Source organism: Gordonia soli NBRC 108243 (assembly GCF_000334455.1).
In the GTDB taxonomy this organism is placed as follows: Bacteria; Actinomycetota; Actinomycetes; order Mycobacteriales; family Mycobacteriaceae; genus Gordonia; species Gordonia soli.
Genome location: NZ_BANX01000008.1, coordinates 1 through 230686, shown reverse-complemented (window position 1 = coordinate 230686; position 230686 = coordinate 1). Strand labels below are relative to the sequence as shown.

Below are 230686 nucleotides of genomic sequence, written 5' to 3'. Positions count from 1 at the left end.
CGCCCGCCGGATGAACCGCACGCTGCAGGTCGCCTTTCCGCACGTCTACTGCGAGCTCGACTTCACCACCCCTCTCGAGTTGTCGGTCGCCACGATCCTGTCCGCGCAATGCACCGACGTCCGGGTCAACCAGACCACCCCCGCGCTCTTCGCGCGCTATCGTTCGGCGCGCGACTACGCCGAGGCCGATCGCACCGAACTCGAGGAGATGATCCGGTCGACCGGCTTCTACCGGAACAAGGCCAACTCGATCATCGGACTCGGTCAGGCCCTGCTGGAACGCTTCGACGGTGAGGTCCCCTCGACCCTGCGTGAACTCGTCACGCTGCCCGGCTTCGGCCGCAAGACCGCCAACGTCGTCCTCGGGAACGCCTTCGGTGTCCCGGGGATAACCGTCGACACCCACTTCGGGCGGCTCGTCCGTCGGTGGGAGTGGACCGCCGAGACCGACCCGGTGAAGGTCGAACACGCGGTGGGCGAACTGATCGAGCGCAAGGAGTGGACCGACCTGTCGCACCGGGTGATCTTCCACGGTCGTCGGGTCTGCCACGCGCGTAAGCCGGCCTGCGGGATCTGCATCCTCGCCAAGGACTGTCCGTCGGTCGGTGAGGGGCCGATGGACAAGGCGGCTGCGGCAGCACTGGTCAAGGGGCCCGAGACCGATCATCTGCTCGAACTCGCAGGACTTCCGGCGTAGTGGGCGCCACCGAGGTGAGCACCACGCCCTCGTCGTCGCCGCCGCCAGGGCCGCGGCGCGGTTCACGCTTCCCGGCATCTGCTCGCTGGACGCTCGTCTTCGTCGTCGTGATGATCGCGCTCGTGGTGGCGATCTGGCCGCGCGGTGGTGGTGACGACTACGGGTCCGCGACATCGGCCCGACCATCGGGGCCGGCGGCCACCGACGCCCAGGTCGGCGACGCCGAGTTGGCGGCCGCGCGGCGTGATGCGGCGCTGGCCGACTGCCCGACCGGCGTCGCGCCCCAGGGCCCCGACGCGGCGCTCGCGGGCATCACCGTGCAGTGCCTCGGTACCGGTGCACCGACGGACGTCGGCACCGCGACCGCGGGTAAACCCCTGCTGATCAACATGTGGGCGGTGTGGTGCCTACCGTGCCGTCGGGAACTGCCGGAGTTGGCGGCCTATGCGCAGCGGGCGGGCGACAAGGTCGACGTGCTGACCGTGCACGCGCAGGAGGGCGCCCAGAACCCGTACCTGGTGCTGAAGTTCCTCACCGAGGTCGGCGTCCGCCTGCCGACTGTCCTCGACACCCGTGCTCAGATCGCGGCCGCGCTGCGGGTCCCCAAGGTCTTCCCGTCGACGGTTCTGGTCCGTCCGGACGGCACCGTCGCGAAGGTGCTGCCGCAGGTGTTCGAGAACCCGGACGAGATCGCGTCTGCGGTCCGCGAACACCTGGGCGTGACCACGTGACCGACTCGTCGTTCGCCGGTCCGTTCGTGGAGACCGATGCCATCCCGCCATGGCTCCGTACGCTCACCGGCAATGTGGACGCGGTCAGTGAGGCCGTGCTCAACCGTGGTGGCGACCGCACCCGATGGGCGGCGAAGTTCTCCCGGAATCGTCGGGCGGCCGCGGTGCTGGTGCTGTTCGGCGGCAGCTGGCAGTCCGATCCCGACCACCCCGGCGGTCTCCCCGCCGACGCCGACGTACTGCTCACCGAGCGGGCGTCGACGCTGCGGCAACACAGTGGACAGATCGCCTTCCCCGGCGGTGCGCGCGATCCCGGCGACGACTACCCGGTCGGCACCGCGTTGCGTGAGGCAGAGGAGGAGACCGGTCTCGTGCCGGACGGCGTGGAAGTCGTCGCGACACTGCCGACCTTCCCGGTGCCGCCGTCGGGATTCGACGTGAACCCCGTGGTGGCGCACTGGCGTGAGCCCGGTCCGGTCCGCGTCGTGGACGTGGCCGAGACCGCGCGGGTCGCCCGAGTGAACGTCCGCGAGATGCTGGCGCCGGAGAACCGCTTCCAGGTCCAGAGGTCGGTGATGGGTGGCCGGTTGTACCGCGGGCCCGCCTTCTTCGTCGACGGCATGTTGGTGTGGGGATTCACCGGCGGCCTCATCGCCGCGATCAGCGAGGCCTCCGGCTGGGACGTCCCCTGGGACACCGACGACATCCGTCCACTCGACGAGATGATCGCGCTGGCCGGTAGCTCTCAGGTCACCGGTTTCCCGCCGAACCCGGCAGACACCGCAGGAACGGTCTCGACCGAAGCCGAGACCGTCGCCGCGGACCCCGCTGTCGGCGATGTCGATTCCCCGGGGTCGGGGGATCGCGGATGAGCGGATCGACCTGGGTCGACCTGATCGTGCTCGTCATCGCGGTCCTGGCCGCGGCCAGTGGGTTCCGGCAGGGAGCCGTCGCCTCGACGTTCGCCTTCGTCGGCGTCATCCTCGGTGCCGTCGCGGGCGTGCTGTTGGCGCCGCATGTGATCTCCCACTTCGAGGACCGCGAGATCCGGCTGGTCGTCGGGCTCATGCTGCTGCTCGTCCTGGTGATCATCGGCGAGGTGTCCGGCATGATCCTGGGTCGGGCCGCCCGCAGCGTCATCCGTTCCCGTGCCCTGCGTCGCGTCGACAGCGTGATCGGCTCTGTTGTCCAGGTGATCGCGGTGCTGGTCGCGGCGTGGCTGCTGGCGATCCCCATCAGCAGTTCGGCTGCGACACAGGTGGCGTCGGCCGTCCGCGAGTCCCGCGTACTGGGCGGTGTCGATGCGGTGGCGCCCGAGTGGTTACGCGACCTGCCGAAGGATTTCAGCGCGCTGCTGGACAATTCGGGCATCCCGGAGGTGCTGCCGCCGTTCGGTCGGGCACCGGTCACCAACGTCGGACCGCCCGACGCCGCGCTGACCCAGCTGCCGGTCGTCTCGCAGGTGCGGCCCAGTGTCGTCAAGATCGAGGGGGTCGCACCGAGTTGTCGGCAGGCCCTGGAGGGCAGCGGGTTCGTCATCTCGCCCGAGCGCGTGATGACCAACGCACACGTGGTCGCGGGGACCCGACGCCTGGAGGTCGAGACCTCGCGCGGCGACCGGCTCCCGGCCCGCGTCGTGCTGTTCGATCCGCGCACCGACCTCGCCGTCCTCGACGTCCCGGGGCTCGACGCACCGGCGCTGCGGTTCGCCGAACAGCAGGCGCGCACCAACGACGACGCCATCGCGCTCGGGTTCCCGGAAGCGGGGCCGTACACGGCATCGCCGGTCCGCATCCGCGACGTGATCAACCTGTCGGGGCCGGACATCTACCGCAGTGGCAAGGTCCTGCGTGAGGTCTACACCGTCCGCGGATCCATCCGACAGGGCAATTCCGGTGGCCCGCTGGTCAATTCACGGGGCGAGGTGTTGGGAGTGGTGTTCGGCGCGGCCGAGGACGCGACCGACCAGACCGGTTTCGTGCTGACCGCCGATCAGGTACAACCCGACTTCCAGCAGTCCGAACGTGCATCGGCACGGGTCGACACGCAGTCCTGCGTGCATCCCTGATGTGGCGTCGAGGTGACTCGCGTGTGAGCGGTGCACCCATCGACCAGGAGGTTCTTTCATGACAGATCGCGTCCGACTCGATGTCCGTGACGGCGTCGCGCAGGTGACGCTCGCGCGGCCGGACAAGCTCAACGCGATCGACTTCGCGATGCTCGACGCGTTGAGTCGGCTCCCGTCGGACATCGCCGGGGACAAGGAGATCCGCGCGGTCGTCCTGCGAGGCGACGGCGATGCGTTCTGCACCGGCCTCGACTTCGCGAGCGTCGGCAAGGAGCCCCGCCGCGCGGTGACGGGACTGGCGAAGCTGCCCATCCAGACCACGAATCTCTTCCAGAAGGCGTGCTGGGCGTGGCGGGAACTACCGGTTCCCGTGCTCGCGGTGCTGCACGGTCACTGCTATGGCGGCGGCCTGCAACTGGCATTGGCCGCAGACTTCCGGGTGGCGACCCCGGACTGCCAGATGTCGATCATGGAAGGCAAGTTCGGGCTCATACCCGACATGACCGGGTCCGTCACCCTGCGTGAGCTGATCCCGATGGATCTCGCCAAGTACCTCACCATGACGGCAGAGGTGTTCGACGGCAGCCGTGCCCTGGAGTACGGCCTGGTCACGGACATCGCCGACGATCCGTTCGCGGCCGCGGAGACGATGGTGGCGAAGCTCGTCGACCGGTCGCCGGATTCGCTCGCTGCGACCAAGAAGCTGTTCCACGAGACCTGGACGGCGTCGCCGCGTAGCGCGTTCTGGACCGAGACGGTCCTGCAGGCCCGTCTGGTCACCGGCAAGAACCACAAGATCGCGCGCACGGGTGGCGGTCGATCTGGACTCAGCTGGGTGCCGCGCTCCCTGGGCTGACCTGCGACGACGATCTGATGTGACCCGTATGCCATCGGTCGCTCGTCGGGTCAGCAGGCTTCTCAGCTGCGCAGCAGGTCGATCAGGTGAGCGGTGACGGCGTCGGGGTCTTCTTGATGGAGGAAGTGTCCACTGCCGCGTACCTCACGACTGTCGAGATCGGGCGCGTAGGGACGACTGGCACCCATGAGTCCCGGCAGGATGAACGGGTCGTCGCTCCCGCGCAGCCCCAGTACGGGGATCGACAGGGGGCGACGCATCAGCCCCATGAACTTCGCACCGTCGGGACGGAACTGCGAGCGAAACGCCCAGCGCTGGTATTCCAGGCTGCAGAACGCGACGCCGGGGATGCGGATCGCCTCGCGGTTACGCGTGATGGTGTCGGCGAAGTCGTCGGTGCCCTGCCAGCGCGCCGACGACCGCTCCCGGAAGTAGTCCTCGATGTAGGCGCCGTCCCGACGGGTCAGGGTCCGCTCGCCCACCCGCGGTATCTGGTTGCGCAGGAACCCTCCGAGGAATGCCGACCGCTGGTCCCGACGGGTGAGCACCGCCGACCGAAGGGCTCGCGGATGCGGTGAGGACACCACGGCGATGGACTTCACCAATCGTGGGTGCAGGATGGCGGTCGCCCAGCAGACCAGTCCGCCGTCGGCGTGTCCGACGAGGGTGGCCTCAGTGTGTCCGAGCGAGCGGATCAGTCCGTCGGTGTCACCGGCGAGGGTCCACCCGTCGTAGCCGCGTGGCGGCTTGTCGGAGTCGCCGTAGCCGCGGAGGTCGATGGCGACCGCCCGGTAGCCGGCCTCGGTGAGCGCGACGAGCTGATGCCGCCAACTCCACCAGAACTCACCGAAACCGTGCAGCAGCAGGACCAGCGGTCGGTCCGCACGCCAGTCGCCGTCGCACTCGACGGCGTGGAAACGAACCCCGTTCGCGCGGACGTCGAAGTGCTGCCACGCACCCGGGGTCCGGACGATCGAGGGGTCGGGAGGGCCGACCAAGGATCACCCTCGCGAGAGGTCGCGGGCCGGCGGGATGCCGGGGTGCTCCGAGACTGCGGACGGGTTGTGTCCGGGGAGGACAGTCGGCACCTCGCGTACCGACTCGATGGTCTTCTTCGGTCCGCGTACCCGTTTGAACAGGATGTAGCCGACGAATGCGGCGGCGACGGTGATCAGCACCAGGAGCAGGAAGACGATCAGGAAGGCCAACCAGCGCGGGATCCACTCGTCGAGCAGCTCCGCGAGGAAGAAGAAGAAGAAAAAGCTCGAATAGAGGGCCATAACGCCCGCGACGACCAGCAGTCCGGTGCCTGCGCCGGCCTTCTTCGCCTCACCGACCAGTTCGGCCTTTGCCAGCGCCACCTCGGACCGGAACAGCGTCGACACGTTGGCCGTGGCGTCCTTGACCAGGTTCCCGATGCTGGGTTCGCCGTTGCGGCCGAGACTCGCGTCGTTCAGCGGGATCGATGGGACCGATCCCGGCGCCTGACTCCCGTGTCCGGGCCGGTCGTGATCGTTGCGGCTCACAGAATCCTCCGTAGCTCGGGTGTGAGCCATATGTTGCCATGCGGACGGGGGTCGGCGTCCACGTGCACCCGCCGCCCCGACCGACCTGCTCACTCCGAGGGAAGTGGTGGGCCGATCGGGACGCCGGACGTCGTGGCGGTCGTGCAGGTCAGGCGGTCGCGCGCACGTGCGGCGGATCGCCTCGAGCGCTCAGGCCCTACGAGAGCGGATCGCCTCGAAGACGGACGGGTCGACGAGGGTCGAGGTGTCGCCGAGTTCGCGACCCTCGGCGACGTCCTTGAGCAGGCGGCGCATGATCTTGCCCGAGCGGGTCTTGGGCAGTTCGGGCACGACGTTGATCTCGCGGGGTTTGGCGATCGGAGAGATCTCGACCGCGACCTGATCGCGCAGTTCCTTGATCAGGACGTCACCGGTGTCCTCGATGCCCTCGCGCAGGATGACGAAGGCGACGATGCCCTGGCCGGTGGTCTCGTCGGCGGCACCGATGACGGCGGCCTCGGCGACGCCGGAGTGCCCGACGAGCGCGGACTCCACCTCGGCCGTGGAGATGCGGTGGCCGGAGACGTTCATGACGTCGTCGACACGACCGAGTACCCACAGGGCGTGGTCGTCGTCGAAGCGGGCGCCGTCACCGGCGAAGTACCAGCCCTGGTCGGCAAAGCGTGACCAGTAGGTCTCGCGGAACCGCTCGTCGTCGCCCCAGATCCCCCGCAGCATCGACGGCCACGGCTGGTCGAGCACGAGGTAGCCCTGCTCGCCCGCGGCGACCGGCTGCGCGTTGTCGTCGACGATCTGTGCGCTGATCCCCGGCAGCGGCTTCATCGCCGACCCCGGCTTGGTGACGGTGGTGCCGGGCAGCGGCGAGATCATGATCGCGCCGGTCTCGGTCTGCCACCAGGTGTCGACGATGGGTGCCTTGTCGCCACCGATGACCTCGCGATACCACTTCCACGCCTCGGGGTTGATCGGCTCGCCGACCGAGCCGAGCAGGCGTACCGAGCTCAGGTCGTGGGCGTCGGGGATCGCGCGGCCCCACTTCATGAAGGTGCGGATCAGCGTCGGCGCGATGTAGTAGATGGTGACGCCGTAGCGCTCGATGATCTCGAAGTGACGGTGTTCGTTGGGGGAGTTGGGTGTTCCCTCGTAGACGACCTCGGTCGCACCGTTGGACAGCGGTCCGTAGACGAGGTACGAGTGCCCGGTCACCCAGCCGATGTCGGCGCCGCACCAGAAGACGTCACGACCCTCCTTGTGGTCGAAGACGTAGTGGAAGGTGTAGCTGGCCTGGGTGAGGTAGCCCCCCGAGGAGTGCACGATGCCCTTGGGCTTGCCGGTGGTGCCCGAGGTGTAGAGCAGGAACAGCGGATGCTCGGAATCGAACGCCTCGGGGGTGTGGTTCGGCGACTGCTCGTCGACGGTGTCCTCCCACCACACGTCACGACCTTCCACCCAGTTCAGGTCGGGGTCGTGGTTGGTGCGGCGGACCACGAGGACCTTCTCGACCGACTTCGCGGCGTCGTCACCGGTGCCCAGTGCTTCGTCGACGGCGGCCTTCAGCGGCGCCGGCTGGCCGCGGCGGAACTGCCCGTCGGTGGTGATGACCAGCTTGGCCTCGGCATCGTCGACGCGCGAACGCAGTGCGCCCGAGGAGAATCCGGCGAACACCACCGAATGGGTCAGTCCGAGGCGGGCGCTGGCGAGCATCGAGATGATGGCCTCGGGAACCATCGGCATGTAGATGGCGACGCGGTCGCCTGCCGCCAGTCCGATCGAGGAGAAGTAGTTGGCGGCCTTGGAAACCTCGTCCTGCAACTGGGCGTAGGTGAGGTCGCGGGAGTCGCCGGGCTCACCGACCCAGTGGATCGCGACTCGGTCGCCCTTGCCCGCAGCGACGTGGCGGTCGACGCAGTTGTAGGCGACGTTGAGCTTGCCGCCGATGAACCATTTGGCGAAGGGGGCGTCCGACCAGTCCAGGGTGTCGGTGAAGTCGGTGTCCCAATCCAGGCGACGAGCCTGCTCGGCCCAGAACTCCAGACGGTCGGCGTCGGCCCGGTCGTACAGTTCGGCCCCGGCATTGGCCTGCGCCGCGAACTCCTCCGACGGCGGGTACCCCGGTGCGGTGGGCTGGGTGGCTGAAGACATGGGTGACGTGGCCTTTCACTCTCTTGACGACGGGTGGCGGTGACTCACGGTCGCGCCGGGAACTCATTGTGAGGGTAGTCACGTTGGATCGTCGTTGCAGTCACCCGTCGGGTCGGACGTCGTCGGTGCGCGACGAGTGGCGGCGTCGGCGCGACGAGCGGCGACCATTATCGTGGACAGTCGTGAGCAGCACTCCCGGCGCCGACCCGTTGGCGCCGCTGACGGCATTACCCGGCGTCGCCGATGCCGCCGACCGCGCGCGCGACGCGTTGTCGGCCGTCCACCGGCACCCCGCGAACCTGCGTGGTTGGGACAAGACGGCCACCGAGGCCTCCTGGCGGGCCGGCCGGTCGTCGGCCGCAATCGACGGCGGAAGCGTCGAACTGCGCCGCGACGGCGACTACGACGACCCGATCCTGGCCGGTGCGATGCGGGTCGCACAGGCCCTCGACGGCGAGAACGCCGACCAGTTGACCGCGGTCTTCCGGCGTGCTCCCGCGCAGGCGTTCGCCCGGCTGCACGTCCTCGCGGCCGCCGACCTCGTCGACGATCCCGATCAACTGGGTCGGCCCCGCCCCGATGCGCTCGTGGCATCGCGTCTGGATCTCTTGTCGCAGTTGCTGACCGGCGCGACGTCGGTGCCGGCGCCGGTGCTGGCGGCGGTGGTCCACGGCGAGTTGCTCTCGATCGCGCCGTTCGACTCCGCCAACGGTGTGGTCGCGCGCGCCGCCGCGCGCCTCGTGAGTACGTCGAGTGGTCTCGACCCACACGGTCTCGGCGTGCCGGAGGTCACCTGGTTCAAGCGTGTGGGCGAGTATCGGGATCGCGCAGCGGCATTCGCCACCGGCGACGCCGCCGCGCTGGGTGCCTGGATCACCTTCTGCTGCGAGGCGCTCGAGGGGGGAGCCGCGGAGGCGCGGTCCATCGCCGACGCCGCGCGGTCGGCGTGACGCCGCGTCGTCGGATCGCATCCGACAGCATTCCGGTGCGCGGCGATGAGGTCGAATCCCGCTCTGCCCGATGACGAACGGGAGATCTCGATGCTGGTGGTGCAGACAGCACTGCGGGCGGCTCCCGGACCTCTCGGTCGGGTTGCCGCCCGCGTAGCACGGACCCAAGTTACCAAGCGTGCTGGGTGGGTTGTGGTGACCGCCTCGGCGAGTGACCGTACGACTGGATGAATCCGACTCAGGTGTGGCTATTACGGTTCCATCCGACCGATGACGATGTCGCAGGCGCACAACGCTTCTGCCATATGCGGCGCGCTCCGCGTGGGTGCTTGCCGCCCGTGCTGGGAAGTGCTCGATCGGGGGTCCGTATCTTCTCTTCCGATTCGGACTTTGCCGCTCGTCATTTCCGTAACACAGTTCTACACCGTGACCGCGGTCACATCAAGCCCTCGACGCGCCATCGTTCGGTGACGTGATGGCGCCTCCATCGCATGGTGTGCCGAGCACTGGGTGGCAGGCCCCGGCGCTGGGCCGGCGGGCTGCGGGCGACGTCCCGATCAGTGCCGTGAACCGCGGAGTGCGCGGTAGCCCAGCATGCCGAGCGCCGCGGCGCCGGCCCCGGCCGCGACTGCGCCGGCGACCCGGGATGACGTGTGCGGCAGTCGATCACGTGCCGACACCGGACGATTGAAGCTGAGTACCGGCCAGCCGTGATCGCCCGCGTGGCGTCGCAACTGCCGATCCGGGTTCACCGCCACCGGATGCCCGACAGCCGACAGCATCGGGAGGTCGGTGATGGAGTCGGAGTACGCGAAGGAAGCGGGCAGGTCGTAACCGAGCTGTTGCGCCATGTCCGCCATGGCGATGGCCTTCTCGGGGCCGTAGCAGTAGAAGTCCAGTTCGCCGGTGTAGTGACCGTCGGCGATCCGCATGTGACTGGCACGAACGTGGTCGACGCCGAGCATCTCACCGATCGGCTCGACCATCTCGCGACCGGAGGCGGAGATCAGGACGACGTCGTGCCCCTGCCGCTGGTGATGCTCGATCAATTCGGCCGCCTCGGCGAAGACCAGCGGATGGACGACGTCGTGCAGGGTCTCGTGGACGATCGTGCGGACCTGTTCGGCGTCCCAGCCGGCGCACATCGCGGTGACGTGGCGTCGCAGTTGCTCCACCTGGTCGTGATCGGCGGCCGTCACCAGGAACAGGAACTGCGCGTAACTGGACTTCAGTACAGATCGGCGGTTGATGAGACCTTCATCAAAAAATGGACGCGAGAAGGCCAGGGTGCTGGATTTCGCGATGACCGTCTTGTCGAGGTCGAAGAATGCTGCGATTTTGCGATCCGTTGATTTCACAACGCGCGTTGCAATATCCGAGGCGGGTGAATAGTCGCTTTCGCGCAGTGAACCCGGGGAGGCCGACGACGCGCCAGACGCCGCCGACGCCGCTGTTGGAGACACTTCTGCAGGTGACGGGGGGTTCTGTGATGAGCCGGTCGAGGTCGTCTCGGTCACCGTGTCAGCCTACGTCGCGCAGGGCCTCCCGAACAGGGGTAGTCACGTGTCATCAAGTATCGTTAACAACGTCGATCGTTATATAGAAACGTGACCGAGACCTCTGAATCCGGATGCTTGCGCCCTTTCCTTGGGCATGTGTATAGTCGGCTTTACCCGGTTGATACCGGTGCCTTTCAGCCCGACCCCCCGGGGCTGAAACGCGATGACCCCGGCCTCCTCCCCCCCTGGCCGGGGTCGTCCTCTGTTTGAGGGTGGTTTCGCCGCCGACGCGGCCCCTTCTTCTTCCGCTCGCCCGAGTCGGGCCGACGATCTGACCATTCGCATCCGCGAGGCCGCGGTCCGTGATTAGTTTCGATCCGCAGGTGTCGATGCGGACCTCGGAGGTCGTCATGGCGATGAACAACAGAATCCGTCGCGGGCTCGGCGTGGTCGCCGTCGGCGTCGCGCTGGCCGTGGGGTCGATCACCGGATTCGGAGCCGCCCACGCGGCGCCCGGAACCGACCGTCCGCTACCCGAGACCTTCGGCTTCTTCTCCGGCATCCCGGCCGAACTCACCCACCCCGGCGGCTCACTGCCGGGGTCCAACGACTTCAGCTGTCGACCGAGCGCCGAGCATCCGCGACCGGTGATCCTCCTGCACGGGACCGGCGGATCGCAGCAGACCAACTGGGGCGCGTACGTCGGGATGCTGTCCAACCGCGGCTACTGCGTCTTCGCCCCGACCTACGGTGCGATCCCCGGCGCGCCCTGGCCGGTGTCCGCGATCGGTGGGATGACCCGCATGCAGGTGTCGGGGGCTCAGCTCGCCCGATACGTCGACCGGGTGCTCGCGGCGACCGGCGCCACCTCGGTCGACATCGTCGGTCATTCACAGGGCACCTATCTGCCGACGTACTACATCAAGTATCTGGGCGGAGCCTCGAAGGTCTCGAACTACGTGTCCCTCGCCCCGCTGTGGCGCGGCTCGTTCGCCGACAGTCCGATCTCCGGTCTCACCCAACCCCTGTTGCGCGGCGCGGACCTGCCCATCTGCGGTGCGTGCGGTCAGATGATGGCCGGGTCGGCGATGAACAAGGCGATCTGGAGCGGCGGATCGCCGTATGTGAGCGGTATCCGCTACACCAACATCTCCACCCGCTACGACGAGATCGTCGTGCCCTACACCAGCGGGCAGGTGGCCGGACGGCCCGGACAGCAGGTCCGCAACATCGTCGTGCAGGACACGTGCGCGCAGGACTACAGCGATCACCTGGCCATCGCCGGGTCTCGCCGGACGGCGTACATGGTTCTCAACGCGCTCGACCCGGCACATCCGGTCCGGGTGCCCTGTGAGGTCGTGCTCCCGCTGCACGGGGCGTAGTCGGGTCCGGGCCGGAATTCGAGCTAGCCTCGGGTCGGCGGGCGCCACTCCGGTTCCGGTTCATCCCCAACCCGAGATCAATCCACAGATCCCGATCACCGAACCCGCGGGCCTGCTCGACGGCAGCAGAATCGCTCCATGCCCGACGACGTCCTGGCCCTGGTCGGCCCCGCGGTCCGCGACGAGGTGGCGCGCTGCGCCGCGGCGGCCGGCTATCGGATGCTCACCGCGGATCCCCGAGCGTGTCGCCGCGAGTGGGTGCGGTCGCGGGCGGTGATGGTCGATGCGGAGTCGGTGCCGGTCCTGTCGGCGCAACGGATGCCCCGACGATCCGGCGTGGTGGTCGTCGGCGATGTCGATGCGCCGGCCGTGATCTGGCGGATGGCCGTCGAGCTCGGCGCCGACAGCGGTGCCGTTCTCCCCGCCGACGAGTCCGCGCTCGTGCACACGCTGAGCGGGTTGCGGGCGCCACGCGGATCACCGGGTGGCGCGGTCGCGGTGATCGGAGGTCACGGGGGAGCGGGCGCGAGCACACTCGCGGCAGCCACCGCCATGATCACCGCGGATGCCGGCCACGGTGTCCTGTTGCTGGACACCGATGAGCTCGGACCGGGTCTCGACCTGATGCTCGGGGTCGAGGACCGCACCGGGTTGCGTTGGCAGGACCTGACTCTCGAGGGCGGCACCGTCAGTGGGTCCGCGCTGCACAGCGCGGTCATCGGACTCGACGACCGGTTGTCCGTGCTCGCGCCACGCCGGGGTGATGCGCGCGCGATCGGACCCGATGCCGTCCTCTCGGTGATCGATGCCGGTCGGGCGCAGGGCGATCGCGTGGTCGTCGACCTGCCACGGTCGGACGGCCCGCTGGTCCGTGCGGTCGCCGAGTCGGTCGACCTGCTGATCGTGGTGTCCGCACCGACGGTCGCCGGCTGTGCATCGACCCGCTCCCTGGTTGCCCGGACCATCCCGGATCACCTCGAGGCGCGGCTCGCGATCCGTGGGCCGTCACCCGGTGGTCTGCGAGCGTCGCAGGTCGCCGATGCCGTGGGCCTCGATCTGCTCGCCGCGTACCGGCCCGACCCGGGGATGGCTGGCCGGCTGGATGCGGGACGTCTACGGGTGACAGCTCGAAGCCCGCTCGGGCGCGCGGCGACGGCGGTGCATCGGGCGGCCGAAGCCCGTCGCCGTGAGATGGCCGACCGATGACCGGGACGCGGACCCCGGCGCCGGGCACGGTGGACACGACGCTGCTCGATCGCGTGCGAGATCGGCTGGCCGTCGATGCCGCCGAACCGACCGCAGAGGTGATCGCAGCAGCGATCCGGGCCGAGGCGGCCGGAGTGCTCGGCGACACCGATCTGCTTGCCGCGCTGCGCTTTCTGCAGACCGAGCTGATCGGGGCCGGGCGGCTCGAGCACCTGTTGGCCGAGCCCGACGTCGCCGACATCCTGGTGGTCGGTCCCGACCGGGTCTGGATCGACCGTGGTCGGGGCCTGGAACTCAGCGACGTCACCTTCGACGACGAGGCGGCCGTCCGCCGACTCGCCGGTCGGCTGGCGCTGGGGGCGGGCAGGCGCCTCGACGATGCGCAGCCATGGGTCGACGGCCAACTCTCGGAGGTCGGGCGACGCGGCTACACGGTGCGCCTGCATGCGGTGATCCCGCCCATCGCGACGGACGGCACCTGCATCTCGTTGCGGGTGCTGCGGCCGGCGGGTAAGACGCTGCAGAACTTGATCGCATCCGGATCGATTCCCGCCGAGACGGTCCCGGTGCTCCGGGCGATCCTCGACGCGCGACTGGCCTTCCTGATCATCGGCGGTACCGGGTCGGGTAAGACGACCATGCTCAACAGCCTGATCGGGGCGATGAGTGTGCACGAACGAATCCTGTGCGTGGAGGACGCGCTGGAACTCGCGCCTGAACATCCGCACGTGGTCCGGATGGTCGCCCGGACGTCCAACGTCGAAGGTGCGGGCGAGGTCCCGGTGCGCACGCTGGTCCGTCAGGCGCTGCGGATGCGTCCCGATCGCATAGTGGTGGGTGAGGTGCGTGGCGCCGAGGTCATCGACCTGTTGTCGGCGCTCAACACCGGCCACGACGGTTGCGCCGGGACGCTCCACGCGAACTCGACGGCCGAGGTCCCCGCTCGGATGGAAGCACTCGCGGCACTCGGCGGCATGTCTCGTGCCGCGCTGCACAGCCAGTTGTCGGCGGCGGTACGAATCGTGCTGGGGGTGGCCCGTACCGCTGACGGGAGTCGGGGACTGACGGAGATCGCCGTGGTCGAGCGTGGACCGGACGGCATGGTGTCCACTGTCCCGGTCTGGTTGCGGTCGAGCGGGTTCCGTGACCGGCGACGCTTGGACGATGTGGTGAACCGACGAGTCCGGACATGATCGCCCTGCTCATGGCAGCAGCCCTCGCCTGCCTGCTGTGGCCGAGGACCCGGGCCCAGCACCGTCTCGACGATCTGTCGGGACGGACGACTCGGGTCGTCGACGTCCCGGCCGGGCCGTTGCTCGCGGTCGGTGTGCCGACTGTGGTCGTCGTCCTCGCCGGCCCGGCCGCAGGCATCGCCGCCACGATCACCACCGCGGCGGTGGTCTCGCGGCTCCGGCGTCGACGACGTGACCGCGACGAAGCGCGAGCAGCCGACGATCTCGCGACCGCGCTGGGGGTGATGATCGCCGAGCTCTCGGTCGGCGCACCCCCGGCTCGCGCGTGTTCGGCGGCGGCCGACGATCTGCGATCTCGTGGCGTCAGTGCGGACCGGGAGGTGGTGGACGGGCTGACCCGACTCGCCGGACGTGCCGAGCTCGGCGGAGACGTCGCGGACGATCTCGCGGTCGTCCGTCCCGGCGCCCGACCGTCGTGGGAGCGGATCGCCGTCGCCTGGACCACCGCTGATCGCTACGGGTTGCCGATGGTCGAGATGATCGGCTCGGTCAGAGCCGATCTCAGCGCTCGCCGCCGCTTCGCCGACCGGACCCGTGCCGGGCTCGCCGGTCCGCGGGCGACCGCGACGGTGCTCGCCGGACTCCCGGTGCTCGGTGTCGTGCTCGGCCAGGCGATCGGGGCCGACCCGATCGGTGTGCTCCTCGGCGGTGGTCTCGGCGGCATCCTGCTGGTGGTCGGGACGACGCTGGCGGTGGCAGGACTCGCCTGGTCCGACCGGATCATCGCCCGGGTGACCGCGCGGTGACCGGTGTGGTGTGTGCAGGCGTGATGGTCGCTGCCGCGCTGTGGATCTGGCCGTCGCCTGCGTGGTGGTTGCGTCGGATCGACGTCGCTGGCGTACCGCCTGTCGCGGAGCAGGATCCGGAGCGAACGGGACCCGACGATCCGTTTGCGATCGCCGCGGCCTTCGACCTGTTCGCGGTGTGTCTGCGCGCGGGGCTACCGACCGGCACCGCTGCGGAGATCGTCGCCCGGGTCGCGCCCGCCCGGTTGGCCGTGCCACTCGCGCGGACCGCGGAACTGTTACACCTCGGTGCAGACCCCGATCGTGCTTGGGCCGCAGCCAATTCGGACGACGCCCCGGCCATGGTGGACGAGCACTTCGACGCGATGGCGGTGATGGCCAGACGATCGGCGAGGGCGGGCTCGTCGATGGCGTCCGGCCTCGCCGAACTCGCCGACACCACGCGGGACGGGGCCCACGACGCAGCCCTCGCCGCCGCCGAACGCGCCGGCGTCGCGATCAGCGGCCCACTCGGACTCTGCTTCCTACCGGCCTTCGTCTGTCTGGGCATCGTGCCGGTGGTGATCGGCCTCGCGGGTTCGGTGCTGGGCGGCGTGTGAGGACGGGTGTGTGACGAACGGCAGGGGATCGGTGTCCGCGGCATGGGAGCCGGACGCGCCTCCGGTGCGTCCGAGAGAGTACGACCGCACACCTGGTCCGATCCCGATCATCGAGGAGAATCCATGTCGCACAACATCACCGCGGAGACCGCGCCACCGAGCGTCCAGCCGGTACCCGCGCAACCCGCAAACGCCGAACCCGCAAACGCCGAGCGCGCAGCGGCCGAGCCGCCGGGCGATCAGGCCGCGGCCGACCAGCCGCAGCCGAAGAGGTCACCCCGTCCGCGATGGCGCCGCGTCCTCAGCTGCGCCATGCTCCGACTCGCCGCGGACGAGGCCGGGATGAGCACCGCCGAGTATGCGATCGGCACCATCGCCGCCGCCGCCTTCGGGGCCATCTTGTACACGGTCGTGACCGGCGACAACATCGTGAACGTGTTGACCGGCATCATCGGCAAGGCCCTGAACACCGCGGTGGGATGAGCCGCCGCGTCGCGCGGTGCGTCCCGCTCGCGCGCCTCGCCCGTGACGATCGGGGGATGGTCACGGTGGAGGCGGCGTTCGCCATCGCGGCGATCGTGTCGGTGATCGTGCTGGCGGTCGGTGTCCTGGGGGCGGTGACCAGTCAGATCCGCTGCACGGACGCGGCACGGGAGGTCGCCCGGTTGTCGGCGTCCGGCGATGCGGGAGCCGAGTCCGCGGGGCGACGGATGGTCGGCGACCACGCGTCGATCTCGGTGCAGCGCAGCGATGATCGGGTGACGGTCGAGGTCTCCGTCGACGTCCCGCTGGTGCCGATGATGGAGGTGTCGGCGCGGGCGGTCGCCGCGGTCGAACCCGATGGTGAAGGTCAGGTTCGTTTCGCCCCTGGGGTGCGGCCATCCGGCTGAGAACGGTCGTCCACTCGAAGAGTGTGATGGCCGACGAACGGGGCTTCGCGACGGTGACGGCCGCGCTGGTCATCGCCGGGCTGATGACGCTCATCGTGCTCATGGTCTACGTCGGGGCGGCCGTGCTCGCCCGACACCGGGCGCAGTCGGCGGCGGATCTGGCGGCGCTGGCCGCGGCGATCGAACACGTTGTCGCCGAGCGTGGCCCGTGCGAGGCGGCGCAGTCGATCGCCGACGAGCAACGAGCGGACGCGCGGGTGGTGCGGTGCGCGGCGTCGGGGGAGGACATGGTGGTGCGGGTCGAGATCCCCGTGCGGCTCGGGCGCCTGGGGCTGCGATCGGCCACCGCGGACGCACGCGCGGGCCCGGTGGGCTGACCCGTCGCGGGAGTGAGCTCGGCGGTGCCGCCGGGCTCAGCCGGTGCTCTCCTCGTCGACGACGATCCGCTTCGGGTACACACGCCGCGAGTGCATCGGCGAGAACCAGAGCTGATGGAAGTAGACCGTCGCGTCGCCACGGTAGGCGAGCCCGAAGGCGTCGGTGGCCGGAGCAACCGGAATGAAGGCTTTGACAGCGTGAACGAAAGGAGCCCAGTGGATCAGCTCGCCCTCGGTGAGGAATCCGCCTGCGACCGCCCACGAATCGCCGGTCGTGCCGTCCTGGACCGCGAGATAGACCTCGCCGAGCGCCGGGGGAATCCGCGGCCCGACCATCGCGCTCTGCAGGTACCACTGCGCGGTGGTGACCACCGAGTCGTATCCGCCGGTCCGGACGGCGCACCATGCGTAGTGCAGGTCCAGGGCGTCGATCGCTTCTTCCTCGGAGTAGAAGACGTCCTTCTCCCCGATGGTCGCGGGCAACTGGTCGGTGTCCTCGGTCGGACGCGCGAGCAAGAAGAACGCACGGCGCGGAGCCGTGATGGCGCGTGACATTCCGCTGTCCTCCCCCCGAGGATCGTCATGCATCGATCAAGTATTGCCGAGACAGCAGGCTCAGCACCTTCACCGCGCCGTCTTTGTCGAGCGGATCGTTACCGTTGCCACACTTCGGCGACTGTACGCAGGACGGGCAGCCGGTCTCGCATCGGCAGTCCGCGACGGCATCCCGCGTCGCCGCCACCCACGTACCGAAGGCCTCGTAACCGCGGTCGGCGAACCCGGCGCCGCCCATGTAACCGTCGTAGACGAAGACCGTCGGCAAGCCGGTGTCGGGATGCAGGTTCGTCGACAATCCGCCGATGTCCCAGCGGTCGCAGGTCGCCACGAGCGGCATCATGCCGATGGCCGCGTGCTCGGCCGCGTGCAGCGCGCCCGGGAACCGACCGACCGTCACACCGACACCCTCGAGAGCCTCCGGCGTCAGCGTGTACATCACCGCCCGGGTGCTCAGTGTTTGCGGCGGCATGTCGAGCTCGACGGCGTCCAGCACCTCGCCGGAGATGAGCGTCCGCAGGTACCCGACCACCTGATGGGTCACGTCGACCTCCACCAGGGCAGTCGTGAGCGGGCCGTGGCGCTGCTCGTCCAGGATTCGTGTGATGGTGACGTCGGTGGTCTCCCGTGCCGACGTCGTCCAGTCCGGTTCCTCCGGATGCGCGAGTGCGAGACCGTCGACGAGGTCGAGTTCGTCGACGACGTACGACTCGCCCTGGTGGATGTGCAGTGCACCCTGGTGCACGGTCGACATGGCGCGTCCGGCGTCCACGGTGCCGAGCAACCGCGACGTGGTCTGGTCGACGATCAACACCTGTCCGCCGATGCCGCCCCGGATGTCGATGTCGCCGTGCGGTTCCACTCCCGCGGCCACGTACCAGCCGGCCTTGCGCCGTTTGAGCAAGCCCTCCGCGACGAGATCGTCCACGGCACCGGCCGCATCCCAGCGCTCGACCTCGGCCGGGGTGAGCGGCAACTCCGACGCGGCGCAGAGCAGATGTGGGGCCAGAATGTACGGGTTGGCCGGGTCCGTGACGGTGGCCTCGACCGGGGTGTCGAGCAGCGCCGCCGGATGGTGCACCAGATAGGTGTCGAGCGGGTCGTCCCTGGCGACCAACACGACCAGCGAGTCACCGGAATCACGCTGCCGCCCTGCACGTCCGGCCTGCTGCCAGAACGATGCCACCGTGCCGGGGTACCCGCCGACGATCACCGCGTCCAGGCCGCTGATGTCCACACCGAGTTCGAGCGCATTGGTGGTGGCGACCCCCACCAGTTCTCCGTCGGCGATCGCACGTTCGAGGCGTCGGCGATCGTCGGCGAGGTAGCCGGCGCGATATGCGGCAACACGATCCATCAGTTCCGGCGCGGTGCCGGCCAGCAGGGCGCGAGCGTTCCGCGCGGTGATCTCGACCCCGCGACGGCTCCGCAGGAAGCAGAGCGTCCGCGCACCCTCGATCACGAAATCCGCCAGCAGACGCGCGGATTCGGCCCCAGCGGAGCGCCGGACGGGGGCACCGTTCTCGCCGACCACCGACGGCAGGAAGTCCGGTTCCCACAGTGCGACCGTGCGTTCGCCGCGTGGCGAGGTGTCCTCGGTGACCGCGACGGCGGGCTCACCGATCAGACGGGTGAGCGCGCCGGCCGGATCGGCGGCCGTCGCGCTCGCTGCGATGACCGTCGGATTTCCGCCTGCCGACCGCGAGATCCGCAGTAGACGGCGGAGAACCATGGCGGTATGCGAACCGAAGACACCCCGATAGTGATGACTTTCGTCGATCACGATGTAGCGGAGATGTCGGAAGAAGTGACGCCACCTCGCGTGCGACGACAGGATCCCGATGTGCAGCATGTCGGGGTTGGTGAAAATCCATCGCGAATGCGCGCGCGCCCATTGGCGGATCTCCGGTTCGGTGTCGCCGTCGTAAGCGCACGGCTGCAGATGGTTGAATGCACGCCGGCCGGCGATGGTGGTCGCCACCGCACGGATCTGATCGGCGCCCAATGCCTTTGTGGGCGAGAGATACAACGCCGTCGAATTCGGATCGTTGATCAGCGCCGTGAGGATCGGCAGCTGGTACGCGAGCGATTTGCCGGACGCGGTGCCCGTCGAGAGCGCGACGTGCTGCCCGGAAGTGGCGAGATCCGCCGCCTCGACCTGGTGACGCCACGGACGGTCGATGCCGTTGTCTGCCAGCGCCATGCGGACCTCATCGGCGACCCAGTCCGGCCACTCTGCGAAAGTTGCTGAGCGCGATGGGATCACGGACACGTGCGTTAACGGACCGGGGTTCTGTTTTGTGCCGGCAAGGGTTCGGTGCAGCAACTCGGTGCCGAATGTTGAGTTCTGCATTTCCTGTCAGGTCCGTGGGTCTGGCGTTCGTTATTGCTGATCACCGATGATACTTCTGCATGTCGGTCCGCTGAAATCTGCCAGGTTTACACGCAGTTTGGTTGTGGTGACTATCGCCCCGGGGGTGAACATGATTGACTGGTCTGGGTCGCAGCTTTCGTGGACCATCGGACTCCGATGACCAGCGAGATCGTGTTGCGTTCGTGGTACTGAAGTAGGTGTTGGCGGGGACTCCGCGGGGCTTCCTTGAAGTATGGCGGTCGGGACCGACCACGGCACGAGACCATCGTGTCGCGTCTGTTGGAATGTATGTAAAGGATTGCAGTAATGGCACAGGGAACTGTGAAGTGGTTCAACGCGGAGAAGGGCTTCGGCTTCATCGCGCCTGACGAGGGTGCGGACGACGTGTTTGTCCACTACTCCGAGATCCAGGGCAACGGATTCCGTACCCTCGAGGAGAACCAGCGCGTCGAGTTCGAGGTCGGACAGGGCACCAAGGGGCCGCAGGCCACCGGCGTGCGCGCCGTCTAGGATCGGCTTTCGCACCTGCGGAAGACACACCGCACAACTGCTCCCGATCTCGCACTGCGAGGTCGGGAGCAGTCTTGTGTCAGGGGTCTGTCTCCCGGACCGTCGCGCACGATCCCGCTGGGCGGGACGATGATCGGGTGATCTGACCGCGCGGACGGGGCGCCGTGGACACCGCGGGACAGTAATGTCGTCTCGATGGGGCAACTGTCGTTCTTCTCGGCCGAGACCGACGAGCCCGTGTTCGACGACCTCGCCGGTCTGCTGGCCGCTCATGGCCAGTCGGTCCGATCCGCCGCCGGAACCCGGGTCTCGGTCGTCGTCACCGAGTCGTGGCGTGCCGAGGCGCTCGTGGCCGAGATGCGTGCGACCGGACTCGACGCGGAGACGGCGATCTCGGACGAAGGGAATCCGATCGCGCGGACCGTGCCGGATCATCGCCTCGACGCGATGCACTCCCGATGGACGACGGGCGCGGTGAAGGCGATGCCGGCCGGCTGGGTGCCGTCACCACGTGCGTTGCGCATCTGGGTCATCGCCGCCGGGCGTCCCGATGCCGAGCGCTACCTGCTCGGCCTGGATCCGCACGATCCCGAGTCGCACGCACCACTCGCGACTGCCCTGATGCGAGCCGGGATCGCACCGACCCTGGTGGGCACCCGCGGCCACAGCCCGGCCCTGCGGGTGGCCGGCAGGCGCCGACTGACCCGCCTCGTCGAGAACGTCGGATCGCCGCCGGAACTCTCGGGAGCGAGTGCGCAGTGGCCGAGTGTCGGTGACTTCTGACACGATCGTGACAGCGCCCTGACCTGCAATTACGGGCAGGAATTCGGAAGTGGAACGATGTGCCACGCCGAAATCGGGAATCCACGTGTGCAAATAGCGCTGTATATAAGGTACAAACCACTCCAGTAGCGAGAAACAAACGAAGGACATTCGGTGGCCGACACCAGCACCACCTCTCCCGCCCGTGGGAGCGCGATCCGACGACTCGTCATCGTCGAGTCCCCGACCAAGGCCCGCAAGATCGCGGGCTACCTCGGGGCCAACTACGTGGTGGAGTCGTCTCGTGGCCACATCCGCGACCTCCCGCGCGGCGCGGCGGACGTCCCGGCCAAGTACAAGGGGCAGCCGTGGGCACGCCTCGGGGTGAACGTCGACGACGACTTCGAGCCGCTCTACGTGGTGTCGGCGGACAAGAAGTCCACCGTGACCGAGCTGAAGTCGCTGCTCAAGGATGTCGATGAGCTCTACCTCGCCACCGACGGTGACCGCGAGGGTGAGGCCATCGCCTGGCACCTTCTCGAGACGCTGAAGCCCAAGGTCCCGGTCAAGCGGATGGTCTTCCACGAGATCACCGAGCCCGCGATCCGTGCCGCGGCGGAGAACCCGCGCGACCTCGACATCGACCTCGTCGATGCCCAGGAGACCCGCCGCATCCTCGACCGCCTCTACGGCTACGAGGTGTCCCCGGTGCTCTGGAAGAAGGTCATGCCGAAGCTGTCGGCCGGCCGCGTCCAGTCGGTGGCCACCCGCATCATCGTCGAGCGTGAACGCGAGCGCATGGCGTTCCGGTCGGCCGACTACTGGGACATCTCCGCCGAGCTGGAGACGGGGGCCGACACCGAGGCCGCCAACTCGCCGAAGTCCTTCGGTGCCCGCCTCGTGTCAGTCGACGACCAGCGGGTCGCGGCCGGTCGTGACTTCGACTCCACCGGCTCGGTGAAAAAGCCCGATGGCGTCGTCGTCCTCGACGAGAGCCGCGCCACCGCCCTGGCGACCGCGCTGCGCGGTGCCGCGATGTCGGTGACCTCGGTGGAGGAGAAGCCGTACACCCGACGCCCGTACGCGCCGTTCATGACCTCGACGCTGCAGCAGGAGGCGGGCCGCAAACTCCGCTTCGGGTCGGACCGCACGATGCGGATCGCGCAGCGGCTGTACGAGAACGGCTACATCACCTACATGCGTACCGACTCGACCACCCTGAGCGAGTCGGCGATCAATGCCGCTCGGGCCCAGGCGCGCGAGCTGTACGGCGACAAGTTCGTGAATCCGACTCCGCGGCAGTACAACCGCAAGGTCAAGAACGCGCAGGAGGCACACGAGGCGATCCGTCCCGCGGGTGAGACGTTCCGTACCCCCGGCCAGGTCGCCAGCAGTCTGGAGACCGACGAATTCCGCCTGTACGAACTGATCTGGCAGCGCACCGTCGCATCGCAGATGGCCGATGCCCGCGGAACCACGATGAGCCTGCGGATCTCGGGCACGGCGTCGTCGGGCGAGCAGTGCACCTTCGCGGCATCGGGCCGTACCATCACCTTCCCCGGCTTCCTGTCGGCGTATGTCGAGACCGTCGACGACCAGACCGGTGGGCAGGCCGACGACGCCGAGAACCGGCTGCCTCAGCTCACCGAGGGCCAGGCCCTGACCGCGACCGACCTGACGGCAGAAGGCCATTCGACCAACCCGCCCGCGCGCTTCACAGAGGCGTCGCTGGTGAAGGTGTTGGAGGAGTTGGGCATCGGCCGTCCCTCGACCTACGCCTCGATCATCGGCACCATCCAGGACCGCGGTTACGTGGTGAAGAAGGGCAATGCCCTGGTGCCGTCGTGGATCGCCTTCGCGGTGGTCGGGTTGCTGGAGGCCTACTTCCAGAGTCTCGTGGATTACGACTTCACCGCGACCCTCGAGGACGACCTCGACCAGATCGCCAGCGGGCAGGCCGATCGCACCCGGTGGTTGTCGGAGTTCTACTTCGGCGGCGACGGCAGTGCGGCCGAAAGTCTTGCGCCGACGCCCGACTCGCCGGCTGACGACGACAGCGCACGATCGGGGATCGCCCGCGAGGGTGGCCTCAAGAAGCTGGTGGGCGTCAACCTGGAGGAGATCGACGCCCGCGAGGTCAACTCGATCCGGCTCTTCGACGACGAGGAGGGCCGACCGGTGTACGTCCGGGTCGGCCGCTACGGGCCGTACCTGGAGCGCAACGTCGCCGGCCCGGACGCCGAGCCCGACCTCAAGCGCGCCAACCTCCCCGCTGACATCACCCCGGACGAGCTGACCCTCGAGGTGGCCGAGAAGCTCTTCGCCACACCGCAGGAGGGGCGGACGCTCGGTACCGACCCGGCCACCGGACACGAGATCGTCGCCAAGGAAGGCCGATTCGGCCCGTATGTGACGGAGATCCTCCCGTCGGACGATGACGAGGACGGCGGCGGCGGCGGCAAGGCGCCCGCCACCGTGCCGGCCGGTCCGACCCCGCGCGACGGCGGCGAGAGCGGCGTGGTGCCGCTCGACGAGCCCTCGGGCGGCGGTGGCGCCGCGACCACCACGGCCAAGAAGACCGCCACCAAGACGGCGAAGAAGGCTGCGAAGAAGGCCGGCCCGAAGCCGCGCACCGGATCGTTGTTCCGCTCCATGGACATCCAGACGGTGACCCTCGAGGACGCCCTCAAGCTGTTGTCGCTGCCTCGGGTGGTCGGCGTCGACCCGGAGTCCAACGACGAGATCACCGCGCAGAACGGTCGCTACGGCCCGTATCTGAAGAAGGGCACCGACTCCCGCTCGCTGACGAGCGAGGAGCAGCTGTTCGAGATCACCCTCGAGGAAGCGCTCAAGATCTACGCCGAACCCAAGCGTCGGGGACGGCAGGCCGCCGCACCGCCGCTACGGGAGCTCGGCAACGACTCCGTGAGCGAGAAGCCGATGGTCATCAAGGACGGTCGCTTCGGCCCCTACGTGACCGACGGCGAGACCAACGCCAGCCTGCGCAAGGGCGACGAGGTCGCCAGCATCACGCCCGAGCGGGCGATGGAGCTGCTGGCCGATCGTCGGGCACGCGGTCCGGTGAAGAAGGCGACGAAGAAGGCCGCCAAGAAGAGCCCGGCCAAGAAGACGGCTGCCAAGAAGACGGCTGCCAAGAAGACCGCGGCCAAGAAGACCGCGGCCAAGAAGACCACCGCGAAGAAGACGGCGGCGAAGAAGACCACCGCCAAGAAGACAGCCGCCACGAAGGCGGCGACCGAGACGACGGACTGATCGAGCACTGCTCCGAGGCCGACCTCGGGCGTGATCCGGTCAGCTGGAGATGGGCTCGAGATGCGGTCGCGCGAGCAGGGTCTCGATACCGCGCCCACGTAGCTCGACGCCCTCGCCGATGTCCCAGTTGGCGGCTTCCTCGGCGGACGCGAGGAAGACCGCCCGGGCGGATCCGAGGACTCGGGTCGGTTCGTCCTTGGCGAGTTCGGTGAGCCGGGCCGCCTCGTTGACCGGATCGCCGATGACGGTGTATTCGAGTCGCTGCTCGGCGCCGATGTGTCCGGCGATCGCCTTTCCGGCGGAGACCCCGATCCCGATGTCGGTGTCACCCAGCGTCTCGTGCAGTTCGGTGCGCAGCTCGCGGGCCGCGGTCAGCGCTCGGCCGGCGAAGTCCTCGAGGTCGAGCGGTGCACCGAAGATCGCGAGTGCGGCATCGCCCTGGAACTTGTTGACGAAGCCGCCGTGGCGTCCGACGACGGTCACCACGACGCGGAAGAACTCGTTGAGCAGTTCCACGATCTCGCGCGGCGGTCGGTTCACCGCGAGGCGCGTCGACCCGACGATGTCGACGAACAACACCCCCACGTAGCGTTCCTCGCCGCCGAGTTCGGTACCCGTCTCGATCGCCTTGCGGGCGACGTCCTCGCCCACGTACCGGCCGAACAGGTTGCGCAGCTGCTGGCGCTCGCGGAGGTCGGCGACCATGTCGTTGAAGCCGGCCTGTAGGAGGCCGAGATCGCTGCCGTCGTAGATCTTCACGGCGACGTTCAGGTTGCCCGCGCTGACCTCGCTCTGAGCCTTCCGGAGCTGTTTGATCGGGTCGTTGATGGCCCCGACCACGCGGAAGATCGCGATCATGCTGAACGCCAGCGCCGACGCCGCCATCCAGAGAATCGGCCGCTGCAGGCCCTCGGCGTCGGTGTCGATGAAGTCGAAACGCTGCATGGTGATGAGACCGATGATGACCACCAGCGGTGCCAGCACGCTGACCACCCAGAAGATGGCGATCCGGCTGGTGACGCCGGGGGCGACGGCGACGTCGGGGTCGTTGGCCATGGCGGCGACGCTGATCGGACGCAGGACCTTCTCGGCCTGCATGAAGCTCAACACGCAGGTGACCAGTGCGCCGATGGCGCTGGCTATGGCCACGATGAAGGCGTTCTTGCCCGACGCGGGCAGGTTGACGACGGTGAAGATCACGCCGCCGATCAACCAGAGCGTCGCGTTGACGATGGTCAGGAGTCGCGGGAGTTTGAGCGCACGCCGGCGGGCCGACTCGTTGTCGAGGCGGGAGCGTCGGCGATGCCAGATCAGCACCGGCAGCGAGAGCTGGATGCTGAGGATGCCGCCGATGATCATCGCGACGAACAGGTAGACCGCGAAGATGATCTGGTTCAGGCCGGTGATCTCGTCGAGTGAGATGGCATCCGACAACGGCATCCCGAAGCGCAGGAAAGCAAAGGTGAAGAGCGCGCCGACCACATTGGCTCGCAGCATGTCCAGCGCCAGGATCGGCCAAGGGGTATGCGCCAGCCATCGGGCCAGGTGAAGGCCCTTTGACCACCGCGACCGTTGTTGGACCACGTTCCCTAAAATAGCTGGCTGCTTGCAATTGTTAAACACGGCTCGGCCGACGAGGACCGTCCGAACTGCACATTAGGCTGATCATGTGACAAATGTCTTCGATCGGCTGATCGGGCAGACCGCGGTGGCTGCCGACCTGGTCACGGCCGCGCGCGCCGCCCGGGGAGTGGCGAACCGACTCGACGAGGCCGATGCCGGTGCGATGTCGATGTTCGCCGACGACGATTCGCCGACCACGGCGGACGAGCTGGAGGTCGGATCACGCGCGGCCATGACCCACGCCTGGCTGTTCACCGGGCCGCCGGGGAGTGGGCGGTCGGTGGCGGCGACGTGCTTCGCCGCGGCACTGCAGTGCCAGTCCGAGGAGATCGGATGCGGCGAGTGTCGGGCGTGTGTGACCGCCATGGCCCACACCCATGCCGACATCCGGCACATCGTCCCCGAGGGACTGAGCGTGTCGGTGAAGGAGGCGCGCGAGGTCGTCCAGGCAGCGGCACGACGGCCCGGGACAGGCCGATGGCAGGTCGTGATCGTCGAGGACGCCGACCGTCTCACCGAGCAGGCCGCCAATGCGCTCCTCAAGGCCGTCGAAGAGCCGCCGTCGCGCACGGTGTTCCTGCTGTGCGCCCCGTCGGTGGACCCCGAGGACATCGCGGTGACCCTGCGGTCGCGATGCCGGCACGTGGCGCTCACGACGCCGCCTGCGGACGCGATCGCCCGGGTGCTGGTGGAGCGCGACGGCATCGACCCGGACAAGGCGACCTGGGCGGCCTCGGTCTGCGGTGGACACGTCGGACGCGCCAAGAGGCTCGCGACCGATCCCGATGCGGCCGCACAGCGCGAGAAGGCGCTGGGGATCGCCCGGAATGCCACCCGCGAGGCGACCGCCTACAAGGCGGCCGAGGACCTCGTACGGTCGGCGGACGAGGCGGCCAAGGCCATCGCCGCCGAGCTGGACGAGGCCGAGACCGAGGAGATGAAGACCGCCCTCGGCGCCGGCGGTACCGGCAAGGGCACCGCGCGGCCACCCCGCGGGACCGCGGGCGCCCTGAAGGATCTGGAGAAGCGCCAGAAGTCGAGGGCCACGCGCGTCGGTCGCGATGTGCTCGACCGCGCGCTCGTCGACCTGGCCGCGCTGTTCCGCGATGCACTCGTCGTGTCCGTCGGTGCGCAGGTGACCGCGATGCATCCCGACAAGGACGAGATGGTGGCCGGGATGGCCGACTACGCGTCGCCGGAGCAGCTGCTGACCTGCGTCGAGGCCGTCCTGCACTGTCGGGAGGTGCTCGACTTCAACGTGAAACCCAAGTTCGCCGTGGACGCCATGGTCGCGACGATCGGGTTGGCGATGAGCAAGGGTTCGCGAGTGTAGGTCTCGGGCTGGTTGGCGGGTCTGGTGTGGGCTGGGCTCGGCTCGGGCTGGCCTGGGCTCAGCTGGCGAAAATCTGCTGTGGCCGGCCCGGCCGAAATCTGCTGTGGAGGGCCCGGCCGGCCTGGCCAAAATCTGCTGTGGAGCGCGGTGGCGTGTGGATATTGCACGCGCCTGCCGGCTGGGCGGCAGATTTTGGCCGAGAGCGTGGGCCGGTCAGGCTGGTGAGGCGCGGGTGCGTGCAGAGGTCTGCCCGGGAGTGCCCGAGAGCTGGGTGCGTCGACCGTATTGGCAGGCGCGGCTCGGGTCGGGTGGTTTTGGCGGGAGCTCGGGTGGTTGTCGGGGCCGGTGACTCGTCTCTGCCTGATCACAATCTGCTGTGGAGCGGGGTGTCGTGTGGATATTGCACGTGGCTCCGCGCTGGGGAGCAGATTTTGGTCGGGGAGCCGGGGCTGGTCTGGCTGGGTATCAGCGCCGGTCGGCTCATGCTGGCCTGGCGAAAATCTGCCGCGGAGCGACCCGCCACGTGGATATTGCACGCGCCTCCCCGCTGGGGAGAGCAGTTTTTGGTCGGGGAGCCGGGGCTGGTCTGGCTGGTTACCAGCGCCGGTCGGCTCATGTCCGCTGACGAAAATCTGCCGTGGAGCGACCCGCCACGTGGATATTGCACGCGCCTCCCGGCTGGGCGGCAGATTTTGGTCAGAAGCGCCGGGGGAGGGGCCGCGCGCACTCAGCGCGGACCAACCCAGCCCCAGACCCGAACCAGTCAGTCCAGCGGGCCGGTCGGCAGCAGCCGACGGACGAGTTTGCCGGTGGGGTTACGGGGGAGATCCTCGACGAAGACGACGTCGCGGGGGACCTTGTAGCGGGCCAGGTGCGACCGGACGTGGTGTTTGATCTCGTCGACCTGCGGCTCGGCATCGGGTGCTCGGACGATGAAAGCCCTTAGCCGCGTTCCGAATTCGTCGTCCTCGACCCCGACCACCGCCACGTCGGCGACCTCGGGATGCTCGGCCAGCAGGTTCTCGACCTCGAGCGGGTACACGTTCTCGCCACCGGAGACGATCATGTCGTCGTCCCGACCCTCGATGAACATCAGTCCGTGCTCGTCGAACCGTGCCATGTCGCCGGTCGACATGTAGCCGTCGATGACCTGCTTGGTCCGTCCGTCGGTGTACCCCTCGAACGGCGCGCCGTTGCGGACGAACAATCGGCCCCGAACGTTGGAACCCGATATGGGACGGTCGTTCTCGTCGTACAGGCGGAGATGACTCGACACCGGTGCCCGCCCGACGGTGCCGGGTGCGAGGCGTAGTTCGTGCGGTTGCGCGACGGATGCGACGGCGACCTCGGTGGAACCGTAGAGGTTGTAGAGGACGTCGCCGAAGGCATCCTGGACCGCCTCCGACAGGGTCGGCGACAACGCCGACCCGGCGATGACGATGACCTTCAGTGCCGAGAGGTCGTACTTGGCAAAGACTTCGGGTCCCAGCGCGATCATCCGGTGCAGCATCGTCGGTACTGCGACGAGCATCTCCGCGCGATGCTCGGACAGGGCCGCGAGTGTCTTCTCGGCATCGAAGCGTCGCATCACCACGGTGTGGTTGCCGAGCGCGGTCCCGACTCCCCAGAGTGCAAAGCCGGTCGAGTGGAAGATCGGCGAGACGATGACCATCGTCCCCTGCTGGGGGAACGGGATCCGGTCGAGCAGCAGAGCGGTCGTGAACGGTGAGACCTTGCCGCGCCGAGCGCCTTTGGGGAGGCCGGTGGTGCCACTGGTGAGGATGACCAGCCCTGCCCACTGCTTGGGGTCCGGCGGCGACGAACTGTTTCCGTCGGCGACGATCGCCTGCAGGGTCTTCACCCCTTCGGGAACCGCACGATCGCCGTCGACCCAGGTGAGGTACCGCGGCAGCTCGGCTGGGAGGGTGTCGATGAGATCGGTGAACTCCTCGTCGTAGAGGACCGCGGCGATGTTCTCGCGCTCGACCACCTCGCCGAGTTGTGTTGCGCCGAACCCGGTGTTGAGCATCGCCAGACGCAGACCGGCGCGCCCGGCGGCGCTCAGGACGGTGACGAGGCCGCGATGGTCGCGAGCCAGGATGCCCACTACATCGCCGGTCGAGAGACCGGCCGCGATCAGCTCGTTGGCCACCGCGTTGCTGTTGCGGTCGAGTTCGGCGAACGAGATGGTGCCGTGTTCGTCGGTGATGGCCGGCGCGTCGGGATGCTTCTCGGCGCCGTGCCGCACGATCGCCGCCGGTGCGCCGATGGTCGCGTTGCGCTTCACGGCGGCCGCGACCTCGCGTGGACGACGGAAGTCCAAAGCGCCCGAACTCTGGAGGACGCGCAGTGCGCCCACGGTGTCCGACAGCGTGACGAGATGGTCGCGAATCGATGGCATCGGTGACGAGCCTCCCCCGGTCGAGATGGTCGATGCGTGGCGAGCGTGTCCACGCACTCGGCATCACTCTAGGCGAAACTGATACACCCCGTGTTCAGATTCTGCTCCGTCGCGGGTGGACCGCGGTCATGTGTGCGGGAGTTGCCGACTCGCCATGGCGATGTCCAGCAGGTCGCGGGCCGGGCCCCGCAAGGTGATCCGCGGTGACCAGACCGCCCGGAGCGCGCGCGGCATGCGCAGTCCCTCGACCTCGATGCGGGCGAGTCGGCCGGCGGTGATGTCGTCGTCGACCGACAGGCGGGACAGCACCGTCGCCGATGGGGATGCAAGGACCGCCGCGCGGATCGCGGTCACCGACCGCAACTCGATCGACGGCTCGGCCGCCTGCCGACCGGCCGCGGCCAGGGCGTCCTCGACCGTCACCCGGGTTCCCGACCCCGGCTCGCGCTGGATGAGCGGGGTGGCTGCCAGTTCGTCGACGGTGATCGACGTGCGTCGTGCCCACGGGTGATCGGGGGCCGCCACCACCACCAGTTCGTCACGGGCCACCACGGCGCTCTCGAGATCTGCTGCGGGACCAGGACTCTCGATGAATCCGATCGCCGCCTCGCCGCCGCCGACCATCGCGACCACCTCGGTGGAGTTCATCGGCCGGACCGAGATCCGGGCATCGACTCGATGTGAGAGCGTCGTGATCCAGGCGGGGACCAGGTATTCGGCGACTGTCTTCGATGCTGCGACGACGAGCGTCGCCTGTCGTTCCGCGACGAGGGTCTCGACGCTGGTCATGAATTCCGAGGCGCGTTCGACGACCCCGTTGGCCCACTCGAGGACGACCATCCCGTTGGTCGTGACGTCGATGCCGGTGGTCGAGCGCGCGAAGATCTCGACTCCCAACTCGTGTTCGACGGCGCGGACGCGGGCGCTGACCGCCTGCTGGCTGATGCCGAGTTCGCGCGCGGCCGCGCCCATGCTGCCGTGGCGGGCGGCGGTGACCACCACATCGAGGGCGGCCAGGTCAGGGAGTCGGCGCTGTACCACCTCTCGACCGTATCCAGCTCACGGTTGTGGCCACAAGCGATTCTTGTGACCTGACAATCTCAAGCCCTCTACCAGCAGATCCACGCGCAGCAGACCATCGATACATGACGATCTCGGCCCGCGACCTCCACGCCGATCCCAGTGCGCCCGGCAACGGTGGCGCGCGTGGCCGGACGGCGGACGGCTTGTTCGCGCACGTCACGCCGAACTGGTTCGCCGCGGTGATGGGCACCGGGATCGTGGCCACGGCCACGATGTCGGTGGCCGGGGAGCGGCTACGTACCGAGGCCACGATGATGTGGCTGCTCGCCACGGTGCTCCTCGTCGCGGTGTCGATCGCCTTCGGAACGCACTGGCTCGTCCACCGTGAGCGTGCCCGCGGATATGCCGACCATCCGGTGGTCGCGCTCTTCTACGGCGCGCTACCGATGGCGATCCTGACCGTCGGTTGTGGAGCCGTGTCGCTCGGCGGTCCGGTTCTCGGCGTGACGATCTCAGTGTGGGTGGGCGTCGGCCTCTGGGTTCTCGGCACGCTCGTGGGTCTGCTCACGTGTTCGGTGATCCCGCTGCGGATGCTCACCGGTTCACTCCCGACCACGCTCCCGGTGCCTGCCTGGCTGATGCCGGTGGTCCCGCCGATGGTCTCGGCATCGACCGGCGCGGTGCTGCTCCCGCATCTGCACGGTGTCGCTCGCGAAGTGCTGCTGTGGAGTTGCTACGGCCTGTTCGTCATCTCGCTGATCGCCGGGGCGGTCGTCCTGCGCATGGTGGCGCGCCGGCTGATGTTCGACGGTTGGTCCGAGGTACAGGCCACGCCGACGGTGTGGATCAGCCTGGGCATCCTGGGGCAGTCGATCACTGCCGCCAACCTGCTCGGCGACCGTTCGGCACTCGTCCTGACCGGCGATCGGTCCGGTCTGGCCGCGATGCTCGACGACTTCGGCATCGTCTTCGGATCGATCATGGTGCTGGTGGTCGCCGCCGTGTTCGCCGGGGCGACTGCGATGACGGTCCGGGCCGCTCGCCGGGGGTTGCGCTACTCGCTCTCCTGGTGGAGCTTCACGTTCCCGGTCGGCACCTGTGTGACGGGGACGGCCGCACTGGCCCATGCCGCGGGCCTGCCGTTGCTGCACATCGTCTCGGCGGTGTTGCTGCTGCTCCTGGTCGCCGCGTGGACGATCGTCGCCGTCCTGACCGTTCGTCACGCCCCTCGCTGGATCGCCGGGCCGTGATGTCGCGGCCGTGATCGCGATGGAGCCGGGATGTCACTTGTCGGAGGGTTCCTCCGCGGGGGCCACTCCACCCTCGGTGTCGTCCGACGCGAACTCGACCCCGCCCTTGGATTCCTCCGTCGACTCGGCGTTCTCGTCCTCGGCCAGCGGGTCGTAGCCGCCGGCCCCCTCGAGCACGGTCAGCTCGTTGTCGATCGCTGCCGAAACCGCCTTGGCCTCTTCTTTGACCTTGTCGATGAAATCGGACATGACGCTCTCCTCGCTGTGGGCGGGTCTCGGATTCCACTATAGGTACGCCGCCGACACGTATCGGTCGGGGCGAGGCGGTAGTGTCTCGTACACACGTACGGGAGGGGTTGAATGATGTCGTCGCTTCGTCGATGCGTGGTCGTGGTCGTCGCGGGGCTGGTCGCGATGGTCGGCGTGGCGGTGGCTGCCGCGCCTGCCGAGGCGGCGGGTCCGACGGTTCGGGTGTGCGCGAAGTGGGATGGCGGCCGACCGTACGTCGGGCCGGTGACGGTGACGACGCGCCAGTACTGGCTGGGTCCGCAGCAGACGTTGAACACCGCACCCAACGGCTGCATGATCTTCAAGCGCGTTGTCCCGCATCGTGATTATCAAGCGGTGGTGAGTCAGGAGAACGGCTTCTGTCGCACCGATCCGACCACCGGATTGAAACAGGGTTCCACCACCAAGATCAGCGGGACCTCGCGATGGAAGCGCACGGCGAGTCAGGGACAGACCTCCCTGGGCACGTTCTTCGTCCACCGGTCACACTCGTTCTGTTGACCCCTGACGGCTGATCACCTGCTGCTCAACGGTTCTGGGCAGTCATCGGGGGCGCGACGCCGCGATCGGTCCAGACGAACCGGGGTATGCCGACGGCGATTATCCGCATCGCATCGAAGATCTCGGTGATCTGTTCGGGCCGGTTGCCGACGGTCGACACCGCGACCAGCAGGTCGTCGGCGATCTCGAACTTGGTCAGCATCACGCTCCCCGCCGTCCGGCTGAGTTCCACCAGAGCGTCGATGGTCCGCGGCGTCAGCACCGCGTGGGCGAAGGCGGGATCGGTCGAGTGGACGGTGAACCTGTCGTCGAAGTCGGCCGACTCGAAGCGGACGGTGTCGCCTGTCGAGGTGTCGAGTGTGACGCCGACGGTCAGTCGGGGCAATGCCGCCGGTAGTCGGAGCGTGAAGACGTTGCGGTAGTGCGAACTCGCGAACAGCCGCCGGTTGTTCCACCAGGTGTAGTGGAAGAAGGTCGCGGGGTACGGGCCGATGCGGCCGGTCATTCCGTCTCGCAAGCGGATTCGTCGGGCACGGGTACCGGAGAACGGTGGGAAGTCCCATGCGGGCGGTGCCCCGCCGAGGCGTGCTCGGTACTCGAAGCCGTTGCGTAGCGCCCACGATCGCGTCGACGCACGACGGGACAGTTTCACCACGATGCCGGCGGGGACGAACGCGATGAGCGGGGTCGTCAGCAGCAGCATCCACGACCACGGTCGGCCGTGTCCGCTCCACCACCACGCGTGGAACGTCACCAGGCCGACGAAGGTGATCGCCGACAGGGTGTTCAAGAACCAGGTGCGCGTCCAGAACGGACCCAGGGGGTCGATCCTCGACTCCGCTGCGGTATGCGGCTGATCCACACGCTCACCGTAGCCGCCGACGCCGTGTCAGCTCAGCTGTCGGTCGGTCGGGTGAATGAGTTCCAGCGACGGCTACTTGTGTGCCTCGGAACGGATCTCGGCGATGGAGATCACCAGCGTGAGCTTGTCGTCCTCGTCGGGTTCGGAGTCGTCGTGCTCGACGATCGTCACCTGCGCGATGTTCGCCAGATTCACGATGATGCCGAGGTTCTCCTCGCCGGTGAGGATGCCCAGTGGTTCACGCTGCCGGACCACCTCCTGGAGGTACAGGAGGACGTCCTGGACCGGGTCGGAGAACAGCAGGTTGATGTCGAGTTCGTCGGACGTGACCAGAGTCGCCATGTCAACGACGATCCCAGCATCGGGGTCGGCGCACAGCGGAACCGACGAAGCCGACCGGATGGTCCTGCCGAGGGACGGTGGTGGTCAGCGACGCGTGTCGCCACGACCGAAGAGCGTGGTCACGTCGACGACCGATCGCACCTCGGGGCCGGTGATCTCGAAGTAGTCGGCTCGTGCCACCGAGTGGATCGACGCGATCGCGTTCGCCGGCACCGACTCGATCCTGGTGTTCAACGCCCGCACGTTCGCGTTGTAGAGACGACGCGAGGCCGCGATGCGATCCTCGGTGTCGGTCAGTTCACGCTGCAGCGCTTCGTAATTGCGGATCGACTGGAGTTGTGGGTAGGCCTCCGCGAGTGCGGTGAGACGTCCGAGCGCCGCCGAGAGCGAGTTCTCTGCTGCGGCGACCTGAGCGACATCGGTGACGTCTCGGCGGGCGCGGGTCGCGTGGGTGCGTGCGTCGGTCACCGCATCGAGGGTCGTCCGCTCGAAGTCGGCCGCCTGCGCGACCGTCGACACCAGGTTGGGCACCAGATCGTGCCGCCGCTGCAGTTCGACGTCGACCTGCTGCCAGGACTCGGCGACGAGGTTCCGCAGCCGGACGAAGCCGTTGTATGCGGAGAAGTACCAACCGACTGCGACCACGACCACGGCCAGGACGATCAACGTCACGATCCAGGGACTCACGCGATCACCGTATCCGCAGGTCGTGACGCCGCGTAGATGTCGGTCGGTCGGGTGAATGGGTGGTGTGCCCAGGGCAGACGCCCAGGACTCCGTGGAGCCGCCCAGGGCAGACGCCCAGGACTCTGTGGAGCCGCCCAGGGGAATCGAACCCCTGACCTATTCATTACGAGTGAATTGCTCTACCGACTGAGCTAGGGCGGCGTGCCGTCCGCAGACAGCGGTCACGAGTCTAGCGACCATCCCGCGCGGCACCAAAACCGGATCTGCTGAGATCGACCCCCTGACGGGCCGCCGAGGGCACATTCCCCTCGGCGGGTGCTCACGGGGACGATCTCAGCAGGCGAGCGCCTCAGTCGTCGGCGGTGCGGAGCCGGCCCAGCAGTTCCCGACCGCGGGGCGCGAGCTCGTACCCGACCTCGAGGCTGTGGGTCAGCCCCAACGTCTTCAACTTGCGCACGTCGAGTTTGAACGGCTGTGTCTCCCGACCGAATTCGGCGGCGAGATCGGCCGCGCGGATGGCGGGCCGACGATCGATCATCTCCAGGACCGCACGCGTCCACGGGCCGTGGGTGGAGCGGGTGTCGAGGCGCTCCAGACGGCGCGTCAGGTCGGCGACGTCGTCGTCGGAGAGGTCGGCGTCGTTGCGCAGTGCGATCCTCGGATCCTCGGCCGCCCATCGCAGCCCGACGCGGTAGACCGGATCGTCGTTCTTCCGTAACGCGCCGACAGCCTTCGCGACCGTCGGGAACCCGGCTCGACGGGCCTCATCCACGGTGATGGCGCCGACATCGGTCGGCTCGACGGACGTGACCTCGACGATCCCGGCCGACGTGGTGAACCGCGATCCGACCTTCACCCTGGGCGTCGACCAGCGGCGGAACGCGAGGTCGACGTCACCGGCGGCGATGGCCTCGGCGACGCGGGCAGGGAGCAGCACTCCCGCAGCGTATCCCGACAAGCGGGCTCGGTCGGCCCCCGACGATCCGTAGGCTCGGGGCATGACCGGTTCCACAGGCACACCAGTCACCTCCGCTGCCGCGACCGAGGCGGTGTCCGACCCCTGGCGCGTGCTGTCGAACGTGCTGCACGCGACCTACCGCACCGGCTCGATGGCCGCCGGCGGTGAGTTCGTCACCGCGGTCATCGGGGCCGCCGAAGAGGCGGGGCACCATCCCGATATCGACATCCGCTACCCGACGGTGCATCTCGCGCTGTCGACGCACAGTGCTCACCGGCTCACCGAGGCCGATGTCGCGCTGGCCAACCGGATCGCCGAGATCGCCGTCGAGCACGGGCTGACGCCGCACGAGAAGCATCCGCCCGCGGTCTTCGAACTCGCGATCGACGCTCTCGACATCGCCCGGATCGCGCCGTTCTGGCGGGCCGTTCTCGGCTACGACGAAGAGCCCGAGCACACCTCGGTCGACCTGTCCGATCCCGAGGGTCGCCTACCCGGCATCTACTTCCAGCAGATGGACGAGCCTCGACCGCAACGCAGCCGGATGCACGTCGACCTCTGGGTGCCGCACGACGTGGTGCACCAGCGACTTCAGGCAGCCCTCGCGGCCGACGGCCAACTCCTCACCGACGAGTTCGCGCCGGAATGGTGGGTGCTCGCCGACCCGGAGGGCAACGAGGTCTGTCTCTGCACCTGGCAACAGCGGGAGGACTGACCTCCGACCTGTCGGACAGCCGGGTCAGCAGATGCCTTCGGCGCGGGCGGTGTCGGCGACTGCGGCGGCGACTGCGGGTGCGACGCGTTTGTCGAGTGGGCTGGGCACGATGCGGTCGGCGGCGAGGTCGGGTGCGACGACGGAGTAGATGGCTTCGGCAGCGGCGATTTTCATGCCTTCGGTGATGCGGCGGGCGCCGGCGTCGAGGGCTCCGGCGAACACGCCGGGGAAGGCGAGGACGTTGTTGATCTGGTTGGGGAAGTCGCTGCGTCCGGTGGCCACGATCGCGGCGTGTTTCGCGGCGAGATCGGGGTGGATCTCCGGGTCCGGGTTGGACAGGGCGAACACGATCGATTGATCGCTCATCGATGCGATGAGGGTTTCGTCGACGGTGCCCGCGGACACGCCGAGGAACACGTCGGCGCCGGCGAGGGCGTCGGCGGGGCCGCCGGTCAGCGCGCGCGGGTTGGTGCGGGCGGCCAGGTCGGCCTTGACGTGGTTGAGGTCGGTGCGGTCGGCGGAGACGATGCCTTTGGAGTCGAGGACGACGATGTCGGAGATCCCGGCGGCGAGCAGGATGTTCGCGCACGCGACGCCGGCGGCTCCGGCTCCGGAGATGACGACTTTCAGGTCGGTGATGGGGCGGTCGAGGACGGTGACCGCGCCTTTGAGGGCGGCGAGCACGACGATGGCGGTGCCGTGCTGGTCGTCGTGCATGACCGGGCAGTCGAGGGCTTCGATGACGCGGCGTTCGATCTCGAAGCAGCGTGGTGCGGAGATGTCTTCGAGGTTGACCGCGCCGAAGCTGGGGCGCAGGCGGATCAGGGTCTCGACGATCTCGTCGGGGTCTTTGGTGTCGAGGACGATGGGGATGGAGTTGAGGCCGGCGAAGGTGCGGAACAGTGCCGATTTGCCTTCCATGACCGGTAGCGAGGCGCGGGGGCCGATGTCGCCGAGCCCGAGGACTGCCGAGCCGTCGCTGACGACGGCGACGAGGCGGTCGGTCCAGGTGTACTTGTTGACCAGGTCGGCGTCGGCGTCGATGGCGCGCGAGACCTGGGCGACGCCGGGGGTGTAGGCGATGGAGAGGTCGCGTTGGGTGTCGATGGGGCCGCGTAGTTCGACGGAGAGTTTGCCGCCGACGTGGGCGAGGAACACCTCGTCGTCGGTGATGGGGCGTTCGGTCACATCCGCGGATCCGATCGGGTCGTGCAGATCGGTGCTCGGGTAATCATCTGCCGTGCTGGTCACGGTCTCTCCTTCGTACACGGCATCGCCGTCGCCGCGGACCTCGATGTCTCGCGCTGACCGGCGTCGTAGCCGTCGGTGGTTCGGATGTGGGTCCCTCGAGACGGTCGGAGGGGTGATCGCGATGGATCCGACTCGACGCTCCGCTGCTCGCGCAGGTCGACGGTCGGTCGGCCGCGGCGTCGGGCGGAGGTGCTCCACTGGCGGACCACGGCTGCGCATTGGTGATGCGCACACATGGAACCCAGTCAGTCTGCCACCCGGTACGAGGCGAAAGCAATTGAGCATCGGCGCTGGTAAAGCTCACAATCGCTGCACCGAGCGTGTGCTTTCGCCCGCCGACCGAGCAGACGCTCGGTCCCACCTGCGGCGTCGTCGCTGTGACACCCGTGACACAGGGGTCGAAATCCGCTGGACGGCGAATCTAAGATACAAGTTGTGTCTAAGGAATCGTCGGCCGCTGAGCGGGTCTACCAGGAGGTCAAGGATCTGATCTTGACCAGCCGACTGCCCGGTGGTGAGTTGGTGAGCGAGGGTGAGATCGCGACCCGCTGCTCGGTCAGCCGCACCCCGGTGCGTGAGGCCTTCCTGCGCCTCGAGACCGAAGGGTGGATGAGGCTGTATCCCAAGCGGGGTGCGCTGGTGGTGCCGATCGCCGATCGCGAGGCGCGCGACGTCCTCGACGCGCGGTTGCTGCTGGAGATCCACGCGGTCGAACGCGTGGTCGTCGACCATCTGTCGGTCGCCACCCTGGGAACTGCCCTGCGCGCGAACCTCGCCGCTCATCGTGCTGCCGATCGCGCCGACTTGGGCGAGTTCACCCGGCTCGACCTGGAGTTCCACCAGTTGATCGTCGCGGCCGCCGACAACCCGTTGCTGTCGGATTTCTATCAGGGCCTCGGGGAGCGTCACCGTCGGATGGTGACCGCGAGTGTGCGACGCGACGACCAGGTCACCGACCGCATCCTGGCCGACCACACCGAACTCGCCGAGCTCATCGAGGATCTCGACGCGCGGAGGTTCGGCACGAGACTGGCGCGGCACATGACCGAGGTGCATGCGGTCCCGGGGACCTCCGGTGACCGCCGATCGGCAGGGGAGGACGCATGACCCCGTCGAAGATCCAGGCCTCGAAGATCCAAGGATCGGGAACAGCGGTGTCGCACACAGCGGTGTCGGGTGTTCAGGCGCCGACGTCCGTCGGGCGAACCGGTCGCTGGGTGCCGGTGTCGTTGGCGATGTTCGCCTCGGCCTGGGGCGGCAACGAGTTCACCCCATTGCTGGTGATGTACCGGGAGGGCGGTTCGCTCTCGGGTATCGCGGTCGACGGGCTCCTCTTCGCCTACGTGCTCGGCATCATCCCGGCACTGCTCATCGGCGGGCCGTTGTCGGACCGACTCGGTCGCCGCGCGCTGATGCTGCCCGCGCCGGTGTTCGCAGCCGTCGGCTCCGCACTCATCGCGGCCGGCCCGCACTCCCTGGCGTTACTCGGTGTGGGCCGGGTCTTCAGCGGTGTCGCGTTGGGGTTGTCGATGGCGGTGGGAGGCACTTGGCTGACCGAGATCACCCGCACCGAGGGCCGCCCGGCTGCAGTCGGCGCGCGTCGTGCGGCCATGAGTCTCACCGCGGGGTTCGGGATCGGGGCCGGCCTCGCGGGCGCCCTCGCGCAGTGGGGGCCGTGGCCGCACGTGTTGCCTTACCTGGTCAACATCGGTATCGCCGTGGTGGCCGTCGCCTGGGTGGTGAGGACGCCGGAGACCCGACAGCGGGCCGAGCAACCGGGCCGGCTGATCGACGACCTGAAGATCCGCGGGCTGACACACCGTCGGTTCCTGCTGGTGGTGCTCCCGCTGGCACCGTGGGTCTTCGGGGCCTGCGGTGTGGGCTACGCGGTCATCCCCGCTCTCTTCACAGAGGCGACGTCGGCGGCACCGATCGCCTTTGCCGCGTTGTGCTGTGTCGTCGGGCTGACGGCCGGGCTGGGCATCCAGATCGCGGGTCGTCGGATCGACCGACCCGACGGTGTGCGCGGCGTCGCGGTGGCCTTCGGCCTGCTCGCCGTCGGGATGGCCCTCGCCGCAGGGGCGGCCGCTTCCGGTGCGATCTGGCTGGCGCTGGTCGCCTCGACCATGCTGGGCGGTGGATACGGCATGGCGATGATCGCGGGCCTGCTGGAGGTCCAGCGGTTGGCACCGCCGAGCCGGCTGGCCGGCATGACCGCGGTGTTCTACAGCTGCACCTACCTGGGCTTCGCGATGCCCATGATCCTGGCGTGGATCGCCGAGCAGTGGTCGGTCGGCTATCCCGCGATGTTCGGCTTCGGGGTCGCCGCTGCCCTCGCCGGACTGATTCTGGTCGCGGCGGTGCATCGAATGCTGCGACGGCCGACTCGGACCTGAGGCGGCTCGCCACCCGGAGCGGCCCGAGTCTGTCGCCGGAACCCGCCCGGTAACCTCCAACTACAGTTCTCGGCGGCTGACGGGAACACGATGGACACGGGAGGTGGGCCGGTCGTGATGCTGGGTGCATGGGTGACCCTGCTGACGGCCCTGATCCTGGTGGTCCCGGGAGCGGTGGTCGCACGGCGCGCGGGCCTACCGTGGCCGGTCGCGGTCGCCGCCGGCCCGCCGGTCACCTTCACCATCGTCAGCCTGGCCACCGTCCTGTACGGAGTGATCGGCTTCGAGTGGAATCTGGTGACCGCCGCGTTGGCCCTGATCGCCGCGCTGGTCCTGGCGTGGGGCCACGACCGACTGTTCCGTACCCGACCGGGTCGGCGCCTCACCGCGATGGTCGGTGCGCCCGACATCGACGGCGATGCGGGCGCAGCCGACGGGGCTGCGGACCCGCGGATCGGACGCCGAGGCGTGCTCGCGCTGGTGGCGGGTGTCGCAATCGGAGCCGTGATCATCGCGATCACCTGTATTCGCCCGCTGGTCAAGACGGCACCCGGTGGGCTGGAGAACATCTCGCAGGTCTGGGACTCGCTCTGGCACGCCAGCTCGCTGCGTTTCATCCATGAATCCGGTGTCGGTTCGGCGCTGCGCATGGGCGAGCTGATGAACTACGACACGCACGGGTTCAACTACTACCCGAACACGTGGCATGCAGTGGGCGCGTTGCTCTTCCCGATCACCGACGCCGACCCGGTCGAGCTCTACAACACCTATTCGCCTGCGGTGCTGGCCATCACGATCCCCTTCGGGGTGGCCGCCCTGGCCTACTGGCTTGCCCGCCATCGCTTCTCGGCCGACCGCTCCGCGTTCCTGGCCGGGGTGGCCGCCGCGATGTCGGCGCTGTTCAGCTCGCTCCCGTACGTCGAGATCCAGCTGACGTCGGTGCCGAATGCGGTCGGTGTGTCACTGGCGCCGATCGCCGCGGTCTTGACCATCGGCGCGGTCCGGGACGCGCGACGCATCGTGCCCGCCGCGGTGGCACTCGCCGGGGTCACCGCCACGCACCCGTCCGGACTCGTGTTCGCCGCGGTGCTGGTCGGACTGTGGTGGCTGTTCGAGGCGCTCTGGCGACCGGCCCGCACCCGACTCGTCGACTTCGCGTCGCTGGTCACGATCGGCGTGGGCGCGCTAGTGCTCAGCCTTCCGGTCATCCTGGGCACCATCCGTATCGCCGACAACAACGAGCTCGCCGGCTTCGACTTCCGCGACGAGAGCGCCGGGATGGTCGATGCGCTCGCGCAGGGTGCGTTCAACGGCACCATCCCGCTCGAGCGGACCTACCCGATCTGGGAGCTGGTCCTCGCCGCGGCCATCGGCTTCGTCGTGCTGATCTGGGCGCGCTGCTGGGCGGGTCTCGCTGCGTGGCTGGTGTTCGTGCTGGTGACGGCCAACTCGGTGGTCGCGCTCGGGCCGCTATCGTATCCGCTGGGCACCGTAGGCGGCTACTTCTACAACTCGGGTCACCGGCTCACGTTCGTCACCGCGATCTTCTCCGCCGCGGCCGCAGGTGTCGGCATCGGCGCGCTGGTGCTGGCTGCGGCCGCAGGCGTGTCCCGACTGATCCGCACTCGCCGCGACGCGTCCACCTGGGTCACCCCGGTCGCCGCGGTACTGCTCTTCGCCCTGATCGCGGTCGGCGGGGTGTTGCGCTACCCCGACAACGCGATCATCGCGAGCAAGGAGCGGGACGGTCGGTTCGTCGGTGCCGACGACATCGCCGCATACGAGTGGCTGGCCGCCCAGCCGGACATCCGCGGCACCGTGGTGCTCAACAACCTCGACCAGGGCACCGGCTGGCTCTACCCGGTGACCGGACTGACCCCGCTCTTCCCGTTCTATCGGGCCAACAGTTTCTCGCAGCGGCAGCGCGACCTGTTCTGGGGCGTCGCGCAGATCGGTGCCGATCCCGAGATCGATCGCATCGCGCGAGATCTCAACGTGCACTACGTGATCGACAGCCCGCCGAGCTACTGGGAGTTCCAGCGCGGCGTCCCCGATCCCGAGAACGGTCACCAGGGCGACCCGTTCCTGGAGTTGCGGCAGAAGGGTGCACCCGGACTGACGCCGGTGTTCACCCGCGGTGAGGCGACGGTGTACCGGGTCGACGACTCGGTCTTCGCCACCGGCTGACCGGTTCGACCGATCCCCTCCGAGGGCAGATCAGGCGTCGGGGTAGCCGTTCGGGTTCTCCGACTGCCAGCGCCAGGTGTCGACGCACATGTCGTCGATCGTCTTGTGCGCGAACCAGTTCAACTCGGCGTTGGCGCGCGTCGGATCGGCGTACGACGCGGCGATGTCCCCGGGGCGGCGGGCGGCGACCTCGTAGGGGATCTCCCGCCCGCTGGCCCGGGAGAATGCGCGGACCACCTCCAGCACCGAGACGCCCTGTCCGGTACCGAGATTCCAGATCGAGATCGGGTCGGTGCCGGCGCTGATGCGGTCCAGTGCGGCGACGTGGCCGGCCGCCAAGTCGTCGACGTGGATGTAGTCGCGCACGCCGGTGCCGTCCGGGGTGTCGTAGTCGTCGCCGAACACCGACAACTTGTCGCGCCTGCCCACGGCCACTTGAGCCACGAACGGCATCAGGTTGTTCGGGATGCCGCTGGGGTCCTCGCCGATCTGGCCGCTCGGATGCGCGCCGACCGGGTTGAAGTAGCGCAGTGCGGCGATCCGCCACCGGTCGTCACTCGCGGCGACGTCGCGGAGCACCTGCTCGATCATGACCTTCGTCCAGCCGTACGGATTCGTCGCCGACGTCGGCAGGTCCTCGGTCATCGGCAGGGCCGGCTCGGCGCCGTAGACGGTCGCCGACGACGAGAACACCAATCGGTGCACTCCGTGCCGTTCCATCGCGCGCACCAGCGAGAACGTGGAGTCGAGGTTGTTCTGGTAGTAGTCCAGCGGCTTCGCGACGGACTCGCCGACTGCCTTGTATCCCGCGAAATGGATCACCGCGTCGATCTGCTCGTGCGCGAAGAGGTGGGCGGTCTTGTCGACGTCGGTGAGGTCTATCGCGTGGACCGGGATCGAGGCGCCGGTCAGGCTCTCGAGTCGGTTGACGACCGTGGGTTTGGCGTTGCTGAAGTCGTCGACCACGACGACCTCGTGACCCGCCTCCACCAGGCGGACGACTGTATGGGACCCGATGTATCCGGCACCGCCGCTGACGAGAACACGCATGGGCACCACGGTAGATGCCGACGCTGTGGCGATGCATCCGAGGAGCTGAACGGATCATGTGGGCGGCCGGGCCGCTGATCGAGACCCCGGTTCTCCACACGTGCTGATTCCGCGCTGTGTTCAACGCCACTGCCAATTGGTACGTTGACCGTTGTCGAGAGTCCGGTGTCGAAGGGGGAGACATGAGTGAGCGCAGTGACGTCGAGTTCGATTCGTCGGGGACGACGTGTCGGGCCTGGTTGTACCGACCGACGGATGGTGTGGACGTCCCGATCATCGTGATGGGCCACGGGCTCGGAGCGGTGCGACGGATGCGCCTGGACGTGTTCGCGGAACGATTCACCGCCGCCGGCTACGCCTGCCTGGTCTTCGACTACCGACACTTCGGCGACAGCGATGGACAGCCGCGGCAACTGCTGTCGATCAGCCGACAGCTCGACGACTGGGCCGCCGCCATCGCGTATGCGCGATCGGTCCCCGGGGTCGACCCGACCAAGGTCGTCTTGTGGGGCACGTCGTTCGGTGGCGGACACGTGATGATCGCGGGACGTCGCGACGGCCGCGTCGCGGCGGTGGTCGCGCAGTGTCCGTTCACCGACGGCATCGCCTCGACGCTCGCGCTCGGTCCGGTCTCCGGTGCCAAGGTGACCGCCCGCGCCATCGCCGACCTCGCCGGTTCGGTGTTCGGCCGCGCCCCGGTGACCGTCGCGCTCGCCGGCCCACCGGGGTCCGCCGCCCTGATGTCGGCACCCGACGCCGTCCCCGGCTACCTACCGCTGGTCCCCGACGAACTGGACTTCGCCAACGAGGTCGCCGCCCGGGTCGGATTGGCCGTGCCACTGCACTTCCCGGGACGCGCACTGCGGCACGTGTCCGCGCCGACACTGGTGTGCGTCTGCGACCGGGACACGGTCGCCCCTCCGCGTACCACGGTGCGGTACGTCGACAGATCACTCAACGCCCGGATGATCCGGTACCCGGTCGGACACTTCGACATCTACCCCGACGCCGACGGTGGCGGCGAAGCGTTCGAGAAGGTCGTCGCCGACCAGCTGGGGTTCCTGCGGGCGATTGTTCCGGCCGGCTGACGGCGGGTCGTTCGCCGTCGGAATGTCCCGGCAGCGCGATGACCAGCGGTCGAGGAGGTCAGCCGATGACCTTCTCGGTGGCCGCGTAGCCCTGCTCGACCCCGACCTTGGTCTGCTGCCACCACTCGGTGTTGTCGCGATACCAGTCGACGGTCGCCGACAGTCCGGCGCGGAAGTCGAGATACGACGGCTGCCAGCCGAGTTCGGTGCGCAGGCGGGTCGAGTCGATCGCGTATCGGCGATCGTGGCCGGGGCGGTCGGTGACGAAGTCGAAGGCGTCGGCCGGCTGTCCGAGCACCTCGAGGATGGTCTCGACGACGGTCCGGTTGTCGACCTCGCCGTCCGCGCCGATGAGGTAGGTCTCGCCGATCTCGCCGCGGTCGATGATCGCCCACACGGCATCGTTGTGGTCGTCGACGTGGATCCAGTCGCGGACATTGCGGCCGTCGCCGTAGAGGCGAGGACGGATCCCGTTGAGCACGTTGGTGATCTGGCGGGGGATGAACTTCTCGACGTGCTGGTACGGCCCGTAGTTGTTGGAGCAGTTGGAGATCGTCGCGCGCAATCCGAAGGACCGCACCCAGGCTCGGACCAGGAGGTCGGAGCCGGCCTTGGTGGAACTGTAGGGGCTGGACGGGTTGTACGGCGTCGCCTCGGTGAACCGCCCCGGATCGTCGAGCTCGAGATCGCCGTAGACCTCGTCGGTGCTGATGTGGTGGTAGCGCACGCCGTGGGCGCGGACAGCCTCGAGCAGCGTGTACGTCCCCACCAGGTTGGTGTGCACGAACTGCGACGGATCGGCGAGCGAGTTGTCGTTGTGCGACTCCGCGGCGAAGTGCACGACGAGGTCGTGGTCGGCGACCAGGCGATCGACGATCACCGCATCGGCGACGTCACCCTCTACCAGCGAGATACGTTCGCCGAGCGTCGCCAGGGTCGACGGATTGGCCGCATAGGTGAGTTTGTCGAGGACGGTGATCTCGACGTCGGGCCGCTGCTCCAGGGTCCGCAGCACGAAGTTGGCACCGATGAAACCGGCGCCGCCGGTCACCAGGACGCGCATCGCCGAACCTCTCTTCCTCGCTCGTGACCGCCGCGGTCGGACGATCGTGGCGGTCCGCAGCCGCGATCGCCACCGGTCAGCCTACCGAGCCGGGTACATCCCGACGAACGGCCGTGAGATGCGTACGCTGAGCGCATGCGGGGCATCATTCTGGCCGGTGGGACAGGGTCACGGCTGCATCCGATCACGCAGGGCGTGAGCAAGCAGCTGGTCCCGGTCTACGACAAGCCGATGATCTACTACCCGCTCTCGACGCTGATGCTGGCCGGGATCCGCGACATCCTCGTCATCACCACGCCGCACGACCAGGCGGCCTTCGCCGAACTCCTGGGCACCGGTGACCGCTTCGGCGTGAACATCACCTACAAGGTGCAGGAGTCGCCGGACGGCCTGGCACAGGCATTCGTGCTGGGAGCCGACCACATCGGCGACGAGTCGGTCGCGCTGGTGCTGGGCGACAACATCTTCTACGGACCCGGGCTGGGCAGCAAGTTGGCCGGCTTCGAGAACGTGGACGGCGGTGCGATCTTCGCCTACTGGGTGGCCGACCCGACCGCCTACGGTGTGGTCGATTTCGACGAGTCCGGGACCGCGGTCTCGTTGGAGGAGAAGCCGACTGCGCCGCGATCGAACTATGCCGTGCCCGGCCTGTACTTCTACGACAACGACGTGATCGAGATCGCCCGCGACCTGAAGCCCAGCGCGCGAGGCGAATACGAGATCACCGACATCAACCAGCACTACCTGCGCGAGGGGCGGCTCGCGGTGACCGTCCTGCCTCGTGGCACGGCCTGGCTCGACACCGGCACCTTCGATTCCCTGCTCGACGCGGGCAACTTCGTCCGGACCGTCGAACAGCGTCAGGGGCTCAAGATCGCGGTGCCGGAGGAGATCGCCTGGCGCCGTGGGTTCATCGACGACGCCGAGCTGGCGGCGCGCGCGGAGAAACTGCGCAAATCCGGGTACGGCGACTACCTGCTCGGACTCATCGAACGCGGCAAGGGCCACTGACATGCAGATCCGACCCCTGACCATCGACGGCGCGTGGGAGATCACCCCCGTGCAGCACGGCGACGCCCGCGGGCTGTTCACCGAGGCGTTCAAGTCGTCGGTGCTGAGCGAAGCCATCGGCCACCCTTTCGAGCTGGCCCAGATGAACCTGTCGGTGTCGGCTGCGGGCGTGTTGCGCGGCGTGCACTTCGCCGACGTCCCACCGGGGCAGGCCAAGTACGTGACCTGTCCGTCCGGTGCGGTGCTGGACGTGATCGTCGACATCCGGGTCGGCTCGCCGACCTTCGGCATGCACGACACCGTCCTGCTCGACGACGTCGACCGGCGGGCGGTCTATCTCTCCGAGGGCCTCGGGCACGCGTTCCTCTCGCTGGCCGACGGCTCGACGGTCACCTACCTGTGCTCGACGGGTTACAACCCGTCCGGAGAACACGGCATCGATCCCACCGATCCCGCTCTCGGGATCGACTGGCCGACCACTGGTCGCGATGGCGTCCCACTGGAGTACGAACTGTCGGCGAAGGACACCGCAGCGCCGAGCCTGGCGGCGGCCGAGGCGTCGGGATTGCTGCCCGATCATCGCGAGGTCACCGGCTACCTGCGATCCCTGGCCGAACGCGACTGACCGCACCCGGGCGCCGGGAGCGCAGCGAGCGGGCCCAATTTCCGCCGGGCGCCGGGAGCGGAGCGAGCGGGCCCAATTTCCGCCGGGTGCCGGGAGCGGAGCGAGCGGGCCCAATTTCCGCCGGGCGCCGGGAGCGGAGCGAGCGGGCCGATGTGACCGAGCGCAGCGAGCGGGCCCAATCGACAGGTCGCTGCGAGGACGCGGGTTCAGCGCAGCAACTCCACCGCGGCCGCGCCCGCCTCGGCAAACGGGTCGGCGATGGTGCCGAAACCAGCGCTCACCTGTGCTCCCTCGTGTAGGAGCATGATCCGATCGGCCACCAGCGACGGGTCGTCGACGCCGGCATCGGCTGCCAGTCCCCGGAACAGGTCGAGCATCCAGCGTTTCTGCTCGATGATCACGTCGTAGGCGGGGTGCTCGGGTGAGGTGATCTCGGCGCGCGCGTTGATCGTCGCGCAGCCCCGGGGAGCCCGGGTGCGCGACCACTCGGACGCCGCCGTGAAGACTGCCGCCACCTGGGCCGACGGCGACGCAGCGGCCGCGGTCCGATGGTCTGCGAGGAACCCGCGCCATAGCCGGTCGCGTTCGTTCAGATAGGCGACCACCAGCCTGTCCTTGGAACCGAAGCGGTCGTAGAGGGTCTTTTTGGTGACCCCCGCGTGTTCGCTGATGGTGTCGACGCCCACGGCATGGATGCCGTTCTCGTAGAACAGTTCCGATGCGGCATCGAGGATGGCTCGAGCCTTCGGGGTCAGCGCAGGTGGCTCCGGCGGTAGCGGATCGAACATGGCGCCATCCTACCCGTGAAGTAAACCGATCTGTATAGTCGACCAGGTGAGTAAACAGATCGGTATACCTTCGGCTCGTGTGATCGGTTTGCCGAGGCGCGAGCAGGTCGTGATCGGGCTGCTCGCCGTCACCTTCGTCATCTGCTGGTCGTCGGGTTTCATCGGTGCCAAGCTCGGCGCCGCGGATGCGCCCGTACCGACTGTGCTGATGTGGCGGTTCCTGCCCCTGGCCGCGATCGCGGTGCCGGTGATCCTCGTCTGGTGTCGGCGACGTGTCCGACCGATGTCCCGATCCGAGTGGGGAAGGCAGGTACTGATCGGACTGCTCTCGCAGGCGGCCTATGTGGTGACCGTCTACTGGGCGATCGGGATGGGGGTGAGCACCGGCACCACGGCGCTGGTCGACGGTGTGCAACCGCTCGTCGCGGCGGCATTGGTGGGTCCGTTGCTCGGCGCGGTCGTCACCAGGGGACAGTGGGTCGGGCTCGCGCTGGGACTCTTCGGGGTGGCCGTGGTCAGCTGGACCGACGCCACCTCGGCGGCGGGTCGGACGCCGCTGTGGGCGTACGTCATCCCGCTGGCGGGGATGGCCGCGCTGCTCGCGTCGACCTTCATCGAACGCCGTGCACCGAGGTCGGTGCCCGCCTCGGTGGCCGTGTCGATCCACTGTTGTGTGTCGGCGGTCGTCTTCACCGGACTGGCACTCGCGACCGGCACCGCATCTCCCCCGGCATCCGGTCGGTTCTGGATCGCGATGGTGTGGCTGATCGTGTTCGCCACCCTCGGCGGCTACGGGCTGTACTGGTTCTTGCTCGCGCGGATCGGCGTGACGCCGGTGAACAGTCTGATGTTCGCGATCGCCCCGGTCACCGCGGTGTGGGGAGCGGTCATGTTCGACGAGCCACTGACCGCGACGACGGTCGTCGGGCTGGGGCTGGCGATCGCCGCCGCGCTGATCGCCGGGCGCCGGGAGCGCAGCGAGCGGGCCCGATTGGTAAGGCGCCGGCGCCGGGAGCGCCGCGAGCGGGCCGATGTGACCGGGCGCCGGGAGCGCCGCGAGCGAGCCGATGTGACCGGGCGCCGGGAGCGCAGCGAGCGGGCCGAAGTGACCGAGCGCGACCCGCCCGCTGCCGGAGGTCAGGCGTCCGGGTCCGGCCCGTCCGACGGGCGTGGGGTCGTCGGCGTCTCGTCCGGAGCCGCGTCCGGCCGACCGAACTGACCCGGTTGTGCCGACTGCTCACGCTGGCGGACCTCGGCCAACGCGACCGCGCGGGCCAGGCGCGTGTACCGGATCTCCAGCTCTCGGAATCGCAGATACGTCGCGACCGTGGTGAAGGCGAATGCGATGACCAGGCAGTAGAGCACGAGGTCGGTGCCGCGGCCGACACCGACCCAACTGGCGACGGTGGTCAGGTCGTCCGGCCGCAGCATCGCGTAGATGCCGAAGACGACGAACACGACGAAGAGGATCTTGACCCCGGCCGACGCCCGTGCGTTGCCGCGATTGGTGACGAAGAACCACACCAGGCCGAGGGCGGCGAGCAGCAGCAGGATCTGGATGGCGATCATCGGCTCATCTCCGCATCCGGCCGTGTAACAGCCCGTCGGCGACGATGTTGACCCCGTTGATCAGCGACTGCCCCTTCGCCCGTGAGTACTCGGTGTAGAGGATGGTCACCGGTTGCTCGGCGACACGCCAGCTGTGGTGGTCGATGAGCGCGACGAACTCGGATGCGTGGCTCATGCCGGCCATGATGATGTCGAGTTGATCGGCGACGGTCCGGTTGAACACCCGCAGACCGTTGTGGGCGTCGGTCAGGCCGAGGCGCCGCGTTCGCGGGCTGAGGAAGACGATGGTGCGCAGCGCGATCCGGCGCACGATGGGCACCGACTCGCTGCGGCCGTCGGCGAATCGGGTGCCGACGATGATGTCGACGGGTTCGGCGCGTAGTCGGTCGATCATCGCCACGACGTCGGAAACCCGGTGCTGACCGTCGGCGTCGAAGGTGACGAAGTACTTGGAGCCCGGCTGGGCCCGCGCGTACTCGACGCCGGTCTGGATCGCGGCGCCCTGCCCCAGATTCACCGGGTGCTGCACGAGGTGGACTCCGGCGGCGAGGATCTCGGCTGCCGAGTCGTCGGTGCTGCCGTCGTCGACGCAGACGATGTTGGGGAAGGTCTGAGCCGCCTGGCGCGCGACGTCGGCGATCACAGACGCCTCGTTGTACACCGGGACGACGAGCCAGACGTCGGAGTTGTCCACCGATGCACGGTCCCCGGATCGGGGGTCGGTGGAGCCCTCTGCCATGCCGGTAACCATAACGGCCGGTGGTCCCGACCGAGCCGTTGGCTAGGCTGATCCGCGTGCCGATCGACGTGTTGATGCCGTTCTATGGCGACATCGCACAGTTCCGGACCGCGGTGACGAGTGTGCTCGACCAGCGTGACACCGATCTGCGGCTCGTGGTCGTCGACGATTGCTACCCCGACCCGGAGCCGCGCGAGTGGCTCCTGTCGTTGGGCGATCCGCGGGTCAGCTATCTGCGCAACGAGACCAATCTGGGCGTCAACGGCAACTTCCGGCGGTGCGTCGAGCTGGTCGAGTCGGACCACTTCGTGGTGATGGGCTGCGACGACGAGATGCTGCCCGACTATCTGGGGACGGTGCGTCGGGCCGCCGCGGAGCATCCCGATGCCGCGGTGGTCGCTCCCGGAGTGGAGGTGATCGACTCCGCCGGCCGACCGATCCGCCCCGTCGGTGACCGGATCAAGTCGATCCTGGCGCCGTCGGGTGCGGTCGTGTTGTCGGGGGAGGAACTGGCCGCCGGGCTCTATCGGGGTAACTGGACCTACTTCCCGTCGCTGCTCTGGCGGACCGCGGCGGTCCGAGAGGTCGGTTTCCGCACCGGGCTCGAGGTGGTCCTCGACCTCGCCCTGCTCGTCGACCTCGCGGCGCGGGGCGATGCGCTCGTCCACGATCCGACGGTCGTCTTCCGCTACCGGCGGCATCAGGCGTCGGTGTCGTCGGTGCAGGCCGTCGACGGTCGGCGCTTCGACGAGGAGACCGCCTTCTTCGCCGGCGAGGCGCGTCGGTGTACCGAACGTGGCTGGCCCAGGGCGGCGCGCGCCGCCCGCTGGCACCTGACGTCGCGTCTGCATCGCACGCTGGCCCGAACCGCGGGACTGCTCGGCCGCTGATCGGGTGTCGCCGACCGCCACCCTGTCGGCTCCGTGGCGCTGGATCGGCCGTCAAGTCTCCGGAATTTCTGTACGTGGCAGGCCGGTCGTCGACATAGTGTCGATGGGTCCGTTCCCTGGTACAGATTTTCTGCTGGATCGGGCGTAGGCGCCCGCGCTGCCGGATGCGGGCACTGTCGGATCAAGCCGGTGCGCTGGATCGTCGACGCTAAGCTGTGGCGATGTCATCGGCGTCGATCCGGCTTCTCGTCGCCGGCGTCCTGGTCGCGATCGCAGGCCTCTGCTACTCCTCGTGGGTGCTCGAGTTCGCCTGGCCGGACCGACTCGACCCGCTCAACAGCTTCCTCAGCGAACTCGATGCCGCGCAACGGCCCCATCGCGAGGTCTATGTGGTCGGCGACGTCGTCACCGGTGTCTGCACGATGATCGCGGCGGCCGTGCTCCTGCTTCCTCGACGTATCGTGCTCGGCCGACTCGCGACCACCGCGGTCCTCGCCGTCGGTGTGTTCGGTGCGGCGACCGTGGCCGACGCCCTGCTCCCCATCGAGTGCATCCCGGGCATCGACGCGGGCTGCCCGTACGAACCGAGTGGGCTCCTCCCGCAGCTGCATCACGTCCACGCTCTCACCAGCACCATCGCGGTGTTCGCGATCTTCGCCACGATGATCGCGGCGACCCTGGCGAGCCTCCGGTCCGGTCGGTGGCCGCTGCTGCGGGTGGTCGGCGCGGTCGTCTTCGCCGTGGTCGCGCTGACGACGGTCTGGATGATGATTGCCGACAACTTGTCGGGTGACTACCGCCTGGGACTCGCACAACGCATCCAGGTCGGCGGGATGACGACGTGGTTGGTGCTGTGGGGCTGGTCGGTCGGCCGGACAGACCGCGTCAGACCGGATGACCCGACGAGGTGACGCGGCGTCGGCCGAGGACGGCCACGAGATGGACCGTCATCCCGATGACCGGTCCGCCGATCAGGGCTACCGACACCGCGGTGGTGAGCGCGACCGGCAGCGCCAGGAGCGCGATGGATGCGCCGGTGGCGAGCCACCATCCTGTCGCGTACCACCGGTGTGCACCGACCGCGATCGTCGCGGCACCGGTCACGGTGAGTGCGGCCAGCGTCGTGGCGCCGACGGTGAGTGCGCCGACAGTCAGTCCGCCGAGGTCGAATCCGGACCCGAACACGCTGCGCAGCAACCACGGACCGATCGCCCATGCGGCGACCGCGCCGACCAGACCGATCGCGGTGACCGCGGCGAGCGGGATGCGCAGCGCACGAAGTGGCGTCGCACGCTGGTCGACGAAGCGGGCGATGAGGACGCCCTGGAAGCTGTTGAGCGGCACCAGCAGCGGCGCGCGCGTCAACGTCACGGCGAGGACGACCGCACCGAGGATCGCGGCATCGGCGGACGTTGGCCGGGCCACCAGGTCGATGAGAACCGGGAAGCCCATCACCAGGATCGCGCTGGCGGCGGCTGCGGCCATCGCGGTGAGCGTGTTGGCCGCGAGACGACGCGGACCGACGTCGGCGTGGAGGCCGATCACCCGACGTGCCGACGGGACGGCAAGCACCACCACGATCCAGGACACCGAGCCGACGACCGTGATGACCAGGAAGGCGGTGAGGCCCGCACCGAGGGCCACCGCCAGGACGGCGCCCACCAACCGGATCATCGCGTCGACCGACAGCAGGATCGCAAAGGCGTTCCAGGACATCGCTCCCGAGCACGCTCCGGCCAGGTGCGCGTAGACCGCGAAGCTCGCGACACCGACGGCGAGGAGTCCCACCGACAGTGCGCGGTCGTCGTCGACCAGGCGACCGGACCACAGCGGCGCGGTGGCCAGTACGAGCAGGGCGAGTCCGAGGCCGATGACCGTGTTGATCACCAGAGGGCGCGCGGTGACCGGCGCATCGACGGTCACGGTGCCCGGCTCCGCGGAACTGCCGGCGCGGACGGACCGGGTGGTCTCCTGGAGTTGTCCGTTCTGCGCGCCGGTGACCATGCCGTACGCGGCCCAGAAGACGGCGAAGGCGCCGTAGCCAGCTGCGCCCAGATGTCGTGCGGCCAGCAACAGGACCAGGTACCCCGACACCGCAGCGACTGCCGTCGCGATGGTGACCCGACCGATGGCACCGCCGGTGACCCCGGACGCCGCCGGGACGTCGGCGTCCGGGGTCACCGGTCCGGATCCCAGGGGTCCGGTCATCTCGGGGTGGGCGACGGCTCCGGAAAGGCCGGCAGCTCGGGTGTGAACAGCCACCGGTCCCACAGCGGTCCCAGCGGTGTGGACGCGAAATTGGCTGCCAGCGAGATGAAGTCCTCGGTGGTCACCGACCCGTAGCGATACTTGTCGGTCCAGCGATGCAGCAGTGCGAAGAAATTGCCGTCGCCGATGGCCAGTCGGAGAGCGTGCAGGGTGATGGCGCCCCGCTTGTAGACCCAGTCGTCGAACATGTTCCGCGGCCCGGGATCGGCCAGCGACTCCTCGACGGTGTCCTGGGCGAGCTGATCGTGGTGGTACCGGGCGAGCTCGTCGGCGCTCGGACCGCCGGAGTGTTGACTCCACAGCCACTCCGCATAGCAGGCGAACCCCTCGTGCAGCCAGATGTCCCGCCAGCGTTCGAGCGTCACCGAGTTCCCGAACCACTGGTGTGCGAGCTCGTGGGCGACCAGTCGCTCCGAATCCTGAGTGCCGTCACAATGGTTGGCCCCGAAGGTGGAGAACGACTGCGCCTCGATCGGGATGTCGAGCTCGTCGTCGGTGACCACCACGGTGTAGCGCGGGAAGGGGTAGGGGCCGAACATCTCGACGAAGGCCTCGATCATCTGGACCTGCCGGCCGAAGTCGACGTCGAACTCCCGGGTCAATCGGGCCGGGAGGAGGGCGTCCACCGGAATGGGCTTGGTGGCCAACGACTTCGTCCGATAGTCGCCGATCTGGATCGATGCCAGGTAGGTGGGCATCGGCTCGTCCTGGTGGTAGTCCCAGGTCGTCTGGCTCGCCCGCGTGCGCTTGGACTTGAGGACGCCGTTGGCGAGGGCGTGGTAGGGGCTGTCGGTGGTGATGGAGATCCGATACGGCGCCTTCGCGCTCGGGTGGTCGTCGCAGGGGAACCACGAGGCGGCACCGTTGGGCTGGTTCGCGCACAGCGATCCCTCGGTCAGCTCCTCCCAGCCGACCTCACCCCACGGACCGCGGATCGGTCGGGGCGAGCCGGAATAGCGGACCTCGATGGTCATCGCACCGCCGGGCGGGATGGGATCGGCGGGTGTCACCGACAACTTCGCGCCCCGATGGGAATGGCGGGCGCGGCTGCCGTTCACGAGGACCCGGGCCACCTTCATCGTCGATGCGAGGTCGAGGGTGAAGCGCCGCAGCTCGTTGTAGGACGTCGCGGTCAGCGTGGCGTCGCCGGCGAGTCGGTTGCTCGACACCTTGTACTCGAGTTCCAGGTCGTAGCGCGAGATGCGGTAGCCCAGGTTGCCGTTCTTCGGCAGGTAGGGGTCGATGCCGTCGGCGGGTGCACCGAGTAGAGGCTGGCCGAGCGGACGCCTGCCCGACTTTCCCGGCACGTGTTCTCCCTCGCTCGCAGGTGGATGATGTTCGATGTCGCTGGTGGCGCCGTCGGCTCGACGCTCCCCGCCACCCGAGGTCGTCGGCGGGACACCGATGCGAATCGCGCGGATGGAATCGCCACGCAGACGACCGGTGTCGCGGACACTTAGGTTACCTGCCGGAGTCGGGGAGCACCTCGCGGTGAGGCCCGAGGCTGGTGCGGTTGTTAACCGGACCAAGGTCCGCTTACACTGACGCGGTTGACCAAACGGAAGGAACTGACATGTTCGGCATCCGGAGTGTGGCGCTCTTCGCGGCACGGCTCATCCTCGGGATCATCTTCATCGCACACGGTTGGCAGAAACTGCACACCAACGGGATCAGCAACGTCGAGAAGGGTTTCGACGCGATGGGCATCCCGGCCCCCGGTCTCGCGGCGCAGTACGCGACGTGGGTGGAGTTCATCGGTGGCATCCTGCTCATCCTCGGCCTCCTGCTGCCACTGGTCTCCCTGCTGCTCATCCTCGACATGATCGGCGCGATCATCTACGCGCACTGGGACGCCGGGTTCTGGAACGCCGACGGTGGCTACGAGTTGCCGCTCGCCCTGATCGCGGGTCTGCTGGCGGTGGGTATCGCCCAGGCCGGTGGTGCCGCGGCCGACCATTATGTGTTCCGCAGGCGGAACCGGAACGCCGTCGTCGACTGACACACGCATCACGCACGCATCGGCCGGCCATCCCAGTCAGGGGTGGCCGGCCGAGTGCTCTCGTCCATCCGGTTCCGCACCACCCGGACCCCGTGGTGCCGGGCGACTCCCGGAGTCGTTGCGCACCGGGAAGATCGGGGATCAGCGACGCCAGGGCGCGATGGGGTTGCCCTGCCACCGCGTGTGGGCGGGGACCACGTCGCCGCGCATGACCAGCGATGCCGGCCCGACGGTCGCGCTGTCGCCCAGCCCCGATGCGGGCAGCGCGACGCAATGCGGGCCGAGTGTCGCGCCGGCGCCGAGGACCACCCGATCCATCGCCATCACACGATCGTGGAACAGATGTGTCTGGACGACGCAGCCGCGTTGGACGGTCGCGCCGTCGCCGAGCTCGACCAGATCGGCCTCCGGCAGCCAGTACGTCTCGCACCAGACGCCCCGTCCGATGCGGGCACCGAGCATTCGCAGCCAGACGTTGAGGATCGGTGTCCCGGTGGCCGCATTGGCGAACCAGGGCGCCGCCACGGTCTCGACGAAGGCATCCGACAACTCGTTGCGCCAGACGAACGAACTCCACAGCGGATGTTCCGACACGTCGATGCGGCCGACCACGATCCACTTCGCCGCGGCCGCGATGCAGCAGGCCGCGGCCCCGGCCACCAGCAGCAACAGTCCGCTGACCAGCGCAGCCACCCAGTAGTTCGCCTGGGTGGCGATGTACTGCAGGCCGAGCAGCATGAACACGCCCAGGCCGAACGACACGATCACCGGCACGATCCGCAGTGTCTCGACGATCGCGCGGGCCACCTTGAGCCGCACCGGCGGATCGAAGGTCCGCGAGGTGTCGGCCTCGGACGCTGTGCGCCGCAGTCGAACCGGTGGGCTACCGAGCCAGCTCGATCCCGACTTGGCGCGTTCCGGAGTCGCCGACAGCACCGCGACCAGGCTGTTCTTGGGAACCTTTCGGCCCGGACCGGTCATCCCCGAGTTGCCGAGGAACGATCGCTTGCCGATCTTGGCGTCGTCGATGTGCAGCCAGCCGCCACCGAGCTCGTAGGACGCGACCATGGTGTCGTCGGCCAGGAACGCCCCGTCGCCGATGGTGGTGAACTTCGGCAGGACCAACGCGGTCGAGATCTCGGTCCCCACACCGACCTTGGCGCCGAGGATGCGGAACCACCAGGGGGTCAGCAGGCTCGCGTACAGCGGGAACAGGTAGGTGCGCGCCGCGTCGAGCAGCCGTTCGGTCATCCAGACCTGCCAGCCCACCCGCGAGCGCACCGGGTAGTAGCCGGTGCGCAGGCCGATGGCCAGCAGTCGGACGAGGATCGCGGTGACGGCGGCGAACACGACCAGGCTGGTCACGGTGGCAGCCGGCAGCAGGATCAGCGCCCGGATGCCGACGTCGCGCAGTCGGTCGGCGTGCAGCGCCCACGATCCGATGACCGCGAGGCCGGCGGCCAGCGACAGCAGCGGGATCGCGGCCAGCGCCAGCGACGAGAGTCCGAAGATCGGGACCCAGACCGTACGCCGAGGCGGACGCGTCTGCGGCCACGGACGCTCGGCCTTGCCGATCTTGGCGGCCGGTGAACCGGCCCACCGCTGACCGGCCTTCACCCGACCGAAGACTGCGGAACCGGGGTCGACCTCTGCGTCGCGACCGACCACCGACCCGGGCGCCAACGTCGAGCGGGCACCGATCGAGGCATTGCGTTTGATGACGATCTCGCCGACGCGGACGACGTCCCCGTCGATCCACCAGCCCGCAATATCCACTTCGGGCTCCACCGATGCGCCGTCGCCGATGGTGATGAGGCCGGTGACGGGCGGGATGGTGTGCAGGTCGACGCCACGGCCGATGGTCGCCCCGAGTGCCCGGGCGAGGTAGATCATCCACGGCGCGCCCGAGAGATTGGCCGCGCCACTGGCATCCAGCAGGCGTTCGGCCACCCAGAGTCGCAGGTGGACACTGCCGCCGCGCGGATGGTCGCCTGGTTGGAGCCGCCCGAGGAGCAGTCGGGTCCCGGCCGCCGCGATCAGCATCCGGCCGGGCGGCGTGATGAATACGAGGAAGGCCGCGATCAGCACCCACCAGTCCACGTGGACCAGCCACGGGACGGAGTGTCCGCTGGTGTTGACGATCGCGATGCCGATGTTGTTGGCGATGCCGAGCCAGGTGGCCCACTGCAGACCGGTGAGCGTGGTGAGCGGGACGGACAACGCGAGTTGGGTGAGTCCCGCGCGGCGCGGTGTCGGTCGGACGTCGCGCGCCTCGATGTCGGTCGGACGTGTCCGCTCGGACAGCAACTCGGCGAGCGAGCCCAACCGCGGATGGTCGTACAGGTCGGCGACGGTCACCTCGGGGTGACGTTCACGGACCGCGGTGACCAGCTGGGCGGCGGCCAGCGAACCGCCGCCCTCGGCGAAGAAGTCGGTGTCGGGATCGGTGACCCGGACGCCGAGGACCTCGGTCCAGCGCTCGGCGAGCCAGGCCTCCTCTTCGGTCAGGTCGTGGTCGTCGTCATCGCCACCCGAACTCGGCAGCGGCCACGGCAACGCGTTGCGGTCGACCTTTCCTGACGTGCGGGTGGGGAGCTCGTCGACGAGCACCAGGCGCGGGACCATCGGCGCGGGAAGGCGTTCGGTGAGCGCGGCGTGCGCGGCGGCGACGTCGAACTCCGGATCCGCGGACACCACGTAGCCCACGAGCACCGAGTTGCCCGCCGCGGACTTGCGGACCGCCGCGGCGGCCCCGCGCACCCCGGGCAGTTGCTGGAGTGCGTTGTCGATCTCGCCGAGTTCGATGCGTCGGCCGCCGACCTTCACCTGGTCGTCGGCGCGGCCCATGAACACGAGGCCGGCGGGATCGTTGCGCACCAGATCGCCGCTGCGATAGGCGCGTTCCCAGCCGAGTGTGGGCATCGGCGCGTACTTCTCGGCGTCCTTCGCGGGGTCGAGGTAGCGCGCGAGCCCGACACCGCCGATGACCAACTCGCCGACCTCGTCGTCGGCGACCGGCTGACCGTCGGGGCCGACCACCGCCAGATCCCAGCCGAGCAGCGGCAATCCGATCCGGACCGGTCCTCCGCCGCCGAGGGGAGCGGCACACGCGACAACGGTCGCCTCGGTGGGACCGTAGGTGTTCCACACCTCCCGCTCGCCGGTGGCGAGCCGGTCGGCGAGTTCGGGCGGGCAGGCCTCGCCACCGAAGATCAACAGCCGCACCGCCTCCAGCGCCTCCGACGGCCACAGGGATGCGAGCGTCGGCACGGTGGAGACGACGGTGATGTCGCGCTGCACCAGCCAGGGTCCGAGATCCATGCCGCTGCGCACGAGTGCGCGCGGCGCGGGGACCAGGCAGCCGCCGTTGCGCCATGCGAGCCACATCTCCTCGCACGACGCGTCGAAGGCCACCGAGAGTCCGGCGAGGACGCGGTCGCTGGGCCCGATCGGGTCGGCCTGCAGGAATAGTCGGGCCTCGGCGTCGACGAAGGCGGCCGCGTTGCGGTGGGTGACCGCGACGCCCTTGGGGGTGCCGGTCGAGCCCGAGGTGAAGATGATCCAGGCGTCGTCGTCGACGGTGGGTCGCTGCAGTTCTCTCGCGTCGCGCTCGACGACGACCGAGGTACCCGACGCGTCGATGATCGCGTCCACGCCTGCCTCGCCGAAGACCAGCTCGGCGCGCTCGTCGGGGTCGTCGGCATCCACCGGGACATACGCGGCACCTGCGTAGATCGCCGACAAGATGGCGAGATAGAGGTGTCGGGTCCCCGACGGCATCCGGATGCCGACCCGGCTGCCACGCCCGACCCCGGCATCGGCCAGCCACTGTGCGCCACGTCGCACGAGGGCGAGGAGCTCCGAGTACGTGAGAGCCTGATCACCATCGTCGATCGCCGGTGCATCCGGGCTGAGTCGAGCCGACTCGTCGAGGACGTCGCACAACGTCCGCGGGTCGCTGGCCTGCGATGACAGCAGGAATTCAGCAGGTATGGGCACGCGACACCGACATCCTTTCCTCGACACGAGTAAATCTAGCCAAATCGGGATAGCAGTATCTGGGACGCATGTGAACAATCAGTGTCGTGGGTCTCCGCCCTCTCCGACCGGTGAGCTGTCCCGCGAAACCTGGCCGATAGTGCGGATTCCGTGGTCCGGGCGGTGTAGCTTCGCACCAGATACGCCTTCCGAACCGGTAGGGCGCGACGGTCGGGAGAGGAGCGAGAGATGCCGATAGTCCATCACCGCAGGCCCAGCCTGGTGTCGTACCCGATGTGGCTCGGCGCTCGCCTGATCCTCAAGCCCACGCTCGCGCTGTGGCCGATCAACCGCGCAGGTCTGGCGGGACTGTTCCTCATCGACCGATTCTTCGCCGTGGGACCCAGCCCCAAGGGTGTGGTCCGTGAGCAGATGACCCTCGGTGGTCGTCCCGTCGAGCTGGCCATGCCGACCGGGCCGTCGCGCCGCGACAGCGACACGGCCGTCCTCTACCTGCACGGTGGCGCGTTCGTCGTGTGCGGTCTCGGCACCCACCGATCCATCGCGGCCCGACTCTCCAAGTCGCTCGAGCTGCCCGTGTTCTCGCTGGAGTACCGCCAGCTGCCCAGTGCAGGAGTCGGCACCTCGGTCGTCGATGCCGTCGATGCCTATCGCGAGCTGATCCATGATCGCGGCTACCGTCACGTCGTGGTCGCCGGCGACTCGGCAGGCGGATACCTGGCCGCCAAGATCGTCGAGGCCGCAGCCGAACAGGGTCTGCCGCGCCCGACCGCCTTCGTCGGTTTCTCGCCGCTCCTCGACCTCGACCTGGGCACCAACCCGGACCGATCCAGCAAGTCCGACGCCTACCTGCCCAAGGGAAAGATGGCCCGCCTGGCGCCGCAGTTCGACAAGGGGCCGATACCGCTGTCGGGCCGACGCCGCGTGCAAGAGATCGATCCCGCGAAGTTCCCGCCCACCATCATCATCACGGCCGAGGGTGAGATGCTGGAACCCGACGTCATCGAACTCGTCGAGCTCCTGGACGATGCCGGTGTCGAGGCGGTCGCCCACAGCTACTCGTGGCAGGTGCACGCGTTCCCGGTGCTGGGAGCGCGGCACCCGGAGACGCTCAACGCCATCCAGGCGACCGCTGCCTTCGCCACCCGCGCGATCCGAGAGGCCAAGGACGCTGACCACCGGAAGGACCAGCGGGCCGGCTGAGTCCCCTGGGGACGGGCCCGCCGATCAGATCCAGACGACCGACGCGCCGGCGCACGAAGCGGTGCGTCGCCATCCCGTGGATGCCCGCTTCACCCTGGCCGCCGAACGAACCGTGCTCGCCTGGATCCGCACCGCGCTCGGGTTCATGGCCGGAGGGGTCGGGATCGTCTTCATCGCGCCGCAGGAACTCCACCCAGCACTCGAGCTGGGTGCCGGTCTGCTGATGGTCGTCGTCGGCGCCGGGATCGCGCTTCTCGGTGCGTATCGCTGGCGCCGGACGGCCGCTGCCCTGGAGACCGACGGCGAGTTACCCGGACCGCTGCCCGTGCTGGGCGTCATCGCTGCGATAGTGGTGGTGGCAGTATTGATCGCCGTCGTGATCATCGTCGGTGGCTGACGTCGGGACACCACCGGCGTCGGCGCGGCGCCATCGGTGGTGACGAGACCGGAGCAAATAAGACACACAGTGTCGGAGTCGTGGAGGACGCAGTGAGCACATCCCAGTCCGTGAACGAGTTGTTCGGGCTCGACGACCTGATCGACGACGACGAGCGTGCCATCGCCGATACCGTCCGTGAGCTGGGCCGCAAGCGTCTGCGCCCGCATGTGGCGGAGTGGTTCGAGTCCGGCGAGTTGCCGGTCCGCGAGGTCGCCGCCGAACTCGGTGAGATCGGCGTGTTCGGCATGCACCTCGACGGCTACGGATGTGCCGGGACGTCGGCGACGAGCTACGGCCTCGCCTGCTTGGAGCTCGAGGCTGTCGACAGCGGTCTGCGGAGCTTCGTGTCGGTGCAGGGATCGCTGTCGATGTTCGCGATCCGTGCGTTCGGTAGCGAGGAGCAGCGCGAGGAGTGGTTGCCGCGGATGGCGCGCGGCGAGGCGCTGGGCTGCTTCGGACTCACCGAACCCGACTTCGGCTCCAATCCGGCGGGCATGCGCACGTCCGCCAAGCGGGATGGCGACGACTGGGTGCTCAACGGCTCCAAGATGTGGATCACCAACGGCAGCGTCGCCGACGTCGCCGTGGTGTGGGCGCGCACCGATCTCGAGGAGGGATCGCGCGGCGTGCGCGGATTCGTTGTGCCGACGAACACCCCGGGCTTCAGTGCATCGGAGATCACCAAGAAGCTGTCGCTGCGTGCGTCGGTGACGGCCGAACTGGTGTTGGAGGATGTCCGGCTGCCGGCATCGGCGATGCTGCCCGGAGTCGAGGGACTCAAGGGACCGCTGAGTTGTCTGAACGAGGCCCGCTTCGGCATCGTCTTCGGCGCGGTGGGCGCCGCGCGCGACTGCCTGGAGACCGCGTTGTCCTACGCCGACGATCGCGAGGTCTTCGACAAGTCGCTGTCGGGATATCAGCTTACCCAGGCGAAGCTGGCGGACATGGCGGTCGAGCTGGGCAAGGCTCATCTGCTGGCGCTGCACCTGGGACGCCGCAAAGATGCGGGCACGCTCCGTCCCGAACAGATCAGCCTCGGCAAGCTCAACAACGTCCGCGAGGCGATCGCCATCGCGCGCGAGTGCCGAACCATTCTGGGCGCCAACGGGATCACTCTGGAGTACCCGGTCATCCGGCACGCCAACAACCTGGAGTCGGTGCTGACCTACGAGGGCACCAGCGAGATGCACCAGCTGATGATCGGCAAGGCGCTCACCGGTAAGGATGCCTTCCGGTGAGTCTGGACGGTTCACGCCGCGCGGCGCAGGCATTCTCGCGGGGCCTGACGATCCTCGGCTCGGTCATCCTGATCGCCTGTGTCACAGTGCTGATCGTCTCGTGGTGGCAGGACAGCCGGTGGGTCTGGGTGGGCATCGGCATCGCGGTGATCGTCGTCAACGTCGTGCTGGTGGTGTTGCAGATCCGCAAGCGCCCGGCACCGGTGTCGGGGGACTCCCCGGAGTAGCCAGTAGCCATCGGGAGTCCGCGTTCGTCCGACGTTCGTGGCGTGCGGGGACCGTCACGCCGTCACTGTGGCGTCTCCAGTCTGGCTGCCCCAGCCGCAACCAGCGATGCGCTTCCTGGCCAGCTACTCACCGTGCTGTTGGACCTCGAACCCACCGTCACCTGGCACCAGATTGACGATGCCCTTTCAGCTGAAGTCGCAGCAAATCTCACCCCAGCGGAGCGAGACACCTTACTCAAGCAGGCGCGAAACCAACTGCCGAACAAGATCACTAGGCGACACGACCACTAGAGTCACGCCAGGCGGTGGAAGTCCCGCGGCCGCCTGATCATGCATCACTGACTGCCGGACTGGGGTGTCGCGTGCGTGGTGGCGAGTAGGTGGCTGCGACGATGGGCTGATGTCCCGGCATGCGGTGAAGTCGCCGGCGGTCGCATCCAGACGAGGGATCGTCTTTGGTGTGGCTGTCGGTGCCGTGGTGGGCCTTCTGGCTCCGCTGCCGTTGGCGCTGCTCTTGCGCCACGTGTTAGATCTCCCGGAGGTCGAGGCCACTCCGATCTCGAGACCTCTCACGGCAACCTACTGGTTGCCATGGACACTGAGCTGGTTGACGGTGAACCTCCCGGGAGTCGCGCTGCTGTTCTCTGCGCGGACTCGCCATTTCGGCCGCTGGTTTCTGATCGCGTCCCTACTGATCAGCACCGTGGTGGTCTGGTTCTACTTCGTGCTTGAGTACAAGGGCTTTTCGCCGGACTGAACCGGGTGGTTCTCGGCTCAGCCGCTAGCGCGGTCGACAGGTATGAGTGGTGTCGCCTCAGTGCTCGCGGTGCCCCGCCACGGGTACAGGACCGGCGTGAGTGTGGTGAGGGCGTGGAGTGGGACATCATGGGTCGATGCGTGTGGGTGTCTACATCGATGGGTTCAACCTTTACTACGGCAGCAAGTTCCAGTGCGACGGGACGCCGGCGGGGTGGCGGTGGTTGGACCTGCGTGCGTTGTCCGCGGCGGTCATTGCGGCGCAGTCGGGGTGGGGTGTCCCGGTGGTGGAGCGGGTGGTCTACTGCACAGCCCGAATCAGCGGTCGTGACAATGCGGTCGGAGCCCAGGAGCAGGAGATCTATCTGCGGGCGCTGGCCGCCTCGGGAGCGGTGAATGTGATCGAGCACGGAAACTACGTCTCACGTACCGCGGTGGCACCGTTGGCGACCAAGGACAGGAAGGGCCGGCCGGTGGTGGCTCGTCCGGGGTGGCCGGTGATGATCAAGAACGGTCAGGGCGGCGATGAGCCGGATGCGCAGTTCTTCGTCTCGGTGGCCCGTAGGGAGGAGAAGGGTTCGGATGTCAACGTGGCGTCGCACCTGCTCGTCGATGTGATGAGCCATGCGGTCGATGCGGCGGTGGTGATCAGCAACGATAGCGACCTGAAGTTCCCGATCGCCCATGTCCGCGGTCTGGTTCCGGTTGGTCTGATCAACCCGACGAAGAACTACACCGCTGGCGGTTTGAGCGGAGCGCCGACAGACGGCGTGGGAAATCACTGGTGGTACCAGCTCCAGCCGGCCGATCTTTTCGCCGCCCAGCTACCCGATCCTGTTGGCAATATCCGCAAACCTGCACCATGGTGAGACCCGCTGGATGCAATATTCGCTTCGAAGCGTCTCGCACGCAAATTTGCGCACTTGATCGAGTCTGAGGAACAATATCTGCATACCGCCCGTCCCCTCTGGGGGCGGGTTTACTTTTTCCCGGGCCCGGCATCGCAGGGGCTTCATATTCTGCTCGTCCACCGACAGAGGCTCGTACTGCCCGGGAGTAGCACCGGGAGTCCGACGTTCGTGGGGTGCCGGGACCTTCCGCCGTCACGCCGACAGCCCGACCTCCGGCTGGTCGTCACCGTCGGCGAACTGGGTTCGGTAGAGCTGCGCGTAGCGACCGTTGCGCGCCAGCAGCGTCAGGTGGTTGCCACGCTCGACGACCCGACCGTCCTCGAGCACCAGGATCTCGTCGGCGGCGCGGATCGTCGACAGCCGGTGTGCGATGACGATCGCGGTCCGCCCCTCCAGCGCTTCGCCCAGGGCGTCCTGCACCGCGGCCTCCGACGTGGAGTCGAGGTGAGCGGTGGCCTCGTCGAGGATCACCACCGACGGATGTGCGAGCAGCAGTCGGGCGATCGTGATCCGTTGGCGCTCTCCGCCGGACAACCGGTAGCCGCGCTCGCCGACCACGGTGTCGAGACCATCGGGCAGCGAGTCGATGACTTCGGTGAGCCGCGCCCGGCGCAGCGCGGTGGCGATGTCCTCGTCGCTCGCATCGGGGTCGGCCAGCAGCAGGTTCGCGCGGACGGTGTCGTGGAAGAGGTGACCGTCCTGGGTCACCAGGCCGACACCCCGATGCAGCGATTCGGCCGTGACGTCGCGGATGTCGGTGCCGTTCAACCGGATCGCACCCGAGTCGACATCGTAGAGACGAGTCGCGAGTTGCGCGATGGTCGACTTGCCCGCCCCCGAACTGCCGACGAGTGCCACCATCCGCCCGGGCTCGACGTCGAAGGAGACGTCGTGGATGACCTGCCGTCCGCCTCGCGTGTCGAGGCCGGCGACCTCCTCGAGCGAGGCCAGCGACACCCGGTCGGCGCTCGGGTAGCCGAAGTCGACGTTCTCGAAGCGCACCGACACCGGTCCGGGCGAGAGTTCGCCGGCGTCGGGTCGATCCGAGATGAGCGGCTCGAGGTCGAGCACCTCGAAGACGCGCTCGAAACTCACCAGCGCACTCATGATCTCGACGCGCGCGTTGGCCAGAGCCGTCAACGGGGCGTACATCCGGGTCAGCAACAACGCCAGCGACACCACCGCACCGGCGTCGAGATGCTGTCCGACCGCGAGGACCCCGCCGACCCCGTAGACCAGCGCCAGCGCCAACGCCGACACCAACATCAGTGCGGTGTAGAAGATCGCCTGGACCATCGCGCGGTCGACGCCGATGGAACGGACGCGGTCGGCACGGTCGGCGAACTCGGTCGACTCGCGATCGGGACGGCCGAACAGCTTGACGAGTGTGGCGCCCGGGGCGGAGAACCGCTCGGTCATCTGCGTCGACATCATCGCGTTGTACTCGGCGGCCTGCCGGGACAGGTTCGCCATCCGGGCACCCATCCGACGTGCCGGGATGACGAAGACCGGGAGCAGGACGAGCGCGAGCAGGGTGATCTGCCAGCTGATCACCAGCATCACCGTCAACGTCAGGGCCAGTGTGACCGCATTGGAGACCACGCCCGACAAGGTGTCGCTGAAGGCGCGCTGCGCTCCGATGACGTCGTTGTTGAGCCGACTCACCAACGCACCCGTCCGGGTGCGGGTGAAGAAGGCGACCGGCATCTTCTGCACGTGGTCGAAGACCGCTCGGCGGAGATCGTAGATCAGTCCTTCGCCGATGTTTGCCGACAGCCAGCGCACCACGAGCCCGACGCCCGCCTCGGCGAGGGCGATGACAGCGATCACCACCGCCATGACGACGATCGCGTTCGACGTGGACAGCCCGAACCGCTCGGTGGCCGGGGCGTCGGCGCCTGCGGTGATCAGGTTGACGACCTGCCCGGCCAGGATCGGCGTGACGACGGTGAGAACGGCCGCCACCACGCTGAGCCCGACGAACACCAGGAGTCGGGTGCGGTGAGGCGCGGCGAACCGGATGATCCGTCGTAGCGTCGATCGTCGGTCGCCGCGCAGACGCTTCCGCGACGGGGCGTTCGTCGACTTGTACATGGTGTCCCAGGCCACCGATTCCATGCTCATGGCGACGACGTTAGAACTTCAACTTCACTTGAAGTCAATGATTCGTTGTGTCTCGATGTTTAGGTCCAGGTTGATTAGCGCTCAAGACCATTGTTGTCGTTTGAACGAACGAAGCTTCTGTCACGTAAATCACAAACGGCCGATTTGTCGTTGCGAATTTTGAAGGCTCATGGTGATCTGCTTGCGATTCACTATCGCAAAGATCGAGTGTTAGGTGTCGGATGGCTGGGTGTAGGTTTCCTCGCCGCGCGTATCGTCGCGTGGCGGTCTCGGGGGCGGTCGTGGCGGCGCTGAGTAGTTCGGGTCTGGCTGCGGCAGAGCCGAGTTCGTTTGCTGATCGCACCGCGTCGCAGGTAACCGCCGATGGGTGGCGCGTGAGCGCGATCAAAGCCCAGGAGCGGGTGAGTAGTGTCGCGCCGCTGAATCGGTCGCCGTGGACGCGTGAAGGATTCCTGTCTCTGCGAGGTGAGGCGCGGATCTCCGGCGCCGGTCGCGCGGCGGTAACTGCGGGCACGTGCGTCCGACCACCGATGATTTCGATGAGCAGGCACAGCTGCAGGCCCGAGTCGCCGACATGTACAGCGCGGTTTTTCATGGCGACTACGCCAGCGCCTATCAGTTCCGATCGTCCAAGTGCAAAGACGGCTTCCCGCAGGCCCGCTATGTCGCCTCGATGCGCGATCTGCTCGGCGACAAACCATATCCACACGCGTCGGTAGATGTGACGATCACAGCGCAGTCGGACTCGTCGGCGCAAGTTCGCGTTGCTCAACCTGGCCCGGGTTTTCCAGGCGGACAACGCACCTGGGTCCAAACCGATGGCGTTTGGTACTTCGACAACTGCCAAGCCCGCAACAGTGGGTCCACACCGTGATCGCTAACATCGGCGCGGCGGTAATCGCCGCCGTAATTTACCCGTTCCTGCTTATCGCCAGACTCATCACCTGGCTGGCCGCCAAGCTACGGATCGAGCCGTTCTACCTTCTGACCGCACTGCTCGTACTACCGCTGTGGGCTGGATCGTTACTGGTGTCCATCAGCGAGATATCCAAGGGCCGCTACCCCATCGGTGAGATCCTCATCGCAGTCCTCGGCGCCGTTTACCTGCTATATGTCCTCGTCATGATCGTCCTCGAGTTTCTGACTCGAGATGTCACCGACCGATCGGAAGACACCGATGACCACACCACCACCTAGCCGCCGGCGCAGGGGACGCACCATCGCTCTGGTCGCCGCGATCCTCATCCTGGTGGCAGCCGTTATCACCCTGCTGATCACCCACTTCGTCCGCGCCGACAACTCCAACACCGCCGAACGCGATCTTGAGTCCGCTGTTCAACAGGCCGTGCAACAACTACACGACAACAACCGAGACGCCCTGTTGGCCAGCACATGCGGCCAACCACGACTTCTGGTCGAGAACAACACATTCGACCCCCTTAACACCACACCTGGCTACACCCAGAATCTGTGGCGAGGTGCCGTCACCGCGGCGACCGACTTCGGATATCACACCATCCTCGATGACACCGCAGTCGTCTACGGACACCTCGAGTACACCGACCGCGCGGATGAGTCAATGCCTTGGCCAGTCGTCAGATTCTCACTACAACGCAACTCCGCCACCGAACCCTGGCAACTCTGCGGAGCGCAAACCACCCTTTAAACCGCCACACAGACAGGGCGATTCGATGTCAGCAATGTAGCCGGTCAGCAATGTGCGGCTGTCGAGCCTCAGCTCGCGAGTATCTCCCGGAACACAAACACCGAGCGGCACAGATCGGCTTTCTCAACGAGTACAACAACAACCGGCCGAACGCTCGGCTGGGCTACGCTTCCCCGTCAAGCCGAGTCCCGCGCCGCATGTACCGTCTCACCGCCAGCGACATCGTGGCCCCCGCGGCGATCTAGCACCCTCGACAGGGCGCATCGAACAGGCGGTTGTCCAGCCACATCGAATCGGTGAGGAACGCCGCGATCACTCCGGCTTTGCCATTCGGGATGCCGGTCAAAGGCTCACCTACGGGAGCGTCCTCGCCCCTTGCAGCACTAACTCCATACGAGCGGGGCGGCGCTATGGGCGTTCATCGATGAAGTCGGTCGTGACGGGACTGTACGACCACCCGCTCCCACAGCCGCCCATCGATCAGTGGCACGGCTGGTAGCTGCCTGCGCGGTAGGCGTGATCGTGACGATGAACTTTTGACCACCTCGTCGTGGCGGCACTCGGGAGGTGGGCATCGAGCTCGTCGTCGTCGCCACGGATCGCAGCGTCCGAGACGCCGTCGCAGGTGACCCGACGACGCGACGCCCGTTCTCGTGCCGAGCGAGCGATCGGGGTAGAACAGAGGAGACGGCGCGGTCGTCGCGCAGCGAGGAGAGTCCGGTCCGCCGGACACGATGAGGAGGCTCGGTGTCCCAGGAACTCAAGCTCGGTCTGAAGGCTTCGGCGGAACAGTTCGACCCGCGGGAACTGGTGGAACTGGCGGTGTCGGCCGAGGAGCACGGACTCGACTCGGTGACCGTCAGCGACCACTTCCAGCCGTGGCGACACAACGGTGGCCACGCACCGTTCTCGCTCGCGTGGATGGCGGCGGTCGGCGAGCGGACCGAGCGGGTGCAACTGGGCACCTCGGTCCTCACCCCGACCTTCCGGTACAACCCGGCCGTCATCGCACAGGCCTTCGCCACGATGGGCGTCCTCTACCCCGACCGCGTCTTCCTCGGCGTCGGGACCGGTGAGGCGCTGAACGAGTACGCGACCGGCTTCCAGGGAGAGTGGCCGGAGTTCAAGGAGCGCTTCGCGCGGTTGCGCGAGTCGATCCGCCTCATCCGCGAACTCTGGACCGGTGACGAGGTCAACTTCGACGGCGAGTACTACCACACCCAGGGTGCCTACATGTACGACATCCCGGCGAAGCCGGTGCCGGTCTACGTCGCCGCCGGCGGTCCGGTCGTCGCGCGATACGCCGGACGTGCGGGCGACGGGTTCATCTGCACCTCTGGCAAGGGGATGGATCTCTACACCGAGAAGCTGATCCCGGCGGTCAAGGAGGGCGCAGAGAAGGCCGAGCGTGACTACGAGTCCATCGACCGGATGATCGAGATCAAGATCTCCTACGATCCGGATCCGGAACTGGCAAAGGAGAACACGCGGTTCTGGGCGCCGCTGTCGTTGACCGCCGAGCAGAAGCACAGCGTCAACAGCTCGACCGAGATGGAGCGTCTCGCCGACGAACTCCCGATCGATCAGGTGACCAAGCGGTGGATCGTGGCCTCCGACCCGGACGAGGCCGTGGCGAAGGTGAAGGACTACACCGACGCCGGTCTCAACCACCTGGTCTTCCATGCGCCGGGACATGATCAGCAGCGGTTCCTGGACAACTTCCAGAAGGATCTGGCGCCGCGGCTGCGCAAGCTGTCGGTCTGATCCCCGGTCCGACAACTACTCCGAGTGCTCGGGCCGGGGTGGGGGCCATCCTTCGAGAGGATTACCCATTCCGGCTCAGCCGGCGAGTGCCGTGTCGTCGGCCAGGCGGGCGTGGTCGTCGAGCAACTCGACGATGCGTCGCACCGCCGGATTGTCCCGTACATGCCGACGGACCCGGACGCCGATCGTGCGGGTCGGCGTCGGGTCGACGATGGGCACCACGACGACACCGTCGGGGAGATCGGTCACCGCCAGGCGTGGCACGACGGTCAGCCCGATGCCGGCGGCGACGAAGCGGATCGCGGTCGGGTAGTCCTGGGTCTCGACGCCGAAGTCGGGAGTGAATCCTGCTGCGGCGCATGCCTCCAACACCGCCTGCCGGCACGGCCCTCGCGCGATGTCGTTGTCCACCCACGGCTCCGCGGACAGTTGACGCAGCGTGACGCGGGCGTGGTCGGCCCACGCCGACCCGCTCGGCACGAGGGCGACGAAGGGCTCGACGACCAGCTGACGACAGTCGTAGCCGTCGACGCCTCCGCTCGGATCGCCTTCGACATAGATCTCGACGTCGGGCGCTCGATGCGCCTCGTCCATCAGCTCGATCAGTCGGAGATCCATGCGTACATCCGGGAACTCTCGCGCGATGGTCGCCACGATCGGCGGGATCCATGCGGCCCCGGCGGACGCGAAGTAGCTGACGCTCAGACGCCCCGCTCGTCCGGCGCGGAGGTCGGCGACCAACGACTCGACGCGCGCGAGGTGGTCGAAGACCGGCGCCGCCTCCGCAGCGACCAGGCGGCCCGCCTCGGTCGGCGCGATCCCGCGGCCGTCGCGCTCGAGCAGCACGAGTCCCGTCTCCCGTGCCAGCGCGGAAAGGTGCTGACTCACGGCTGACGACGTATAGCCCAGTGCGGTGGCCGCCTTGGTGATCGAACCCTCGGCGACCACCGAACGCAGAACACGGAGACGATGCGGATCGATCATGGGATGAATGTACAGCGACACTGAAGTGTCATCAAGAAATAGTCGCTTGTGCTTAACATCTGCGCCAGGTGATGCTGGCTCCCATGAGAAGCCGCACCCCCGACCTCGCGATGCTCGCCGCCGGTGCCACCGTCGTCCTGTGGGCGACCTCGTTCGTCGTCATCCGCGATGTCGGCGACACCTTTTCGCCGGGGTCGATGGCGTTCATCAGGCTGTTCTTCGCCATCATCGCGCTCGCCATCATCGCAATGGTCTCGGCCCGACGTCACGACAAGCGTGGTCGGGACGAACGTGGTGGGCAGGCGCAGGCCGGGGGATCTCGCGGAACCGCACGGCTCCCGCGCGGACGGGCCCTCCTGCTGGTCCTCCTGTACGGCGCGGCGTGGTTCGGCGGCTACACGGTGATCCTCAACTGGGCCGAGCAGCACCTCGACGCGGGCACGGCCTCGCTCCTGGTGAACTTCGCGCCGGTGCTCGTCGCGGTGTTCGCCGGACTCTTCCTCGGTGAGGGATTCTCGCGGTCGTTGCTGATCGGCATCAGCCTGGCCTTCGCAGGCGTCGTGGTCATCTCACTCGGTGGCGGCGACCTCAGCGCCGACTGGCTCGGCATCGTGCTCGGCCTCGTCGCGGCATTCCTCTACGCGCTCGGGGTCCTGCTGCAGAAGGTCGCCCTGCGCACCGTCGACGCCGTGACCGCGACCTGGCTCGGCGCATCCGCCGGGTTCGTGGTGACCCTGCCGTTCGCGCCGACCGCGGTGCACGAACTCGCCACAGCGAGTGCCGGGCAGATCGCCGCGGTCGCCTACCTGGGCATCGGGCCGACCGCCATCGCTTTCACCACCTGGGCGTATGCCTTGGCGCGCACCGACGCCGGGACACTGGCCGCCACCTCGCTGATCGTCCCGGCCATCGTCATCGTGATGTCGTGGCTCGTCCTCGGTGAGATCCCGACACCGATCCGCATCGCCGGTGGAGTGCTCTGCCTCTTCGGGGTCGCGGTGACGCGCGGGCTGATCCGCCGACCGCGTCGTGGCGACACGGGCCAGACGTCGGCATCGGGAGCCGGTGGTGCCGGGCCGACCCGTGCCGAGCCGGTCGTCGATGCCGGGACCGGCGAGGCGCATCCCGTTCGGTGACGAGCCCTCACCTGCGTAGATGGGAGACGTCGAGGGGGTGTGCTCGTCCGCGCACCGGGCTACCCTTGTCCCGACACGGACCGGTGGATCTCGCGAGGTGAAGCGATGCGCAGGAGCATTCTGGCAGCGGCGGCGGCAGCTGTCGTGACGATCGCGGGGGCGGCGACGATCGCGGTCGTCGGGCAGACGCCGAGCCAGGCCGCGCCCACCCCGGTCGCATCCGGCTCGTGCGGCAAGTTCGAGGGGTCGGGGCCGGTACCCGACTGCTCGTACCAGCAGTCGGATCGGTCGGTGCGGGTGCTCGTCCGCAACAACGGCCGCTTCTTCATCCCGGTGACCTGTTCGCTGTTCCAGGCAGGCAATTCCGCGCCCAGCGCGCGGGCCTTCCTGAAGCCGGACGAGCGCGGCACCCTTCGGGTCGGCAATCTGCGGCCGGGTTCGCAGACGCTGATCGTCGACTGCCAGAGCGACGTCGGTGTCGGCCGCGAGGTCTCGCGCCGTGCGTCCTTCACCGTGCGCGTCGATCGGCCGGAGCGGACCTCGCGTCCGTCGTTGCGTCGCGTGGAACCCGCGCCGCGCCAGCGACAGTCGCCGAGCGTGACGCGCACCGCGGTGCCGACGACCAAGCCGTCACTGCCGACCCGCACCCGACCAGGCACCCCTTCGACGTCTGATCGCGAGACGACGTCGGAGCGCCCGTCGACCATCACCACCACGACGACGCCCGCGGCCTGATCGCCCGGGGACTGTTCCCTGCGAGCGTTCGGCGGCAGTCGGCTAGCGTGTGCTGATGGATCGCGATCGGATGGTCGACGTCGGGGTCGCGGCGGTCTCGCGATTCGGCGCCAAAGCATTGAGCCTCACCGCCGTCGCGCGACAGGCGGGTGTCGCCCGCGCGACCGCCTACCGGATGTTCGGCGGCCGGGAGGCCCTGGTGGCCGCGATCGTCGAGCGAGAGGTCGCCGCGCTTCGCGTACGCCTGCGGGAATGGTCGGAGAGCGAGCCGGACGCCGCAGGCAAGATCCGGGCCCAGGTCCGCCACGTGCTGCCCTACATCCGCGAGCACGAGGCGCTGCAGTACATGCTCCGCAACGAGCCCGAGGAGATCGTCCGTGCGCTCGTCACCACCAAGGGGGCGTCGGGGCCGACGCTGATCCAGCAGATCGTGACCGAGACGCTGCCGGACCTCGAACCGCAGATCGGCGAGCAGCTCTACCCGAATCCCGCTGCAGCAGCGGAGTTCCTGATCCGGACGATCTACTCGTTCATGTTGATCCCCGATGGCGCCCTCGGCGACGACGAGATTGCCGACCTGGTCGTGCGCGCCATCGTGCGCTGATCGCGCGGGGTGTCCACCGTGCGGTGACCGACGGGCGACTCCGTCAGGAGTGTTCGGGCGTGGGGACCTCGGCATCGACCAGGTTGGCGGCGACCGAGACCAGTGGGGTGTTCGACTCCTGGGAGAGTCGGCGAAGGAGTTCGAATGCGGCGACTGAGTCGATGGAGAATCGCTCCATGATCATGCCCTTGGCCTGACCGATGATGTCGCGGCTGGCCAGTGCGCTGCGGAAGTTCTGCTGCTGTCGGGCGGCGCGGAGTGCGAGGGCGGCGTGGGTTGCGAAGAGCAGGCCGATCTCCTCCGAGTTCTCGTCGAAGACATTCGGCTCGTCGGCGAAGATGTTGAGCGCGCCCATCGTGCCCTGATGGGTGAAGAGTTGGAACGAGAGTCCCGACCGCAGCGTCGTCTCGGCGATCGTCCGCGCGGAGAACGCCGGGAAGCGGAGATCGTGTTCCATGTCGCTGACCAGGATCATCGAGTGTTCCCACGCCGCTTCCAGGCACGGCCCCTCGTCGGTGTCCTTCTGGATCTGGTCTGCTTCGACCACCACCGGATGGGTGGGGGCGAGCGTCTCGAAGTTCTTCTTCTTGTCGACCAGCAGGACGCCCGCGTACTGCGCGCCGGGTACGAAGTTCACCGCACCCTCGGTGATGGAGGCGAGTACGGCGGACTCGTTCTCGGGTGATTCCGGTACCGCATGCATCGTCCGGACGAGGTCGGCGATCGCCTGATGAACGTTATCGACCACGGTGGCATACCGTCTTTCTCCTACGCGCCCTCCGAGCATGTGAAGGAGGAGGGCGACTCTACTTCACGCTCGTTCGATCCTAGCGGCCTCCCGATCGCCGATGACCAGGTCATCGGGGGTTCGGGCGCAGATGCTGATCGAGGAGATGGCGGAGCTCGTCGTCGAGCGATGCGAGGTCGTCGGTGAGGACCGGACCGGTGAGCACCGACGACCAGGCGGACAGAACCACGGTGCGTGCCAGCGCGGCCACGTCGGCGTCGCGGACCGAGCCGTCGGCGATGCCGATGCGCAGGCCCTCCTCGATCGCGGCGAGTTGGTGATCGACGGTCCGGCCCCGACGTCGGAGCAGGTAGGGCAGGAGGAACTCGGGATCCTGATCGACGATGGTGCGGACCAGCGGGTGCGTGCGGCTGGTCCGCGCGATCGCCACCACGGCGTCGACGATGCGGGTCCGCGCGTCGTCTCCCGGCTCGTCGCCGGCGAGTGCGTCGGACGCCATCCGGCCGAACTCGGCGTCCGCCGCGAGTCGGTCCCATTCGCGCGTGAGGACGGTCGCGATCGCCTCGCCGACGTTGCGCCAGCGACGGTAGAGGGTGGCGCGGGAGACCTGGGCCCCGCGGGCGATGTCGGCCATCGTCATCCGGCGCGGACCGAGGGTCAGCAGCAGCTCGTACACCGCGTCGAGGATGGCGGCGTCGTCGATCGCGTTCGCCGGGACCGGTCCTCGGGTGGCCGCCTGCCCGACGGCCGGAGGCGCATACGCACTCGGCTCGGCCGACCGCGCCGGGACCGGGGGCGGCGGCGAGCTGGTCTCGGTGACCTCGGGGGCATTGCGACGCTGCGACATCAGATGTCACAGTGTATCAGCGGCCTCTGCGGCCGCCCGGCACATCGACCACCGAGGAGTGACCCGCACCGTGGCATCCAATCCGACGACCGAGCCGCTCGAACCGACAGGCGCCCCGGCCGCCGGGACGGCTTCCGTCCCGACCTCGGGACCGGTGGGCGAGACCGCATTGCCGCAGGTGGAGATGGTCCGGCCGCGCTGGGGCGATCCGTCTCACGCTGCCGAGCTGCCCGATGCTGCCCGCGCGCTCGCCCCGGAAGCGGGCGGTCCCGGCAGCGGCGTGACACCCGACGAGGTGTCCGTCCCGACGCCGACCGTGTCGGACGAGATGCGGCGCGCGGTGGCCGACATCGTCGGTGCCGAGCACGTCGATGACTCGCACCGCGACCGCGTCCAGCACACCCGCGGCTACTCGACGCCGGATCTGCTGCGGTTGCGCGCCGGCGACGGGGCCGACGCACCCGATCTGGTCGTCTACCCGGGTGACCACGACGAGGTGGTCCGGGTCCTGCGGATCTGCGCCGAGCACCGGGTCGCGGTCGTCCCGTTCACCGGCGGCACATCGGTGGTGGGAGGCCTCACCCCCGACCGCCGGCAGGTGACCGGTGTCATCACGGTCGACGTCCGACGACTCGACCGGGTCGAGTCCGTCGACGAGGTCTCCCGCGTGGCCACGCTGCAGGCCGGCCTGCGCGGAGTCCGCGCCGAGGAGTTGCTGGCTGAGCGCGGGTTCACGATCGGTCACTTCCCACAGTCGTACGAGGGCGCCGGGATCGGCGGATACGCCGCCACCCGCTCGGCAGGTCAGTCGTCGGCAGGGTACGGACGATTCGACGAGATGGTCGAGGGGCTGGTCCTCGCGACGCCCAAGGGCACCATCGAACTCGGCACCGCCCCACGGTCGGCGGCGGGACCCGATCTACGACAGCTGATCCTGGGTTCGGAAGGTGTTCTCGGCATCATCACCGCCGTCACCGTACGGATATCGCCGCTGCCGCGCCGCCGACTGTTCGACGGATGGCGGTTCCCCGACTTCGCGAGCGGCCTGGACGCGATCCGCGCGCTGGCCCAGGACGGTCCGCGCCCCACCGTGGTGCGGCTCTCCGACGAGCTGGAGACCGCACTGAACCTCGCCGATCCGGATCAGCTCGGCGCCGAGTCGCCCGGCTGTCTGATGGTGGTCGGGGTGGAGGGCGCCGACGAGGCCGAGGTCGGGCGCCGTCACGACGCGGTCGCCCAGGCGTTGACCGCTGCCGGTGGCAGTGGGCCCGATCTCGACGCCGGGGAGGCGTGGCGCGCAGGTCGATTCCGTGCGCCGTACCTCCGGGACCCGCTGCTGGACGCGGGCGTACTCGTCGAGACGCTGGAGACCGTGACGTACTGGTCGCGGATCGAGCAGCTCAAGGCCGCCGTGACCGGCGCGCTCACCGACGCCCTGACCGCGCAGGGCACTCCACCGCTGGTGCTCTGCCATGTGAGCCACGTTTATGCGGCAGGCGCATCGCTCTACTTCACCGTCGTCGCACCGCAGACCGAGGACCCGGTCGCGCAGTGGACGGCCGCCAAACAGGCCGCCAACGAGGCGATCCGGGCATCGGGCGCGAGCATCACGCATCATCACGCCGTCGGTCGCGATCATCGCGCGGTCTACCACGCGGAGATCGGCGAGCTGGCCCTCGAGGTCCTGCGAGCGGTCAAGAGCACGCTGGATCCACATGGGGTATGCAACCCCGGCGTGCTGGTCTGACGAGCGTCACTGCCACCGGAGGCCGTCGCATCATAGGGTGAACCCATGGGTGCAGATGAGGCGACGGCGGCGGGCAGTATCTATCTCGCCTCCGGCGAGGGGGACACCGGGAAATCGACGGTCGCACTCGGGATGCTGGCGTTGTTGTCGGCGACCGGTGGCCGGGTCGGGGTCTTCCGGCCGATCTCGCGGGCGGCGGCAGGTGAACGGGACTACATCCTCGACCTGCTGATCGAGCACGACTCGGTCGACATCCCCTACGAGGACTGCATGGGCGTCACCTACGAGCAGGTGCACGCCGACCCCGACGGTGCGATCGGCGAGATCGTCGCTCGGTTCCACGCGGTCGCCGACCGCTGCGACACGGTCCTGGTCATCGGCTCCGACTACACCGACGTCGGCAATCCGTCGGAGCTCAGTTACAACGCACGGATCGCAGCGAACCTGTCGGCGCCGATCATCTTGGCGCTCAAGGCCGTGGACCGTTCGCCCGCCGAGATCCGCGGTCTCGCCGACCTGATGCTCGGCGAGATCTCGGCCGCCCATGCGTCGACCGTCGCCCTGGTCGCCAACCGATGCGACCCCGAACAGCTGAAGGCCATCGGTGCCGAGCTGGCGAAGACCGGCGTCCCCAGCTGGACCCTGCCCGAGGAGCCGGTGCTGGAGGCGCCGACTATCGGCGAGCTGAAGAACTCACTCGGGGCGCAGCTCTACAGCGGTGACCCGGAACTGCTCGACCGCGAGGCGTTGAAGGTGATGGTCGGCGGCATGACCGTCGAGCACATCCTCGAGCGACTCACCGACGGGACCGTGGTCATCACGCCCGCCGACCGCTCCGACGTGCTGCTCGCGCTGGTGAACGCGAACACCGCACAGGGCTTCCCGCGCCTGTCGGGGCTCATCCTCAACGGCGGCCTGCGCCCACATCCGATGATCGAGGCGCTGGTGGAAGGGCTCCGTCCGACCCTGCCGATCATCACCTGCCCGCAGGGAACCTACGAGACCGCTCGTACCGCGGCGCACACGCGCGGCCGGGTCGGGGTGGGGTCCACCCGAAAGATCGACGCCGCCCTGTCGTTGATGGAGGAGCACGTCGATCTGGCCACCCTGCTGGACGACCTGAAACTCCATGTGCCCGACGTGGTCACACCACAGATGTTCGAGTACGGGCTGGTTGCCCGGGCGCGGGCCGATCGCAAGCACATCGTGCTGCCCGAGGGATCCGACGACCGCATCCTGCGCGCCGCCGGACGCTTGCTGCGGCGCGGGGTGGTGACGCTCACCATCCTGGGTGATCCGTCGGCGGTCGGCCAGCGGGCCGAGGAGCTCGGTATCGATCTCACAGGTGCCGATCTGGTCGATCCGGCGACGTCCGATCTGCTCGACGAGTTCGCCGATGAGTACGCCGAGCTACGCAAGCACAAGGGTGTGAGTCGTGAACGCGCACAGGAGGTCATGCGTGACGTCTCGTACTTCGGCACGATGATGGTGCACACCGGCCGGGCCGACGGGATGGTCTCCGGCGCGGCCCACACCACCGCGCACACCATCCGCCCGGCGTTCGAGATCATCAAGACGAGCCCCGGGGTGTCGACGGTGTCGAGCGTCTTCTTCATGTGTCTCGCCGACAAGGTGCTCGCCTACGGTGACTGCGCGATCGTGCCCGATCCGACGGCCGAGCAACTCGCCGACATCGCCATCTCGTCGTCGGAGACGGCCGCCCAGTTCGACATCGACCCCCGGGTGGCACTGCTCTCGTACTCGACTGGATCGTCGGGCAGCGGCGCGGATGTCGACAAGGTCCGCACCGCAACCGAACTCGTACGCGAGCGGGCGCCGGAGGTGATGGTGGAGGGGCCGATCCAGTACGACGCCGCGGTGGAGCCGTCGGTCGCCGAGACCAAGATGCCCGACTCGCAGGTCGCGGGACGTGCGACCGTGCTGATCTTCCCGGACCTCAACACCGGCAACAACACCTACAAGGCGGTACAGCGCAGCGCGGGAGCGATAGCGATCGGCCCGGTGCTGCAGGGGCTCAACAAGCCGATCAACGATCTGAGTCGAGGCGCTCTGGTGTCCGACATCGTGAACACGGTGGCGATCACCGCGATCCAGGCGCAGAACGCGGCCGGCGCGGCGGCGACAACCGAGAAGGCAGGGGAGAAGTAGTGAGTGCGCAGGGAGCCGTCCTGGTGCTGAACGCCGGCTCGTCGTCGCTGAAATATCAGCTCGTGCATCCGGATTCCGGCGAGGTGGTGGCCGATGGGATCGCCGAGCGCATCGGTGACCGCGCGTCGTCGATCACGCATGAGCAGGACGGTCGCACCGAGACCGACGAGGTGTCGTTGCCCGATCACCGCGCGGCCATCGAGCGGGCGCTCGAGTTCTTCCGCGCGCACGGCACCGAACTCGCGGACGCCGGCCTGGCCGCGGTCGGGCACCGTGTGGTCCACGGTGGCCGCAGCTTCTACGAGCCGACCGTGATCACCCCCGAGGTGATCGCCGAGATCGAGCGCATCTCACCGCTTGCGCCGCTACACAATCCGGCGAACCTGGTCGGTATCTCCGCGGCGCGCGAACTGCTCCCGGACGTGCCGTCGGTCGCGGTCTTCGACACCGCCTTCTTCCACGGCCTACCCGATGCCGCGGCCACCTACGCGATCGATCGTGCGGTCGCCGAGGAGCACGCGTTGCGACGGTACGGATTCCACGGAACCAGTCACGACTATGTGTCTGGCCAGGTGGCGCGGTTCCTGGATTGCCCGATCGGCGAGATCAACCAGATCGTGCTGCACCTCGGTAACGGCGCGTCGGCGTCGGCGATCGCGGGCGGCGCACCGATCGACACGTCGATGGGCATGACCCCGCTCGAGGGACTGGTGATGGGCACCCGTAGCGGCGACATCGATCCCGGGCTGGTGCTGCACCTGCATCGGGCGGCCGGGCTGAGTGTCGATGAGATCGACACACTGCTGAACAAGCAGTCGGGGTTGCGAGGTCTGTGCGGGGAGAACGACTTCCGCACCATCACCGAGCAGATCGAGGCCGGCGACGCCGACGCTCGCCGCGCATACGACGTCTACATCCACCGGTTGCGGCGATACGTCGGCGCGTACCTGGTCGAGCTCGGCCGGGTCGATGCGATCGCCTTCACCGCTGGGGTCGGCGAGAACGCGGCGTCGGTGCGGGCGGACGCGCTGGCCGGGCTGGAGCACTACGGGATCGTGGTGGACCCGGATCGGAACGCGGTGCGCTCCAGGGAAGCTCGGCGCATCTCGCCCGACGACACCGAGGTGGCGGTGCTGGTGGTGCCGACCAACGAGGAATTGGCGATCGCCCGGCAGTCGTCCGCGGTGGTCGGATAGCCGGAACCGCGCTCGCGCGCAGCCGAATGTGTCGGAAAACCGCCCAACGGGCCACGCCGCGCTCCACAATCGATGCAGAACGTCGGCGATGGGAGAGAGATGATTCGACGCGGCGCGGTGTTGTTGGGTGTACTCGTGACGGCGCTCGGACTCGCCGCCACCCCGTGGACGTCGGCGCTGGCGTCAGCTGCACCGACTACGGCACGGACGGTCATATACGACTGCTCCGGCAAGGCATCGATCTCGCCGCGGACCATCAGCTCGATATTTTGCGGTGACGCCGGAGTCGTGGTCACCGATGTCACGTGGCCGATTTGGACAGACGGTGGCGCTGTTGGGATCGGTACTGAGCATCGGAAGCTGTGTGTTCCGAACTGTGCCGCGGGGCGATCCGCGGTCTACCCGGTGGGGATCTGGCTGTATGCACCAGTGCGAGGAGAGTTCACGCGAGTGATGCTCTACCCGCTGAACGGGGCGGTTGAGCAGTACCAATTGACCGGCACACGTCGCTGACGTACCCGCAGAACCGGCTACGCGACGGCTCGCCAGGAGCGTGTCAGCGGGCGTCCGGGTCGGTGTGGTGGAAACGCTCTTCGTAGCGGGTCTCGTCGACCTCGGTCGTCTCGGGCTGCAGCGGGTCCCGCTGGGTACGGTTGGTGACCCGACGCTCGGCCATCACGTATTTGCTGACGCCGAGCAGCACCAGGGCCAGCAGGAGTACTGCCACGGCCGCGATCACCACCGGTACCGATCCGCTGTGGTCGCCTGCCGAACGACCGATGGCGAGGGCCACCAGGACGAGTCCGAGCATCAGCAGGATGAACCCGGTGAGGCCGATGATCTTGGGTGTGTGCACACCCGTCCGTCGAGGATCGGGATGGTGGTGATGATCGGACCGATGGTGACCGGACGGTACCGATCGGTCAGCTGGTGAAGATGACGAGTTCATGGCTGCTCTCCCGTCTCGAATGTCGGGTCCGTGGCGAACGGTGTCCTCTCACCCGGGTATTCGGACTCGCGGAGCGGTACGGATGGGGCGATGGACGCGACCCGGTGTCGCCGATGCCCGCGCCGACACCTCGACCATCGGTCAGCCGTCGCTGGGCCGGTCCCGGGCCTGGGTGACCTGGACATCGTCCTGCGGCCGGTACTCGTCCTCGTACCAGGCCTCTTCCTCCGGAGTGACCTCCGGCTGCAGCGGGTCCTGATGGGTACGGTTTCGCACCGGACGTGAGGTGAGCAGACCGCGGCTGCCCGCGATCAGGACGATGGCGGTGATCAGCGTCAACGCCGCCGCGATGCCGAACCAGATCGCGCTGTTGTGCCCACCCGCAGCACCGCCGATGGCCAGGACCGCGAAGGCCAGACCGATCAACATGCCGACGTAGCCGACCAGACCGAACGCCTTGGAGAACTGCATGGGGTCACCTCGTCCCGCTCGATTCCGACAGGAAATTGCCCAGGTCGCCGCGGACCAAACATCCGGCTGGGAACCACGGAGTTCGGACACCATCGGGCCACACGTCCGGCGCACTCGCGAAATGCGCCTATCGAGCCGCGCCGCGGTCAGAACAGGGTGTCGGGTCGGACGTAGTTCGCCAGATCGATCAGCCGGAAGCGGTTGTCGCGGTTGTTGCGGGTCTGTCGGGCGAGTTGCCGCAACGACCGCTCGGTACCGACGCGCAGCCCGTGCTCGGTGAACGGATACCCGAGGAGCATCTGCGGCGCCTCCGGGGCATCGGACGTCTCGACGTCCGGGTCGTCCGATGAATCCTCGGATGCGTCGTCGGATGACTCCGCCGCGGAGTCGGTCACGTCCGTGCACGCAGCGGTCCTGCTCTCGGTGGGCGTGCTGTCTGCGCTGTCGGGTGACTCGTCCGTTGCGCCCGACTCAGCCTCGGGATGATGGTGAACCCACCCCAGGCCGGTGCCCAGCACGATCAGGAGCAGTCGCTGCTTGCGCGGCTCGGCCTCGGGGATCTGCTCGAGCCGACGCGCCGCCTCGACGATCTGTTCCCGACTCACCTCGCCGTTGGGTCGACCGTGGACGAGCACCAGGATCGCGGTGGCGCGGGCGGTGTTGAAGTGTCGACTGGTGGCCGGGACCTCGTCGAGCGGTTCGATGGCGCCCGCGACGTCGTCGGCCGCCAACGCCAGCCGCGCGAGCCCGAAGGCCGCGGTCACGATGCTGTGGTCGGTCAGCCACAGGTCGTGGTAGTGGTGCCGGGCGATCTCCTGGCACTCGGCGATCCGGCCTGCGTGTACCGAGCCTGCCTCGTGCGACAGCCATCGCCCGAGGAGTTCGGCGGTACCCGCGACGGCGAGTTTCGGTGCGACCTCGCCGGGCATCGCCTGCAGGACTTCGCTGAACCGGTCGAACGCGATCTCGGGTTCGTCGTTCATCAACGCACAGGTGCCCATGTACCACTGGACCCGCCACGAGTCGCCGTAGACGGTCGACACCTCACGCAGCAGTTCCAGCGCGGTGTCGACGTCGCCGAGTTCGAGATGTGCACGTGCCTCGGCGAGGTCGATCTCCAGCGACGGATGACGGTCGGGGCTGGCCGAGCCGAGTAGGGCGGCGAAGCCCTCGGCGCGTGCGGCATGGATGGAGTCGAGGGTCTGACGAGGATCGGACAGGGCAGCCGAGTTGAGCAGTCCCGCAGCCGGATCGGTGGGGTCGACGAGCGGCACGGGCAGCGCGCGGGCGATGTCCACGGGGTCGTAGAACGCCGCCTGGTTGGGATCGAAGAAGCCGTCGATGGGTCCGAGTAGGAGGTCGGTGCCGAACGTCGACCGCTGCGGGGTGAACACCGTCGACATCGCCGGCCGCGGGACGCCGGTGTGCACCGCGACCGTCTCACGCAGCACGTTGAGTACCTGGGTGGTCATCTCCTCGGCGGAGGCGAACCGCTCGGCCGGATCGGCGGCGGTCGCACGCTGGAGCAGCAGGTGGAACGACGGGTTCTCGGCCAGCAACGGCACGTCGTCGGCGCTCGGCAGACCGTCGAGGTACCGGCCGTCGCGGGCGGGCATCGGGATGGTCAGCGCGGCCAGGGTGCGGCCGATGCTGTAGATGTCGGTGACCACCTGTGGACCCGTCCGGACGATTTCCGGCGCCTGGAATCCGGGTGTGCCGTAGAGGTGGCCGTAGCCGTTGACAGGCGAGACCGCGCCGAGGTCGATGAGCTTCACCTCGTCGCTGCCGACCATCACGTTCTCGGGTTTGACGTCGTTGTAGACGAGCCCGACCGAGTGCAGGTACCCGACGGCCGGCAGCACCTCGAGCATGTAGGCCATCGCCTGCTCCACCGACAGGTACTGGTCGATGGTGCCGTCCCCCGAGGTCAGCTGCTTGAGCGTCTGACCGCCGATGTATTCCATGACGATGTAGCCGAACCGACGGTCGTCGGCGTCGACGTGCTCGACGAAGTTGTAGATCTTGACGATGCCGGGGTGGTTGACCGACGCGAGGAACTGGCGTTCGGCGAGCGCGACCGCCTGCGCGTCGGAGTCCGACGAGTTCAGCAGACCCTTGAGCACCACCGGCCGGTCGGAGACGTTGCGGTCGATGGCCAGGTAGATCCATCCGAGACCGCCGTGGGCGATGGCGCCGGCGATCTCGTACTGGTCGGCGACCACCGTGCCCTGGGACAGGCCGGGGACGAAGCTGTAGCGCGCGCCGCAGTTGGGGCACTCGCCCGACAGATCGCCCTGACCGGGGCCGATCGTTCGGCCGACGGGCTTGCCGCAGCGCCAGCAGTTGCGCTTGCGTTCGGCGATGACCGGATTGGCGAGCACCGCGTCGGCCGGCTCGATGTCCCGGATCTTCGGGAGCGCGACGAGTCCGCTGCCCAGTCGACGATCGTGCACCGACGACGGACCGCGGGGGACCAGTCGCCGCGTGCGGCCGGTCGACGTCATCGCCCCGGTCGGGATCGTCGGACCCGACCGTCCGGACACGCGGTCGGTGTCGTCATCGTCCTCGACACCGCGGATGGCCACCCCGGTCTCGGCGAGGAGGTCGCTGCGCACAGCGGCCTGCGTGCCCGGATCGAGATCGGCGGGATCGGCTTTCTGGGTGCCGATGTCGAGGTCGTCGAGGCTTGCCCGTTGCGTGCCGACGTCGAGATCGGCGCGACTCGCCTTCTGCGTCCCGATGTCGTTGTCCGCGTACCGATCAGAAGCGTCGTCGGATCGATGGTTGTCCGCGCTCTCCCGGCCGTGGTCACGCGCGCCGTCGTCCACGCGCACCGAGGAACGGGCGTCGTCGCGGGGATCGTCTGCGGAGCTCATGTCACCATCTCACTCGCGGTAGACCGGGATCGGCGGATAGTTGGTCCCGAGGATGGACAGCCAGCGGTTGTAGATCTGCTGCCAGCCACCGGAGATGCGCAGCTGGTCCAGCACGCCGTTGACGAAGCGCACGAGGTCGTCGTGCCCCTGCGCCATCCCCACCCCGTAGTACTCCTCACCGAGACTCGGGCCAACCACCTGCACCCACGGATCCTGTTCTGCCAGTCCGGCGAGGATCGCGTCGTCGGTGGTCGCCGCGTCGACCTCACCCTGCTGCATCATCACCAGGCAGTCGGCCCAGGTGGTCGTGGTGACCATCTTGGCACGCGGTTCGATCGACTGCATCCGGCCGATCGAGGTGACCCCGCGTGCGGCGCAGACACGTTTGCCCGCCAAGCCGCGTGCGGTGGTCACCTGCGAGTTCCGCATGACCAGGATGCGTTGGGAAGCAACGTAGTACGGGGTCGAGAACGCGACGTCACGGACTCGATCGCAGGTGATGCTCATGGTCTTCACCACCACGTCGACGGTTCCGTCGTGCAGGGCCCGGATCCGATCCCCGGAGCTGAGGACCTTGTACTCGACGGTCGGCTCACCGAAGATCGCCTGAGCGATCGCACGGGCGATGTCGACATCGAAGCCCTGGATGTCACCGGTGATGGGATCGCGGAAGCTGAAGAGATTGCTGCCCGTGTCCAGGCCGACGATCAGCCGGCCGCGACCGAGTATGTCGGCCATGGTCGACCGCACCGGCATCTGCCCGGGAACCGGCATCTGGGCGGGTGGGCGCAGGCTCACCGTCGCGTCGCAGGTCTCCGAGTTGGGCGTCGGCTCCCGTGGCACGTCGGTGCGGGCCCCCGGGGGCGTCGGTGGGACGGCGGTGGCGGTCGGGGGATCGCTCGGCGGTGCCGGGAAGCGTACGCACGCCGTGCCGACGAGCAGGACTGCGCCGAGGATCAGGATCAGCCGCGCCGCGCCTAGACGGCCGCGCCGTTGCGCCGGCCCAGGGGTATCGACACCGCTCCGAGCCTCGCTCATCGGTACTCCCGGATCCGCGGGATCAGCCCGATGACCACGGCCACCCCGGCGAAGACGGTGAGTGCCAGGATGCCCGAGCCGCTGAAACCCAGCACCCGTTGCGCCGTGTTGATGTCGTCTCGGAACGTCGAGCGGGTGGTGGTGATGGCATCGATGAGCGCGGCGTCGACGTCGCTGTAGGCCCGGGCCGAACTGCTCCGGCCGTCCCCGACGGTCAACGTCCGGGCGGTGATGTAGTCACCGGCGCTGAGCCATTCGCGGACCCGGGCGTCGGTGCTGCGCCACCGCGCGACGGCGGCCTTGGCGACCTCGAGTTGGCGGTCGCTGAGGGCATCGGAGGCGTCCCGGTCCGAGGCCAGGGTCGTGAGGATGTTGTCGATGCTCTTGGTCGAGCCGTCGAATGTTCCCTCCAGCGTGGCCTGGTCGCCCCGGCGCACCAGCGAGAGGGTCTCCGCGGAGCGGGCCTGCTGGGTGAGGATGCGCGCGGTGGTCAGCTCGCGGAGCGGGTCGGCGCCGTCCTGTTTGGCGCTGTTGGTGGCGGCGACCGACATCAGACCGGCGATCAACAGCCAGACGGTGCCGACCAGCACCGCGATGAGCGCGGCGAGCACGCCGATGTTGAAGCGCCGCCGGGTGCGCCGCGCCAGATATCTGCTCGTCGCGATCAGCCCGACGATGAGCAGCACCAGGATCGTGTACACACCCCACGGCGGGACGGTCAGTGCGCGTTGCGGATCCGAGATGGCGCTCGACCGTTGCTGGTAGAGGCGCTGCGCCGCGGGCAGGATGCGGTCCTGCATGAGCGACGACGCCTCGCCGAGATAGGCGGAGCCCACCGGGTTGCCCAGGCGGTTGTTGGTGCGGGCCGTCTCGATGAGGCCGCTGTAGACCGGGATCGACGTCGCGAGGGTGTCGAGGTCGGCCATCACGGCGGCATCGGCGCTCTGGTCGGACTCGGTGGTGCCCGGCGCCGCTGCGCCACCGGCGGCCGTGATGAGTGACGACGACGCGGTCGCGATGGCGTCGGCGTACCGCTGACGCAACTCCTGGGGCTCGAGTCCGCCGGAGATGAAGGCCGCGTTGGCAGATGCGTCCGCGATGGACAGCGAGCTGTAGAGCACCTGGGCGGCCTCGGCCAGCGGCTCCGTGCGCTCGATCATCTCCTGCAGCGTCTGCGTGCGTCGCTCCAGCGTGGTCGAGGCGTACCAGCCGACGAGACCGCATGACGCGGCGAGTACGACGCAGATGATGACCAGCTTGCCCGGGCTGGTGAAGGCGAAGTGTCGTAGCGCCGCGAGTGGCGACAATCCGCGTTCGCGGACGGGGGCCACCAGATCGCGACGGTCGGCGAGGAGCTGGCGGATGGGCGGACCGGAGCCACCGGGTCGGGGGACTCGGCTGACGCGGGTGAGCGCGGTTCGCATGGTCGATGCGTCGCCGGTCACCTCGGTTCCCTCCTCGAGACCTCACCGGTGGGTCGGATAGCTGTCGTGGCGGCCCCGGTGTCGCCGAGCCGCGGTGTCGGCCTGTGGTGGAGACCGATCGGTTGCGGTCTCCGGTGTCGGAGCCCGGTGCGATGGGCGGGTGCCGACCATCGCGTGCGGGCCCCTGTCTGGTGTGTCGTCCGTCGCGGCTCCCGCGTTTCTCACCCTAGTCCTCGTCGGCGTGCCGGGCGGGGACATGTGAGCGTGTCCGACGACCCGCCCGAGGCCGTGACGAGCCACGACGCCGCGGCGCCCGATGGCAGGTGACCGTTTCGACCGACGTCACATCTGGTCCGGATCGGCGCGCTCACCTACGGTGGAGGTGGTCCGACGCAGCGGCGGGCGGCGATCCCCGGGCCGGAGGCAGGAGGCGGGCGTGCGCGGAGACGGCGACGGCTGGGTGTTCGATCCGGACGGAGTGCGTCACTGGGGCGTGCACGGTGCCGCGGGCCTGCTCCTGCGAGCGCCGCTGGCCGACGGTGCGATCGGGGTCCTGCTCCAACACCGCGCGTGGTGGTCTCACCAGGGCGGTACGTGGGCGTTGCCCGGAGGGGCTCGCGACTCGCACGAGAGTGCCATCGACACCGCCGTGCGCGAGGCCGACGAAGAGGCGGGTATCGGCGGCGCGGAACTCCGGGTGGTGGCCGCGATGGTCACACACCAGTCGGCGAGTGGATGGACCTACACCACCGTGATCGCCGAGGTCGACGAGCCGGTGCGCACCGTGGCGAACGGTGAGTCGACCGAATTGCGCTGGGTACGCGAGGACGAGGTCGACGCGCTCCCGCTGCATCCGGCCTTCGAGCAGAGTTGGCCGCTGCTGCGCGAGCGGATCGACTCCCTCGACCCCCGCAGTTAGTCCGCGAGCAGGCGGTTCGCAGCGGCGACCAATGCGTTGATGTTGGCCTCGTCGCCGGTCGCCCCGTCGCCCAGTGCCCAACACTCGCGGCCGCGGTCCTCGCAGAGCAGGAACGTCGTGATGATTCCGTCGACGACGCGCTGGTGGAACTGGTTGATCTGCACGGGTGCACCGATCTCGTGCAGCATCGACGTCATCGCGGCCATCTGACCGGTGGCGCGGGCCTGGAGCGACAGGTCGCGACCACCGACGGAGATGGTCGCCCGGCAGATGACGGTGTCCTGGGCGCTGGGCTCCACGATCCAGGAGCCGAGACTGATGCTCCCGGACGGTGCGTATTCATCGGTGAGCTGCTGGAACGTCAAACCGGTCGCCTCCTCGCGCATACCTCTGGGGAGCGCACATCCGTACCGGGCGGCAAACGGATCCGGACCGCTGAATCGTTCTCGCTGTGTCGGTCGACGTGCGTCGTACGAACAGGATCGGGCAGGTAGTTGAAGTGTGTGCATCGTCTGTGGTCGTTTCGGTCGAAGTTCTGATGACCGACGAGCAGACGCAACCGACCCGCAGCGGGGGGTCGGTCCGATCAGACCCCGCTGCGGCGGGTTACGAGGATGCTCGCGCGGGAGCACGCTTCGGTGATGCACATGATCTGGCCACGATAGACCCGTCTCCGGTGGCCCGGCAAGGGAATTGCTCCGACCTCGACAGATGCCGACCTCGACGGACACCGACCTCGACGGTCAGGTGGGCCCGACGGTCAGGTGGGGGTCGGCCGCAGGCCGCCGACGAGGCCTGCCGCTGCGGCCCGGGCGTCGTCGGCGGCCGTGATGGCCCGCACCACGACGGCCCGCTGTGCACCGGCCGTGATGACCTCGGGCAGCCGGCCGGCGTCGATGCCGCCGATGGCGAACCACGGCGTCGTCGGCGCCGCCTCGGCGACCGTGCGGACGAGGTCCAGTCCCGGAGCCGTTCGGCCGGGTTTGGTGGGGGTGGGCCAGCAGGGCCCCACACAGAAGTAGTCGATGGTCGGGTCGGCCTCGGCCGCAGCCGATTCGGCCGCAGCGTGCGTCGACACCCCGATCAGCATATCGTCGCCGACGATCCGTCGGGCATCGGTGGGACGCAGATCTCCCTGACCGAGATGCAGGACGTCGGCACCGGAGAGCAACGCGATGTCTGCCCGGTCGTTCACCGACAGCAGCGCCCCGCGGCGACGCGTCACGTCTGCGAGGTCGGCGAGGATCGCCAACTCCTCGGATGCCTCCAGCGCACCGAACTCGGCCTCTCCCCGTGAGCCCTTGTCGCGGAGCTGGACGATGTCGACCCCGCCAGCCAGTGCCGCGTCCACGAACTCGAGCAGGTCTCCGCGTTCGCGGCGGGCGTCGGTGCACAGGTACAGCGAGCTCGCCGCCAGGCGGTCGGACTGCGGACGGGCGGGACGATCGGGGCGTGAGGCGGTACGGGTCACGGGACGAAACGCTAACGCAGGGTCGTAGGCTGGGACGAGAGCACGGGAGTCCGAAGGTGCGTCGGGCTGAGAGTGCGGGGTCGCCCCCGCTGACCGTTTGACCTGATCCGGGTAATGCCGGCGCAGGAAGGGAGTACATCTGATGACCCCGGGATCGGAAGCATCGACGCGGGAAGTGCCGCGTGCGTTCCCCGCCGACGACCGGCGATTGTCCGTGGTCGGCGGCGGCGTGATCGGCCTGACCTGTGCACTCGCGGCCGCCGATGCGGGCTGGCGGGTGACCGTTCACGACGCCGGGACCGACCGGCGCGCGTCCTGGGTGGCCGGCGGGATGCTCGGTTCGCTCGGTGAGGGACAGCCCGGCGAGGAGGCCGCGCTGGCCGTCTCCGTGGAATCGGTGCGACGCTGGCCGGCTCTGCTCGACCGCCTCGGTGATCCGTCCGTCGCGGTCGCCCGTGACTCCCTGTTCGTCGCCGCCACCTCGGCCGACGCCGAGTACCTCGACCACCTCGCACGGTTCGTCTGGGCTCGGCAGCCCCGCGCCGGTGACGAGTTGCAGGCCGTCGACGCGCGTGGCGTCCGGACGCGCGAATCCGCCCTCTCGTCGCACGTCCACGGTGGCTACCTGGCCGGTGGCGAAGGGGCGATCGACAACCGGAAGCTGTTGACGCGATTGCGATCTGCGCTCGTCGAGGCCGGCGGACGGATGGTCGACGAGCGGGTGTCCGACCTCGATGCCGTCGACGCCGATCAGGTGCTCCTGGCCACCGGACTCGGTACCTCCGCGCTGTGGCCGGATGCGCCGCTACACGCTGCGCGAGGGGAGATCCTGCGGCTCACCCGGACCCGGTGGTCGGTGCCGCCGCCGGCGTCGGTGATCCGGGCGCGGTGGCATGGGCGGGCGGTCTACCTGGTGCCGCGCGAGGACGGGATCGTGGTCGGGGCAACACAATACGAGCCGACCGAGCGCGTCGTCGCCCCGGAGGCGGGTGGCGTCGCGGACCTGCTCGCCGACGCGACCGACCTGATGCCCGGACTGCGTACCTACACCCTTTCCGAGGTCGGCGTGGGTGAGCGGCCCTGCAGCCCCGACGGTCTGCCGGTCATCCGTCGCCTCGACGACCGGACCGTGGTCGCGACCGGGCACGGCCGCAACGGCATCGTGCTCGCGCCGTTCACCGCGGACGCCGTCGTGGACCTGCTCGCCGGGAACGGCGACGCCGCAACCGAACCCGGGTCCCCGACAGGCTCCGCGCGACTGACCGAGCCCGCGCACCTGGCCGAAACGGCACAACTGATGGAACCTGAACAGCCGCAGCCAGCGATCTCGTCGCGGGGGAGAGGAGCTCGGTGATGTCCGTACTGGTCAACGGCGAGCGCGTGGAGCTCGACACCGGCGCGTCGGTGCGTGATCTCCTCGGCACGCTCGGTTACCCCGATCGGGGGATCGCGGTCGCGGTCGACGGCGTGGTGGTGCCGAAGGGCCGATGGGACCGACTGATCGAGGACGCCTCCGCGATCGAGATCGTGACGGCGGTGCAGGGTGGCTGAGGTGGAACTCTCGACGCCGTCGAACGCGCCACGCGACGTGCATGCGCCGGGCGACGACGCGTTGCAGATCGCGGACCGCACCTTCGGTTCCCGACTGATCATGGGCACCGGCGGGGCGTCCAACCTGTCGGTGCTGGAGCGCGCGCTGGTCGCGTCCGGCACCGAACTCACCACGGTCGCGCTGCGCCGGGTCAGTGCCGACTCCGGCACCGGGGTGCTGGATCTGCTGCGCCGCCTCGACATCGCCGTGTTGCCGAACACCGCCGGCTGCCGGACCACCGCCGAAGCCGTGCTGACCGCACAGTTGGGGCGTGAGGCGATCGGCACCGACTGGGTCAAGCTGGAGGTGGTCGCCGACGACCGGACGCTGCTGCCCGATCCCATCGAACTCGTCGACGCCGCCCGGGCGCTCGTGGACGACGGATTCGTCGTGCTCGCCTACACCAACGACGACCCGGTGCTCGCCGCCCGGCTCGAGGAGATAGGGGTCGCGGCGGTCATGCCGCTGGGTTCGCCCATCGGCACCGGGCTGGGCATCGCGAACCCGCACAACATCGAGCTCATCGTCGCCCGTGCCGAGATCCCGGTGGTGCTCGACGCAGGTATCGGCACCGCGAGCGATGCGGCGCTCGCCATGGAACTGGGCTGCGACGCAGTCCTGCTGGCATCGGCGGTGACCCGTGCCGACGATCCGGAACGGATGGCCACCGCCATGCGGCACGCCGTGGTCGGTGGTCGGCTGGCCGCCGGGGCGGGCCGCATCCCGAAGCGGTTCTGGGCCCGCGCGTCCTCGCCGGATCGAGACTGACGCCCCCCGATGGTTCTTCCGCCCCGAACTTCCTCCTCCGCGACCTGCAGGGCGCGGAAGAAGCAGCTCGGGGCGGAAGAACCGAAGCGCGCGACTCAGGCGGTGCCGAGCACGTTGCCCGCGGCCTCCTCGACACGCCACATGTCGGTGCGCGCGATGCAGGCGTCGCGACGCGCGGCCATCGCCGTCCGGCTCGGATCCCCCAGGTAGCCGTCCAGCGAGTCCTCGTCCGGGAAGGTGATGATCTGGGTCTCCAGCGGCGGGACCGGATCCGTCCCGATCCGGCGGACCCGTTGCACGACCCGACCCCCGTGTTCGGTCACCAGCACCAGCACGTCGTCCTCGTACGCCGACAGGTCGTCGTCCTTGCCGTTGTGTGGCCAGAGCAGGATCGTGAGCGTCACCGACATGTCGTCGACGCTACTCAGATCCCCGGCCGTTGTCGGCGCGTCACCGATTCGGTGCGGCAGACCCACTAGGGTCGACCCTGTGATCAGAGTGCAGAACCTGACCAAGCAGTTCGGGTCGGTCCGCGCGGTGGACGATCTGACCTTCGACGTCTCACCCGGTGTGGTGACCGGTTTCCTCGGCCCCAACGGTGCGGGCAAATCGACCACCATGCGGATGATGTTGGGTCTGGACACCCCGACCTCGGGCGGTGTCACCATCGACGGCAAGCGATACGCCGAACTCGACCATCCGCTGCGCCAGGTCGGCGCCTTGCTCGACGCTCGTTGGGTGCATCCCAACCGCTCGGCGCGGTCGCATCTGCGTTGGATGGCCGCGGCCAACCGCATCCCGACTCGTCGCGTCGACGAGGTGCTGGAGATCGTCGGACTCACCTCGGTCGCCGGTAAGCGGGCCGGCGGGTTCTCGCTGGGCATGTCCCAGCGGCTCGGTCTGGCCGGGGCGATGCTGGGCGATCCGCACACGCTGCTGTTCGACGAGCCGGTCAACGGGCTCGATCCCGAGGGCATCGTCTGGATTCGCAGCTTCATGCGGCACCTCGCCGCCGAGGGACGCACGGTGCTGGTGTCCAGTCATCTGCTCACCGAGATGTCGCGTACCGCGGATCATCTCGTGGTGATCGGTCAGGGCAAACTCATCGCCGACTCGTCCGTCGAGGAGTTCACCGCGCGGGCGCGCAGCAGTGTCCGGGTCCGCAGTCCCCGACTGCCGGAAGTCGAACGCGCCCTCGGCGCAGCCGGTCTCGCCCCGACACCGGGCACCACCGCCGACGGACGCACCTTCCTCACCGTCCCCGACGTCACCACCGACCAGGTCGGCGACATCGTGGGGGCGGCCGGTCTACCCCTGCACGAGCTCGTCGGCGACTCGGCATCGCTGGAAGAGGTCTTCATGTCCCTCACCGCGCAATCGGTCCAGTACCACGGCGGGATGACACTGCAACCCGGTGGTGCGCAACAGATCCCCGGTGCCGATCCGACGGCGGGAGGCCCCCGATGATCGACGTCATCAACTCCGAACGCATCAAGCTGACCAGTGTCCGCTCCCCGTATTGGTGTGTGGGCATCGTCGTGGCGATCGCGGTCGCGGTCGCCGTGTTGATGGGCGCGACCACCACGTCACCGATCGGGACGACTCCGGCCGAGACCGCGAGCTTCTATCTGGTCGGGGTCAATCAATTCGGCTTCTTGGTGCTGATGATCCTGGCAGTGTTGGCGATCACCAGCGAGTACCGCTTCGGGACGATCCGGATCGCATTCCAGGCCGTCCCGCGCCGCAGCGTGGTGCTGGGTGCCAAGGCCGTCGTCTACGGCGCGCTCGCCGTGGTGGTCTCGCTGGTCATGACGATCGTCTCGCTGGTGCTCATCCGCTCGCTGGCCGGCCCCGCGAGCGGCATCGAGATGTCGGACTCCGGTGTGGTGCGGCAACTCTGGGGCACGCCCGTCGTCGCGCTGCTCGGGGTCCTGATCGGCATCGGGATAGGCGCGATCCTCCGTCACACGGCCGGGGCCATCGTCGTACTGCTCATCTGGAACCTCGCCGTGGAGAACATCCTCGCGGTGCTGCCGAAGGTCGGGACGTCCATCGCGCCGTTCCTGCCGTTCCGCAACGGCGCCCGGTTCCTGTCGGGGACCGGTGGCGACTTCCATTGGGGTGTCTACGGGTCGCTGGTCTATTTCGGCGTGGTGGCGATGATCGTGTTCGGCGTCGGCATCCTGGTCACCTCGCGACGGGACGCCTGACCGACTCCTCCTCGGTCCCGGCCGGGCCGGAACCGATGCGCGACAGCCGTCGGTAGCCGCTGTGCCACAGCCACTCCAGCGGCCCGCGTTCGAAGCGCCCGAGCCACCAGCGGGATGCGATCATCAGCGTCGCGGCGATGACCAGGAAGAGACCGACGGTGGCCGGTACCACCGTCGACGGGGTGAGCCGCGCGGCCAGGCCGAGTCCCCAGCCGTAACACAGCGCACCTGCCAGGACATTTTGCAACACGTAGCAACTCAGCGCCGTACGGCCGACCGGGATGATCGCCCGGGCCAGACGGCCCGGTTCGTGTGGGGGCTCGTCGGGGGCCCGGTCGACTGGCCGCCGGGCATACCACTCGGCAACCGCGGCGAGCAGCCCCAGTGACACGACGGGTGCCAGACCGTAGCGGGCCGCCACCAGGCCGGCCGATCCGCCGAGCAGGCCGACGGCGAAGTCCAGCGGCAGGGCGATGCCGAACCCGACGACCATCAACCACCGTCGGGTGCGTGTGCCCTCGGGGCCGAAGATGCCGTGGCGGAACAGGATCGCGCCCAGGAGGAACAGGGCGATCGACATCGGCAGGATGGCGATCACCTCGGCGCGGAACGCCGGCATGTGCTGGGCGCGGAAGACCACGAGGTCCACGAAGCTGCCGTCGGCATAGGGATTCGGCGACAGCGGTTCCGGAGGATCGCCCGAAGGCATCGTGGCCAGCGCCCAGACCAGCAGCGTGAGCCCGACGACGTGGATCGCGACTGCGATGATCGCGGCGCGGACCTGATTGCGCACCCGCCAGGTCAGCAGATACGCGACGATGAGACCGGTGACCGCGTAGCCCATCAGGACGTCGAACTCGGCGAACAGGAGGTAGTTCACCACACCGTCGACCATCAGCAGGACTGATCGCCACGGGTACGTGCCGGGCCACTTCTCGCAGCGCCGCCGAGCCGAGCGCTCCTGGATGGCGAGGCCGATGCCGAACATGATCGTCAACAGGCCGAGGAACTTGCCCTGGGTGATCTGTTGCAGCCACGCCTCGACGGTTCCCCACGCACCGCTCGCGTGGCCGGTGCCCTGTATGTAGCCGACCAGCCCCGACGCATCGGTGAAGATCCAGATGTTGGTGCCCAGGGTGCCGAGGATGGCGATCCCGCGGAGTACGTCGAGTGCGACGAGACGCGGCCCGGGTGTGACGGTCGGCGATGGCATGGGTGTCCCTCTCGGTCGTGGTGACACGATCGTGCTGACAACGAAGCTAAGCTAACACAGTTGGGCTACCATGGCGAGGTGCCTAAACTGATCGATCACGAGGCGCGCCGTGCTGAGATCGCCGAGGCGTTGTGGCGGATCGTGGTGCGCGAGGGTGTGTCGGCCGTGTCGATCCGCGACGTGGCCGCCGAGGCCGGCATCTCCACCGGCTCGTTGCGCCACGTGTTCGCCGACAGGAGTGAACTCCTGGTGTATTCGATGGACCTGATCCATCAGCGCGTCGGACACCGGATCGCCGCGCTGCCGCAGGCGGGGACCCCTGCCGAGCAGGCGATGGCCGCGCTTGCGGAGGTGCTCCCACTCGACGATCGCCGCACCGTGGAGATGCGGGTGAATCTGGCGCTCGTCACCGACGCGGTGTCGGATCCGGCGCTGGCGCGCGCGGCGCTGTCGGCACATCACGGGTTGCGCAGCCTCTGTCGGGTCGTGCTGAACCGACTCGCCGATGCCGGGCTGGTCGCCGACGGTCGGGATCTCGACGTCGAAGCGGCACGGCTCCACGCCGTCATCGACGGCATCGCGTTCCACCTCGTCCTCGGCGACAACGACTCCCCGGGCACCGCGTCGGCGATCGTCGAACACCACCTGCGCGATCTCGCGCACTGACGCTGGGTGCGCCAGAGCGAGTCCCGCATCGTCGTGCCAGGTCATCGCCGGTTCCATCGGTGTCGTAATCCGCCTGGGAGGACTACTATCTGCAGCCATGTCGGGCTCGTGGCCTCTGGTCGAGCGGGAGAAGGAGTTCGGCGTCATCGCCGCCGCGCTCCGCGGCGAGACCGCCGGGTGTGGCGTCGTGCTGACCGGCGACTCCGGTGTCGGGAAGACGACGCTCGCGCGCCACGTCACCGCCGACCTCGACTCGGGGGTCCGATGGGTCGCGGGTACCGAGTCCGCGCGCAGCATCCCGCTCGGGGTGTTCGCGCATCTGGTCGGCCCGGCGACCACCAGTGACCCCGTCACTTATCTCGCCGCGGCACGTGAATCCCTGCTCGCCGACGGCCACGTGATCATCGGGGTCGACGACGCGCACCTGCTCGACGAGTTGTCGGCGACGCTGCTCCACCAACTCGCGATCGACCGGGCCGTGCACATCGTGGCCACCGTCCGCAGCGGGGAGTCGGTACCCGACGCCGTCACGTCGCTCTGGAAAGACAATCACCTCATCCGGATCACGTTGTCGCCGTTCAGCAAACCGCAGAGTGTCGATCTCATCGAGTCGGTGCTGGGCGGGCAGTTGGAGGGATTGTCGGCGGATCTGATGTGGGACGCCTCGGGCGGCAACGCACTCTTCCTGCGGCATCTGGTCGAGGGGGCCCGCGAAGCCGGCACCCTCCGCCAGGTCAACGGCGTCTGGCAGTTGCGCGGTCGGACCGCGATCACCTCGGAGCTGGCATCGCTGCTGGAGAGTCGCGTCGATCAGCTCGACGGTCCGGTCCTCGAGGTGCTCAAGTACCTGACGCTCTGCGAGCCCCTCGACATCGAGGTGCTCGGTGAACTGGTGGGCGACGAGGCGGTCGAGGAGGCCGAGATCGCCGGACTGGTGCGGATCGTCCGGGACGGGCGGACGTTGAACGTCCGCTACAACCATCCGCTCTTCGGCGAGGTGATCCGCCGCCGGCTGGGTATCGCGTCGTCCCGACGCCTGCGTGGACGTCTGGTGACCGCGTTGCGGTCGCGCACCCAGGACAGTCCGGCCCAACGCATCCGACTCGCCGACCTCGCGTTGGAGAGCGATGTCGCCGTCGATCGGGGGCTGATGGCAGCGGCGGCGCGAGATGCCCTGATGTTGGCGAACATCCCGATGGGGGAGCGGTTCGCCCGGGCGGCCGTCGACGAGGGCGGCGGACTCGATGCCGCCGATCTCCTCGCCCGGGCGTTGATGTGGCAGGGGCAGGCAGCCGAGGCCGATGCGGTGCTGGCCGGCTTCACCCCGGACTTGCTCGACGGTCCGTCACTGGTCCGGTGGGGACTGCAGCGGATCGGCAACCTCTTCTGGGCACTCGGTGAGTCCGAGCGCGCCGATGCGGTACTCGAACAGGTCCAGGGCGCGGTGACCGATCCGGACCTCGAGCTGATCGTCGCGGGAATCGCCTCGGCGTGCGCATTGTTCGAGAATCGGCTCGACGAGGCGATCGCGGTGTCCGACCGGGTGCTGACCGCGTCGGCACCGTTGCCGTGGGCGGTCGTCTGGGCGGTGTTCGGCGGCAGTCTGTCCCGCGCGCTGGCCGGTCGAGGTGACGAGGTCGCGGCACTGGCCGAACGTGCGCAGGTGGCCGCCGCGATCACCGACGGTCTGTTGCGCTTCCCTACCGCGCTCGGCGAGATCCTCGCCCTCACCCTGACCGGATGCCTGGACGCCGCAGCCGAGCACGCCGAGCGCTACGTCAAGTTCTCCTCCGCCGGTCAGTATCTCGCGTGGGCGATGGCAGGCATCCTGATCTCGGCCGTCGACCTGGCCCGCGGCGACCTGCTCTCCGTGTCGCGGCGGATGGAACAGACCCTCGCCACCCTCGACAGCGACCAGGTCGCGGCGTCGTGGAACTACCCCGCCCACATCTACCTCGTCCAGGCGCATGCGGCACTCGGGCGGCCGGATGCCGCCGCCGACGCGCTGACCAAGGCCCGCGCACGGTACGGCAGGCAGGTCGCGGTCTTCGGGCCGATGCTCGAGATCGCCGTGTCGTGGCAGCAGGCATCTGCGGGGATGGTCACGGCTGCAGTTGAATCCGCGCACGGAGCCGCCGCGGCGGCGCGATCGTCGGGTCAGTTCGCAGTCGAGGCCGAGGCGCTGCACACCGCGGCCCGCTTCGGGGACGGGTCGGTTGCCGGGCGTCTGCACGAGCTGGCCGGTGAGCTCGACGGCCCGATCGTCGCCGCGTACGCGCGTCACGCCCGCGCGGTGGCCGACCACGACGCCGACGAGTTGGACGCGTGCGCAGCCGAATTCGAGGCGCTGGGCGTGCGCCTGTCGGCAGCCGACGCCGCCGCAGCCGCGGGGTCGGTGCACGACGCCGCGGGCGTACGGTCGGCGACCGTCGCATCGGCGGCGGTGGCCAACCGACTCGCGGCCGAGTGCGGTGGACTGCGCACGCCTGCGCTGGTCGAGGCCGCGCAGCCGCTCCCGCTGACCTCACGGGAGCGTGAGATCGCGACGCTGGTCGCGGCGGGATTGTCGAACAAGGAGATCGCCCGGCGACTCACCGTCTCCGTGCGCACCGTGGAGGGGCACATCTACCGTGCCTGCACCAAACTCGACGTCACCGACCGCGCCGAGATCGCCGCACTGTTGCTCAAGGACGGGTGAGGCCGCGCCGGTTCACGTGTGGATGGCGGGCCCGACCTTCAGCGAGAACCCGGGGACGTCGGTGAGCGGGAGCGTCGCCTCGTAGGTCCGGTCGTATCCCGTCGCGCTGATCCGCCAGCCGTCGGCGGTCTTGCGGTAGCGGTCGGCGTAGAACGCGGCGCCGAACAGCATGAACGAGAAGTCGGGGACGATGACCCGGTCCTGGAGATACCAGCGTCCGGTCGCCTCGTCGCCTTCGACGTCGATCTCCGGATGATCGACGCGATGCTCGGTGATCACGCCCGGCCCGACGGAACCGCGCATGAAGTCGACGAGGGTGTCACGGTCGGTGAAGCTCAGACTCGAGCCGTAGTCGCCGGTGACGTCCGGGGTGAGTGTCTCGGCGAAGAGGTCCCACTGCTTGGTGTCCAGCGTGCGCAGGTAGCGGTACTTGAGCGCCTTGATGGCGGCGACGTCGTCCATGGCGTCAACCTCTACCGTCTCCGGCGTTGTCCGGCGGGTGATTCGGCCGATGCGATGCGGCGGCTGCCCCACCCGGTCGGCCGGGCAGGGCCGACCGGGCTGGGTCGATCGTGGGCGGGCCGGCTCAGTCCTTCTTGCGGGTGCCGGGGAGCACGCCAGCGTCGATGATGGCCTTCACCACCGGCCGCGTACGCGAGAGCAGGTCGTCGACACCGTCGCCCGACCATGCGGGGGCGGATGCGGCGTCGGTCGCGGCCTCGATCTCGTCGTGAAGCCGTGCGCCGGCGTCGGTCAACGCGTGCCCGGAGTCGGTGGTCTCCACCAGGCCGCGGTCGACGAGCCGCGCCACCGAGGCATCCCACTCCTCGTCGGACCAGCCGCGGGTCAGCTGCACCAGTCGACGACCGAGCAGACGGCGGCGGATCGTCGGGTCGGGGTGCTCGGCCTCATGGAAGACCACGGCGTCGATCGCGTCGAGACCGTTGATGACCAGAGCCGCGATGTGGTTGTCGCCGCGCCATTCCCGGAGCACCGCGATGCGGTACCAGAGCGCGACCCGCGGGGAGTCGGGCACCGCGGCGTCACGCCACGCCGCGGCCAGCGGACGACCGCTGAACGAGAGCGACTCGCCCAGGGCAGAGTACTCGTCGGCCAGTCCCGAGAGCTCGTCGTCGGAGAAGCGATCACCCAGGATCTCTGCCAACGAGTCGTCGAGCATGGTGTCGCGCCGGGCGGTCACCGCGTCGAGACCGGCGGCCAGTGAGCGTTCCCACGCGCCCACGACCAGGTCGGGACGGAAGTTGTAGAAGGTGGCCACGACGAGGTGCGGTGAGGTACTCGCCAGCGGCGCCCCGCGTGCGCCGACGTAGAAGGCGTGCGGATCGAGCCCGGTGTCGGTCTGGGCAGCCTTGAGGCGAGGATTGAAGTACGAGAACACGTGGAACGGCTCGAGCGTCTCGTAAGCGGTGCGGGCCGCGGCGGCGCCTGCGGTGTCGGTGCTCGGGGTGGCGGTCATGTCCTCCACCCTCACGGCGGTGGGTGGGGATGTCAACGCTGCCGGTCGATCTCGGACACGTCACACCAGCGTGTGGCGCTCAGAGCTCAGAGGTCGTCGGACCGGTCCGAGTCGGGCTCCGGCGACGACCTGCGTCGGGAACGGTCGCGGTTGTCGCCGAGCGCGAGGCTGCCCCAGATCGCGTTGCCGAAACGAGCGGTGTCGATGTCCCCGGTGTCGGTGGTGGGCGGGTCCTCGCGGCCGCGACGCCAGCCGCCCTTCATCGGCGGCGCCTCACCGAAGTGGTCGGCCTCGCCGGACCCGTAGTAGGCGACGAGGACCGCACCGATGACGGCGCCGATGAACCCGACGACCGCGAGCCAGCCGAGACCCGGCTTGGCCGTGTCACCCAGGAAGAGCACGCCGACCAGGCTGGGGCCGGCCGTCTCTCCGACGACCAGCACCGCGGTGACGCCGTTGACGGCACCCAGTTGCAGCGCGACCGTCTGAACGTAGAAGCCGACAGCGCCGGCGATGGCGATGGTCCACGCAGCCGGGTCGGTGATCAGCGTGAGCGGCTCGAACGGCTGGACACCGCGCAGGATGCGGACGGCGATCGCGATGACGCCGAACAGGAGTCCGGCGGCCGCACCGCCGGCGATTGCGCCGGCCGGGCCGAGTCGGTAGACCGCCAGCAGCGAGAGACCCGCGAGGACTACCGTCGCCAGGAACAGACCCCAGTGGAGGTCGCTGTCCTCGCCGCCGCCGGTGTGGTGGGCAGACGAGAACCCGAGCAGGCACAGGGACAAGACGACCAGCCAGATCGCGATCCAGTCGCGGGTGTGCAGCGCGATGTTGAGCATGATCGTGCCCAGCAGGGCGGTGACCACGAGGTTGGCCGAGACGATGGTCTGCGAGAGGAACAGCGGCAGGAAGCGGGCCGCCAGCGCGCCACCGGCGAAGCCGATGATCACCATCAGCGTGCCGAGGATGAATGCGGGATCGGCGAAGGTCGACAGCGTCGACTGGAGCGACGGGCTGCTACCGGGAATCGGCTCGTCGGCACCGTGGTCGCGCTCCTCCTGCGCGACCCGTCGTGCACCGAGCGCACGCAGCACCGTCGACATGCCGTACGCGACGGCAGCCAGACAAGCGGCGATCACGCCGATCAGGAACATCAACAACCTCCGCGGTCCGTCACGCCCCTGGTGGATACGCCCGCACGGGCGTCCTCATCGGAGACATGACGGGTGGACGGGCCTCGCGGCCCCGGACACCGACTTTTCTCAAACTCCTCTCAGAAACGTACGCCGGGGGTACGACTATTCCGTACCCGGGCGGTGACGCTCCGGTGACGCTCGCCGTCCGGTCGGCACCCCGACCGGATGACACTGCTGCTCCGGACGAGACTGCTGCCCCGGACGACACAGCGCCCCGCGGCAGCACGCGGGGGCGGAGCGTCCTGCGGTTCCCTCTACACTCGCTTCGGTGAGCCGTCTCGACCGTCACCACGTACTGATCACCTTCGGCCGCTCGTTCCTCACCCTCGATCTCGCCCGACAGTTGTCGGCTGCGGGACACCGGGTCACCCTCGTCGACAGCATCCCGATCGGCGTCGGGCGCCTGTCCCGCGCCACGTCGGCCTTCTACAAGGTGCCGCCCCCGAAGTTCCAGCCGCGCGCCTACGCTCGCGAGCTGGCGCGGATCGTTCGTGAGCAGAACATCGACCTGGTCATCCCCATCCACGAGGAGACCGACATCCTGGCGATGATGGTCGACGAGTTCCCCGACTCCTGCAAGCTGTTTTTGTCGGACTTCGAGACCGAGAACCGGCTGCACAACAAGTTCGAGTTCTCCGAGCTGCTGACCGAGCGGGGCATCCCGTCGCTCAAGTATTCGCGGGTCGCCGGTCCGGCCGACCTGGCGAAGCTCGACTTCTCGGCGCCGTTCGCCATGAAAGAGGTCTACTCGCGCGGTTCGCAGAAGGTCCATAAGGTCACGCCCGGTGATGATCTGGGCTGGCTGACCTTCGACGAGGGCAACCCGTGGCTGGCCCAGGAATGGGTCGGCGGGGACAAGTACTGCTCGTACTCGGTCTGCCACGAGGGGCGCATCTACGCACACGCCACCTACCCGGTGCGCTACGCCATCGGTGGGAGTTCGTGCCTGACCTTCCAGTCGGTGCAGCACCAGGGCATCCTCGACTGGGTCACCGACTTCGTGAAGGACCAGAACTTCACCGGCCAGGTCGGTTTCGACTTCATCGAGGACCCCGAGCGCGGGCTGTTCTGCATCGAGTGCAACCCTCGCGCCACCAGCGGGATCATGATGTTCCGACCAGAGGACGGCATCGACCGGGCGTTCTTCGCGGAGAACGACGAGATCATCGAGCCCGATCCGGACACCGACCGGATGATCGGCGTCGGCATGATGCTGTACGGCTGGCGACGGTCCGCGGTGCCGGATCGATCACTGAGTCGGTTCGCGCAGCTGCGCGCGTTCGCACGCGAGTTCCGCGCCGCCGACGACGTCATCACCCACAAGGGTGACCAGAAGCCGGCCTGGCTGCTGCCGGTGGCCTACGCGGGCATCCTCCGCAGTTGTGTGAGGTACCGCGTCGGCCTGGCCGAGGGCTTCATGCACGACCACGAGTGGGACGGCACCCGTATCTGACGTGCGGCGGAGTCCGACTCCGAGGCGGTTCTCCGGCCCCGCTCTTCGCTGGTGCGCTGGCCGTAATCGCCTGTCGGCCGCAGATGTCGCGGCGGTACGATATCGGACATCGCGGACCCGCCTGCGGTCAGGAGAGCGCGATCGTCTCGAGGAGTCGTCGAATGAAGCGTCGTATCTCACTGGTCCTGGCCGCCACTGCGTCTGTCGTGGTCGTCGGCGGAGCGCTGGCGCCGGTCGCGTCCGCCGCGCCGATCCAGCCGACCAAGGCCTTCTCGATCTGCGTCAACGTGCCGCTGGGCTCGTCCAACATCTCGTTCTGCTTCCCGTGACCGACGCGGTCGGCTGAGCCGGCCGAGACCGCGCCGTCAGGATCCGTACCGCGATCCGCTGTGGGTGCTTCGATCGGCGCGGTACGCTCTCCGTCGTGAGACGAAATCGAGAAATCATCTCAACCGTCGACGGCGGTCATTGTGCTGCCGAGACCGCCGTCGACGGGGTGACTCGTCGTCCCGAGCATCCATCGGCCTATCGATGGCCACTGCCCACCGACTCCCCACATCGCCGACTCCGCGACCGCGTGCTGCGGCACACCGGTGTCGACCTCATGCCCTCGGACCGGGTCGCCGACCGGTACGGCGAACTCCTGACCACCGGCGATCCCGTCGCCGAGCGGTTCGTCGCCGAGATCTATCACGGTGACCTCGGACCGGTTGCCGGGCGGGCGATGCTCGAACGCGCGCTCGACGAGGGGATCGAGGCCGTCCCGGACGCCCCCGAGTCGATGCGGGCACTGGTCGCGGACTTCGACACCCTGCCCGACTGGGCCGACCCCGAACTCATCGAGGCGGGGGCCGCGGTCTGGCGACGGTGGGGCTATGCGCTCGGCGGCGTCGGCAACGCTGGCACGATGGACACCTACACGGAAGGCTCGCTGGCCGTTCCGCTCTCGCTGTCGGGCGGCTATGCGGGAGAGCGGGCGCTGCACCGGTACCTCGAGACGAGTCGATGGTGGATCGAGGTGTCGCGGCCCGGCGCCATCACCCGACGCGGGAGTCGGGCACGCGCGATCACCATGCACGTCCGGGTCATGCACGTCTCGGTGCGCGCCGGGGTCCGCTCGCACGGCGAATGGGACGACGAGCGCTGGGGTCTGCCGATCAGTCAGTCGGAGATGATGTTGACGCTCCTGGGTGGCAGCGTCGGCCCGGCGCTCGGTCTGTACGGTCTCGGGATCGTCACATCCAAAGCCGAGATCGAGGCATCGCTGCACTTCAACCGATACCTCGGATACCTGTTGGGCGTCCGCGTCGATGACATCTACCCGTCGACCATCGCCGACGGTCTGCGCCTGCTCTACCTCTTCGACGCCTCGCGGTCCCACGACTCCGGACCCGTCGGTGCAGAACTGGTGGAGTCCTTCGTCCCGGGCTTTGCCCCGCGTGGCGACGCCGGGTTGCGGGACCGACTCCGCGCGCACTTCCACCTCCATCTGCAATCGGGGTACGCGCGGCTGTTCATGCTCCCGTGGAACCGTCGGCGCTACCGGGTGCCGGTCGGCTGGTTCGGCGTCGGACTCCTGATGGCCCAGTTGCCGATCCGCATCCTGGCCGAGATCGGGCGTCGGCTCGTGCCAGGTGTCGACGAGCGACTTCAGCAGTCGTCGGTGCGGCGCTGGGAGCGGTGGCACGAGTGGCAGTCGGAGCGTCCGGCGGAGTTCGACGTCTCCGCCGGATTGCGTCGCTGACCTCGTCGGAGACGGGTAGGTGGGCCGGGGCGCGTACTCGAGCGGACCGAGCCGGCGCCCGGTGATTGCGACTGGGCGCGCGATCCGGACCGTCGGCGCGCTACCGTCGAAGCCAGCGTCGTCCGGTCGGATGACGCGGTTTCCTCGGATCGGGGCAGGAGGAGCGGCGTGCCGAACACTCGTCGGGTCGATGAGGCGCGTCCGCGTGCCCCCCGACCCGCGCGCAGCACCCGCAACCGTCCGACCGACTCCCAACTGCTCGATGCCGCGCGGTCGGTGATCGCCGACGTCGGTGCCGAACGCGCGACGATGGACATGATCGCCGAGCGCGGCGACACCTCGCGGGTCACGTTGTACGCGCACTTCGGGTCGCGGGATGCGCTCGTGGAGCGGGTCATCGACCGCGAGATGGCCGAGTTCACCGGCTGGATGTTCGCCGCATACGACGACAGCACCGACATGACCCACGGGGCGCGCGCCCGGCACGCGGTCGAGTCGCTGTTCGCCTACGCCCGTCGGCATCCCGAGGGACTGCGTGTCCTGCTCGGGCACCGACACGAGAACGACGATCCCGGCCGGCGGCTCTACCAGGCGCTCGAGCCGAGGATCGCAGCACGCCTGCGGGAGAACTACGCGGTCGGCGGGGCGCACATCGGAGCGAGCGCGGACACCATGTCGTCGCTGCTGCTGGGCATCAGCCTCGATGTCGCGTACCGCGCCATCATCGTCGACGGCGCCGACATCGACGCGGCCTGCGACCTCGCGATGACCGCGACCCTCGCGGTGTTGCGCGATGTACGCTCCGATCAACTCCTGGCGATCGACGAGTCACTCGGTCGTCGCGGGTGACACTGTTCGGCGGGGTCGACTAGGCGGGGTCGACCAGGCGGGGCGGAATAGATCGCGGGGTCGGTCCGTTGACCACACCGACGGCTTCCGATCCGATGCCCCGGGTCCCACCCTTTCGCCGCTTCGAGCGGCCAGTTGCCGAGAGGCGCAACGGCGGAAGACGTCGCCGACAGCGATTTCCGGTCCGATGCCCCGGGCCCCACCCCTTTCGCCGCTGCGAGCGGCCTGCTGCCGAGAGGCGCAACGGCGGGGATCGTTGAAGGAACCCGGACGGGCCGTCGCGGAGAACATCCGTGACGGCCCGTTTCCTGTTTGTGAGGTCTCTGGTGTCGGGCGCTCTCGGGCCCACGCCCGGCCCCGCCCGACCTGGCCCCCGACCCGGTCCGGCCCCCGACCACAATCTGCCCTCTAGCTGACCGTCGTGTGCGATATCCACGCGGCCGCGCGGTGGACGGCAGGTTTTGGTCACCCGAGATCTGCCCCGGGCCGCCCGAGATCAGCCTGACGTGCGGTAGCGGATGCCAATACGGTCGTGGGTTCTCGCTGACGGGTGGATTTCGGTGGTGGCCGGGTGGTTTTCGGATCGCACCCCCGGCCTCCTGCGCTCTCGGCTCGGCCGGCAGGACCCTCGCCACAATCTGCCCTCCAGCCGACCGTCGCGTGCAATATCCACGCGCCCACCCGCTCGACGGCAGATTTTCGTCACCGTCGACCGCACATCGTCCAGCGACCCCGACCACCGCACCCGACCGCACCCACCGGCGCCCCACCCCGACCGATCCGCCCGACACCTCTCGAGAACCGACCACCTCGACGGCTGCGTCTCCGTACTCTGACGCTGTGACCTCGACCGACACCCGCGAACAGACCGCACCCGACCGCGCGCCGGTCGTGCTGGGCAGCCTGATCCTGGTGGCCGGGGTCGCCAACATCAACCTGGCCGTCGCCAACGTCGCACTCCCCGACATCGGGAAGGCGTTCGACGCCAGTTCCACCCAGCTCAACCTGGTGGCGGTCGGCTACTCGCTCGGTCTCGCGGCATCGGTGCTCTATCTGGGCGCGCTCGGGGATCGCCACGGCCGCAAGCGGATGCTCTTGTACGGCATGGCGCTGAGCATCCCGGCGTCGATCGTCGCGGGCATCGCGCCGGACATCTACACACTGATGGGTGCGCGGGTCGTCGGTGGCCTCGCCGCAGGACTCGCTTTCCCGACGACGCTGGCCATGATCACCGCTCTCTGGTCGGGCCCGGGGCGCACCAAGGCGATCGCGGCGTGGTCGGCATTCGGCGGCGCGATCTCGGCGCTCGGACCGGTGATGTCCGGCGGACTGCTCGAGGTCTTCCACTGGAACGCCGTCTTCCTGGTCACCCTGCCCCTGGCGGTGCTCGCGCTCGTCCTCGCCTGGAAGCTGGTCCCGAAGGACACCGGCGACGAGCGAGCGGTGGTCGACAACCTGGGTGGTGTGCTGTCGGTTCTGCTGGTCGGCGCGCTCGTCCTCGCCATCAACTTCGTACCGCTCGACGGTTCGCGGACCAAGGTGATCGTGCTCGGCGCGATCGCCCTGCTCGCCGGCATCGGATTCGTGTGGCGACAGTTGCGGGTCCGCGTCCCGCTCTTCGATCTCCGGGTCGCGCGGCGCCGCACCTTCTGGGTCGCGGCGGTCGGCGGCATCATCGTGTTCGGCACGTTGATGGGCGCGATGTTCATCGGGCAGCAATACCTGCAGAACGTCCTCGGGTATTCGACGCTGGAGGCGGGCGCGACCATCTTGCCGGCCGCCCTTGCGATGATCGTGGTGGCGCCGCAGTCGGCGAAGCTCGTCGAGGCCCGCGGGTCCCGGTTCACCTTGCTCGTCGGGTATTTCTGGATCGTCGCCGGGCTCGCCCTCGCAGTGCTGACGTGGCATCGCGAGGCACATGCGTGGCAGGTCATCGTCGTCTATCTGTTGGTGGGGATGGGTGTGGGGTTCGCGGGCACGCCTGCATCCCGGTCGTTGACGGGCTCGGTGCCGGTGGAGCGGGCCGGGATGGCTTCCGGGATGTCCGACCTGCAGCGGGATCTCGGTGGCGCGATCATGCAGTCGATGCTCGGCGCGATCCTGACCGCGGGATACGCGAAGGCGCTGACCCAGACGATCCAGTCGTCGCCCGACGCCGACCACGTGAGTCAGCAGGCCGCCGATGCGCTCACCAAGTCGTTCTCGAGCGCGGAGGTCCTCGCGCAGCGCTATCCGCAGTACTCCGCCCAGATCATCGATGCCGCGCGGGATGCGTTCGTGCACGGTGATTCCCGTGCTTACGCGGCCGCGATCGGAGTCGTCGTCGCCGGGGCCGTGCTCGTCGCGCTGTGTTACCCGAACGCGGAGAAGGAACGGGCCGCGATGCGTGCGTACGCCGGCGAGCGTCTGTCCGGTTAGTCCGGCGCCCTCCCCGGTAGTCCGGCACCGTCCCGTCCTGCGGTGCTGCTCGGTCTGTGCCACGATCGATCCGGGGGTGCGTACCGCGGGGTGTGGTGTGGGCGACGGACGATGGCGGGGTGAGTGGACATGCGGGTGGTCGTGGTGTTGTACGGCAGCCGTGGCGACATCCAACCGGGCCTCTGTGTCGCCCTGGCGTTGCAGGAGCGAGGCCACGAGGTGGTCGTCGCGGTGCCGCCCAACCTCGCCGGATTCGCCCGGACCGTCGGTGTCGTCACGGTGCTGCCACTCGGCCTCGACACCGGTTCGGCCTGGTCGTCGGACGCCGCGTCTGCGTCGATGCGTCGCCGTAACCCGTTGGCGCGACTACGTTTCGCTCTCTCGACGGTCCGTGCAGGATTCGCTGCGTTCGACGATGCGCTGGTCGGGTTGCTGATCGGCGAGAGCCCGGCTGCCGGTGACCCGGACCTTCTCGTCGTCGGACCGCTCTGTCAGGAACGCGGCGTCGCGAGTGCGGAGGCCCTGGGCATCCCGGTGGTCGTGCTGCGATACGGACCGATGTCGGAGAACGGCACCGTCGGTGCGGCCCCGGGCCTCACCGACGGGTGGTCGGCCGCGTGGAAGCGTCGATCCTGGCGGGTCGCCGACCGTCTGACGTGGTGGGCGACGGGATGGAACGAGAACTCCTTTCGGCATCGCATCGGCGTCCCACGGGCGCGCGGTCCGCTACCGCAGAGGTTGCGCCGCAACGGTGTGCTGCAGATCCAGGCTTACGACCCGGCGATCGTGCCGACCCTCACCGATGAATGGGGACCCGACAAGCCGGTGGTCGGTTTTCTCGACCTGCCGCCGGGCGCGCGGGTCGGGCTCGCCGAGACCCGGCCGGACGATCCATCGCTGACCGCGTGGTTGGCCGCCGGTGAGGCGCCGGTGTTCGTGTCCTTCGGCAGCATGCCGTTGACCGATCCGGACGAGGTGATCGCCCGGTTCGCCGAAGCCGGCCGGCGTGGCGGGGTCCGATTGCTGATGGCGATCGGCGACCATCGTGGGCCGGATCGCGAGCGACCGTGGGTGCACCACCTCGGTGCTGCCGACCACGCGGCGGTGCTGCCGCTGTGTCGGGCGGCGATCCATCACGGTGGAGCGGGTACCACGGCCGCGACGCTCCGCGCGGGCTTGCCGACCCTCGTCTGCGCCGTCACCGCGGATCAGCCCTTCTGGGGGCAACGCGTCCGCGACCTCGGCGTCGGCGGCTCCCGACGTCTGCGCTCGATCACCGTCGACGAGATCATCGGCGGGCTACGGGTGCTGCTGAAATCGGAGACACGTTCAGCTGCAAACGAACTCGCCGCGACGATGGTGCCGCCGGAGAAGGCAGTGGCCCGGGTGGCGGGCCTGATCGAGGCGAGCCTGCCGGGGGAGTAGCTCTCAGCCGAACGCCGCCGCGACGTCGGCGGCACGGTGGAGTTGGTCGATGTCCGAACTGGTCGGGATGAGTTGGACCTCGTCGGTGCCGATGTCGGCGAACCGACCGAGTACCTCCTCGAGTTCCTTCTCGGTGCCCGCCCATCCCGTGGTGGGCGCGATGGCGTCGACGAACTCGGACGGGATCCAGTTCATGTAGTGGTGCAGGTGCCGTGTCACCTGAGCGCGGGGTGCGTCGCCGGAGCCCAGCGCGAACCAGAACGACGTCGCCAGATGCGGTGCCGGCCGACCGGCGTCCGCCCATGAATCGCGGGCGATGTCGAAGAGCTCGGCCTGCTTGGTCGTGTCGAGATCGAGTGTCACCCCGGCCACACCGTCGGCCCATCCGGCAGCGCTGCGGATGGTCTTGGGTCCTGTTGTGCCGACGTGGATCTCCGGTCCACCCCGCTGATGCGGGGCGGGGCCGACGGGTAACACGGACTCGGTGAGTTTCTCGCCGCCCCAGACACGGCGGAGGAGTTGCGCGCGCTCGGCCAGCTGGCGCATGGTCTGGGTCGACGGGTCCGCGCCGACGGCTTCGTAGTCCTCGTGGCGGCCGCCGATCCCCAGACCCACGGTCAGTCGTCCGCCCGACAGCTGATCGCCGGTGGCCAGTGACTTCGCGAGCATCACGGGGTCGTGCAGCTGGGGCACCACGACGGTCATCACGAGCCGGACCCGTTCGGTCCAGGCTGCGGCGGCGCCGAGGAAGGTCAGACATTCGGGATTGTCGAAGGCTATGCGCTCGCCCCAGCACAGCGAGGAGAACGGTCCGGAGTCGATGGTGGTGGCCCATGAACGCAGGATCTCGGCGTCGAGATCCGGCTCCATCACGGGCATCGTCATCCCGATGCGCATCAGCGTGATTCTGGCAGAGTGGGTGACCCGGTGACCGCCGAATCGTCCGAGTGTGACGAGACGGTGTGACTAGTGACTGTGACGGGAGACCGTGATGAGACCTTGTGACGCGAGAGCGGGCGGGCGCCGGCAACGATCGGTGTCGGGCGATCAGGTCCGGTCGCTGCGACCCAGGAGATCGCGGACGCGCTCGTCGGTGAGCTGGTCGAACTCGTCGTAGGCCGCCCCGACCGCCTGGAAAGACGCGGGTGTACTCGGACAGACGACCGCATCGGCATCCTCGGCGAACCGACTCTCGACATCCGGTGGCCCGACGGCGGCGGCCACCACGACAGTGCCGGCGCCCAGCGATCGCAGTGCCCGGACCGCCGCGTGCATCGTCGCTCCGGTGGCGATCCCGTCGTCGACGACGATGACCGTCTTGCCGTCGACCGGGACCGCACCCCGTTCTCCGCGGTAGGCCTCGGTACGCCGGCGCACCTCGACGAGTTCTCGTTCGGTCGCGGATGCGAGGTCGGCGTCGGTCATGCCGGTACCGGCGATCACGTCGTCGTTGCGCACCACCGCGCCGTCACCCGTGACGGCACCCGCCGCCAGTTCCGGCTGGCCGGGTACGCCGACCTTGCGCACTAGGACGATGTCGAGCGGGGCATCCAGGTATTCGGCGACCACCGCTGCGACCGGGACGCCGCCCCGGGGGAGCGCGACGACCACGAGATCGTGCCCGCGGTAGTCTTCCAGCCGCTCGGCGATCAATCGTCCGGCATGGACACGATCCCGATAGGTGCGTCCCGCAAAGATGTGGCGACTCATGGTGACCTCGCATTCGACCGGCCGTCCCGGCCTCAGCGCCGGTGTACCCGCGAGCGTGGTCGGCAAACGTGATCGGACGCCGCGGGTCGGACAGCTCGATGACACCGAGTGGCCCGACCTCCATTGTCGGACCACTCGGCGCGGATGTCACGCGACTGTCGTCATGCGGTCTGCAATGCGCGCAGGCAGTAACCGAGCGAATTCGGTTCGGTGAACGACCATTTCGTCAGATCATCGGGGCAGCTGACGGATTCGTCGGATCGGGTGACCGCCTCGGCGACGACCGTAGTCGATGCGGGTGTCGCAGCGCAGTCGATATTGCGGTAGTCGATGAGTTCACCACCCGGCAACGGGATCTGATAGCAGTCACCGTTCACGAAATTCGGTGTCATGCAGAGCTTCCGGGGATCTCCAGGGAAGGAGAGCGACGCCGAGTTCTCGCCCGCGCAGACGGCATCGGTCGTCACCGCGGAAGCGGCATAGAACGTGAGACCGTCGGACGAGTCGCAGCCCGTCTTGCTCGCGCGCACCTTGCCCTGGTCGTCGGCCTCGTCTCCGATCGTCAGGCACTCGCCGACCGCGATGTCGGAGGTCTTCTCGACGGGTGAGTCGCCCAGGGAGAAGGACGCGCTGCACGCGGTGACCGCGGCTACGCCGAAACAGGCCAGCAGCATCGCTGTTCGGCGCGCCAGGCGCCAGCCGGGCCGTTGTGCTCGTGTCGAGACGTCGGCGATGTAGGTGATCTCGGGCCGGGTGGTCGAGTCGTGGAAGGTCATGACGGGTCCTCTCGAAGGCAGATAGACGCGATGGTCGGGTTGGGATGTTCGCTTCGAGAAGAGGATGTGGCCGTCGGCTTGCGACCGACTTGGCCTCCACTTGGCGCACGGTCGCGATCGGCTCACGGCCGAACTCTGTCCGCGATGCCAGGGCCTGGTGTCCGTCGAACGATCGACACCGACGGTGGTCCACGCGCAATGGCCTATCTTCGGTGCTCATGAGCGTTGTCGCGGAAGCCCTCGCGGATCTCGCCAGGCGGTATCAGCGGATGCACACCATCATGGCTGCGGCGGACGAAGGGCGGGTCGCAGAAGCCTTGACCGCGGCCACCCCGCATGTGAGCGTCTCGCCGCTGGCCGTGTGGGCGCAACTCGCGTTGATCGGTGACGCGGTGGGCGCGCGATCCGGAGAGGTCGCGCCGGCGACGTCGGATGCCGCCGAACTGGTTCGCGGGGTGCTCGCGCATCCGCACCCGGCATGCACGGTCGGCGCCACGATCTGGTTGCCGTTCCGGAGTGTCGACGACAGGCAACGCCTGGAGATGCTTGCCGACTCACTCCGGGAACAGGGTCACTGGGCGGGGCCGGGGATGCCCCGACTCGAAGATCTCGACGCCTGGACGGCCGATCACACCGGCGGAGCGATCGGACAGTTCCCGGTGGACTTGGCGCCGGGCCTGTTTCACATACCGTCGGATTGGGAAACAGGCGGCGCCGAACCCGACTCGACGCCGGGGCTGGTCACCGCCATCGCCTTCCAGACGGGAGGCCACTGGCCGGCGCCGCTCGAGGTGGTCCCGGCCGGAGAGCTGGCTGCGCCCTGGTCGATCTCGCACGCGCTGCGCGTATCGGGCCCTGAATGTGGACTCGCGTGGGACACCGAGGTCGGCCTGGTCGGCGTGGCCGTCAATCGGAGCGGCAACGGGATGTTCACGGTGTCGGCGATCGCCGATCCGGGGTGTCGCGAGGCCGAGGTCACCGGTGCCGCGACGCGGATCACCCGACGCTTCGCCGCGGGCGAGCGGGTCCTGTTGCGAGGCAACGAACTACCGGTCGGCGACGGAGGCTGGTGGCGGGTCAGCGACAGCCCGCTCTACCGCGGGGGTCTCATGGAGCAGCAACACAACGCGGCGTTGCTGCCGATTTGGCAGTCGATCGACGTCCACGACCTGATGGCCATGGGACTCGGTTACTGGAACGTCATGCAGGAGTCGATGCTGCCGCAACTGGCCGACGCATTCGATCATGCAGTAGCACAGCATGTATCGGTGCTGCGCTTCGACAATCTGGGCTTCGGTGCGGCCGCGGTGGCCGCCGCAGGTGCAGTGCGTGGCGGATGGGTGTCGGCCCTGTACGCCGACCACATCACCGAGCCGGTCGACCTCGGCCCGCTCCCCGCCTTCGACGGCGGCGGCACCTTGGTCGAGCTCGACTTCCGGCACCCGTTCGCGGCCGTGGTCGCCACAGCATCGGAACACGGTGGCAGCTTCTGGCAGGGCCTGCCACTGCACGTCGCATGGGTCGTCGAGGCCGACCCGCAGGTCCCCGACACCCGCCCGAGCGGCTACCTCGAGGACTGGTGAGCCGGACGGACGGAGGCAGCGGAACGACCGCTGGGAAACGACTACCGGGAAACGACTACTGGGAAACGAAGAATGAGAACGACAACGCCCTCCGGGCAGCGGTCGCCGACGATGGTCGGTGGCCTGCTCCGGAGGGCGTTGTCGGCAGGTTGTGCCCGCGGGTGCTACGACACGGGTCGCGACGTGGTGCCCAACTCGATGTCGACGGTGTTGTGTCGACTGGCGAGCACCGTCACCGGTACAGCGGCCGGCTCGTACATGTTCGCCACCAGCGTGAACTGTGCATCGGTCAGTCCCTCGATCCGGTACCGACCGTCGGCGTCGGTGGTGACCGACGCGACGATGGTCTGCTCGGGGCCGATCGCCGACACCGTCGCACCGGCCAGCGGTGATCCGTCGGCGGTCCGCACCGACCCCTGGACTCCGCCGATGGCCAGCAGCACGAGGTCGATCTCGCCGCGACCGGCGGCATCGACGGTCACCAGCTGACTTGTCGGCTGGTACCCGGGTGCCGATGCCGTGACCGCGACGGTGTCGCCGTCGGAGAGACCGGTGATGGAGAACCGGCCCTCGGCGTCGGCCTGCGCCTGGGTGACGACGGCTCCCGACTGGTCGGTGACGATCAGTGCGGCCGCGATCGGACGCTGCGCATCGCGCACCGTCCCGGACAGCGCCGAACCACCGGCGAGGGTGAAATCCCTACGGAACACGAGGTCACCGACCACCGAGACGCTGAGCGCCCGAGGCGAGCGACCGGGTGCGGTGGCGATGACGGTGTAGGTCCCGTCCTCCAGGCCCCGGATCGCGTACGAACCGTCGTCGAGCACGGAGGCGGACCCCGTCTGGCGACCGTGGAGATCGGTGACGGTGACCGCTGCGGTCGGCAGTGGCGATCCGTCGCCGGCAGTGATCCGGCCGGCGATCCGTGGACGATCGAGATCGTCGTGCGCGGCACCGACATTGGTCAGGCTGTGCCGTGCGGTCGGATTCGGCTCGTCGACCAGCTCCGACGGTGCGGCGACCCCGGCGTCGGCGGCGACGGCCGCCAACTCGGCGCCCACCGTCTCGGGCGACTCCGGCAGGCCGTTACGTGAACCGGTGAACAGCGACGCGATCGCGCCCAGGATGCAGCAGATCAGCGCGAACGTGAACGCTGCGGTCAACCCGTCGTGGAACGGGTCGCTGATCAGGTGCGGGAAGAAGTCGAGACCGGTCAGGTGATCGACGCTGGCCTGCGGGAGTCCCTGCAGCGCTTGCCCACCGACCTCTTGGATCGGGTTGTAGCCCAGGAAGGCCGCGAACAGGATTCCGACGGTCGGCAGGTGCGCGATGCCGTTGGCCGCGCCTTCGGGCATGCCGTTGGACGACAAGCCGCTGAACATTGCATCGGGCAGATGCGCGCTCAGGCCGGCGATCATCAGCGAGAAGAACAGACCGATGGAGAGCACCATGGCGGCGTTCTGGAAGGTCGTCATCATGCCGGCGCCCGATCCACGCGACGTCACCGGGAGACTGTTCATCACCTCCGCGCGGTTCGGTGAGGCGAAGAGCCCCATGCCGATTCCGTTGATCAGCATCACCAGGGCGAAGACCCAGTAGCTGAAGTCGACCGGCATCGCGATGAGTGTCGCGAAGGTGCCCGCGGTGATGCCCATGCCGGTGGTGGTGAACCACTTGGTGCCGAGCTTGTCCGACAACGCACCGGAGACAGGCGCGCTGAGGAGGAAGCCGATCGTCATCGGGACCATGTAGATGCCGGCCCACAGCGGGGTCCGGGAATAGTCGTATCCGTGCTGCGGCAACCAGATTCCCTGGAGCCAGATGATCAGGATGAACTGGAGGCCGCCACGACCGATCGAGGCCATCAGGTTGGCGATGTTGCCGAAGGTGAACGAGCGGTTCTTGAACAGTGACAGCTCGAACAGCGGGCTGGCGACCTTGGTCTCGATGAGGACGAAGGCGACGAGGACGATCACACCGCCGATGAGCGCGGCGAGCACCCACGGGTTGCCCCACCCCATGTTGGAGTCGCCGTAGGGCTGGATGCCATAGGTGATGCCCACCAGAATGGCGACGAGCCCCACCGCGAAGGTGATGTTGCCCCACCAGTCCATCTTCGCCTTCCGGCGCTCGCCGGTGTCGTGCAGCTTCAGGTAGGCCCAGATGGTGCCGACCACGCCGAAGGGCACGGACACCAGGAAGATGAAGTGCCACTGGATGGGTGCGAGCACACCGCCGATGAGCAGACCGAGGAACGAACCGGCGATGGCGGCCACACCGTTGATGCCCATCGCCAGGCCGCGCTGGTTGGCGGGGAATGCGTCGGTGAGGATGGCCGACGAGTTGGCCATCAGGAATGCGCCGCCGACGCCCTGGACGATGCGCCAGAAGATCAGCCAGATGGCTGCCTCGGAGCCGTCGAACCAGGTGATCGCCAGGAAGATCGACGAGACCGTGAAGATCGCGAAGCCCATGTTGTACATGCGGGCTCGGCCGAACATGTCGCCGAAACGCCCGAAGCTGACGACCAGGACCGCGGTGACGACGAGGAAGCCCATCATCATCCACAGCAGGTAGCTGGTGTTCTGGGGCTCCAGCGGGTTGAGGTGGATGCCCTTGAAGATGTCAGGCAACGCGATCAGCACGATGGACGAGTTGATCGTGGCGATCAGCATGCCCAGGGTGGTGTTCGACAGCGCGATCCACTTGTAATGCGGACCGAGCTCACTGAGCGATTTCTGCCGCGAGCGTCGGGCCGCCTCCGGGGGAGTGGCCCGATCTGCTTCGGACACTGTCTGATTCGACATCGGTGCCTTTCGGATCAGTGGATTATGAGGTGCGTTCTGAAATGCGGGCTGGTCAGGACGGCGTGCGTACCGCTTCGATGTCGAGGCCGACGGTGGCTGTCCCGCCGATCTGAGCGGCTCCGGTGAGGAGCTTGTCGTCGAAGCTGATGCCGAAGTCGCCGCGCCGCAGGGTTCCGGTCGCACGGAAGCCCGCGCGGTGACCGCCCCACGGATCGTCGACCTCGCCGAGGTAGCTCAACTCCAGTGACACCGGGACCGCGGTGCCCCGGAGGGTCAGTGTGCCCTCGAGCGTCCATGCGTCGTCCGTGGCCGGACGTACCTGCACCGCGCGGAAGTCGGCGACGGGAAACTGTTCGACGTCGAAGAACGCATCCGAACGGAGGTGGTCGTCGCGGGTCCGGTTGTCGGTGTCGATGCTCGCGGTCTTGATCTCGGCGTGCACCGACGAGCGGGTGATGTCGTCGGGAACGACGATCTCTCCGGCGAAGTCGGTGAAACGGCCTCGGATGGTGGAGATCCCGAAGTGCCGCACGCTGATCTCGAGGAGCGAGTGACCCGGGTCGATGGTCCAGTGACCGACCGCCGGCACGGGTGCTCCGCCCGCGTGGGTCGCGGTGATCTCGCCGAGGCTGACCGAACCGGAGCCCGGTACCACGGCCACGCGCGCGGTCGGCTGGTAGCCCTCCGCAGTGATGACCACCGTGTAGGTGCCGGCCGCGAGATCGCCGGATGCGATGGCACCGTTGGCATCAGAGGCGGCGAGCGCCTGCTGCTCACCGGTCTGCGACATCACGGTCATCACGGCATCGTCGAGCGGATGGCCGCTGCTCGTCGCCACGCGGGCGGTGATCGTTCCGCTCATGCCTGCCCCCGTGCTCCGAGGACGAAGTCGTGGGTGACGACCCGTCCCGCCTCGATGATGATCGAATCCGCTACCGGCGCATATCCGTTGGCGATCACGGTGTAGTCACCGGCGGCCAGGTTCGCGAAGAGGTAGCGCCCCGACTCGTCGGTGAGGGTGCTGGCGGCCATCTCGCCGTCGTCGTTGAGCAGGGCGACCTGACTGTGTGCGACCGCGGTGCCCGGGCCGGCGCCGCGATCGGTGCCCACGCCGTCGAACACCACGCCGCCGAGATCGGCAGCGGTGTGCAGGACGACATCGACGGTGGTGCCGGTCGTGCCGCGGACCGTCGCGGTCTCTGCCACGGGATCGCACCCGGCGGCCGTGACGATGACGGTGTAGGTCCCGGTGGTGACCCCGGCGGCCTCCCAGCGGCCCGCTGCGTCGGTGATCGCCGTCGCGGTGACCTCGCCGGTGTGGTCGGCGATCGCGACGGTCGCTGCGCCGACCGCTTCACCGGTGGTCGTGAGGACGGTACCGGTGAGGGCTGCCAGCGACGTGAGGACCACGTCGACGTCGATGGGCGTGGTGCCGACGGTGACCGGCACGGCGGACGGCTCGTGCCCGGCGGCGGAGACCACGAGGACGTAATGGTCCCCGGCCGGGACATGCGCGACGAAGGTGCCGTCCTGATGGGCGATGGAGCGTGCTGCCTGGCGCCCGCTCGGGTCGATGACGGTCACCGTGGCACCGGTGACGACACGACCTGCGCGGCCGCGGATCCCGCCGCGGATCGCGCCGCTCGCCACGGACCGTGACGGTGTGACGTCCGGGTCCCGGCGGTGGCCGTTGGTGTCGGGCTGCATCAGTCTCCTTCTCCCTCTGTGCTCGTTGGCTGTGCGCCGGCGGTGGTCGTATTCGGTGCGGCCCCTGTGTCCGGTGGCATCTCCCCGGCGCACGCGCCGTTCGAGGGGCGAGGTGTCAGCTCGCACAGGGTGTCCGCGAGGAGCCGCATCGCGCGCTCGACGCCGTTGCGGTCGGCGTCGGCGAGTCGGTCGAGAGCCTGTGCGAACAGCTCCGACTTCCGGGACGACGTCCCCTCGATGTAGGCGCGCCCGTCGTCGGTGGGTGTGAGCAGACTGACCCGGCCGTCGTTCGCGTCGGTGGTGCGGGTGGCCATCCCGAGGCGCTCCAGCGACGCGACCACACGCGACATCGTCGGTGCGGCGACGCGTTCACGATCGGCCAGCTCGGTGGCGCGGATGGGAGCGTGTTGGACGATGGTCCACAGCGCGGACATCTGGCCTGCAGACAACGCACGCTCGCCCGCCTGGGTGCGGATGGCACGGGAGATGCGGATCAAGTCGTGGTGCACGGCCGCGGCCCGGTGGAGGGTGGTCGGCTCCTGCGACGCCGCGGTGGGGGCGCTGGTCCGAGCGCTCGTCGGAGCATCTGCGAGTCCCTGTCCCATGAGCTCGCCTCCCCTTGACTAATTGTTTACTTAGCAACACGAAATTAAATTACTTAGTCACACTAAGTGAGTCCCGATGGTCGTGACGAGTCGGATCGGTGTGAGTTGGGCTACACACTGTTCGGAAACCGGTGCATAACGGTCTATTTCGGACATGTGGTGCCGGGATTGTCTGGTTCTCCTCAGCGGTCGACGATCGCGTGTTCCAGCGGGCGCTGAGTGAAACCCCGGCGTGTGCGTGTGGGGCGTGTCCGGGATTGTGATCGAGCGAGGGTCGCTCGTGTCCTTGCGGCAGCGCGGCGACGTGTGATCTGCTCGCAGGCAGTGCGCCTGGGTGATCCGAGCGCCGACGCGGCCTGACCGTCCGGGAGCGCGTCTTCTGTCTTCGTCAGGGCGACTGTGAGGTCGCCGTGATGGTCGTTCGTCGTTTCCCTGTTGCCGGCCTGTGGCTGGTGTTCTTCGTCAACGGTGCGGTGCTGGCGAGTTGGGCTCCGCGCATCCCGGATGTCGCGGAGCGGCTGGGTACTTCCGATGCCGCCCTCGGCGGTGCTCTGTTCGGCGTGGCGGCCGGCTCGATCCCGGCTCTGATGGCCACCGCACGATTGCTCGCGACCGTGTCGGCGCACGTCGTCTGCGTGGCGTCGGCTGTCGTCTTCGTGATCGCGCTACCGGCGATATCGGTGGTGGGCGAGGTGATGTGGTTGGCAGCTGTGCTTGCGGTGCTCGGTGCTGCAAGTGGCTGCCTGGACGTGGCAATGAACGCGGCAGCGGTCCGGTTTCAATGCGAACGGCGGAGCGGCGGTGGTGAATCGCGTTCGGTTTTGTCCCGGCTGCATGGCGGGTACAGCCTCGGCGTCGTCGTCGGTGCTGCAGGTGCAACTCTGGCGACTGCAGTGGAAGTACCTGTGCGCGAGCACTTTCTGACGGTGACCGCGGTTCTGTTGGCGCTGGTCGCGGTCGCGGCTTCACAGTTGCCGCGGTTGCCGGCTGATGTCTCGGCTGTCGGTGCGGGGCCGTCGACGGTCCGGGCAGTGCTGGCGCTACCCGCTGCGATCGTCGCGGTCGCGATCGCCGGGTTGCTGGTGGAGGGCATGGTGACCGACTGGTCGGCACTGGCGATCGCCCGCGACTTCGGAGCCGGTGCCGCTGTGGGCTCAGCGACGCTGGCCGGTTTCAGCGTCGCGATGTTCGTGTCGAGATCGGTCGGCGACCGGCTGATCGATCGCTTCGGCCGACGTCGAGTTCTCGTGGGTGGAGCAGCCGTCGTGGGAGCGGCACTGGCGGTGGGGATGAGTCAATCGTCTGCGCCCGTCGCGGTGGCGTGCGTGGTGATCGTGGGCCTGGGGTTGGGTCCGGTTTTCCCGCTGGCGATGTCGGCGGCGGCCGACAACGCCTCACCGACCTCGGTGGCAGCCGCCACGGCCGCAATCAGCGCTGTCGGGTACCTCGCCTATCTCGCCGGCCCGCCGATGATCGGTGTCGTCGCCGAACACGCCGGGTTGACCGCGACGATCGGCGGGGTAGGGCTGGGGTGCGCCGTGATCATCGGAGCATGTGGACGTTCACGTGCGCTCGGATGACAGGACGACGTCGGTGCGTTGTGTCGACGCCGACCCGAATGGACGAGCGGGCTCGGGTTTCCGCCTCGGGGACGCAGGCGTCTCAGATCAGATCGCGATGTTGTCCTCGGTCTGCACGGTGGCATCGCCCTCGAACGCAAGGGTCGTCCGTGCACCGGTGTCGCTCTCGACGTCCAACTGCCAGCCGTCGCTGTCGCCGGCGTGGCTGCCCGCCACCGAGAAGAGGCCGCCGTCGTGCACGATGCGGTCGCCGACCTGGACGTCACGGACTGACTTGGTTGCCATGGTGGGAACTCTAGTGCTCGCACATGGCGTGGGGGAGGTTTCGATGGGGTGTGGATCGTTCCGCGTGCTCGCGCTCTATCCGTGGAGCCGATGACGGGAATCGAACCCGCGTATTCAGCTTGGCACGTATCTTCCGCGTGTGAATACCCGTTCCCGTTCCCGTAGCTAGGCGCGTTCACCGGTCACGAGTCGGTCGGGGCACGCCAAGGCCACAACCACGCTCGGCATCTACGCACATCTCCTCGAAGACGACCACGCCGACGCCAGGAGCGCGCAGAGCGCGATGGGAGGGTCGACATGCGGAGAACGTGATTCAATTGCGGCGTTGACCGTCATACTGCGTCACCGGCTCCGACGACTCCAAGCGCCATGGCATTTCGAGCATTTGCGATCAGTTGGTCGTAAGTGAGCACGCGGACTCGTGAGAGATGGCTGTTGTATATCCGCATCGCCCTGTAGGCCTCTTCCCGGGTGACATCTGTGGTGCACTGATCGAGGTGGCCAACCACAACCGTTCCGATGGCTCGATACACGTCTAAATTCAGCGTCGCGCGGATATTGTCACCTGCGCTGTCCAGCGCGAACAGGTAGTTTTCAACTTGCGAGACGGCTTCGTGGATATCTTTGCCTACTATCCAATGATTCCGGTGTTTAACGAAGAGTCGATTAATGTCAGACCGCTTGAGTTCAACAATGTGGAGGGAGCCGTCGACCGCGGTCAGGGGCACGTCAAGCTCGTCTAGAACTGTGACTGACCGCCGACGTATAGGTTCGATGAAGCGACCACCAAAGATCCAAGAATTTTTCTCGACCAGCTTCTGGAATTCTTTCTCGGACGCAGCGGGGCTCTCGCGCCGAGCCATTTCATCCAGGCGGTCGATGACATCCTTGTGGTTCTCGTCCGTGATCTTGGAAGAGAGCGCAAGTGCCTCCGGCTGGCGAGAAACCATCATCGCAAGTTCTGGATTCTTCGAAACGGCCGCGAAAATGTTCATCAGTGTGCGGTCGTTCTGGCCGGATTGAATGAAGCTGTCCGCTAAGGCGTCAGCCACACTCTTGTCGCCCACCCGGACGTAATGCCCTTCATCTGCCAACAGGCCGTTCAGAAACTTTTGCAGCACCTCTATCTCGTTGTCGCGCAACTTAAACGTCGTGGTGGCATTCTCAAAATCGTAACCGGGTCCAAATTCCTCTCTAGGTACTTCGACGAGAGTGAGTTCGCGCCCAGACGGACTCTCGGGATTGTTTCCAAAATATGACAAAGTAGCTGACTTGAAAGATTTCCCACGCGCCTTGAGGCCGATGCCGTCGCGCCAAAGGACTCTAGGGTTTGACGATCCTCGTATCCACCGTCTGAGCGATGCCTTGAGTGTCTCCTCGTCGGTCAATTCAGGCTCTTCTTGACCTCAGCGATTACTTTCTCCGCCAGTAGCGGTGGCACCGAATTGCCCAGCTGTGCTTGGACACTGGAGCGGGAGCCAACCAACTCGAATTCGTCCGGGAAGCTAAACAACCGCTTCGCCTCGGCCACTCGGAGGCGACGGTTATCCCAATGGAATGGGCCAACGTTGGGCCCGGGCTGTGCCTGGATGGTAGGTGACGGCTTATTGGGGTCAAGCTTCAGTAGGAACGACCAGTACCGGCTGCGCCACTCGAACAATGGTTCCGGATGTCCGCGTTGCGCGGTGTAGTGGAGGTAGTTACTGCCGGGTGGAATGTCGGGCAGGAGCTTTCCGTACTGCCCGCCGACGACTTCCTCGCGCTCGGAGTCTGTGACGAGTCCGTCAAGGGCCTCGCCTGCGGTCACATGGGGGCGTTCGACATTGCCAGTCGACCGGCGCTCCCACTTTCCTCCGTGGGTCGGCTCGGGATGCACTGGTGTGGGCTTTCCCTTAGGCGCGCCAAGTATAAACAGTCGGGGGCGGGCCTGCGCCACGCCGTAGTCCGCAGCGTTCAGAACCTTCAGATTGAAATCGTAACCGGCTTCGTCGATCTCGCGTAGCAGCCGTTCCAGAGCTGGACGGCTCGCGCGGTTGTTGTAGGTAAGCGCGTACACATTCTCTAGAACGAAGGCGCGCGGCCGCGACTCGGACAGCACTCGCGTGTAGGCCTGCAACAGCGACGCATCCGGGTCCAACCCGGACCGCTTCCATTCCAGCCAGAACCCGCTCTTCGAGAATGGCGTGCACGGCGGCCCTCCGACTAGGAGGTCTGGACGCTGGCCCTTACGCAGGCCTGCCGCCCGTAGGATGTCTGACGTCGGGGTGTCGAGGATGTCCTTCTGGATGACCGGCGAGGCCAGCTTCGGGAAGTTCTTCTCCATGGTGAGGGCGGCGTCGCGGTCACGTTCGACCGCTGCGCGCACGTCGAACCCTGCTTGCTCAGCCCCCAGATCGAGGCCGCCCGCTCCCGAAAACAGCGAGATTGTCACGCCCTTGCTGCTTGCCATGCAGCATAGCTTCCCACAAGGGGACGACGATTCGCGGGAGACCCGCCTGAGCTGGGACTATTGATCGTTGAGGAGCTTGTCCAACTGCTGCTGAACGACCTTCCCGATCTTGAAGTTGTGCTTCCGCCAGAACGTGTAGAACTCTGCGGGACTGCCGAAGTCTCCCTGCCCTTCGCGTAGATCCTCGACGCTCTTCACCGCTCCGATGTACTCCCGCGTGGTTGATGACCGGTGCTTACTCCCGATCTTCCACGGAGGTTGGACGATCCATTCGAGGTCGTCTACACGTGCCTTTGATTCGACGTTCAATGTGTAGACGCCGAGGACGTCCAGGTGCGACGCATAGTCGTTAAACGGCCGGAAGGTGCCGGGCCAGTGTAGCGATGGGTAGCGGAAGTACGTGTTGCCGGTGTACAGAGTCACCCGACTCTGAGTGTTCGCGGTTAACCTGCCTGTCTTAGTCCTGCCCCGACGCGCCATTTTGACGTCGACGGCGTGGAATCCGCCGCCGAAAGCCTCGCCAGAAATTTCTAGGTCTGGATACCCACGTTCGTTACCTCGCTCCGCAGTTGCGCCAGGCACTGTGTCGACGCGTCCCAGGATGAAGTCGACGATGCTGACTTCGAGAATGTTGGCAAGTGCGGCGGACTCCTTTGGCAGAGGCATGATCTGACCCGTCGATTCAAGCAACTGCTGAAGCTCTTGTTCGCTGTTCGCGACAACTGGCCATGATATGTCAGTGCGCCGTCGGAAGATGCCCCCAAGGTCAAACGCGTAGTCCGCACACTGCTCGCGGAGCCAGTTCTCGACGTTGAGCGCCTCTGATGTCACGGCTGATCAGTTTAAGGGCTTGTCGCCGCCATCGGTGACAAGCGGCCCCGTCGAGGCCCCGAATCATCCGAACGAACCACGAAAGCCCCGGCCAAACCGCTCTGACCAGGGCTTTCATCGGAGCCGATGACGGGAATCGAACCCGCGTATTCAGCTTGGGAAGCTGATGTTCTGCCATTGAACTACATCGGCGTGCGAGGCCGAGCCTCGCGACCGTCAGCCTAGCAAACCCCAGTACGAGCGGTGGATAAGGCGGGCGCGGGGACCGACGACGTCCGATCAGCCGACCACGTCGGGGTCCGGATCACGGTGCGCCGATGCGGCCGACGTGGGTGACAGGTCGGCGGTTCGCAGGTCCACCGTCGGGCTGCGGGTGATCAGCTTGTGCCCCCACCACAGGGCCAAGAACACGAAGAGCGCTCCGTAGGCGGTGAGCCAGAGTTCGAGATTCCCGGCGGACCCGTCGCGGATGGCGGGCAGGTTCTGCCCGGCGATGACCGCGATGCTCATGAGCAACGCGATGACGGGACCGGCCGGATAGAGCCACGCCTTGTACGGCAGCTCGCCGAGGTCGCGGCCCTGTATGTTCCACGCCCGCCGGAATCGGTAGTGAGCCCAGGCGATTCCCATCCAGGTGACGAACCCGGCCACCGACGACGCGGTGACCAGCCAGACGTACGCGCGGCCGTCGCCCACCCGGCTGGCCAGAAAACACAGCGCACCGATGGCGGTCGTGGCCGCCACGGCCAGCAGTGGCACCCCGGATCGCGTGACCCAGGCGAACACACGCGGCGCATTGCCCTGGACCGACAATCCATACAGCGCGCGGGTGGCAGCGAACAGACTCGCGTTACCCGCCGACAGGATGGCGATCAGGATCACCGCGTTCATGATCGATGCCGCGACCGCGATTCCCGCATCCGAGAACACCAGGGTGAACGGGGCGATCGCGATGTTCTCCTCGGACGCGTTCAGCAGGTTGGGGTCGGTGTACGGGATCAGGAAGGCGATGATGGTCAGGGTGCCGACGTAGAACAGCAGGATCCGCACGAAGACGGTGCGCACCGCCCGCGGGATGGCAGTCTTCGGTTCGACCGCTTCACCGGCGGCGACTGCGATCATCTCGGTCCCCTGGAACGCGAAGCCGGCGATGAGGAACACCGACAACATGCCCAGCGGGAAGTCTACGAAGGGCGCGTCGTCCAGGGTCCAGTTGCTGAACCCGGGCGACGGGCCGTCGCCGACGACACCCAGAACCAAGAGCACACCGACGATGAGGAAGACCACCACCGCGATCACCTTGATCGCCGCGAACCAGAACTCGGCCTCACCGAATGCCTTGACCGCGAAGAGGTTCAGCGCCAACAAGCCGACCAGGAAGACCACCGACCAGATCCATGAGGGCACGTCGGGTGCCCAGTACTTCATGATCAGACCGGCTGCCACCAGCTCGGCCGCCAAGGTCACCGACCAGTTGAGCCAGTAGTTCCACCCCGCTGCGAAGCCGAAGGACTGGCTCACGAATCGCTTGCCGTACTCCTCGAACGGGTTGCTGCACGGGATGTGGGCCGACATCTCGCCGAGGCTCTGCATGAGGAAGAACACCATGCAGCCCATTAGCAGGTAGGCCAGGATGGCGCCGCCCGGGCCCGCATCGGAGATGGTGGCGCCGGACGCCACGAAGAGCCCCGTGCCGATCGCGCCGCCGAGCGCGAGCATGCTGATGTGGCGGCTCTGGAGCCCCTTGCGCAGGGACTCGTCAGGGGTGATTCCCAGAGGACTGGACACCCGCAGAGTCTAACGGCTGCAAGGGGCCCGGGCGGTCCTTGTCGGCGGGTCAGTGCGCGGCAGACGTATCACCGCGCCGAGTGTCGCCGGATCGGCCGACGCTCAGGCGGTCACCACGTCCGGAGCGCGTCCGTTCTCTCGGGCGGGGAGTCCCGTTCCGTGCGCCGAGCCGTCGGGCCGTGATGCGCGTGACGATCGCCCCCGAATCGTGGTCAGCGGGGTTACCGTTGCGACCGTGAGCAACGAGGCGATGCGGCAGACGTGGGCGGGTGCGGGCTCGGGATGGGTGGAGAACGAGTCCATCTTCGACTCCCTGTTCACTCCGTTCACCGAGGCTCTGGCATCGGCCGCGCAGTTGTCCGCGGGGCAGCGGCTTCTCGACATCGGTTGCGGCTCAGGCACATTGCTCGCCGTCGCCGCAGACGCGGGTGCACAGCCGGTGGGCGTCGACATCTCCGCCGCGATGGTCGATGCCGCACGCCGTCGGGTGCCATCGGCCACCGTCGTCCTGGCCGATGCCCAGTCCGACGATCTCCTCGCCACGGCCCCCGGCCCGGCCTTCGATCAGGTGGTCTCCCGGTTCGGGGTGATGTTCTTCGCCGACCCGGTGGCTGCCTTCGCCAACATCCGTCGGGCCTCGACGCCGGGAGCCGGCCTGGCCTTCGCGTGCTGGCGCGACGACGACAACCCGATGTTCACCCTCGGGGTCGACGTCCTCACCGCACGTCTCGACCCCTCGCCGGCGCCTCCCTCACCGACCGCACCCGGTCCACGCTCGTTCGGTGACCCCGACCGCGTGCGACGCATCCTCACCGAGTCGGGATGGGGTGACATCGGCATCGAACCCGTCGATGCCGAGATGGACTTCGGGTTCGCCGGGACCGACGGAATCGAAGAGCGACTGGGCACGATCCTCGCCGGGACGACCGGGAGTCGGGCCCGCGCCGAACTCGAACCACGACTCGGCGCCCAGGGGTGGGAAGAGTTGCTCGACGAGGTGCGCGCGTCGTTGCGCAGCGCTCTCACCGGCACATCACTGGTCATGCCCGGCCGAATCTGGTTGGTCACCGCCCGAAACCCGGACTAGCGCCTGAGTTCCGGTGCACATGCGGTCGCTGGACGACCCCAGGTGCACCGGGATCATCTGCTGTCGGACAGTGCGTCGGCGGCACGCACGAACGCCAGATGCGAGAGTGCCTGCGGCGTGTTCCCGACCTGCCGCTTTCCGTCGATGTCGTACTCCTCGGAGAACAGGCCCAGGTCGTTGGCCGCCGACACCGCGCGCTCCATCAGCGCCTCGGCATCCTCGCGCCGACCACTCGTCGCGTACTGGGTCACCAACCAGAACGTGCATGCGAGAAAAGGGAATTCGTCACCCTCGAGTCCGTCCACACCCGATGAGGTCCGATACCGGTGCACCAGACCGCCGTTCATCAGCGTCGCCTCGATGGCGTCGACGGTTGCGAGCATGCGCGGATCGTCGGGTGCGCAGAATCCCACCTGGGGCAACAGGAGAAGCGAGGCGTCGACCTCGTCGGTGCCGGCGAACTGGACGAACCGACTGGTCGCCGGATCGACCCCGTCGCTGTCGATCTCGGCGCGGACCCGGTCACGCAACTCCCGCCAGTGATCGGGTGAACCGTCGAGCCCGTGGTTCTCGCAGGCGCGGATGCCCCGATCGAAGGCCGCCCAGATCATCGCCCGCGAGTGGGTGAACATGTGTGGTTCACCGCGCATCTCCCAGATCCCGTTGTCGGGACGCTCCAGATTCGCCTCGACCTGCTCGAGCAGCGCCTTCTGCAACGACCACGACATCGCCGTCTCATCGAGACCGGCCACGCGCGCTTCCTCCAGACCGCACATCACCTCGCCGATGACGTCGCCCTGGTACTGGTGTACCGCCCCGTTGCCGATGCGTACCGGGGCCGAGCCCTGGTAACCGGGAAGGTTCGGGAGTTCCCGTTCGGTCAGATCTCGTTCACCGGCGATGCCGTACATGATCTGCAGTTCTTCGGTGTTGCCGGCGATGGCCCGTAGCAACCACATCCGCCAGTGTTCGGCGACGTGCAGGAACCCGTGATGGACAAGCGCTTCCAGCGTCAGCGAGGCATCGCGCAGCCATACGTAGCGGTAGTCCCAGTTGCGCGAGCCGCCGAACTGTTCGGGCAACGACGTGGTGGCCGCCGCCACGATGCCGCCGGTGTCGAGGTTGCTCAGCGCACGCAGGGTGATCAACGACCTGATCATCTGTTCGTGATGCGGCCCGGAGTGATCGATGCGGCTCGACCACGCCGTCCACCACCCCAGCGTGAGATCCAGCGCCGCACCGACATCCAGGGGCTCGGGCTCGGGGCGGTGGGACAGATACCAGGTGAGGGTCAGGTCGACGGTGATGCCCGGTTCGACGGTGAAGAACCCCCGGTGCACGTTGCCGTCGGCGTGCAACGCGACCCCACGCACCACCACCGCATCGGGACCGGCGATGGCCCGCAACGCCGGCCCGGCCGCATCACCGACCTGGAGCACCCACGGAATGGCCCGCGCGTAGTCGAATCGCAACCGGAGGTCGGTCTGGAACTCCACGTGTCCGGAGATGCCGACCACGCGACGGACGAGATCGTTGCGTCCGCCGTCGATCGGCATGAACTCGTGGACCTCGGCGACCCCCGTCGACGTCTCCCACCGGGTGACCAGGACGAGCGTGTCACCGGAATACTCCCTCGTGCTGCGGGCCGCCGCGTCCCGGGGTGCGAGGCTCCAGTGTCCGTGGTCGGGTTCGCCGACCAGCGCGGCGAAGATCGACGGAGAATCGAACCGTGGCACACAGAACCAGTCGATGTCGCCACGCCTCGAGACGAGAGCGGCGGTCCGGCAGTCTCCGACGAGTCCGTAGTCCTCGATGGTGGGGCGCATGCCCTGATTCTCACCTGGAAATCGACCTGATATCGGCGAACCGGGTGAGCGCGCCGCCGAGGTGACGCCGGGGACGCGTCGGCGCCTCCTGATCGGACTCGCTGCGAGCGTCGCGCCGACCGCGCTCTAGTACGCGATCCGGCCCGCCGACGCCGGCAAGGGCCCACGTCTCACCGCCGCCACCGCGGTCCTGATGGGCATCTGGATGAGCGAGGCCATCCCGATCCCCGCGACAGCCCCTGCTGCCCCTGGTCATCTTCCCGGTGTTCGGAGCCGACGTCGACGGCGAGTCGAGCTCGGTCAACGACGTCGGCGCTTGCCTACGGCAACGACGTCATCTTCCTGTTCATGGGCGGTTCCATCATCGCCCTGGTGATGCAGCGCTGGAACCTGCACCGGCGCATAGCGTTGGTCACCGTGGCCGTCATGGGAACCCGTCCGCCGATGGTGATCGCCGGGTTCATGATCGCCACCGGTTTCCTCTCGAGGTGGTTGTCCAACACCGCAAGAGCCTGATCCGCGGTGAACTCGACGCGCTGGGGCCGATGTCACCGGGGGAGATCCGGGTGGCCGGTGCGGCGATCATCTTCCTCACCGAGATCACCAGCAACACCGCGGTTAGGCCCGTGCGGTCTCGAGGATGTTGGTGATTGTCGCGATTGCGGCGGTGGCGCCGTCATCGTTGGCGATGGCGGTCGAGATGTCCTGTGCCCGGGTGCGATACTGTCCGCCGTCGAGGGTTGCGGTGATCGCTGCGGCAAGCCGGGAGGCGGTGAGTTTCGACCGTGTGATCGTCGCGGGACTGGCGCCGAGCGCCGTGAGGCGACGTGCCCAGAAGGGTTGGTCTCCGCCAGGCGAAGGCACGGCGATGGTGGGAACTCCGGCGCGGAGTCCGGCGGCGGTGGTACCTGCGCCACAGGAGTGCACTACGGCGCTGACCCGGGGGAATAGCCAGTCGTGCGGCAGGGGGCCGACCGTGAAGATGTTGTCCGCGGCGGCGGGTTCGAGCGATGTTCCACCGGACTGGACTATTCCACGCACCCGCGCTGATTCGAGGGCCTGGCGCACTGTCTCGGCAAGTTGTGCTGCGTCGTCGGGCGGCAGCATGAGGCTGCCGAATCCGACGTAGACCGGGGGCGGTCCCGCGACGAGGAATCTCTCGAGGTCGGCGGGCGGTGTCCACCCTGGGGTGTTGCGGGGCCACCAGTAGCCGACGACCTCGAGACTCGCCCGCCAGTCGTCCGGTCGTGGCACCACAGATGGGGAGAATCCGTGAAGGATAGGCCAGTTGTTGGCGGTGCGTTCTCGCCGCAGTGAGCGTGCCGACCGAGACGGTAGATCCAGGTCTGCGCGCAGTGATGCCAATGTCTTGCCGTAGAAGCGGTCGAACCATCGTGCTGCGGATCGCCCAGTGCTGCGGTTGATCACTGAGCCGGCGTTCCAGGCGCCGAGCAGTGTGGGCGGGAAGTTGTAGGTGGCCGACATCGGCTGTAGCCGCAGACCCGCGCTAGGGATTCCCCGTGCTTCGGCGAGAGGGTGTCCGGCGAGTTCGGCGAACGGGGTGAGCAGCACGACGTCGGCGGGTACGTCGGCGACCGCGGCGAGCAGGTTACGGCTCAGCTGGCGCATCCCCTTCGGTTTGACCATCTGCATGGCCAGCTTCATGGGATCGTCGGTGGCCGGACCTGCCCCTTGGTCCAGCTTGAAATCGACCGGGCGTGCATCGATACCGAGCACGGTGAGTTCGTCGACCAGCTCGGTGTTGGTCGTCATGGTCACGTGGTGACCGGAAGCAATTAGGCCGCAGGCGATGTCGGTCAGCGGCATGATGTCGCCGCGTGAGCCGTAAGCGGCGATCAGTATGTTGGCCACGTGGGGCTCCGATCTAGGAAGAGGTGTTAGGTTCTGCCGCTCGCAGGAAGATGTCGACGAGGTCCTGGGCGTAGGTGGATAGGTCGAAGTCGGGTTCGACGGTGCTTCTCAGCAGCGCCCCGCCGATCGCGCTGCGCGTAGCAAGCGCCAGCGACTCGATGGCTGCGCCGCCGAACTCGCCGTCGGCCTTGCCTTGGCGATAGATCACCTCGAGGTCGATGCGGGCGAGCGCGTCCAGGTGGCTCGGGTCGATGTCCAAGTTGGCGAGGCGTTTGCCGTCGCGCCCGCGGAAGTTGTTGGCGATCTCTGTGAGCGCCAGTTGGTGATCGCGATGTGTTCCGATGTAGGCCAGGTGGGTTCTGATGTGAGCGGCCAGTTTTCCGGCGGCGGTCTCCTCGATGTCGACCGCGGGAAGCATCACCTCGATCAATGCGCGGTAGCACTCGGACACGATCGCGGCCACCAGATCGTCTTTGTGTCCGAAGTGATACAGCACCACACTCATCGCCACTCCGGCCCGTTCGGCGATCTTACGGACCGAGGCCTGCGTGTAGCCCAGCTCGGCGATTGCTCCGATGCCACACTCCACGATCTGGGCGCGACGAGCTGTCTCAGTGAAAGTCGGCCCGCCTCTAGATCGCATGATCTAACTCTAGATCACGTGATCTACGGTGTCCACGCCGGCTTACGCATCCGAATCTGAAATCCACGACCGATCCCCGGGGCTGCGGTTCACGGAGCTGCCCTCAACGCTCAGAGGGCACCCCCGGACCATGCCCCAACCAAGACCGCCCTGTCACCGAAGTCCTGACACACCAAGTGTCACCGAAACTCCCGATTCGGAGCCGTCGCCGATTTCCCGACACATCGCGGTTGCGCAGCCGCGTGACGGAGTGTAGGATTCGAACAAACGTTCGATGAAGCTATGAGGAGAGACGACATGGCTTCAGACGAGCCGACAATCCTCACCGCACCGCCAGATGATCGAAGCGCGGTCTGTAAGTCCCACTCCGGCAACAGTTCTCGCGATGGTGGCGCCCCGCGCATGGCCGAACTCTATGAGCGGCTGCATGGAGTGCTCGATGAGATCGCCGCGTCTTCGAGCTTCGATTGCACCGACACCGAGATCCTGAAGCTCCTGGACGCGCACGAGGCCGCGGCACGTCGGCTCGAGTCGATCGGCATCGACCGCATCGTCGAGACATCCGACCGCGACGCGCAGCGCGTGGCCGGCACGCGGTCGCTGTCCAAGTACCTCGCCGAGCGCCTGCGCATCGGCGGCGAGGCCATCCGCCGACTCCGCCACGCCGAGGCCCTCGGCCGGTTCCACAGCGTGCACGGTGAAGAACTCGAACCACGTTGTCCCGCAACTGCTACTGCGCTGTCCGACGGAGCTATCGACCGTCGCCATGTCGACGTCATCCTCGACGTCCTCAAGCGCATCCCCGCTCAGGTCGACGCCGAGATGCGCGCGCTGGCCGACCAGGTCCTCGCCCACTACGCCCGCGAGTGCACGCCCACGGAACTGAAGCGGCTGGGCGCACAGATCCTCGCGCACCTCGACGAAGACGGGCAGCTCACCGACGATCGGGATCGCGCACGTCGCCGAGGCCTTCGAGTGAGTGCGCAAGACCCGCAACTCATGTCGCAGCTCACCGCCACCCTCACCCCAACCACGCGGGCCATGCTCGACGTCGTCCTCGCGGTCTGGGGAGCGCCTGGGATGAACAACCCCGACGACCCGGAATCGCCCACCGGCTCCGCATCGGATGCCGACCCGCAGCAACTCGACGACGCGATGAAGCGAGACGGCCGAACGTTCGAGCAACGCCAGCACGACGCCTTCACCGCGCTGCTGACCTGCATCCTCGACAACGGTCACCTCGGCGGCTCACACCACGGCCTGCCGCCCCAACTGATCGTCACCATCAGCGAGTCGGCTCTTCGCCACGCGGCGGGCACCGCAACCATCGACGGCACGGACCGAGCCGAAGGCGCGGCCGACAGCAAGCGCCCCGACAGCAGCCGCCCCGACACGGATGGTGTCGAGCGCGGCCGAGCAGCAAGCAACGCCGCAGCGCGGCAACCGATTCCGACTGCGACCGGAACTCTGCTGCCGCTGTCCGACGTGGTGGAACTGGCCGCCCGAGCCCACCACCATCTGGTGGTCTTCCGCGATCACACCAACGAGATCCTCTACTTCGGTCGTCAACGTCGTCTCGCATCCCGCTCACAACGACTTGCAGCCATGGCGCGCGACGGCGGATGCACGACACCCGGCTGCACGCGTCCGCCCTTCGACTGCCAGATCCACCACGTCACCGACTGGGCGGCAGGTGGCGCCACCGACATCGACTCGCTGACGACGGCATGCGCACCCGACAATCGCGCCGTCAACTCCGGTCCGCACGGATGGCGAACGACCGTAGCGCAATCAGGACGGCAACGGGGACGGGCCATCTGGCATCCACCAGACGGTCACCCCGACCCGACACCGCGAACGAACCGAATACACGACCTCGACGAGATCATCGAACAGTTCCGACGTGCCCGACGCTCCGCACCCTCCGGCTGAGAGCCGTATCCCACGAATGGCGAACCGGCCGTAAGAACCTACCAGCGCACCCGGCCGGCCGGCGTACCCGACACCTTCGTCGCGTTCGCCTGATTCCGCGACCGCGCGTCGGTGCCACGCGCCCGCTCGGGGTGTGAATCCTCCTGCAAGCACAACGATCGGAGCACGTTGTGGAACACGACCAACCCGTACAGATTCGGCGCACTCACGATGCCCGACGACCGCGGGATCATGTCCGCGGTGATCCCCAACCCGGGGAACAACTCGTTTGCCAACGACGCCGCCGGATCGACCCCCGCATTCGACCAGGCCAACTCGATGATGTGCGCGGTCAACGCGTACGCGTAGTACGCCGCGGTCAACGACTTGGTCACCGACAACGAGCCCAACGGGATCGTCTTACCGAAGTCGGCGCCCTCGTAACGGTTCTTGTTGAGTCCGATGATGATGTCGGTGGGTGCGCCGCTGATGTACGGGACGAATGTGAGCCCCAACGACAGGACCGTCTCGACCGCGGTGAAGTCCGCCGGATCGGCCGGGATCAGGTTCGGATGGACCCTGGCCTGCTTCATGAACGCCTGCAGCCGACCAGTCATGTCGGTGATCTGCTGATCCGTCGCCGGGTTCTTCGACACAGCCTTCAGATAGGTCGACGTGCGGGACACGATGCGCGACAACGGCAGCGAGCCGATCGGCCGGCAGGAGTCGGCATCGGCCACCAACACCTGCGATGCGATGTCCCGCACGATCTGCGGCGTCTGGCCGGCAAAGCGCAGGTCCTTGATCGACTTGCCCGCGCGCTCCTTCTCCGACCGCGTCACCGACACCACACACGCATCGACCAACGAATTGCTCAGCGCCTTGTAGATCTGGGTCGAGGCGAACACCCCGATCAGGATCGGCAACGTGACGATTGTGCCCACCGAGATCGGACCGGCCAGCGGCGCGATCGACGGGATCGAGCGCCGCACGATGGTCAGCGGAACCATCACCGTCACATACAGATACAGCCAGACCGTCTCCACCGCCTGCGACAGCGTGAGGTCCTCGGCGCGGATCACCTGGCCGTCGCGGCCCTCGCGGACGTTGATCAGCTGCGTGACGATCCACTGCGAGATCGGATCGCGGTAGGTGCTGATCGGATCGTCCTCGTCGGCACCCAGATCCGACGGATGACTGGACACCGACAACGTCGACACGCGAGCCGCCCGCAGATCCCGATGCGCCCGCGCCTTGATGGACGGGGCCTGCGCGCGGGTGGCGGCAGGCAGGATCGGCAACAACGAGTCGAACACGGCGTCGAAGACGACGCCCAGCGTCGCGAACTGCGACCCGACACACTCGCGTGGCTCGGTGCCGGAGCCCGACGACTCCGGTGAGCGCTTCAGGAGCGGCTTGACGGGACGCTTCGACGGCTGAGCCGACCGCGCACCCGGCGCCGACGGCACACCGGACCGCTGAGCCGACTCTGGCCCCGATGACTGTGGCCCCGACGAGTGCGGCGCCGCCGACGCGACGGCACCACCACGCTCACCGATCGTCGAGACGACCACGCAGGTCACCGTCAGCGCTGCTATCAGCCCGACGACGATCCGACGCGATCCTCTGCCAACCCCCGTACCCCGACCATGCCCCCGACCAGAACTGCGCATCGTTCCTCTCGACCCCGACCGAGCTGACCGGCGATGACCGGACCGCTGACACAAGGGGTCACTCTAAGGTCACGGATCGCAGTTATCCATGGTTCGGCGAAGCCGGCGCACAAGTCGACCGCCGGTGGACATCGACGGTTCACCTCCCGGCCCGATGGACCAGTCGAACCCGTCTGGGTCGCCAGTCGGTCCGGGGCGGGCGCCGGTCCGATAACCTCGATCCTTGTGCTGCTCTCCGATCGCGACATCCGCGCCGAGATCGCCGACGGTCGTCTGGCCCTCGACCCGTTCGATCCCGCCCTCGTCCAACCGTCGAGCGTCGACGTCCGGCTCGACAGTCTGTTCCGGGTCTTCAACAACACCAAGTACACCCACATCGATCCGGCGCAGCGGCAGGACGAGCTGACGACGCTGGTCGAGCCGGCCGAGGGAGAGCCCTTCGTGCTGCACCCGGGCGAGTTCGTCCTCGGTTCAACGCTGGAGGTCTGCACGCTGCCCGACGATCTCGCCGGTCGCCTCGAGGGCAAGTCCTCGCTCGGCCGCCTCGGGTTGCTGACGCACTCGACCGCGGGCTTCATCGATCCTGGCTTCTCCGGTCACATCACCCTGGAACTGTCCAACGTGGCGAACCTGCCGATCACGCTGTGGCCGGGTATGAAGATCGGCCAGCTGTGCCTGATCCGGCTCAGCAGCCCGGCCGAGCACCCGTACGGCAGTGCCGCGGTCGGGTCCAAGTACCAGGGGCAGCGCGGACCGACGCCGTCGAAGGCGTACCTGAACTTCATCCGCGCCGACTGAGATCCCCGCCGACCGAGTTCCCCGCCGACCGAGTTCTCCGCCGGTTGGGATCCCGCCGACTGGGCCCCGTGCCACCGTCCGGCCACCCGGCGGCACAACGGCTGCGGTGGCCGGATCGGTAATAGCAGTACCCCTGTACTGCTGAAATGTCGTCCCCGATCCTCGCCGACACTCCGCTGGTCACCTGATCCTGGCCGGGTGTTCACCGAGGGTGACGGGTGTTCATCGGGCTGATCCGACACCGCCACCCGACGGTTGCCGCCCCGCAGCGCGCCGGGCGTACCCACAAAGACATGAAGCTGACGACTATCGGTTGCGGGTACCTCGGAGCTACGCACGCGGCGTGCATGGCCGAACTCGGTCACCACGTGTTGGGTGTCGATGTCGATGCCGAGAAGGTCGCCCGCCTGCGTGACGGTGACGTCCCCTTCTTCGAGCCGGGGCTCGCCGACGTCCTGCGTCGCAACATCGATGCGGGCCGTCTCCAGTTCACGACGGATTACCACGAGGTGGCCGCCTTCGGATCGGTCCACTTCCTGGGCGTCGGGACTCCGCAACAGCAGCGCGGACACGCCGCCGACACCGGCCACGTCGAGGCCGCCATCGATTCGCTCACTCCGCTGCTGCGCGGTCAGCACCTGATCATCGGCAAGTCCACGGTCCCGGTCGGCACGGCCGCCTCGCTGGCCCAGCGCATCGCGGTGCTCGCAGCGCCGGGGTCGGATGTGGAGCTCGCCTGGAGTCCCGAGTTCCTGCGCGAGGGCTTTGCCGTGGAGGACACGCTGGAACCCGACCGCCTCGTGCTGGGCACCGACCCGCAGCGCGCCGACTCGATCGCCGAGCAGGTCGTGGCGGAGGTCTACCGCGAGGTGCTCGAGTCCGGAACTCCCTTCATCCGGACCGACTGGGCCACCGCGGAACTGGTCAAGGTGGCGGCGAATGCCTTTCTCGCCACGAAGATCTCGTTCATCAACGCGGTCAGCGAGGTCTGCGAGATCGTCGACGCCGACGTCTCGACCCTCGCCGACGCGATCGGCTACGACCAGCGCATCGGACGCAAGTTCCTCAACGCGGGCGTCGGTTTCGGCGGCGGCTGCCTGCCCAAGGACATCCGCGCCTTCATGGCGCGTGCGGAAGAGTTGGGCGCCAACCAAGCTCTGCGATTCCTGCGGGAGGTGGACGCGGTCAACATGCGTCGGCGTGGCGCGCTCGTGGACCTGGTCGCCGATGCGTGCGGCGGCGAGGTCCTGGGCACCAACATCGCCATGCTGGGAGCGGCATTCAAGCCGGAGTCCGACGACGTCCGGGACTCGCCGGCACTGAACGTCGCCGGGCAGCTCGCCTTGCGCGGCGCCCCTGTCACGGTGTTCGACCCCAAGGCGATGGACAACTCGCGCCGGATGTACCCGATGCTGCGCTACGCCGAGAGCGCATCGGACGCGTGCGAGCAGGCAGACGTCGTGGTGGTCGCCACCGAGTGGGCCGAATTCGTGCACATGGCGCCGGAGGAGCTCACGCCGGTGGTGCGCAACCGGGTCATCGTCGACGGCCGTCGGTGCCTCGATCCGGGCATGTGGCGGTCGGCCGGCTGGACCTACTCGGCCATCGGCGGAGCCACCCGTGACCGGATCAGTGTGCGACCCGACAGTCGTGAGGTGCGGCGCCCGGAGGGGGTCCGTGGTACCGGTGGAGTCGTGGTCACCGGCTGAACATGCGGTGGCCGGCAGCACTACACGGAGACTTCTCGATCGTGACCGTGTTAGTTTGTTGTCGGCGAAGACCGGGGTGATGCAACCGGGTCGTGATGACCCACCCGCATCGCTCCCGGCGCGGTGGGGAGGCCGTGCCCGTATGAACTCAGGAAATTCGATGACCCTTGACCCGGCGGCGAGCTCAGATCGTGGGTCGCCTCGGCGATCCCGTGCGAGCGCACCGGGTGCGGACGACGGTGGGGGCCGTTCGTCCGCGACCGCCGTGCGCAGGACGCTGTCCGATGCGGTGGCAGACGGAATCCGACGCCACCAGCGTGATCTCGGGCTGCCCGAGGACGAGCCGTTCGTCCTGCTGGATCTCACGGAGATCGGCCTGCGCATCGCAGTCATCGACGGCGCCTCCGCCGTGATCGTCCACGAGAGCCTGACCGCGGCGATCCGTACGGAGCTGCTCGATCGTCTGATCGCCGACCATCTGGTCCGGGCCGGTCGCGTCGACCAGCCGGAGACCCCCGCGTGGGCTGCCGAACTGCTCGACCTGACCGCTCGCGGGCGCGTGCGGCTGCAGTCGTCCGACGGCGCGTTCATCATGGGCCGCGAACACGTCCGGCTGTTCCGCGTCACCCGACGTGACGTCGACGAGTCGACCCGGGACGTCGCGGTCGAGATCGACCGACTGTGGCAGGAGATCGCCGAGGAGGCGCCTCGTCCGGTCCGCTCGGTGGTGATCACCGCCGGCCATCACGACTGGCCCGGATGGCGCACGTCGCTCACCCAGACCGCGCCGGTGCCGGTGATCACGCTCGACGAAGAGGTCACCGCGGGCATCGCTTCGTTCCAGCGCGCAGGCGCATCGCGCGGCACGACGCCGGTCAACCGACTGGGCACGTCCCCTGATCGTTCGTCATCCGAGCGATCGAATCCACCGGCGGCGACCGGTGCCGCACGCGGACCGGATGAGGGTCCACGCGTGCGCCCCACCCGCGACCGGATGACCGACCCCGCGTCAGCTGCATCGAGCACGGCAGCATCGAGCACGGCAGCATCGAGCACGGCAGCATCGAGCGCGGCAGCCGCCACGGCCGCCGCAGCAGCCGCGGACTCGATGGCGCCCGTTGTGCCGCATCCCGCGGGTACCGTCCCCGGCGCCGACCCCGCAGATCCCTCGACGCCGACCGGGGACGCTGAGTCCCAGCGTCCGGCCGCGTCCGATCCAGCAACGCTGGAGCCGACACCGATCGCCTCGGAGGCGTGGACGGCATCGGACCCGACAGCCGCCGCAGTCGCGAACTCGAGCACGGGCGGAACCACGTCGGCATCGCCGACCGCTGGGGACCATTCGCCGATAGCTGCGGTCGAGTCGACGATGCCCATCCAGGGGTGGGCAGCGGGTACCCCGCAGTCGGAGCCGCCGCGCGCATACTCGTCGGCCCCGCTCGATCAGCCGATCTCGGCTGCGCTCAACGCTTCTGCCGCTCAAACGGCCGCGGCGGGGCCGCCGTCGGACAATCTGCCGGCCTTCCGTCCGGCTCCGGCGTGGGAACCGACCGGCCGCGAGGTCGACCCGATCTTCTCGATCGCCATGCGCCGCGGCGTGGGACTCCAACGACCCGAGACGCGACGCAAGGTGCTGATCGGCGGTGGCGCGGTCGCCGCTCTGATCGGCATCGTCGTGGTCTCCGCGATGAGTCTGTCCGGCTCCGACGACGTCTCGCCGTCGGCTACGGGCGAGACCCGAGCCACCGCACCCCAGAACCCGACCGGCCAGAACCCGACGGGCCAGAACCCGACCGGCAGTACCGCGCCATCGGCTCCGGCCTACGCCGACCCCCGTGAACTCGCCGATGCTCGCGTGCCGGCCGAGCGGTACAGCCCGCCTCCGCCGGTGGCCACCGGCGGTGAGTCACAGTCGGGTTCCGACCGTGCGCCGAACCGTCCGCGGCCGCGTCCGGCACCACGCCGATCGATCCCGAACCCGATCCCCGGGCTCCCGCCGATCCTCCTGCCCTGAGGATCTCGCTGCCCTGAGGATCTCGCTGCCCTGAGGATCTCGCTGTCCTGGCGAGTTGCTGCCCTGAAGAGTTGCGGCGCCTTCGGCGTCACGCAGCACTCTGCCGGCCAGTTACTCAGTCGGCGTTAACTCAGTCGGCGACGTCCGACGCGGTCGGGCCCTCGCCGTCCCGTGCCGTATCGTCCACCGCGGCGTTGGCCGCATCCCGCGCACGCCCGAGGTAGTCCTCGAGCTGCCGGGCCAGGTCGCGATCGAGCGCGCGGTCCAGCGCGTTGTGCGCCGACACCGTGCCCGCCCGACGCAATTCGGTCAACAGCTCAGCCGCCCAGTCGGATTCGACGTCGGTCTGGGGAATCCATCCGTCGGAATGGCCTTCGGTCACCGCGCGCCGACCCGCCGAGATCACGGTCTCGGCCACCGCCGACATTTCTCGGTCCAGACGACCGTGGACGTCGACGATGCCGCTCAACGGCAAGCCCAGCTTGACCAGTCGGCCGTATGCCGACACAGTCTCCTGGTCGAGGATGGTGTACCGCGCCGGCGGTGACCCGTCGTCCTCGGGGCGGATCAGGCCGAACTCGATGAGTCGTTGGAACAGTGCAGGATTGGCCGAGTTGAGCAGGTCCTTCAGGTCGACCGTCGTCATCGTCGTCGACGTGGCGGTGGACCACGGCTCCGACACCACCTCGCGGAGGCCGAGTACATCGGCGAGATCGTCGCCGCGCTGGATGCCGAGCAGGAACTCGCCGATGTGCCGGATGGTGAAGCCGCGCTTGAGTAGATCGTTGATCACGCGGAGTCGGGCGAGGTGGGTGTCGGTGTAGATCGCGATGCGGCCGCGACGCACAGGACGTGGCAGCAGGCCGCGGTCCTGGTAGCCGCGGACGTTGCGGGTCGTCGTCCCCGCTGCCCTGGCCAGGTCGTCGATCCGGTACTCGGTCATCCGAACAGTGTTCCAGATCCTCCTGCGGCGTCGGTCCGCCCTGTGCAGATCCTGCAGCCGCCGGTCAGCCGGGCGCCACACCCCGCGCGATGAGCGACAGGACGTTCTCGTAGTTCTCGGTCGCGTCGATGGTCAGCGGCTGTGCGGTCATGAGTTCGAGGCTCATCGCCCCGTGCACGCACGACCACACCTGCAGGGCCAGATCTGCCGGGTCGCCCGCGACGATGATCCCGCCGGCCTGCCCGTAGCGGATGACCTCGACGAATCGCCCGAATGCATTCTCGGCGACCGCGGGATCAGGTCGGCAGCGACCCGAGAACATGAGCGCGTAGAGACGCGGGTACGAGGCGGCGAACCGGCGGTAGGCGCGACCGCTCGCGAAGAGCCGTTCCAGCGGGTCGCTGTCGGTGGTGCTGATCGCTCGGGCGAACTCCTCGAAACCGTCGGAGACCACGGCGTCGAGCAGGCCGTCCTTGCCGTCGAAGTGGTTGTAGACGCCCATGGGCGCCACTCGGGCCTCGCCGGCGACGGCCCGGACCGTCAAGGCCGACTCCCCATCGCGTTCGAGGATGCGACGTCCGGCGGTGATCAACGCAGCGCGGACCTCGGTGGCCGGCGTACGGGGCGAGCGGGTCGACGTCATGGGTCACAAACTACTGGACTCGCGTTCCGCAATTGTGTAACACTGTTCTACATAAATAGGACAGCGTTCTATTCATCGAGCGTCCGCCCACACTCGAAGACCTGGAGGAACCATGACCGAACACCCGGAGACACGAGTCCCGCCGAATGCGCCCGAGAGGGGCTCGCGTCGATGGTTCGCTCTCGTCGCGCTCTGCTTCGCCGTGCTGCTGGTGATGATCGACAACACGATCGTCAACGTCGCGCTGCCGACGATGTCGCGTGAGCTCGATGCGGGGATCTCGGGCTTGCAGTGGATCGTCGACGCCTACACGCTCGTCTTCGCCGGGCTGCTGCTCACCGGCGGCTACCTGGGAGATCGGTACGGGCACCGGCGGATGCTCCTCGCCGGCATCGCGGGCTTCGGTGCCGTGTCCGTGCTGGCCGCGCTGTCGGGTGGGTTGAATCAACTCATCGCCGCGCGTGGTGGTCTCGGCCTGTTCGCGGCCCTCGTCTTCCCGGCCACGCTTGCGATCCTGACCAGGATCTTCACCGACGCCAAGGAACGCGCTGTGGCCGTGGGTGTCTGGGCTGCGACGTCCGGAGTCGCCGTCGCCATCGGCCCGGTACTCGGCGGATGGCTGCTCGAGCACTACTCGTGGCCGTCGGTTTTCTGGATCAACGTGCCCTTCGGTGTGATGGCCGCTGCAGCCATCGTGGTCGTCGTGCCGGCCGCGCCGCCGGTCGCCACCTCCCGGTTCGACATCGTCGGACTGTTGCTGTCCGTCGCGGGGCTCGGCCTGTTGACCTACTCGGTGATCGAGGGTCCGCACTTCGGCTGGACGGATCCGCGCACCATCGGCGGGCTCGCGCTCGCGGCGATCGCCCTCGCCGGCTTCGTGATCCGTCAGTTGCGGGTGGACAACCCGATCCTGGACGTGCGTCTGTTCACCAACCGGCATTTCGCGACCGCAGCCGGGATGATCTCGGTCGCGTTCTTCGCGCTGTTCGGCTTCATCTTCCTGATCACGCAGTTCTTCCAGGTGGTCAAGGGTTATGGGCCGTTGGAGGCCGGTGTCCGTACGCTGCCGTTCGCGATCGTGATGGCGGTGCTCTCGCCGGTGGCGATGGCGCTGTCGCATCGATTCGGACCGCGAGCAGTCGCCGCGGTCGGTGCACTGCTGATGTCGGCGGGATTCGGTCTGGTCGAGTTCTCCGACCGGCTCTCCACGTACTGGGGTCTGATCATCTGGGCGATGGCCCTGATGGCGGCGGGACTGGCCTTCATCTCGGGCCCGTGCACGCAGGTCATCATGGATTCGCTACGTCCGGAACAGGCCGGGGCCGGTTCCGCGGTCAACGACACCACCCGCGAGGTCGGCGGCACCCTCGGGGTTGCGGTCCTCGGATCGGTGCTGACTTCGGTCTATGTCTCGGGCGTGGCGGATCGGCTTGCCGCGCTGCGGGTTCCCGGAGAAGTGCAGTCGATCGCGGAGGGATCGGTGATGGCCGGTGCCGAGGTCGCCCGCAGGGCACCCGCCGCGGTGTCCGAGGCGATGCGCATCGCCGTCGACGACGCCTTCGTGGCGGGTCTGCACCAGGCGGTCTGGGTCGCAGTCGGGGTCACCGCGGTGGCAGCGGTCGCTGCAGCGATCCTGCTGCGACCGAGAACGACTCCCGCGACTCCGACGACTTCTACCGGGGACCGGCCGGCGTCCGGTCTCGACCGCTCAGAGATCGAGGACGAGGTCCGTTCCGGCACAGCGTGACACACAGGTCAGGAACGCACCGTCGGCGCGTTCCGGCTCGGTGAGGATGTTGTCCCGATGGTCGACCTCGCCGGCCAGTGTGTGCACCCGGCAAGTCCCGCAGAAGCCCTGTTGACAGGAGTACGGGACTGCCGGGCGCACGCGTCGGATGGCGGCGAGGGCGGACTCGGTCGCGCCGACCCGAACCTGCTCACCGGTGGAGGCCAACGTGACCGTGAACTCGCGGCCGTCGAGAACCGGTGGCGGGCTGAACCGTTCGTAGTGGAGCTCCACATCGGGACGCTCGCGCAGCGCCTGGCGGACGGCCTCCAGAAGTGGCACCGGACCACAGCAGTACACCGATGGGCGAACACCCTCGACCTGCCCGTCGGCAAGGGGACCGAGGAGGTCTGCCACCCCCGGCAGTCCCGACTCGTCGTCGGTGCGGATGGTGATCCGGTCGCCGAAGCGGGCGAGTTCGTCGAGGAACGGCAAGGTGTCCCGGGATCGGCCGGTGTAGACCATCGACCAGTCGAGTCCCAGACGTTCGGCGGCGGAGAGCATGGGCAGGATCGGGGTGATGCCGATACCGGCCGCGATGAACCGCAGCGTTGTGGCCGGCGACCCGTGGCCTGGGACGGCGATGGGGAAGGCGTTGCGCGGCCCCTTGATCCGGATCGGTGCGCCGACCGTCAGGGTGTCGTGCACCTCGATCGATCCGCCACCGCCCTCCGGGATGCGCCGGACCGCTATCCGATAACTCGACGCGTCGGCGGGATCTCCGCACAGCGAGTACTCGCGCATCCGACCGGACGGCAGGAGGACGTCGAGGTGTGCGCCCGCATGCCATCGGGGTAGCTCGCCACCGTCGGGGGCGACGAGCGTCAGGGCGACGACGTCCTCGTCCTCGGCGACGACCTCACGCCGGGCGACCCGTAGTGTGCGCACCCCGTCGTCGCGGCGCGGTTCGGTCACCGACGACAGTGGCCGCCAGAACGGCCACCAGATCCGCGCGGCGGTGGTTGCCGCGGCCAACAGTGGATCGGACCTCCATCGTCCGTACAGGTCGGGCGGTGGTACCGACATGGTGGTGCTGTGCGGATGCGCGCGCTGGTTCACTGCGATCGACCTCGATCCGCTCAGGACGCGTTGCGTGCGGCGGGTGACGCCGCCAGGTAGGCGACGGCTTGTGCGGTGTTGCCGATCTCATCCGGATGGAAGCCCGGACGGAAATACGAGAACGTCGCGAGCACCACCGATCGCATCTTCGGCAGCACCCCCGCGCGTACTCCACGGAAGTAGTGGTACTCACGCTGGAAGAAGTTGTAGCGCAAGCTCTTGTCCTGCTTGATGATGAATCGGAAGCCGCGGTTGATCAGGATGAGCAGCGCCGGTAGTGCCACCAACATCGAACGGCCTCGGCGGAGATAGCCGTCGGCGAAGTACGTCGCCACATCGTGTGCCACCGCCCGGTGCTCGACCTCCTCGGCGCCGTGCCAGGTGAACAGGTCGGCCATGACCGGGTCCGCGCCGCACTCGACCCATCGGTTGTTGAGTGCGAAGTCGCCGAGGATGGCGGTGTAGTGCTCCAGTGCGGCGATCAGCCACAACCGCTCGACGAGATGCTTGTGACGGGCCTCGGGGGTGCCGCCCTCCATGGGGCCCAACATCTTCCGGAAGATCCACTCCATCTGCGCCTGGAACGGACGCGGATCGATGCCGCGCGCGTCGAGGAACTCCCACAGGACCTTGTCGTGTGCCTCGGCATGCATTGCCTCCTGGCCGACGAACCCGCGCATCGTTGCGGCTAGCTCCTCGTCGTGGACCATCGGCAGAGCTTCGTTGTAGGTCTGCACGAACCAGCGTTCCCCCTCGGGGAGAAGGAGATTGAGCACACTGATGAAATTCGAGGGCACCGGGTGATCGGGGATCCAGTGCAGCGGGGTCTGCGACCAGTCGAAGGCCACGTTGCGCGCGTGCAACTCGACGGGGCCGGGATCGGTGTCGGGCAGCGTCACCCGCGACGCGTGCCCGCGATGTTCGCGTGGTTCAGGACTCGAGGGCAGGGGATTCGACACGGTCACCTCCGGGTGGGGACGGGGGCGGCGACGCGACGTCGCGCCGCCTGTCGGGACAGCCAGGGGGCGAATCGGTAGATCCGGTACCCGACACTGGCTTCGGGGGTCACGGGCACGACGGCCTTGTCCGAGCGGATGGCGGCGACGATCTGCCGTGCCACCTTGTCGGGGGTGAACCCGCGACGCTGGTAGAAGCGGACCAGGCGGTCTCGGGCCGCTTGTTCATCGGAGCCGAGACCGGCGATCGGGGTGTTCGCCACGATCGCGGTGTCGACGATGCCGGGGCAGATGGCGGTGACGCCGATGTGATGGTCGGCCAGCTCCGCCCGCAATGACTCGGAGAAGAGCAGCACACCTGCCTTCGACGCCGAGTAGACGCCCAGGTCGCGCTGGGGCGTGAAGGCGGCAGCCGAGGCGAGGTTGACGATCTGGCCACCGAGGTCACGTTCGACCATCTGGCGCCCGAAGAGTCGGCTGCCGGTGATGACGCCGCGCAGATTGATGTCCAGCAGTCGGTCGATCTGTTCGTCCGTCGCGTCCAGCACGCCGCCCGCCAGACCGACACCCGCGTTGTTGACGACGATGTCGGGGACGCCGTGGTCGCGCTGCACGGTGTTGGCGAACTCCGCGAAGCCGGCCGAGTCGGCGACGTCGAGGGCGTAGGCGGTGGCCGGCACGGTCTTGGCGCGGCACTCGCGCGCGGTCTCCTCCGCGGCGACCGCGTCGATGTCCGCGGCGACGATCTCGCAGCCGAGTTCGGCCAGCGCATAGGCGGTCTCGCGACCGATCCCGCTACCCGCGCCGGTTACCACGGCGAGACGGCCCGAGAACGCCTGGGGCGGACCGATGAGGCGGGTCCGCTCGGACCAGGCCGGCTTCTCGAGGCTGCCGGTTTCCTGGTAGCCGATGAACGCGCGGGCCGCCTCGGTGAGGTACTCCGGATGGGTGTGCGGCAGCCAGTGGCCGGTCGGGGTGTCCCGCCGCCACAGGCGCTGCACGTAGCGGTGGGTGTGCTCGAAGATGGCCGGCCGCAAGGCGACATCGCGGTGGTTCACCAGTTCGAGGACCGGGACCGTCGTCGGATGCGGCTCCGGGTGGCTCAAGTGCGGCACGATGTTCGCGCGGTAGAGCGCGACACCGCTGATCATGTCGCGACGCAATGTCGGTGCGATCGACACCCTGTCGGCGGGGGTGCCCTCGGTGACCTTCAGGAAGTTACGCCAGACGGCCGGGATGCCGAGGAAGGACAACAGGATTCGCGGAGCGACAGGGAGATGGAAGAATGCGGTGTACGCCGACGAGGCGATCTGGGACAGCGAGGTTGCCACCCGGCGCGGGGTGGGACGGGAGAGGTTCTCGCGCGCCCACGCGCCGAGCTGGTCCAGGCTGGGGCCGGACACCGACACGAAGGACGCGATCCGCTTCTCCGCGCCGTGTCGGGATACCGCCTCCCAGGTCAGCACCGAGCCCCAGTCGTGGCCGACGATGTGCACCGGCCGCTCGGGACTCACTTCGTCGGCGACGGTCAACAGGTCGTCGGCGAGTTCGGCGATGTGGTAGCCGGCCACTCCGCCGGGACGGCTGCTCTCCCCGGCGCCGCGGTTGTCGTGGGCGATGACGTGGAACTCCTTGGCCAGCGCGGGGGCGACCTGGTCCCAGAGGTGGTGGGTGTCGGGCCAGCCGTGGACCAGCATGACCGGTGGTGCGCCCTCGTCGCCGAGCTCGAACACCGCCAGCGTCACGTCGCCGCTCTGCACGGTGCGTTTCCGCCAGTCCACCATCGATTACCTCCTCGTCGAAGCCGTCCAAGCCGTCGAACGCGGTAGACGTTACCAGCGGTCACATATATTCACCAGGCTCGTCATGGCGCAGATGTGACCTGTTCCACCGGGTCTCGTCTGGTCGGTCATGTCTCGACGCGACTACGCTTGACGTGCGCCGACTGCGTGTACGGGGGTATGCGGAGCCGGTCGGCGTCCGGGCCGGGGGGCCCGCGAAACCGTACGAACGGTCTACACACGGGACCGGGAACGCTGGGGGGAATCAGCGTGGGGGAAGAATGCGCGGCGTCGCCGCGTCGCACTCTGTTGGTCGCCTCGACGGGCGGCCATCTCAGCGAACTCATCCGACTCGCCGACCACCTGCCGCTGATCGGGGAGCCGCTCTGGGTGACCTTCGATTCCCCGCAGAGCCGGGTGGAGTTGGCAGGCCGGGACGTCGAGTACGTCGCAGAGGTCACCCCACGTGATCTGGGTGGCGTCCTCGGCAACCTCGCTCCCGCGCGGTCGATCCTCGCCCGGCATCGCGTCGCAGAGGTGATCTCGACGGGTTCGGCCATCGCGCTCTCGTTCTTCCCGGTCGCCCGGGCCGCAGGCATCCCGTGCACGTACATCGAGAGCGCGGCTCGGTCGCAGGGGCCGTCGATGAGCGGGCGGCTACTGCGATGGGTGCCGGGCACCCGACTCTTCACGCAGTACCCGAGTTGGGTCGATCGACGCTGGCAACTCGCGCCCGCATCCGTGTTCGACCCCTACGTCAGGTCGTCCTCGACATCCACTGTCGGAGAACCACGCTCGGCCTTCGTCGCGTTGGGCACGATGCATCATCGGTTCGACCGGTTGGTCTCGGCGGTGCGGGCGGCGATCCCCGACGACTGGGAGATCACCTGGCAGACGGGCCCCAACGACTATCCGGACCTCCGCGGGCGGGTGCACCGTCTCGTGGGGCCGGACGAGTTCGCCGCGGCGTGCGCCGACCACGACGTGGTCATCGCGCATGCGGGTGTGGGCACCGCGCTCGCCGCACTGGACGCGGGCACGAGCCCGATCCTGGTGGCCCGCCGACAGGATCTGGACGAGCATGTCGACGACCATCAGGAGCTGATCGCGGCCGAACTCGCCGCACGCGGGCTCGCCTTCCACGTCGGGTCGGAGGACCTCGACGCGGATCTCGCCCGGCGTGCGGCCCGCGTGCAGATCGAGACGGTCCGCGGCCGGCGTCCGCAGGCGACATCCAACCGCTGATCAGGTGGTGCGGCGCACCCGCGCTCTGATCAGATGGCGCGGGGCGCCCGCGGTGACGAGGATCTGCCACTCCCGGATGAGTTCGGCCCGCCACGGGCCGACGCCCAGTTCTGCGGCGGTGGCGCGGGCCGCGTCCTGCAAACGAGTTCGCAGGGCGACGTCGTCCACCACGCGGTGGAGGGCGTCGGCGATGGCCGCGGAGTCACCGGGCGGTACGACGATCCCGTTCTGCCCGTCGACGATCACGTCCCCGATCGCGCCGACCAGCGAGACGATGGGGACCAGTCCCGCCGACATCGCCTCCAGCAGGGCCATCGGCAGCCCTTCGTCGTGGCTGGGCAGCAGGAAGATCGATGCGCGGTCCAACAGTTCGTCGCGCTCCGCGGGCGAGATCCAGTCGCGCACCTCGATCACGTCGGCTGCCGTTGCCCGTGCCGCGGCTCGCGACTTCTCGACGTCCCCGTCGCCGGCGAGGACCACCGCGAGCGATGACCGGGTGTCGGCGTCCAGGCGCCCGACGCCCTCGATGATCTGCGGTGTGCCCTTGCGCTCTCCGAGTCGGCCCAGGGCGACCGCCACGAGTCGGCTCTCAGGCAGCCTGTCGTCGAACTGCACACCCGCCATGCGCGATTCGGGGGCGGGATTGAGCAGTACGCGGACGCGGGACGGATCGAGATCGAGCACCTCGGTGTACTCGGCGGCGAGGTCGGTGCCGAGGATCAACCAGCGGTCGGCGCGCAGGATCGTTCGGACCAGACGTGCCGCCGGCCGGGGCAACCTGCGATACCAGGCGGCGAAGTTGTAGCTGTGGGCGTGGACGACGCTGGGCGTACCGGTGATCCGGGCCGCGAACAGCGGTGCGCCCTTGCGGATCACGCTGCCGCCGTGGGACAGGTGGATGTGCAGGATGTCGACGCGGCCGCCCAGCACGATGGCCGTCGCCCGGATCATCCCGACCACGCCGACTAACGTCTTGCGCAGACGCCCGTGATCGAGATACGTGGGTACCACCACGAATTCGGCGACTGATGGGTCGTGGCCGTCGATCATCGCCGACATCACGGTGGCCATCCCGCCACGGCTGATCGGTGACGCCGGTCCCGGGCCCACCGCGAGCACGCGCAGTGGACGGATGGGACGCCCGGTGGGCACCTGCTGGGTCGACGCCGGCTCCGTGGACGCTACACCGGTCGATGCTGCGCCGGGACGGTCGTACGAGGTCACGGATGCCGTTCGGCGTCGGGATCCGCGACGGTGAGGGGATTTCCGTGTACGTCGTGATCGTCGACGACTGCCGGGGGGCGTACGCGTGCGGCCGCCGCGTGGTCGACGGTGTCCTGCAGGACGGCGCGGAGCCGGGCGGCGGCCACCGACGCATGGAAGTTCTCGGCGTAGTGCGCGTGCGCATGCATTCCCAGCGACCAGGCCCACTCGGGGTCGGCGAGTTGATCGAACGCGGCCACGAGCCCGCCGACGTCGTCGGGATCGATCGGCCGCGGCCGGGCGGGTTGGAACTCGGGGAGGCCGCCGCGGGTGGACACGATCGGCGACACACCCAGCTGCATCGACAGCACCTGGACGCCGCTCTGGGTGGCGAGCTGGTAGTGGACCACCGATCCCTTGGCGCGGCTCAGCGGTGCGAGCAGGTCGAGGTAGTCGTAGCTGCCGCCGTTCCACCAGGCGTTCCGCGGCAGCACGGGTTCGGTTGCGGCAGCACCGAACAACCGGAGGCGATCGCCGTGGTGGTGCGGACCCGACTGGTGGGCATCCCACGCCTCGAGAACGCGGGGCAGGTTCTTGTACTCGTTGAGCCGGCCGATGAGGACGAAGTCACGTCGTTCGCCCGCCTCGACCGGCCGGGGGACGATCTCCTCCGGGAGATCACTGGTCAGCGGTACGGTCGCGAGCCGACCGGCGACACCCGGCGTGCCCTCGACGCGTCGGGCCACGTATTCGCTGAAGCAGACCGTGGTCACCGCTCCGGCGTTCCACCGGTCGAACAGTCGCTCCTCCCAGCGGGGGCGTCGCTCCTCGGGGCCGTGTGGTTGGTCGTCGTGGATCAGCGACACCCGTGGCACCGATCGTGCGAAGCCGAGCCAGCGCGGGTCGCGGACCAACTCGGTGACGACGACGTCGGGATCGAAACGCCGGACGGCCAGTGCCGCGGCCGCAGTCGAGGGCCAGCTGGCCGGTGACTTCGGGCGCGGGTCGAGCACGAGTTCCCAGGGGAGGGGGACAGCCGGCTGAGGGTGCTGATCGGAGGTGACCAGCAGCACCTCGTCGCCGGCGGCGCGCAGCTCACCCGCGTAGGCCCGTGCGAGCGGTCGCAGCCACGGCGACAACCACAGGATCTTCACCCGAACACCTCCGCGATCGCTGTCTCGTATGCGTCGGCCATCGCATCCACGGTGTACTCCGCGGCCATGCGATCGCGCCCCCGCGCACCGACCTCGACCAGGCGTCGACGATCGGTCAGTACCTCGGCCAGCCGGGACCGCCACGCCTCGACGGTCGGCTCGCCGACCAGGAAGCCGGCCCGTCCTTCGTCGAGCATGTCGGGGACCGAGCAGACCGCCGTCGCGACGACCGGGAGCCCGCGGCCCATGGCCTCCACGATGACCATCGGGAACGCCTCGGACCGGCTCGGCACACACACCACGTCGGCCTCTGCCATCGCATGGTCGGGTCCCGGTGACCAACCACGCCACCGTACCCGGCCGGCCACCTCGGGCGGGGTCGCCGCCTCCAGCCGGGCACGATCGGGACCGTCGCCGAAGATGTCGAGCGTCCAGTCCAATTCGGGATGGGTGCGCTGCAGATCGGCCAGCGCCGCGGTGAGCACGTGCGGGTTCTTGTGCTCGACGATGCGGCTGAGCATCACGAGACGGATCGGTCCCTCGTCGGCGGTACCGGCGTGCCGACGGTCGGGGGAGTCGGCGAGGTCGGCGGAACGGATCACCCCGTTGGGCGCCACGAAGTGTCGTCGGCCGACGCGTTGGTGACGGGTCATCTCGTCCCGGTGACTCGGCGACAACGTGACCACTCCGTCGGCTCGTGTCATCGCGGCCGCGAGCGGGCGCGAGTAGGTGGCCGCCCCGGGGTCGGGCGGCACATGCGCCCCGACCAGCCAGCGACGATCGGAGCCGGTGGCCCGCCAGGTGGTGGCGAAGCCCGTCTCGGTGTTGGTGTCGCCGCTGATGACCACCGCGCGCCCGTCGGGCAGATCCACCATCGGTGCCCACCACGGCTGCCGGACGACCCGCACCTCGTGCGGGATCTCGCCGATCAACGGGCCGAACCGCTGCATACACGCGATGGTGACCGGATAGCCGCGCCGGACCAGTTCGGTTGCGAGGACCACGTGGTGACGTTCGGCTCCGCCGTAGACGAGCCTGTTCACCGTGATGATCACCGCCGGTTTCGCCGACGCCGTGGCCTCGCGCAGTCGCGCGCGGGACCGCCGACTCGACCGCTGGACTCGGTCCAGGACCGCGGTTGCCGCGAGGTAGGCGTCGCCGTGCCGTGCCGAGGCCTGCTTCTCCAGGATCAGGGCGACCCCGGCCCGGAGCAGGTCGCGGGACCGTAGCCCGGCGCGTGGATCGTCGGCGACGGTGCCGTGCCCGGTGTGCTCGACACCGAGCTCGTCGGCGAGGACGAGCCGACGACCGGACTCGCGGGCGCGACGCTGCCAGTCGGTCTCCTCGCCGTAGAGGAAGAAGTCCTCGTCGAATTCGCCTACCTGGTCCCAGACTGCGCGGTCGATCAGCAGGCATGCGCCGGTGAGGTACCCCGAGACATCTTCGGGGGCATCGCGATGGAGCGACGACAGCGGCGTGCCGCGTAGGCGGGGCGAGTACCAGAGGTGGTCGACCAACGCTCGGGTCACCGACGGCGCCCGATGGGCGACATCCCAGGGGCGCAACCCGTTCGGGTCGTCGGCATCGGCCGCGAGATCGCGGGTCATCGGTGCCACGGCGGCCACATCGTCGTGGGAGAGCGCCAACCGGGAGCCGGCCAGGTCGGAGACGAGGACCGCGTCGGGGTTGAGCAGCAGGAACGATTCTGCGGTGACCAGCCGGGCGAGGCGGTTGACCGCCGCGGCGAAGCCGAGGTTGCCCGAGCCGAGATGCCAGTCGATGCCGGGGAGGGTGGTGGCCAATTGCCGGATGTCGTCGCGGTCGGGCTCGGAGTTGTCCCACACCCGGATTCGCGCATCGGGCAGGTGTTTGTCGACGGAGGCGAGGCAGTCGGCGAGCTGCTCGGCGTTGCGATACGCGACGACAAGGACCTCGGGTGTCGGGATCGGGGCGGTCATGAGTCTGCTCGCTGATGGTCGGACGGGTTCTGGTCGGTCGCGTGGTCGGACGGGGGAACGCGCCGGGAACGCAGATCGGTCGGGGTCGGGTGCGGCGGGCTGGGTGGCAGTGATGACGGGCGCTGGGAACCGGGAAGCCGGGAACCGGACATGGGGGTCTGAGGAGGCACCGCCGCCCACGGATCGCGCATGTAGAGATCACGGGTGCGGTCGTCCCAGCCGAAGGACCGACGAAGCGCGGACAGGTCCAGCGGTGCGGTCTCCATGATGGAGATGTTGTGTGCCACCTGGTTCCGGTCGTAGTGCGTGTAGCCCTGGCCGTTCCGCGGCACGATGCGAGGAGGTGAACCGGGGCCGGCGCCGTCCGCCGGTGCCTGCGACTCGACGTGGCCTGCGCCGGGTGGCAGCGCAAGCACAGGCCCGTCATCGTCGGCGCCGACGGAGCGCGCCGCCCGGAAGGAACGGATGTATCCGGGTGTCACCGGCCCGATCAGGAGGTTGACGCCGAGGTAGACGATCGCAGCCGCGAGCAGGGCGAGGACCGGGTTCACCCCGTGTAGCGACCACGCGACGATGCCCGCGCCTGCGGCCGGGATGGCCAGTCGGACGATGAAGCTCCACGGCTCACGCACCGGTGAGCGCCGGGCGAGACGGACGCGAGCCACCACGAATCCGATGACTTCTGTTGCGACCAGGGCGATCCCGGCCCCGACCGCACCCAGCAGCGGGATCAGGATCACGTTCAGCACGATGTTGATGGTCAACGTCACCGCGTTGAGCCGGAGCAGGAAGTGCTGGTCGTGGGCGGCGAAGAGGGCCTGACTGGCGGACCCGTTGAGGAACGTGATCGCCGCGGCGAGGAACAAGAGCGCGAGAACGGGCGCGCCGTCGGAGAATGAGTCCGAACTGAGCAGCGTGATCAACGGACCGGCGAGTACGGCACCGACCACCGCGACCGGCACCGCGACGAAGTACATCGCCTCGAAGACGCCCCGCACGAACACCCCGAACGCCGCCCGATCGGACTGGAAGAGCCGGGTGGTCGTTGACAACGTGGATGCCAGGAACAGTTCGCTGACCATCGTCGCCATGAACGCGATCGAGTAGGCGAGTCCGAAGTGTCCCACCTCGACCGGGTTCGACAGCACGCTGAGCAGCACACCGTCGATGCGCCAGTAGAGGACCGCGATGACCAGCACCAAGGCGATCGGCAGACTCTCCCGGAGCAGGCCGAGTGACTCACGCCCCCGGAAGAGCGGTGTCAGCGGACCGAGGCGGCGCGCGGCGATCGCCTTGATGATCAGCTGCCCGAGCGGCGGGATGATCTGCGCGAAGGCGTAGGTGTAGACCGGGGCATCGGCGACCACGAGCCCGATGGTCAGTCCGAGGGTCAGGACCCGGCCGAGGAAGTCGGCGAGGGCGACCGCCCCGAACCGCATCATCACGGTGAACACCGGGTCGAAGGCGGTGTGCAGGGTGGTCAGCGCCAACGAGACCGAGATGATCACCAGCATCCCGACGACCTGCGGTTGGTTGTGGTAGACGAGGATGCCGGACACCATTGCGACCGCCATCAGCGGCAGCGACATGGTCAGTGAGATACCGAGATTCACCTGGACCAGGCGGTGGACGGTCGGTCGGACGCTGCGCTGGGAGTCGGTGACCCGACGGACGATGATCTCACCGACGCCGAACTCGGTCAGACTCATCCAGAGCGTCACGAACATGACCGCAGCGGTCAGTTGGCCGTAGTTCTCCGGTCCGAGGGTGCGGGTGGTGAGTGCAACGGTGGCGAGGGAGGCGATGGTGCCGCCGACACGACCCGCCATCTGCTGGGCGAAAGCCCGTGCGATGGCGGTGATCGTGCTGCCGGAGCCTGTCGTCCGGTCCTGCGCCGAGGCGTTCACCGAGTACTCAATACGCCCCGTCGCCGGCCATGACCGCCTTGACCGTCTTGAACAAGATGTACATGTCCAGGAGGAACGACCAGTTCTCCACGTAGCTGAGATCGAGTCGGACCGACTCATCCCACGTGAGATCCGATCGGCCGCTGACCTGCCAGAGACCGGTCATACCCGGCTTGAGGAGCATCCGGCGCTGAACCTCGGTGGTGTACGCGCGAACCTCGCGTTCGAGGTGCGGGCGCGGACCCACCAGGCTCATGTGACCGGCCAGCACGTTGAACAGCTGAGGGATCTCGTCGAGGGAGTAGCGGCGCAGCAGTCGGCCGACCGGGGTGACGCGGGGGTCGGCGCGCATCTTGAACAGCGGACCGTCGTTCTCGTTCTGCCCGGCGAGATCGTCCTTGAGCTGGTCGGCACCCGCCCGCATGGACCGGAACTTGATCATCGGGAAGGTCACGCCCTGCGAACCCACGCGCGGCGCGACGTAGAAGATCGGCCCGCGGCTGCTCAGCTTCACCGCTGCGGAGATCAGCAGCAGCAACGGGAGCAGCGCCAGTATCAGCGCGCCCGCGCCGATCCGGTCGAAGGTGACCTTGCTGATCTGCGATGCCCCGCGGTACTGGGGCCGCTGTATGTGGATCAGCGCCGTCGAGCCGGCCGAGGCGAACCGCACCCGGTGCTCGGCGACGTCGAGGATGCCCGGTGCGACCAGCAGACTGACGCCGAGATCGTTGAGGCGCCAACCGAGTTCGCGCAGGTGCTGGTTGCCCAACGCCTCGGTGGCGGTGACTGCGACGGCGTCGGCGCCGGTGGCGGTGACGGCCTGGAGGAGGGCGTGCTCGTCGCCGAGGATGGGGATCTGACGGTCGGAGAGCTGGAGGTGGGCGTCGGGGTCGCCGCGGTACCCGGGGATGCACGCACCGACGACGCGGATGGCCTCGCTACGGTCGTGGCTGAGACTGTCGGCCAGGTTGATCGTCGCGGCGTCGGCACCCAGCACGATCATCCGCTGCAGGCAGTCGCCGGATGCACGCCAGCGCCACAGACGCCGACGCCATGCGTAACGGCCGGCGTTGACCAGTACGAACCCGAACAGCAGACTGAGGCCGACGTAACCGCGGGCCATCTCCAGTTTGAGCCACAGTTCGGCCACGGCGAACATCACGAACGGCACCAGGGACGCATCGCGGACGCGTCGGAACTCCTCGACGCCGGAGCCGATGACGAGGGCCTCGCGGGAGCGGGTGACCTCGAGCGCGATCATCCAGCAGACACCGAGGACCGCCGAGACACCGATCTGTTCGAGGTCGCCGACGCCGGGGCCGTATCGGACCAGGTAGGCGGCAGCCATGCCGACACCGATCGCCGCCGCATCGGTGATGCGGATGCGCCGACGGATGGCTCCCTGCCAACTGGCGGTCGTCGGACGCGGTGACCCCGCGCCGGAACCGGACACGACGGCCCGATCGATGGCGCCGTCGGCTGTCGCGACGGTGCTCATACGGCCGATCGCGTCTGTCGGCGATCGGCGCGACTTGATGTTGCGCACGAAAAAGTTCCCCCCCGGGAAAAAGCACTACAGTTTCCGAGCTACCCGAACGACAGCGGAATGCCTCCAACATTTCCGTTGTCAAACCCCGCCATTAGCTTAGCTACCCTCCGCGTCGTCCCGCATCGTCTCGATGCCACGTGGCCTGTGATACTTCTAACTCCGGTGCACCTGTGCTGGTGAGGACATACGTGCTGGGTACGGGAGCGGATGGCGTCCCATGGGGTTTCGGCCGTCATCGACTCTCGACGGTCAATGCCCCACTGTCGGAGATGAGTTCTCGGTTGTGAATCGGCGGGATCGGGTGTGCGGCGGCTGCGTCACTGTCGATAAGACGCGAGGAAGTTGCCGATGCGTTCCAGGGCCTCCTCGAGGTCCCGGGACCACGGCAGGGTGACGATTCGGAAGTGGTTGGTGTCCTCGAGATTGAACCCCGACCCCTGGACCACCAGGATCTTCTCCTGCAGCAGCAGATCCTGGACGAACTGCTCGTCGTTGTGGATCTCGTGGACCTCCGGGTCAAGACGCGGGAAGGCGTACAGGGCACCCATCGGCTTGACGCACGAGACGCCGGGGATCTCGTTGAGCTTCTCCCAGGTGACGTTGCGTTGCTCGAGGAGCCGTCCGCCGGGCGCGGTCAGGGCATCGATGCTCTGGTAGCCACCGAGTGCGACCTGGATCGCGTGCTGACCGGGCACGTTGGAGCACAGACGAGTCGACGCGAGCACGTTCAGTCCCTCGATGAAACCCCTGGCATGGTCCTTGGGGCCGGTGAGCACCACCCAGCCCGCGCGGTAACCACACACCCGGTAGGCCTTGGAGAGGCCGTTGAACGTGAGGCACAACAGGTCGGGAGCCAGCGACGCGATGCTGGTGTGCTCGGCATCGTCGTAGAGGATCTTGTCGTAGATCTCGTCGGCGAGGATCAGCAGCGAGTGCTGCCGGGCGAGGTCGACGAGCTTCTCGAGCACGTCGCGGGAGTAGACGGCACCGGTCGGGTTGTTCGGGTTGATCACCACGATGGCCTTGGTGCGCGGGGTGATCTTGGCGGCGATGTCCTCGATGTCGGGGTTCCAGCCGTTGGTCTCGTCGCACCGGTAGTGCACGGGTTCGCCACCGGACAGTGTGGTCATCGCAGTCCACAGCGGGTAGTCGGGTGCCGGGATCAGCACCTCGTCACCGTCGTTGAGCAGGGCCTGCATGGTCATCGTGATCAGCTCCGACACACCGTTTCCCAGCAGCACGTCGTCGACGTCGAAATACGGGAAGTCGGGGATGAGCTCGTATCGCGTGACCACCGCACGACGGGCCGAGAGGACGCCGGCCGACTCCGAGTAGCCCTGCGAGTAGGGCAGGGCATGGATCATGTCGCGCATGATCACGTCCGGAGCCTCGAAGCCGAACAGGGCGGGGTTGCCGATGTTCAGTTTGAGGATGCGGTGCCCGTCGGCCTCGAGCCGCGCTGCGTGCGCGTGTACCGGACCACGGATCTCGTAGCACACGTTCTGCAGCTTCTGGGACTGCTCGAGTGGCTTGAGGTTCTGATTGAGGTGCGATACGTACGGTCTGCTCACGGATTCCATTGTGACAGCCGGGGCGTAACGATTTTCCCGGAACCATCGCGTTTGTCCTGGTCGGATGGCCCCGTGCCGCTGTGGTGTGGCGCAGGCGACACCGACCGACGATCCAGGGCCGTTTCGAACCGTCAGTTCGGGCGTCCCGGGTGTCGACGCACCGCGGGCCCCGACGAAGAAGATCGTCGGGGCCCGCGGTGGTCGATCGAGCTGTGAGCTCGTGACGCCGGTGGCTCAGCTGTGGCCGGGCCGCTTCTTGCCTGCGGCGATGCCGAATCCCTTGGCCTTGCCGGGCTTGTCCTCACCCAGTGTGCGAGCGCTGGACGAGCCGTTGCTCGACGGCGTGCTGTCGGACGGGGCCGGATCGGCCTCGTCGTCGGCAGCCGTGTCCTGGACCTCGTCGGCGTTCGCCTCTGCGGCAGCGGGTTCGGCCTCGTCGGTCTCGGCGCTGTCATCTGCGGACCGGGCAATCGCCCCGGGCTCGTCGGCGGGTGGTTCGGCTGCTGCGGAATCCGCCGGGGCGGACTCGCCGGCCGATGTCGCCGACTCCGGCGCGGCCTCTGCCTCGGGGGCCTCTGCTTCGGGGGTCGCCGCCTCAGGTGCGACAGCCTCTTCGGGTTCGGGCTCGGGTGCTGCGGCCGGTGTAGCGGCGGCCGGCTTGGGTGCTGCTTTGCCGATGCCGCCGGGACGCTTCTTGCCCGCGGACATCCCGAATCCCTTGGCCTTGCCGGGCTTGTCCTCGGCGAGCGAGGCGGTGCCGGCATCTGCGGGCTCCGAACCAGCGGGCTCGGCGGCCACCGGCTCTGCCGCCGGGGCAGCTGCCTCGGGTGCGCCGGCCGACTCGGCTTCGGGCTCGGACTCGGACGTCGACTGGGACGTGGCTTCGGGCTCGGGTGCTGCGGCCGGTGCTGCAGCAGCCGGCTTGGGTGCCGACTTGCCGATGCCGCCGGGGCGCTTCTTGCCCGCGGACATGCCGAATCCCTTGGCCTTGCCTGCCTTCTCCTCGGTCGCGACGGCTGCGCCGCCATCCGCGGGTGCCTCGACCTCGGACTCGCCCTCGTTTGCCGGCCCCTCGCTTGCGGGCGCAGCCTCGTCGGCTGCTTCCGGGGCGGGGGTGTCGGTGGTCGGTGCGGCAGCGGCCGGCTTGGCTGCTGCTTTGCCGATGCCGCCGGGGCGCTTCTTGCCCGCCGACATGCCGAATCCCTTGGCCTTGCCTGCCTTCTCCTCGGTCGCGACGGCCGCGCCCTCGGTGTCGGCGGTCGGTGCCGCCTCAGGAGCCGACTCGGTCTCGGCGACCTTGTTCTCGGCCGCCGCGGTCACCCCGGCAGCGGGAGCTGCGGCACCGGGCTTCTTGGCACCCGGACGCTTCGCAGCGCCCATGCCGAATCCCTTGGCGGCCGGCTTCTTCTCGGTCGCCGACTCGGTTGCCCCCGACTCTGCGGCTTCCGACTGCACGGCGTCCGACGACTCGGACTCCGCGGGGGCCGGTGCTGCCGACCCGCCATCGGCTGCGGCTGCTGCGCCGGGCTTCTTCGCGCCCGGGCGCTTGGCGCCACCCATGCCGAATCCCTTGGCAGCGGGCTTCTTGTCGCCCGTCGATTCCGAGGACTCCGCGGGCTTGGCCGGGGCCGCCGCGCCGGAGTCGGCCTTGGCCGCGCCCGGCTTCTTGCCGCCCTTCATGCCCAGGCCGACCTTCGGCTTCGCCGTGGTGGCCGTTGCCGTGGCGCCACCGGCATCGGCCGCAGCCGCCGCGGGCTCCGGCTCCGGCTCGGGTTCCGGCGCAGCGCCGGGCTTCTCCGAGTCGGGGATGGACGCCGGTCCCAGGAAGCGGCCACCGCGGGTCACCTCGGTTGCGCCACGCTTCACCGACTCCAGCAGCAGCTGTGCGACGTCGACGACCTCGATCTTGCCCTCTTGCTCGGTTCCGCTGGTCCGGGCGGTCACACCGTCGGTCAACATCACCCGGCAGAACGGGCAACCTGTTGCGACCTTCTGCGTCGCATCGGTTTTCGTGGTCGCGGAATTCCGATTCGGCCCGCTCGCTGCGCTCCCGGCGCCGGCAAGCGTGTCCAGGGCTTCGTCGACGCGGTCGATGTTGATCCGCTTGCCGATCTGCTCTTCCATCCACATCCGGGCGCCACCGGCACCACAGCACATGGAACGCTCGCCGTGGCGGGGCATCTCGGTCAGATCCGAGCCCGATGCCGCCATCAGCTCACGTGGTGCGTCGTAGACCTTGTTGTGGCGGCCGAGGTAGCAGGGGTCGTGGTAGGTGACACCCTCGCCGAGCGGTGCGACCGGCACCAGGCGCTTCTCCCGCACGAGGCGGTTGAGCAGCTGCGTGTGGTGGACCACCTCGAACTTGCCGCGATCTCCGTCGACCTGCGGGTACTCGTTGCCCAGCGCGTTGAAGCAGTGCGCGCAGGTCACGATGATCTTCTTCTTCTGCTGCGGAGCGGTCTCGAAGACCTCACCGATGGTCTCGATGTTCTGCTGCGCCAGCATCTGGAAGAGGAATTCGTTGCCCGCGCGGCGAGCGGAGTCACCGGTGCAGGTCTCGCCCTCGCCGAGGACGAGGAAGTCCACCGCGGCGATGTCGAGCAGCTCGGCGACGGCCTTGGTCGTCTTCTTGGCGCGGTCCTCGTAGGCGCCGGCGCAGCCCACCCAGAAGAGGTACTCGAAGCCGGCGAAGGTCTCGACATCCCGTCCGTAGATCGGGATCTCGATGTCCATCTCGTCGATCCAGTTGGTCCGCGCCGAGGAGTTCTGACCCCAGGGATTGCCCTTGTTCTCGAGGTTCTTGAACATGTTGGCGAGCTCGGTCGGGAAGTCCGACTCGATCAGCACCTGGTAGCGCCGCATGTCGATGATGTGGTCGACGTGTTCGATGTCGACCGGGCACTGCTCGACGCAGGCGCCACAGGTGGTGCAGCTCCACAGCGTCTCGGTGTCGATGACGGCACCGGACGGGGTGCCGTCGGCCTCGCCGACCAGTCGGCGCTGCGCCTCGGCGCGGGCGCTCTCCGGGATCGCCTCGAGCTTCGCCTCGTCGACGTTGCCGTCGGCATCGACCAGACCGACCTCGTCGCCGCCCATGTCGGTGCTGCCACCGGCCAGCAGATACGGGGCCTTGGCGTAGCCGTGGTCACGCAGTGAGGTGATGAGCAGCTTGGGCGACAACGGCTTTCCGGTGTTCCATGCCGGACACTGGCTCTGGCAGCGACCACACTCGGTACAGGTGGTGAAGTCCAGCCAGCCCTTCCAGCTGAAGTCCTCGATCTTGCCAGCGCCGAAGGCGTCGACATCGGGGTCGGCGTCCTCCATGTCGATGACCTTGCCCTGGCTCATCATCGGCTTGGCCGCACCGAGGGCGACCCCGCCGTCCTGCTCGCGCTTGAGATAGATGTTGAAGAAGGCTGAGAAGCGGTGCCAGGCAACGCCCCAGTTGATGTTGCGACCGACCACGGCGAGCCAGATCATCGCCGACAGCAGCTTGATCACGGCCATCGCCGAGACGCTCCACTCCGGGATGCCCTCGAACGGCATGGCGAGGAAGTGCAGCGTCGGCGACGCCCAGATCGGAGCGTGCTCGATCCCGGAGGCGATCTTGAACAGCTTCACGCCGAGCATGCCGATGCCCTCGATGATCACGACGGTCTCGACGAAGTAGGCGGCGCGGAAGTTGGATCCGCCGAAGCGCGACAGACGTTCCGGGACGCGCGGGTGGTTCAGCTGCCGGACGATCACCAGTGCCACGCCGCCGATGACGGTGCCCCAGCCCAGGACCTCCTCGGCGAGCACATAGGGGTACCAGGTGCCCAGCCATGGCCAGTGGAAGTGCGGATCGAAAGCCTGCCCGTAGGCCTCGAAGACGAAGATGAAGCCGAGCAGGAAGCCCACCATGACCAGCCAGTGGGCCCAGCCGACGGTCCGGAACTTGGCCATCCGGGTGTGCGCGGCGAACTCGAGCGTCAGCTGCTTGAGGCGCGGGATGATCGGAAAGTACCGGCTGCTGTCGATGCGCTGTCCGAGAGCGATCGTGCGGATCATCTCGAAGACCGCGCGGAAGAAGATCGCCCAGCAGAACAGGCTGACGATCGTCGTGATCGTCCCGATGGCAATCGTCGTGGTCGTCACGTGCGCGTACCGGCCTTTCTATCGGTCGTCGTCGGCCATCCGCGCAGGGCTGAGGCGGTCACGGGTCGACGCGTACTTCACATAAAGGTAAAGCCTCTGGTCGCCGTGACGCTGCCAAGGATGACCTAACTAACGATCGGTCGGACCAGTCGGTTCCTCACCGATGATACTCACGAGTAACTTACTATCCAGTCAGTTGCCGTCGGAAGTGATGCGCGCGACTTTCTCGAGCTCGTCCAGAGCGGAGTCGAGGTGGGTGAGGAGCCGCTGCAGACTGGGCAGCTCGGCACGGGCGCCGATGAGTCCGAAGTTCACGTGATCGGCCGTGGTGGTCACGGTGATGTTCAGCGCCAGTCCCTCTGTCGGGATCGAGACCGGGTACACGCCATCGAGCTGCGCACCGTTCCAGTACAGGTGCTCCTTGGGCCCGGGCACATTGCTGATGATGACGTTGAACTGCGGCGGGGCGAACCGGACGAAGCCGGGCACACTCGCCAGCGCCAGCGGTGCGATCGCCGCGGCGCCGAAAGCCATCGCCTGCAGCGGCCGCATGCTGCGGATCACGCGCTTGCTCGCGCGCATCGACGCGACGATGGTCGCCAGACGTCGTTCCGGGTCGGGCTCGTCGGTGGCGAGGTTGGCCAGGATCGCGGTGACCGAGTTGCCGTCGCTGTCGTCCGCGGTGTGCAGCGAGACCGGCACCATCGCGATCAGCGGTTCGTCCGGGAGCTCGTCGCGGTCGATGAGATAGGCGCGGAGGGCGCTGCCGCACATCGCGACGATCACGTCGTTGACGGTGAGGCCCATTTCCGAACCGATCGATCGGAGGCGCTCCAGCGGCCACTGCTGGGCGGCGAACCGTCGCGCGCTCCCGATGGGCACATCCAGGATGGTGCGCGGTGCGCTGCCGAAAGGGGCTCGGAAGTCAGGGTCGGTGACCGCATCCCAGGCGACCTTGGCGGTCACCTTGCCGAGCCCGAGGACTTGCCCGGCCGTGTCGGTCACCGCCGACAGTGCGGGCAGGCGGCCGCCGCTCTTCTCCACCTCCTTCGACGCCGACCGTCGGGCCGTCAGGGCCGGATCCCAGGGGGCGCTGCCGGTGCGGTCGTCGGGATCGGTCGACAACGTGCGCTCGAGCAGGCGTAGCGCCGTCACCCCGTCGACGAGCGAGTGATGGATCTTGGTGTAGAGCGCGACCCGGCCGTCGTCGAGGCCCTCGATGATGTGCGCCTCCCACATCGGCCGGTTACGGTCCAGCAGCGCACCGTGATTCATCGACACATAGCGCAGCAGCTCGCGGATGCGTCCCGGTCGGGGGAGCACGCTGCGCCGGACGTGGTACTCGAAGTCGATCTCGTCGTCGTAGGACCACGCCACGTTCCCGACGATCGTGACGGGTTGGGCCGGGCGCTGCCGGAAGAGACGGTGCACCTCGGTGGTCGCGCTGAAGGTCTCGTGGATCTCCTCCGCGAGATCGCTCGCCGACTGTCCCGCGCGCGGGATGAACAACTGCAGGCCGCCGACGTGCATCGGCTGTTCCCGGGTCTCGGCGATCAGGAACATCGATGCGTTGATCGGCATGTACGGCATGGGCCTGCCTCACGATAGGAGTGCGGTGCGGGTGTCACCTGAGGCCATTGTGGGGCCCATGTGTACGACTGTCTCGGTTTTCCTCGCCTGGGGGTCGATCATGTCCCCCGGCGCGGATGTCGATGGCGGACGATAGATTTCCGGTCATGAATCCCCGCCGTCGCCGGACGTCTCGACACCGCGGCATCGGGCTGCCCGGACGGTTGCTCCTGGGTGTGATCGTCGTCGTCGAGTTGATCGTGACCGTCGCGGCGACCTGGGTCTACGTGGAGTCCGTGGGACGCGAGTTCGAGGTCGCCGACGTCACCGCGACCAGCCCGGCCGACTTCCCCGACACCGCGCTGGTCCTCGGTGCCCTGGTCACCGACGGTCGGCCGGGCGACTACGTGCGCGGTCGCCTCGACACGGTCGAGCAGTTGTACCGCACCGGGCGGATCACGCGCATCATCAACTCCGGCAACGGAAGTGCGGGGGATCTGGGGGAGCCGTCCGTGATGCGGTCCGTCCTCGAGGCGGACGGTGTCCCCGCTCGTGCGATCGTCGACGACGACGAGGGCTTCGACACCGCGCTCAGTTGTCGGCGTGCCCGTGACGAGTTCGGTGCCCGACGCGTCGTCATCGTCACGCAGGACTTCCACCTCGCCCGCGCCATCGCGCTGTGTCGGGACGTGGGCGTCGACGCGGTCGGGGTGTCGGCGGAATGCGAGTGTCCGACACTGACCTACCTGCGCAACCACGTACGCGAGGCGCTGCTCGCCCGGCCACGGGCGCTGCTCACCGCGCTGACCGGTATCTGAGTCCGGCGTCGGAGACCAGCCGCTCAGGCGTCGACGGTCACGCGCGCATCGTCGGCGTCGGCCGCGGCGGTGGTGCGACGCCGCCGGACCATCGCCAGGCCGGGAACCGACACCCTGGGCAGCGGCAGACGCGGGCGTCCGGTCAGGTAGAGCGAGCCGGGTAGGCGCCGCAAGATCTCGAGCACCGCGAGCGAGCCGGCGAGGACCAGCACGTAGGTGACCATGGTTCCCCACGGCTGCCCGAGGGTCTCCAGCAACCACGGGCCACCCTCGGCCTGCGGGCGCAGCAGGAAGAACAGCACCAGGACGTGGATCAGGAAGACGCCGAAGGACCGGTTCGATGCGTACGACACCGCACGGGCGAATCTCGGAGTGAAGTCGCGCCACCGCTCGGCCCAGTACGAGGCGGCGGCGTACAGCGAGGCGATGGCGACTGCGATGAACGGTAGGAGCGTGGTCTGGAACGCAGTGCTCGCGTCGATGGGGCGTTGGCCGCCGACCCACACGCGGAGCAGGTAGGTGCCGACCGCGAGGCCGCCGGTGACGACGAGTGCGCCGACGAGCCACCATGCCTTGCCGCGGAGGAAGTTCGCGAGGGCGCGCCGATGCACGGCCGCGACCGCACCGTAGAGGATGACGAACTGATACGGGACGAACGTCGCGTAGTTGTGCCACCAGTAGTCGGAGATCGGGGCCGGCGGCTGCCAGTGGGTGATCGCCAGGGTGATCCCGACCTGCAGCAGCAGGCTGCCGCCCAGCAGGAGCCCGTGATGGCCGAGAGTCGTGCGGACCAGCCAGAGGACCAACGGGAACAGCAGGTAGACCTGCAGCATCACGAACAGGAAGTACATCTGGAAGCCGGAGAGCCCCCAGCTGACCAGGTGCGCGAACTCGCCGAGGCTGGTCGGCACGTCGGTCAGGCGGCCATGCGCCCACATGTCCTCGACGACCCAGTAGATGGCCGACCAGATCAGATAGGGGAAGATCACCAGCTTGATCCGCCGACGCCAGAAGGCGACCGCACGGAAGTCCTGCTTGTCGAAGTTCTGGTACATCAGCACGAACCCGGTGAGCGCGAAGAACGTGTTGCGGGTGAAGTGCAGGAGAAGGGTCGCGGTGTTCACCGGGACGCTGTCGAATTCGTCGGTCGTCTGGGTCAGACAGTGGACGAAGATCACCAACGAGAACGTCGTGGCGCGGATCAGATCGAGATGGTGCAGGTAGACGCGTTTGGCGGCCGCGGGGGCGCGGGTGGCGACGTCGGCGCCCACCTCGCGCACAACAGTGGTCGTCATCCCGCTCTCACTCGCTCGATTCGCTGGTCATCCACCGCGTGACTGCTGCGATGGATCGGGGCGACGCAGGCCATCGGTGCGAGAGGTGCACGGGCTCTGCGTGGCGCCAGAACAGGTCACAGGTTAGCAACGAAAACTGTCAGGTTTCTGTGGACGGATGGTGAACGGCCTCACATCGCGCTGCCCTGCAGCACACGATGCCGGTGTGCTGCGCCGGTGCTGCCGGTCACCACCAGCGCAGCGCGGCCTGCAGATCGTTGTCGACGGCCGGGATCAAGGTGCGGACGAAGGTAGCCGTCAGATGGTGGTAGTCGTGCCAGAGCAGCACGTTGCCGACGACCGCCGGACAATAGGTCTGCGTGCACATCGCGTCGGTGTAGTCGAGGAACGCCATGTTGGGGTAGCGGGATGCAATGGCGTCGGTCGGATCGGTCGGTGCCATCGCCCGTGCCCGATCGACTCCGCAGACCTGTGGCTTGCGGCCTTCGGCGAGGCACTCCGGCGGCTTCAGCTCGCCGACGGCCCACGGATTGTCGCGCACGGCCACGACACGCTGCCCGCGCTCCCGGAACTGATCGAAGATCTCGGTGTAGTCCTTGGGCACGTAGTCGCCGCGGCCCGCGCCCTCGACCGGTCGGGTGCTGTTGGTGAACACGACATCCGGTTTGTCGACCGCGAGGCGATCCATCACCCGGCGTGACCAGTCGTTGCACTGGTAGTACTTCTGCCCGAACCAGATGAAGACGTGTTCGGTGGTCAGCGCACAACCCACCTTGAGGTAGGTGGTGACCTTGAAATGGCGTTGCTTGCCGATCGCGTTGAGGGCGGTGATCCATTGCTCGGCGTGTGAGCCGCCGACCAACGCGACGGTCCGGGTGGCAGCAGGGTCGCCGTACACGCCGACCTTGATCGACGGGTCCTTCCAGCCGCTGATGATCGAGTCGTAGGACGTGATCGGCCAGTCCTTGTCGGCGACCTCGGGTCGCGGCTCGGCCTCGACGTGCGGCACCGGTGCTCCGTCGAGGAATGCGCGGGCGCCGGGATACAGACGGGGGTCCAGGTTCTCGGTGTTCACCGTCGCGGTCGCCGCGTTGTACTGCCAGACCGCGACGGTCGCGCCGGCGATCACCGTTGCGACGATCAGCACGATGGTGAGTCCTCGCCGGTAGAGCTGGGAGAAGCCGCCGCCGCGGCCCGATCGCAGCGGCGCCTCGATCCATCGGGTCGTCGCCCACGCGAGCACCACCGAGACCGCCAGGATGAGCGTGCCCTCCCACCAGCTCACCGAGTCCTGGTAGCGCCAGGTGAGATAGAAGATGAGCAGCGGCCAGTGCCACAGGTACAACGCGTACGCGATCGATCCGAGCCAGACCGGCCACCGATGCGCCAGCAGTGTGCTGACCGGACCGGGATCGGAGGTCGGGGTCGGCCGGGTCGTCGGCGAACCGATCCAGATCAGCGCGAGCGTCGCGCCGACCGGCACCAGCGCCCACGCCGCCGGGTACGAGGTGACGCCGTCGATCCACCAGCCGCAGGTGACGATGAGTCCGAGCGCGGTCACACCGACCGCCACACGCAGCCACACGGCCACGGCGACTCTGGGCAGCCACACGGCCAACAGTCCACCGACCAGCGGCTCCCACAGGCGCGCGATGGTGTCGTAGTAGTTGAACGGCTGATTGACCCCGTGGCGGTAGGTGGCCCAGGCGAAGCTGACCACCCCCACCGCGAGCAGTGCGCCACCGACGATCCCGCGGACGACGCGCGGGTCGGTGAAGAACGCGAACCGTCGGCCCACCAGTTTGAGCACCCCACCGAGAGTCAGCGCGGCCAGCAGCGTGACGAGGAAGAACTGACCCTGCATCGACATCGACCACAGGTGTTGCATCGGACTGTTCGCCGAGTCGGCTGCCTGGTAGTCCTGCGAGTCGAGGGCGAGGTGCCAGTTCTGGTAGTAGAGAGCGCTAGCCTGAACCTCGGAACCCAGTGGGCCCCAACGGGTCTTCGGCATGACGAGCGCGATCATCGCGGTGATGAAGACCAGGACCAGGACGAGCGCGGGCAGCAGCCGGCGGACGAGTCGCCACAGACGCGGCCACGGGTTGACGGCCCGGTTCCAGCCCACGGTCGGTGCGCCGGTGGCGAGCACGTGCTTGAGCAGCGACGCCACGAAGAAGTACCCCGACAGCGTCAGGAAGACGTCGACGCCGCCGGAGACGCGACCGAACCAGACGTGGAAGACGGCCACCAGGGCGATGGCGATGCCGCGCAGTCCGTCGAGATCATGACGATATCCCGAGGTGTTCCCGGTCGCCGCGTCCTCGTTGGGCGTCGCGGACGGGGTCGTCAGGGTGGCGCTCACAAGGAACTGATCGTACGCGGCCCTGCGAATCGGACACGGTCACCGACTCGTGCCTCGCACCCGCCCCGCTAAACGTCGGCGTGCACATAAACCTTCTGGCCCAGCGCTCGACCGGGCACGGTAACGCCAGCACCACAGCGTCGCGGGCACCACAAGACGCAGGACGTGAGCACGCAGAACATCACTTCAGTGAAGCGAGAGGGTTATCAATGTCAGAGGGGCAGAAGCAGTCGGTCGCCGTCGTCGGCGCCGGCCTGGCCGGGACCAGCGCCGCGCTCGGGTTCGTCGACCTCGGTTACGACGTCACGATCTACAGCGACAAAGACCGTGACGCACTGCGCAACAAGGTCCCGCCGACCGGCGTCGGCGTCCTGTTCGGTGCGTCGCGCGACTGGGACGCGAAGATCATCGAGGACCTCTACGAGATCGGGAACACGACCGGGATCAGCGTCCGGCTCAAGTCCGGTAGTGGCGACGAGCGCGCCGACGTCCTCGAGTTCAACCCCGATTTCGGGTACGTCGCACAGGCCGTCGATCTGCGACTCCGCGGCGACGACCGCCTCGGTCGCTTCCTCGAGCGCGGCGGCAAGCTCGAGGTCGGTGAGGTCGACGACGACCGTCTCGACGCGATCGCCGCGTCGCATGACCTGACGCTCGTCGCCACCGGCAAGCGCGGCCTGGCCGACGTCTTCCCGATCGACGATGCCCGCACCCACTACCGCGAGCCGCAGCGCAAGCTGTTGCAGGCAACCCTGCAGGGCGTCGGCGACGGGCCCGAGGTCTTCGACTACCGCAGCCGCGAAGGCGGCAAGCATGCCGTGTTCAATCTCGACGCCGAGAACGGCGAGATCTACGTCGGCCCCTTCCACCACAAGGACATCGGACTGAGTTGGTCGTTCATCGTCTTCGCCAAGCCCGACGGTGAGTGGGCCGCGAAGATCGACGGGGCCACCGACAACGCGTCGGCGCGGCAGGTGCTCGTCGACATCTTCCGTGAGTACTTCCCGAACGACGCCCCGGTCGTGGAGAAGCTGCAGGTCATCGACGCCGACCCGTACTCGTGGCTCAAGGGTGCGGTGACCCCGACGGTGCGCAAGGCCGTCTCGACCACCAAGAACGGGCACGTCGTCGCAGCGATCGGTGACACCGCCATCGCGGTCGACCCGGTGGCCGGACAGGGTGCGCAGGGTTCGCTCATCCAGGTCGCCGACCTCCTGGCCGCAGCCAAGGATCACGAGGGCGAGTTCACCGCGGAATGGCTGTCCGCGCAGTTCGAGAAGTACTGGGAGAGCCGCGGCAAGGCCGCCGTCGAGGTCACCCGTCTGTACCTCGGTGATCCCGACTACGCCGATCATCTGGAGCTCTCGTTCCCGGCGGCGTCGGTCAACTCGGATGTGGCGTCGGCGCTGTTCGGGTTGCTGTCCGACCCGAACCCACTCCTGACCCTGGAGACCCGCGACGACGTCCTCGGCTTCATCGGCGCGGTCGCCGGTGAGCCGGCCGACGATGTGCTGGCCAAGTTCGAGCCGGCCGGGCAGTTCTCCAGCGCGGCAGTCGCCTGACGGCGAACGGCCAACGGACCACTCTGCGCTGCGACGGCGCAGTTCCTCAGGCGGCGTGTCGACGAGCCCGGCTCTCGACACGCCGTCGGTCTGTCGTCTGCATGGGTCTGTCGCGTGCACGCATTGACGGGCGCTCGCGGGGACTGTCGCCTCTACCGGAAATCCCTCGGTGACGTCATGGGCCGGCGCCCGGGTCTGATAGAAGAAGAGGCGAGAAGATCCGTCGCGACGTGGGAGGACGACGATCATGGCGGCACCGGGGTGGACTCTGACCGACGCACCCGCGCAACACGGCCGCACCGCCGTCGTGACCGGCGCGAACACCGGCCTCGGCCTGGAGACGGCACACGGGCTCGCTCGGCTGGGCGCGTCCGTCGTGTTGGCGTGTCGGAACGTCGACGCAGCGAAGACCGCCCGCGAACAGATCCTCGCCGATCTACCCGAGGCGCAGATCGACATCGTCGAGCTCGACCTCAGCAGCCTCGAATCGGTGCGGACGGCGGCCGACGAGCTGAACGGGCGCGACGGGACCATCGACCTCGTGGTGGCCAACGCGGGGGTGATGGCATCGCGACACACGCTCACCGCCGACGGTTTCGAGCTCGACTTCGGGACCAACTTCCTCGGTCACCACGCGTTCATCGGCCTCCTGATGCCGCGGGTGCTCGATGTGGCGGGACGCGTTGTCACAGTGGGGAGTACGGCCGGTCGGGCCGGCGTCATCGACTTCGACGACCTGCCCTTCGAGCATCGGTTCAGCGGTGCGCGCGCCTATTCGCGCGCGAAGTTCGCCCAGATGGTCTTCGCCGTCGAACTGCAGCGTCGACTCGAGGCCGCCGGAGCGTCGGCGCTGTCGGTGGCCGCGCATCCGGGCGCAACCCGCACCGGCGTCATGCGGGAGCAGACGCCGTTCCTGCGGTGGGCTTTCACCAGCCCGCGCATGCGGTGGCTGCTCGATCTGTTCGTCATGGACGTCGCCGACGGTGCGTTGCCCACGCTGCGGGCCGCCACCGACCCGGACGTGCTGGGTGGCGAGTACTTCGGGCCGTCGGGTCCGCTGCAGTTCACCGGCTCGCCACGTCGGGTCGATGTGTCCGACAAGGTGCTCGACCCCCAACTGGGACAGCGACTCTGGACGACTGCCGAGGAGCTGACCCGTGTGGTGTACCCGTTCGGATCTCGTGGCTGAATCAGCGGTGTCGGCCTGCTCGACACCTCCTGGGTTCAGCCCGCGGTGACGTCGACCGCGCTCAGCATGGCCAGCTTCTCGTGACTCTCGGAACCCGGTGTCGCGGTGTACACCAACAGTGTCTGCGAGGTGTCGGGGTCGGCGAGGATCTGGCAGAACACCTCGATCAGTCCGAGCTGCGGATGCTGGATTCGCTTGCGCTGGTCCGTGAGTCGTGTCGCCACATCGTGGCGCTGCCATAGTTCGGCGAACTCCGGGCTCTCCCGGAGCAGCGCATCGCTGATCTCTGCGGCGCGTGACCGTGGCCCGTCACGGGTGACGGCGGCCCGGAGCCGAGCGGTGTGGGCGCGGGTGTGCAGGTCGTGGTCCTCGGCGGGAAACCGTTCGCGCGTGGTCGGATCGAGATACCAGCGATAGGCGATGCTGCGGCGGTAGCCGGTGAACTCGGTCTCGAGTCCCACCAGCGCGACCGCGAGCGGGTTCTGGATGAGCGTCTCGCCTGCGCTGTTCACCACCATCGCGGGAGTGTCGGCGAGCCGGTCCAGGATTCGCATCATGCCGGGACTGACGTGGTCGGGCTGGGCGATCCGGTCGGGGGTGCCGAGGCCGGCCAGACGGAACAGGTGATCGCGCTCGTCGAGCGAGAGGTGAAGTGCCTGCGCGATCGCTGCGACGATCTGGTCGGACGGGTGCGGGCCGCGCTGTTGTTCGAGCCGCGTGTAGTAGTCGGTCGACATCCCGGCGAGCAGGGCGACCTCTTCGCGACGCAGACCCGGCGCACGTCGACGATTGCCCGGCGGCAACCCGACGTCGGCCGGCTGGAGGGCCTCGCGGCGGACACGGAGAAATTCCGCCAGTCCGGCTCGATCCATTCCTCGACCTCCCTGATCCGTCGGTGCGGCAGGTCGTTGTGGACGCGTAGGTGCCCCTCGACTGCCGTGCTCCTCCACAGTGCTCTCGATGCGGCCGGGTATCCAGGGACCGTCGATCCCCCGATGACCGCGCCCTGGTGAGCGGTCGTCCGAATCGGTGGAGTGGAGGGCGTACGAATCACACCCCGATATGCCCGACCGTCCCGACCGGCACCGGACGGGCGAGGAGGAACCATGAAGCTCACCGGCAACACCATCTTCATCCCCGGCGCCACCTCGGGCATCGGTCTCGGCCTCGCGCTCCGTCTTGCCGACGCGGGCAACATGGTGATCGTCGCCGGCCGTCGGTCGGAGAAGCTCGCCGACATCGCAGCCGAGCATCCCGGAATCCAGGCCGTCCGTCTCGATGTCTCCGACCCCGACGACATCAGCCGCGTGGCAGCCGATGTCCAGCAGCGCTTCCCCGACACCAACGTGCTGATCACGATGGCCGGGATCATGGAGGCCGAGGACCTGCACACCGCCGACTTCCTCGCCACCGCGGAGCGTGCTGTCACCACCAATCTGCTCGGGACGCTGCGACTGGTCGGCGCGTTCACCGAGTTCCTGCAGTCCAAGCCCGATGCCACCATCGTCACCGTCTCCAGCGGCCTGGCATTCGTGCCGCTGGTGCCGACGGCCACCTACAGCGCGACAAAGGCGGCCATCCACTCGTTCACCGAGAGCCTGCGCTTCCAACTCGCCGACACCTCGGTGGGAGTACTCGAGCTGGTCCCGCCCGCGGTGCAGACCGATCTGATGCCCGGCCAGGCCGAGGCCGACTGGGCGATGCCGCTGACGGACTTCCTCGACGAGGTCGTCCGGCTGCTCCCCGACGCCACCGACGAGATCCTCGTCGAGCGGGTCGGTTTCCTGCGTCACGCGGAGGCCCGCGGCACCTACTCCGACACCCTCGTCCAGTTGGCGTCGACGGTGCACTGAGCGGGCCTGTCGCGCACCTTCTCGCGACTTCGTCTCGCTCCCGCGACCTCGACCGAGGTCGCGTCGTCGAGACGAGGTCGCGGGAGGTGGTGCCGTGGGAGTTGTTGTCGCGGTTCATCGCTACCGCCACGGCACCAGGTCGCGGACGATCCGGCCGGCCGCGCGACTCAGGTGCTCGACCACCGACTCGCCGGCACGGCGCGCCGCGGAGAGGCCGGTCCGCGCCGGGGCCTCGATGCGCTCGCGCGCAGGTGCGTCGTCCTCGCGGTGGACGTACGGTTCCGCCTCGTCTCCTCGGATGACGGCCACCATGTTCCGGAACCCGGTGGAGCCGGGATCGTTCCAGTAGCCGCTGTGGCCGTCGAGGCCGCGGATCGCAGACCCTGCCGGATGATTCGCTGGATCGAGAGCGCTGTAGGTCCCGGTGTCGAGCCGACCCACACCGGGCGTGATGTCGGGGTCTCCGCCGTGCGGGCTCGCGGCGAGCCCCTGGATGTACTGGATCGGATCGCCCGGCGCGGTGATGGAGTAGCGCCGGACATCGGCCTGCGGATTGTGCCACGGTCCGTCCAGCACCCCGGTCCCCGCCGACGACGCATAGACCACACGGTCGGCGCGGAGTCCGAGTTGCTCCGCTGTTCCGACGATCGATCCGCCGTACGAATGGCCGATCACGGTGGTCGTGGCCCCCGGTGCGCTGTGGGCGATCTCGACATCGAGCTCACGCGCGAACCCGACGAGCCGTGGCGCCATCTCGCGCGCGCTGTGATCGCTGAGCGCCGAGTCGGGGACGTCCTGCACAGTTTCGGCGATGGTCCCGAGCAGCGCTGCGTGCCCGCCGATCGGGTTGCCGCTCAACACCTGCGCGAGACCGGCCGCCGCGCCGACGACGTTGCGGTCCGATGTTCCCGGTACGAGTGTCTGGGGGAGATCGCCATCGGCGTAGAGGAACACGGGTGCGCCACTCTGCTGCGCGAGACTCCACGCGGCCCGATGGTTGGGTTCGCTCGAGTTCAGATTCGTCCCGGTGCCGGGCACGTAGACGGCGGCGCCACGGGTCGTCGGGCCCAGCGTGCCGATCATCTCGACGAACCGACCATTGGGAGTGTCGGAGAAGGCGACGTACTGCCGATCGACGAGCTGATCGTCGGCGCCCCGCCCGGCGACCGCGCGTCCACCCCGCATCGTCACCGCAGCCGGATCGGGGATCGGCAACAGCATCGTACGGAGTTGCTGCGCGCGAGCGCTGTTCGATCGGCCCGCACTGATCTCGGCGGACAGTGCAGTGCGGATGGCGAGGTGATTGGCCCGGATGCGCACCGCGAACGGGATGCCGTCGAGGTTGCCGACGGTCGTGGGATCTGCCTGGATCAGGTGACGGAGCGCGGTCGAGTCGAGTGCGTCGATCAGCCGTCGACGAGCCTCCGGAGTCATGCCGCGTAGTCGATGCGCCAGATCGTCTGCGTCCATCGTGCGCCCGTCCGGGAGGCGGATGTGCGGCTGCCCGTTCGTCATGGCGTGCAGGTCGGCCGACAGTTCCTCCAGCGCGGCACCGTACTTCTCGTCGAACACGTCGATGGTCGCGAGGCCGGATCGGATCGCCGCCTCGAAGTTGTCGGCTACTGCCTTCGCGTCGGGATCCGATGTCTCGAGTGGATGGGTCACGTCACCGACATCGGACACGGTGAACCCCGCCTCCTGTGCGTATCGGACCTCGCGGAGTACGTGATCACGGGCGTAGCCGATGTCCCGGGCGGCATCCTCGGTGGTGTCGGCGACCGACTGCAACACGTTGCGGACCTCGTCGCCGTGGTCGCCTTCGGCACGCACCCGCGCATCGACGGCTGATCGGGTTGCGCCGTACCACTTTCCGCCGGCATCGCAGGCGCGGATCATCGTGCGAGACGCTCCGTCGAGAACCGTCGCCGCATCGCCGATGATCGTCGACGCGCGGTCGGTGTCGGGCCAGGAGCGGAGGGCCGAGATCGTCGGGAGCATCGGATCATCGGCCCGGTAGCTGCCGGAATCGCTCTGCTGCAGTCCGATCCGTTGCGCCGGTCTCGGCATCGAACAGCTTCAGAGCGCTGGTCATCTCGCCGAGTCGATCGGCGATGGAGTCGATGACCGCGCGCGACGGAGCCGGGAAGGTACGCAATGCTGCCAGGACGCGACTCTGGGCGCCGGGGAGTTCGGCCAGTTCGTGCAGGTCGATCTCGCGCACAAAGCCGGCCTGCTGCTCCCACGTCCGGATGATCGCAGCCACGACTTGTGGTGCCACACCGAAGCTCTCGACCATGCTGCCCTCCTCGCCCGAACGTCTCGAGTGTTAGAGGTGTCGGCGGCCGGATCGGTTCCCTCGCACTGATGACTAGGGCTGCGCCACGCCGATCAGGAACAGTCCGCCGTTGAGCGCCGCTGCCTCGGTCTTGCGGCAGGTGTACGGGCCCGCCACCGAGCAGGTCGTCTGCAGATCTGGGCGGACCGTGATGGTCATCGTGAACGCGGGGAGGCCGGCGGTGGTGGCTCCGTCGCCCACCAGGCGCACTACGGGTTCCGCGCCGGAGCACTGACTCGCCAGCACCGTGAAGAGGATCCGCTCGAAAGTCGGGCCCGCGTACCGCGAGGCGACGGTTGCCCCGCTCCCGACGCAGTCGTCCAGCACCTCGAGAGTGCGCACCGTGATCCTGATCCGCTCGCCGGGTGGAAGCGTGTTCACGTCGAGTCCGACCGCGAAGCGACCGCGTTCTCCTCCGGAACCGATACCGGGGCCAGAACCCGTTCCCAGTGAACCCGTGCCGCTCTGGCCGATGACGTCGGTGAGCCACGACGGTGGTGGGTCGGCTGCCGCCGGTGCTGCCGAGGCGGTGCCGACGACGATTGCGGCGACAGTGACTACGGCCAGTCGGGACAGTCTCGAGAAGATGCGTGGCATGGGTGATCAGTCCGTTCTCCAGGTCTTCCCGACTCGAGAACCGTATATCTCGAACGCTCTGTACGCCCGGCGATCCGCTATGTCGGTGCGGGTGTGGCGAGCGGTGCCGGAGTCTCCTCGGCGGCACGCGCACGTCGGGATCTCTCCCCGGTCGCCACGGTGCCGAGGGTCGCGATGATGACCAGCCCGATGGCGGTCATGCGCAGTGGACTGACTCCTTGGTGCAGTAACAGCCAGCCGGCGACGGTGGCGAAGACCGGCTCGAACGCGAGCAGGACCCCGAAGACATGGCGCGGGATTCGCCGTAGAGCCGCGAGCTCGAGGGAGTACGGGATCACCGACGCGAGCAGGGCTGTGGCGGCGGCGATGCCCAGCCACTGTGGTTCGAGAAGAGCGCCCAACTCCTGTGTCAGGCCGATGGGGAGCACGACGACAGCCGCGACGGCAAGAGCCATCGCCAGACCGTCGGTGCCGGGGATCGACTGGGCGACGCGAGCATTGACGACGATGTAGACAGCCCAGAACGAGGCCGCCGCCAGAGCGAAGAGCACGCCGATCGGGTCGAGCGACGTCGCGTGGACTGCTGCCTCGACGCCGAGCAGCGCCATGCCGGTCAGGGCGAGGGCTACGCTCACGAGATCGGTTCGTCGGCGCGAGAGGGCCGCGGCGAGGACGAGCGGACCGAGGAACTCGATCGACACCGCCACCCCGAGCGGTAGACGCTCGATTGCCGCGTAGAAGCAGCCGTTCATGGCGGCCAGTGCGGCTCCGAGTAGGCACACGGTGCGCCACTGACGCCGTGACCACCGGCGGATCCGCGGCCGTGTGATGGCCACCAGCAGGCCGGCGGCGATGGCGAGTCGCATCGCGGTCACCGCCCACGCGCCGGCGACCGGAAAGAGGTGTGCCGCCAGCGCAGCACCGAACTGTAGCGACACACACGACCCGACGACCATCGCGACAGCCGACCGCGTCCCGCCGGGGTGGAGCGCGGCGGTCATCGGTGGGCCCATTCGGGGCGGCGCGTGTCCATGAGTCCAGCGTCGTTGTGCTGCTCAGATTAGTCCAGTGAATGTATCTGCGCGATAATGGTCAGTATTGATGACCTGTTGGGAGGTCGGCATGCTGAACGTTCCCCGGCTGCGATTGCTGGTCGAACTGCACCATCGGGGTACGCTGGCCGAAGTGGCGCGAGCGCTGTCGTACACGCCATCGGCTGTCTCCCAGCAGCTTTCGCTGTTGGAACGTGAGGTCGGCGCACGCCTGCTGGAACCCGTGGGTAGGCGTGTGGTGCTCACCGACGCTGCGCTGCGGTTGGTTTCCCACGCCGAGGTGGTGCTCCGACAACTGGAGGAGGCCGAGTCCGAGCTGGCTGCCGCGTCGGATGCGGTGCGGGGCACCCTCCGGGTGGCGTCGTTCCAGACGGTGGTGTTCGCGATTGTGCCGGCTGTGTTGGATCTGCTCTCCGACACCGCGCCGGGTCTGCGCATCGAGTTCGATCAGTTGCAGGTCGATGCAGCGTACAGCGGACTCTTGTCGCACGAGTTCGACCTGATCCTCGGCGAGGAGTACCCGGGCATCCCGACCCCCGTGCGAGCCAACGTCGACCGCACCGACTTGGTCGCAGATGCGCTTCTCCTCGCGGTGCCTGCGTCGCGCGGCTGGCCCACCGACGGTGTCGAGGCCTTGGCCGAGGTGCCGTGGGCGCTCGACCCGGCGCAATCCGTCTCAGGTGACTGGGCCCGGGCGGTGTGTCGGACAGCTGGATTCGAGCCGCGCGCTCGATTCGTCAGTCCGGACCCGTTGATGCATGCGCATCTGGTTCGGAGTGGTCATGCCGCGGCGTTCATCCCGTCGTTGATCACCACCGAGCAGTCCGACGGCCTGGAGTTGATCGAGTTGCCCGGTCGGCCCGAGCGAATCCTGTACACGGCAGTGCGGGCCGGTCGCGGCGCCCACCCCGCGGTGCGTGCGTTTCGGGAAGCGCTGCGGGCGGCATCCGAGGCGCGCCCGACGGTCCGCCCGCTCGCGTAGCCGTTGGTGTCGGTCACTGACACCAACGGCTACGTCTGTACACCTAGGAGTCCGGCGAGGTGAATCAACGAGTTCGACAGGTGATCGGGGGCGAACGGCGGGAAGTCGATGTACTCGCGGACGTGTGGTTGAACGGCGGACCAGGCGTAGATCTGCGTCGCCGCCGTCTCGGTCTGGCCGATCGGTCGCAACTCGTAGTGCCAGGTCCATCCGCCGAATGTCAGTTCGCCGTCCTCGTATGTACCTGGACGCCAGCCGATGAGGTCCGGGCTCTCGAATACGTGGACCTGGTTGGCGACCTCGTAGTCACCGTCGGGATGGTTCGGGTGGTACATCCCCATCCGGAACACCTGCCCCACCTCGCTGAGCGGCGCCGTGTCGACGGCCTCCTGCACCCAGCCGGTGCCGTCGATCGAGCCATGTGTCGTCGGGTCGGCGAGCGTGGCGAACACCTGCTCGACCGGTGCGTGGATGGTCAGATGCGCGCGCACGGTCTCGTCGTTCACGATGCCGCCTCCCTCGTCGATGTCGGTGGGCGTTCCCAGATATGGACAGCCCGTCCGCCGTGAACTCATCGGTGGAACGGCTGCGCGGGAGCGGGCGCGGCCCCCGTTGCAGTTTCTCATCCTCAGTGTCGTGGGTGACCTGGGTATTCTCACGAACACGTCACCAGTGGATTCTCACTAAGTTGGCATAATCCTCGCGAGTCCGCTGGTGACCGCTCGGAGGACTTGAGAATCCGGCCCTAGTAGAACGTTGTGATATGGAAGGTGTCGTCGTCCGGCTCGAGTCTCAGTCCGACCTCGGCGCGATATGAACTGCTACCTGCTCGCTCGAGTTCTATGAGAGTTGAGCACAGGAGATCCCCATTTTCGAGGAGTCGGAGACCGTAGAGATAGTGGTGACGAACCTTGTCCAGGACCAGCGAACACAATTGGTCGGAGGTGAGGTGACCGAGCCCCATATTCTCTAGGTTTACTCCCTTCGCAGACGTCAGGTAATCAAACTTGCTGTCTGTGATCGAAACGTCGATCTTCGAGCTAGTTTTCCTGCTATAGCTGGCATCAAGGGATGTCAGTATTAGTGCCTCGTTTCGACTGAGCGCGCCGTCGCTCGACCGCTGAATCTTGTAGACAAGATACTGTCCGAAAAGAACCTCAAAGACGGATACAGTCCGCGCGGTCCCGAGATCCCAATTGCCCTCGTACACGCCCTCCTTCGGCTCGATCTCGTCGTAGTGCGCGGAGATGTACGTGGACCCTGCTTTGAGGAGATTCGCGGAGAGAGTCCCGCTGATCAGGTTCTTTATTGGAGACTGCAGTGTCGTGTCAACAACGCCGATGAAACCAGGAGTGCCTCTCAGCCCTAACTCGATCGCATCACGAGTTCCCGGGCTGAGATTCGATAGATGCACGCAATAGATCTGCTCGGTCGCGCCTACTCCATCCAAGCGCAGATGAGGGTACGTGCTTGCGAGGTAGCCGACGTCGCCACGTCGATTTTCGCTGATCAGATCGCCGTGACGAATCGCCGTATTCAGTTGCGTCGGCAGGAGTGGAACAATGAAGTTGCTTGCACCGTATGCGTAGTCACCGTAGGTCTTCGCGAGAGCTTCCGAGTCGAACATGAGGCAGGCCTCACGCTTGTCCTGACGGGGGCATAAAGCGTTCCGAAGATCGTTGTACGTAATGTCAAGACTGTCGAGCTGAACAACCAAAAGGTCGAGATTCCGCCAGATCTCAGCACGTTCTCCCGCAGGCGTCCATCGCTCGTACTCGGAAATCGCCTCGACATACACGTGATCCGTAGATAGCGTGTGCATTCTTCTGAGCGTCTTCACTCGTGCACGCACCTCTCCTTACCGAATGAGTCGCTTAACGCTCGTGTAGTGGGCTCGACGCGGTTCTTGGTGAGTTCGATGACGGTCAAACACGTTCGATCCGAATTAAACGTTCGACATTTTCGTGCTTCGTCTGCCCGCATAGTTATCTGCTCGATCCGCGGCATCCTGGAATAGAGCCGGTCACTCCCTGGCGGACCTGATGAGCTCAACCAGCTCCAACTTCCGAAGCCCTGAGTACCCGCTCAAGCCGAGGGTTTTGGCCAGGTCGCGCAGCTCGATCACGGTGCGCTCTTGTAAGTCACGTACACCGCCGGTGCCCGCAGCCTGCTCCGTCAACGGTCGCGCGACGACTCGGCCATCTCTGTCCGGTTTCGGTTCAACCATCAGCTCGCGCACAGGGGCATCGCCAACCGGGCGGACCACGACATATCCCGGTCCGGCCTCGATCGCTTCAACACGTTCGCAGTGCTGCTGCACCGTGACATCGAGGTCGATCTCGCGGCCATCGAGCGAGATGGAGATTCCGCTAAAGGCTAGGAGCTCCCACTCCCCGGCCATGGGGACATCGGGGTGGTGTTGCACGATTCGTAGCGAGTCCCACGAACGTGAGACCGGCTCGTCGGACGCCGTCAACTCAGCCGCTCGCCGCAGCAACGTAACCTCGGCGCCATCTCCGCGGTGAGGCACTTTGAGCGGAACCGGCGTCCAACGTTGCACAGCGATCAGATTTTGGACGATCTCAGTCCAATCTTGGGCTGAATCGGCGAGTCGCGCATCCTCCGCGACCGGCGTTGGCGGAATCACGGATGGGCCGTTCGGAACCCGGATCTCGACCTGCTGGCCACCCGACCACAGCCGACTTGCGAACATAAGAGAGGGCAGTACGTGGTGTGGCGCCTCGCCCGCGATCTGCTTCGCCCAGGTGTCCAAAATGTAACCTGCGGGGTGTCGACGAAACGTCAGCATCACCCCCACCGCGCCCGAACTACCGACCATCTGTTTCCCGATCGCCCCTTCCGTGGTAACGAAGCTTGAGAGCTCTAAGGCCGAGGAATCGTCGTCGACCCCCTCTCCTCTGTTGATCGTGGTCATGAGTAGCTCCAGGTTCTCCCACGAGTTCGGAACGATCAGGTCGGTGAGGCCAACCTCCACAGGCCCGTCCGGGGCGGTGAGACCTGGGGGCATCACAGCATCGACCACTTCGCCGGCGACCGGTGAATCTGGCGCAACTCCGAAGTCGAGGAATGCACGTACATCAGGGCTATCCTCGAGGCGCAGGTTCACCATCATCGGAGTCGGATTGAATGCTTCCGCCTCTACCGAGATCGCCGACACGGATGTGCGGATGAAGGAGTCGGCCGAGATCTTCCGGTAGTTCTCCAGCCCTTCCTCCGCGGTGAAGACCGGGCGATCTCGGATTGACTCAATTGGCTGTACTTCATTCGCGGGGACGACCTCGAGGCGATACCGGTAGAACGGGCTGAGCTTGTCGAGTTCCTGTTGCAGTCCGATGTACCGCGTCGCAAACACATCTAGGCCGCTGGAACCCACGTCACCCGACAACGCGACGAGGTTGGTGAGCAATTCGTTGATTCGCTCTGCTCCGTCCTCGAAGAAGAGCCGCACAAGGTTCAGGTGGCGGGAACACATGCCGTCGAGGTGAGCCTTGCCCCACCACTTGACGGGGAAGTTGGCGCTCGTCGTCAGCTGAGAAAGCCAGTTCTCTCGCGCTTCGGTCGGGTCCCACGGCATGACGAGAAACCAACGTTTGATGATGTTGTTGGCGCCGAAGTCGTGGTTAACACGATCCCAAGATTTCTGAACCTCGGTCGCCTGCGACGATGTGAGGGCGGAAGTGTACTTCTTTACCTGGTAGACATCGAATCCGTCGCCGTTAGGTACCTTGATATCGACCCCACTGTCCCCTTGGGCTGGCGTGACCCGCGAGCCGTCCGGGTGATCCAGCAGAATCAAAGCGGCCACGAATCGCTCTACGTCGTCGCCTTCCAAATCGCCCCAGGGAACTCGCGCCAAGATTGCCTCCGTCTGTAATCCCGCCGAGTCATGTATCGACCGCACGGGTTCCTGCTCAAGAACCTATGTTCACCCACCCGGGCCCGTGGCGAACATGTGTGTCAGCGACTTTCCGTGTCTCGTACTGGTCACTTAGCCGCCTCGGGCCCGTGGTCGGGGTCCGCGAACCCCAAGGGACTGGCGAGGTGGCCGAACAGCGACGTCGAGCGCACTTCACGTCGACGGTCCGATGTCAAGTGCGCCCGATCGCCACGCCAGCGACCCGTCCTAGGAGATGCCGAAGGAACCTCCAGACAGCGTCCCGGGTCAAACACTCGGGTTTGAAGATCCCGAGGAACGGTGCTCGACGGTGCCCACGTCGAGCATCATGCGAGCCGCCGCTGGTGGCCGACCGGGCGCTGTGGAGTCGATCATGGCGTTGTGGTCGACGAACAACGCGCACACCACCTCATTGGGGTTTTTCGCTGACCGCCATAGGATTCCGTCGATCTGTTTGCCGGGGATCGCGTAGTAGCGCAGCATCTCGGTGATCACCTGGGTAGGGATGTAGCCGAGCAGGTGCACGTCCGACGGTGGGGACTCGACGCGGATAGCTTCGCTAAATTCATGCAGAAACGTGATCGGACCACGCAAGTGGCGCCGGTCTCTGTCGAACAGTGATGGAATCGGAGGCGCCGTTGAAAGATCGATCACGGTAAGTGGGACCAATACCTCGAACTCGCCCGCACTCAGGTTTCCGGCAGTCCTTGGGTAACCCACCTCGGCCAACGCGCCGTCGAGGGTTGTCGCGCCGTAGAAGGCACCGATTCCCTTCGGAGTCATTCTGTTGTCCTTGGAGTACTGGGGCTCCGGGGTACCGATTGCGCTGGCCATCGAGTGCCAACCTCCATCGGCGTCGACACGCACCCGCCACCACCGCGCCCCTTCTAGAATGACTTTGGTCAGGTTGGCATCGGCGATCGCACCGGCCACCAACCCTGGAATCGTATGCCTGGCAAGTTCACCGGCGTGCAACGTCTCATTCGGGTCAGGGACCAGCAACGTGTACCGACGACTCTTCTTCACAGAGTCACAGAAGGAATCCCAGCCGTCGACCAGGGCCTGCTCGGGCGTCAGGGCATACGGGTTGCGTTGACACCACACTCTGGAGCCGAAACGGTTGGCGATTGCCTCCACTACGTTGGAATCTGCGGAGATATCGTCATGCATCTGAAGCAGATCTCCTGTGTTGTAGGTTGTCGTCTGGTAGCCGCCCTCGGCCCCGTCGTACCCTGCTTCACTGATTGGGTCGTCGTACTCAGCCGACAGCCCACCCGCGACTTCGCTGACGACAACGTCGAGCAATGCGACTGACATGGCGGCGTTGCAGAACGTGCACGTCCCAGCCTCCTGTTCTCCTTGCTCGAAGATCGCCCTCCGCAGGCTGGGGTTGGTCAGACATCGACCGCAGATCCACTCGTCGCCATCCACCCAGCCACGTTCCGCGGCTTCCATCGCGTGATCTGAGATCCCCATGCTGGAGTCCTATCATCCGCGCGTCTGCCCTTGTTCCCAACACAACCGTGTCGAGAGACAGAACGTACACACCCCCTCTGTTTCGGGAGCTTCGCCGCCGGGGCGCAGCCCTCTTAGGCAGGTGCACACTGCGATCGCAAGGACGATGATCGCCCTTTCATTCCACCGTTTGTGCCTTGCAGGCCGTGTGAGGCGCGGCGTCTATCGGAGGCACGAACCCGAACCTACCGTTCACCCACGGCGAAATCTGCCCGGGAACAAAGATCCGGCCATCTCAGTTGAGTCGACCAGACTGAACTTTGGAGGTTCGATGTCCGCTACGTATTCAGTGCCCGTGCTGTTCGTCCCCGACCTGGTGGTCCTGCCGGGCATGGTCGTCCCGATCCCGCTCGACGATGCCGCGCAGGCGACCGTCGACGCCGCTCGTGCGAGCGAGTCGGGCAAACTCCTGGTCGCTCCACGCCTGGACGACCGCTACCCGAGCCACGGCGTGATCGCATCAATCGTGCAGCTCGGACGCATTCCGGGCGGCGCTCAGGCTGCGGTGATCAAGGGTGAGCAGCGCGCGCAGATCGGGTCGGGAACGCCCGGCCACGGTGCCGCACTGTGGGTCGAGGTCACCGAGATCGACGATCCCGCTCCCACCGAGGAGGCGACGACCCTCGCCGCCGAGTACAAGAAGCTCGTCCTGGCCATGCTGCAGCGCCGCGAGGCCTGGCAGATCATCGACGCCGTCAACGCCATGACCGAGCCGTCGGCACTCGCCGACACCTCGGGCTACTCGTCCTGGCTCACCGACATCCAGAAGCGCGAACTGCTCGAGACGCCCGACGTCGCCGAACGGCTGCGACTGCTCATCGACTGGACCGGCGAACACATCGCCGAGACCGAGGTGAGCGACAAGATCGCCGACGACGTCCGCAACGGGATGGAGAAGCAGCAGAAGGAGTTCCTGCTCCGCCAGCAGCTCGCCGCCATCCGCAAGGAACTGGGCGAGGACGAGCCGGAGGGCGCCGACGACTACCGCGGGCGCGTTGAGGCAGCCGACCTGCCGGAGAACGTTCGTGAAGCGGCTCTGCGTGAGGTCGGGAAACTGGAGCGCGCGAGCGACCAGAGTCCCGAGGTCAGCTGGATCCGTACCTGGCTCGACACCGTTCTGGACCTGCCGTGGACCACGACCACGGAGGACTCCACCGACATCGCGGGAGCCCGCGAGATCCTCGACGCCGACCACCACGGTCTGGACGACGTGAAGGATCGCATCGTCGAGTACCTGGCCGTCCGGTCCCGTCGCGCTCAGCGCGGCCTGCAGATCGTCGGCGGTCGCGGCTCGGGTGCGGTGATGGTCCTGGCCGGCCCTCCGGGCGTCGGCAAGACGTCGCTGGGTGAGTCCGTGGCGCGTGCGCTCGGACGGAAGTTCGTCCGTGTCGCCCTCGGTGGCGTGCGCGACGAGGCCGAGATCCGTGGTCATCGACGCACCTACGTCGGTGCGCTGCCCGGACGGATCGTGCGTGCCATCGGCGAGGCCGGTTCGATGAACCCGGTCGTGCTGCTGGACGAGATCGACAAGGTCGGCTCCGACTTCCGCGGTGATCCCGCGGCGGCACTGCTCGAGGTCCTCGACCCCGCGCAGAACCACACCTTCCGCGATCACTACCTGGATCTGGACCTCGACCTGTCCGACGTCCTGTTTCTGGCCACCGCCAACGTCATCGAGAACATCCCGTCGGCGTTGCTCGACCGGATGGAGTTGGTGACGCTCGACGGCTACACCGAGGACGACAAGGTCGCCATCGCACGGGACTACCTGCTTCCTCGGCAGCGTGACCGGGCCGCGCTCGATGCCGACGAGGTCGAGGTCACCGACGATGCGCTGCGAGAGATCGCTGCGAACTACACCCGCGAACCGGGTGTCCGACAGTTCGAGCGACTGTTGGCCAAGGCGCTGCGCAAGGCGGCGACGAAGTTGGCCGACTCATCGGAGCCGGGCAAGGTCGCCTCGATCACGATCGATCGGGATTCGTTGCGCGACTTCCTCGGTCGTCCCCGGTTCACGCCGGAGAGCACAGAACGGACCGCGGTGCCGGGCGTCGCGACCGGACTGGCGGTCACCGGCATGGGTGGCGACGTGTTGTTCATCGAGGTGAACGGCGTCGACGGCGAGCCGGGACTGAAGCTGACCGGTCAGCTCGGAGACGTGATGAAGGAGTCGGCGCAGATCGCCCTCTCCTATGTGCGAGCCCATGCGCAGGAATTGGGCGTCGACCCCGAGTCGCTGAACAAGACCATCCACGTGCACGTCCCGGCCGGGGCCGTACCCAAGGACGGTCCGTCGGCAGGCGTCACGATGGTCACCGCGCTGGTCTCGATGGCCACCGGTCGTCGGGTGCGGGCCGAGGTCGGCATGACCGGTGAGGTCACGCTGAACGGTCGGGTGCTACCGATCGGCGGTGTGAAGCAGAAGCTGCTCGCCGCTCAGCGGAACGGGCTCGAGACGGTCTTCATCCCGCATCGCAACGAGCCCGACCTCGACGATGTGCGGGCCGAGGTCCTCGATGCACTGGACGTGCGACCGATGACCGACGTCGCCGAGATCGTCACGGCAGCACTGGAACCGGCAGCTGCCGACGTCGGGACCGCCGCAGCCTGACGGCTACGCGACGATCCGGTCGCGGCGCTCGCACCAGCAGTCCGCGACCGACCACCGAACGGCCCGGCGTGACCACGAGTCGCGCCGGGCCGTTCGGCTGTTCGACCCACAACGTGTCGTCGGGCGTCCACGTCAGGCGTTACGCCGGAGGTGTACGTCAGAGGTACACGAGGTCCGGCGCGGCGCCGGGGCGGAGTCGGGTGACCGGCACTGGTGGCAGACCCCGAAGCCGCAGTAGTTGATTCGCGATGCCGATCGGCTCCTCGAATGATGCTGCGGGGCCTTCGATTCCGGCCGCCAACAGCGTCGCGGGCACGTCGCCGTGCGCGATCATCGAGCGCCAGAGATTCGGCGTGAGCTCCAGGTACTCGAGTGCGGGGAGCTCTCGCAGTGCGCCGAGGCCGGTGACCACGTCCTCGGTGATCGACACCGTGCGCAGACGCGGATGTCCGGCTGTCGCACGGAGATCGACGGTGCGATCGACGAGCCGGTTGATGTGCAGGACCTCGGTCTGCGGCGCGACGTCGGAGATCCACCGCCTGGTGTGGTCGCCGACGCGGATCACCAACCGTTCCTCGGAGTCCTCGTCATAGAAGTGACCCGGTTCGTCCGAGCCGCCACCGACGAGGAAGCCGGTCAGCGACGGCGCGACCCACGTCGCGCCGATGGCCTGATCACGATCCATGTGCAGGACCTGGCCGACGCAACCGCCGGGTCCCGGTTCGAGGTCGACGGCGTAGAAACCGCCGGATCCGTCAGCGGCGAAGACGAACCACGCCGGCGACGCTCCGACCGGCTGAATCCGGCCGAGGGGATCGGGCGAGATCACCTCGCCGGCGCCGAATCGCCACGACGTCATCCGCTGCAGTGGTGCCGCGTAGGCACGTCCATCGAGGTCGTCGACGGGAATGATGAAGAAGTCGAACGCATCCCACAGCCTCTCCTCGTTGGCCGGGTCGTCGCGCATCTCGGGCGTGACGGCCACGCCGCCGGGAAGCATCAGCACCTCTCCCTCGGCGGCGACTCGGTACATCGCGCGGACGTCGGCCGGCAGCGGGTATCCGATGCGCGCCTCGGCGGCGTCCAGCTGGGCCTCGGTGGCACCGACGGCGTCGGGCCGTACCTCGCGGATGATCGACTCGGTGAGCACAGGGTCGCCACCGCCGAACATGGCGTGCTCGGCGAAGCGCTGCACCGGACGCCGATACGGCTCCGGAAGCGACCCGGGTACCAACACGACGCCCTCCACCGATCCGAGGTCCGCCATTGCCCGCAACTGTGGCGTCGTCGTGTCGAGGATCAGCACCTCGGCGCGGTTGCCGGGGAACACCGTCGCACAGAAGTCGATGTCGAGGTCGCCGACCGCACCGAAGAGGTAGTCGGTCAGGTTGCGGGGCAACGACACCGCATCGCCGACGCCTGTACTGCCACAGGCTCCGGCCGAGACGTTGCCCACGCATCGGACGGGCCGATCACGGACGGTCGGCGCCAGCTGATCCAGCAGCGGCCGCCAGCCGTCGAACGTGGAGAGAACGGAATCGTTGCCGGTCGCGGCACTCGTCACGCCGATGCTCCTCAGGTCGCGGGGATGTTGAACACCTCGTCGCGGAAACCATAGAGCCGCGCCACGGTGACGCGCAGGAGCGGCCGGGAGAATTGTCGGTGTGCGACCAGTGTCTGCTGCTGGATCAAACCCTCGATGAGGGCGACGGTCAGCTCGGCGTAGCGATCGGGCAGTTCCGGGTTCGACGCCAGGGCGATCCGGTCGGTGAACTGGATGAAGCGTGCCCGATGGGCGGTGACGAGCTCGCGCAGGTCGTCGTCGAACTGGGCCTCGATGAGCAACGCGTGCCGCGCGACCACCAGACCCCTGCCCTCGTCGGTCATCGCCTCGACGAAGGCGACCGTCCCGTCGACGATCACGTCGCGTGTCGGACGACCGACGTTCTGCATGTACTCGATCACCGGTGTGAAGGCGCGACCGGCGATGGCGTACATCTCGTTGTAGGCCTCGACCAGTGCGAGTTGATGCAGCTTCGCCCGGCTCGGCGCGTAGTAGTTGACCGATCCCGGCGGCAGCCCGGCGGCGACGTCGACAGCCCGATGCGTCAGTGCCCGGACCCCGCCACCCGCGATGACCTCGAGTGCGGCCCGACCGAACACCTCGCGACGATCTGGCATCGCCGATGCACCTCCCTAGCGTCGTGCTCGCCAGGAGATCGACCTCGCGATTCGGGCAGTCAGTTCCAGTCCTGCCCGGTCACGACAGCCGGTTCGGCACACGGTCCGATGCCGAATCCTGACTGCGGACGACAAAACAATAACCGTGGAGTTCGCGGACCACAGAGGCCAGAAGATGACGTGTGGTCCACGACACAGCCTACTCGGCGTCAGGCCGATGGAGACCTGAGTCGGCAAGACTCAACTATTTTCGGTGGATCGGGAACAATCCGTTCCGCGGGTCCGTTGGACCATTCGAGAAAGCTGAGTCTGTACCGCTCAACCTGGGTTGACTCCGGCCCGTTCTTTCAGTAGGACATGAGTCGGACGCACTGAAGTTCGGGCAGACGCGGATTTCGACGAACATCCGCCGGGACGCGCGTGACCCGCCGAACCGGCGCCCACACCGGGTGCACACCCGTAAGAACACAGGAGGAAACCACACATGTCTCGTGCTGTCGGAATCGACCTCGGCACCACCAACTCCGTGGTGTCGGTGCTCGAAGGTGGCGAGCCCACCGTCATCGCCAACGCCGAGGGATCGCGCACGACCCCCTCGGTCGTCGCCTTCGCGCGCAACGGCGAGGTCCTGGTCGGCCAGCCCGCCAAGAACCAGGCCGTCACCAACGTCGATCGCACCATCCGCTCGGTCAAGCGCCACATGGGCGAGAACGACTGGACCGTCGGGATCGACGACAAGAACTACACGCCCCAGGAGATCAGCGCCCGCACGCTGCAGAAGCTGAAGCGCGACGCCGAGTCGTACCTGGGTGAGGACGTCACCGACGCGGTGATCACCGTCCCGGCCTACTTCAACGACTCTCAGCGTCAGGCCACCAAGGAAGCCGGCCAGATCGCCGGCCTCAACGTGCTCCGCATCGTCAACGAGCCGACCGCTGCCGCACTGGCCTACGGCCTGGACAAGGGCGAGAAGGAACAGACCATCCTGGTCTTCGACCTCGGTGGCGGTACCTTCGACGTCTCGCTGCTCGAGATCGGCGACGGTGTCGTCGAGGTCCGCGCGACCTCGGGTGACAACAACCTCGGTGGCGACGACTGGGATCAGCGCATCGTCGACTGGCTCGTCGACAAGTTCAAGAGCCAGAACGGCATCGACCTGACCAAGGACAAGATGGCCCTGCAGCGTCTCCGTGAGGCTGCTGAGAAGGCAAAGATCGAGCTCTCGGCTTCGCAGAGCACCTCGATCAACCTGCCCTACATCACCGTCGACGCCGACAAGAACCCGCTGTTCCTCGACGAGCAGCTCTCGCGCAGCGAGTTCCAGAAGATCACCTCTGATCTGCTGGAGCGCACCCGTGCACCGTTCCAGGCTGTCATCAAGGATGCCGGGATCGCCGTCGGCGACATCGATCACGTGGTGCTCGTGGGTGGTTCCACCCGTATGCCGGCCGTGACCGAGCTCGTCAAGGAGCTCACCGGCGGTCAGGACCCCAACAAGGGCGTGAACCCCGATGAGGTCGTCGCCGTCGGTGCCGCACTGCAGGCCGGTGTGCTCCGCGGTGAGGTCAAGGACGTCCTGCTGCTCGATGTGACCCCGCTGTCGCTGGGTATCGAGACCAAGGGCGGCGTGATGCACAAGCTGATCGAGCGCAACACCACGATCCCGACCAAGAGGTCGGAGACCTACACGACGGCCGAGGACAACCAGCCGTCGGTGCAGATCCAGGTGTACCAGGGTGAGCGCGAGATCGCGTCGCACAACAAACTGCTCGGATCGTTCGAGCTCGGCGGTATCGCCCCTGCGCCGCAGGGTGTCCCGCAGATCGAGGTGACCTTCGACATCGACGCCAACGGCATCGTGCACGTCACCGCGAAGGACAAGGGCACCGGCAAGGAGAACAGCATCCGCATCCAGGAGGGCTCGGGCCTGAGCAAGGACGAGATCGACCGGATGATCAAGGATGCCGAGGCGCACGCGGACGAGGACCGTTCGCGCCGCGAGGAGGCCGAGACCCGCAACCAGGCGGAGTCGCTGGTCAACCACACCGAGAAGTTCTTGAAGGACAACGAGGACAAGGTCCCGGCCGACGTGAAGACGCAGGTCGAGTCCGCCATCTCGGAGGCCAAGGACGCACTCAAGGGCAACGACACGACCGCGATCAAGAACGCGATCGAGAAGCTGTCGGCGGAGTCGCAGGCCCTCGGACAGGCGATCTACGCCAACACCTCGGCGGAGTCGGCCGATGGCGCACCCCAGGGTGAGGCCGACGGCAACGATGACGTCGTGGATGCCGAGGTCGTCGACGAGCCGAGCAACACCGAGGAGAACAAGTGACCGCTGGCGGGCCGGAAGGCACGCGACCGGACGAGTCGGCGACGGTGGCCGATCGTGCGCACGTGGACCCGGAAACGGGTGAGGTGCGCGGCGATCCGGCCGCCGGGCCCGGCCCGGACGTGGCGACCGATCCGGCACACCCCGACGCCGCTGCCGCGGCTGCCGAGGCCGGTGACGACGTGGAGAAGGTGCGCGCCGAGCTGACCGCCGACCTGCAGCGTCTGCAGGCGGACTTCACCAACTACCGCCGTCGTGCGGAGAAGGAGAAGCAGAGCTCGATCGCCTACGGCAAGTCGGCCCTGATCACGGACCTGCTGCCGGTACTCGATGACCTCGAGCGGGCACGCGCACACGGAGATCTGGAGAGCGGACCGCTGAAGAGCGTCGCCGACAAGATCGCCGACGTCTTCACCGCCCAGGGCCTGACCGCCTTCGGTCAGCCGGGTGAGCCCTTCGACCCCGAGTTGCACGAGGCCGTGCAACACGAGGGCGACGGCTCCAACCCGGTCATTGACGCGGTCTACCGCCAGGGCTATCGGTTCGGCGATCGAACCCTCCGACACGCGATGGTCACCGTGACCGACGCGGTCGAGGGTGCGGCGTCCGCGAGTGCGGACCCCGCCGCCGATTCCAGCGGTGCAGAATAGTCCCACCGATACGCGCGGCCCGGTGACCAGGTCTCTCATCGCCCAGCGGTGCGAGCCGGCGCCGGGCCTCGCGTGCGAGGACCGAGCGGACCCCCGAGGTCCGCGCCGAGACAACTTCATCCAGACAAATCGATACCGAAGGAGGTGACGTCTGGTGGCTCCCCAACGAGAATGGTTGGAACACGACTTCTACAAGGACCTGGGCGTTGCTTCTGGCGCTTCGTCCGAAGAGATCAAGAAGGCCTATCGCAAGCTCGCTCGTGAGCTGCACCCGGATGCCAATCCGGGTGATGCGGCGGCCGAAGAACGCTTCAAGCGGGTGTCGGAAGCCCACAGCGTCCTGGCCGACCCGGAGAAGCGCAAGGAATACGACGAGACCCGAGCGATGTTCGCCGGCGGTCGGTTCCGCGGTGGCGGCAACGGTTTCCCCGGCGGCTTCGGCGCTGGCAACACGACCTACACGAGTACGCCCGGCGCCGACTTCAACATCGGCGACCTGTTCGGCAACGGCGGCGGCGCGACCACCGACGCCGGTGGCGGATTCGGAGACCTCTTCGACGGACTCTTCAACCGTGGCGGCGGCGGCCGCACGTCGACGACGGCGAACCGGCCACGCCGCGGCAACGACCTCGAGACCGAGACGACGCTGACCTTCGCCGACGCGGCGCAGGGCACCACCGTCCCACTCCGGGTGACCAGTCCGTCGCCGTGCACCACCTGCCACGGCAGCGGCGCCAAGCCGGGGACCAGCCCGCGGGTCTGCCCGTCGTGCAACGGTTCCGGCTTCGTCAGTCGCAACCAAGGCGCCTTCGGGTTCAGCGAACCGTGCCAGGACTGCCAGGGCACCGGCTCGCGTATCGACGACCCCTGCACAGACTGTGACGGCAGCGGCGTGAAGGTGCGGGCGCGCACCATCAACGTGCGCATCCCGGCAGGCGTCGAGGACGGTCAGCGCATCCGCTTGGCCGGCCAAGGCGAGGCCGGACGACGCGGTGCGCCGTCGGGCGACCTGTACGTGGTCGTCCACGTGACCGCCGACAAGGTGTTCACCCGCAGCGGTCACGACCTCAAGATCCAGCTGCCGGTGAGCTTCTCGGAGCTCGTACTCGGCGCGACGGTGTCGGTGCCGACGCTCGACGGATCGGTCGGGGTCAAGATCCCGGCCAACACCACCGACGGTCGGACACTGCGCGTGCGCGGGCGCGGAGTGCCCAAGCGCAGCGGCGGCGCCGGTGACCTGCTGGTCACCGTCAAGGTCGCCGTACCCCCGACGCTCGACGACGAGGCCGTCGAGGCGATGCGCCGCTACGCCGATGCCGAGCGGGCATCGGGCTTCGACCCCCGCGCGGGCTGGGGGCGATGATCATGGCCGACCGCTTCGATCACACGTCCGCGGAGACCACCGCGACGTTCATGATCTCGGTCGCCGCCGAACTCGCCGGCATGCATGCGCAGACCCTGCGCACGTACGACCGGTTGGGGCTCGTGACGCCGCAGCGCACGAGCGGCGGTGGTCGGCGGTACTCCAATCGCGACGTCGAACTGCTGCGTGAGATCCAGCGGCTCTCCCAGGAGGAGGGTGTGAACCTCGCCGGCATCAAGCGCATCATCGATCTGAGCAATCAGGTCGATGCGCTGCAGTCGCGTGTCCGTGAGCTGCAGGAAGAGGTCGACGCGGCGCGCACCCGACGCGGCGGTGAGTTGGTCCCGGTACCGCGGACCAGCGCCCTCGTGGTGTGGCAGCCGCGTCGTAAACGAACAACTGACTGACTCGGAATGCCCACCTCGGCGCCGGGTGGCCACACGGCTGCCCGGCGCCGATCGGCACCCGATACGCTGACTGCCTAGTAGGGCAGGCGGCGGGGAGATGGAGTTCGGAGATGTCCCAGGGGAATGGTGGCCCGATCGCGGGTACCGCGCTGGGGGTGTCGGTCATCGAGGACCAGATCGCCTCGGTGGTGCGCGGCGCCGACGGGCAGGTGCTCGCCAGCAACCTGGTCGACCTCCGGGACGGACGTCCGCAGACGGTCGTCGATGCCATCGACGAACTGGCGACCTCGGTCCCGTATCACGTCGAGACCATCGGGATCGCGTGTGCGCGGCCCTCCATCCAGGCACATCTGACGTCGGCGCTCTCGTTCGGTCCGGGCAGTCCGGACTGGCATCGTCGGGTCTTCGTCACCGACCTCCCGGCCGCCCTGGCCGAGGTCGCGCGCACCGAAGCGACCCGCGGCGGTGTCGTCGCCCTCGTCGACCTCGGTCGGGACGGTGCTCCGTCGCCCGGCCTCTCGATCGTCACCGTCGACACCGCGACCGGCGAGGTGCTCGGCACCTCTGAGTTCGCCGACGGTACTCCCGGCGCGGTCACGGACCCGTCCGGTGCGACCGCCCTCGCCGACGCGATCCACTCGACGCCCGGAAGCGACTCGGTGAACACCGCGATTGTCACCGGTGCGGGCGCCGAACTCCCCGGTGTCGCCCCCGCGCTCGAATACGCGCTCGGACGTCCCGTCCGTGTCGCCAATCAACCCTCGTTGGCACCCGCTGTCGGTTCGGCGGTCGTCGCGCAGACCCCACCGCCGGAGCCCGTCGGGGTCGTCGGACCGTCGTCGACGGTCAGCCGCCGCTGGTGGATGATCGGCGGCGCAGTCGCGGCAGCACTGCTGCTCGGCGCGATCGCGGTCACCGCGGTGTACGCAACAGTGTCGACCCGCCAGGACTCCGCGGTTCCGTCCGTGGTCACCACCACCGTGACCGAGCAGCCGAGCCGGGCGACCGTCACGCGCACCGCAGAGCCGGTGACCGAGACCGTGACCGAGAGCGAATCCGCTCGTCCCCGCGAGACCGTCACCCGCGAGTCCACGGTGACTCGGACGCGTCCCGGCACCACGGTCACGCTGACGGAGACGGAAACCGTCTACCCGAGCGGTGCCGCCAGCGAGCTTCCGTCCTTCCGCTGACCCGAGCCGGCGAGCGGCCCCGGTCAGTCGACGTCAGTCGACCGGGTCGTGCTGGATGAGACTCGACCGCACACCGTCGATGACCAGGCGCCGGTGCGTTGCGTCGATCATCCGACCGGACCCCGCTATGAGCACCTGGTGGTCTGGCCAGCGGCCATCGGCGAGTACGGCGTCGACGAGCGTGCCGATGCGGTGCGGGATGCCCAGTGCGGCCGGCGTCCCGATCGACTGCAGCCACCACGGATCGTCGGTCTGCTCCGACACCGCGACCACCTGTAACCACGGGTTCGTCGTCGCGATCCGGCGGAGGACCGCCAGGTCGTACAGCTCACCGGGATGCCGCATCCCGTAGTAGATGGTGGTCGGCGGGGAGTCGGCGCGCATGGACATCTCGATGAGCAGCGCGCGCAGCGGCGCGAGTCCGGTTCCGCCGGCGATCATCAGCACCGGTCGGTCACCGTCGATGTGGAGGGTGCCGTGCTCCTGCGCAAAGGTCCACACGTCCCCGACTCCCGTGTCGGCGACGATGGACGGACTCATGGTGCCGCCCGGCACCGCCCGCACGTGGAATTCGAGTTCGCCGTTCGGATTGGGCGGGATGGCGGGGGACAGGTTGCGCCAGATCCGTGGCCACTGCGGGATCTGCACCTCGAGGTACTGGCCCGCTGCGAATCGCAAGGGTGCGTGAGCGCGTAGACGGATGACCGCGAGGTCACGCGTGATGCGGAACTTCTCGACGACCTCGGCGGTCCAGCGCGCGGGATTGGGTGCCGACTCCGCGGCACCGCGCATCACACCGGTCGTCAGCATCATCGCCTGCGAGACCGTCTGGGCGGTCTCGGCGTCCCAGTGGCTGCCGTACATCGACTCGAACTCGGCCATCAATGCGCGGTACATGACCCCGTAGTGTTCGGGGAGCACACCGTACTTGCGATGGTCCCGTCCGAGCTGAGCCAGCAGTTCGACCAGGTCGCCGTGTCCCTCGTGGCGTGGCACGACGTCCAGGACGTGGTCGATGAGATGGAAGAACGCCTTGCGCTGCGAGGTCATCACGGCCGGGAACAGTTCGCGCAGATCGGGATTCGCTGCGAACAACCGCGTGTACACCTCGATCACGAACCGATCGGGGTTCTCGTTGACCAACGCCCGCAGATCATGCAGCACGTGGCGGGAATGCGTGGCCACGACCTCACCTCCGCTGACCGGTCCGGGATCCCCCGACCCCGACGAGGGGCCGCGTGCGTTTGCCCGACCCAGCGTAGTCGGCCATGTGCGATGCGGCCCGTACGACAGACCGGTGAGGTCGGAGATCGCCTGTCCCACGCGATCGGTCGAAGATCCGCCGATCACCACCGACGATGTGTCACGCTCGGACGGTGAACTCCCTGGACGGGATCGTCCCCGGGATCGTGGACGCCCACCTCCACCAGTGGAATCCGCGACGGACGCCATGGGCGTCCAATCGGTTGTCGCGGGTCTACCGCATGGTGCCGGGGGTCGGCGATCGGCTGTTCGGGGCGATGACCACGCAGGCCGACCGCGAGTACGTGCTCACGCCGACCACGGTCGCGCGCGCCTACGAGCCGGTGCAGTACCTCTCCGACACGGCGGTGCTCCCGGGGACGGTCGGTGTCGGGGTGGACACCGTGGTCCACATCGAGGCGCATTGGCGTGGCGACGACACCGCGGGCGGCGCCGAGCAGCCGGCTGGGCGTTCGGCAGTGGAGGAGACCCGTTACATCGACGGTCTGCCGTTCGGGGTCGGTCGGGCACCCCAGCTGGGGGCGATCGTGGCGCACGCCGACCCTCGTTCGGACCGTTTCGGTGATCTGCTCGACGAGCACGCAGCGGCCAGTGATCGGCTGCGCGGCATCCGGCTGATCACCACCCGCCATCACGATCTCCGGGTCCGCAACGGTGCCGGGGAGGACGGCATCCTCTCGTCGCGGGAGTTCTTGCGCGGATACGCCGACCTCGTCGAGCGCGATCTGTCGTTCGACGCGTTCTGCTACTCGCACCAGCTCTACGAGGTGGTCAACCTCGCCCGTGAGTACCCGGAGTCGACCATCGTCATCGATCATCTCGGCGCCCCGGTGGGAGCATTCGGCCCGGTGGGTGTGCGCACCGGAGCGACCGCCGCCGCCCGCGCCGACATCCTCCAGCTCTGGCGCGAACGCATGGTGACCCTGGCGGCCTGCCGCAACGTGGCGGTCAAACTCTCCGGGCTGGCGTTGCCGGTCCTCGGCTACGGACACGAACGCTGGGGCAACATCGGCAGCCGATCGACGTTGGCCCAGATGATCGGTCCGCTGGTCGAGCACGTCATCGGACACTTCGGTCCCGACCGTGTGATGTTCGGGTCGAACTACCCCATCGACAAGCCGAACGCCTCCTTCGACATCCTGGTCGGCGCGCTCGTCGACGTCCTCGCTCCGCGTGGTGAGGACTGCCTTCGGCGGGTGTTCCGGGACAACGCGATGCGGATCTACCGCATCGATCCGGCGGCACGCTGACCGGCCCTCCGTCGATCGTGCGCTCTGATTCGTCGATCGTGCGCTGGAACTCGTCGACCGTGCAGGTGTTCGCGCGCCTCAGTCGGCCTTGCCGCCACTCGGCGGCTCGGCTCCGTGGTCATGCCCCGGCGCCTCGGGGATCGGCGGTTGCGGCACCACCGGGTACTCACCCGTGTAGCCGATACGTTGCGCAGCGATCGCCGTGACCTTGCCGCGCACTGCGTACCAACCGCCGATGAGCATCGGCACGAGGACTGCGATGGCGATGATGTTCCAATAGTTCTCGTAACACATCAGCACCACCACGGCGGCGAGGAAGACCAGCGTCGCGTAGCTGGTCCACGGCGCGAGTGGCAGTCGGAACGACGGGCGGGTGAGGATGCCGCGACGATCCCAGCGCCAGAGCTGGATCTGACACGCGACGATCATCGCCCAGGTCGAGATGATGCCCAGTGCCGACAGGTCGAGGGCGATGTTGAACGCCTCTTCCGGCACGAACAGGTTGAGCACGATGCCCAGCAGGGTGAGCACGCCGGTCAGTGCGATGCCGCCGAACGGGACTCCGTTTCGGTTCATCTTCGCGGTGAAGGCGGGCCCCGACCCGTTCATCGCCATCGAACGGAGAATTCGACCGGTCGAGTAGAGGCCGGCGTTGAGACTCGACATCGCCGCGGTCAGCACCACCAGGTTCATCACCCCGCCCGCCGCGGGGACGCCGATCGCCGCGAAGAAGGTCACGAACGGACTCTCGCCTGATCGATACGTGGTGTAGGGCAACAAGAGTGCGAGCAGCACGAGCGAGCCCACGTAGAACACGGCGATGCGCAGGATGACCGAGTTGATCGCCCTGGGCATGACCTTAGGTGGGTCGGCCGTCTCACCCGCTGCGATGCCGACGAGTTCCACTGCGGCATAGGCGAAGATGACACCGGAGGTCACCACGACCAGTGCGAGGCCACCCTCTGGGATCAATCCGCCGTTGTCGGTGATGACCGACAGTCCCGTCGACTGTCCGTCGATCTCGAAGCGCCCCGCCAGGAACACGATGCCGACGACGAGAAAGGTGACGAGTGCGGCGACCTTGATGATGGATGCCCAGAACTCCATCTCACCGAAGAGTTTGACCGAGATGACGTTCATGGTCAGGACGATGCCCAGTGCGATCAGGGCGATCAGCCACTGTGGGATCGCGTCGAACATCCCCCAGTAGTGCACGTACAGCGCCACTGCCGTCACGTCGACGATGGCGGTGGCCGCCCAGTTGAAGAAGTACAGCCATCCGGTGACGAACGCCGTCTTCTCGCCGAAGAATTCGCGCGCATACGAGACGAACGACCCCGACGACGGGCGGTGCAGCACGAGTTCGCCGAGTGCGCGCAGGATGAAGAACACGAACACGCCGCAGACCGCGTACACCAGGAACAAGCCGGGGCCGGCGTCGTGGAGCCGGCTTCCGGCGCCCATGAACAGGCCGGTGCCGATCGCCCCGCCGATGGCGATCATCTGGATCTGCCGTGGTTTCAGGCTTTTGTGGTAGCCCTCGTCCTCGTCGGTCAGTGCTGAGTTGTCGTACGGGGTGGTCGATTCGGTGGCCATCGGCAGTCCTCTTCCGCGTCTGTGACCTCGGCGACGTTAGCGCCGTTCGTGATTCGCCGACAGCGGAGGAGTGTTACGAGTTCATGGCCGGCGTGTTGCCCCACCTCGGTGCCCGCTACCGGGATCCGTTCCGGCGCACGGGGAGAGATGCAGCTCTGTCCGAGTTAACATTTCGCCGAGCGGTGATGCGGGTCACAACTGCGACGACGGGCATTCTCGCGGTCAGCGTGCGTTGCGGCGGATGCCCCATCGGCGGGGGCGTTCGACGGGAGGCGGCACCGGGACGCCACGCAGCGTCCGGCCCACGATGTCGGTGAATTCGGTGCATGTCGGATAGCGACGGTCGGGGCCCTTGGCCATGGCCTTGGCGAACACCGAGTCCAGGCCGGAGGGGAGCCATGAACGCACACGGGACAGGCGTGGGATGTCGTCGTGGATGTGCGCGTAGGTGATCGCGAAGGGGGTGGCCCGGGGGAATGGTACGCGGCCGGTGAGGAGCTCGAACAAGCTGCAGGCGAGCGCGTACTGGTCGGTTGCACCGGAGAGTTGTTGTGCCTGAAGCAGTTCGGGAGCGGCGTAGGCGATGGACCCTTCGACCCGTCCGTTGCGTGCGAGCGGCCGGGTGTCGTCGAGCAGTTGCGCGATGCCGAAGTCTCCGAGAGCGGCATCGGCGCCCTCGGCGGATGCGGCGACCAGGATGTTCGCGGGTTTGACGTCCCGGTGCAGTACGTCGTGGCGGTGCGCGTGGTCGAGTGCGTCGGCGATCTGGCGGGCAACGGTCACGATCGTGGCGACGTCAGGTTCGTCGGCCTTCGCCGGGATGAGCTCTGTGGCCGGTGGCCCGTCGACGTACTCCATGCTCATCCACAGCGTCGCGACGTCGTCGGGGTGGCTCGGGATCACCTCGCCGCGGTCGAACACTTCGACGATGTGCCGGTGGTGCAGCAGCGACGCGAGATAGAACTCCCGCTCGAACCGGTCCCGTGCACGCTCGGCGTCGGCGGATTCGGGATGCAACACCTTGAGCGCTCGGGGCGTCTGTTCGTCGGGCCCCGGACCGTCGGCCAGATGTACCCGGTAGACGTCCGCGCTGCTGCCCCCGCCGAGGTGGTCGTCGACTATGTGACCGGCGACCACCTCGCCCGGAGAGAACAACGTGCGTCCGCTCGGTCAGGCTCGGGTGATGCGGAAGATCGGGAAGACGCGACCTTCTGCGGTCTCCGTGTACTTCTCGAACTGTGGGGAGAAGGCGACGAACTTCGCCCATGCCTCATCTCGTGCGACCGGGTCGAGTTCGGTTGCCGCCGCGTCACTGGACTTGACCTCACCGGACGCCGGGTACTCGACCGACACCTGAGGCTGTGCGCGGAGGTTGTGCACCCACGCCGGGTTCTTGGTGGCGCCCGCGTAGGACCCGACGATCAGCCAGGAGTCGCCCTCGGGGATCGCGGCGAGCGGGTTGATGCGGGGTTCGCCCGACTTCACCCCGACGGTGTGCAGCAAGATCAGGTTGTCGCCGAAGCCGGCCGTCTGCACGTGGCCGCCGTTGGCGCGGAACTCGTCGATGATCTGTGTGTTGAAGTCGCTCACGCGGCCATTCTGCACCCATCCGGGGGCGCGGGCATCGGTCTGTGGACTTCCGAGCAGCCGTGGTGTGATCCCGGACGCCCACGATCGACGGTCCAATCCGAGCCGGTCCGCCCGACGCCACACCTAGAGTTGAAGCATGACCGAAGTCGTTGCACCGGACCGATTGATCGCCGACCTCCCTGAGGGTGCGGTGGTCACCGATGCCGACATCCTGGCTGCCTACCGTCAGGATCGTGCTCAGGATCCGGACGCCGGGACTCCCCTCGCACTGGTCCGGCCGACCAGCACCGCCGAGGTCCAGACCGTCGTGCGCTGGTGCAACGAGCACCGTGTTCCGCTGACCACGCGTGGCGCGGGGACGAGCTTGTCGGGCGGCTCCACCGCCGTCGACGGGGCGATCATGCTCTCGACCGAGAAGATGCGATCGATCGACATCGACACCGCGACCCGAACCGCGGTGGTGCAGCCCGGCCTGCTCAACGCGGAGGTGAAGGCAGCCGCGGCGGAGAAGGGACTCTGGTATCCGCCGGACCCGTCATCGTTCGAGATCTGCTCGATCGGTGGCAACGTGGCGACGAACGCGGGTGGTCTCTGCTGCGTCAAGTACGGCATGACCGCCGACTATGTCCTCGGACTCGAGGCCGTCCTCGCCGACGGGCGGGTGGTCCGTCTCGGCGGCAAACAGATCAAGGACTCCGCTGGACTCTCCCTGACCAAGTTGTTCGTCGGGAGTGAGGGGCTGCTCGGCGTGATCACCGAGGTGACTCTCCGCCTGCTGCCGCCCCAGGCGTCGGCGTCGACTGTGGTCGGCAGCTTCGCGTCGGTGCATCAGGCCAGCGAGGCGGTCTTGGCCGTCACCGCCCGGATCCGACCCGCGATGCTCGAGTTCATGGACCGAGCATCGATCAACGCGGTCGAGGACATGCTCAAGATGGGCCTCGACCGGGATGCCGGCGCACTCTTGGTGGCCCAGTCCGATGCGCCCGGGCCGGCCGGCGCCGCGGAGGTCGAGATCATCCAGCGAGCCTTCGAGGAGAACGGCGCCACCGAGGTGTTCGCCACCGACGATCCGCAGGAGGGTGAGGCCTTCACCGCTGCTCGCCGCGCCGCGATCCCCGCGGTGGAACGCAAGGGCTCGCTGCTCCTCGAGGACGTCGGCGTCCCGCTGCCGCAGCTGCCGCCGCTGATCGACGGTGTCGCTGCGATCTCCGAACGCCGGGACGTCACGATCGCGGTCATCGCTCATGCGGGTGACGGCAACACCCATCCCCTGATCGTCTTCGATCCTGCGGATGCCGACGAACACGACCGTGCACAACTCGCGTTCGGCGAGATCATGGATCTCGCCATCTCGCTGGGCGGCACGATCACCGGTGAGCACGGCGTGGGGCGCCTCAAGAAGGCGTGGCTCCCTGACCAGGTCGGTCCGGACGTGATGGACCTGACCGCGACCATCAAGAACGCTCTCGACCCCCACGGCCTGCTCAATCCGGGCGTGCTCCTCTGAGCGGTTTCACCGGAGCCGCTGCAGCCGGCCACCGGAGGGCGCGGCCTCACACAGTTGAGTTGTCAAAGAACAGGTGCCGCAGGCGCACTGCGACACCCCTGGGGCGATCTGCCGCCTCAGGCCGCCGACGGCAGATCGTCGAGCGCCATGGTCCGACGGTTGTACGCGGGGCGCGGACGACGGAGCCGATCGACCGCCGATGGCGGGATCAACCACGGGTGCCGGTCGGTCCCGAGCACGATGTCCCATCCCCCGTGATGGATGTCGTCGTGACATGCGGGGCACAGCAGGCAGCCGTTGTCGAGGCTGGTCGTCCCGCCCGCTGCCCAGTGCACGATGTGGTGCGCCTGCGTCCACGAAGCGGGGGCCCCGCATTTCACGCAGCACCCATCGCGTTGGTAGAGCGCCTTTCGCTGGGCGGCAGTGAACAGTCTCCGTTCGCGGCCGACATCCACCGGCACCGTCTCTTCATCGACGGTCATCGCGCTGATGACGGCGTCACACGCGAGAGCCACGGCGGTCGACTCGGAGACTGCTCCGAGGAACAGCAGCGACGACCGCGACGGAGCTGCGGTGGGGATGGTCAGCGCGACCTGGACCTTGGGAGCCGTGACGGTGCCGTCGCCTGCTCGTGCCGCGAGATCGAACACGGTCTCCAGCGCATCGGCTCGTCGTCGACCGGCGGGCCGAGAGTCTCTGCTGCCGTCGGGTTCCGAGCGAGGTGCCGACAGCGCGTCCAGGGCGGCTAGCACCTTCTCACCGACCACCATGTCGATGTCGGCATGGAGACTCAACCGACCGTCGGAGGTTCGGACACAGGTCAGCTCGTTGATCGACCGATCTTCAGCGGCAGGTACGCCGGAGTCATCATCGGCGACCATGCGATTCGCCAGCTCGCGCGCTGGCGCTGATCTCGGAAGGAGCGGCTCCCGAACGGTGTTGGGCCAGCAGAGAGGTCATGACACTGAGACGCGCCGGACCATCGAGTCGTTCCCGCGTCCGGCGTTCGATATAGGCCACTCCGCGGACCACAGCGTCCAGATGTTCGACCGAGATGGATCCATCTGCGAACTCCATCGCCGCGGCCGGGAGAGCGTCGAGTGCGCCCGCCAAGCGGACGAGACGGTGCGCCACCGACGGGGCACAGCCGATCGACCTCAGGATCTCGCCGATGCTCCGCCCGTGCGAATCCGGTACCCCCGACTCGACGAGCGCACCGGTCAGCGCGACAGAGTGGTGATCGATCAGATTGCGTAGCAACAGAACTGTACGCAAGGCCGCGATCAGGTCACCGTCGCCCATGGCAACGTCGAGTTGCAGGTCACCTACCTGATCGACGATCCGTTCCAGCTCTTCCACGCCTTGAACGCTACTCGAACACATGCTCGACAGCAATGGTCGGGTGAATGAAACCTGTTGCACTGCAACATCATCAGTCGACTGTGGTCGGCATCAGTGAACGGCAGTGAACAGCTGTAACAGAGTTGATCGATGACCAGATGGTCCCCGACAAACGACAATGCTCCCGAAGTCCCCTCGACGAGGACCTCGGGAGCAGTTCGAGAACTCGGGGCTACTTGACCCCGCTGAAGATGTAGGTGAGCGCCCCCAGGACGACCTCATTGGATTGGATGACATTCCACAGCCACTGATCGAACACGCATGTCCTTTCCGTCCGTCATGCGAAGTTACCGACCCGCACGCTACCGGCGTCGGTCGTCGGGGACCAGCCCGCCGCGTCCCAGCGCGCGTTGACCTGCGCCGATGCAGATGTCGAACCAGAAGTGCACTCAGTGGCGCTCGACGATCGCGGCGAGGTCGACGCCGTCGGGTAGGGCGCCGTACTCGAACGAGCGATTGTCGCCCATCCGGGCAGCGATGAATGCGTCCGCCACGGCGTTCGGTGAGAACCGCACCAGTAGTGAGGCTTCCAGGGCGAGCGCCATCGACTCCACCGCCGAGCGTGCGCGTCGCTGCGCGGTCGGCGCATCCACCCTCGCCAACTCCCCGAGCTGATCGCGCATCCGATCGAGATGTCGGTCCAGTGTCCGGTTCGCCCCGCGAGCGAGGGACACCTCGGCATCGAACGCACCGATCGATTCGGGCTCGCGGGTCATCGCGCGCAACACGTCGAGGGCGATCACGTTGCCGGAGCCCTCCCACACCGCCATCACCGGTTGCTCTCGGTACCGCATCGCGAGCGGAAATGCCTCGGTGTAGCCGTTGCCGCCCAGGCATTCCAGTGCTTCGTAGGAGTGGTGCGGTCCACGCTTGCAGATCCAGTACTTCGCCACCGCGGTCGCCAGTCTGCGGAACGCGCGCTCGGTGTCGGTCGCGTCCTCGTCGTGGGCGCGGGCCAGTCGGATCGCCGTGACCGTCGCCGCCTCGGATTCCAGTGCAAGGTCTGCCAGCACGGCGGTCATCGCCGGCTGCTCCGACAGCGTCGCGCCGAACGCCTCGCGGTGCCGCGTGTGCCAGACCGCCTCGGCGACCGACTGTCGCATCCCGGCCGTGCTGCCCAGGACGCAGTCGAGGCGGGTCTGCGCGACCATCTCGATGATGGTGCGCACCCCGCGACCCGGCTCGCCGACCATCGTGGCGACCGTGCCGTCGAGTTCGATCTCCGATGACGCGTTCGACTTGTTGCCGAGTTTGTCCTTCAGTCGTTGGATGCGGAAGACGTTGCGGGTGCCGTCGGGTAGGACGCGGGGCAGCAGGAAGCATGACAGGCCCTCGCCGCCGGCCCCTTCGGATTGGGCGAGCATCAGGAAGGCGTCCGACATCGGCGCCGAGCAGAACCACTTGTGTCCGGTCAGCAGATAGTCTGCGCCGGGGCCGCCGGCTCCGACGGGTCGGGCGACGGTGGTGTTGGCACGGACGTCGGAGCCACCCTGTTTCTCGGTCATCGACATACCGAAGATCGCCGACGGCTTGTCGGCGGACAGCTCGGGGGAGTAGCTCCGGGACAGGGCTTTCGGCACCCAACGGGCCGCGACGTCGGGCTGCAGTTCGAGCGACGGGATGACGGCGTGGGTCATCGAGACCGGGCAGGCGTGGCCCGGTTCGATCTGGCCGAAGAGCATGAATGCGGCGGCCCGGGCGACGTGCGATCCGGGTCGCGGGTCGGCCCAGCATCGGGTGTGGGAGCCGTGCGCGATCGCCGCGGCGATGATCCGGTGATAGGCGGGGTGGTACTCGACCTCGTCGATGCGGTTGCCGTAGCGGTCGAACGACGTCAGCTCTGGCAGGTGCGAATTGGCCAGCGCCGCATCGTGCTGGAAGCAGGCACTGCCGACCAGCCGGCCGATCTCCCGGAGCTCGTCCTCGGCCCAGCCGGCGTCGTGCCGTCGGATCGCCTCGCCGAGAACGGTGTTCAGCTCGTACTCGTTGACGTCGACCCGTGGGATCGCCTGATTGGACACGGTGTGGGTGATGTGCGGTGCCGGATGGGTCACCGAGGAGGTCTGGGTCATCGTGCGCCTTCCGCGTCAGAGCGAGTGGTCGAGAACGTGTTGAGGGATCTGGAGATTGGTGAAGACGACGGCGGTCGCCGTCTCGAGGGTGGAATCGGTGTCGTCGCCGAGAGCCGTCTTCTGCACCACGAGGCCGAACACGGCCGACCAGAACGCGCGGGCTTCCACCGAGATGTCGGCGCGTAATTGCCACCCGGTGCGCACCAGCGTGCGCACGAGCGCTTCCTCGCCGCGTTCGTGCAGCACCCCCAGGGTGTCGGTGATGTGCGGGCGCAGGTCCGGACGCCGTGACGCCATCAGCATCGCCGTGGTGAACATCTCCACGTCGCGGGCGCGTGGTCCGAGGAGAGTGCCGATGAGCTCCTGGGTGTACCCCCGCACCGTCGTACTGGACCCTGCGGCATCCTCGGCCGCCTGGCCCGCGCGTAGGACGGCACCGCACGCCACCTCGACGAAGAGCTGCTCCTTGGAGCCGAAGTAGTAGGTGACCTGGTTGGGGTATGCGTTCGCCCGCCGGCAGATCTGTGCGATCGATGCCGTGTCGCCGACCTCGCCGAACACCTCGGTCGCCGCACGCAGCAGAGATCTGCGGGTGTGCTTGCCGGCCTCTCTGCTGGCAGCGCGCGAGGTGGTCATGAATCCGAACCCGTTCCTTGTTTGTATGACAAACAATAAACGAAGGCCGACTCGAGATCCAGGGCACGGGTACGTAGCGCGGATCGATCAGGTCGGCGAGATCCGCAAGTTCGAGAATGTGGACAGCCGCGCTGCGTCGCGGTTCTGCCCGACACATGTGACGCTCGGGGGAGTGTGTCGAGTCAGCTCCAGCCGCGCAACAACGATGTCCCCGGAGGCAATGATGGCGCGTCCGCAAAACCGTTCAGCCGCTTGAGTTGTTCAGCCGCAGGATGCTGCGGCTGAGGGGAGCAGGCCTCGGCGCTGCCGGTTGGCGAAGTATCGGTCGGCGGCATCTCGTCGTGGTGACTGGTCATCATGTCTCCTTCCACGCAAAAGAATACCACTTGACCGGTTTGTTTTACGACCCCGATGTCGGTGTCACACTCCTTGGCAGTGTCGATCGGTACCAGCGCAGGTACGCGGCGTCGGGCGATGAGGGGTCCCGAGACGGAACGAATCCAGTCAGCGAGCGGGCCGAGGAGTCGTCATATGTGTGCTCGACGTTCAGCAGTGACAGTTGTCGCGCTGTGGGTTCTCCAACGTGCGAGTCGTCGCATCGGATCGATGGTCCGGCGACACCGATCGCCCCCAGAACTGCATCCCAACCCGCAGGGTTCGGCCCGCTGACATGAAATGCGCGTCCGGACCCGACCCGTCGTGCCGTCATCTGAACGACGAATTCCGCGAGATCCCGGACGTCGATGAACGAGTGAACCGCCCCCGGGGCCAGATGACGGGCGAGAGCGGCTGCGGTGGGCAGCACGTGCGTGTCGCCCGGTCCCACGACGAAGTGGGGGCGAAGCGCGAACCCGCCTGCGGCTCTGATCATTCGATCCGCGACGAGGCGAGTGTGACTGCGCGTCGATGACGGAGCCTCGATTCCGTCGACCTCGCGCATCTGGCGGTGACTGCGGTCGTCGTAGACAGCGGCAGTGCTGATCACTCCCAGGCTGCGAACACGAGAAGAGCCCTCGAACTCGCCGATGACGGTTTGCGTGCCGGTGATGTTGACCGCCGCCAGGTGGTCAGGCTCCCCCTGGATCGCGTTGGCGCAGTGCAGGATCGCGTCCACGTCGCGGAAGACCCCACGGCAGCCGTCGGGGTCGGTGAGATCACCGCGGACGAGCGTGGTCGGTGTGCTCCCGACGCTTTCTGGGTGGCTGTCGGACCTGGTCAGTGCGACGATCTCCCACCCGCGTCGCAGGGCCTGCCGGTGCACCTCGCTGCCGACGAAGCCGGTCGCGCCGGTCAGTCCTAGTCGCATCGGTCAGATCGATTCGGTGCGGATCCGGGAGGTGCAGCACTGCACTCCGGACTGGGACAGCGATACCTGCTGTGTGAGCTCGGTGAGCGACACCGATTCGGCAGCGATGATCTCGACGGTGCACGGTGCGATCAGCTCGGCGAAATGACGACACGAGACGTCCACCGCGGTGACGATTGCGGGTCGTGCGGTGACTTCGGTGTGGCCGTGACGTGCAACCTCGCAGCTTCCGTCGATCATCAGCATCCCTGGCACGTGATCTAGAGGGTGATCGAAGTAGTTTGCCTGCGTCTGATCGACATTCAACGTGTGTCGGACGTCGTCGATCCGACTGGTGAGTGCGGCCGCCTCGTGCGGTGTTGGCTGCGGCGCATGTCGCCCTCTGGCGGATGGATCGAGGCGTGCCGCGGTCTCGGTCATCTGAGTGGCACGCATTGCCTCATAGCGCGCTCTGTCCATCGCGATCAGGTCTCCGCGGCCCGTGCCGATCTCGATGCCACCGGCGATCACGGTGAATGCCCATGCGATGCGGCGGCCGGTGCGGGTCTGGCCGTCGCGTTCGAGACTTCCCTGCAGGATCACATTCGTGGGCTCAGCGCGCACGACAAGGGCCGATGGGGTCAGGGTGGCGGTCAGGCCGAGCATGATGAACTGGTCGTCGAGATCGACCGAGAGCGTGGTGTGAGTGGCGGCGACGCATGCTTGGCGAATGCATTCGAGCGCGGCGTTGATGCCGTAGTGGCTGCCACCGGCCTGTCGGTAGAACTGATTGCCGGACGGCCACTGTGCGTGGACGACGACCGAACCAGGTGCGGGAGCGCCGAGGGCGGTCAGGAAGACCTCGGAAACTGCCCGCTTGTGGACGAGTTCCCGCGGGACCGTTGCCTGCCACGGGGGTGTCTGCAGACTCATTGATCTGGTTGTCAGCTGAGATGTGGCCATGACCGAATCCCTCCATCATGTATGAGACAATTAGGTGACACATACCGGCTATCCGGTATGTTGTGCGAGGCCGAGAACGGGCTCGGGTTCAGCGTGGGTGTGCAGGTAGATGGGATAGGCGGATAGGTATGGGTGCGGCTCCTCGGCAACTTCATCAGGCGAGAGCTGTCGACACCCGTCGTAAATTGCTTGCTGCAGCAGCGGCGGTCTTCGATGATAAGGGTTACGCCGCAACCACAACCGCCGACATCGTCGCCGAAGCCGAGGCCACCAAGGGAGCCCTGTACTTCCACTTCAGTACGAAGGAGCAGATAGCTCAGGCGATCATCCAGGAGCAGGCCTCGTGGTTGGACAGCCTGCCCGTCGATGAGGAGCATCCCGTCCAAGCGGTGATCAACATCAGCTATTGGGTGTCGTCTGCGCTCCGCACGGATGTGATCATGCGGGCCAGTATTCGGCTGACCATCGAGCGGAACACCTTCAGCACCCCCGATCAAGACGCTTACCAGCAATGGGAACAGGCTCTCGAACAACGCTGGGAGCGCGCGTCCGATGAGGGACTGTTGGCGGCGTCGTGGACTCCTCACGCCGCAGCTGCACTGGTCGCCGGTTCGTTCACCGGCCTGCAGCTGGTCTCTCAGGTGGCTTCTGAGGATCGGCGGGACCTGCCGGCGCGCTTGACCGACTTCTGGAACGCTGTTCTACCCAGTCTCGTCAGTGCGCGAGGACGCAAGAACCTCGTCGTGCCTCCGTCACCCGAGTGGGTGTCGGAGACGGTGCCCTTGCGGCCGAACGCCTGACGGCACCGAACATCTCGGTCGCGTCGAGTCGCTGTACTTTCCTCCATTCCCCGCGCGGCATGGCTTTGGCGGCGCGTGATTCTCGGTCGTTAGGTGAAACGGTGGGCTGGATCGCCTCAGGTTGGCACGGACCGTGTGCTCGGTCCAAGAGGTAAAGGGACTCTTTTGAGTTCGTTAAGGCATTGGATCCGCGCACGTCACCTGTGAGTCGTGAGTAGTCATCCGGTTGGAGGACAAGCATCTTCGATCGGTCGGACAGCATCGCGCGCTGTGTGTCGTTCTCGCTCGGTGATTCATCGCGAGGTTCGATTCAGATCTTGAAAAAACGGGTCAGTTGGTTTTATATGGATCCATCGGCCGACGGCTCCGGCCGTCGGATCCTGTGATCCGTATGCCAAAGGGGAAGGGACCCATGCGATCATCCAGTCAGTCGTCACTTGCGACGTCGCAGCAACTGGCCGACGCCATCCGCCTCCGAATCATCGAGATGAGCGCATCGCCGGCAGGTGTGCACGTCGGCGGCAGCATCTCGATCGCCGACATCATGGGCGTGTTGTACGCCGAGATACTCCGAAACCCTGCGGGGGGCTGGTCCGATCACGATCGAGACCACTTCATCCTCAGCAAGGGACACGCCTGCTCGGCGCTCTATGCAGCCCTCGTCGAGATAGGCGCCTTGGACGCTCGGGCGCTGGATTCCTATGCCGAGGACGATGGCATCCTTGCCGGTCACCCGATGAAAGGCATTTCGGGAGTGGATTTCTCGACCGGCGCACTCGGACATGGACTGCCCATCGGAGTGGGAATCGCGCTGGGTGGACTGCGGCTCGGTACGCGGCGCCGAGCGTTTGTGATTCTCGGCGACGGTGAGTTGCAGGAGGGGTCGAACTGGGAGGCGGCCATGGCGGCGCCTGCACTCGGTCTCCACAACTTGGTGGCGATCGTCGACCGGAATCGTTGGCAGATCAGTGGCGCGACGGAAGATTGTGTCGGTCTGGAACCGCTCTCGAGCAAGTGGAGCAGCTTCGGCTGGGAGACCGCGGTCATCGATGGTCACGACCACGCGCAGATCCGCGACGCGCTCACCGCCCCGCGCGAACGGCCACTGGCGGTGGTCGCCGAGACGATCAAGGCTCGCGGTGTGCCAGGACTCGAAGACACGAAGGACTCGCACTCTGCGAGCCTCGACGACCAGGAACGCGCCGCGGCGCTCAGGGCCATGGGGAGGCTCACATCATGACCACTGCACCGACCGCTGCCGATGGCATCGTCACACTCGACGATGTCACCGAGTACGTATGGAGCCATCGCGAGACCCTCTCGACCCGAGACACCTTCGTCATGGTCGCTGCCGCAGTGGTGAAGGAGCGGCCGGATGTCATGTGCGTCGAGACCGACATGGACTACGCCGACCAGTTCGCACCCACATCAGCGCATCAATACGTCAACATCGGTATCGCAGAACAGAACATGGTCGGCGTCGCCGCGGGGCTCACGACATCTGCGTCGCAGGTCTTCGCCATCGGCATGAGCCCGTTTGCGACGACGCGATGCTTCGAACAGATCAAGATCGACGTGGCCGGAGCGAACCTACCCGTGGTCGTCGTCGGCACACACAGCGGACTGTCGGCCGGCCACTACGGCCCCACGCACCACGCTGTGGAGGACATCGGCTCGATACGTCTCCTGCCCAACATGCGGGTGGTAGCGCCTGTCGACTCCTGGCAGACACTTCAGGCGACCCTCGCGCTGGTCGATCATCCGGGTCCGGCGTACCTGCGGTTGGGACGGAAGAAGGCCGCCTCACTGCACGCGGAGCGCTCTCCGTTCACCATCGGTGAGTTGCAGGTCTTGCGGGACCCTGGGGATGTGCTGATCGCTGCGGTCGGCCCGCGTCCCAACCTCATCGCGGCGTCCGCGTGCGATGAGCTCGCTCGCCACGGGGTCACCGCCGGACATGTCAACTGCCACACGGTGAAACCGTTCGATGAACCGGGCTTTCTCACACTGTGCCGCGACGTGTCGGTCGTGGTCACGGTCGAGGACCACCGCCGAACCGGTGGCCTGGGTGGAGTGGTCGCCGAGACCCTCAGCGCGTATCGCGACGGCCCGATTCTCCGACGTATCGGCGTCCCCGACCTCCACTTCGACATCGTGGGCAGCGAGGATCACCTCCTGCGACGCGCGGGGATAAGCGTCGACCGCGTCGTCGAAGCGGCGCGGGAGGGCGTACGCCACTGACGTCTACGACGCCTCATCCACCGCGACGGGCCGCGTCGCGGTGGTGGGATGCGTCTGTCGCCTTCTAATCGAGCCGACGAGCGTTTCGGTCTGAACTCCCCGCACGTGGGACGCGTGACAAACCCCGCTGTGCGATCACGATTCCGACCAGCATCGTGATGGCGCCGGACAACTGCGCGCCCGTGAGCCGTTCGTCGAGAAGTAGTGCCGCCAGGGCGGTTCCGACCACGACCTCGAGACTCAAGATGACGTTCGCCGACGCCGGCGAGATCCGTTGTTGCGCGACAACCCCGAGGATCATCCCGCCGGCCATCCCGATGATGCCGATCCATAGGAGCAGGACCGCGATCGACATGCCGCCGGCGATTCCCAGATCGACGGATCCGCCGAGCTGCCGGAACGGGAATGGTTGCAGCGGGGTCATTACCGCCAGCGCGAGAGCTGCGGTGGCCGAGCCCCAGGCGGCCAGGACCAGGGGGTCGTAGCGCATGAGGCCTCGCTCTGCGACGAGGAAGCGGCTGGCCATGGTGACAGCGGCGATCAAACCCAGCAGGACGCCGAGCGCATCAAGTCGGAATCCTGCCCATACCTGCGCGGTCAGTGCTAGTCCGCCGACCGCGATCACGATGCCGATCCACGCTGTGCGGGGTAGTCGGACGTGTTGGACCCACCGCATCCACAGCGCCACCAACAGCGGTGACGTGTACTCGAGCAGCAGGGCGACTCCGACCGGTAGCCGTTCGAGCGACATCGTGAAGATCACCTGATTGACCGCGAGGCTGATGCAGGCATAGACGGCGATCAGCCACCAGTCGCGTTTGGCGATGCCTAGTCGTCCACGACGAAGCGCAACTGCGGCGGTCATCAAGACAACGGCACCGATTGCCGTGCGGGCCTGGATGAGATTGACGGGTGTCAGTTCCGACGCAGCGAGGGCCTTGAGCGCGGGAGCAGTACTGCCCATCGCGGCCGCGGCGCCGATCGCCATGATGACACCGGCGACAGTCGTCAGTCGTCCGCTCCGGTATACCGACCGACCAGGGGAGGCATCGTCCACCGCCGAGTCGCCGTCGATATGTGGCTCCGCCGTCATGAATCACTCCGCGGGTAGTGGACGAAACTGCGATCGAGTTCGGTTACTCGCCGGAGCCCCAGTTGACGCAGGCCATCGCGTAGTTCATCCAGGATCAGGCCGATTGCCGTCCGGACACCGTCCTCACCGGCCACACCGAGCCCCCACAGATAGGGCCGCCCGATACATACCGCGTCCGCGCCCAACGCAATCGCACGCAGCACGTCGTATCCGCTGCGGATTCCGCTGTCGAAAAGGACAGGGACTTCGGAACCGACCGCGTCGACCACCGCGGGTAGCGCAGTTGCGGCGGCGACGGCCCCGTCCAGCTGTCGGCCGCCATGGTTTGACACGATCACGCCGTCGTAGCCCATGTCGACTAGCCGTCGAGCATCCTGGGCACGGGTCAGCCCTTTGGCCAGGAGCTTCATCGACGTCGCGTCGCGGAGCCATCGCATGTCGTCGAAGGTCAAGGCGACCTTGGGAACCCAGCCGATCTGCGGTGTCTCGCCCGTCAGAATGCCTACCGCACGCAGCGTGCCGTAGTCCACGAACGGTGGTAGCACATAGCCCGCGCGGTTGACAGACAACCGTCGCGCGCGGTGAGAGGCGTCGATGGTGATCGCGGCGGTCGTGGCCCCGGCATCGCGACAGTAATCGAGAAGATCGCGGATCACTTCGCGTGATCGGTAAGGAAACACCTGCGCCCACGGTTGAGACGTTGTCGCAGAGGCGATCCGGCGAAAGTCGTAGTGGGAGTCGCAACTGACGATGGGCGACACCTCGGAGGCCTCGGCGCCGCGGGCGACCGCGAGTTCGGCGTCGGCGTGGAGTAGCCGCTGTGGGCTGGTCGGCGCCAGCAGCAGCGGCGTGCGGAGTTCCTCGCCGAGAACGCGCACCCGCAGGTCCGGGTCGACGTCGTGGACGTCCGTCGGCCCGTCGAACAGTCCGCGTGGTGCGAGTGACACGTCATCGAGCGCAATTCGATTGGCGCCCACGGTGGTGTCGTCGCCCGCGCCGCCGTTGACATACGCGGTTATGGATCTCGGTGCCACCGAACTCCACGCGGCCTCGAGGTCATCGATCGAGTGATAGACGTTCGGGTGGTGGGGGAGTGGTGAGACGCCGATGAGGGAACGGTCCACCGATGATCACCACAGACCTTTGAGCTGGGGGATCTGCGGGATGACTCGCGGGCTCTCCATCATCTGTTCCACTGTGCTCGGAATCGACCCGATGGCGTAGAAGCGGCGCAACCATCGGTCGTTTCCGTCGAACCTCGGGGTGAACGCCGACCGGCCGTGGGCCGTGACGTTGTTGTCGATGACTGCGCAATCCCCGGGAGCGAGCACGATGTCGTGGCAGACGTGTTCGAGTGCTTCGGTGAACTGTGCGAGCGCGGCTCGACCGCGTTTGCTGACGCAGGTCGTGTTGTGTGAGTTGAAGCGCATGAAGGGGCGATCGACGGAACCGAAGAGGACTGGATGCGGACCGATCGGCGCCGGCTCGTCGATCGCATCGCGGGTGAACGATCCTGGATAGTGGCTGAAGAACTCGCACACGCGCAGACTCTGCACGACATCCTCGGACAGCAGTTCAACGGCCATGCGGCAGGAGGCAACTCGCGTCGCGGCGACACTGTCGTGGTCGCGTCGCAGACACACCAGCCCGATGAAATCAGGACGCAGCGGATGGTGTGCGTTCTCGATGTGGAAGTCGAACGGCACGGCCCCGGACCCCTCCACGCGATTCTCCTCGCCTGGCAGAGGAACGACGTCGTGGACGAGCGCACCGTGCTTCTCGTCGGCGTAGCCGATCATCGTTCCCAGTGCCTCGGCCAGGTGCATCATCGAGCCGGCTGTCCCGTGAGCCGGCAGATCGGCCGCCTCCCCATCGGAATGGGTGGGAGGTAGGCTGCCCACCTCGAGCCCACGGAGCAAGAGGACGCCCGAGCGTCCCGAATCGCGGGCGAACGACGCCAGCTCTGCCTGGATTCTGTGCGGCAGCCGGCTTCTGTCAACAGCGCTCGGGCCATGGGCTGCAACCTCTTCGGAAGCCTCCCACAGTGCAGTTCGCTCGTCGGGCAACAATTCACATGTCGCGATCATGTCGGTCATCTCCCCTTCGATGAGTTGGAGGTACAGGTCTAGAAAAAACCGGTCAGTCGGGATTGTCAAGAAGAAAGATACCGGCTGACCGGTTGTGTTCGGCGAGCATCGATGGTTCAGTGGTCGCGTACCACCACTGAACCGCTGCGTATCCATGTGGCGGATCGCCGACAGCTCAGTTTGCTGACGTCAGCGAAAGGAACAACCGTGGCGCACCTGTCACCCCTTCTGCGGCAGGCAACTCCGATCGTCGTCTCCGAGGCACTCGGCCTCGATGTGATGGGAGAAGACGGATCTCGTTTTCTCGACTTCACCGCCGGGATCGGCGTGACGTCCACCGGTCACTGCCACCCCCACGTCGTTGATGCCATCAGAGATCAAGCGACCCGATTGCTGCACGGTCAGATCGTCACCGTGCGCCACCGCCCTCTCCTTGAACTGTGCGAACGGCTCGGCGCAGTGCTTCCCGCGCAATTGGATTCACTGTTCTTCGCAAACTCTGGCAGCGAAGCCGTCGAGAGCGCGATTCGACTCGCACGGCAGGCCACCGGTCGAACCGTGTGCATGGCGTTCCGCGGTGGCTTCCATGGACGGACGATGGGAGCAGCGGCACTGACGTCATCGAGTCCGCGTTTCGTCCACGGCGCATCGCCACTCATGGGTGACGTTCACATCGGCTTGTTTCCCGAGCCCCGACGGTGGGGGTGTACGCCCGGACAGGCTGTGGAGTTCGCACTCGCCGACTTCGACCACAGCCTTCGCACCGTGACGAGCCCGGACCAGGTCGCGGCGGTCTTCGTCGAACCGATCCTCGGCGAAGGTGGATGTGTACCTGCGCCGGCGGGATTCCTGGCAGGTCTCCGCGACCGCGCCGACGCGCACGGTTTTCTGCTGGTGTTCGACGAGGTGCAGACAGGGTTCGGACGGACCGGCCGATTCTGGGCACATCAGCACGACGAGGTGCGACCTGACGTCTTGGTCGCCGCAAAAGGCATGACCGGCGGACTTCCGCTGTCGGTCATGGCGGCGTCTGACGAACTCATGAGACAGGGACATCAGGGTTCGCAGGGCGGAACCTTCAACGGCAACGTGCTGGCCTGCGCCGCCGCGATCGCGACCCTCGAGGTCATCGAGTCGGAACAGCTGGTGCAGAACGCAGATCGCCGCGGCGTGCAGTTGATGGACGGGCTGCAACAGATCGCGGCCTCGCGGGACGGCTTCAGCGACGTACGAGGACGCGGGCTCATGGTCGGATGCGAACTCACCCTCGACGACCATCCGGATCCGGCGCGCGCGGCTGCCATCCAGCAGAACTGTCTGGATTCGGGGCTGATGGTCCAGCGTGGTGGACCGGCACGCAATGTGCTGCGTCTGCTGCCCGCCCTGACCGTCTCCGCCGACGAGGTCGACACAGCACTCGACATCATCGACGACGCCGCCGCAGGGGCCCCGTCCGACCGCGAACTCGAGCACTCCGGCGCCAACCGCTGACAAGACCACGAGGACAAGGACACACAATGTTGACAACCGAACGCCCCAAACTCAAGGCGACCCCGGGACCGCGACTGTCCCGCCTACCGCACATCCAGCACTTGGACGCCGACACCCGACACGAGATCGACGTCGTCAGCGCGATCTTGCCGTTCAAGGTCAACAACTACGTCCTCGACGAGCTGATCGATTGGGATCGAGCTCCCGACGACCCGATCTACCGACTCACGTTCCCGCACCGCGACATGCTGTCTCCGGAGCTCTTCGACGGAGTCGCCGCTCTTCTGCGTTCCGACCTCGCGCGGCCGGAACGTACGGCCGAGATCGCCAGATTGAGAATGCAACTCAACCCTCACCCCGGCGACCAGTTGCAAGCCAACGTCCCCCAGATGGACGACGAGCCTGTCAACGGACTCCAGCACAAGTATCGCGAGACCGTGCTCGTCTTCCCCGGGCAAGGCCAGACGTGTCACTCCTACTGCGGCTATTGCTTTCGCTGGGCGCAGTTCATCGGCATCGCCGACCTGAAACAAGCCACTCCGGGGCCGGATCCGGCGTTGGGCTATCTGCGCAACCATCGCGAGGTGTCCGATGTGCTCTTCACCGGCGGCGACCCGATGATCATGTCGACCGAGCGGCTCAAGGAGTACGTCGAACCACTCCTGGACTGGCCATACGACCACGTCCGAAATCTGCGGTTCGGGACCAAGGCTCTCGGCTACTGGCCCTACCGCTTCACCACCGACACCGACGCCGACGAACTGCTCCGATTCATCGAACGTCTCAGCGACTCGGGAAAACAGGTCGCCATCATGACCCACTTCTCCCACCCTCGCGAGCTGGACACCACCGCGGTCCGCACCGCCATCCGTCGCCTGCGTGACGCCGGCGCGATCCTTCGAGCGCAGGCGCCGATCGTCCGGCATGTGAACGACGATGCCGAAACGTGGGCATCGATGTGGCGCACGATGACTCACCTCGGAATTTCGCCGTACTACATGTTCGTCGAGCGAGACACCGGCGCGAGCAACTACTTCGAATTGCCCCTGCACAACGCGTACCAGGTATATCGCGATGCGCTCTCATCTGTATCCGGACTGGAGCGCACCGCCCGTGGACCGGTCATGTCGGCGTCTCCCGGCAAGGTCATCATCGACGGCATAGCCGACGTTGCCGGTGAACGCGTCTTCTGCTGCCGATTCCTGCAGGCCAGGGATCCGAACTGGGTCGGCCGTCCGTTCTTCGCTGCCTTCGACGAACAGGCTGTGTGGTTCGACGATCTCCGGCCTGCCTTCGGGCAGAACTGGTTCTGGGACTCGAACTCGAACATCGACGGACATCCTGCCGGCACCACCCAGACAGCTTGCGTCATCTGACTCACCGAATTGCGACCTGCCCCGACGACCACCCACACCACGATGAGGTAGCCATGACCACCACACCTGCAACGGCAAGCGCCGCCTTCACCAGCAACTCGACCGCCCCCGGCGTCATCGTCGATGGATACGGAACCGGCAACTACGTCAGTGACGCCTTCGCAGCCCTGGGGGCCGATCTCGTGCACGTGCAGAGTTCCAGGGACCCGATCACGCGGATGGTGCAGCCAGATCTCACCAAGTACTCAGCCGCCATGGTCTACGAGGCCGGTGTCACCGAACACGAGCTCGCCGAGATCGGCGTCAGCTTTGTCGTTCCCGGCCAGGAACCCGGAGTCAATCTCGCCGACCAGCTGAGCGAAGCGCTGGGTGTACGCACCAACGGCACCGAACTCTCGGCGGCTCGTCGCAACAAGTTCGAGATGATCCGCGCCGTCGCCGAGGCGGGTCTCCTCACCGCACGGCAACTGATCGTGTCCGATCCTGCCGAGGCAGTCGCGTGGGCGGAGACCGTCGGTGGATGGCCCTGCGTGGCCAAACCGCTTGCGTCCGCGTCGACCGACTCGGTCTCCATCTGCAACAACGCGGCAGAACTCGAGTCAGGGGTTCGTGCCGTGCTCAACAGCACGACAGTCTTCAACTTCGACAACAACGATGTGCTCATACAGTCTTATCTCAGCGGAACCGAGTACATCGTCGACACCGTCAGCCTCGACGGGGAGTCGCATGTCTGCGGAGTCTGGCAGTACGAGAAGACGTTGCTGCCCAATGGAAAACCGATCTACAACCGGGACATCCTGGTGGCCGAGAACGACCCGGTGGTCACCGTATTGACCGAGTACACCCGTCGGGTACTCGACGCAGTGGGTATCGACAACGGTCCCGCACACACCGAGATCATGCTCACCGAAGACGGCCCGGCGCTCATCGAGGTCGGTGCGCGAACCAACGGAAACATGCATCCTGAATTCCATGACCGCTGCCTGGGGACGAACGCGGCACGGTTGACGGCGGAGGTCTACCTCGAACCGGCACAGTTCTCCGCACGCTATGCGGGCCGGACCTATTCACGGCAGCAGCCCGCCGTCGTGTACAACGTGCCCACGTCGCAGTCGGGCACGATCGTCGGCGTCGACGACGAAGTGGTCGCCCGGATCCGAGGCCGGGAATCGGTGTTCGGCGTGACTGTGAAACGTCACCCAGGCGATGTCCTGGTTCCGACCCACGACTTGCTGACCAGTCCGATCCGGGTCTTCATGACCTCGGACGATCAGGGGGTCCTCGACGACGACTACCGGTTCGTCGAGTCGGTGAGCGACGACGTCTTCGCGCTGAGGTGACCCGTGAGTCAAACGCTGACCGAGCGACTCCGCAGTCTCGCCCCCATCCGAGGGCTGCTGATCGCCATCACGGCCTCACGGTGTGCCGTCCTGCTGTTTCCGTTCTACGGGGCGTACCTCGCCCAACACGACGATGCCATCACACCGGCATACATCGGGCTCATCGTCGGGGCATTCGGGGCCGGCGCTCTGGTCGGCGACCTCGCGGTGGGCTGGCTGACCAGGCTGGTCTCCGAGAGAAATGCCGCGGTGGCGGGGCTGTTCGGGGTCGCCGTGGCCGTCTCCGCGATCGCATTGGTCGACAACGTCTGGCTGCTCATCCCACTGACCGCCGCGTGGGGTGCCTGCTACGAACTCGTCAATCCCATCTCCAACACCATGGTCTCGCGGGCCTACCGTGGTGAGGCCGCGCGATTCGGGTTTGCCGCTCTCAGGCTTGCGGTCAATGTCGGAATGGCCATCGGGCCGGTCGTGGCCGGGGTCATCTACCACTATGATCCGAATCTGTTGCCATGGGGAACGGCGATCGGATTCGCCGTGGCCGCAGTGATCCTCGCGCGCACCAATCCAGTTCAAGCGCTGGAGCATGCTGCCGGCACCAACGGATACGACGAGATGGTCGACGATCGTCCCGACAACCGGACAGGGCTGGCGGCCTTCCTCGTCGCCACTCTGCCGATTCATGTCGTGTACGCGTTCCCGTCGACGGTGGTGAGCATCTACGTCGTCACCGAACTCGGGTATTCGTCGATGTGGGTCAGTGCTGTCTTCGCTCTCAACGCGGCTCTGGTGATCACCTGCGAGATCGCCCTGAACCACGCCACCGCTGGTGTACGTCGCAAGTGGATACTCCTGGCCGGTTTCGCCTTCGGAATCGGTGGGTTCGGACTCATGGGTGCCGGCGTGGAACACGCGTGGCTGTTGCTCGTTGCCACGGCGATCTGGACCATCGGTGAGATGATCGTCTATCCGGTGATGACCGAGCAGGTCACCGCAACCACGTCCGCTCGCACCCGTGCCCGCGGGATGGGTTGGTACACAGCGACGATGAACGTCGGAGTGATCGTTGCCCCGATCGCCTTCCTGCCGCTGCTCCGCGAGATCGGCCCGGTTCCGTCGTGGTTGTCCGCCAGCGGTCTCCTGCTGGTCGGGATGGTGGCGTCCGCCCTGATCTCCAGCAGGCCCGGACTGTGGGGGGCAGACTCGAGAACGGATGAGGACGATCGCGTGGACTCCGAGCGGCCCTTCGACGTCGCGATGGGAACCGCCGCGCGATCATCTGCCGCCAACTAGGGCGGTCAGACCGCCCAGCGGATCATCGTGGATCGAGACACGAGGAAGGACACATGACTCACCGGATCGGGATCATCGGGGTCGGGGAGATCGCCGAGGCGATCGTCGACGGCTGGCGTCGGGTCGATCTCGACGCACAGATCTTCCTGTCGCCACGGAACAGCGGCACCGCTGCCCGTTTGGCAGCCGAGAGTGCCGACGTCGAGGTCTGCTCGGACAATCAAGAGGTCGTCGACCGCAGCGACATCGTCCTACTGACGGTCGGGGCGCCTGTGGCGTCCGACGTTCTCGCGAATCTGACCGTCCCGCAGGGACATACGGTCATCAGCGCGGTTGCGGGACTCTCGTGCGCAGACCTCGCCGCGTTGCTACCCGAGAAACCGACCGTGGTGCGGGTGATCCCACTGCCTGCCGTGCGGTCGGGACGCGGGATCACCGCGGTGTTTCCTCACCATCGTGTGACCGAGCAACTGTTCGAGGTACTCGGCACCACGATCGTGGCCGACACCGAGACCCAGTTCAGCGCCTTGTCCGCGGCGACGGCCTCGATCTCGAGTCACCTCACGTATCTCGCCACCATCAGCGGTTGGCTGCGACGGCAGGGCTGGGAACTCGCCGATGCCGAGCGGTTCGTCCGTGAGATGTACACCGGGCTCGGTCCCGCCTTGGTGGACCCCTACACCCCGCTCGCCGACCTGGTCCTGGCGCACGAGACCCCCGCTGGGATCAACGAAGCGCTCCGCAAGGACTGGATCGGCGACGATGACAGAGCGCGCCTCGAGCAGGCACTCGGTCGCATCCTGACCCGAGTGACGACGCCGCGCGACGTCCAGTGAGCGGCCCCGGGGACACCCTCGTCATCCGATCAGCCGACAACACCGTCGGTCGGGTCCGATCCGATCCCCATCGTGCTGCAGACTACGACCATTCATCGGTGATCAGCAGGGGGTCGGGATGGTCGGGGTTCGTCGTCTGGTGGTCGCGGTGGCGATCGCAGTTCTCGCGGTGGTGGGTGCAGTCGTCGCCCCCAGCGCTTCACCCGTCGCGCACGCCGCGACCAACTGCTCGACGCTGCCGTCACGGATCGCAGCCACCAACGCCGATGCTCGCAACTACAACGCACAGGTCGCCGCGCTGAACGCGCGCGGTGGCGGCACCCCGGGGCAGGTCGCGTACTACCGCTCCTGGAAGGCGCGCGGCAATGCGCACCAGGGAGCACTCCGCGCTGAACTGGCTCGCTGCCAGTCCCAGGGGCAGCTGACCGGGATCCGCCCGCCCAGTGGGCCGGGCACCACGGTCGCGCCCCCGCGGACCACGCCGCCCCGCCCCGCGCCGCGTCAGACCAACCCGACGCCCGGGTTCGCCCCTCCACAGAACTACGCACGTGGTGCGGGAGTGGTCAGCGACCGCACGACCGCGGGCGGCACGCGCGAGGTCCGTTTCCGCGACGGCGGCACGGTCTCCGTGTGGGGCCTACGTGGCGGACGGTCGTCGGGCATCACCGGCTACGTGTCCATCGGCATGCGTGACCGGGGCACCGCGCCGGTCCGGCAGATCACGCCGCGAGGCCTGGCCGGCAAGTACAGCGTCCGTGGTCAGCTCCTCGCGAACAGACTCGGCGGCCTCGGCGGCGATGCACGCAACATCGTGCCGATAACGCCGCGTGCCAATGCGCAGAAGGCTGCGGTCGAGGGCCAGGTCTACCGCGCGCTCCAGACGTGCCGCGGGGGCAAGGTCAACTACACCGTGCTGCCGGTCTACGGCCGGTCCGCCGCACCCGAGCGGCTCATCGTCCGCGCGACCGGCTGCGGGCTCGATGTCCAGCGAATGATCCCGAACGTCTGAGAAGTCCCTGGTCGGGGCAATCTCCTCCGCATAGTTCTCCGCCCGGCGCCGTATCGACTCCCGACGGGACCAAATCGCGTCACGATGGTGTTGTGCAGTGTGACGCCGCAGCCAGCGGCGCCGAAGGAGGAGATGTGAGCAACTCATACCGCAAGACGACCGAAGCCGTCGAGCGCCTGACGCCCGACCAGCACCGCGTCACGCAGAAGGACGGCACCGAGCCGGCCTTCCGCAACGAGTACTGGGACAACCACGAGGCCGGACTCTACGTCGACATCGTCTCCGGGCAACCGCTGTTCTCGTCGACCGACAAGTACGACAGCGGAACCGGATGGCCGAGCTTCACCAAGCCGGTGGACACCGATGCGGTGACGACCACGACCGACCGGAAGCTGTTCATGCGCCGCACCGAGGTGCGTTCGGCCGGTGCCGACAGCCACCTGGGCCACGTCTTCGACGACGGCCCGCGCGACGCGGGCGGCCAGCGCTACTGCATGAACTCGGCAGCGCTGCGTTTCGTCCCGGTCGCCGACCTCGATGCCGAGGGATACGGCGAGTACCGCGACCTGTTCGCGCCGGTTGTCGACGAACTCACCGACACCGAGCCCGCCGAGACCGCCCCGACCGAGACCCCAACCGAAAGGGATGCCTCATGACCACCGACACCGGACAGATCACCCAGCGCCCCGGCGCCGAGACCGCGGTCCTCGCCGGCGGTTGCTTCTGGGGGGTGGAGGATCTCATCCGCCGACAGCCGGGAGTGCTCGACACCCGTGCCGGATACATCGGCGGCAGCAACGATCACGCCACCTACCGCAACCACCCCGGGCATGCGGAGGCGGTCGAGATCGTGTTCGACCCGACGCAGACGACGTATCGGGACATACTGGCGTTCTTCTTCCAGATCCACGACCCGACAACGCGCGACCGGCAGGGCAACGACATCGGTTCGAGCTATCGGTCGGCGATCTTCCCGGTGACGCCGGAGCAGGAGAAGGTGGCCAGGGAGACGATCGCGGATGTGGATGCGTCCGGCCTGTGGCCGGGTCCGGCGGTCACGACGATCGAGACCGCAGGTCCGTTCTGGGAGGCCGAGCCCGAGCACCAGGACTACCTGATCCGCAACCCGAACGGCTACACCTGTCACTTCCCGCGCGCGGGTTGGGTGCTGCCGAAGCGGGCCGAGTCCCACTAATCGACCCATCTCGGTGATCGGTCGAGTCGCACCGATCGGCTGAGTGAATGCCAGGCGCCCATCGCTTTTCGGCGGTGGGCGTCTGGCATTCTGTGTCGAACTCAGCCGAATCGGCCGGTCGCCCTGACGTGTTCGATGCCGTCGCCGGTGACCACACGCATCGTCACGGTGTCGCCATCCGGGCGTGCTTCCGCCCTGAATCGATCTCCCAGGAAGATCGGTCGGGTCAGCCGGAACGTGAACTCTCGCAACTGACGTCGTCCTCGGAGTCGGGCGAGATCGGCCAGATAGGTGGCGAGCAGCGGGCCGTGCACGACGATGTCGGGATACCCCTCGACGTCGGAGACATAGGGCCGGTCGTAGTGGATGCGGTGCGAATTCGATGTCAGCGCCGAGTATCGGAACAGTGTGGTCGCCTCCGGTGCGGGCTCCGCCGACCACGGTGCGTCGCCGGTCACGAGGTCTGCCTCGGCGCGCCGGTACGGGCGGGATGCGGACCGATCGCTGCGATACACGATGGTCTGGTCCTCGGTGACGCACAGGTCGCCGTCCTGCCGGTACTCACTGCGCACGGTGACGAACAGCATGGCGCCGCTGCGTCCGTGCTTGATCTCCAGACGCTCGACGCCGGAACGCTTCTCGGTGACTCCACCGAGCCGGAGCGGCCGCGTGACCGTCATCGTCGACCCCGCGAACATCCGGCGACGATGGGGGATCGGCGGCAGGAAGTGGCCGTGTTCGGGATGGCCGTCTGCGCCGAGGGCTGCAGTGGGGGGCCAGTCCGGGAAGAACACCCACTGCCAGGGAACCGGCAATTCGTCTCCGGCGGAGTAGGTTCCGTCCAGATCGAGCGTGGCCGCCAGCCGATTAGCCTGGCGCGGATCGAGCGGGTCGTCCTCGATGGTCGGCGTGGGATGCCAGCCCTCTATGGAACTCTTCAGCGCGGCGATCCCGGCGTCGGACTCACCCACCACGGACTCCTCTCGATCGCGGGGCGTTCAGATGTCGAGGCCACCGCGGGCGATCAGCTGCTTCGCGATGACGTTCTGTTGGATCTCGTTGGTACCTTCGCCGACGATCATCAGCGGGGCATCGCGAAAGTACCGTTCCACCTCGTACTCGGTCGAATAGCCGTAGCCACCGTGGATTCGGACCGCATCGAGCGCGATCTCCATGGCGACCTCGGACGCGAACAGCTTGGCCATCCCCGCCTCCATGTCGCATCGCGCTCCGGTGTCGAGCCGTTCGGCGGCATCGAGGAGCAGGCTGCGGGCCGCCGAGAGCTTGGTCGCCATGGTCGCCAGCATGTTGCCGACCGACTGATGCCGCCAGATCGGCTGACCGAAGCTCTCGCGGTCCTGCGCATAGCGCAGTGCATCGTCGAGGGCTGCGCGGGCTACTCCGGTCGCTCGGGCGGCCACCTGGAGTCGCCCGACCTCGAGACCCTTCATCATCTGGGCGAAACCCTGTCCCGCGACACCACCCAGCAGCGCGTCGGCCTGAACGCGGGCGTCGACGAAGGAGAGTTCGCAACTCTCGACTCCCTTGTATCCGAGCTTCGGGAGGTCTCTGGAGACCGTGAATCCCGGGACCTTCTCGACGAGCAGGATGGAGACTCCCCGATGGGCAGGCTCCGCGCGCGGGTCGGTCTTGCACAGCAGGGCCACGAGGTCGGACCTCCGGGCGTTGCTGATCCACGTCTTCGAGCCGTTGACGACGAATCCGTCGGCGTCCTTTGTCGCGACGGTCCGGATGGCCTGGAGGTCGGAACCGCCGCCGGGCTCGGTGAGGGCCATCGTCGCGCGGAGTTCGCCCGTGGACATCCGGGGTAGATACTTCTGCTTCTGGGCGTCGGTCCCGAACGCCGACAACAGTTTCGCGACGACGGTGTGCCCACCCATCGCGCCGGCCAGGCTCATCCACCCCCGTGCCAGCTCCTCGGTCACCTGCACATAGCAGGGGGTCGACACCGCGGCCTCCCCGTACGGTTCGGGGATCGCCAGGCCGAACACCCCGAGTTCCTTCATCGCCGAGATGAGCGCTTCGGGGTACTCGTTCGCGTGTTCGAGGTCGCGGACCACAGGTCGCACGCGACCGTCGACGAAGTCGCGCACCGTCGCGACGATTGCCTGCTCCTCCGGGGACAAGGAGATCATCGTCGCAGCCTATCGCCGCACCCGCCCGAATCCGTAGAAGTTCCTCCCGGAAACCGGGAACTCGCTCTACCGATTCGGGGGCGCGGGGATCGTCCGACTGTCCCCCCGGAACTCGGCCACCACCTGCTCGCCGACGGTCACCGTCACGTCGTACAGACCGTTACGGCCGAATCGGGAACGCTCGGTCGCGGTCGCGACCAGGACGTCGCCGACGCGGGTGGGTCGCAGGTATCGGATGTCGGCGCGGGCGGCGACCGCCGAGTCCTCGTAGCTGTTGCAGGCCAGCGCGAACGTCGTGTCCGCGACCAGGAACACATATCCGCCGTGGGTGATCCCGTACCCGTTGACCATCGCCTCGGTGACGGTCAATGTGGTCTGTGCATGCCCGGCGCCGAGGTCGACGAGTTCGATGCCGAGCGCCTTCGATGCGCAGTCGGAGTCGAACATGGCCCGCGCAACCGCATGGTCGCGCGGACCCGCCGACTGATCGGTGGTCGTCATGGACCGACGGTCTCTTCCTCGGTGACGAACAGCGTCGCGCCTCCCGAGGCGAAGTTCTTCACGTCGGCGCCTGCCGCACCCATCTCGGGCGACGTCAGGCCCGCCTGCAGCGCGTCGCGGTCCGCGAAGTAGAGCCCGGCGACGGCGTAGTAGGGCGGCTCGGAGCCGTCGAGCGAACTGACCTTGCCGTAGGTGTACTGCTGCAGCCCGGGCACCTGATTGGCCAGTGGGATGTGCACGTTCTGATAGTGGTCGTCGAAAGCCGCTGCATCGGTCGGCTTCCCGTAACAGACGGAGACCCGAATGGTCATGAGTCATCTCCCTTCGCGACGAGCGTGAGCACGTCATAGGTGGCAACCGGGTCGCCGCCCTGGTTGGTCACCACGGCGTCCCAGCGGACCTCACCGTAGTCGGCACTCTGTCGTGGTGTGATCTGCTTGGCCGTCAGGGTGACGGTCAGGCTGTCCTCCGCCTTGACGGGGGTGAGGAACCGTAGACCGTCGACGCCGAAGTTGGCCAACACAGGTCCCGGTGCGGGATCGACGAACAGCCCGGCTGCCAGGGACACCACCAGGTAACCGTGCGCCACGATCCCGCCGAACAGTGGATTTGCGGCCGCTGCCTCGGGATCGGTGTGGGCATAGAAGGTGTCGCCGGTGAACTCGGCGAAATGGTCGATGTCCGCGCGGGTCACCTGCCGAGGACCGCCGACGATGGTGTCGCCCAACTGCAGTTCGGCCAGGTTCTTGCGGAACGGGTGGACATCCCCCTCGGTGCGCTGCGCGCCCGCGACCCACTTGTGTCCGACCGCGGTCAGGACGTCGGGTGTGCCCTGCACGGCAGTGCGCTGCATGTGGTGGAGGACGCCGCGGATGCCGCCGAGTTCTTCGCCGCCGCCGGCTCGACCCGGACCACCGTGGACGAGTACCGGGAGCGGCGAGCCGTGTCCGGTCGACTCTTTCGCGTCGTCGCTGTTCAGGACGAGGACACGACCGTGGTACGGCGCCAGGCCGAGCACGATCTCACGTGCGATCGCCGCGTCCTTGGTGACGACCGAGGCGACCAGGCTGCCCTGCCCGCGTGCCGCCAGGTCGATGACGTCGGCGGTGTCGTCGTATCCGATGACCGTCGAGACCGGACCGAAGGCCTCGATCTCGTGTGGCTCGACCGCGGTCTTGTCATCCGCGCGCAGCAGGATGGGGGAGAGGAATGCGCCTTTTGCGTGATCGGCGTCGACGAGGTCGACATGATCGGGGTCGCCGAAGACGATCTGCGCCGACTTGGTCAGCCCGCGCAGCGATTTGAGCACCTCGTCGCGCTGCTCGACGCTTGCCAGCGCACCCATGCGCACGCCCTCCGACGTCGGGTTGCCGACGACAACCCCGGCCAACCGCGCGCTCGCGGCGTCGATGACCGCGTCGACCTGACCGTTGGGGACGAGTGCCCGTCGGATCGCAGTGCACTTCTGGCCGGCCTTCACCGTCATCTCGGTGACCAGTTGCTTGACGAACAGCTCGAACTCGGGGTCTTCCGGCGTGACGTCGGGTCCCAGTATCGATGCGTTGAGCGAGTCTGCCTCGGCGGTGAAGTGCACACCGTCTTCGACCACGCGCGGGTGTGCGCGCAACAGCGCTGCGGTGTCCGCGGAGCCGGTGAAGGCCACCGAGTCCTGACCGCCGAGATGATCGAGCAGATCCCGTGCGCTGCCCGAGATCAGCTGCACCGAGCCGTCCGGCAGCAGTCCGGTCTCGATGATGCGGCGGAAGACCAGCTCGGTCAGGTAGGCGGTCTGACTGGCGGGCTTGATGATCGAGGGGACGCCTGCGATGAACGCGGGTGCGAGCTTCTCGAGGAATCCCCACACCGGGAAGTTGAAGGCGTTGATCTGTACCGCGACACCGTGCCGGGGCGTGTAGATGTGCTGGCCGAGGAACGTGCCCTGCTTGCCCAGTTGCTCCACGGCGCCGTCGAGATACACGGAGTCGTTGGGGAGTTCGCGGCGCGCCTTGCTCGCGTAGCTCAGGACCGTGCCGATGCCGCCGTCGATGTCCACCGCCGAATCCCGTGCGGTGGCACCGGTCGACGCCGACAGCTCGTAGAACTCGTCCTTACCCGCCATCAGGGTCAGGCCCAGTTGCTTGAGGAGCGCGGCGCGCTCGTGGAAGGTCAGTGCGCGCAGCGCCGGACCGCCGACCTGTCGGGCGTGGTCGACCATACCGGCGACGTCGAGCCCGGCCGACGAGATGCGGGCCACCTCACTCCCGTCGACGGCGCTCGCCAGGGGTGTGCCCGCGTCCTCCGCGGTGAACCACGCACCCTGCGCATAGCTCTCGAGTAGTCTGCTCACGTCAACTCCATCCACCGTACGTTCGGTCGGTAATTACCATCGCTGCGAACTGTGGACGTTGTCAAGGTGTGGTGTGTGCCGCGCCGGTCCGGGGGCGTGCGTCAGGTGCGGCGCAACCCGTCGAAGGTCAGTGCGACGACGGCGTCGGCGATCTCGGTCGACGATCCGCTGCTGCGGGGTCGATACCACTCGATCAGCGAGTTCACCGTGCCGAAGAGCAGGCGGGACAGCAGGTGCGGGTCGATGCCGATGGCCAGGTCTCCCTCGTCGGCGGCCGCCACCGCGAGTCCGGAGACGAACTCGTCGAACTCGCGCCGACGGGCGAGTGCGCGGCGCTCGACCGCGCTGTTGCCGCGGACGCGTAGCAGCAGGGTGACGTAGGGGAGCTCGGCCACCAGGATCTCGACACTGCGTCGGACCAGGTATTCCAGACGCTCGATGGACGGCCCCTCGGTGGCGCCGGCCTCGGTGGTGACCGCGAAGAGCGCGTTGAGCGCGCGGTTGAGGGCGAGTTCGAGGAGTTCTTCCTTGCCTGCGACGTGGTGATAGATCGACGACTTGCTGATCCCCAGCCGGTCGGCCAGCACGTCCATGCTGGTTCCGTCGTAGCCCTTGTCGTTGAACACCTTCACCGCGACGGCGAGCAGCGAGTCGAGGTCGTAGCCGGGTCGCCCGGGTCGACCGGTCCGCCGGGGGGTGCGTGCGCTGGTCATGTCGATCATCTTGACACCTGTTGGAGCAACTGCCACGCACCACCGTCTCGGGCGTGATCTTGATTACCGACCGAAAGGTTGGTTACTCTGACCCGGACGAGACAAGGAGTGACGGTGACTGAGGTCTTTCTGGTGGACGGGGCGAGAACCCCACAGGGCCGCTACGGCGGCGCGCTCTCCGGTGTGCGCCCCGATGATCTCGCCGCCACGGTGGTGGCCGAGGCGGTGCGCCGAGCGGGAGTTCCCGGGGATCTGGTCGACGAGGTGATCCTTGGCGCGGCCAACCAGGCCGGCGAAGACAACCGCAACGTCGCCCGGATGGCGGTGCTCCTCGCAGGGTTGCCCGACTCCGTCCCCGGCTACGCCGTGAACCGGCTGTGCGCCAGTGGCCTCACTGCGCTGGCGACGGCTGCGACCACCATCCGTGCCGGCGAGGCCGACATCATCGTCGCGGGTGGTGTCGAGTCGATGACGCGGGCTCCCTGGGTGACCGGCAAACCGTCGAAGGCCTGGGCCAAGCCGGGCGAATCGTATGACACCGCCCTCGGTTGGCGGTTCACCAATCCGGCTTTCAGCCGGCATGACCGAGATGTCACCCAAGTGCACGGGGCCGACGGCCTGACGCCGGATCATCGCCGGGTCACCCTTGCGATGGGTGAGACGGCCGAAGAGGTCGCAGTGGTCGAAGGGATCACCCGCGCCGAGAGTGACGCGTTCGCGCTGCGGAGTCAGCAGCGTGCGGCCGCCGCGGTGGACGCAGGCCGGTTCGAGGAGGAGATCGTGCCGGTTCAGGTTCCCGTCGGTCGTGGTCGTACGCAGCAGTTCGACGGCGACGAGACGCCGCGCCGGGACACGACTGCCGAGAAGCTGGCCGCGCTACCGACGATCTTCCGCGACGGTGGCATCGTCACCGCGGGTTCGTCGTCGCCGTTGACCGACGGTGCCGCGGCGCTGGTCGTTGCGAGCGAGGCAGCGGTTCGCGAGCACGGCCTCCGGGTCCGTGGGCGGATCGTCGGTTCGGCGAGCGCGGGCGTCGCGCCGAACGTGATGGGTCTCGGCCCGGTGCCGGCGACCCAGAAGGTGCTCGCCCGCGCCGGCTGGTCGGTCGACGACCTGGGGGCGGTCGAACTCAACGAGGCGTTCGCGGCGCAGTCGCTCGGCGTGATCCGACAGCTGAAGCTGGACGAGTCGATCGTCAACGCGGACGGCGGAGCGATCGCGCTCGGGCACCCGCTGGGGGCATCCGGTGCACGCATCGTGCTGACCCTGCTGGGGCGGATGGAGCGCGAAGGAGCCCGACGCGGTCTGGCAACTCTGTGTGTCGGTGTGGGACAGGGTGTCTCGATGTTGATCGAGGCACCGTGACCACTGAGACAACCGTGACCACGGAGACCACCGTGGACGTCGAGGACCGTGGCGATCGTGTCGTCGTCACGCTGGACCGTCCGGCGCACCGCAATGCCATCAACGCAGTGATGATCGCCGAGCTGCACGATGTCTGCGCGGCCGTCGAGCGCGATCCGAAGCCCGTCGTCCTCGTCGGCCGCGGCGAGCACTTCGCCGGTGGCGCCGACATCGCCGAGCTCCGCGAGCGCGAGCGAACCGAAGCCCTGGCCGGCATCAATCGCAATCTCTTCGATCGATTCGCGCGTCTGCCGCAGCCGACGATCGCCGCGGTCAGCGGTTACGCACTCGGCGGGGGCGCAGAGCTCACCTATGCCTGCGACATCCGGATCGCCACCCCGACGGCGGTGTTCGGCAATCCGGAGCCAGGGCTGGGCATCCTGGCCGCCGCGGGTGCGAGCTACCGGCTGCCGACACTCGTTGGCATGTCAGTCGCCAAGCAGGTGCTGCTCGGTGGTCGTTCGCTTGACGCAGAGGCTGCGCTCCGCGCAGGTCTGCTGCTCGAGATCGTCGACGATCACCTCGACGCCGCGCATCGACTCGTCGACCGGGTCGTGCGGCAGTCCGCCCTCGCCCTGCGGCTGACCAAGACGATCGTCGATGCACCTGGTGCGCACCCGTGGGCCGACGACATCGCGCAGGCGGTGCTGTTCGAGACCGAGGACAAACGGGACCGCATGATCGCGTTCCTGGAGAGGAAGAAGCGATGACCGGAGTGCCAGATCGTGTCGGAGTGATCGGTGGCGGACGCATGGGCGCCGGTATCGCCCAGGTGTTCGCGACACTCGGATCGGAGGTGACCATCGCCGAGGCCGCGGATCAGTCCGCCGCCCTGGACCGGGTCACGACCGGTCTGCGACGCGCGCACGAGCGCGGCAAGCTCGACGGCCAGGACGTCGACACGGTGGCGGCCAAGGTGACCACCGTCGGCGGCCCACTCGAACTGCCCTCGGCGCTCGATCTCGTCGTCGAGGCCGTCCCGGAGATTCCCTCCCTGAAGGTCGACGTGCTGTCGGCCGTCGAGAAGGTCGTCGATCCGTCGACGATCATCGCCAGCAACACCAGTTCGATCTCCATCGCCGAACTCGGTTCCGCGCTCGAGGATTCCAGTCGCTTCATCGGTATGCACTTCTTCAATCCGGTGCCGGCGTCGGTGCTCGTGGAGATCATCCGCACCTCCTCCACGTCGACACCGGTCGTCGATGCCGTACGGGCCTGGGTCCAACTGCTCGGCAAGGCCGAGGTCCTGGTCAACGACTCTCCGGGGTTTGCGACCAGCCGACTCGGTGTGTGCCTGGGGCTGGAGGCGATGAGGATGCTGGAGGAGGGCGTCGCCGACGCCGAATCGATCGACCGCGCCATGGAACTCGGGTATCGGCATCCGATGGGACCGCTGCGCTCGACCGACCTCGTCGGACTCGACGTCCGGCTCGCGATCGCCGAACACCTCGCCCGGACGCTTGGGCCACGTTTCGAGCCGCCGCAGTTGCTGCGCGACAAAGTCGCCCGCGGCGAACTGGGCCGTAAGGCCGGCCGCGGATTCCACGAATGGGAAGGATCGTCATCATGACCGTCACGCTCGACATCTCCGAAGGCCTGGCCACGATCACGTTGGCGAGACCGGCCGCCCACAATGCACTGGACGAGGCGACGAAACTCGCCTTCGCCGAGGCGGTGCGTGGGGCAGCGGTACCCGAGGTGCGCGCCGTGTTGCTCACCGCGGAAGGGAAGAACTTCTGTGTGGGGCAGGATCTCGGCGATCACGTCGAGGCGCTGAACGCCGATCCGGCCACCGCGATGAACACCGTCGGTGACCACTACAACCCGTTGATCCGTGCTCTCGCCGCGATCGAGGTGCCCATCGTCGCCGCCATCCCGGGGGCGTGCGTGGGTGCCGGCTGGGGGATCGCACTCACCGCCGACATCCGGATCGCGGGTGAGAAGACCTCGTTCGCGACCGCGTTCACCGGTATCGGCCTGGCCGCGGATTCCGGCCTCACTCGGTCTCTCGTCGCGAACCTCGGGCCGGGGAGGGCTTCGGCCCTGCTCCTTCTCGGTGACAAGGTGTCCGCCGACCAGGCGCTCGGGTGGGGTCTGGTGCACCGCGTGGTCGCCGATGACGAGGTACGTGACGTCGCGTCGGCTCTGGCCCACGAGCTCGCGAACGGTCCGACACTCGCCTACCGGCAGGTCAAGTCGCTGGTGTCGGCCTCATCGACAGCTCTCGACACTGCCCTGGACCGCGAGTTCGATGCCCAGGTCACCCTCGGTGCGACCGCCGACCACAAGGCGGCCGTCGAGGCGTTTCTCGCCAAGGAGAAGCCGGTGTTCACCGGCCGCTGAGTTGGAATCCTTGTGTTCCAGCTCACTGTCGCGCATACTATTACCAACCGATCATTCGGTATTGAAAGTAGGATGAATGACCACGTCACAGCCCATGGACGTCGGCGCAGCAGAGCTCGAGAAGTACTTCGAGAAGACCATCGCCGACGATGCGCGGATCGAGCCGCGCGACTGGATGCCGGAGGGCTACCGCAAGTCGCTGATCCGTCAGGTCGCGCAGCACGCGCATTCGGAGATCATCGGTATGCAGCCGGAGGGCAACTGGCTGACCCGCGCGCCGTCGCTGCGTCGTAAGGCGATCCTGATGGCGAAGGTCCAGGACGAGGCGGGGCACGGCCTGTACCTCTACTCCGCGGCCGAGACGCTCGGCGCCGACCGTGCCGATCTGACGACCAAGCTCATCGAGGGCAAGCAGAAGTACTCGTCGATCTTCAACTACCCGACCCTCACCTACGCCGACGTCGGCACCATCGGGTGGCTGGTCGACGGTGCGGCGATCTGCAATCAGGTCCCGCTGTGCCGCAGCTCGTTCGGACCCTATGCCCGCGCGATGATCCGCGTGTGCAAGGAGGAGTCGTTCCACCAGCGGCAGGGCTACGAGTTGCTGACCACGATGATGCGCGGGACCGACGAGCAGCGCGCGATGGTGCAGGAATCCGTCGACCGCTGGTGGTGGCCGGCCCTGATGATGTTCGGTCCGCCGGACGACAAGTCGCCGAACACTGCGCAGTCGATGGCTTGGAAGATCAAACGGCACACCAACGACGAACTGCGACAACGCTTCGTCGACATGAGCATCCCGCAGGCAGAGGCGCTCGGCGTGACCTTTCCCGACCCCGATCTGGTGTGGAACGAGGACCGCGGTTCCTACGACTTCGGTGAACCCGACTGGAGCGAGTTCACCGAGGTGATCAAGGG

Annotated in this window: 200 protein-coding genes, 2 tRNA genes, 2 pseudogenes and 1 riboswitch; of the genes and pseudogenes, 101 read left to right on the top strand and 103 right to left on the bottom strand. The window is 67.6% G+C overall.

What is annotated here, in order from left to right; genetic code table 11:
• Positions 1 to 10: 10 nt before the first annotated feature.
• The 5 genes from nth to GS4_RS07060 are packed head-to-tail and all read left to right on the top strand — an operon-like array spanning position 11 to position 4352.
• A complete protein-coding gene (gene nth / locus GS4_RS07080; RefSeq protein WP_245555590.1) occupies positions 11 to 697 on the top strand; it encodes an endonuclease III in 687 nt (228 codons plus the stop codon).
• On the top strand, positions 697 to 1428 hold the full coding sequence (locus tag GS4_RS07075) for a TlpA family protein disulfide reductase (RefSeq protein WP_007618986.1): 732 nt from the start codon (positions 697 to 699) through the stop codon (positions 1426 to 1428). The genes nth and GS4_RS07075 overlap by 1 nt, the downstream gene beginning before the upstream one ends.
• Positions 1425 to 2300, top strand: a complete 876-nt coding sequence (locus GS4_RS07070) for an NUDIX hydrolase (protein WP_040509756.1) — start codon at positions 1425 to 1427, stop codon at positions 2298 to 2300. The genes GS4_RS07075 and GS4_RS07070 overlap by 4 nt, the downstream gene beginning before the upstream one ends.
• On the top strand, positions 2297 to 3496 hold the full coding sequence (locus GS4_RS07065) for a MarP family serine protease (protein ID WP_007618984.1): 1200 nt from the start codon (positions 2297 to 2299) through the stop codon (positions 3494 to 3496). Before GS4_RS07070 ends, GS4_RS07065 begins: the two co-directional genes overlap by 4 nt.
• A gap of 58 nt (positions 3497 to 3554) precedes the next feature.
• Positions 3555 to 4352, top strand: coding sequence for a crotonase/enoyl-CoA hydratase family protein (locus tag GS4_RS07060; RefSeq protein ID WP_007618983.1), 798 nt, complete (start codon positions 3555 to 3557; stop codon positions 4350 to 4352).
• Between the two features lie 62 nt (positions 4353 to 4414).
• Here GS4_RS07060 and GS4_RS07055 read toward each other — a convergent pair whose 3' ends face one another.
• The 3 genes from GS4_RS07055 to acs all read right to left on the bottom strand — a co-directional run bounded on the left by GS4_RS07055 (position 4415) and on the right by acs (position 8020).
• Positions 4415 to 5350 carry an alpha/beta fold hydrolase gene (locus GS4_RS07055; RefSeq protein ID WP_007618982.1) on the bottom strand — a complete coding sequence of 312 codons (936 nt, stop codon included), beginning with the start codon at positions 5348 to 5350 and terminating at the stop codon, positions 4415 to 4417.
• 3 nt (positions 5351 to 5353) lie between these two features.
• On the bottom strand, positions 5354 to 5878 hold the full coding sequence (locus GS4_RS07050) for a phage holin family protein (RefSeq protein WP_007618981.1): 525 nt from the start codon (positions 5876 to 5878) through the stop codon (positions 5354 to 5356).
• 189 nt (positions 5879 to 6067) lie between these two features.
• Entirely contained in the window at positions 6068 to 8020 is a 1953-nt protein-coding gene (acs, locus tag GS4_RS07045) for an acetate--CoA ligase (protein WP_007618979.1), read from the bottom strand.
• Positions 8021 to 8202: 182 nt separating this feature from the next.
• On the opposite strand from acs, the gene GS4_RS07040 reads away from it, so the two are divergent.
• Complete coding sequence (locus GS4_RS07040; RefSeq protein WP_007618977.1) at positions 8203 to 8970, top strand: Fic family protein; 768 nt, start codon at positions 8203 to 8205, stop codon at positions 8968 to 8970.
• Positions 8971 to 9527: 557 nt separating this feature from the next.
• Here GS4_RS07040 and GS4_RS07035 read toward each other — a convergent pair.
• A complete protein-coding gene (locus GS4_RS07035) occupies positions 9528 to 10343 on the bottom strand; it encodes an HAD family hydrolase (protein WP_040509842.1) in 816 nt (271 codons plus the stop codon).
• A gap of 536 nt (positions 10344 to 10879) precedes the next feature.
• On the opposite strand from GS4_RS07035, the gene GS4_RS07030 reads away from it, so the two are divergent.
• The 8 genes from GS4_RS07030 (at position 10880) to GS4_RS06995 (ending at position 16922) form a co-directional block, all read left to right on the top strand.
• Positions 10880 to 11851 (top strand): esterase/lipase family protein, encoded by a 972-nt coding sequence (locus GS4_RS07030; protein WP_007618973.1) that lies wholly within the window; start codon positions 10880 to 10882, stop codon positions 11849 to 11851.
• A gap of 138 nt (positions 11852 to 11989) precedes the next feature.
• The gene (ssd, locus tag GS4_RS07025; RefSeq protein ID WP_007618961.1) at positions 11990 to 13057 is read left to right on the top strand and encodes a septum site-determining protein Ssd; all 1068 of its coding nucleotides are present in this window, start codon (positions 11990 to 11992) and stop codon (positions 13055 to 13057) included.
• Positions 13054 to 14250, top strand: coding sequence for a TadA family conjugal transfer-associated ATPase (locus GS4_RS07020; protein WP_007618952.1), 1197 nt, complete (start codon positions 13054 to 13056; stop codon positions 14248 to 14250). The genes ssd and GS4_RS07020 overlap by 4 nt, the downstream gene beginning before the upstream one ends.
• Positions 14247 to 15056: a type II secretion system F family protein gene (locus GS4_RS07015; protein WP_007618950.1), complete on the top strand. Its 810-nt coding sequence runs from the start codon at positions 14247 to 14249 to the stop codon at positions 15054 to 15056. The genes GS4_RS07020 and GS4_RS07015 overlap by 4 nt, the downstream gene beginning before the upstream one ends.
• On the top strand, positions 15053 to 15655 hold the full coding sequence (locus GS4_RS07010) for a type II secretion system F family protein (protein WP_007618948.1): 603 nt from the start codon (positions 15053 to 15055) through the stop codon (positions 15653 to 15655). Before GS4_RS07015 ends, GS4_RS07010 begins: the two co-directional genes overlap by 4 nt.
• 312 nt (positions 15656 to 15967) lie before the next feature.
• Complete coding sequence (locus GS4_RS25135; RefSeq protein ID WP_083862666.1) at positions 15968 to 16138, top strand: DUF4244 domain-containing protein; 171 nt, start codon at positions 15968 to 15970, stop codon at positions 16136 to 16138.
• Positions 16135 to 16545 carry a TadE family type IV pilus minor pilin gene (locus GS4_RS07000; RefSeq protein ID WP_007618940.1) on the top strand — a complete coding sequence of 137 codons (411 nt, stop codon included), beginning with the start codon at positions 16135 to 16137 and terminating at the stop codon, positions 16543 to 16545. The genes GS4_RS25135 and GS4_RS07000 overlap by 4 nt, the downstream gene beginning before the upstream one ends.
• A 26-nt stretch (positions 16546 to 16571) precedes the next feature.
• The gene (locus GS4_RS06995; protein WP_007618938.1) at positions 16572 to 16922 is read left to right on the top strand and encodes an Rv3654c family TadE-like protein; all 351 of its coding nucleotides are present in this window, start codon (positions 16572 to 16574) and stop codon (positions 16920 to 16922) included.
• A 36-nt stretch (positions 16923 to 16958) separates the two neighbouring features.
• Here the strand turns inward: GS4_RS06995 and GS4_RS06990 are convergent, their stop codons facing one another.
• Together GS4_RS06990 and GS4_RS06985 are read right to left on the bottom strand one after the other, a co-directional pair.
• Entirely contained in the window at positions 16959 to 17510 is a 552-nt protein-coding gene (locus GS4_RS06990; RefSeq protein ID WP_040509751.1) for a hypothetical protein, read from the bottom strand.
• Positions 17503 to 19830 (bottom strand): DEAD/DEAH box helicase, encoded by a 2328-nt coding sequence (locus GS4_RS06985; protein WP_007618924.1) that lies wholly within the window; start codon positions 19828 to 19830, stop codon positions 17503 to 17505. The genes GS4_RS06990 and GS4_RS06985 overlap by 8 nt, the downstream gene beginning before the upstream one ends.
• Before the next feature lie 327 nt (positions 19831 to 20157).
• Between GS4_RS06985 and GS4_RS06980 the strand changes: the two genes are divergently transcribed.
• The 3 genes from GS4_RS06980 to topA all read left to right on the top strand — a co-directional run bounded on the left by GS4_RS06980 (position 20158) and on the right by topA (position 24396).
• Positions 20158 to 20361, top strand: coding sequence for a cold-shock protein (locus GS4_RS06980; RefSeq protein WP_007618922.1), 204 nt, complete (start codon positions 20158 to 20160; stop codon positions 20359 to 20361).
• A gap of 195 nt (positions 20362 to 20556) precedes the next feature.
• Positions 20557 to 21144, top strand: a complete 588-nt coding sequence (locus GS4_RS06975) for a hypothetical protein (RefSeq protein ID WP_007618920.1) — start codon at positions 20557 to 20559, stop codon at positions 21142 to 21144.
• A 153-nt stretch (positions 21145 to 21297) separates the two neighbouring features.
• Positions 21298 to 24396, top strand: a complete 3099-nt coding sequence (topA, locus tag GS4_RS06970) for a type I DNA topoisomerase (protein WP_007618918.1) — start codon at positions 21298 to 21300, stop codon at positions 24394 to 24396.
• Between the two features lie 39 nt (positions 24397 to 24435).
• On the opposite strand, the gene GS4_RS06965 is transcribed toward topA, so the two are convergent.
• The gene (locus tag GS4_RS06965) at positions 24436 to 25893 is read right to left on the bottom strand and encodes an adenylate/guanylate cyclase domain-containing protein (protein WP_007618916.1); all 1458 of its coding nucleotides are present in this window, start codon (positions 25891 to 25893) and stop codon (positions 24436 to 24438) included.
• A gap of 172 nt (positions 25894 to 26065) precedes the next feature.
• Here GS4_RS06965 and GS4_RS06960 point away from each other — a divergent pair, with 172 nt between their 5' ends.
• Positions 26066 to 27352, top strand: coding sequence for a DNA polymerase III subunit delta' (locus GS4_RS06960; protein WP_007618914.1), 1287 nt, complete (start codon positions 26066 to 26068; stop codon positions 27350 to 27352).
• A gap of 763 nt (positions 27353 to 28115) precedes the next feature.
• On the opposite strand, the gene GS4_RS06955 is transcribed toward GS4_RS06960, so the two are convergent.
• Together GS4_RS06955 and GS4_RS06950 are read right to left on the bottom strand one after the other, a co-directional pair.
• Complete coding sequence (locus GS4_RS06955; RefSeq protein ID WP_007618913.1) at positions 28116 to 29753, bottom strand: acyl-CoA synthetase; 1638 nt, start codon at positions 29751 to 29753, stop codon at positions 28116 to 28118.
• Positions 29754 to 29879: 126 nt separating this feature from the next.
• Positions 29880 to 30794 carry a LysR family transcriptional regulator gene (locus tag GS4_RS06950; protein ID WP_007618911.1) on the bottom strand — a complete coding sequence of 305 codons (915 nt, stop codon included), beginning with the start codon at positions 30792 to 30794 and terminating at the stop codon, positions 29880 to 29882.
• 104 nt (positions 30795 to 30898) lie between these two features.
• Here GS4_RS06950 and GS4_RS06945 point away from each other — a divergent pair, with 104 nt between their 5' ends.
• Positions 30899 to 32026, top strand: coding sequence for a TDT family transporter (locus GS4_RS06945; protein ID WP_007618909.1), 1128 nt, complete (start codon positions 30899 to 30901; stop codon positions 32024 to 32026).
• 33 nt (positions 32027 to 32059) lie between these two features.
• Here the strand turns inward: GS4_RS06945 and GS4_RS06940 are convergent, their stop codons facing one another.
• The gene (locus GS4_RS06940; protein WP_007618906.1) at positions 32060 to 32275 is read right to left on the bottom strand and encodes a hypothetical protein; all 216 of its coding nucleotides are present in this window, start codon (positions 32273 to 32275) and stop codon (positions 32060 to 32062) included.
• A 111-nt stretch (positions 32276 to 32386) separates the two neighbouring features.
• On the opposite strand from GS4_RS06940, the gene GS4_RS06935 reads away from it, so the two are divergent.
• Positions 32387 to 32815: a hypothetical protein gene (locus tag GS4_RS06935; protein ID WP_007618904.1), complete on the top strand. Its 429-nt coding sequence runs from the start codon at positions 32387 to 32389 to the stop codon at positions 32813 to 32815.
• 25 nt (positions 32816 to 32840) lie between these two features.
• Here GS4_RS06935 and GS4_RS06930 read toward each other — a convergent pair whose 3' ends face one another.
• The 5 genes from GS4_RS06930 to GS4_RS06910 all read right to left on the bottom strand — a co-directional run bounded on the left by GS4_RS06930 (position 32841) and on the right by GS4_RS06910 (position 35643).
• Positions 32841 to 33677: a DUF3137 domain-containing protein gene (locus GS4_RS06930; protein ID WP_083862660.1), complete on the bottom strand. Its 837-nt coding sequence runs from the start codon at positions 33675 to 33677 to the stop codon at positions 32841 to 32843.
• A gap of 72 nt (positions 33678 to 33749) precedes the next feature.
• Complete coding sequence (locus GS4_RS06925; protein ID WP_007618901.1) at positions 33750 to 34019, bottom strand: hypothetical protein; 270 nt, start codon at positions 34017 to 34019, stop codon at positions 33750 to 33752.
• Between the two features lie 84 nt (positions 34020 to 34103).
• Entirely contained in the window at positions 34104 to 34706 is a 603-nt protein-coding gene (locus GS4_RS06920) for a LemA family protein (protein WP_007618900.1), read from the bottom strand.
• A gap of 125 nt (positions 34707 to 34831) precedes the next feature.
• Positions 34832 to 34907, bottom strand: a tRNA-Thr gene (locus GS4_RS06915).
• A 148-nt stretch (positions 34908 to 35055) separates the two neighbouring features.
• Positions 35056 to 35643 (bottom strand): ASCH domain-containing protein, encoded by a 588-nt coding sequence (locus GS4_RS06910; protein WP_040509748.1) that lies wholly within the window; start codon positions 35641 to 35643, stop codon positions 35056 to 35058.
• A 61-nt stretch (positions 35644 to 35704) separates the two neighbouring features.
• Between GS4_RS06910 and GS4_RS06905 the strand changes: the two genes are divergently transcribed.
• A complete protein-coding gene (locus GS4_RS06905) occupies positions 35705 to 36379 on the top strand; it encodes a 4a-hydroxytetrahydrobiopterin dehydratase (RefSeq protein ID WP_007618896.1) in 675 nt (224 codons plus the stop codon).
• Positions 36380 to 36403: 24 nt separating this feature from the next.
• Here the strand turns inward: GS4_RS06905 and GS4_RS06900 are convergent, their stop codons facing one another.
• Entirely contained in the window at positions 36404 to 37594 is a 1191-nt protein-coding gene (locus tag GS4_RS06900; protein WP_051989651.1) for an NAD(P)-dependent malic enzyme, read from the bottom strand.
• Positions 37595 to 38065: 471 nt separating this feature from the next.
• On the opposite strand from GS4_RS06900, the gene GS4_RS06895 reads away from it, so the two are divergent.
• The 3 genes from GS4_RS06895 (at position 38066) to GS4_RS06885 (ending at position 42213) form a co-directional block, all read left to right on the top strand.
• Positions 38066 to 38737: a GntR family transcriptional regulator gene (locus tag GS4_RS06895; protein ID WP_007618892.1), complete on the top strand. Its 672-nt coding sequence runs from the start codon at positions 38066 to 38068 to the stop codon at positions 38735 to 38737.
• On the top strand, positions 38734 to 40026 hold the full coding sequence (locus GS4_RS06890; protein ID WP_007618890.1) for an MFS transporter: 1293 nt from the start codon (positions 38734 to 38736) through the stop codon (positions 40024 to 40026). Before GS4_RS06895 ends, GS4_RS06890 begins: the two co-directional genes overlap by 4 nt.
• Positions 40027 to 40143: 117 nt before the next feature.
• Positions 40144 to 42213 (top strand): DUF6541 family protein, encoded by a 2070-nt coding sequence (locus GS4_RS06885; RefSeq protein ID WP_007618888.1) that lies wholly within the window; start codon positions 40144 to 40146, stop codon positions 42211 to 42213.
• A 30-nt stretch (positions 42214 to 42243) separates the two neighbouring features.
• On the opposite strand, the gene galE is transcribed toward GS4_RS06885, so the two are convergent.
• Positions 42244 to 43263, bottom strand: a complete 1020-nt coding sequence (galE, locus tag GS4_RS06880) for a UDP-glucose 4-epimerase GalE (protein ID WP_007618886.1) — start codon at positions 43261 to 43263, stop codon at positions 42244 to 42246.
• A gap of 182 nt (positions 43264 to 43445) precedes the next feature.
• On the opposite strand from galE, the gene GS4_RS06875 reads away from it, so the two are divergent.
• Positions 43446 to 44351 (top strand): alpha/beta hydrolase, encoded by a 906-nt coding sequence (locus GS4_RS06875; protein ID WP_007618885.1) that lies wholly within the window; start codon positions 43446 to 43448, stop codon positions 44349 to 44351.
• A gap of 58 nt (positions 44352 to 44409) precedes the next feature.
• Here the strand turns inward: GS4_RS06875 and rfbB are convergent, their stop codons facing one another.
• Positions 44410 to 45414, bottom strand: coding sequence for a dTDP-glucose 4,6-dehydratase (gene rfbB, locus GS4_RS06870; RefSeq protein WP_007618884.1), 1005 nt, complete (start codon positions 45412 to 45414; stop codon positions 44410 to 44412).
• A gap of 135 nt (positions 45415 to 45549) precedes the next feature.
• Between rfbB and rfbA the strand changes: the two genes are divergently transcribed.
• On the top strand, positions 45550 to 46425 hold the full coding sequence (rfbA, locus tag GS4_RS06865) for a glucose-1-phosphate thymidylyltransferase RfbA (protein ID WP_007618883.1): 876 nt from the start codon (positions 45550 to 45552) through the stop codon (positions 46423 to 46425).
• Position 46426: 1 nt separating this feature from the next.
• Complete coding sequence (locus GS4_RS06860) at positions 46427 to 47050, top strand: dTDP-4-dehydrorhamnose 3,5-epimerase family protein (protein ID WP_007618882.1); 624 nt, start codon at positions 46427 to 46429, stop codon at positions 47048 to 47050.
• Between the two features lie 206 nt (positions 47051 to 47256).
• Here GS4_RS06860 and GS4_RS06855 read toward each other — a convergent pair whose 3' ends face one another.
• The gene (locus GS4_RS06855) at positions 47257 to 47838 is read right to left on the bottom strand and encodes a TetR/AcrR family transcriptional regulator (RefSeq protein WP_007618881.1); all 582 of its coding nucleotides are present in this window, start codon (positions 47836 to 47838) and stop codon (positions 47257 to 47259) included.
• A 79-nt stretch (positions 47839 to 47917) separates the two neighbouring features.
• Between GS4_RS06855 and GS4_RS06850 the strand changes: the two genes are divergently transcribed.
• On the top strand, positions 47918 to 49057 hold the full coding sequence (locus GS4_RS06850) for a DMT family transporter (RefSeq protein ID WP_157226536.1): 1140 nt from the start codon (positions 47918 to 47920) through the stop codon (positions 49055 to 49057).
• Here GS4_RS06850 and GS4_RS06845 read toward each other — a convergent pair.
• Together GS4_RS06845 and ppgS are read right to left on the bottom strand one after the other, a co-directional pair.
• Positions 48976 to 49407 carry a DUF2304 domain-containing protein gene (locus GS4_RS06845; protein ID WP_007618878.1) on the bottom strand — a complete coding sequence of 144 codons (432 nt, stop codon included), beginning with the start codon at positions 49405 to 49407 and terminating at the stop codon, positions 48976 to 48978. The genes GS4_RS06850 and GS4_RS06845 overlap by 82 nt on opposite strands.
• A 4-nt stretch (positions 49408 to 49411) precedes the next feature.
• Entirely contained in the window at positions 49412 to 50146 is a 735-nt protein-coding gene (gene ppgS, locus GS4_RS06840) for a polyprenyl-phospho-N-acetylgalactosaminyl synthase PpgS (RefSeq protein ID WP_051989639.1), read from the bottom strand.
• A gap of 56 nt (positions 50147 to 50202) precedes the next feature.
• Between ppgS and GS4_RS06835 the strand changes: the two genes are divergently transcribed.
• Both GS4_RS06835 and GS4_RS06830 read left to right on the top strand, forming a co-directional pair.
• Positions 50203 to 51036, top strand: coding sequence for a glycosyltransferase family 2 protein (locus tag GS4_RS06835; protein ID WP_040509746.1), 834 nt, complete (start codon positions 50203 to 50205; stop codon positions 51034 to 51036).
• A gap of 221 nt (positions 51037 to 51257) precedes the next feature.
• On the top strand, positions 51258 to 51947 hold the full coding sequence (locus GS4_RS06830) for a DUF998 domain-containing protein (protein WP_007618875.1): 690 nt from the start codon (positions 51258 to 51260) through the stop codon (positions 51945 to 51947).
• Here GS4_RS06830 and GS4_RS06825 read toward each other — a convergent pair.
• Positions 51922 to 53244 carry a polysaccharide biosynthesis protein gene (locus GS4_RS06825; RefSeq protein ID WP_007618874.1) on the bottom strand — a complete coding sequence of 441 codons (1323 nt, stop codon included), beginning with the start codon at positions 53242 to 53244 and terminating at the stop codon, positions 51922 to 51924. The two genes, GS4_RS06830 and GS4_RS06825, sit on opposite strands and share 26 nt — an antisense overlap.
• A complete protein-coding gene (locus tag GS4_RS06820; protein ID WP_007618873.1) occupies positions 53241 to 54611 on the bottom strand; it encodes a M1 family metallopeptidase in 1371 nt (456 codons plus the stop codon). The genes GS4_RS06825 and GS4_RS06820 overlap by 4 nt, the downstream gene beginning before the upstream one ends.
• A 266-nt stretch (positions 54612 to 54877) precedes the next feature.
• On the opposite strand from GS4_RS06820, the gene GS4_RS06815 reads away from it, so the two are divergent.
• On the top strand, positions 54878 to 55303 hold the full coding sequence (locus GS4_RS06815; RefSeq protein WP_007618872.1) for a DoxX family protein: 426 nt from the start codon (positions 54878 to 54880) through the stop codon (positions 55301 to 55303).
• A 141-nt stretch (positions 55304 to 55444) separates the two neighbouring features.
• Here GS4_RS06815 and GS4_RS06810 read toward each other — a convergent pair whose 3' ends face one another.
• Positions 55445 to 59302, bottom strand: coding sequence for a Pls/PosA family non-ribosomal peptide synthetase (locus tag GS4_RS06810; protein WP_007618870.1), 3858 nt, complete (start codon positions 59300 to 59302; stop codon positions 55445 to 55447).
• A gap of 228 nt (positions 59303 to 59530) precedes the next feature.
• Between GS4_RS06810 and GS4_RS06805 the strand changes: the two genes are divergently transcribed.
• The 6 genes from GS4_RS06805 to GS4_RS06780 all read left to right on the top strand — a co-directional run bounded on the left by GS4_RS06805 (position 59531) and on the right by GS4_RS06780 (position 64034).
• Positions 59531 to 60505, top strand: coding sequence for an alpha/beta hydrolase (locus tag GS4_RS06805; protein WP_007618867.1), 975 nt, complete (start codon positions 59531 to 59533; stop codon positions 60503 to 60505).
• Positions 60506 to 60566: 61 nt separating this feature from the next.
• On the top strand, positions 60567 to 60902 hold the full coding sequence (locus tag GS4_RS06800) for a YidH family protein (protein WP_007618858.1): 336 nt from the start codon (positions 60567 to 60569) through the stop codon (positions 60900 to 60902).
• A 92-nt stretch (positions 60903 to 60994) separates the two neighbouring features.
• On the top strand, positions 60995 to 62182 hold the full coding sequence (locus GS4_RS06795) for an acyl-CoA dehydrogenase family protein (RefSeq protein ID WP_007618853.1): 1188 nt from the start codon (positions 60995 to 60997) through the stop codon (positions 62180 to 62182).
• A complete protein-coding gene (locus GS4_RS06790) occupies positions 62179 to 62409 on the top strand; it encodes a hypothetical protein (protein ID WP_007618851.1) in 231 nt (76 codons plus the stop codon). The genes GS4_RS06795 and GS4_RS06790 overlap by 4 nt, the downstream gene beginning before the upstream one ends.
• Positions 62410 to 62809: 400 nt before the next feature.
• Positions 62810 to 63166 (top strand): hypothetical protein, encoded by a 357-nt coding sequence (locus GS4_RS06785; protein ID WP_157226535.1) that lies wholly within the window; start codon positions 62810 to 62812, stop codon positions 63164 to 63166.
• Positions 63167 to 63389: 223 nt separating this feature from the next.
• A complete protein-coding gene (locus GS4_RS06780) occupies positions 63390 to 64034 on the top strand; it encodes a PIN domain-containing protein (RefSeq protein ID WP_369403300.1) in 645 nt (214 codons plus the stop codon).
• 234 nt (positions 64035 to 64268) lie between these two features.
• Here the strand turns inward: GS4_RS06780 and GS4_RS06775 are convergent, their stop codons facing one another.
• Positions 64269 to 66200, bottom strand: coding sequence for an ABC transporter ATP-binding protein (locus GS4_RS06775; protein ID WP_007618845.1), 1932 nt, complete (start codon positions 66198 to 66200; stop codon positions 64269 to 64271).
• 221 nt (positions 66201 to 66421) lie between these two features.
• Between GS4_RS06775 and GS4_RS26125 the strand changes: the two are divergent.
• The 5 genes and pseudogenes from GS4_RS26125 to fgd form a co-directional block, all read left to right on the top strand.
• Positions 66422 to 66655, top strand: a pseudogene (locus GS4_RS26125) (MspA family porin); the annotation flags it as partial.
• A gap of 59 nt (positions 66656 to 66714) precedes the next feature.
• Positions 66715 to 67074, top strand: coding sequence for a hypothetical protein (locus GS4_RS26120; protein WP_007618843.1), 360 nt, complete (start codon positions 66715 to 66717; stop codon positions 67072 to 67074).
• Positions 67071 to 67397 carry a hypothetical protein gene (locus GS4_RS06765; RefSeq protein ID WP_007618842.1) on the top strand — a complete coding sequence of 109 codons (327 nt, stop codon included), beginning with the start codon at positions 67071 to 67073 and terminating at the stop codon, positions 67395 to 67397. Before GS4_RS26120 ends, GS4_RS06765 begins: the two co-directional genes overlap by 4 nt.
• A complete protein-coding gene (locus GS4_RS06760) occupies positions 67378 to 67866 on the top strand; it encodes a hypothetical protein (RefSeq protein WP_007618841.1) in 489 nt (162 codons plus the stop codon). The genes GS4_RS06765 and GS4_RS06760 overlap by 20 nt, the downstream gene beginning before the upstream one ends.
• 747 nt (positions 67867 to 68613) lie before the next feature.
• Complete coding sequence (gene fgd / locus GS4_RS06750) at positions 68614 to 69630, top strand: glucose-6-phosphate dehydrogenase (coenzyme-F420) (RefSeq protein WP_007618839.1); 1017 nt, start codon at positions 68614 to 68616, stop codon at positions 69628 to 69630.
• Between the two features lie 75 nt (positions 69631 to 69705).
• Here fgd and GS4_RS06745 read toward each other — a convergent pair whose 3' ends face one another.
• Positions 69706 to 70614 (bottom strand): LysR family transcriptional regulator, encoded by a 909-nt coding sequence (locus GS4_RS06745; RefSeq protein WP_040509744.1) that lies wholly within the window; start codon positions 70612 to 70614, stop codon positions 69706 to 69708.
• 83 nt (positions 70615 to 70697) lie between these two features.
• Between GS4_RS06745 and GS4_RS06740 the strand changes: the two genes are divergently transcribed.
• The 3 genes from GS4_RS06740 to GS4_RS06730 all read left to right on the top strand — a co-directional run bounded on the left by GS4_RS06740 (position 70698) and on the right by GS4_RS06730 (position 73089).
• On the top strand, positions 70698 to 71750 hold the full coding sequence (locus GS4_RS06740) for a DMT family transporter (RefSeq protein ID WP_007618836.1): 1053 nt from the start codon (positions 70698 to 70700) through the stop codon (positions 71748 to 71750).
• A 105-nt stretch (positions 71751 to 71855) separates the two neighbouring features.
• Positions 71856 to 72485 carry a hypothetical protein gene (locus GS4_RS06735; RefSeq protein ID WP_007618834.1) on the top strand — a complete coding sequence of 210 codons (630 nt, stop codon included), beginning with the start codon at positions 71856 to 71858 and terminating at the stop codon, positions 72483 to 72485.
• A gap of 55 nt (positions 72486 to 72540) precedes the next feature.
• Complete coding sequence (locus tag GS4_RS06730) at positions 72541 to 73089, top strand: TetR/AcrR family transcriptional regulator (protein WP_040509742.1); 549 nt, start codon at positions 72541 to 72543, stop codon at positions 73087 to 73089.
• A gap of 43 nt (positions 73090 to 73132) precedes the next feature.
• Here GS4_RS06730 and GS4_RS06725 read toward each other — a convergent pair whose 3' ends face one another.
• Together GS4_RS06725 and GS4_RS06720 are read right to left on the bottom strand one after the other, a co-directional pair.
• The gene (locus GS4_RS06725; protein ID WP_007618831.1) at positions 73133 to 73837 is read right to left on the bottom strand and encodes a GAF and ANTAR domain-containing protein; all 705 of its coding nucleotides are present in this window, start codon (positions 73835 to 73837) and stop codon (positions 73133 to 73135) included.
• Between the two features lie 109 nt (positions 73838 to 73946).
• Complete coding sequence (locus tag GS4_RS06720) at positions 73947 to 74684, bottom strand: TetR/AcrR family transcriptional regulator (RefSeq protein ID WP_007618830.1); 738 nt, start codon at positions 74682 to 74684, stop codon at positions 73947 to 73949.
• A 184-nt stretch (positions 74685 to 74868) separates the two neighbouring features.
• On the opposite strand from GS4_RS06720, the gene GS4_RS06715 reads away from it, so the two are divergent.
• Genes GS4_RS06715 through GS4_RS06705 form a run of 3 tightly spaced genes read left to right on the top strand, consistent with a single transcriptional unit; the run spans position 74869 to position 79796 of the window.
• A complete protein-coding gene (locus tag GS4_RS06715) occupies positions 74869 to 76431 on the top strand; it encodes an FAD-binding oxidoreductase (RefSeq protein ID WP_040509825.1) in 1563 nt (520 codons plus the stop codon).
• A gap of 45 nt (positions 76432 to 76476) precedes the next feature.
• On the top strand, positions 76477 to 78600 hold the full coding sequence (gene pta, locus GS4_RS06710; RefSeq protein WP_007618828.1) for a phosphate acetyltransferase: 2124 nt from the start codon (positions 76477 to 76479) through the stop codon (positions 78598 to 78600).
• Positions 78600 to 79796 carry an acetate kinase gene (locus tag GS4_RS06705; protein WP_007618827.1) on the top strand — a complete coding sequence of 399 codons (1197 nt, stop codon included), beginning with the start codon at positions 78600 to 78602 and terminating at the stop codon, positions 79794 to 79796. Before pta ends, GS4_RS06705 begins: the two co-directional genes overlap by 1 nt.
• 556 nt (positions 79797 to 80352) lie before the next feature.
• Here GS4_RS06705 and GS4_RS06695 read toward each other — a convergent pair.
• The 5 genes from GS4_RS06695 to GS4_RS06675 form a co-directional block, all read right to left on the bottom strand.
• A complete protein-coding gene (locus GS4_RS06695; RefSeq protein ID WP_007618822.1) occupies positions 80353 to 80652 on the bottom strand; it encodes a hypothetical protein in 300 nt (99 codons plus the stop codon).
• Positions 80653 to 80886: 234 nt separating this feature from the next.
• Positions 80887 to 81216 (bottom strand): hypothetical protein, encoded by a 330-nt coding sequence (locus tag GS4_RS06690; protein ID WP_007618821.1) that lies wholly within the window; start codon positions 81214 to 81216, stop codon positions 80887 to 80889.
• 146 nt (positions 81217 to 81362) lie between these two features.
• Positions 81363 to 84092: a serine/threonine-protein kinase gene (locus tag GS4_RS06685; protein WP_083862658.1), complete on the bottom strand. Its 2730-nt coding sequence runs from the start codon at positions 84090 to 84092 to the stop codon at positions 81363 to 81365.
• Between the two features lie 9 nt (positions 84093 to 84101).
• Complete coding sequence (locus GS4_RS06680; RefSeq protein ID WP_007618819.1) at positions 84102 to 85130, bottom strand: transporter substrate-binding domain-containing protein; 1029 nt, start codon at positions 85128 to 85130, stop codon at positions 84102 to 84104.
• Positions 85127 to 86575 carry a GlnX family signal transduction membrane protein gene (locus GS4_RS06675; protein ID WP_007618818.1) on the bottom strand — a complete coding sequence of 483 codons (1449 nt, stop codon included), beginning with the start codon at positions 86573 to 86575 and terminating at the stop codon, positions 85127 to 85129. The genes GS4_RS06680 and GS4_RS06675 overlap by 4 nt, the downstream gene beginning before the upstream one ends.
• Before the next feature lie 415 nt (positions 86576 to 86990).
• On the opposite strand from GS4_RS06675, the gene GS4_RS06670 reads away from it, so the two are divergent.
• Positions 86991 to 87473: an NUDIX hydrolase gene (locus GS4_RS06670; RefSeq protein ID WP_007618817.1), complete on the top strand. Its 483-nt coding sequence runs from the start codon at positions 86991 to 86993 to the stop codon at positions 87471 to 87473.
• On the opposite strand, the gene GS4_RS06665 is transcribed toward GS4_RS06670, so the two are convergent.
• Both GS4_RS06665 and thiE read right to left on the bottom strand, forming a co-directional pair.
• The gene (locus GS4_RS06665) at positions 87470 to 87838 is read right to left on the bottom strand and encodes a 2-isopropylmalate synthase (protein ID WP_007618816.1); all 369 of its coding nucleotides are present in this window, start codon (positions 87836 to 87838) and stop codon (positions 87470 to 87472) included. The two genes, GS4_RS06670 and GS4_RS06665, sit on opposite strands and share 4 nt — an antisense overlap.
• Positions 87839 to 88233: 395 nt before the next feature.
• Positions 88234 to 88944, bottom strand: a complete 711-nt coding sequence (gene thiE / locus GS4_RS06660; protein ID WP_007618815.1) for a thiamine phosphate synthase — start codon at positions 88942 to 88944, stop codon at positions 88234 to 88236.
• A 32-nt stretch (positions 88945 to 88976) separates the two neighbouring features.
• Positions 88977 to 89091, top strand: a riboswitch (TPP riboswitch).
• Between thiE and GS4_RS06655 the strand changes: the two genes are divergently transcribed.
• The 3 genes from GS4_RS06655 (at position 89087) to GS4_RS06645 (ending at position 91303) form a co-directional block, all read left to right on the top strand.
• Positions 89087 to 90298: an FAD-dependent oxidoreductase gene (locus tag GS4_RS06655; protein WP_007618814.1), complete on the top strand. Its 1212-nt coding sequence runs from the start codon at positions 89087 to 89089 to the stop codon at positions 90296 to 90298. (Overlaps the previous riboswitch by 5 nt.)
• A complete protein-coding gene (gene thiS / locus GS4_RS06650) occupies positions 90298 to 90495 on the top strand; it encodes a sulfur carrier protein ThiS (protein ID WP_007618812.1) in 198 nt (65 codons plus the stop codon). Before GS4_RS06655 ends, thiS begins: the two co-directional genes overlap by 1 nt.
• A gap of 37 nt (positions 90496 to 90532) precedes the next feature.
• Positions 90533 to 91303, top strand: a complete 771-nt coding sequence (locus GS4_RS06645) for a thiazole synthase (protein WP_040509822.1) — start codon at positions 90533 to 90535, stop codon at positions 91301 to 91303.
• Between the two features lie 95 nt (positions 91304 to 91398).
• Here the strand turns inward: GS4_RS06645 and GS4_RS06640 are convergent, their stop codons facing one another.
• A complete protein-coding gene (locus GS4_RS06640; RefSeq protein WP_007618809.1) occupies positions 91399 to 91713 on the bottom strand; it encodes a hypothetical protein in 315 nt (104 codons plus the stop codon).
• A 79-nt stretch (positions 91714 to 91792) separates the two neighbouring features.
• Between GS4_RS06640 and GS4_RS06635 the strand changes: the two genes are divergently transcribed.
• A complete protein-coding gene (locus GS4_RS06635; RefSeq protein WP_051989637.1) occupies positions 91793 to 92770 on the top strand; it encodes an ABC transporter ATP-binding protein in 978 nt (325 codons plus the stop codon).
• Positions 92767 to 93513 (top strand): ABC transporter permease, encoded by a 747-nt coding sequence (locus GS4_RS06630; protein ID WP_007618807.1) that lies wholly within the window; start codon positions 92767 to 92769, stop codon positions 93511 to 93513. The genes GS4_RS06635 and GS4_RS06630 overlap by 4 nt, the downstream gene beginning before the upstream one ends.
• Here GS4_RS06630 and GS4_RS06625 read toward each other — a convergent pair.
• Positions 93491 to 94726, bottom strand: a complete 1236-nt coding sequence (locus tag GS4_RS06625; RefSeq protein ID WP_007618806.1) for a DUF418 domain-containing protein — start codon at positions 94724 to 94726, stop codon at positions 93491 to 93493. The two genes, GS4_RS06630 and GS4_RS06625, sit on opposite strands and share 23 nt — an antisense overlap.
• Before the next feature lie 78 nt (positions 94727 to 94804).
• Between GS4_RS06625 and GS4_RS06620 the strand changes: the two genes are divergently transcribed.
• Both GS4_RS06620 and GS4_RS06615 read left to right on the top strand, forming a co-directional pair.
• Positions 94805 to 95392 carry a TetR/AcrR family transcriptional regulator gene (locus GS4_RS06620; protein ID WP_040509740.1) on the top strand — a complete coding sequence of 196 codons (588 nt, stop codon included), beginning with the start codon at positions 94805 to 94807 and terminating at the stop codon, positions 95390 to 95392.
• 97 nt (positions 95393 to 95489) lie between these two features.
• A complete protein-coding gene (locus tag GS4_RS06615) occupies positions 95490 to 98090 on the top strand; it encodes a helix-turn-helix transcriptional regulator (RefSeq protein ID WP_007618804.1) in 2601 nt (866 codons plus the stop codon).
• Between the two features lie 12 nt (positions 98091 to 98102).
• Here the strand turns inward: GS4_RS06615 and GS4_RS06610 are convergent, their stop codons facing one another.
• From GS4_RS06610 to GS4_RS06600, 3 genes are all read right to left on the bottom strand, one after another.
• Complete coding sequence (locus GS4_RS06610; RefSeq protein WP_007618803.1) at positions 98103 to 98552, bottom strand: nuclear transport factor 2 family protein; 450 nt, start codon at positions 98550 to 98552, stop codon at positions 98103 to 98105.
• Positions 98553 to 98676: 124 nt separating this feature from the next.
• Positions 98677 to 99567, bottom strand: coding sequence for an SCO6745 family protein (locus GS4_RS06605; protein WP_007618802.1), 891 nt, complete (start codon positions 99565 to 99567; stop codon positions 98677 to 98679).
• Between the two features lie 86 nt (positions 99568 to 99653).
• A complete protein-coding gene (locus GS4_RS06600) occupies positions 99654 to 100724 on the bottom strand; it encodes a DMT family transporter (RefSeq protein ID WP_007618801.1) in 1071 nt (356 codons plus the stop codon).
• A 310-nt stretch (positions 100725 to 101034) separates the two neighbouring features.
• On the opposite strand from GS4_RS06600, the gene GS4_RS06595 reads away from it, so the two are divergent.
• From GS4_RS06595 to GS4_RS06575, 6 genes are all read left to right on the top strand, one after another.
• Positions 101035 to 102219: an ATP-grasp domain-containing protein gene (locus tag GS4_RS06595; RefSeq protein WP_007618800.1), complete on the top strand. Its 1185-nt coding sequence runs from the start codon at positions 101035 to 101037 to the stop codon at positions 102217 to 102219.
• Positions 102220 to 102380: 161 nt separating this feature from the next.
• Complete coding sequence (locus GS4_RS25580; RefSeq protein ID WP_007618799.1) at positions 102381 to 102548, top strand: hypothetical protein; 168 nt, start codon at positions 102381 to 102383, stop codon at positions 102546 to 102548.
• Positions 102549 to 102715: 167 nt separating this feature from the next.
• A complete protein-coding gene (locus tag GS4_RS06590; RefSeq protein ID WP_040509818.1) occupies positions 102716 to 103963 on the top strand; it encodes an oxygenase MpaB family protein in 1248 nt (415 codons plus the stop codon).
• A gap of 168 nt (positions 103964 to 104131) precedes the next feature.
• Positions 104132 to 104812, top strand: a complete 681-nt coding sequence (locus tag GS4_RS06585; RefSeq protein WP_007618797.1) for a TetR/AcrR family transcriptional regulator — start codon at positions 104132 to 104134, stop codon at positions 104810 to 104812.
• Positions 104813 to 105652: 840 nt separating this feature from the next.
• Entirely contained in the window at positions 105653 to 107230 is a 1578-nt protein-coding gene (locus GS4_RS06580; protein WP_007618796.1) for an MFS transporter, read from the top strand.
• Positions 107231 to 107359: 129 nt separating this feature from the next.
• Entirely contained in the window at positions 107360 to 108655 is a 1296-nt protein-coding gene (locus GS4_RS06575) for a glycosyltransferase (protein ID WP_040509817.1), read from the top strand.
• A 3-nt stretch (positions 108656 to 108658) separates the two neighbouring features.
• Here GS4_RS06575 and GS4_RS06570 read toward each other — a convergent pair whose 3' ends face one another.
• The 3 genes from GS4_RS06570 to GS4_RS06560 all read right to left on the bottom strand — a co-directional run bounded on the left by GS4_RS06570 (position 108659) and on the right by GS4_RS06560 (position 111141).
• Positions 108659 to 109552, bottom strand: coding sequence for an LLM class flavin-dependent oxidoreductase (locus GS4_RS06570; RefSeq protein WP_007618786.1), 894 nt, complete (start codon positions 109550 to 109552; stop codon positions 108659 to 108661).
• Positions 109553 to 109702: 150 nt separating this feature from the next.
• A complete protein-coding gene (locus tag GS4_RS06565) occupies positions 109703 to 110365 on the bottom strand; it encodes a phosphoribosyltransferase (RefSeq protein WP_007618784.1) in 663 nt (220 codons plus the stop codon).
• Between the two features lie 161 nt (positions 110366 to 110526).
• Positions 110527 to 111141: a hypothetical protein gene (locus GS4_RS06560; RefSeq protein ID WP_007618783.1), complete on the bottom strand. Its 615-nt coding sequence runs from the start codon at positions 111139 to 111141 to the stop codon at positions 110527 to 110529.
• A gap of 218 nt (positions 111142 to 111359) precedes the next feature.
• Here GS4_RS06560 and GS4_RS06555 point away from each other — a divergent pair, with 218 nt between their 5' ends.
• Entirely contained in the window at positions 111360 to 112724 is a 1365-nt protein-coding gene (locus tag GS4_RS06555) for a hypothetical protein (RefSeq protein WP_157226534.1), read from the top strand.
• A 164-nt stretch (positions 112725 to 112888) separates the two neighbouring features.
• Here GS4_RS06555 and GS4_RS26385 read toward each other — a convergent pair whose 3' ends face one another.
• From GS4_RS26385 to GS4_RS06535, 4 genes are all read right to left on the bottom strand, one after another.
• Positions 112889 to 115399 (bottom strand): MFS transporter, encoded by a 2511-nt coding sequence (locus GS4_RS26385; protein WP_369403301.1) that lies wholly within the window; start codon positions 115397 to 115399, stop codon positions 112889 to 112891.
• 184 nt (positions 115400 to 115583) lie between these two features.
• On the bottom strand, positions 115584 to 116393 hold the full coding sequence (locus GS4_RS06545) for a YceI family protein (protein ID WP_007618780.1): 810 nt from the start codon (positions 116391 to 116393) through the stop codon (positions 115584 to 115586).
• Positions 116390 to 117238 carry an MSCRAMM family protein gene (locus tag GS4_RS06540; protein WP_007618779.1) on the bottom strand — a complete coding sequence of 283 codons (849 nt, stop codon included), beginning with the start codon at positions 117236 to 117238 and terminating at the stop codon, positions 116390 to 116392. Before GS4_RS06540 ends, GS4_RS06545 begins: the two co-directional genes overlap by 4 nt.
• Positions 117238 to 117843, bottom strand: coding sequence for a MarR family winged helix-turn-helix transcriptional regulator (locus tag GS4_RS06535; RefSeq protein WP_007618772.1), 606 nt, complete (start codon positions 117841 to 117843; stop codon positions 117238 to 117240). The genes GS4_RS06540 and GS4_RS06535 overlap by 1 nt, the downstream gene beginning before the upstream one ends.
• 413 nt (positions 117844 to 118256) lie before the next feature.
• Between GS4_RS06535 and GS4_RS06530 the strand changes: the two genes are divergently transcribed.
• A complete protein-coding gene (locus tag GS4_RS06530) occupies positions 118257 to 119423 on the top strand; it encodes an MFS transporter (RefSeq protein WP_040509737.1) in 1167 nt (388 codons plus the stop codon).
• 87 nt (positions 119424 to 119510) lie between these two features.
• Here GS4_RS06530 and GS4_RS06525 read toward each other — a convergent pair whose 3' ends face one another.
• The 6 genes from GS4_RS06525 to GS4_RS06500 form a co-directional block, all read right to left on the bottom strand.
• Complete coding sequence (locus GS4_RS06525; RefSeq protein WP_007618770.1) at positions 119511 to 119708, bottom strand: hypothetical protein; 198 nt, start codon at positions 119706 to 119708, stop codon at positions 119511 to 119513.
• Between the two features lie 332 nt (positions 119709 to 120040).
• Positions 120041 to 121096 carry a Shedu anti-phage system protein SduA domain-containing protein gene (locus tag GS4_RS06520; protein WP_007618769.1) on the bottom strand — a complete coding sequence of 352 codons (1056 nt, stop codon included), beginning with the start codon at positions 121094 to 121096 and terminating at the stop codon, positions 120041 to 120043.
• Complete coding sequence (locus GS4_RS06515) at positions 121093 to 122157, bottom strand: DNA cytosine methyltransferase (RefSeq protein ID WP_007618768.1); 1065 nt, start codon at positions 122155 to 122157, stop codon at positions 121093 to 121095. The genes GS4_RS06520 and GS4_RS06515 overlap by 4 nt, the downstream gene beginning before the upstream one ends.
• 57 nt (positions 122158 to 122214) lie before the next feature.
• Positions 122215 to 122988 carry a type II restriction endonuclease gene (locus GS4_RS06510; RefSeq protein ID WP_007618767.1) on the bottom strand — a complete coding sequence of 258 codons (774 nt, stop codon included), beginning with the start codon at positions 122986 to 122988 and terminating at the stop codon, positions 122215 to 122217.
• A gap of 121 nt (positions 122989 to 123109) precedes the next feature.
• Positions 123110 to 123180 (bottom strand) — tRNA-Gly (locus GS4_RS06505).
• An 87-nt stretch (positions 123181 to 123267) separates the two neighbouring features.
• A complete protein-coding gene (locus GS4_RS06500) occupies positions 123268 to 124776 on the bottom strand; it encodes an amino acid permease (RefSeq protein WP_007618766.1) in 1509 nt (502 codons plus the stop codon).
• Between the two features lie 235 nt (positions 124777 to 125011).
• On the opposite strand from GS4_RS06500, the gene GS4_RS06495 reads away from it, so the two are divergent.
• Positions 125012 to 125863, top strand: a complete 852-nt coding sequence (locus tag GS4_RS06495; RefSeq protein WP_007618764.1) for a class I SAM-dependent methyltransferase — start codon at positions 125012 to 125014, stop codon at positions 125861 to 125863.
• Positions 125864 to 125916: 53 nt separating this feature from the next.
• On the opposite strand, the gene GS4_RS06490 is transcribed toward GS4_RS06495, so the two are convergent.
• Positions 125917 to 127689: a glycoside hydrolase family 15 protein gene (locus GS4_RS06490; RefSeq protein ID WP_007618762.1), complete on the bottom strand. Its 1773-nt coding sequence runs from the start codon at positions 127687 to 127689 to the stop codon at positions 125917 to 125919.
• A 166-nt stretch (positions 127690 to 127855) separates the two neighbouring features.
• Here GS4_RS06490 and GS4_RS25120 point away from each other — a divergent pair.
• Positions 127856 to 128202 (top strand): annotated as a pseudogene (locus GS4_RS25120) (SLC13 family permease); the annotation flags it as partial.
• Positions 128203 to 128307: 105 nt separating this feature from the next.
• On the opposite strand, the gene GS4_RS06485 reads toward GS4_RS25120, so the two are convergent.
• Both GS4_RS06485 and GS4_RS06480 read right to left on the bottom strand, forming a co-directional pair.
• Positions 128308 to 129561: a glycosyltransferase gene (locus GS4_RS06485; RefSeq protein ID WP_007618757.1), complete on the bottom strand. Its 1254-nt coding sequence runs from the start codon at positions 129559 to 129561 to the stop codon at positions 128308 to 128310.
• A gap of 13 nt (positions 129562 to 129574) precedes the next feature.
• Entirely contained in the window at positions 129575 to 130204 is a 630-nt protein-coding gene (locus GS4_RS06480) for a TetR/AcrR family transcriptional regulator (RefSeq protein ID WP_007618755.1), read from the bottom strand.
• Positions 130205 to 130501: 297 nt separating this feature from the next.
• On the opposite strand from GS4_RS06480, the gene GS4_RS24750 reads away from it, so the two are divergent.
• On the top strand, positions 130502 to 132136 hold the full coding sequence (locus GS4_RS24750; protein WP_007618753.1) for an HNH endonuclease signature motif containing protein: 1635 nt from the start codon (positions 130502 to 130504) through the stop codon (positions 132134 to 132136).
• A gap of 38 nt (positions 132137 to 132174) precedes the next feature.
• Here the strand turns inward: GS4_RS24750 and GS4_RS06470 are convergent, their stop codons facing one another.
• A complete protein-coding gene (locus GS4_RS06470; RefSeq protein ID WP_174343999.1) occupies positions 132175 to 133689 on the bottom strand; it encodes a hypothetical protein in 1515 nt (504 codons plus the stop codon).
• 324 nt (positions 133690 to 134013) lie between these two features.
• On the opposite strand from GS4_RS06470, the gene dcd reads away from it, so the two are divergent.
• The 3 genes from dcd to GS4_RS06455 all read left to right on the top strand — a co-directional run bounded on the left by dcd (position 134014) and on the right by GS4_RS06455 (position 138309).
• The gene (dcd, locus tag GS4_RS06465) at positions 134014 to 134586 is read left to right on the top strand and encodes a dCTP deaminase (protein WP_007618749.1); all 573 of its coding nucleotides are present in this window, start codon (positions 134014 to 134016) and stop codon (positions 134584 to 134586) included.
• A 293-nt stretch (positions 134587 to 134879) separates the two neighbouring features.
• Positions 134880 to 136295 carry a UDP-glucose dehydrogenase family protein gene (locus GS4_RS06460; RefSeq protein WP_040509807.1) on the top strand — a complete coding sequence of 472 codons (1416 nt, stop codon included), beginning with the start codon at positions 134880 to 134882 and terminating at the stop codon, positions 136293 to 136295.
• A gap of 289 nt (positions 136296 to 136584) precedes the next feature.
• On the top strand, positions 136585 to 138309 hold the full coding sequence (locus GS4_RS06455) for a hypothetical protein (protein WP_007618744.1): 1725 nt from the start codon (positions 136585 to 136587) through the stop codon (positions 138307 to 138309).
• Positions 138310 to 138439: 130 nt separating this feature from the next.
• Here GS4_RS06455 and GS4_RS06450 read toward each other — a convergent pair whose 3' ends face one another.
• Together GS4_RS06450 and GS4_RS06445 are read right to left on the bottom strand one after the other, a co-directional pair.
• Positions 138440 to 139252, bottom strand: a complete 813-nt coding sequence (locus GS4_RS06450) for a MerR family transcriptional regulator (RefSeq protein ID WP_007618738.1) — start codon at positions 139250 to 139252, stop codon at positions 138440 to 138442.
• Between the two features lie 64 nt (positions 139253 to 139316).
• Positions 139317 to 139895, bottom strand: coding sequence for a TetR/AcrR family transcriptional regulator (locus tag GS4_RS06445; protein WP_007618737.1), 579 nt, complete (start codon positions 139893 to 139895; stop codon positions 139317 to 139319).
• A 112-nt stretch (positions 139896 to 140007) separates the two neighbouring features.
• Here GS4_RS06445 and GS4_RS06440 point away from each other — a divergent pair, with 112 nt between their 5' ends.
• Positions 140008 to 141642 carry an MFS transporter gene (locus GS4_RS06440; protein WP_007618736.1) on the top strand — a complete coding sequence of 545 codons (1635 nt, stop codon included), beginning with the start codon at positions 140008 to 140010 and terminating at the stop codon, positions 141640 to 141642.
• On the opposite strand, the gene GS4_RS06435 is transcribed toward GS4_RS06440, so the two are convergent.
• The 3 genes from GS4_RS06435 to GS4_RS06425 all read right to left on the bottom strand — a co-directional run bounded on the left by GS4_RS06435 (position 141604) and on the right by GS4_RS06425 (position 145480).
• Positions 141604 to 142740, bottom strand: coding sequence for a PDR/VanB family oxidoreductase (locus GS4_RS06435; RefSeq protein WP_007618735.1), 1137 nt, complete (start codon positions 142738 to 142740; stop codon positions 141604 to 141606). The two genes, GS4_RS06440 and GS4_RS06435, sit on opposite strands and share 39 nt — an antisense overlap.
• 20 nt (positions 142741 to 142760) lie before the next feature.
• On the bottom strand, positions 142761 to 143639 hold the full coding sequence (locus GS4_RS06430; protein ID WP_040509803.1) for a metal-dependent hydrolase: 879 nt from the start codon (positions 143637 to 143639) through the stop codon (positions 142761 to 142763).
• Positions 143640 to 143701: 62 nt separating this feature from the next.
• Positions 143702 to 145480, bottom strand: coding sequence for an SDR family oxidoreductase (locus GS4_RS06425; RefSeq protein WP_007618733.1), 1779 nt, complete (start codon positions 145478 to 145480; stop codon positions 143702 to 143704).
• A 267-nt stretch (positions 145481 to 145747) separates the two neighbouring features.
• Between GS4_RS06425 and GS4_RS06420 the strand changes: the two genes are divergently transcribed.
• Complete coding sequence (locus GS4_RS06420) at positions 145748 to 146722, top strand: glycosyltransferase (RefSeq protein WP_007618732.1); 975 nt, start codon at positions 145748 to 145750, stop codon at positions 146720 to 146722.
• Here GS4_RS06420 and GS4_RS06415 read toward each other — a convergent pair whose 3' ends face one another.
• From GS4_RS06415 to GS4_RS06380, 8 genes are all read right to left on the bottom strand, one after another.
• A complete protein-coding gene (locus GS4_RS06415; RefSeq protein WP_007618727.1) occupies positions 146723 to 147946 on the bottom strand; it encodes a glycosyltransferase family 4 protein in 1224 nt (407 codons plus the stop codon).
• Entirely contained in the window at positions 147943 to 149079 is a 1137-nt protein-coding gene (locus tag GS4_RS06410; RefSeq protein WP_007618725.1) for a glycosyltransferase, read from the bottom strand. Before GS4_RS06410 ends, GS4_RS06415 begins: the two co-directional genes overlap by 4 nt.
• Positions 149076 to 151037, bottom strand: a complete 1962-nt coding sequence (locus GS4_RS06405) for a glycosyltransferase (RefSeq protein ID WP_007618723.1) — start codon at positions 151035 to 151037, stop codon at positions 149076 to 149078. Before GS4_RS06405 ends, GS4_RS06410 begins: the two co-directional genes overlap by 4 nt.
• Positions 151034 to 152944 carry a flippase gene (locus tag GS4_RS06400; protein WP_007618721.1) on the bottom strand — a complete coding sequence of 637 codons (1911 nt, stop codon included), beginning with the start codon at positions 152942 to 152944 and terminating at the stop codon, positions 151034 to 151036. The genes GS4_RS06405 and GS4_RS06400 overlap by 4 nt, the downstream gene beginning before the upstream one ends.
• 7 nt (positions 152945 to 152951) lie before the next feature.
• Positions 152952 to 154442 carry a sugar transferase gene (locus tag GS4_RS06395; protein ID WP_157226532.1) on the bottom strand — a complete coding sequence of 497 codons (1491 nt, stop codon included), beginning with the start codon at positions 154440 to 154442 and terminating at the stop codon, positions 152952 to 152954.
• A gap of 368 nt (positions 154443 to 154810) precedes the next feature.
• Positions 154811 to 156064, bottom strand: coding sequence for a pyridoxal phosphate-dependent aminotransferase (locus GS4_RS06390; RefSeq protein ID WP_040509795.1), 1254 nt, complete (start codon positions 156062 to 156064; stop codon positions 154811 to 154813).
• Between the two features lie 234 nt (positions 156065 to 156298).
• Positions 156299 to 160201 (bottom strand): (Fe-S)-binding protein, encoded by a 3903-nt coding sequence (locus GS4_RS06385; protein ID WP_007618716.1) that lies wholly within the window; start codon positions 160199 to 160201, stop codon positions 156299 to 156301.
• 192 nt (positions 160202 to 160393) lie between these two features.
• Positions 160394 to 161791: a WS/DGAT/MGAT family O-acyltransferase gene (locus tag GS4_RS06380; RefSeq protein WP_040509735.1), complete on the bottom strand. Its 1398-nt coding sequence runs from the start codon at positions 161789 to 161791 to the stop codon at positions 160394 to 160396.
• Between the two features lie 146 nt (positions 161792 to 161937).
• Between GS4_RS06380 and GS4_RS06375 the strand changes: the two genes are divergently transcribed.
• Positions 161938 to 162588 carry a SanA/YdcF family protein gene (locus GS4_RS06375; RefSeq protein ID WP_007618712.1) on the top strand — a complete coding sequence of 217 codons (651 nt, stop codon included), beginning with the start codon at positions 161938 to 161940 and terminating at the stop codon, positions 162586 to 162588.
• Positions 162589 to 162611: 23 nt separating this feature from the next.
• On the opposite strand, the gene GS4_RS06370 is transcribed toward GS4_RS06375, so the two are convergent.
• Complete coding sequence (locus GS4_RS06370) at positions 162612 to 163883, bottom strand: acyltransferase (protein WP_007618710.1); 1272 nt, start codon at positions 163881 to 163883, stop codon at positions 162612 to 162614.
• Positions 163884 to 164109: 226 nt separating this feature from the next.
• Positions 164110 to 166245, bottom strand: coding sequence for an acyltransferase family protein (locus GS4_RS06365; protein WP_007618708.1), 2136 nt, complete (start codon positions 166243 to 166245; stop codon positions 164110 to 164112).
• A gap of 209 nt (positions 166246 to 166454) precedes the next feature.
• On the opposite strand from GS4_RS06365, the gene GS4_RS06360 reads away from it, so the two are divergent.
• Complete coding sequence (locus GS4_RS06360; protein WP_007618706.1) at positions 166455 to 167807, top strand: styrene monooxygenase/indole monooxygenase family protein; 1353 nt, start codon at positions 166455 to 166457, stop codon at positions 167805 to 167807.
• Positions 167808 to 168054: 247 nt separating this feature from the next.
• The gene (locus tag GS4_RS06355) at positions 168055 to 168996 is read left to right on the top strand and encodes an oxidoreductase (protein WP_007618704.1); all 942 of its coding nucleotides are present in this window, start codon (positions 168055 to 168057) and stop codon (positions 168994 to 168996) included.
• 35 nt (positions 168997 to 169031) lie between these two features.
• On the opposite strand, the gene GS4_RS06350 is transcribed toward GS4_RS06355, so the two are convergent.
• Positions 169032 to 169868: a helix-turn-helix transcriptional regulator gene (locus tag GS4_RS06350; RefSeq protein WP_007618702.1), complete on the bottom strand. Its 837-nt coding sequence runs from the start codon at positions 169866 to 169868 to the stop codon at positions 169032 to 169034.
• Positions 169869 to 170102: 234 nt separating this feature from the next.
• On the opposite strand from GS4_RS06350, the gene GS4_RS06345 reads away from it, so the two are divergent.
• Positions 170103 to 170849, top strand: coding sequence for an SDR family oxidoreductase (locus GS4_RS06345; protein ID WP_007618700.1), 747 nt, complete (start codon positions 170103 to 170105; stop codon positions 170847 to 170849).
• 120 nt (positions 170850 to 170969) lie between these two features.
• Here GS4_RS06345 and GS4_RS25575 read toward each other — a convergent pair whose 3' ends face one another.
• From GS4_RS25575 to GS4_RS06325, 4 genes are all read right to left on the bottom strand, one after another.
• Positions 170970 to 172847 carry an alpha/beta hydrolase gene (locus GS4_RS25575; RefSeq protein WP_007618698.1) on the bottom strand — a complete coding sequence of 626 codons (1878 nt, stop codon included), beginning with the start codon at positions 172845 to 172847 and terminating at the stop codon, positions 170970 to 170972.
• A gap of 4 nt (positions 172848 to 172851) precedes the next feature.
• Positions 172852 to 173145, bottom strand: a complete 294-nt coding sequence (locus tag GS4_RS06335) for a hypothetical protein (RefSeq protein ID WP_007618696.1) — start codon at positions 173143 to 173145, stop codon at positions 172852 to 172854.
• Positions 173146 to 173217: 72 nt separating this feature from the next.
• The gene (locus GS4_RS06330) at positions 173218 to 173781 is read right to left on the bottom strand and encodes a hypothetical protein (RefSeq protein WP_007618693.1); all 564 of its coding nucleotides are present in this window, start codon (positions 173779 to 173781) and stop codon (positions 173218 to 173220) included.
• Between the two features lie 77 nt (positions 173782 to 173858).
• Positions 173859 to 174782: an EamA family transporter gene (locus tag GS4_RS06325; protein ID WP_007618692.1), complete on the bottom strand. Its 924-nt coding sequence runs from the start codon at positions 174780 to 174782 to the stop codon at positions 173859 to 173861.
• Positions 174783 to 174903: 121 nt separating this feature from the next.
• Between GS4_RS06325 and GS4_RS06320 the strand changes: the two genes are divergently transcribed.
• Positions 174904 to 175815 carry a LysR family transcriptional regulator gene (locus tag GS4_RS06320; RefSeq protein ID WP_007618690.1) on the top strand — a complete coding sequence of 304 codons (912 nt, stop codon included), beginning with the start codon at positions 174904 to 174906 and terminating at the stop codon, positions 175813 to 175815.
• 29 nt (positions 175816 to 175844) lie between these two features.
• Here GS4_RS06320 and GS4_RS06315 read toward each other — a convergent pair whose 3' ends face one another.
• From GS4_RS06315 to GS4_RS06300, 4 genes are all read right to left on the bottom strand, one after another.
• On the bottom strand, positions 175845 to 176321 hold the full coding sequence (locus GS4_RS06315; RefSeq protein WP_007618689.1) for an SRPBCC family protein: 477 nt from the start codon (positions 176319 to 176321) through the stop codon (positions 175845 to 175847).
• Between the two features lie 239 nt (positions 176322 to 176560).
• Positions 176561 to 177655, bottom strand: a complete 1095-nt coding sequence (locus tag GS4_RS06310) for a hypothetical protein (protein WP_040509733.1) — start codon at positions 177653 to 177655, stop codon at positions 176561 to 176563.
• Between the two features lie 183 nt (positions 177656 to 177838).
• Complete coding sequence (locus GS4_RS25945; protein WP_007618686.1) at positions 177839 to 179692, bottom strand: Rho termination factor N-terminal domain-containing protein; 1854 nt, start codon at positions 179690 to 179692, stop codon at positions 177839 to 177841.
• A 306-nt stretch (positions 179693 to 179998) separates the two neighbouring features.
• The gene (locus tag GS4_RS06300) at positions 179999 to 181207 is read right to left on the bottom strand and encodes a HEPN-associated N-terminal domain-containing protein (protein ID WP_007618685.1); all 1209 of its coding nucleotides are present in this window, start codon (positions 181205 to 181207) and stop codon (positions 179999 to 180001) included.
• Positions 181208 to 181517: 310 nt separating this feature from the next.
• Here GS4_RS06300 and lon point away from each other — a divergent pair, with 310 nt between their 5' ends.
• Positions 181518 to 183857 carry an endopeptidase La gene (gene lon / locus GS4_RS06295; protein WP_007618684.1) on the top strand — a complete coding sequence of 780 codons (2340 nt, stop codon included), beginning with the start codon at positions 181518 to 181520 and terminating at the stop codon, positions 183855 to 183857.
• A gap of 157 nt (positions 183858 to 184014) precedes the next feature.
• Here lon and GS4_RS06290 read toward each other — a convergent pair whose 3' ends face one another.
• Together GS4_RS06290 and GS4_RS06285 are read right to left on the bottom strand one after the other, a co-directional pair.
• Complete coding sequence (locus GS4_RS06290; protein ID WP_007618683.1) at positions 184015 to 185421, bottom strand: SMI1/KNR4 family protein; 1407 nt, start codon at positions 185419 to 185421, stop codon at positions 184015 to 184017.
• Positions 185422 to 185432: 11 nt separating this feature from the next.
• Positions 185433 to 186038 (bottom strand): TetR/AcrR family transcriptional regulator, encoded by a 606-nt coding sequence (locus GS4_RS06285; RefSeq protein ID WP_007618682.1) that lies wholly within the window; start codon positions 186036 to 186038, stop codon positions 185433 to 185435.
• Positions 186039 to 186522: 484 nt separating this feature from the next.
• On the opposite strand from GS4_RS06285, the gene dnaK reads away from it, so the two are divergent.
• From dnaK to GS4_RS06260, 5 genes are all read left to right on the top strand, one after another.
• Positions 186523 to 188373 (top strand): molecular chaperone DnaK, encoded by a 1851-nt coding sequence (dnaK, locus tag GS4_RS06280; RefSeq protein ID WP_007618681.1) that lies wholly within the window; start codon positions 186523 to 186525, stop codon positions 188371 to 188373.
• The gene (grpE, locus tag GS4_RS06275; protein ID WP_007618680.1) at positions 188370 to 189020 is read left to right on the top strand and encodes a nucleotide exchange factor GrpE; all 651 of its coding nucleotides are present in this window, start codon (positions 188370 to 188372) and stop codon (positions 189018 to 189020) included. The genes dnaK and grpE overlap by 4 nt, the downstream gene beginning before the upstream one ends.
• 154 nt (positions 189021 to 189174) lie before the next feature.
• On the top strand, positions 189175 to 190383 hold the full coding sequence (dnaJ, locus tag GS4_RS06270; protein WP_007618679.1) for a molecular chaperone DnaJ: 1209 nt from the start codon (positions 189175 to 189177) through the stop codon (positions 190381 to 190383).
• 2 nt (positions 190384 to 190385) lie between these two features.
• Complete coding sequence (locus GS4_RS06265; protein WP_007618678.1) at positions 190386 to 190790, top strand: heat shock protein transcriptional repressor HspR; 405 nt, start codon at positions 190386 to 190388, stop codon at positions 190788 to 190790.
• 110 nt (positions 190791 to 190900) lie between these two features.
• Complete coding sequence (locus GS4_RS06260) at positions 190901 to 191980, top strand: hypothetical protein (RefSeq protein ID WP_007618677.1); 1080 nt, start codon at positions 190901 to 190903, stop codon at positions 191978 to 191980.
• Positions 191981 to 192013: 33 nt separating this feature from the next.
• Here GS4_RS06260 and GS4_RS06255 read toward each other — a convergent pair whose 3' ends face one another.
• Positions 192014 to 193165 carry an FAD-binding oxidoreductase gene (locus tag GS4_RS06255; RefSeq protein ID WP_007618676.1) on the bottom strand — a complete coding sequence of 384 codons (1152 nt, stop codon included), beginning with the start codon at positions 193163 to 193165 and terminating at the stop codon, positions 192014 to 192016.
• A gap of 191 nt (positions 193166 to 193356) precedes the next feature.
• On the opposite strand from GS4_RS06255, the gene GS4_RS06250 reads away from it, so the two are divergent.
• A complete protein-coding gene (locus GS4_RS06250; RefSeq protein WP_007618675.1) occupies positions 193357 to 194493 on the top strand; it encodes an amidohydrolase family protein in 1137 nt (378 codons plus the stop codon).
• A 78-nt stretch (positions 194494 to 194571) separates the two neighbouring features.
• Here the strand turns inward: GS4_RS06250 and GS4_RS06245 are convergent, their stop codons facing one another.
• The 3 genes from GS4_RS06245 to GS4_RS06235 form a co-directional block, all read right to left on the bottom strand.
• Positions 194572 to 196089, bottom strand: coding sequence for an amino acid permease (locus tag GS4_RS06245; RefSeq protein WP_007618674.1), 1518 nt, complete (start codon positions 196087 to 196089; stop codon positions 194572 to 194574).
• A gap of 222 nt (positions 196090 to 196311) precedes the next feature.
• Positions 196312 to 197244: a serine/threonine-protein kinase gene (locus tag GS4_RS06240; RefSeq protein ID WP_007618668.1), complete on the bottom strand. Its 933-nt coding sequence runs from the start codon at positions 197242 to 197244 to the stop codon at positions 196312 to 196314.
• Between the two features lie 15 nt (positions 197245 to 197259).
• Positions 197260 to 197679 carry a nitroreductase family deazaflavin-dependent oxidoreductase gene (locus GS4_RS06235; RefSeq protein WP_007618665.1) on the bottom strand — a complete coding sequence of 140 codons (420 nt, stop codon included), beginning with the start codon at positions 197677 to 197679 and terminating at the stop codon, positions 197260 to 197262.
• A 136-nt stretch (positions 197680 to 197815) separates the two neighbouring features.
• Here GS4_RS06235 and GS4_RS06230 point away from each other — a divergent pair, with 136 nt between their 5' ends.
• Positions 197816 to 199186 (top strand): FAD-binding oxidoreductase, encoded by a 1371-nt coding sequence (locus GS4_RS06230; RefSeq protein ID WP_007618663.1) that lies wholly within the window; start codon positions 197816 to 197818, stop codon positions 199184 to 199186.
• Positions 199187 to 199302: 116 nt separating this feature from the next.
• Here the strand turns inward: GS4_RS06230 and GS4_RS26315 are convergent, their stop codons facing one another.
• From GS4_RS26315 to GS4_RS06205, 7 genes are all read right to left on the bottom strand, one after another.
• Positions 199303 to 200067 carry an HNH endonuclease gene (locus GS4_RS26315; RefSeq protein ID WP_007618661.1) on the bottom strand — a complete coding sequence of 255 codons (765 nt, stop codon included), beginning with the start codon at positions 200065 to 200067 and terminating at the stop codon, positions 199303 to 199305.
• Positions 200054 to 200545, bottom strand: coding sequence for a DUF222 domain-containing protein (locus GS4_RS26310; protein WP_007618659.1), 492 nt, complete (start codon positions 200543 to 200545; stop codon positions 200054 to 200056). Before GS4_RS26310 ends, GS4_RS26315 begins: the two co-directional genes overlap by 14 nt.
• Before the next feature lie 431 nt (positions 200546 to 200976).
• Positions 200977 to 202659, bottom strand: a complete 1683-nt coding sequence (locus GS4_RS06220; protein WP_007618654.1) for an acyl-CoA dehydrogenase family protein — start codon at positions 202657 to 202659, stop codon at positions 200977 to 200979.
• Between the two features lie 15 nt (positions 202660 to 202674).
• Positions 202675 to 203295, bottom strand: a complete 621-nt coding sequence (locus tag GS4_RS06215; RefSeq protein ID WP_007618651.1) for a TetR/AcrR family transcriptional regulator C-terminal domain-containing protein — start codon at positions 203293 to 203295, stop codon at positions 202675 to 202677.
• Between the two features lie 182 nt (positions 203296 to 203477).
• Positions 203478 to 203651, bottom strand: coding sequence for a hypothetical protein (locus tag GS4_RS25560; RefSeq protein WP_157226531.1), 174 nt, complete (start codon positions 203649 to 203651; stop codon positions 203478 to 203480).
• 44 nt (positions 203652 to 203695) lie between these two features.
• Positions 203696 to 204601 carry an NAD-dependent epimerase/dehydratase family protein gene (locus GS4_RS24745; RefSeq protein ID WP_007618649.1) on the bottom strand — a complete coding sequence of 302 codons (906 nt, stop codon included), beginning with the start codon at positions 204599 to 204601 and terminating at the stop codon, positions 203696 to 203698.
• A 3-nt stretch (positions 204602 to 204604) separates the two neighbouring features.
• Positions 204605 to 205513, bottom strand: a complete 909-nt coding sequence (locus tag GS4_RS06205) for an AfsA-related hotdog domain-containing protein (RefSeq protein ID WP_007618647.1) — start codon at positions 205511 to 205513, stop codon at positions 204605 to 204607.
• A gap of 158 nt (positions 205514 to 205671) precedes the next feature.
• Here GS4_RS06205 and GS4_RS06200 point away from each other — a divergent pair, with 158 nt between their 5' ends.
• From GS4_RS06200 to GS4_RS06190, 3 genes are all read left to right on the top strand, one after another.
• A complete protein-coding gene (locus GS4_RS06200; protein ID WP_007618645.1) occupies positions 205672 to 206343 on the top strand; it encodes a ScbR family autoregulator-binding transcription factor in 672 nt (223 codons plus the stop codon).
• Between the two features lie 412 nt (positions 206344 to 206755).
• On the top strand, positions 206756 to 207583 hold the full coding sequence (locus GS4_RS06195; RefSeq protein ID WP_007618644.1) for a transketolase: 828 nt from the start codon (positions 206756 to 206758) through the stop codon (positions 207581 to 207583).
• Positions 207580 to 208584: a transketolase family protein gene (locus tag GS4_RS06190; RefSeq protein ID WP_007618643.1), complete on the top strand. Its 1005-nt coding sequence runs from the start codon at positions 207580 to 207582 to the stop codon at positions 208582 to 208584. Before GS4_RS06195 ends, GS4_RS06190 begins: the two co-directional genes overlap by 4 nt.
• Positions 208585 to 208648: 64 nt before the next feature.
• Here the strand turns inward: GS4_RS06190 and GS4_RS06185 are convergent, their stop codons facing one another.
• From GS4_RS06185 to GS4_RS06175, 3 genes are read right to left on the bottom strand one after another with little or no spacing between them, the layout of a single operon-like run.
• Entirely contained in the window at positions 208649 to 209677 is a 1029-nt protein-coding gene (locus GS4_RS06185) for a DMT family transporter (protein WP_007618642.1), read from the bottom strand.
• A complete protein-coding gene (locus GS4_RS06180) occupies positions 209674 to 210801 on the bottom strand; it encodes an alpha-hydroxy acid oxidase (protein ID WP_007618628.1) in 1128 nt (375 codons plus the stop codon). Before GS4_RS06180 ends, GS4_RS06185 begins: the two co-directional genes overlap by 4 nt.
• A 6-nt stretch (positions 210802 to 210807) precedes the next feature.
• Complete coding sequence (locus GS4_RS06175; RefSeq protein WP_157226530.1) at positions 210808 to 211773, bottom strand: TauD/TfdA family dioxygenase; 966 nt, start codon at positions 211771 to 211773, stop codon at positions 210808 to 210810.
• 198 nt (positions 211774 to 211971) lie between these two features.
• Between GS4_RS06175 and GS4_RS06170 the strand changes: the two genes are divergently transcribed.
• From GS4_RS06170 to msrA, 8 genes are all read left to right on the top strand, one after another.
• Positions 211972 to 213255: an aspartate aminotransferase family protein gene (locus GS4_RS06170; RefSeq protein ID WP_051989634.1), complete on the top strand. Its 1284-nt coding sequence runs from the start codon at positions 211972 to 211974 to the stop codon at positions 213253 to 213255.
• A gap of 26 nt (positions 213256 to 213281) precedes the next feature.
• Positions 213282 to 214631, top strand: a complete 1350-nt coding sequence (locus GS4_RS06165) for a KamA family radical SAM protein (RefSeq protein ID WP_007618622.1) — start codon at positions 213282 to 213284, stop codon at positions 214629 to 214631.
• A 53-nt stretch (positions 214632 to 214684) separates the two neighbouring features.
• The gene (locus tag GS4_RS06160; RefSeq protein WP_007618621.1) at positions 214685 to 215971 is read left to right on the top strand and encodes an ATP-grasp domain-containing protein; all 1287 of its coding nucleotides are present in this window, start codon (positions 214685 to 214687) and stop codon (positions 215969 to 215971) included.
• Positions 215972 to 215974: 3 nt separating this feature from the next.
• On the top strand, positions 215975 to 217264 hold the full coding sequence (locus GS4_RS06155; RefSeq protein ID WP_007618620.1) for an MFS transporter: 1290 nt from the start codon (positions 215975 to 215977) through the stop codon (positions 217262 to 217264).
• 53 nt (positions 217265 to 217317) lie between these two features.
• Complete coding sequence (locus GS4_RS06150; RefSeq protein ID WP_007618619.1) at positions 217318 to 218100, top strand: NAD(P)-binding domain-containing protein; 783 nt, start codon at positions 217318 to 217320, stop codon at positions 218098 to 218100.
• Positions 218101 to 218218: 118 nt separating this feature from the next.
• Positions 218219 to 219109, top strand: coding sequence for a hypothetical protein (locus GS4_RS06145; RefSeq protein WP_007618618.1), 891 nt, complete (start codon positions 218219 to 218221; stop codon positions 219107 to 219109).
• 134 nt (positions 219110 to 219243) lie between these two features.
• Positions 219244 to 219765, top strand: a complete 522-nt coding sequence (gene msrB / locus GS4_RS06140; protein WP_007618616.1) for a peptide-methionine (R)-S-oxide reductase MsrB — start codon at positions 219244 to 219246, stop codon at positions 219763 to 219765.
• Positions 219762 to 220304, top strand: a complete 543-nt coding sequence (msrA, locus tag GS4_RS06135) for a peptide-methionine (S)-S-oxide reductase MsrA (RefSeq protein WP_007618615.1) — start codon at positions 219762 to 219764, stop codon at positions 220302 to 220304. Before msrB ends, msrA begins: the two co-directional genes overlap by 4 nt.
• Positions 220305 to 220405: 101 nt before the next feature.
• Here msrA and GS4_RS06130 read toward each other — a convergent pair whose 3' ends face one another.
• The 6 genes from GS4_RS06130 to GS4_RS06105 all read right to left on the bottom strand — a co-directional run bounded on the left by GS4_RS06130 (position 220406) and on the right by GS4_RS06105 (position 226021).
• Positions 220406 to 221278 (bottom strand): HTD2 family dehydratase, encoded by an 873-nt coding sequence (locus GS4_RS06130; protein WP_007618613.1) that lies wholly within the window; start codon positions 221276 to 221278, stop codon positions 220406 to 220408.
• Between the two features lie 24 nt (positions 221279 to 221302).
• Positions 221303 to 222460 carry an acyl-CoA dehydrogenase family protein gene (locus GS4_RS06125; RefSeq protein ID WP_007618611.1) on the bottom strand — a complete coding sequence of 386 codons (1158 nt, stop codon included), beginning with the start codon at positions 222458 to 222460 and terminating at the stop codon, positions 221303 to 221305.
• Between the two features lie 66 nt (positions 222461 to 222526).
• Positions 222527 to 222961 (bottom strand): hydroxyphenylacetyl-CoA thioesterase PaaI, encoded by a 435-nt coding sequence (gene paaI / locus GS4_RS06120; RefSeq protein ID WP_040509727.1) that lies wholly within the window; start codon positions 222959 to 222961, stop codon positions 222527 to 222529.
• A complete protein-coding gene (locus GS4_RS06115; protein ID WP_007618602.1) occupies positions 222958 to 223272 on the bottom strand; it encodes an EthD family reductase in 315 nt (104 codons plus the stop codon). The genes paaI and GS4_RS06115 overlap by 4 nt, the downstream gene beginning before the upstream one ends.
• A complete protein-coding gene (gene paaZ / locus GS4_RS06110; RefSeq protein ID WP_007618601.1) occupies positions 223269 to 225308 on the bottom strand; it encodes a phenylacetic acid degradation bifunctional protein PaaZ in 2040 nt (679 codons plus the stop codon). The genes GS4_RS06115 and paaZ overlap by 4 nt, the downstream gene beginning before the upstream one ends.
• A 101-nt stretch (positions 225309 to 225409) precedes the next feature.
• Positions 225410 to 226021: a TetR/AcrR family transcriptional regulator gene (locus GS4_RS06105; RefSeq protein ID WP_040509773.1), complete on the bottom strand. Its 612-nt coding sequence runs from the start codon at positions 226019 to 226021 to the stop codon at positions 225410 to 225412.
• A 114-nt stretch (positions 226022 to 226135) separates the two neighbouring features.
• On the opposite strand from GS4_RS06105, the gene GS4_RS06100 reads away from it, so the two are divergent.
• The 5 genes from GS4_RS06100 to paaA all read left to right on the top strand — a co-directional run.
• A complete protein-coding gene (locus GS4_RS06100; protein WP_007618599.1) occupies positions 226136 to 227386 on the top strand; it encodes a thiolase family protein in 1251 nt (416 codons plus the stop codon).
• The gene (locus GS4_RS06095) at positions 227383 to 228135 is read left to right on the top strand and encodes an enoyl-CoA hydratase/isomerase family protein (protein ID WP_007618598.1); all 753 of its coding nucleotides are present in this window, start codon (positions 227383 to 227385) and stop codon (positions 228133 to 228135) included. Before GS4_RS06100 ends, GS4_RS06095 begins: the two co-directional genes overlap by 4 nt.
• A complete protein-coding gene (locus GS4_RS06090) occupies positions 228132 to 228995 on the top strand; it encodes a 3-hydroxyacyl-CoA dehydrogenase family protein (RefSeq protein ID WP_007618597.1) in 864 nt (287 codons plus the stop codon). The genes GS4_RS06095 and GS4_RS06090 overlap by 4 nt, the downstream gene beginning before the upstream one ends.
• A complete protein-coding gene (locus tag GS4_RS06085; RefSeq protein ID WP_007618596.1) occupies positions 228992 to 229768 on the top strand; it encodes an enoyl-CoA hydratase-related protein in 777 nt (258 codons plus the stop codon). The genes GS4_RS06090 and GS4_RS06085 overlap by 4 nt, the downstream gene beginning before the upstream one ends.
• 76 nt (positions 229769 to 229844) lie before the next feature.
• Positions 229845 to 230686, top strand: an 842-nt coding sequence (gene paaA, locus GS4_RS06080; protein WP_007618584.1) for a 1,2-phenylacetyl-CoA epoxidase subunit PaaA, incomplete at its 3' end; no start/stop codon positions are given.

Coding starts and splice junctions, on each gene's coding strand:
- GS4_RS06540 (WP_007618779.1), bottom strand. CDS start 117,238: ATGCAGCCCGACACCAACGGCCACCGCCGGGACCCGGACGTCACACCG.
- GS4_RS06945 (WP_007618909.1), top strand. CDS start 30,899: ATGACGATCTCGGCCCGCGACCTCCACGCCGATCCCAGTGCGCCCGGC.
- GS4_RS06260 (WP_007618677.1), top strand. CDS start 190,901: ATGTCCCAGGGGAATGGTGGCCCGATCGCGGGTACCGCGCTGGGGGTG.
- GS4_RS06195 (WP_007618644.1), top strand. CDS start 206,756: ATGCGATCATCCAGTCAGTCGTCACTTGCGACGTCGCAGCAACTGGCC.
- nth (WP_245555590.1), top strand. CDS start 11: ATGAACCGCACGCTGCAGGTCGCCTTTCCGCACGTCTACTGCGAGCTC.
- GS4_RS06605 (WP_007618802.1), bottom strand. CDS start 99,567: ATGACCGCCACCCCGAGCACCGACACCGCAGGCGCCGCCGCGGCCCGC.
- GS4_RS06600 (WP_007618801.1), bottom strand. CDS start 100,724: ATGTTCCTGATCGGCGTGATCGCCGCTTGTCTGGCTGCCGTCGCGTAC.
- GS4_RS25135 (WP_083862666.1), top strand. CDS start 15,968: ATGCTCCGACTCGCCGCGGACGAGGCCGGGATGAGCACCGCCGAGTAT.
- rfbA (WP_007618883.1), top strand. CDS start 45,550: ATGCGGGGCATCATTCTGGCCGGTGGGACAGGGTCACGGCTGCATCCG.
- GS4_RS06845 (WP_007618878.1), bottom strand. CDS start 49,407: ATGATCGCCATCCAGATCCTGCTGCTGCTCGCCGCCCTCGGCCTGGTG.
- GS4_RS25575 (WP_007618698.1), bottom strand. CDS start 172,847: ATGCTCCCGACGATCTCGGCCCTCCGCTCCTGGCCCGACACCGACCGC.
- GS4_RS26315 (WP_007618661.1), bottom strand. CDS start 200,067: ATGGTCGCCGATGATGACTCCGGCGTACCTGCCGCTGAAGATCGGTCG.
- GS4_RS06640 (WP_007618809.1), bottom strand. CDS start 91,713: ATGTCGGTGACGCTCACGATCCTGCTCTGGCCACACAACGGCAAGGAC.
- GS4_RS06655 (WP_007618814.1), top strand. CDS start 89,087: ATGACCCCGGGATCGGAAGCATCGACGCGGGAAGTGCCGCGTGCGTTC.
- dnaK (WP_007618681.1), top strand. CDS start 186,523: ATGTCTCGTGCTGTCGGAATCGACCTCGGCACCACCAACTCCGTGGTG.
- GS4_RS06975 (WP_007618920.1), top strand. CDS start 20,557: ATGGGGCAACTGTCGTTCTTCTCGGCCGAGACCGACGAGCCCGTGTTC.
- GS4_RS06215 (WP_007618651.1), bottom strand. CDS start 203,295: ATGACCACCTCGCGCGCTGCCAGCAGAGAGGCCGGCAAGCACACCCGC.
- GS4_RS06330 (WP_007618693.1), bottom strand. CDS start 173,781: ATGCCACGCATCTTCTCGAGACTGTCCCGACTGGCCGTAGTCACTGTC.
- GS4_RS06980 (WP_007618922.1), top strand. CDS start 20,158: ATGGCACAGGGAACTGTGAAGTGGTTCAACGCGGAGAAGGGCTTCGGC.
- GS4_RS06825 (WP_007618874.1), bottom strand. CDS start 53,244: ATGACCGGACCCCTGGGATCCGGACCGGTGACCCCGGACGCCGACGTC.
- GS4_RS06775 (WP_007618845.1), bottom strand. CDS start 66,200: ATGAGCATGGAATCGGTGGCCTGGGACACCATGTACAAGTCGACGAAC.
- GS4_RS06690 (WP_007618821.1), bottom strand. CDS start 81,216: ATGCAGTTCTCCAAGGCGTTCGGTCTGGTCGGCTACGTCGGCATGTTG.
- GS4_RS06935 (WP_007618904.1), top strand. CDS start 32,387: ATGATGTCGTCGCTTCGTCGATGCGTGGTCGTGGTCGTCGCGGGGCTG.
- GS4_RS06630 (WP_007618807.1), top strand. CDS start 92,767: ATGATCGACGTCATCAACTCCGAACGCATCAAGCTGACCAGTGTCCGC.
- GS4_RS06985 (WP_007618924.1), bottom strand. CDS start 19,830: ATGCAGAACTCAACATTCGGCACCGAGTTGCTGCACCGAACCCTTGCC.
- GS4_RS06165 (WP_007618622.1), top strand. CDS start 213,282: ATGTTGACAACCGAACGCCCCAAACTCAAGGCGACCCCGGGACCGCGA.
- GS4_RS06730 (WP_040509742.1), top strand. CDS start 72,541: ATGGATCGCGATCGGATGGTCGACGTCGGGGTCGCGGCGGTCTCGCGA.
- GS4_RS06575 (WP_040509817.1), top strand. CDS start 107,360: ATGCGGGTGGTCGTGGTGTTGTACGGCAGCCGTGGCGACATCCAACCG.
- GS4_RS06515 (WP_007618768.1), bottom strand. CDS start 122,157: ATGGCAAGCAGCAAGGGCGTGACAATCTCGCTGTTTTCGGGAGCGGGC.
- GS4_RS06090 (WP_007618597.1), top strand. CDS start 228,132: ATGACCGGAGTGCCAGATCGTGTCGGAGTGATCGGTGGCGGACGCATG.
- lon (WP_007618684.1), top strand. CDS start 181,518: ATGTCCGCTACGTATTCAGTGCCCGTGCTGTTCGTCCCCGACCTGGTG.
- GS4_RS06890 (WP_007618890.1), top strand. CDS start 38,734: ATGACCCCGTCGAAGATCCAGGCCTCGAAGATCCAAGGATCGGGAACA.
- GS4_RS06715 (WP_040509825.1), top strand. CDS start 74,869: ATGGTCCGGCCGCGCTGGGGCGATCCGTCTCACGCTGCCGAGCTGCCC.
- GS4_RS06325 (WP_007618692.1), bottom strand. CDS start 174,782: ATGACCGCCGCGCTCCACCCCGGCGGGACGCGGTCGGCTGTCGCGATG.
- GS4_RS06350 (WP_007618702.1), bottom strand. CDS start 169,868: ATGGATCGAGCCGGACTGGCGGAATTTCTCCGTGTCCGCCGCGAGGCC.
- GS4_RS06440 (WP_007618736.1), top strand. CDS start 140,008: ATGACCGAACACCCGGAGACACGAGTCCCGCCGAATGCGCCCGAGAGG.
- GS4_RS06940 (WP_007618906.1), bottom strand. CDS start 32,275: ATGTCCGATTTCATCGACAAGGTCAAAGAAGAGGCCAAGGCGGTTTCG.
- GS4_RS06720 (WP_007618830.1), bottom strand. CDS start 74,684: ATGTCGCAGCGTCGCAATGCCCCCGAGGTCACCGAGACCAGCTCGCCG.
- msrA (WP_007618615.1), top strand. CDS start 219,762: ATGACCACCGACACCGGACAGATCACCCAGCGCCCCGGCGCCGAGACC.
- GS4_RS24745 (WP_007618649.1), bottom strand. CDS start 204,601: ATGCGACTAGGACTGACCGGCGCGACCGGCTTCGTCGGCAGCGAGGTG.
- GS4_RS06105 (WP_040509773.1), bottom strand. CDS start 226,021: ATGACCAGCGCACGCACCCCCCGGCGGACCGGTCGACCCGGGCGACCC.
- GS4_RS06300 (WP_007618685.1), bottom strand. CDS start 181,207: ATGGGGATCTCAGATCACGCGATGGAAGCCGCGGAACGTGGCTGGGTG.
- GS4_RS06785 (WP_157226535.1), top strand. CDS start 62,810: ATGTCCCGGCATGCGGTGAAGTCGCCGGCGGTCGCATCCAGACGAGGG.
- GS4_RS25580 (WP_007618799.1), top strand. CDS start 102,381: ATGAAGCGTCGTATCTCACTGGTCCTGGCCGCCACTGCGTCTGTCGTG.
- GS4_RS06450 (WP_007618738.1), bottom strand. CDS start 139,252: ATGACCGAGTACCGGATCGACGACCTGGCCAGGGCAGCGGGGACGACG.
- GS4_RS06445 (WP_007618737.1), bottom strand. CDS start 139,895: ATGACGTCGACCCGCTCGCCCCGTACGCCGGCCACCGAGGTCCGCGCT.
- GS4_RS06745 (WP_040509744.1), bottom strand. CDS start 70,614: ATGATCGATCCGCATCGTCTCCGTGTTCTGCGTTCGGTGGTCGCCGAG.
- GS4_RS06265 (WP_007618678.1), top strand. CDS start 190,386: ATGGCCGACCGCTTCGATCACACGTCCGCGGAGACCACCGCGACGTTC.
- GS4_RS06560 (WP_007618783.1), bottom strand. CDS start 111,141: ATGACCTTCCACGACTCGACCACCCGGCCCGAGATCACCTACATCGCC.
- ssd (WP_007618961.1), top strand. CDS start 11,990: ATGCCCGACGACGTCCTGGCCCTGGTCGGCCCCGCGGTCCGCGACGAG.
- GS4_RS06185 (WP_007618642.1), bottom strand. CDS start 209,677: ATGACGGCGGAGCCACATATCGACGGCGACTCGGCGGTGGACGATGCC.
- GS4_RS06345 (WP_007618700.1), top strand. CDS start 170,103: ATGAAGCTCACCGGCAACACCATCTTCATCCCCGGCGCCACCTCGGGC.
- GS4_RS06190 (WP_007618643.1), top strand. CDS start 207,580: ATGACCACTGCACCGACCGCTGCCGATGGCATCGTCACACTCGACGAT.
- GS4_RS24750 (WP_007618753.1), top strand. CDS start 130,502: ATGGCTTCAGACGAGCCGACAATCCTCACCGCACCGCCAGATGATCGA.
- GS4_RS06200 (WP_007618645.1), top strand. CDS start 205,672: ATGGGTGCGGCTCCTCGGCAACTTCATCAGGCGAGAGCTGTCGACACC.
- GS4_RS06230 (WP_007618663.1), top strand. CDS start 197,816: ATGACCGAAGTCGTTGCACCGGACCGATTGATCGCCGACCTCCCTGAG.
- GS4_RS07060 (WP_007618983.1), top strand. CDS start 3,555: ATGACAGATCGCGTCCGACTCGATGTCCGTGACGGCGTCGCGCAGGTG.
- GS4_RS26385 (WP_369403301.1), bottom strand. CDS start 115,399: ATGCTGATCGCCACGATCAACTCGTCCATCGTGCTGATCGCGTTGCCT.
- GS4_RS06565 (WP_007618784.1), bottom strand. CDS start 110,365: ATGAGTCGCCACATCTTTGCGGGACGCACCTATCGGGATCGTGTCCAT.
- GS4_RS06085 (WP_007618596.1), top strand. CDS start 228,992: ATGACCGTCACGCTCGACATCTCCGAAGGCCTGGCCACGATCACGTTG.
- GS4_RS06360 (WP_007618706.1), top strand. CDS start 166,455: ATGTCAGAGGGGCAGAAGCAGTCGGTCGCCGTCGTCGGCGCCGGCCTG.
- GS4_RS06285 (WP_007618682.1), bottom strand. CDS start 186,038: ATGCCAGATCGTCGCGAGGTGTTCGGTCGGGCCGCACTCGAGGTCATC.
- pta (WP_007618828.1), top strand. CDS start 76,477: ATGGGTGCAGATGAGGCGACGGCGGCGGGCAGTATCTATCTCGCCTCC.
- GS4_RS06545 (WP_007618780.1), bottom strand. CDS start 116,393: ATGAGCGGAACGATCACCGCCCGCGTGGCGACGAGCAGCGGCCATCCG.
- GS4_RS06525 (WP_007618770.1), bottom strand. CDS start 119,708: ATGGCAACCAAGTCAGTCCGTGACGTCCAGGTCGGCGACCGCATCGTG.
- GS4_RS06335 (WP_007618696.1), bottom strand. CDS start 173,145: ATGGTCGAGAGCTTCGGTGTGGCACCACAAGTCGTGGCTGCGATCATC.
- GS4_RS07065 (WP_007618984.1), top strand. CDS start 2,297: ATGAGCGGATCGACCTGGGTCGACCTGATCGTGCTCGTCATCGCGGTC.
- GS4_RS06535 (WP_007618772.1), bottom strand. CDS start 117,843: ATGGGACAGGGACTCGCAGATGCTCCGACGAGCGCTCGGACCAGCGCC.
- GS4_RS06320 (WP_007618690.1), top strand. CDS start 174,904: ATGCTGAACGTTCCCCGGCTGCGATTGCTGGTCGAACTGCACCATCGG.
- paaI (WP_040509727.1), bottom strand. CDS start 222,961: ATGACGACCACCGATCAGTCGGCGGGTCCGCGCGACCATGCGGTTGCG.
- GS4_RS06925 (WP_007618901.1), bottom strand. CDS start 34,019: ATGGCGACTCTGGTCACGTCCGACGAACTCGACATCAACCTGCTGTTC.
- GS4_RS06740 (WP_007618836.1), top strand. CDS start 70,698: ATGAGAAGCCGCACCCCCGACCTCGCGATGCTCGCCGCCGGTGCCACC.
- thiS (WP_007618812.1), top strand. CDS start 90,298: ATGTCCGTACTGGTCAACGGCGAGCGCGTGGAGCTCGACACCGGCGCG.
- GS4_RS06625 (WP_007618806.1), bottom strand. CDS start 94,726: ATGCCATCGCCGACCGTCACACCCGGGCCGCGTCTCGTCGCACTCGAC.
- GS4_RS07015 (WP_007618950.1), top strand. CDS start 14,247: ATGATCGCCCTGCTCATGGCAGCAGCCCTCGCCTGCCTGCTGTGGCCG.
- GS4_RS06145 (WP_007618618.1), top strand. CDS start 218,219: ATGGTCGGGGTTCGTCGTCTGGTGGTCGCGGTGGCGATCGCAGTTCTC.
- GS4_RS06570 (WP_007618786.1), bottom strand. CDS start 109,552: ATGCGCATCGGGATGACGATGCCCGTGATGGAGCCGGATCTCGACGCC.
- GS4_RS06115 (WP_007618602.1), bottom strand. CDS start 223,272: ATGACCATTCGGGTCTCCGTCTGTTACGGGAAGCCGACCGATGCAGCG.
- GS4_RS06615 (WP_007618804.1), top strand. CDS start 95,490: ATGTCGGGCTCGTGGCCTCTGGTCGAGCGGGAGAAGGAGTTCGGCGTC.
- GS4_RS07000 (WP_007618940.1), top strand. CDS start 16,135: ATGAGCCGCCGCGTCGCGCGGTGCGTCCCGCTCGCGCGCCTCGCCCGT.
- galE (WP_007618886.1), bottom strand. CDS start 43,263: ATGCGTGTTCTCGTCAGCGGCGGTGCCGGATACATCGGGTCCCATACA.
- GS4_RS06530 (WP_040509737.1), top strand. CDS start 118,257: ATGGTCGTTCGTCGTTTCCCTGTTGCCGGCCTGTGGCTGGTGTTCTTC.
- GS4_RS06680 (WP_007618819.1), bottom strand. CDS start 85,130: ATGAGCGAGGCTCGGAGCGGTGTCGATACCCCTGGGCCGGCGCAACGG.
- rfbB (WP_007618884.1), bottom strand. CDS start 45,414: ATGCGCGTCCTGGTGACCGGCGGCGCCGGTTTCATCGGTGCCAACTTC.
- GS4_RS25560 (WP_157226531.1), bottom strand. CDS start 203,651: ATGACCAGTCACCACGACGAGATGCCGCCGACCGATACTTCGCCAACC.
- GS4_RS06555 (WP_157226534.1), top strand. CDS start 111,360: ATGAGCGTTGTCGCGGAAGCCCTCGCGGATCTCGCCAGGCGGTATCAG.
- GS4_RS07030 (WP_007618973.1), top strand. CDS start 10,880: ATGGCGATGAACAACAGAATCCGTCGCGGGCTCGGCGTGGTCGCCGTC.
- ppgS (WP_051989639.1), bottom strand. CDS start 50,146: ATGGCAGAGGGCTCCACCGACCCCCGATCCGGGGACCGTGCATCGGTG.
- GS4_RS06460 (WP_040509807.1), top strand. CDS start 134,880: ATGAAGCTGACGACTATCGGTTGCGGGTACCTCGGAGCTACGCACGCG.
- GS4_RS06955 (WP_007618913.1), bottom strand. CDS start 29,753: ATGCCATCGATTCGCGACCATCTCGTCACGCTGTCGGACACCGTGGGC.
- GS4_RS07020 (WP_007618952.1), top strand. CDS start 13,054: ATGACCGGGACGCGGACCCCGGCGCCGGGCACGGTGGACACGACGCTG.
- GS4_RS06205 (WP_007618647.1), bottom strand. CDS start 205,513: ATGAGTCTGCAGACACCCCCGTGGCAGGCAACGGTCCCGCGGGAACTC.
- GS4_RS06480 (WP_007618755.1), bottom strand. CDS start 130,204: ATGCGATCTAGAGGCGGGCCGACTTTCACTGAGACAGCTCGTCGCGCC.
- GS4_RS06995 (WP_007618938.1), top strand. CDS start 16,572: ATGGCCGACGAACGGGGCTTCGCGACGGTGACGGCCGCGCTGGTCATC.
- GS4_RS06905 (WP_007618896.1), top strand. CDS start 35,705: ATGACCGGTTCCACAGGCACACCAGTCACCTCCGCTGCCGCGACCGAG.
- GS4_RS06760 (WP_007618841.1), top strand. CDS start 67,378: ATGACCACACCACCACCTAGCCGCCGGCGCAGGGGACGCACCATCGCT.
- GS4_RS06990 (WP_040509751.1), bottom strand. CDS start 17,510: ATGCATGACGATCCTCGGGGGGAGGACAGCGGAATGTCACGCGCCATC.
- GS4_RS06735 (WP_007618834.1), top strand. CDS start 71,856: ATGCGCAGGAGCATTCTGGCAGCGGCGGCGGCAGCTGTCGTGACGATC.
- GS4_RS06405 (WP_007618723.1), bottom strand. CDS start 151,037: ATGACCGCCCCGATCCCGACACCCGAGGTCCTTGTCGTCGCGTATCGC.
- GS4_RS06860 (WP_007618882.1), top strand. CDS start 46,427: ATGCAGATCCGACCCCTGACCATCGACGGCGCGTGGGAGATCACCCCC.
- GS4_RS06885 (WP_007618888.1), top strand. CDS start 40,144: ATGCTGGGTGCATGGGTGACCCTGCTGACGGCCCTGATCCTGGTGGTC.
- GS4_RS06815 (WP_007618872.1), top strand. CDS start 54,878: ATGTTCGGCATCCGGAGTGTGGCGCTCTTCGCGGCACGGCTCATCCTC.
- acs (WP_007618979.1), bottom strand. CDS start 8,020: ATGTCTTCAGCCACCCAGCCCACCGCACCGGGGTACCCGCCGTCGGAG.
- GS4_RS06425 (WP_007618733.1), bottom strand. CDS start 145,480: ATGGTGGACTGGCGGAAACGCACCGTGCAGAGCGGCGACGTGACGCTG.
- GS4_RS06875 (WP_007618885.1), top strand. CDS start 43,446: ATGAGTGAGCGCAGTGACGTCGAGTTCGATTCGTCGGGGACGACGTGT.
- GS4_RS06490 (WP_007618762.1), bottom strand. CDS start 127,689: ATGCGCCCCACCATCGAGGACTACGGACTCGTCGGAGACTGCCGGACC.
- GS4_RS06395 (WP_157226532.1), bottom strand. CDS start 154,442: ATGAGCACCGTCGCGACAGCCGACGGCGCCATCGATCGGGCCGTCGTG.
- GS4_RS06610 (WP_007618803.1), bottom strand. CDS start 98,552: ATGGACGACGTCGCCGCCATCAAGGCGCTCAAGTACCGCTACCTGCGC.
- GS4_RS06965 (WP_007618916.1), bottom strand. CDS start 25,893: ATGCTGCGAGCCAATGTGGTCGGCGCGCTCTTCACCTTTGCTTTCCTG.
- GS4_RS06150 (WP_007618619.1), top strand. CDS start 217,318: ATGACTCACCGGATCGGGATCATCGGGGTCGGGGAGATCGCCGAGGCG.
- GS4_RS06245 (WP_007618674.1), bottom strand. CDS start 196,089: ATGGCCACCGAATCGACCACCCCGTACGACAACTCAGCACTGACCGAC.
- GS4_RS06355 (WP_007618704.1), top strand. CDS start 168,055: ATGGCGGCACCGGGGTGGACTCTGACCGACGCACCCGCGCAACACGGC.
- GS4_RS06685 (WP_083862658.1), bottom strand. CDS start 84,092: ATGAGCTCCGCAGACGATCCCCGCGACGACGCCCGTTCCTCGGTGCGC.
- GS4_RS06805 (WP_007618867.1), top strand. CDS start 59,531: ATGCCGATAGTCCATCACCGCAGGCCCAGCCTGGTGTCGTACCCGATG.
- GS4_RS06175 (WP_157226530.1), bottom strand. CDS start 211,773: ATGACCGACATGATCGCGACATGTGAATTGTTGCCCGACGAGCGAACT.
- GS4_RS06370 (WP_007618710.1), bottom strand. CDS start 163,883: ATGACGACCACTGTTGTGCGCGAGGTGGGCGCCGACGTCGCCACCCGC.
- GS4_RS06855 (WP_007618881.1), bottom strand. CDS start 47,838: ATGTTCGATCCGCTACCGCCGGAGCCACCTGCGCTGACCCCGAAGGCT.
- GS4_RS06220 (WP_007618654.1), bottom strand. CDS start 202,659: ATGACCCAGACCTCCTCGGTGACCCATCCGGCACCGCACATCACCCAC.
- GS4_RS06125 (WP_007618611.1), bottom strand. CDS start 222,460: ATGATCTCCTTGTCCCCGGAGGAGCAGGCAATCGTCGCGACGGTGCGC.
- GS4_RS06375 (WP_007618712.1), top strand. CDS start 161,938: ATGAATCCCCGCCGTCGCCGGACGTCTCGACACCGCGGCATCGGGCTG.
- GS4_RS06830 (WP_007618875.1), top strand. CDS start 51,258: ATGTCATCGGCGTCGATCCGGCTTCTCGTCGCCGGCGTCCTGGTCGCG.
- GS4_RS06380 (WP_040509735.1), bottom strand. CDS start 161,791: ATGCCGTACATGCCGATCAACGCATCGATGTTCCTGATCGCCGAGACC.
- GS4_RS06160 (WP_007618621.1), top strand. CDS start 214,685: ATGACCACCACACCTGCAACGGCAAGCGCCGCCTTCACCAGCAACTCG.